Annotated in this window: 179 protein-coding genes, 8 tRNA genes, 9 rRNA genes and 2 pseudogenes (1 of these 198 cut by a window edge); 75 read left to right on the top strand and 123 right to left on the bottom strand. The window is 64.3% G+C overall.

The genetic code is table 11. The annotated features are described in order from the left end of the window. Together P0M04_RS10695 and P0M04_RS10690 are read left to right on the top strand one after the other, a co-directional pair. Positions 1-160 carry the final stretch of an acyloxyacyl hydrolase gene (locus P0M04_RS10695; RefSeq protein WP_259450467.1) on the top strand. It extends 380 nt beyond the left edge of the window, so the window shows 160 of its 540 coding nt (coding positions 381-540); the start codon falls outside the window, past its left edge; the stop codon is at positions 158-160. A 44-nt stretch (positions 161-204) separates the two neighbouring features. Continuing rightward, positions 205-1,650, top strand: coding sequence for a DHA2 family efflux MFS transporter permease subunit (locus P0M04_RS10690; RefSeq protein ID WP_259450466.1), 1,446 nt, complete (start codon positions 205-207; stop codon positions 1,648-1,650). Between the two features lie 3 nt (positions 1,651-1,653). On the opposite strand, the gene P0M04_RS10685 is transcribed toward P0M04_RS10690, so the two are convergent. The 9 genes from P0M04_RS10685 to P0M04_RS10645 form a co-directional block, all read right to left on the bottom strand. Next, complete coding sequence (locus P0M04_RS10685; RefSeq protein WP_281042402.1) at positions 1,654-1,806, bottom strand: penicillin acylase family protein; 153 nt, start codon at positions 1,804-1,806, stop codon at positions 1,654-1,656. 129 nt (positions 1,807-1,935) lie between these two features. Further along, positions 1,936-2,048, bottom strand: a 5S ribosomal RNA gene (gene rrf, locus P0M04_RS10680). Positions 2,049-2,172: 124 nt separating this feature from the next. Continuing rightward, positions 2,173-5,048 (bottom strand): 23S ribosomal RNA (locus tag P0M04_RS10675). A 228-nt stretch (positions 5,049-5,276) separates the two neighbouring features. Further along, a tRNA-Ala gene (locus P0M04_RS10670) sits at positions 5,277-5,352 on the bottom strand. 10 nt (positions 5,353-5,362) lie between these two features. Continuing rightward, positions 5,363-5,439: transfer RNA gene (locus P0M04_RS10665), tRNA-Ile, on the bottom strand. Positions 5,440-5,519: 80 nt separating this feature from the next. Next, positions 5,520-7,048: ribosomal RNA gene (locus tag P0M04_RS10660) — 16S ribosomal RNA — on the bottom strand. The 16S, 23S and 5S rRNA genes sit together here with 2 tRNA genes alongside, the layout of an rRNA operon. A gap of 373 nt (positions 7,049-7,421) precedes the next feature. Beyond that, entirely contained in the window at positions 7,422-8,579 is a 1,158-nt protein-coding gene (gene ampC / locus P0M04_RS10655) for a class C beta-lactamase (RefSeq protein ID WP_259452978.1), read from the bottom strand. Between the two features lie 90 nt (positions 8,580-8,669). Further along, a complete protein-coding gene (locus P0M04_RS10650; protein WP_259452982.1) occupies positions 8,670-9,425 on the bottom strand; it encodes a LytR/AlgR family response regulator transcription factor in 756 nt (251 codons plus the stop codon). 2 nt (positions 9,426-9,427) lie between these two features. Next, positions 9,428-10,534, bottom strand: a complete 1,107-nt coding sequence (locus P0M04_RS10645; RefSeq protein WP_259452979.1) for a sensor histidine kinase — start codon at positions 10,532-10,534, stop codon at positions 9,428-9,430. Positions 10,535-10,675: 141 nt separating this feature from the next. Here P0M04_RS10645 and bla point away from each other — a divergent pair, with 141 nt between their 5' ends. Both bla and P0M04_RS10635 read left to right on the top strand, forming a co-directional pair. After that, entirely contained in the window at positions 10,676-11,524 is an 849-nt protein-coding gene (gene bla / locus P0M04_RS10640; RefSeq protein ID WP_259452980.1) for a subclass B3 metallo-beta-lactamase, read from the top strand. Next, complete coding sequence (locus P0M04_RS10635; RefSeq protein ID WP_259452981.1) at positions 11,521-12,414, top strand: alpha/beta hydrolase; 894 nt, start codon at positions 11,521-11,523, stop codon at positions 12,412-12,414. Before bla ends, P0M04_RS10635 begins: the two co-directional genes overlap by 4 nt. A gap of 51 nt (positions 12,415-12,465) precedes the next feature. On the opposite strand, the gene rrf (P0M04_RS10630) is transcribed toward P0M04_RS10635, so the two are convergent. The 5 genes from rrf (P0M04_RS10630) to P0M04_RS10610 form a co-directional block, all read right to left on the bottom strand. Beyond that, positions 12,466-12,578 (bottom strand): 5S ribosomal RNA (gene rrf / locus P0M04_RS10630). Between the two features lie 121 nt (positions 12,579-12,699). Next, positions 12,700-15,576, bottom strand: a 23S ribosomal RNA gene (locus tag P0M04_RS10625). 223 nt (positions 15,577-15,799) lie between these two features. Next, positions 15,800-15,875: transfer RNA gene (locus P0M04_RS10620), tRNA-Ala, on the bottom strand. Between the two features lie 10 nt (positions 15,876-15,885). Next, positions 15,886-15,962 (bottom strand) — tRNA-Ile (locus tag P0M04_RS10615). A gap of 80 nt (positions 15,963-16,042) precedes the next feature. After that, a 16S ribosomal RNA gene (locus P0M04_RS10610) occupies positions 16,043-17,571 on the bottom strand. Between the two features lie 477 nt (positions 17,572-18,048). Between P0M04_RS10610 and P0M04_RS10605 the strand changes: the two genes are divergently transcribed. The 7 genes from P0M04_RS10605 to P0M04_RS10575 all read left to right on the top strand — a co-directional run bounded on the left by P0M04_RS10605 (position 18,049) and on the right by P0M04_RS10575 (position 26,653). After that, positions 18,049-19,371, top strand: a complete 1,323-nt coding sequence (locus P0M04_RS10605) for an SWIM zinc finger family protein (protein ID WP_259452969.1) — start codon at positions 18,049-18,051, stop codon at positions 19,369-19,371. Beyond that, positions 19,368-20,906 (top strand): DUF5691 domain-containing protein, encoded by a 1,539-nt coding sequence (locus tag P0M04_RS10600; protein ID WP_259452970.1) that lies wholly within the window; start codon positions 19,368-19,370, stop codon positions 20,904-20,906. The genes P0M04_RS10605 and P0M04_RS10600 overlap by 4 nt, the downstream gene beginning before the upstream one ends. Then, positions 20,903-21,994, top strand: coding sequence for an ATP-binding protein (locus P0M04_RS10595; RefSeq protein ID WP_259452971.1), 1,092 nt, complete (start codon positions 20,903-20,905; stop codon positions 21,992-21,994). Before P0M04_RS10600 ends, P0M04_RS10595 begins: the two co-directional genes overlap by 4 nt. A gap of 7 nt (positions 21,995-22,001) precedes the next feature. Next, positions 22,002-24,215: a DUF5682 family protein gene (locus tag P0M04_RS10590; protein WP_259452972.1), complete on the top strand. Its 2,214-nt coding sequence runs from the start codon at positions 22,002-22,004 to the stop codon at positions 24,213-24,215. Beyond that, on the top strand, positions 24,205-25,347 hold the full coding sequence (locus P0M04_RS10585) for a VWA domain-containing protein (RefSeq protein ID WP_259452973.1): 1,143 nt from the start codon (positions 24,205-24,207) through the stop codon (positions 25,345-25,347). The genes P0M04_RS10590 and P0M04_RS10585 overlap by 11 nt, the downstream gene beginning before the upstream one ends. A gap of 63 nt (positions 25,348-25,410) precedes the next feature. Continuing rightward, on the top strand, positions 25,411-25,881 hold the full coding sequence (locus tag P0M04_RS10580; protein WP_259452974.1) for a DUF6328 family protein: 471 nt from the start codon (positions 25,411-25,413) through the stop codon (positions 25,879-25,881). Between the two features lie 295 nt (positions 25,882-26,176). After that, the gene (locus P0M04_RS10575) at positions 26,177-26,653 is read left to right on the top strand and encodes a YbhB/YbcL family Raf kinase inhibitor-like protein (protein ID WP_259452975.1); all 477 of its coding nucleotides are present in this window, start codon (positions 26,177-26,179) and stop codon (positions 26,651-26,653) included. On the opposite strand, the gene P0M04_RS10570 is transcribed toward P0M04_RS10575, so the two are convergent. Next, a complete protein-coding gene (locus P0M04_RS10570; RefSeq protein ID WP_259452976.1) occupies positions 26,647-27,546 on the bottom strand; it encodes a LysR family transcriptional regulator in 900 nt (299 codons plus the stop codon). The genes P0M04_RS10575 and P0M04_RS10570 overlap by 7 nt on opposite strands. Before the next feature lie 115 nt (positions 27,547-27,661). On the opposite strand from P0M04_RS10570, the gene P0M04_RS10565 reads away from it, so the two are divergent. Continuing rightward, a complete protein-coding gene (locus tag P0M04_RS10565) occupies positions 27,662-28,507 on the top strand; it encodes an aldo/keto reductase family oxidoreductase (RefSeq protein WP_281042401.1) in 846 nt (281 codons plus the stop codon). A 51-nt stretch (positions 28,508-28,558) separates the two neighbouring features. Here the strand turns inward: P0M04_RS10565 and rrf (P0M04_RS10560) are convergent. The 5 genes from rrf (P0M04_RS10560) to P0M04_RS10540 all read right to left on the bottom strand — a co-directional run bounded on the left by rrf (P0M04_RS10560) (position 28,559) and on the right by P0M04_RS10540 (position 33,667). Then, a 5S ribosomal RNA gene (gene rrf, locus P0M04_RS10560) occupies positions 28,559-28,671 on the bottom strand. A gap of 117 nt (positions 28,672-28,788) precedes the next feature. Further along, a 23S ribosomal RNA gene (locus tag P0M04_RS10555) occupies positions 28,789-31,664 on the bottom strand. Positions 31,665-31,894: 230 nt separating this feature from the next. Next, positions 31,895-31,970: transfer RNA gene (locus P0M04_RS10550), tRNA-Ala, on the bottom strand. Between the two features lie 11 nt (positions 31,971-31,981). Further along, a tRNA-Ile gene (locus tag P0M04_RS10545) sits at positions 31,982-32,058 on the bottom strand. Between the two features lie 80 nt (positions 32,059-32,138). Further along, positions 32,139-33,667, bottom strand: a 16S ribosomal RNA gene (locus tag P0M04_RS10540). Positions 33,668-34,079: 412 nt separating this feature from the next. Here P0M04_RS10540 and P0M04_RS10535 point away from each other — a divergent pair. From P0M04_RS10535 to P0M04_RS10485, 11 genes are all read left to right on the top strand, one after another. Further along, positions 34,080-35,561 carry a B12-binding domain-containing radical SAM protein gene (locus P0M04_RS10535; RefSeq protein WP_259452662.1) on the top strand — a complete coding sequence of 494 codons (1,482 nt, stop codon included), beginning with the start codon at positions 34,080-34,082 and terminating at the stop codon, positions 35,559-35,561. A gap of 100 nt (positions 35,562-35,661) precedes the next feature. After that, positions 35,662-36,789 (top strand): MlaE family ABC transporter permease, encoded by a 1,128-nt coding sequence (locus P0M04_RS10530; protein WP_259452661.1) that lies wholly within the window; start codon positions 35,662-35,664, stop codon positions 36,787-36,789. Beyond that, positions 36,789-37,640: an ABC transporter ATP-binding protein gene (locus tag P0M04_RS10525; protein WP_259452660.1), complete on the top strand. Its 852-nt coding sequence runs from the start codon at positions 36,789-36,791 to the stop codon at positions 37,638-37,640. The genes P0M04_RS10530 and P0M04_RS10525 overlap by 1 nt, the downstream gene beginning before the upstream one ends. 1 nt (position 37,641) lies before the next feature. Beyond that, on the top strand, positions 37,642-38,589 hold the full coding sequence (locus P0M04_RS10520; RefSeq protein ID WP_259452659.1) for an MlaD family protein: 948 nt from the start codon (positions 37,642-37,644) through the stop codon (positions 38,587-38,589). A gap of 14 nt (positions 38,590-38,603) precedes the next feature. Then, the gene (locus P0M04_RS10515) at positions 38,604-39,209 is read left to right on the top strand and encodes an ABC-type transport auxiliary lipoprotein family protein (protein ID WP_259452658.1); all 606 of its coding nucleotides are present in this window, start codon (positions 38,604-38,606) and stop codon (positions 39,207-39,209) included. Further along, on the top strand, positions 39,206-40,333 hold the full coding sequence (locus P0M04_RS10510) for a VanZ family protein (protein WP_259452657.1): 1,128 nt from the start codon (positions 39,206-39,208) through the stop codon (positions 40,331-40,333). Before P0M04_RS10515 ends, P0M04_RS10510 begins: the two co-directional genes overlap by 4 nt. Before the next feature lie 55 nt (positions 40,334-40,388). Beyond that, the gene (locus P0M04_RS10505; RefSeq protein ID WP_105380024.1) at positions 40,389-40,715 is read left to right on the top strand and encodes a (2Fe-2S) ferredoxin domain-containing protein; all 327 of its coding nucleotides are present in this window, start codon (positions 40,389-40,391) and stop codon (positions 40,713-40,715) included. 12 nt (positions 40,716-40,727) lie between these two features. After that, positions 40,728-41,357, top strand: a complete 630-nt coding sequence (locus tag P0M04_RS10500; RefSeq protein ID WP_259452656.1) for an alpha/beta hydrolase — start codon at positions 40,728-40,730, stop codon at positions 41,355-41,357. Positions 41,358-41,457: 100 nt separating this feature from the next. Further along, the gene (locus P0M04_RS10495; protein ID WP_259452655.1) at positions 41,458-42,606 is read left to right on the top strand and encodes a D-alanyl-D-alanine carboxypeptidase family protein; all 1,149 of its coding nucleotides are present in this window, start codon (positions 41,458-41,460) and stop codon (positions 42,604-42,606) included. A gap of 171 nt (positions 42,607-42,777) precedes the next feature. Next, a complete protein-coding gene (locus P0M04_RS10490) occupies positions 42,778-43,707 on the top strand; it encodes an aldo/keto reductase (protein WP_259452654.1) in 930 nt (309 codons plus the stop codon). 14 nt (positions 43,708-43,721) lie between these two features. Next, positions 43,722-44,030: a metal-sensitive transcriptional regulator gene (locus P0M04_RS10485; RefSeq protein ID WP_259452653.1), complete on the top strand. Its 309-nt coding sequence runs from the start codon at positions 43,722-43,724 to the stop codon at positions 44,028-44,030. Positions 44,031-44,032: 2 nt separating this feature from the next. On the opposite strand, the gene pssA is transcribed toward P0M04_RS10485, so the two are convergent. Further along, entirely contained in the window at positions 44,033-44,824 is a 792-nt protein-coding gene (pssA, locus tag P0M04_RS10480) for a CDP-diacylglycerol--serine O-phosphatidyltransferase (RefSeq protein WP_259452652.1), read from the bottom strand. 144 nt (positions 44,825-44,968) lie between these two features. Here pssA and P0M04_RS10475 point away from each other — a divergent pair, with 144 nt between their 5' ends. Further along, positions 44,969-45,931, top strand: coding sequence for a CAP domain-containing protein (locus P0M04_RS10475; RefSeq protein WP_307727362.1), 963 nt, complete (start codon positions 44,969-44,971; stop codon positions 45,929-45,931). A 3-nt stretch (positions 45,932-45,934) separates the two neighbouring features. After that, positions 45,935-46,546, top strand: coding sequence for an Hpt domain-containing protein (locus P0M04_RS10470; protein WP_259452651.1), 612 nt, complete (start codon positions 45,935-45,937; stop codon positions 46,544-46,546). Between the two features lie 19 nt (positions 46,547-46,565). Here P0M04_RS10470 and P0M04_RS10465 read toward each other — a convergent pair whose 3' ends face one another. From P0M04_RS10465 to rpmH, 12 genes are all read right to left on the bottom strand, one after another. After that, complete coding sequence (locus P0M04_RS10465) at positions 46,566-46,712, bottom strand: hypothetical protein (protein WP_259452650.1); 147 nt, start codon at positions 46,710-46,712, stop codon at positions 46,566-46,568. Between the two features lie 399 nt (positions 46,713-47,111). Beyond that, positions 47,112-47,669: a DUF1439 domain-containing protein gene (locus P0M04_RS10460; RefSeq protein ID WP_259452649.1), complete on the bottom strand. Its 558-nt coding sequence runs from the start codon at positions 47,667-47,669 to the stop codon at positions 47,112-47,114. 51 nt (positions 47,670-47,720) lie between these two features. After that, positions 47,721-48,716 (bottom strand): hypothetical protein, encoded by a 996-nt coding sequence (locus P0M04_RS10455; RefSeq protein ID WP_281042400.1) that lies wholly within the window; start codon positions 48,714-48,716, stop codon positions 47,721-47,723. Continuing rightward, positions 48,716-49,909, bottom strand: coding sequence for a hypothetical protein (locus P0M04_RS10450; RefSeq protein WP_281042399.1), 1,194 nt, complete (start codon positions 49,907-49,909; stop codon positions 48,716-48,718). The genes P0M04_RS10455 and P0M04_RS10450 overlap by 1 nt, the downstream gene beginning before the upstream one ends. Beyond that, entirely contained in the window at positions 49,906-50,574 is a 669-nt protein-coding gene (locus tag P0M04_RS10445) for a hypothetical protein (protein ID WP_259452647.1), read from the bottom strand. Before P0M04_RS10445 ends, P0M04_RS10450 begins: the two co-directional genes overlap by 4 nt. Before the next feature lie 147 nt (positions 50,575-50,721). Further along, on the bottom strand, positions 50,722-51,882 hold the full coding sequence (locus P0M04_RS10440) for a PAS domain-containing sensor histidine kinase (protein WP_259452646.1): 1,161 nt from the start codon (positions 51,880-51,882) through the stop codon (positions 50,722-50,724). Between the two features lie 99 nt (positions 51,883-51,981). After that, on the bottom strand, positions 51,982-54,069 hold the full coding sequence (locus P0M04_RS10435; protein ID WP_259452645.1) for a putative bifunctional diguanylate cyclase/phosphodiesterase: 2,088 nt from the start codon (positions 54,067-54,069) through the stop codon (positions 51,982-51,984). A gap of 222 nt (positions 54,070-54,291) precedes the next feature. Then, on the bottom strand, positions 54,292-55,671 hold the full coding sequence (gene mnmE / locus P0M04_RS10430) for a tRNA uridine-5-carboxymethylaminomethyl(34) synthesis GTPase MnmE (RefSeq protein ID WP_259452644.1): 1,380 nt from the start codon (positions 55,669-55,671) through the stop codon (positions 54,292-54,294). Between the two features lie 190 nt (positions 55,672-55,861). After that, positions 55,862-57,517, bottom strand: coding sequence for a membrane protein insertase YidC (gene yidC, locus P0M04_RS10425; protein WP_259452643.1), 1,656 nt, complete (start codon positions 57,515-57,517; stop codon positions 55,862-55,864). A gap of 9 nt (positions 57,518-57,526) precedes the next feature. Then, complete coding sequence (gene yidD, locus P0M04_RS10420; protein WP_036238662.1) at positions 57,527-57,787, bottom strand: membrane protein insertion efficiency factor YidD; 261 nt, start codon at positions 57,785-57,787, stop codon at positions 57,527-57,529. After that, positions 57,784-58,227, bottom strand: coding sequence for a ribonuclease P protein component (gene rnpA, locus P0M04_RS10415; protein WP_259452642.1), 444 nt, complete (start codon positions 58,225-58,227; stop codon positions 57,784-57,786). Before rnpA ends, yidD begins: the two co-directional genes overlap by 4 nt. A 34-nt stretch (positions 58,228-58,261) precedes the next feature. After that, positions 58,262-58,396 (bottom strand): 50S ribosomal protein L34, encoded by a 135-nt coding sequence (gene rpmH / locus P0M04_RS10410; RefSeq protein ID WP_075796440.1) that lies wholly within the window; start codon positions 58,394-58,396, stop codon positions 58,262-58,264. A gap of 356 nt (positions 58,397-58,752) precedes the next feature. On the opposite strand from rpmH, the gene dnaA reads away from it, so the two are divergent. The 3 genes from dnaA (at position 58,753) to gyrB (ending at position 64,106) form a co-directional block, all read left to right on the top strand. Next, positions 58,753-60,165 (top strand): chromosomal replication initiator protein DnaA, encoded by a 1,413-nt coding sequence (dnaA, locus tag P0M04_RS10405; protein WP_259452641.1) that lies wholly within the window; start codon positions 58,753-58,755, stop codon positions 60,163-60,165. Positions 60,166-60,255: 90 nt separating this feature from the next. Next, entirely contained in the window at positions 60,256-61,362 is a 1,107-nt protein-coding gene (dnaN, locus tag P0M04_RS10400; RefSeq protein ID WP_105380037.1) for a DNA polymerase III subunit beta, read from the top strand. 239 nt (positions 61,363-61,601) lie between these two features. Beyond that, complete coding sequence (gene gyrB, locus P0M04_RS10395) at positions 61,602-64,106, top strand: DNA topoisomerase (ATP-hydrolyzing) subunit B (protein ID WP_259452640.1); 2,505 nt, start codon at positions 61,602-61,604, stop codon at positions 64,104-64,106. 63 nt (positions 64,107-64,169) lie between these two features. On the opposite strand, the gene ybiA is transcribed toward gyrB, so the two are convergent. The 6 genes from ybiA to P0M04_RS10365 all read right to left on the bottom strand — a co-directional run bounded on the left by ybiA (position 64,170) and on the right by P0M04_RS10365 (position 69,609). Further along, positions 64,170-64,715, bottom strand: a complete 546-nt coding sequence (gene ybiA, locus P0M04_RS10390; RefSeq protein ID WP_259452639.1) for a riboflavin biosynthesis intermediates N-glycosidase — start codon at positions 64,713-64,715, stop codon at positions 64,170-64,172. 8 nt (positions 64,716-64,723) lie between these two features. Beyond that, positions 64,724-64,885 (bottom strand): hypothetical protein, encoded by a 162-nt coding sequence (locus P0M04_RS10385; RefSeq protein WP_259452638.1) that lies wholly within the window; start codon positions 64,883-64,885, stop codon positions 64,724-64,726. A gap of 3 nt (positions 64,886-64,888) precedes the next feature. Next, positions 64,889-66,097: an RtcB family protein gene (locus P0M04_RS10380; RefSeq protein ID WP_259452637.1), complete on the bottom strand. Its 1,209-nt coding sequence runs from the start codon at positions 66,095-66,097 to the stop codon at positions 64,889-64,891. A 295-nt stretch (positions 66,098-66,392) separates the two neighbouring features. Further along, positions 66,393-66,962: an HNH endonuclease gene (locus P0M04_RS10375; RefSeq protein WP_259452636.1), complete on the bottom strand. Its 570-nt coding sequence runs from the start codon at positions 66,960-66,962 to the stop codon at positions 66,393-66,395. A 73-nt stretch (positions 66,963-67,035) separates the two neighbouring features. Then, entirely contained in the window at positions 67,036-68,127 is a 1,092-nt protein-coding gene (locus tag P0M04_RS10370; RefSeq protein WP_307727361.1) for an acyltransferase family protein, read from the bottom strand. Positions 68,128-68,397: 270 nt separating this feature from the next. Then, on the bottom strand, positions 68,398-69,609 hold the full coding sequence (locus P0M04_RS10365) for an extracellular catalytic domain type 2 short-chain-length polyhydroxyalkanoate depolymerase (protein WP_259452634.1): 1,212 nt from the start codon (positions 69,607-69,609) through the stop codon (positions 68,398-68,400). A 151-nt stretch (positions 69,610-69,760) separates the two neighbouring features. Between P0M04_RS10365 and P0M04_RS10360 the strand changes: the two genes are divergently transcribed. The 6 genes from P0M04_RS10360 to P0M04_RS10335 all read left to right on the top strand — a co-directional run bounded on the left by P0M04_RS10360 (position 69,761) and on the right by P0M04_RS10335 (position 75,671). After that, positions 69,761-70,393 (top strand): HAD hydrolase-like protein, encoded by a 633-nt coding sequence (locus P0M04_RS10360; protein ID WP_259452633.1) that lies wholly within the window; start codon positions 69,761-69,763, stop codon positions 70,391-70,393. A gap of 104 nt (positions 70,394-70,497) precedes the next feature. Further along, positions 70,498-70,950, top strand: coding sequence for a MarR family winged helix-turn-helix transcriptional regulator (locus tag P0M04_RS10355; protein WP_259452632.1), 453 nt, complete (start codon positions 70,498-70,500; stop codon positions 70,948-70,950). Beyond that, positions 70,947-72,989 carry an FUSC family protein gene (locus tag P0M04_RS10350; protein WP_259452631.1) on the top strand — a complete coding sequence of 681 codons (2,043 nt, stop codon included), beginning with the start codon at positions 70,947-70,949 and terminating at the stop codon, positions 72,987-72,989. Before P0M04_RS10355 ends, P0M04_RS10350 begins: the two co-directional genes overlap by 4 nt. 11 nt (positions 72,990-73,000) lie before the next feature. Further along, a complete protein-coding gene (locus tag P0M04_RS10345; RefSeq protein ID WP_025511664.1) occupies positions 73,001-73,207 on the top strand; it encodes a DUF1656 domain-containing protein in 207 nt (68 codons plus the stop codon). Positions 73,208-73,214: 7 nt separating this feature from the next. After that, positions 73,215-74,156: an efflux RND transporter periplasmic adaptor subunit gene (locus P0M04_RS10340; protein ID WP_259452630.1), complete on the top strand. Its 942-nt coding sequence runs from the start codon at positions 73,215-73,217 to the stop codon at positions 74,154-74,156. Positions 74,157-74,162: 6 nt separating this feature from the next. Further along, complete coding sequence (locus tag P0M04_RS10335) at positions 74,163-75,671, top strand: TolC family protein (RefSeq protein WP_259452629.1); 1,509 nt, start codon at positions 74,163-74,165, stop codon at positions 75,669-75,671. 80 nt (positions 75,672-75,751) lie between these two features. Here P0M04_RS10335 and P0M04_RS10330 read toward each other — a convergent pair whose 3' ends face one another. From P0M04_RS10330 to P0M04_RS10320, 3 genes are read right to left on the bottom strand one after another with little or no spacing between them, the layout of a single operon-like run. Next, positions 75,752-77,971, bottom strand: a complete 2,220-nt coding sequence (locus P0M04_RS10330; RefSeq protein WP_259452628.1) for a xanthine dehydrogenase family protein molybdopterin-binding subunit — start codon at positions 77,969-77,971, stop codon at positions 75,752-75,754. Beyond that, a complete protein-coding gene (locus P0M04_RS10325) occupies positions 77,968-78,975 on the bottom strand; it encodes an FAD binding domain-containing protein (protein ID WP_259452627.1) in 1,008 nt (335 codons plus the stop codon). Before P0M04_RS10325 ends, P0M04_RS10330 begins: the two co-directional genes overlap by 4 nt. Before the next feature lie 10 nt (positions 78,976-78,985). After that, entirely contained in the window at positions 78,986-79,564 is a 579-nt protein-coding gene (locus tag P0M04_RS10320; RefSeq protein WP_259452626.1) for a (2Fe-2S)-binding protein, read from the bottom strand. Positions 79,565-79,717: 153 nt separating this feature from the next. Between P0M04_RS10320 and P0M04_RS10315 the strand changes: the two genes are divergently transcribed. After that, entirely contained in the window at positions 79,718-80,140 is a 423-nt protein-coding gene (locus P0M04_RS10315; RefSeq protein ID WP_259452625.1) for a hypothetical protein, read from the top strand. 114 nt (positions 80,141-80,254) lie between these two features. On the opposite strand, the pseudogene P0M04_RS10310 reads toward P0M04_RS10315, so the two are convergent. Both P0M04_RS10310 and folE read right to left on the bottom strand, forming a co-directional pair. Continuing rightward, positions 80,255-80,530, bottom strand: a pseudogene (locus P0M04_RS10310) (transposase); the annotation flags it as partial. Between the two features lie 181 nt (positions 80,531-80,711). Further along, positions 80,712-81,278, bottom strand: coding sequence for a GTP cyclohydrolase I FolE (gene folE / locus P0M04_RS10305; protein ID WP_036238638.1), 567 nt, complete (start codon positions 81,276-81,278; stop codon positions 80,712-80,714). A 149-nt stretch (positions 81,279-81,427) separates the two neighbouring features. On the opposite strand from folE, the gene P0M04_RS10300 reads away from it, so the two are divergent. Then, positions 81,428-82,300, top strand: a complete 873-nt coding sequence (locus P0M04_RS10300) for a hypothetical protein (protein WP_259452624.1) — start codon at positions 81,428-81,430, stop codon at positions 82,298-82,300. 16 nt (positions 82,301-82,316) lie between these two features. Here the strand turns inward: P0M04_RS10300 and nudC are convergent, their stop codons facing one another. Then, positions 82,317-83,138, bottom strand: a complete 822-nt coding sequence (gene nudC, locus P0M04_RS10295) for an NAD(+) diphosphatase (protein WP_259452623.1) — start codon at positions 83,136-83,138, stop codon at positions 82,317-82,319. A gap of 158 nt (positions 83,139-83,296) precedes the next feature. Between nudC and P0M04_RS10290 the strand changes: the two genes are divergently transcribed. The 3 genes from P0M04_RS10290 (at position 83,297) to P0M04_RS10280 (ending at position 87,471) form a co-directional block, all read left to right on the top strand. After that, the gene (locus P0M04_RS10290; protein WP_259452622.1) at positions 83,297-84,985 is read left to right on the top strand and encodes a carbamoyltransferase family protein; all 1,689 of its coding nucleotides are present in this window, start codon (positions 83,297-83,299) and stop codon (positions 84,983-84,985) included. After that, positions 84,982-86,340 (top strand): N,N-dimethylformamidase beta subunit family domain-containing protein, encoded by a 1,359-nt coding sequence (locus P0M04_RS10285; protein WP_259452621.1) that lies wholly within the window; start codon positions 84,982-84,984, stop codon positions 86,338-86,340. The genes P0M04_RS10290 and P0M04_RS10285 overlap by 4 nt, the downstream gene beginning before the upstream one ends. Before the next feature lie 78 nt (positions 86,341-86,418). Then, positions 86,419-87,471 (top strand): glycosyltransferase family 9 protein, encoded by a 1,053-nt coding sequence (locus tag P0M04_RS10280; RefSeq protein WP_259452620.1) that lies wholly within the window; start codon positions 86,419-86,421, stop codon positions 87,469-87,471. On the opposite strand, the gene P0M04_RS10275 is transcribed toward P0M04_RS10280, so the two are convergent. From P0M04_RS10275 to P0M04_RS10260, 4 genes are all read right to left on the bottom strand, one after another. Next, complete coding sequence (locus tag P0M04_RS10275; protein ID WP_259452619.1) at positions 87,472-88,566, bottom strand: glycosyltransferase family 9 protein; 1,095 nt, start codon at positions 88,564-88,566, stop codon at positions 87,472-87,474. Next, on the bottom strand, positions 88,526-89,395 hold the full coding sequence (locus P0M04_RS10270) for a glycosyltransferase family 2 protein (protein ID WP_259452618.1): 870 nt from the start codon (positions 89,393-89,395) through the stop codon (positions 88,526-88,528). Before P0M04_RS10270 ends, P0M04_RS10275 begins: the two co-directional genes overlap by 41 nt. Next, positions 89,392-90,015, bottom strand: a complete 624-nt coding sequence (locus P0M04_RS10265) for a DUF4254 domain-containing protein (protein ID WP_259452617.1) — start codon at positions 90,013-90,015, stop codon at positions 89,392-89,394. The genes P0M04_RS10270 and P0M04_RS10265 overlap by 4 nt, the downstream gene beginning before the upstream one ends. Positions 90,016-90,171: 156 nt before the next feature. Continuing rightward, positions 90,172-91,341, bottom strand: coding sequence for an MFS transporter (locus P0M04_RS10260; protein WP_259452616.1), 1,170 nt, complete (start codon positions 91,339-91,341; stop codon positions 90,172-90,174). A gap of 287 nt (positions 91,342-91,628) precedes the next feature. Here P0M04_RS10260 and P0M04_RS10255 point away from each other — a divergent pair, with 287 nt between their 5' ends. After that, positions 91,629-92,858 carry a DUF418 domain-containing protein gene (locus tag P0M04_RS10255; protein WP_259452615.1) on the top strand — a complete coding sequence of 410 codons (1,230 nt, stop codon included), beginning with the start codon at positions 91,629-91,631 and terminating at the stop codon, positions 92,856-92,858. Here P0M04_RS10255 and P0M04_RS10250 read toward each other — a convergent pair. Then, entirely contained in the window at positions 92,825-93,373 is a 549-nt protein-coding gene (locus P0M04_RS10250; RefSeq protein ID WP_259452614.1) for a putative glycolipid-binding domain-containing protein, read from the bottom strand. The two genes, P0M04_RS10255 and P0M04_RS10250, sit on opposite strands and share 34 nt — an antisense overlap. A 133-nt stretch (positions 93,374-93,506) precedes the next feature. Between P0M04_RS10250 and P0M04_RS10245 the strand changes: the two genes are divergently transcribed. The 7 genes from P0M04_RS10245 (at position 93,507) to P0M04_RS10215 (ending at position 104,469) form a co-directional block, all read left to right on the top strand. Next, a complete protein-coding gene (locus P0M04_RS10245; protein WP_259452613.1) occupies positions 93,507-94,583 on the top strand; it encodes an AI-2E family transporter in 1,077 nt (358 codons plus the stop codon). A gap of 241 nt (positions 94,584-94,824) precedes the next feature. After that, positions 94,825-95,361, top strand: coding sequence for a gluconokinase (locus tag P0M04_RS10240; RefSeq protein WP_259452612.1), 537 nt, complete (start codon positions 94,825-94,827; stop codon positions 95,359-95,361). 75 nt (positions 95,362-95,436) lie between these two features. After that, positions 95,437-98,424: a TonB-dependent receptor plug domain-containing protein gene (locus P0M04_RS10235; RefSeq protein WP_259452611.1), complete on the top strand. Its 2,988-nt coding sequence runs from the start codon at positions 95,437-95,439 to the stop codon at positions 98,422-98,424. 13 nt (positions 98,425-98,437) lie between these two features. Next, complete coding sequence (locus tag P0M04_RS10230; RefSeq protein WP_259452610.1) at positions 98,438-99,760, top strand: gluconate:H+ symporter; 1,323 nt, start codon at positions 98,438-98,440, stop codon at positions 99,758-99,760. 6 nt (positions 99,761-99,766) lie between these two features. Further along, a complete protein-coding gene (locus P0M04_RS10225; protein WP_259452609.1) occupies positions 99,767-102,799 on the top strand; it encodes a glycosyl hydrolase family 28-related protein in 3,033 nt (1,010 codons plus the stop codon). Next, positions 102,789-103,694, top strand: a complete 906-nt coding sequence (locus P0M04_RS10220; protein WP_259452608.1) for an alpha/beta hydrolase — start codon at positions 102,789-102,791, stop codon at positions 103,692-103,694. Before P0M04_RS10225 ends, P0M04_RS10220 begins: the two co-directional genes overlap by 11 nt. Before the next feature lie 10 nt (positions 103,695-103,704). Continuing rightward, positions 103,705-104,469: a ThuA domain-containing protein gene (locus P0M04_RS10215; RefSeq protein WP_259452607.1), complete on the top strand. Its 765-nt coding sequence runs from the start codon at positions 103,705-103,707 to the stop codon at positions 104,467-104,469. A gap of 52 nt (positions 104,470-104,521) precedes the next feature. On the opposite strand, the gene P0M04_RS10210 is transcribed toward P0M04_RS10215, so the two are convergent. The 3 genes from P0M04_RS10210 to P0M04_RS10200 all read right to left on the bottom strand — a co-directional run bounded on the left by P0M04_RS10210 (position 104,522) and on the right by P0M04_RS10200 (position 112,328). After that, on the bottom strand, positions 104,522-107,179 hold the full coding sequence (locus tag P0M04_RS10210; protein WP_259452606.1) for a TonB-dependent receptor: 2,658 nt from the start codon (positions 107,177-107,179) through the stop codon (positions 104,522-104,524). A 149-nt stretch (positions 107,180-107,328) separates the two neighbouring features. Further along, the gene (locus P0M04_RS10205) at positions 107,329-110,808 is read right to left on the bottom strand and encodes a glycosyl hydrolase 2 galactose-binding domain-containing protein (protein ID WP_259452605.1); all 3,480 of its coding nucleotides are present in this window, start codon (positions 110,806-110,808) and stop codon (positions 107,329-107,331) included. 209 nt (positions 110,809-111,017) lie between these two features. Further along, positions 111,018-112,328 carry an outer membrane protein assembly factor BamB family protein gene (locus tag P0M04_RS10200; RefSeq protein WP_259452604.1) on the bottom strand — a complete coding sequence of 437 codons (1,311 nt, stop codon included), beginning with the start codon at positions 112,326-112,328 and terminating at the stop codon, positions 111,018-111,020. A 113-nt stretch (positions 112,329-112,441) separates the two neighbouring features. Between P0M04_RS10200 and P0M04_RS10195 the strand changes: the two genes are divergently transcribed. Both P0M04_RS10195 and P0M04_RS10190 read left to right on the top strand, forming a co-directional pair. Continuing rightward, positions 112,442-113,104, top strand: coding sequence for a response regulator transcription factor (locus P0M04_RS10195; protein WP_259452603.1), 663 nt, complete (start codon positions 112,442-112,444; stop codon positions 113,102-113,104). A 4-nt stretch (positions 113,105-113,108) separates the two neighbouring features. Further along, a complete protein-coding gene (locus tag P0M04_RS10190; protein ID WP_259452602.1) occupies positions 113,109-114,461 on the top strand; it encodes an ATP-binding protein in 1,353 nt (450 codons plus the stop codon). Here the strand turns inward: P0M04_RS10190 and P0M04_RS10185 are convergent. Together P0M04_RS10185 and P0M04_RS10180 are read right to left on the bottom strand one after the other, a co-directional pair. Next, positions 114,445-114,654, bottom strand: coding sequence for a DUF4287 domain-containing protein (locus P0M04_RS10185; protein WP_259452601.1), 210 nt, complete (start codon positions 114,652-114,654; stop codon positions 114,445-114,447). The genes P0M04_RS10190 and P0M04_RS10185 overlap by 17 nt on opposite strands. 87 nt (positions 114,655-114,741) lie before the next feature. Further along, positions 114,742-115,416, bottom strand: coding sequence for a methyl-accepting chemotaxis protein (locus P0M04_RS10180; RefSeq protein WP_259452600.1), 675 nt, complete (start codon positions 115,414-115,416; stop codon positions 114,742-114,744). 283 nt (positions 115,417-115,699) lie between these two features. On the opposite strand from P0M04_RS10180, the gene P0M04_RS10175 reads away from it, so the two are divergent. After that, positions 115,700-116,746: a type IV toxin-antitoxin system AbiEi family antitoxin gene (locus P0M04_RS10175; RefSeq protein WP_259452599.1), complete on the top strand. Its 1,047-nt coding sequence runs from the start codon at positions 115,700-115,702 to the stop codon at positions 116,744-116,746. Continuing rightward, on the top strand, positions 116,724-117,569 hold the full coding sequence (locus P0M04_RS10170) for a nucleotidyl transferase AbiEii/AbiGii toxin family protein (protein ID WP_259452598.1): 846 nt from the start codon (positions 116,724-116,726) through the stop codon (positions 117,567-117,569). The genes P0M04_RS10175 and P0M04_RS10170 overlap by 23 nt, the downstream gene beginning before the upstream one ends. Here P0M04_RS10170 and P0M04_RS10165 read toward each other — a convergent pair. The 3 genes from P0M04_RS10165 to ssb form a co-directional block, all read right to left on the bottom strand. Next, positions 117,566-117,868: a putative quinol monooxygenase gene (locus P0M04_RS10165; RefSeq protein ID WP_259452597.1), complete on the bottom strand. Its 303-nt coding sequence runs from the start codon at positions 117,866-117,868 to the stop codon at positions 117,566-117,568. The two genes, P0M04_RS10170 and P0M04_RS10165, sit on opposite strands and share 4 nt — an antisense overlap. A gap of 14 nt (positions 117,869-117,882) precedes the next feature. After that, positions 117,883-120,999 carry an EAL domain-containing protein gene (locus P0M04_RS10160; RefSeq protein ID WP_281042451.1) on the bottom strand — a complete coding sequence of 1,039 codons (3,117 nt, stop codon included), beginning with the start codon at positions 120,997-120,999 and terminating at the stop codon, positions 117,883-117,885. Between the two features lie 289 nt (positions 121,000-121,288). Next, positions 121,289-121,789 (bottom strand): single-stranded DNA-binding protein, encoded by a 501-nt coding sequence (gene ssb, locus P0M04_RS10155; RefSeq protein WP_036233516.1) that lies wholly within the window; start codon positions 121,787-121,789, stop codon positions 121,289-121,291. Between the two features lie 481 nt (positions 121,790-122,270). Between ssb and uvrA the strand changes: the two genes are divergently transcribed. Together uvrA and P0M04_RS10145 are read left to right on the top strand one after the other, a co-directional pair. After that, complete coding sequence (gene uvrA / locus P0M04_RS10150) at positions 122,271-125,120, top strand: excinuclease ABC subunit UvrA (protein ID WP_259452595.1); 2,850 nt, start codon at positions 122,271-122,273, stop codon at positions 125,118-125,120. A gap of 2 nt (positions 125,121-125,122) precedes the next feature. After that, on the top strand, positions 125,123-126,010 hold the full coding sequence (locus tag P0M04_RS10145; RefSeq protein ID WP_259452594.1) for a hypothetical protein: 888 nt from the start codon (positions 125,123-125,125) through the stop codon (positions 126,008-126,010). Here P0M04_RS10145 and P0M04_RS10140 read toward each other — a convergent pair. Genes P0M04_RS10140 through P0M04_RS10130 form a run of 3 tightly spaced genes read right to left on the bottom strand, consistent with a single transcriptional unit; the run spans position 126,007 to position 130,925 of the window. Beyond that, positions 126,007-127,215, bottom strand: a complete 1,209-nt coding sequence (locus P0M04_RS10140; protein ID WP_259452593.1) for a cyanophycinase — start codon at positions 127,213-127,215, stop codon at positions 126,007-126,009. The two genes, P0M04_RS10145 and P0M04_RS10140, sit on opposite strands and share 4 nt — an antisense overlap. Before the next feature lies 1 nt (position 127,216). Beyond that, positions 127,217-129,961 carry a TonB-dependent receptor gene (locus tag P0M04_RS10135; RefSeq protein ID WP_259452592.1) on the bottom strand — a complete coding sequence of 915 codons (2,745 nt, stop codon included), beginning with the start codon at positions 129,959-129,961 and terminating at the stop codon, positions 127,217-127,219. Between the two features lie 34 nt (positions 129,962-129,995). Continuing rightward, positions 129,996-130,925, bottom strand: coding sequence for a MurR/RpiR family transcriptional regulator (locus tag P0M04_RS10130; RefSeq protein WP_259452591.1), 930 nt, complete (start codon positions 130,923-130,925; stop codon positions 129,996-129,998). Between the two features lie 152 nt (positions 130,926-131,077). Between P0M04_RS10130 and P0M04_RS10125 the strand changes: the two genes are divergently transcribed. Together P0M04_RS10125 and P0M04_RS10120 are read left to right on the top strand one after the other, a co-directional pair. Further along, on the top strand, positions 131,078-132,196 hold the full coding sequence (locus P0M04_RS10125; RefSeq protein WP_259452590.1) for a succinylglutamate desuccinylase/aspartoacylase family protein: 1,119 nt from the start codon (positions 131,078-131,080) through the stop codon (positions 132,194-132,196). 1 nt (position 132,197) lies between these two features. After that, positions 132,198-133,580: a YfcC family protein gene (locus tag P0M04_RS10120; RefSeq protein WP_259452589.1), complete on the top strand. Its 1,383-nt coding sequence runs from the start codon at positions 132,198-132,200 to the stop codon at positions 133,578-133,580. A 21-nt stretch (positions 133,581-133,601) separates the two neighbouring features. Here the strand turns inward: P0M04_RS10120 and P0M04_RS10115 are convergent, their stop codons facing one another. The 3 genes from P0M04_RS10115 to P0M04_RS10105 all read right to left on the bottom strand — a co-directional run bounded on the left by P0M04_RS10115 (position 133,602) and on the right by P0M04_RS10105 (position 138,783). Continuing rightward, positions 133,602-135,170: a GH39 family glycosyl hydrolase gene (locus P0M04_RS10115; protein ID WP_259452588.1), complete on the bottom strand. Its 1,569-nt coding sequence runs from the start codon at positions 135,168-135,170 to the stop codon at positions 133,602-133,604. Between the two features lie 196 nt (positions 135,171-135,366). Then, positions 135,367-136,515, bottom strand: a complete 1,149-nt coding sequence (locus tag P0M04_RS10110) for a glutathione-independent formaldehyde dehydrogenase (protein WP_259452587.1) — start codon at positions 136,513-136,515, stop codon at positions 135,367-135,369. A 402-nt stretch (positions 136,516-136,917) separates the two neighbouring features. Then, positions 136,918-138,783, bottom strand: coding sequence for a phosphoenolpyruvate carboxykinase (GTP) (locus P0M04_RS10105; RefSeq protein WP_259452586.1), 1,866 nt, complete (start codon positions 138,781-138,783; stop codon positions 136,918-136,920). 443 nt (positions 138,784-139,226) lie between these two features. On the opposite strand from P0M04_RS10105, the gene P0M04_RS10100 reads away from it, so the two are divergent. Beyond that, positions 139,227-140,207, top strand: coding sequence for a D-2-hydroxyacid dehydrogenase family protein (locus P0M04_RS10100; RefSeq protein WP_259452585.1), 981 nt, complete (start codon positions 139,227-139,229; stop codon positions 140,205-140,207). On the opposite strand, the gene P0M04_RS10095 is transcribed toward P0M04_RS10100, so the two are convergent. After that, positions 140,204-140,968 (bottom strand): L-asparaginase, encoded by a 765-nt coding sequence (locus P0M04_RS10095; protein ID WP_259452584.1) that lies wholly within the window; start codon positions 140,966-140,968, stop codon positions 140,204-140,206. The genes P0M04_RS10100 and P0M04_RS10095 overlap by 4 nt on opposite strands. A gap of 135 nt (positions 140,969-141,103) precedes the next feature. On the opposite strand from P0M04_RS10095, the gene P0M04_RS10090 reads away from it, so the two are divergent. Further along, positions 141,104-141,589: an asparaginase domain-containing protein gene (locus tag P0M04_RS10090; protein WP_259452583.1), complete on the top strand. Its 486-nt coding sequence runs from the start codon at positions 141,104-141,106 to the stop codon at positions 141,587-141,589. A 125-nt stretch (positions 141,590-141,714) separates the two neighbouring features. Further along, a complete protein-coding gene (locus tag P0M04_RS10085; protein WP_259452582.1) occupies positions 141,715-143,337 on the top strand; it encodes a catalase in 1,623 nt (540 codons plus the stop codon). Positions 143,338-143,373: 36 nt separating this feature from the next. On the opposite strand, the gene P0M04_RS10080 is transcribed toward P0M04_RS10085, so the two are convergent. From P0M04_RS10080 to P0M04_RS10050, 7 genes and pseudogenes are all read right to left on the bottom strand, one after another. Continuing rightward, complete coding sequence (locus P0M04_RS10080) at positions 143,374-144,270, bottom strand: recombination-associated protein RdgC (protein ID WP_036233477.1); 897 nt, start codon at positions 144,268-144,270, stop codon at positions 143,374-143,376. A gap of 88 nt (positions 144,271-144,358) precedes the next feature. Further along, positions 144,359-145,435 (bottom strand): DNA polymerase IV, encoded by a 1,077-nt coding sequence (dinB, locus tag P0M04_RS10075; protein WP_259452581.1) that lies wholly within the window; start codon positions 145,433-145,435, stop codon positions 144,359-144,361. A 118-nt stretch (positions 145,436-145,553) separates the two neighbouring features. Then, complete coding sequence (locus tag P0M04_RS10070) at positions 145,554-147,170, bottom strand: S8 family peptidase (protein WP_259452580.1); 1,617 nt, start codon at positions 147,168-147,170, stop codon at positions 145,554-145,556. A 138-nt stretch (positions 147,171-147,308) separates the two neighbouring features. Next, positions 147,309-149,144 (bottom strand): S8 family peptidase, encoded by a 1,836-nt coding sequence (locus P0M04_RS10065; protein WP_259452579.1) that lies wholly within the window; start codon positions 149,142-149,144, stop codon positions 147,309-147,311. 409 nt (positions 149,145-149,553) lie between these two features. Beyond that, positions 149,554-150,393 (bottom strand): annotated as a pseudogene (locus tag P0M04_RS10060) (IS3 family transposase); the annotation flags it as partial. Positions 150,394-150,413: 20 nt separating this feature from the next. Continuing rightward, a complete protein-coding gene (locus P0M04_RS10055) occupies positions 150,414-150,731 on the bottom strand; it encodes a transposase (protein ID WP_259452990.1) in 318 nt (105 codons plus the stop codon). Positions 150,732-150,981: 250 nt separating this feature from the next. Continuing rightward, positions 150,982-153,204 (bottom strand): TonB-dependent receptor, encoded by a 2,223-nt coding sequence (locus tag P0M04_RS10050; protein WP_258853684.1) that lies wholly within the window; start codon positions 153,202-153,204, stop codon positions 150,982-150,984. 353 nt (positions 153,205-153,557) lie between these two features. Here P0M04_RS10050 and P0M04_RS10045 point away from each other — a divergent pair. Both P0M04_RS10045 and P0M04_RS10040 read left to right on the top strand, forming a co-directional pair. Continuing rightward, positions 153,558-153,633: transfer RNA gene (locus P0M04_RS10045), tRNA-Val, on the top strand. Positions 153,634-153,679: 46 nt separating this feature from the next. Then, a tRNA-Asp gene (locus P0M04_RS10040) sits at positions 153,680-153,756 on the top strand. 53 nt (positions 153,757-153,809) lie between these two features. Here the strand turns inward: P0M04_RS10040 and P0M04_RS10035 are convergent. Beyond that, on the bottom strand, positions 153,810-154,964 hold the full coding sequence (locus P0M04_RS10035) for a GGDEF domain-containing protein (RefSeq protein WP_259451962.1): 1,155 nt from the start codon (positions 154,962-154,964) through the stop codon (positions 153,810-153,812). A 332-nt stretch (positions 154,965-155,296) separates the two neighbouring features. On the opposite strand from P0M04_RS10035, the gene P0M04_RS10030 reads away from it, so the two are divergent. Both P0M04_RS10030 and P0M04_RS10025 read left to right on the top strand, forming a co-directional pair. After that, positions 155,297-155,692, top strand: a complete 396-nt coding sequence (locus P0M04_RS10030) for a cyclic nucleotide-binding domain-containing protein (RefSeq protein WP_229501883.1) — start codon at positions 155,297-155,299, stop codon at positions 155,690-155,692. Continuing rightward, a complete protein-coding gene (locus P0M04_RS10025; RefSeq protein WP_259451961.1) occupies positions 155,689-156,825 on the top strand; it encodes an AI-2E family transporter in 1,137 nt (378 codons plus the stop codon). The genes P0M04_RS10030 and P0M04_RS10025 overlap by 4 nt, the downstream gene beginning before the upstream one ends. Positions 156,826-156,858: 33 nt before the next feature. Here the strand turns inward: P0M04_RS10025 and P0M04_RS10020 are convergent, their stop codons facing one another. The 10 genes from P0M04_RS10020 to P0M04_RS09975 form a co-directional block, all read right to left on the bottom strand. Beyond that, positions 156,859-159,132, bottom strand: coding sequence for a YgiQ family radical SAM protein (locus P0M04_RS10020; protein WP_259451960.1), 2,274 nt, complete (start codon positions 159,130-159,132; stop codon positions 156,859-156,861). A 101-nt stretch (positions 159,133-159,233) separates the two neighbouring features. After that, positions 159,234-159,515, bottom strand: a complete 282-nt coding sequence (locus P0M04_RS10015; protein ID WP_036233454.1) for a DUF4404 family protein — start codon at positions 159,513-159,515, stop codon at positions 159,234-159,236. A gap of 77 nt (positions 159,516-159,592) precedes the next feature. Next, on the bottom strand, positions 159,593-161,719 hold the full coding sequence (locus P0M04_RS10010) for a M3 family metallopeptidase (RefSeq protein WP_259451959.1): 2,127 nt from the start codon (positions 161,717-161,719) through the stop codon (positions 159,593-159,595). Between the two features lie 187 nt (positions 161,720-161,906). Beyond that, a complete protein-coding gene (locus tag P0M04_RS10005) occupies positions 161,907-162,503 on the bottom strand; it encodes a TMEM175 family protein (protein WP_259451958.1) in 597 nt (198 codons plus the stop codon). 34 nt (positions 162,504-162,537) lie between these two features. After that, positions 162,538-162,972, bottom strand: coding sequence for a hypothetical protein (locus tag P0M04_RS10000; protein ID WP_259451957.1), 435 nt, complete (start codon positions 162,970-162,972; stop codon positions 162,538-162,540). 119 nt (positions 162,973-163,091) lie between these two features. Then, complete coding sequence (locus P0M04_RS09995; protein ID WP_259451956.1) at positions 163,092-163,388, bottom strand: DUF3144 domain-containing protein; 297 nt, start codon at positions 163,386-163,388, stop codon at positions 163,092-163,094. A 42-nt stretch (positions 163,389-163,430) separates the two neighbouring features. Next, complete coding sequence (locus tag P0M04_RS09990; RefSeq protein ID WP_259451955.1) at positions 163,431-164,597, bottom strand: GNAT family N-acetyltransferase; 1,167 nt, start codon at positions 164,595-164,597, stop codon at positions 163,431-163,433. Between the two features lie 78 nt (positions 164,598-164,675). Further along, positions 164,676-164,879, bottom strand: a complete 204-nt coding sequence (locus P0M04_RS09985; protein WP_259451954.1) for a SlyX family protein — start codon at positions 164,877-164,879, stop codon at positions 164,676-164,678. A 100-nt stretch (positions 164,880-164,979) separates the two neighbouring features. Then, positions 164,980-167,163 (bottom strand): DUF4214 domain-containing protein, encoded by a 2,184-nt coding sequence (locus tag P0M04_RS09980; RefSeq protein ID WP_259451953.1) that lies wholly within the window; start codon positions 167,161-167,163, stop codon positions 164,980-164,982. A gap of 106 nt (positions 167,164-167,269) precedes the next feature. Continuing rightward, on the bottom strand, positions 167,270-169,336 hold the full coding sequence (locus P0M04_RS09975; RefSeq protein ID WP_281042450.1) for a UvrD-helicase domain-containing protein: 2,067 nt from the start codon (positions 169,334-169,336) through the stop codon (positions 167,270-167,272). Between the two features lie 184 nt (positions 169,337-169,520). On the opposite strand from P0M04_RS09975, the gene P0M04_RS09970 reads away from it, so the two are divergent. Then, positions 169,521-170,006 (top strand): SRPBCC family protein, encoded by a 486-nt coding sequence (locus P0M04_RS09970; RefSeq protein WP_259451951.1) that lies wholly within the window; start codon positions 169,521-169,523, stop codon positions 170,004-170,006. Between the two features lie 11 nt (positions 170,007-170,017). On the opposite strand, the gene P0M04_RS09965 is transcribed toward P0M04_RS09970, so the two are convergent. The 3 genes from P0M04_RS09965 to hemE all read right to left on the bottom strand — a co-directional run bounded on the left by P0M04_RS09965 (position 170,018) and on the right by hemE (position 175,180). Beyond that, a complete protein-coding gene (locus P0M04_RS09965; RefSeq protein WP_259451950.1) occupies positions 170,018-171,454 on the bottom strand; it encodes a dihydrolipoyl dehydrogenase in 1,437 nt (478 codons plus the stop codon). 72 nt (positions 171,455-171,526) lie between these two features. Next, positions 171,527-173,533 (bottom strand): primosomal protein N', encoded by a 2,007-nt coding sequence (locus tag P0M04_RS09960; protein ID WP_259451949.1) that lies wholly within the window; start codon positions 173,531-173,533, stop codon positions 171,527-171,529. A gap of 564 nt (positions 173,534-174,097) precedes the next feature. Next, complete coding sequence (gene hemE / locus P0M04_RS09955; RefSeq protein ID WP_259451948.1) at positions 174,098-175,180, bottom strand: uroporphyrinogen decarboxylase; 1,083 nt, start codon at positions 175,178-175,180, stop codon at positions 174,098-174,100. A 142-nt stretch (positions 175,181-175,322) separates the two neighbouring features. On the opposite strand from hemE, the gene P0M04_RS09950 reads away from it, so the two are divergent. From P0M04_RS09950 to P0M04_RS09935, 4 genes are all read left to right on the top strand, one after another. Next, positions 175,323-177,266 (top strand): dipeptidyl-peptidase 5, encoded by a 1,944-nt coding sequence (locus tag P0M04_RS09950; protein WP_259451947.1) that lies wholly within the window; start codon positions 175,323-175,325, stop codon positions 177,264-177,266. Next, the gene (locus tag P0M04_RS09945) at positions 177,263-181,435 is read left to right on the top strand and encodes a DEAD/DEAH box helicase (RefSeq protein WP_259451946.1); all 4,173 of its coding nucleotides are present in this window, start codon (positions 177,263-177,265) and stop codon (positions 181,433-181,435) included. Before P0M04_RS09950 ends, P0M04_RS09945 begins: the two co-directional genes overlap by 4 nt. Positions 181,436-181,569: 134 nt before the next feature. Further along, the gene (locus P0M04_RS09940) at positions 181,570-183,432 is read left to right on the top strand and encodes a DUF885 domain-containing protein (RefSeq protein ID WP_259451945.1); all 1,863 of its coding nucleotides are present in this window, start codon (positions 181,570-181,572) and stop codon (positions 183,430-183,432) included. Position 183,433: 1 nt separating this feature from the next. After that, positions 183,434-185,488: a gluconolaconase gene (locus tag P0M04_RS09935; RefSeq protein WP_259451944.1), complete on the top strand. Its 2,055-nt coding sequence runs from the start codon at positions 183,434-183,436 to the stop codon at positions 185,486-185,488. 3 nt (positions 185,489-185,491) lie between these two features. Here the strand turns inward: P0M04_RS09935 and P0M04_RS09930 are convergent, their stop codons facing one another. Both P0M04_RS09930 and P0M04_RS09925 read right to left on the bottom strand, forming a co-directional pair. Next, a complete protein-coding gene (locus tag P0M04_RS09930) occupies positions 185,492-186,286 on the bottom strand; it encodes a phosphate/phosphite/phosphonate ABC transporter substrate-binding protein (RefSeq protein WP_259451943.1) in 795 nt (264 codons plus the stop codon). Further along, on the bottom strand, positions 186,283-187,239 hold the full coding sequence (locus P0M04_RS09925; RefSeq protein ID WP_259451942.1) for a fatty acid desaturase: 957 nt from the start codon (positions 187,237-187,239) through the stop codon (positions 186,283-186,285). The genes P0M04_RS09930 and P0M04_RS09925 overlap by 4 nt, the downstream gene beginning before the upstream one ends. A gap of 213 nt (positions 187,240-187,452) precedes the next feature. Here P0M04_RS09925 and P0M04_RS09920 point away from each other — a divergent pair, with 213 nt between their 5' ends. Then, positions 187,453-189,165, top strand: a complete 1,713-nt coding sequence (locus tag P0M04_RS09920) for an extracellular catalytic domain type 1 short-chain-length polyhydroxyalkanoate depolymerase (protein WP_259451941.1) — start codon at positions 187,453-187,455, stop codon at positions 189,163-189,165. A 113-nt stretch (positions 189,166-189,278) separates the two neighbouring features. On the opposite strand, the gene tatC is transcribed toward P0M04_RS09920, so the two are convergent. From tatC to P0M04_RS09800, 24 genes are all read right to left on the bottom strand, one after another. Then, positions 189,279-190,034, bottom strand: a complete 756-nt coding sequence (gene tatC / locus P0M04_RS09915; protein ID WP_259451940.1) for a twin-arginine translocase subunit TatC — start codon at positions 190,032-190,034, stop codon at positions 189,279-189,281. Positions 190,035-190,071: 37 nt separating this feature from the next. Next, positions 190,072-190,578: a Sec-independent protein translocase protein TatB gene (gene tatB / locus P0M04_RS09910; protein WP_259451939.1), complete on the bottom strand. Its 507-nt coding sequence runs from the start codon at positions 190,576-190,578 to the stop codon at positions 190,072-190,074. A 42-nt stretch (positions 190,579-190,620) separates the two neighbouring features. Further along, positions 190,621-190,863 carry a Sec-independent protein translocase subunit TatA gene (gene tatA / locus P0M04_RS09905; RefSeq protein WP_259451938.1) on the bottom strand — a complete coding sequence of 81 codons (243 nt, stop codon included), beginning with the start codon at positions 190,861-190,863 and terminating at the stop codon, positions 190,621-190,623. A gap of 97 nt (positions 190,864-190,960) precedes the next feature. Beyond that, entirely contained in the window at positions 190,961-191,335 is a 375-nt protein-coding gene (locus tag P0M04_RS09900) for a histidine triad nucleotide-binding protein (protein ID WP_259451937.1), read from the bottom strand. 15 nt (positions 191,336-191,350) lie between these two features. Next, positions 191,351-191,692: a phosphoribosyl-ATP diphosphatase gene (locus P0M04_RS09895; protein WP_259451936.1), complete on the bottom strand. Its 342-nt coding sequence runs from the start codon at positions 191,690-191,692 to the stop codon at positions 191,351-191,353. Continuing rightward, positions 191,693-192,100: a phosphoribosyl-AMP cyclohydrolase gene (gene hisI, locus P0M04_RS09890; RefSeq protein WP_259451969.1), complete on the bottom strand. Its 408-nt coding sequence runs from the start codon at positions 192,098-192,100 to the stop codon at positions 191,693-191,695. 42 nt (positions 192,101-192,142) lie between these two features. Beyond that, a complete protein-coding gene (gene hisF, locus P0M04_RS09885) occupies positions 192,143-192,904 on the bottom strand; it encodes an imidazole glycerol phosphate synthase subunit HisF (RefSeq protein ID WP_036233403.1) in 762 nt (253 codons plus the stop codon). Between the two features lie 116 nt (positions 192,905-193,020). Further along, entirely contained in the window at positions 193,021-193,797 is a 777-nt protein-coding gene (gene hisA / locus P0M04_RS09880) for a 1-(5-phosphoribosyl)-5-[(5-phosphoribosylamino)methylideneamino]imidazole-4-carboxamide isomerase (protein WP_259451935.1), read from the bottom strand. A 41-nt stretch (positions 193,798-193,838) separates the two neighbouring features. Continuing rightward, complete coding sequence (hisH, locus tag P0M04_RS09875; protein WP_036233397.1) at positions 193,839-194,477, bottom strand: imidazole glycerol phosphate synthase subunit HisH; 639 nt, start codon at positions 194,475-194,477, stop codon at positions 193,839-193,841. Positions 194,478-194,492: 15 nt separating this feature from the next. Further along, positions 194,493-195,083 carry an imidazoleglycerol-phosphate dehydratase HisB gene (hisB, locus tag P0M04_RS09870; protein ID WP_036233394.1) on the bottom strand — a complete coding sequence of 197 codons (591 nt, stop codon included), beginning with the start codon at positions 195,081-195,083 and terminating at the stop codon, positions 194,493-194,495. A gap of 20 nt (positions 195,084-195,103) precedes the next feature. Continuing rightward, on the bottom strand, positions 195,104-196,198 hold the full coding sequence (gene hisC / locus P0M04_RS09865) for a histidinol-phosphate transaminase (protein ID WP_259451934.1): 1,095 nt from the start codon (positions 196,196-196,198) through the stop codon (positions 195,104-195,106). Further along, entirely contained in the window at positions 196,195-197,016 is an 822-nt protein-coding gene (locus P0M04_RS09860) for a DNA-methyltransferase (protein ID WP_259451933.1), read from the bottom strand. Before P0M04_RS09860 ends, hisC begins: the two co-directional genes overlap by 4 nt. Further along, positions 197,013-198,347: a histidinol dehydrogenase gene (hisD, locus tag P0M04_RS09855; protein WP_259451932.1), complete on the bottom strand. Its 1,335-nt coding sequence runs from the start codon at positions 198,345-198,347 to the stop codon at positions 197,013-197,015. Before hisD ends, P0M04_RS09860 begins: the two co-directional genes overlap by 4 nt. A gap of 5 nt (positions 198,348-198,352) precedes the next feature. Continuing rightward, positions 198,353-199,027: an ATP phosphoribosyltransferase gene (gene hisG / locus P0M04_RS09850; RefSeq protein WP_036233383.1), complete on the bottom strand. Its 675-nt coding sequence runs from the start codon at positions 199,025-199,027 to the stop codon at positions 198,353-198,355. Positions 199,028-199,184: 157 nt separating this feature from the next. After that, a complete protein-coding gene (gene murA, locus P0M04_RS09845; protein WP_259451931.1) occupies positions 199,185-200,435 on the bottom strand; it encodes a UDP-N-acetylglucosamine 1-carboxyvinyltransferase in 1,251 nt (416 codons plus the stop codon). Positions 200,436-200,438: 3 nt separating this feature from the next. After that, a complete protein-coding gene (locus P0M04_RS09840; RefSeq protein WP_036233378.1) occupies positions 200,439-200,675 on the bottom strand; it encodes a BolA family protein in 237 nt (78 codons plus the stop codon). 6 nt (positions 200,676-200,681) lie between these two features. Continuing rightward, positions 200,682-201,449: an ABC transporter permease gene (locus P0M04_RS09835; RefSeq protein WP_259451930.1), complete on the bottom strand. Its 768-nt coding sequence runs from the start codon at positions 201,447-201,449 to the stop codon at positions 200,682-200,684. Continuing rightward, entirely contained in the window at positions 201,446-202,363 is a 918-nt protein-coding gene (locus P0M04_RS09830; protein ID WP_259451929.1) for an ABC transporter ATP-binding protein, read from the bottom strand. The genes P0M04_RS09835 and P0M04_RS09830 overlap by 4 nt, the downstream gene beginning before the upstream one ends. Before the next feature lie 99 nt (positions 202,364-202,462). Then, a complete protein-coding gene (locus P0M04_RS09825) occupies positions 202,463-202,738 on the bottom strand; it encodes an STAS domain-containing protein (protein WP_259451928.1) in 276 nt (91 codons plus the stop codon). 2 nt (positions 202,739-202,740) lie between these two features. Beyond that, complete coding sequence (locus tag P0M04_RS09820; protein WP_259451927.1) at positions 202,741-203,394, bottom strand: MlaC/ttg2D family ABC transporter substrate-binding protein; 654 nt, start codon at positions 203,392-203,394, stop codon at positions 202,741-202,743. A gap of 77 nt (positions 203,395-203,471) precedes the next feature. Then, a complete protein-coding gene (locus P0M04_RS09815; RefSeq protein WP_259451926.1) occupies positions 203,472-204,377 on the bottom strand; it encodes an MlaA family lipoprotein in 906 nt (301 codons plus the stop codon). Beyond that, a complete protein-coding gene (gene mlaD / locus P0M04_RS09810) occupies positions 204,374-204,847 on the bottom strand; it encodes an outer membrane lipid asymmetry maintenance protein MlaD (RefSeq protein WP_105380132.1) in 474 nt (157 codons plus the stop codon). Before mlaD ends, P0M04_RS09815 begins: the two co-directional genes overlap by 4 nt. 22 nt (positions 204,848-204,869) lie before the next feature. Continuing rightward, positions 204,870-205,649, bottom strand: a complete 780-nt coding sequence (gene mlaE, locus P0M04_RS09805) for a lipid asymmetry maintenance ABC transporter permease subunit MlaE (protein WP_259451925.1) — start codon at positions 205,647-205,649, stop codon at positions 204,870-204,872. Then, a complete protein-coding gene (locus P0M04_RS09800) occupies positions 205,646-206,449 on the bottom strand; it encodes an ABC transporter ATP-binding protein (protein ID WP_259451924.1) in 804 nt (267 codons plus the stop codon). The genes mlaE and P0M04_RS09800 overlap by 4 nt, the downstream gene beginning before the upstream one ends. A 368-nt stretch (positions 206,450-206,817) precedes the next feature. On the opposite strand from P0M04_RS09800, the gene P0M04_RS09795 reads away from it, so the two are divergent. Together P0M04_RS09795 and P0M04_RS09790 are read left to right on the top strand one after the other, a co-directional pair. Further along, positions 206,818-207,462 carry a dienelactone hydrolase family protein gene (locus tag P0M04_RS09795; RefSeq protein WP_259451923.1) on the top strand — a complete coding sequence of 215 codons (645 nt, stop codon included), beginning with the start codon at positions 206,818-206,820 and terminating at the stop codon, positions 207,460-207,462. Then, a complete protein-coding gene (locus tag P0M04_RS09790) occupies positions 207,452-208,459 on the top strand; it encodes a CapA family protein (protein WP_259451922.1) in 1,008 nt (335 codons plus the stop codon). The genes P0M04_RS09795 and P0M04_RS09790 overlap by 11 nt, the downstream gene beginning before the upstream one ends. On the opposite strand, the gene P0M04_RS09785 is transcribed toward P0M04_RS09790, so the two are convergent. The 9 genes from P0M04_RS09785 to P0M04_RS09745 form a co-directional block, all read right to left on the bottom strand. After that, a complete protein-coding gene (locus P0M04_RS09785; RefSeq protein WP_259451921.1) occupies positions 208,460-209,341 on the bottom strand; it encodes an NAD(P)-dependent oxidoreductase in 882 nt (293 codons plus the stop codon). A gap of 32 nt (positions 209,342-209,373) precedes the next feature. Next, positions 209,374-210,888, bottom strand: a complete 1,515-nt coding sequence (locus P0M04_RS09780; RefSeq protein WP_259451920.1) for a DUF4214 domain-containing protein — start codon at positions 210,886-210,888, stop codon at positions 209,374-209,376. A gap of 133 nt (positions 210,889-211,021) precedes the next feature. Beyond that, positions 211,022-212,485, bottom strand: coding sequence for a glutamate synthase subunit beta (locus P0M04_RS09775; RefSeq protein WP_259451919.1), 1,464 nt, complete (start codon positions 212,483-212,485; stop codon positions 211,022-211,024). Positions 212,486-212,555: 70 nt separating this feature from the next. Continuing rightward, positions 212,556-217,271 carry a glutamate synthase-related protein gene (locus P0M04_RS09770; RefSeq protein ID WP_259451918.1) on the bottom strand — a complete coding sequence of 1,572 codons (4,716 nt, stop codon included), beginning with the start codon at positions 217,269-217,271 and terminating at the stop codon, positions 212,556-212,558. Between the two features lie 340 nt (positions 217,272-217,611). Continuing rightward, positions 217,612-218,310 carry a transposase gene (locus tag P0M04_RS09765; RefSeq protein ID WP_259451917.1) on the bottom strand — a complete coding sequence of 233 codons (699 nt, stop codon included), beginning with the start codon at positions 218,308-218,310 and terminating at the stop codon, positions 217,612-217,614. Between the two features lie 42 nt (positions 218,311-218,352). Then, entirely contained in the window at positions 218,353-219,036 is a 684-nt protein-coding gene (locus P0M04_RS09760) for a response regulator transcription factor (protein ID WP_036233341.1), read from the bottom strand. A gap of 49 nt (positions 219,037-219,085) precedes the next feature. Continuing rightward, positions 219,086-220,231: a PAS domain-containing sensor histidine kinase gene (locus P0M04_RS09755; RefSeq protein ID WP_259451916.1), complete on the bottom strand. Its 1,146-nt coding sequence runs from the start codon at positions 220,229-220,231 to the stop codon at positions 219,086-219,088. Positions 220,232-220,416: 185 nt separating this feature from the next. After that, positions 220,417-223,527 (bottom strand): DEAD/DEAH box helicase, encoded by a 3,111-nt coding sequence (locus tag P0M04_RS09750; RefSeq protein ID WP_259451915.1) that lies wholly within the window; start codon positions 223,525-223,527, stop codon positions 220,417-220,419. Between the two features lie 179 nt (positions 223,528-223,706). Then, positions 223,707-224,624 carry a LysR family transcriptional regulator gene (locus P0M04_RS09745; RefSeq protein WP_259451914.1) on the bottom strand — a complete coding sequence of 306 codons (918 nt, stop codon included), beginning with the start codon at positions 224,622-224,624 and terminating at the stop codon, positions 223,707-223,709. 197 nt (positions 224,625-224,821) lie between these two features. Here P0M04_RS09745 and P0M04_RS09740 point away from each other — a divergent pair, with 197 nt between their 5' ends. The 5 genes from P0M04_RS09740 to P0M04_RS09720 all read left to right on the top strand — a co-directional run bounded on the left by P0M04_RS09740 (position 224,822) and on the right by P0M04_RS09720 (position 229,731). After that, complete coding sequence (locus tag P0M04_RS09740) at positions 224,822-225,577, top strand: SDR family oxidoreductase (RefSeq protein ID WP_259451913.1); 756 nt, start codon at positions 224,822-224,824, stop codon at positions 225,575-225,577. 2 nt (positions 225,578-225,579) lie between these two features. After that, positions 225,580-226,284, top strand: a complete 705-nt coding sequence (locus P0M04_RS09735) for a pirin family protein (protein WP_259451912.1) — start codon at positions 225,580-225,582, stop codon at positions 226,282-226,284. Positions 226,285-226,390: 106 nt separating this feature from the next. After that, positions 226,391-228,742 carry a Tex family protein gene (locus P0M04_RS09730; protein ID WP_259451911.1) on the top strand — a complete coding sequence of 784 codons (2,352 nt, stop codon included), beginning with the start codon at positions 226,391-226,393 and terminating at the stop codon, positions 228,740-228,742. 85 nt (positions 228,743-228,827) lie between these two features. Further along, positions 228,828-229,145, top strand: a complete 318-nt coding sequence (grxD, locus tag P0M04_RS09725; RefSeq protein WP_259451910.1) for a Grx4 family monothiol glutaredoxin — start codon at positions 228,828-228,830, stop codon at positions 229,143-229,145. Further along, positions 229,138-229,731, top strand: a complete 594-nt coding sequence (locus P0M04_RS09720; protein WP_259451909.1) for a UbiX family flavin prenyltransferase — start codon at positions 229,138-229,140, stop codon at positions 229,729-229,731. Before grxD ends, P0M04_RS09720 begins: the two co-directional genes overlap by 8 nt. 1 nt (position 229,732) lies before the next feature. Here P0M04_RS09720 and P0M04_RS09715 read toward each other — a convergent pair whose 3' ends face one another. Next, entirely contained in the window at positions 229,733-229,906 is a 174-nt protein-coding gene (locus P0M04_RS09715) for a hypothetical protein (protein ID WP_259451908.1), read from the bottom strand. 232 nt (positions 229,907-230,138) lie between these two features. Next, a complete protein-coding gene (locus P0M04_RS09710) occupies positions 230,139-230,552 on the bottom strand; it encodes a hypothetical protein (RefSeq protein WP_259451907.1) in 414 nt (137 codons plus the stop codon). Between the last annotated feature and the right edge of the window lie 134 nt (positions 230,553-230,686).

Below are 230,686 nucleotides of genomic sequence, written 5' to 3'. Positions count from 1 at the left end.
GTCGACCGCCTTTGAATTCGCCGACCACGTGGGCGTGGGCTATGTCTTCGCCAACAAATGGGAACTGGGCGCGCGCCTGCAGCACTACTCGAACGGCGGCATCAAGAAGCCGAACGGCGGCGTGAACCTGCTGCTGCTGAAGGCCGCGTACCACTACTGACCGGGTAGCGACTCGGTTATCGGATTTATGTGAGAATTCATCCGATGACCGATACCGATACCATCAAACGCTATTTGCCGTGGCTGGTGGCGACTGCGCTGTTCATGGAGCAGCTCGACGCCACCATCGTCAACACCGCCGTCCCCAGCATCGCGGCCAGCCTGCAGGTTACGCCTCTCAGCCTCAAATCCGTCGTTACGAGTTACATCCTCAGCCTGGCCGTGGGCATTCCGGTCAGTGGGTGGATGGCCGACCGCTTCGGCACGCGCCGCGTGTTCTTCACGGCGATCGCGATCTTCACGGTGGCATCCGTACTGTGCGGGCTGTCCCTGAACGCACCCATGATGGTCGCGGCCCGCCTGCTGCAAGGCCTCGGCGGCGCGATGATGATGCCGGTCGGGCGCCTGTCGATCATCCGCACGTTTCCGAAGAACGAGTTGCTGGGCGCGATGAACTTCGTGATCCTGCCGGCGCTGATCGGCCCGCTGCTCGGTCCAACCGTCGGCGGCCTGATCGTGCACTGGATTTCCTGGCGCGCCATTTTCTTCGTCAACGTGCCCGTCGGGCTGCTCGCCTTGTACCTCGTCTGGCGCCACATGCCGGATTACCACGGCGCCGAGCCTCGTCCGCTGGACGTGATCGGGCTGATCCTGTTCAGCTCGGGCACGGCGATCCTGTCCTGGCTGCTGGAAGTCTTCGGCGAACACACGCTCGACCCGATGACGGCCGGCCTGATGCTGGCGCTGTCCATCGCCCTGCTGGCCGCCTACGCGTGGCACGCGAGCCAGTATCAGTTCCCGCTGCTGCGCCTGGCGTTGTTCAAGGTGCGCACGTTCCGCATCTCGGTGCTGGGCGGCTTCATCACGCGCCTGGGCATCGGCGGCCTGCCCTTCCTGCTGCCGCTGCTGTACCAGCTCGGCCTGAAACTGGCGCCGTGGCAGTCGGGCCTGTTGATGATGCCGACGGCCGCCGCCGCAATGGGCATGAAGCTGATCGCGCCGAAAGTCCTCGCACGCTTCGGCTACCGTCAGGTACTCATCTTCAACACGATCTGCATCGGCCTGACGATCGGCCTGTTCTCGCTGGTCGGTCCGTCCACGCCGTGGTACGCCATCGCGGGCATCGGCCTGCTGCAGGGCTTTTTCAATTCGCTGCAATTCTCGAGCATGAACACGCTCGCGTATGCCGACGTGGAATCGAAAGACTCCAGCATGGCCAGCACGATCGCGTCGTCGTTCCAGCAGCTGTCGATGAGCTTCGGCCTCGCCGCCGGTTCGATCGTGACGGCCTGGTTCCTGGGCCGCGTGCCCCAGACGGACCAGGTGATGGTCACCAGGGCGCTGCACCACGCGTTCATCGCCCTGGCCGTCATGACGATGCTGTCGTCCCTCGTGTTCGCGCGCCTGCGCCGCGACGATGGCGAAAGCATCACCAAGAGCAAGACAGCGACGGCCGTGGCGCAGGATCCGGCGCCGCTGTCTCAAGCGTGACTTTTATTCGGCCAGCGTCGCGGTGTTGCGGTTCGGATCCGCATTGATGCTGGCCTCCGTGAACGGCAGCGCCGGCCATTCCTTGCGCGAGTACAGCGGCAACTGGTCCGCGTAGTACGGCGATTTCGGATCCGTCGACTGGCCGTAGACGAGCATCGCTTGGGCGACCGGGCCCGCGCATAGGCATACGCGAGGCCACAGCTTAGGCCGCGGAGATCTGAAGTAGGTGAAATAGAAAGCAAAAAGCCCGCTCAAGATCACTTGAGCGGGCTTTTCTAATAACTAGCCTGACGATAACCTACTTTCACACTGGTTGCAGCACTATCATCGGCGCAGAGTCTTTTCACGGTCCTGTTCGGGATGGGAAGGGGTGGTACAGACTTGCTATGGTCATCAGGCATAACTTGTACGAGTGCCGCAGCTTATGCGTGCGTCACTCTGAATCCGGAAGAAGCAGTTTTCGTAATCTGTTGTCTCAACAAACAGCTGAACCCTTGCGTTGGCAATGACTGCCAAGGTTATAGGGACAAGCCGTACGGGCAATTAGTATCAGTTAGCTTAATGCATTACTGCACTTCCACACCTGACCTATCAACGTCCTGGTCTCGAACGACCCTTCAAGGAGCTCAAGGCTCCGGGAAATCTCATCTCAAGGCGAGTTTCCCGCTTAGATGCTTTCAGCGGTTATCTCTTCCGAACTTAGCTACCCGGCAATGCCACTGGCGTGACAACCGGTACACCAGAGGTTCGTCCACTCCGGTCCTCTCGTACTAGGAGCAGCCCCTTCAAATTTCCAACGCCCACGGCAGATAGGGACCAAACTGTCTCACGACGTTTTAAACCCAGCTCACGTACCACTTTAAATGGCGAACAGCCATACCCTTGGGACCGGCTACAGCCCCAGGATGTGATGAGCCGACATCGAGGTGCCAAACTCCCCCGTCGATATGAACTCTTGGGAGGAATCAGCCTGTTATCCCCAGAGTACCTTTTATCCGTTGAGCGATGGCCCTTCCATACAGAACCACCGGATCACTATGTCCTACTTTCGTACCTGCTCGACTTGTCGGTCTCGCAGTTAAGCACGCTTATGCCATTGCACTATTAGCACGATGTCCGACCGTACCTAGCGTACCTTCGAACTCCTCCGTTACACTTTAGGAGGAGACCGCCCCAGTCAAACTGCCTACCATGCACTGTCCCCGACCCGGATCACGGGCCAAGGTTAGAACCTCAAACGAACCAGGGTGGTATTTCAAGGTTGGCTCCACGAGAACTGGCGTCCCCGCTTCAAAGCCTCCCACCTATCCTACACAGATTGGTTCAAAGTCCAATGCAAAGCTACAGTAAAGGTTCATGGGGTCTTTCCGTCTAGCCGCGGGTAGATTGCATCATCACAAACATTTCAACTTCGCTGAGTCTCGGGAGGAGACAGTGTGGCCATCGTTACGCCATTCGTGCAGGTCGGAACTTACCCGACAAGGAATTTCGCTACCTTAGGACCGTTATAGTTACGGCCGCCGTTTACTGGGACTTCAATCAAGAGCTTGCACCCCATCATTTAATCTTCCAGCACCGGGCAGGCGTCACACCCTATACGTCCACTTTCGTGTTTGCAGAGTGCTGTGTTTTTATTAAACAGTCGCAGCCACCAGTTTATTGCAACCCTTTCACCCTCATGGAGTAAACCAATCAAGCTACCGGGGCGTACCTTATCCCGAAGTTACGGTACCAATTTGCCGAGTTCCTTCTCCCGAGTTCTCTCAAGCGCCTTAGAATACTCATCTCGCCCACCTGTGTCGGTTTGCGGTACGGTCTCGTATGACTGAAGCTTAGAGGCTTTTCTTGGAACCACTTCCGATTGCTTCGTGTCACAAGGACACACGTCTCGACCCCTTGAATTACGTGCCCGGATTTGCCTAAGCACCTTCTATGAGTCAAAAACCAGCTATTCCAACAGCTGGACAACCTTCCGCGATCCGTCCCCCCATCGCATCATACGACGGTGCAGGAATATTAACCTGCTTCCCATCAGCTACGCATCTCTGCCTCGCCTTAGGGGCCGACTCACCCTGCTCCGATGAACGTTGAACAGGAAACCTTGGGCTTTCGGCGAGAGGGCTTTTCACCCTCTTTATCGCTACTCATGTCAGCATTCGCACTTCCGATACCTCCAGCATCCTTTACAAGACACCTTCTCAGGCTTACGGAACGCTCTCCTACCATATGTGCAAGCACATATCCGCAGCTTCGGTGACTGGCTTAGCCCCGTTACATCTTCCGCGCAGGACGACTCGATCAGTGAGCTATTACGCTTTCTTTAAATGATGGCTGCTTCTAAGCCAACATCCTGACTGTTTTAGCCTTCCCACTTCGTTTTCCACTTAGCCAATCTTTGGGACCTTAGCTGGCGGTCTGGGTTGTTTCCCTCTTGACGCCGGACGTTAGCACCCGACGTCTGTCTCCCAAGCTCGCACTCATCGGTATTCGGAGTTTGCAATGGTTTGGTAAGTCGCAATGACCCCCTAGCCATAACAGTGCTCTACCCCCGATGGTGATACTTGAGGCACTACCTAAATAGTTTTCGGAGAGAACCAGCTATTTCCAGGTTTGTTTAGCCTTTCACCCCTACCCACAGCTCATCCCCTAATTTTTCAACATTAGTGGGTTCGGACCTCCAGGGCGTGTTACCGCACCTTCATCCTGGCCATGGGTAGATCACCTGGTTTCGGGTCTACACCCAGCGACTGTCGCCCTGTTCGGACTCGATTTCTCTACGGCTCCCCTATTCGGTTAACCTCGCCACTGAATGTAAGTCGCTGACCCATTATACAAAAGGTACGCCGTCACCCCACGAAGAGGCTCCGACTGTTTGTATGCACACGGTTTCAGGATCTATTTCACTCCCCTCCCGGGGTTCTTTTCGCCTTTCCCTCACGGTACTGGTTCACTATCGGTCGATTACGAGTATTTAGCCTTGGAGGATGGTCCCCCCATATTCAGACAGGATTTCTCGTGTCCCGCCCTACTTGTCGTACGCTTAGTATCACCGGTCTGATTTCGTGTACGGGGCTATCACCCGCTATGGCCGCCGTTTCCAAGGCGTTCCACTATCAGTCCGACTATCACGTACAAGGCTCATCCCATTTCGCTCGCCACTACTTTGGGAATCTCGGTTGATTTCTTTTCCTGCAGCTACTTAGATGTTTCAGTTCGCCGCGTTCGCTTTGCATACCTATGTATTCAGTATGCAATGACCTAAAAGGCCGGGTTTCCCCATTCGGAAATCTGCGGATCAAAGTGTGTTTGCTCACTCCCCGCAGCTTATCGCAAGCTACTACGTCCTTCATCGCCTGTAATCGCCAAGGCATCCACCATGTGCACTTATTCGCTTGTCCCTATAACGTTGGCCCCTGTATGAGTATCAGGGAACGTCATATCGACAAGGATTCAGCTTACTTTGTTTGTTGATACATACAGATTACTACCCTAAGTGTGCATCTAACTTTCGTTAGCTACACGCTTAAAGAAAACTTTACTTCTTCCAGATTGTTAAAGAACGAGAACTACACTTATCGAAACTCAGCGTTGCTGGGCTTTGATAAATATAGTGATAAACAGTCGAATGGTGGAGGATGACGGGATCGAACCGACGACCCCCTGCTTGCAAAGCAGGTGCTCTCCCAGCTGAGCTAATCCCCCGTTTGGAACTTGGTGGGTCTGGTTGGATTCGAACCAACGACCCCCGCGTTATCAACACGGTGCTCTAACCGACTGAGCTACAGACCCGAACTGTTCTCGTTTAACTTTGCAACAGCCGATAAGCGTGGGCGCTTGATGATGGAGCGTAAGCTCCCGTGCCACTCTAGAAAGGAGGTGATCCAGCCGCACCTTCCGATACGGCTACCTTGTTACGACTTCACCCCAGTCACGAATCCTACCGTGGTAAGCGCCCTCCTTGCGGTTAAGCTACCTACTTCTGGTAAAACCCGCTCCCATGGTGTGACGGGCGGTGTGTACAAGACCCGGGAACGTATTCACCGCGGCATGCTGATCCGCGATTACTAGCGATTCCAACTTCACGCAGTCGAGTTGCAGACTGCGATCCGGACTACGATACACTTTCTGGGATTAGCTCCCCCTCGCGGGTTGGCGGCCCTCTGTATGTACCATTGTATGACGTGTGAAGCCCTACCCATAAGGGCCATGAGGACTTGACGTCATCCCCACCTTCCTCCGGTTTGTCACCGGCAGTCTCATTAGAGTGCTCTTGCGTAGCAACTAATGACAAGGGTTGCGCTCGTTGCGGGACTTAACCCAACATCTCACGACACGAGCTGACGACAGCCATGCAGCACCTGTGTTCAGGCTCCCTTTCGGGCACCCTCCAATCTCTCGGAGGTTCCTGACATGTCAAGGGTAGGTAAGGTTTTTCGCGTTGCATCGAATTAATCCACATCATCCACCGCTTGTGCGGGTCCCCGTCAATTCCTTTGAGTTTTAATCTTGCGACCGTACTCCCCAGGCGGTCTACTTCACGCGTTAGCTGCGTTACCAAGTCAATTAAGACCCGACAACTAGTAGACATCGTTTAGGGCGTGGACTACCAGGGTATCTAATCCTGTTTGCTCCCCACGCTTTCGTGCATGAGCGTCAATCTTGACCCAGGGGGCTGCCTTCGCCATCGGTGTTCCTCCACATCTCTACGCATTTCACTGCTACACGTGGAATTCTACCCCCCTCTGCCAGATTCAAGCCTTGCAGTCTCCATCGCAATTCCCAGGTTAAGCCCGGGGCTTTCACGACAGACTTACAAAACCGCCTGCGCACGCTTTACGCCCAGTAATTCCGATTAACGCTTGCACCCTACGTATTACCGCGGCTGCTGGCACGTAGTTAGCCGGTGCTTATTCTTCAGGTACCGTCATTAGCCCCAGATATTAGCTGAGGCCGTTTCTTCCCTGACAAAAGAGCTTTACAACCCGAAGGCCTTCTTCACTCACGCGGCATTGCTGGATCAGGCTTGCGCCCATTGTCCAAAATTCCCCACTGCTGCCTCCCGTAGGAGTCTGGGCCGTGTCTCAGTCCCAGTGTGGCTGGTCGTCCTCTCAGACCAGCTACTGATCGTCGCCTTGGTGAGCCTTTACCTCACCAACTAGCTAATCAGATATCGGCCGCTCCAGGAGCATGAGGTCTTGCGATCCCCCACTTTCATCCTTAGATCGTATGCGGTATTAGCGTAACTTTCGCTACGTTATCCCCCACTCTTGGGTACGTTCCGATATATTACTCACCCGTTCGCCACTCGCCGCCAGGTTGCCCCGCGCTGCCGTTCGACTTGCATGTGTAAAGCATGCCGCCAGCGTTCAATCTGAGCCAGGATCAAACTCTTCAGTTTAATTCCTGTTTTTGCTGCTTTCGCAGCATGTCGCTCACTCAAAATACTGACCGTTACTCATTGCTGAGCAACGTATTTCTTTTGTGTGAACATTTGATAATTTAAGCATTCAGCAGCACTTACGTGACTGCTGGCACTTCATCAAACGCCCACACTTATCGACTGTTTATTGTTAAAGAACTGTATTCGGTACTGCCTTGCTGCGTTTGCGAATCGTTTTGTTCGTCAGCAGCAGAGAAGTGAGATTATGCAGTACTTCGCTTAACTCGTCAACTCCTCATCTGTTTTGTTGCGCCGTCGTTACCGACTGATTTTCTTGCGCTGCAAAACAGGACGCGAACTATAGCAAAGGGTAGCCCGGTCCGCAAGGGGGTCACGGCACCAACTGTCCAAGAATCGAATAGGCCGCCTCGACCCGTGCCGAATTCGGGTAATTCTTATTGGCCAGCATGGCGATCCCGACGCGCCGTTCCGGCACGAACAGGACATAGGCGCCAAATCCGCGCGTCGCGCCTGTCTTGTTGAAGAGCGTCCCCGGCGGCGGTGCCTGCGGCGGCTCCAGCCGGACAGCCGGATTCGGCTCGGCGCTCATCTTCGTGGAATTCCCCGCCTGCAATGCGGCCAAAGTCACGGGTGCGCGGTACTGCTCCCATCCCAGCCCCTGCACGGTATCCCCGATGCGGAAGTAACCCGTGTGCGTGCAATCGATGGCGCGCCGCATCGGCTCCGGCAAGCCAGTCGAATCGATATTCGCCTGGACGAAGCGGATGACGTCGGCGGCGCTGGCCTTCACGCCATACGTCTCCGCGTCGAACGGCCCGGGACTGACGCGCACCGGCCGATTGGTTTTGTCGTAACCCCATGCGTAGTCGCCCATCGCGCCGGCGGGCACGCGGATATGACTGTGCTTCAGGCCGAGCGCGGGAAACAGCCGCCCTTCGACCGCGTCGGCGAAGTCGGTGCCCAGCGCCCGCGCCGTCACATGCCCGAACAGGCCGAGACTGGGATTCGAATACCGGCGCAACGTGCCGGGCGCCGCGGCCGGCCGCCACGTGCGGAAGTAAGCGATCGTCTGCGCCTCCGTCTCGACGTCGTCCGGGAATTGCTGCGGCAGGCCGCCCGGCGTATAGGTGCCCAGTTCGAGCACGCTCGCGCGGTCGATCGCGCTGTCCTTCAATTGCGGAATGTATTGGCCGGGATGGTCGGCGAACGACAGCTTGCCGAGGCCCTGCGCGTAGCAGGCCAGCGTCGCCGTGATGGTCTTGCTGACGGAGCCCAGTTCGAACAGCGTGTTCTCCGTGACGGGCTTGTGTTCCTGTTTCGACGCCTCGCCGTAATTGAAGAACAGCGTCTGCCCATCCACCGTGACGGCGACCGCCATGCCGGGCACGTCGTGCTGCGCCATCAGGGGTTGGATCGCGCGGTCGACGGCGGCGCGCACGGCGGCGGCATCGACCGCGCCCGCCGAAAGGGACAGCGACGACAAGGGCAGCAACGACAGGCATGCGATGGCAATGGACTTTGTAGACACAGCGTTCTCCGGATCGTTCGTGAGGGGACCAGTATAGGCAGGGACCTGTACACGCCGACAGCGCAACCGTCCCGGCAAACCGGGCGTTCGTCACATCGCCGACTTCAGCGCGCCCAGGTAACGCTCACTGACGGCGACCGTCGCACCGCAACGCAGCGTGAGGCGGTAGCTGCCGTCACCGATGGAATCCAGGCGCGCGATCTCGCCGCGCCTGACGATCGCACCGCGGTGCACGCGCAGGAAGTCCTCGGGCACAAGCAGGGCCTCGAGACGATTCAGTGTGATGCGGTGCAGGACCGTGCGTCCCGCCAGGTGCAGCTCGACATAATTCCCGGCCGATTCGATCCACAGGATATCGGCCACGCGGATCTGCTCGATGCGGCCGACCGAACGCACGTTGATTCGCTCCAGGGCTGCCTTCGTCTGGCCGGCATCGACGTAATCGCGCAGCGCCGCACCATATGCCTCACGCTGACGCTGTCCCAGCATGGCGCCGATGCGTTCGACCGCCTGGGCCAGGCGCGCATCGTTCAGGGGCTTGAGCAGGTAGTCGAGCGCGTGCACCTCGAACGCGTCGATCGCGTGTTCGCTGTAGGCCGTCACGAACACGATCAGCGGCGGCGCGCACGCGCGGCTGATCTCGCGCGCGAGCACGAGCCCCGATTCGGCCGGCATCTGGATGTCGAGGAAGATGACGTCGACCTCCCGCGCGGACAGCACCGCGCGCGCGGCCGCGGTGCCGTCGCATTCGGCCACGAGCCGCCAGTCCGGATGCGTGGCCAGGGCCAGGCGCAGATTGGAGCGGCTGGGCCGCTCGTCGTCGACGATCAGGTAGCGCACCGGCATGCTCACTCCCGCTCCAGCGGCAGGCGGACTTCGGCGACGAAGCGGCCGTCCTGCAGATCCGTGCGCAGCGTCGCGGTGGGATGCATGAGGCGCAGCCGTTCGCGCGTATTCGCGAGGCCGAGACCCGCGCCCGGATTGGGCGACGCCTGGGCGAGCGCGGGATTCGTCACCCGGATCGTGAGCGCCGCGCCGTCGGGCACGAACGATAAACGGATGTCGCTCGGCCCGTCGTGGCAATCGAGATCGTGGCGCAGCGCGTTCTCGATCAGCGGTTGCAACAACAGCGGCGGACAATCGGCGTCGTGCAGCAGCGCGCTGTCGCCTTCGATGCGGACCTGCAGCCGGTCGCCGTAGCGCAGGCGCTGCAGGTCGAGGTAGTCGCGCACGAACTGCAGTTCGTCCGCCACGGTCGCCGTGTTGCGCACGCTGGCCGACAGTGCATAGCGCAGCAGGTCGCTCAGGCGGCCGATGCCGCCCAGGGCCAGGGTCCGGTCGCCTTCGCGCACGAGCGCGCTGATCGCGTTCAGCGCATTGAACAGGAAGTGCGGTTCGAACTGCGCGCGCAGGGCCAGCATGCGCTGCTCTTCCAGCGCGAGACGCAGGTTGAGCATGTCGGTCTGGCTGCGCTGCCACGCCAGTTCGCGCTCGCGCGCCTGGCGCCAGTAGTGGACCGCGAGGATGGCGGCGAACGTACCCGTCGTCGAGAACCAGCCGACCAGCAGCATCTTCATCAGCAGGCGGCGCGCGTCGTCGAGGCTCGCGATGTGCAGGTAGCCGCGCAGGCACGCCATGTACGTCCACTGCGCGGGCTGGAACACGAGCACGAGACCCACGAAGAGCAGGAACACGTTGCGTGGACGGGCGATCAATCCGGGCCAGCGCGCGAGGGCGATGCTCAGACCCGCGCTCAGGACGATCAGCGGCACCGCGTACTCGACGAACCACGTCACCAACAGCGACGGATAGTGGCTGTCCACGCCGAGGCGCAGATTGTCGCTGTAGGTCTGCAGGGCGCCCAGGGTGCTGATCGCCGTCCACAACAGCACGACGATGACGATGGTCCTGACCGCGGGCGGCGTCGGTGGCGGGGAAATGGCGTGCTGCGTCATCGGGGAAGTATAGCGTGCCGCTGGACCGCGCCCGGCCGCTTCGTCACGTGGAAGCGGCGTTTCGTCACGGCGGCGTGTCCGTCGTCCCGACATGGTCGCAGAATCGGCGACGCATCATCCTTATCAACTCTCCAGCTACCCATGAAAAACACGATACGCCTGGCCGCCGCGCTCCTGCTCGGCGGCGTCTCCGCTTCCACTGTCGCCGGCATGACGGAGTGGCTCGCGCCGCAGGATCCGTTCCCCGTCTACGGCAACACGTATTACGTCGGCACGCACGGCATCGGCGCCGTGCTGATCACGTCGCCGGCGGGCCACATCCTCATCGACGGCGGGCCACCCGGCGCGGCCGACCAGATCGCGGCGCATGTCCGCGCACTCGGCTTCAAGGTCGAGGACATCCGCTACATCCTGAATGGCCACGATCACTTCGACCACGCCGGCGACATCGCGGCACTGCAGAAGATGAGCGGCGCCGCGGTGCTGGGCAGTCCATCCTCCATCGCCGTGCTGAAGTCGGGCCAGCCGGACAAGCGGGACCCGCAGTATCCCGACCTGATCCCGATGGCACCCGTCGCCAACACGCGCGCCGTGCACGACGGCGACGTCGTGAAGCTCGGACCGCTCGCGGTCACGGCGCACTTCACGCCCGGGCACACACCGGGGGCGACCAGCTGGACGTGGCAATCGGCTGAAGGCGGCAAGACGATGCACATGGTGTATGCGGACAGCCTCACCGCCATCGCCGCCGAGGGTCGCAGTTTCAGCAGGAATCCGCTCTATCCGAGCGCGCGGGCGGACGTCGAGCGTTCGATCGCCACGGTCGAAGCGCTGGAGTGCGACGTGCTCGTGAGCGCGCATCCGGACTTCAGCGATCTGTGGGAACGGAAGGAAAGCAAGACCTTCGTCGATCGCGACGCATGCCGCAAGTACGCGACGGCCGCGCGGACCTGGCTGGCTAAGACATTGGCGGCGGAGGGGCAACAGTGACGGTCATTCGCAAACTGCTGTTGTCGTGCTGCTTCGCATCGGGTCTCGCGGTGGCGGCGGTCCCGACACCGTACGTGCTCGACGACACGGAGGTGCGCGACGTGCACGCGGGCGCGCTGAACCGTGACTATCAGGTGTTCGTCGCGCTGCCGGATTCATATCGCTCGTCGAACCGGCGCTATCCCGTGGTATTCGTCGTCGACGCGAACTACGCGTTCCCGGTCGCGCGCGGCATTGCCCAGCGGCTGGCCAAGCATGCGGGCATGGAAGAGGCGATCGTCGTCGGCCTGTCGTATGCGAAGGGCGACAGTGCCGTGTACAGCCGGCGTCGCGACTACACGCCGTCCACACCCCGGGGCCAGTATGTCTCCGATATGCCGGGACGCAGCGCCGCATTCGGCGAGGCGCAAGCCTACGGCCGCTTCATCGCAGCCGACGTCTTCCCGCTGATCGCCGCGAACTACCGGGCCGACATGGGCCGCAAGATCTTTGTCGGCCATTCGTATGGCAGCCTGCTCGGCCTGCAGTTGTTACTGAGCGAGCCGGCCACGTTCGACCATTACATCCTCGGCAGTCCATCGCTGTGGTTCGACCAGGGCGTGATGTTCGATCGGGAACAGGCGTATGCAAAGGGACACAAGGATATGCCAGCATCCGTGTTCTTCGGTATCGGCGGGCGCGAGACGCTCGCGAAGGACCGGAAGCGGTCGCGCTCGGAAGAGAATGCGGACATGGTCGCGGACCTGTGCGATTTCGATGCGGCGCTGAAATCGCACCGTTATCCGAACCTGAAAAGCCGGCTCGAAGTGTTTGCGGACGAGGACCACGCCAGCGTCTTTCCGCTGGTGCTGACCCATGGGTTGCGGGCGTATCTGAAAAAGGTACGCTAGAAAGAAAAAAGCCCGCTCAGTGCATACTGAGCGGGCTTTTCTTAATAACTAGCCTGACGATAACCTACTTTCACACTGGTTGCAGCACTATCATCGGCGCAGAGTCTTTTCACGGTCCTGTTCGGGATGGGAAGGGGTGGTACAGACTTGCTATGGTCATCAGGCATAACTTGTACGGGTATCGTCTATGTGGACGCTACCCTGAATCTGGAAGAAGCAGTTTTCGTAATCTGTTGTCTCAACAAACAGCTGAACCCTTGCGTTGGCAATGACTGCCAAGGTTATAGGGACAAGCCGTACGGGCAATTAGTATCAGTTAGCTTAATGCATTACTGCACTTCCACACCTGACCTATCAACGTCCTGGTCTCGAACGACCCTTCAAGGAGCTCAAGGCTCCGGGAAATCTCATCTCAAGGCGAGTTTCCCGCTTAGATGCTTTCAGCGGTTATCTCTTCCGAACTTAGCTACCCGGCAATGCCACTGGCGTGACAACCGGTACACCAGAGGTTCGTCCACTCCGGTCCTCTCGTACTAGGAGCAGCCCCCTTCAAATTTCCAACGCCCACGGCAGATAGGGACCAAACTGTCTCACGACGTTTTAAACCCAGCTCACGTACCACTTTAAATGGCGAACAGCCATACCCTTGGGACCGGCTACAGCCCCAGGATGTGATGAGCCGACATCGAGGTGCCAAACTCCCCCGTCGATATGAACTCTTGGGAGGAATCAGCCTGTTATCCCCAGAGTACCTTTTATCCGTTGAGCGATGGCCCTTCCATACAGAACCACCGGATCACTATGTCCTACTTTCGTACCTGCTCGACTTGTCGGTCTCGCAGTTAAGCACGCTTATGCCATTGCACTATTAGCACGATGTCCGACCGTACCTAGCGTACCTTCGAACTCCTCCGTTACACTTTAGGAGGAGACCGCCCCAGTCAAACTGCCTACCATGCACTGTCCCCGACCCGGATCACGGGCCAAGGTTAGAACCTCAAACGAACCAGGGTGGTATTTCAAGGTTGGCTCCACGAGAACTAGCGTCCCCGCTTCAAAGCCTCCCACCTATCCTACACAGATTGGTTCAAAGTCCAATGCAAAGCTACAGTAAAGGTTCATGGGGTCTTTCCGTCTAGCCGCGGGTAGATTGCATCATCACAAACATTTCAACTTCGCTGAGTCTCGGGAGGAGACAGTGTGGCCATCGTTACGCCATTCGTGCAGGTCGGAACTTACCCGACAAGGAATTTCGCTACCTTAGGACCGTTATAGTTACGGCCGCCGTTTACTGGGACTTCAATCAAGAGCTTGCACCCCATCATTTAATCTTCCAGCACCGGGCAGGCGTCACACCCTATACGTCCACTTTCGTGTTTGCAGAGTGCTGTGTTTTTATTAAACAGTCGCAGCCACCAGTTTATTGCAACCCTTTCACCCTCATGGAGTAAACCAATCAAGCTACCGGGGCGTACCTTATCCCGAAGTTACGGTACCAATTTGCCGAGTTCCTTCTCCCGAGTTCTCTCAAGCGCCTTAGAATACTCATCTCGCCCACCTGTGTCGGTTTGCGGTACGGTCTCGTATGACTGAAGCTTAGAGGCTTTTCTTGGAACCACTTCCGATTGCTTCGTGTCACAAGGACACACGTCTCGACCCCTTGAATTACGCGCCCGGATTTGCCTAAGCGCCTTCTATGAGTCAAGAACCAGCTATTCCAACAGCTGGACAACCTTCCGCGATCCGTCCCCCCATCGCATCATACGACGGTGCAGGAATATTAACCTGCTTCCCATCAGCTACGCATCTCTGCCTCGCCTTAGGGGCCGACTCACCCTGCTCCGATGAACGTTGAACAGGAAACCTTGGGCTTTCGGCGAGAGGGCTTTTCACCCTCTTTATCGCTACTCATGTCAGCATTCGCACTTCCGATACCTCCAGCATCCTTTACAAGACACCTTCTCAGGCTTACGGAACGCTCTCCTACCATATGTGCAAGCACATATCCGCAGCTTCGGTGACTGGCTTAGCCCCGTTACATCTTCCGCGCAGGACGACTCGATCAGTGAGCTATTACGCTTTCTTTAAATGATGGCTGCTTCTAAGCCAACATCCTGACTGTTTTAGCCTTCCCACTTCGTTTTCCACTTAGCCAATCTTTGGGACCTTAGCTGGCGGTCTGGGTTGTTTCCCTCTTGACGCCGGACGTTAGCACCCGACGTCTGTCTCCCAAGCTCGCACTCATCGGTATTCGGAGTTTGCAATGGTTTGGTAAGTCGCAATGACCCCCTAGCCATAACAGTGCTCTACCCCCGATGGTGATACTTGAGGCACTACCTAAATAGTTTTCGGAGAGAACCAGCTATTTCCAGGTTTGTTTAGCCTTTCACCCCTACCCACAGCTCATCCCCTAATTTTTCAACATTAGTGGGTTCGGACCTCCAGGGCGTGTTACCGCACCTTCATCCTGGCCATGGGTAGATCACCTGGTTTCGGGTCTACACCCAGCGACTGTCGCCCTGTTCGGACTCGATTTCTCTACGGCTCCCCTATTCGGTTAACCTCGCCACTGAATGTAAGTCGCTGACCCATTATACAAAAGGTACGCCGTCACCCCACGAAGGGGCTCCGACTGTTTGTATGCACACGGTTTCAGGATCTATTTCACTCCCCTCCCGGGGTTCTTTTCGCCTTTCCCTCACGGTACTGGTTCACTATCGGTCGATTACGAGTATTTAGCCTTGGAGGATGGTCCCCCCATATTCAGACAGGATTTCTCGTGTCCCGCCCTACTTGTCGTACGCTTAGTACCACCGGTCTGATTTCGTGTACGGGGCTATCACCCGCTATGGCTCCTGTTTCCAAAGGATTCCACTATCAGTCCGACTATCACGTACAAGGCTCATCCCATTTCGCTCGCCACTACTTTGGGAATCTCGGTTGATTTCTTTTCCTGCAGCTACTTAGATGTTTCAGTTCGCCGCGTTCGCTTTGCATACCTATGTATTCAGTATGCAATGACCTAAAAGGCCGGGTTTCCCCATTCGGAAATCTGCGGATCAAAGTGTGTTTGCTCACTCCCCGCAGCTTATCGCAAGCTACTACGTCCTTCATCGCCTGTAATCGCCAAGGCATCCACCATGTGCACTTATTCGCTTGTCCCTATAACGTTGGCCCCTGCAGTCTTTCCGAAGGAAAGACGAGAAGGGAGCGTCATAGCAACAAGGATTCAGCTTACTTTGTTTGTTGATACATACAGATTACTACCCTAAGTGTTCGATACATTTTTCAACGTATTGAACGCTTAAAGAAAACTTTACTTCTTCCAGATTGTTAAAGAACGAGAACTACACTTACCTAAAACTTGAGTCTTACGTAAAGGTAGTGGTGGAGGATGACGGGATCGAACCGACGACCCCCTGCTTGCAAAGCAGGTGCTCTCCCAGCTGAGCTAATCCCCCATTTGAAACTTGGTGGGTCTGGTTGGATTCGAACCAACGACCCCCGCGTTATCAACACGGTGCTCTAACCGACTGAGCTACAGACCCGAACTGTTCTCGTTTAACTTTGCAACAGCCGATAAGCGTAGGCGCTTGATGATGGAGCGTTAGCTCCCGTGCCACTCTAGAAAGGAGGTGATCCAGCCGCACCTTCCGATACGGCTACCTTGTTACGACTTCACCCCAGTCACGAATCCTACCGTGGTAAGCGCCCTCCTTGCGGTTAAGCTACCTACTTCTGGTAAAACCCGCTCCCATGGTGTGACGGGCGGTGTGTACAAGACCCGGGAACGTATTCACCGCGGCATGCTGATCCGCGATTACTAGCGATTCCAACTTCACGCAGTCGAGTTGCAGACTGCGATCCGGACTACGATACACTTTCTGGGATTAGCTCCCCCTCGCGGGTTGGCGGCCCTCTGTATGTACCATTGTATGACGTGTGAAGCCCTACCCATAAGGGCCATGAGGACTTGACGTCATCCCCACCTTCCTCCGGTTTGTCACCGGCAGTCTCATTAGAGTGCTCTTGCGTAGCAACTAATGACAAGGGTTGCGCTCGTTGCGGGACTTAACCCAACATCTCACGACACGAGCTGACGACAGCCATGCAGCACCTGTGTTCAGGCTCCCTTTCGGGCACCCTCCAATCTCTCGGAGGTTCCTGACATGTCAAGGGTAGGTAAGGTTTTTCGCGTTGCATCGAATTAATCCACATCATCCACCGCTTGTGCGGGTCCCCGTCAATTCCTTTGAGTTTTAATCTTGCGACCGTACTCCCCAGGCGGTCTACTTCACGCGTTAGCTGCGTTACCAAGTCAATTAAGACCCGACAACTAGTAGACATCGTTTAGGGCGTGGACTACCAGGGTATCTAATCCTGTTTGCTCCCCACGCTTTCGTGCATGAGCGTCAATCTTGACCCAGGGGGCTGCCTTCGCCATCGGTGTTCCTCCACATCTCTACGCATTTCACTGCTACACGTGGAATTCTACCCCCCTCTGCCAGATTCAAGCCTTGCAGTCTCCATCGCAATTCCCAGGTTAAGCCCGGGGCTTTCACGACAGACTTACAAAACCGCCTGCGCACGCTTTACGCCCAGTAATTCCGATTAACGCTTGCACCCTACGTATTACCGCGGCTGCTGGCACGTAGTTAGCCGGTGCTTATTCTTCAGGTACCGTCATTAGCCCCAGATATTAGCTGAGGCCGTTTCTTCCCTGACAAAAGAGCTTTACAACCCGAAGGCCTTCTTCACTCACGCGGCATTGCTGGATCAGGCTTGCGCCCATTGTCCAAAATTCCCCACTGCTGCCTCCCGTAGGAGTCTGGGCCGTGTCTCAGTCCCAGTGTGGCTGGTCGTCCTCTCAGACCAGCTACTGATCGTCGCCTTGGTGAGCCTTTACCTCACCAACTAGCTAATCAGATATCGGCCGCTCCAGGAGCATGAGGTCTTGCGATCCCCCACTTTCATCCTTAGATCGTATGCGGTATTAGCGTAACTTTCGCTACGTTATCCCCCACTCTTGGGTACGTTCCGATATATTACTCACCCGTTCGCCACTCGCCGCCAGGTTGCCCCGCGCTGCCGTTCGACTTGCATGTGTAAAGCATGCCGCCAGCGTTCAATCTGAGCCAGGATCAAACTCTTCAGTTTAATTCCTGTTTTTGCTGCTTTCGCAGCATGTCGCTCACTCAAAATACTGACCGTTACTCATTGCTGAGCAACGTATTTCTTTTGCGTGAACATTTGATAATTTAAGCATTCAGCAGCACTTACGTGACTGCTGGCACTTCATCAAACGCCCACACTTATCGACTGTTTATTGTTAAAGAGCTTCGTATTCGGTACTGCCTTGCTGCGTTTGCGAATCGTTTTGTTCGTCAGCAGCAGAGAAGTGAGATTATGCAGTACTTCGCTTAACTCGTCAACCCCTCGTCTGTTTTGTCGCGCCGTCGTTTCCGACTCATTTCATGCGCTGCAAAACAGGACGCGCACTATAACAACCCCCGTGCCGTTACGCAAGCACCGTTGCAACAGCGCGACTTCGACGCATCCACCATCTAATTGACGTTTAGGCAATAATCGCGAATACTGGACTAGAAAATATATCAATCCGCCCGAAGGACACCGGTGACCCTCGACGCCAACCAGATCCTGGCTCTCGCGCCCGATCCCGCCTCGGCCAAGGCCGGCAGCCAGTTGGCGACGCCCCGGAACTGGTCGAATCTGGGCACGAGCGACTGCGCCCTGTGGGGCGAATGCCAGGGCAGCGGCAAGACACCCTATCGCACCCAGATCGACCTCGGCGGTCCCGCATTCAAATGCACGTGTCCCAGCCGCAAATTCCCCTGCAAGCATGGCCTCGGCCTGTACCTGCTGCGCGCGGCCGAACCGTCCCTGTTCGGCCAGGCGGCGGCGCCGGCCTGGGTGAGCGACTGGCTGGAGGGCCGCCAGACGCGCCAGGAAAAGAAGGCGACCGTAAAAGATGCCGGCCCGGAAGCCGCCGCCCAGGCCCGCAAGCGTGAAGAAAAGCGCGAAGACAAAGTCAGCGCCGGCCTGGCGGAACTGCAGACCTGGCTGCACGACCTCGCGCGCGAAGGTCTCGCCTCCGTGCGCTCGCGCGGCCAGGGCTTTTGGGATGCAATCGCCGCGCGCATGGCCGATGCCCAGGCGGCCCCGGTCGCACGCCGTCTGCGCCGCGCGGGCAGCATGCTGTACCAATCCGGCCTGCGCAATGCCGAGAGCCTCGTCGCGAACGAACTCGCATCGCTCTACTTGCTGGCCCAGGCATGGCAACGCATCGACGAGTTGACGCCCGCGCTGCAGGCGGACGTACGCGCCCTGCTCGGGTGGACGATGAGCCAGGACGAGGTGCTGCGCCAGCCCGCCGTCACCGACCGCTGGCGCGTGCTCGCCCAATGCACGTTCGACGACGAGCGCCTGCGCGTGCGCTCGACCTGGCTGCTGGGCGCCGCGACGGGACGCTGGGCCGTGCACGTCCAGTACGCCGTCGGCACGCAGGGCTTCGAACAACAGCTCGCGCCGGGCACGGCGTTCGACGGCGACTTGTGCTTCTATCCGAGCGCCTGGCCGCTGCGCGCGCAGATCCGGCGCCAGGATGACGTGCAACCCCTGTCCGCCATCGAAGAACCGTCCAGCCTCGACACCTTGCAAGACACGTACGCGGACGCCCTCGCCGCACAGCCTTTCCTGGAACGCCATCCTGTGCTGCTCGGCGGTCTCGTGCCGGACGGTGCGGACCACGGCATCGTCCGCGATGCGCATGGCCGCCGCATCGCCCTGCATCCGTCCTTCCGCCAACCGCTGCACCTGCTGGCCCTCTCCGGCGGCCATCCGCTCACCGTCTGCGGCGAATGGGATGGACGCATGCTGCTGCCGCTCGCCGTCTGGCACGACGGACGGCTCTATAACATCGACAGCGACCTTCCATGAACGACGACGCGCGCCAGCTACAGCAGTTGTTAAAAATCGGGATGGCCCGCGCCGGCCGTCCGCCCGCCGGGCTCCCCGCGCCGCTCGATGCGCTGCTGCCCCATGATGCCGCGGCGGTGCCGGAAGGGGCGCTGTGGCTGTCGCTCGGCGCTCTCGACCTGTGGGAGCGCAGCGGTTTCATCGCGCCCGACCAGCCCGCGCAGATGCCGCAGCCCGCCGTCGCGCCCGACACGCTCCGCCCCTGTCCGCCCCGTGCGCAGGCCGTCATGACCCTGCTGCTGCGCGGGCTGCATCCGGCCGGCCTGGAAGCGCAGTGGCTCCGGCTACTGCACCGCCATGGCGGTTACCTGCCCGCGCACATGCTGCCCAAGCTGCTCGATGCGGCCACGCGCCAGCCCACGCTGCGTCCCACGCTGCTGCCCGTGCTGGGCGAACGGGGACGTTGGCTCGCTCACCTGCAGCCGGAGTGGAACTGGGCCGTGGACACCGATACGGACGCTGCACCGTGGGAAACCGGCACGCCTGAACAGCGCGTCACCGTGCTGCGCCACTGGCGTGCGCGCGACCCGCAGGCGGCACTTGCTGCGCTTGCCGCGGTATGGAGCAGCGAACCGCCGGACCAGCGCGCGGCCCTGCTGGCCGCCCTTGCCGTCGGACTGGGTCCGGACGACGAAGCCTTCCTCGAAGCGGCACTCGACGACCGCCGCAAGGAAGTGCGTGCCGCCGCCCAGCGCCTGCACCCGCGCCTGCCCGGATCGCGGCTGGCGCAACGCATGGAGGGTCGGGTGCTGCCGCTGCTGCGGATCGAATCCGACCGCATCGAACTGACCCTGCCCGCAGCGCTGGACGCGGCCATGCGGCGCGACGGCATCGGCGCCACGCCGCATCACGGCCTGGGAGAAAAGGCCGGGTGGGTCGTCGACATGCTGGCCGCCGTCGATCCGGACGTATGGCCCCGCCGTTTTGAGCGCACGCCGCATGCCTGCCTCGAACTCGCGGCGCACAGCGAATTCGCCGCCGTGTTCGTGCGCGGCTGGGCGCTGGCCGTGCAGCGCCAGGATGGCGTACGCGCATGGCTGCGCGACTTCCTTATCTGGTCGGTCGGCGCCCGCCCATCCCTGCGCGAGGCCGTGCCCGACAGCCTGTTCGACCTGGCCGCGGCGCACTTTGCGCAGGACGGCGCCCTGTTCGATGCGCTGGCCGGTAAGTGGATCGGCGACGGCTTCCCGATGCGGCTGCTGTCGCGCCTCGCCGCGGGCGCATCGCACGCCTGGCCCGAGGACATGAGCCGGCGCGCACTGGAGCGGCTGCGCACATCGCTGCTGCCGCTGCCCGACATGGGCCACCCGTGGCTCGTGCGCCAGATGCTGTCCGGCCTCGCCCTCGTGCTCGATCCGGCGGCCACCGTCGCGCTGGAAGACGACCTGCGCACCGCCTGGCAGCCCGACGCCGAATGGACCAACGCCGTCGACGACTTCTTCGATCTCGTGCGCCTGCGCCACGAGATGACCCTTTCATTCAAGGAGCCAGCATGACCGCCACCTCTTCCGTCCTCCGCCAGCACGCCGAGCAGCAGTACGCCGACGAGCTGGAAGCGCTGATCGCCTTTGACGCGCGCCAGCGCCCGCCGCGCTGGAAGATGTCGCCGTGGGCCGTCTCCACGTATCTGCTGGGCGGCCAGCTGGAGAACGGCGCGACGATCAGCGCCAAGTACATCGGCAATCCGCGCGTGATCGAGATCGCCGTCGCCACGCTCGCCACCGACCGCGCCCTGCTGCTGCTCGGCGTGCCGGGCACCGCGAAATCCTGGGTGTCCGAACACCTCGCGGCTGCGATCAGCGGCGACTCCACGCTCGTCGTGCACGGTACCGCCGGCACCAGCGAGGAAGCCGTGCGCTATGGCTGGAATTACGCGCAGCTGCTGGCCAAGGGCCCATCGCAGGAAGCCGTCGTCCCGAGCCCCGTGATGCGCGCCATGCGCACGGGACGCATCGCCCGCATCGAGGAACTCACGCGCATGCCGGGCGAGGTGCAGGACAGCCTGATCTCGATCCTGTCCGAGAAGGTCTTGCCGATCGCGGAACTGGACGACGAGGTGCTGGCCGAGAAGGGCTTCAACATCATCGCCACCGCGAACGACCGCGACCGCGGCGTGAACGAGCTGTCGAGCGCATTGAAGCGCCGCTTCAATACCGTCGTGCTGCCGCCGCCGCGTACGGCCGACGAGGAAGTGCGCATCGTCGAGACGCGCGTGGCCAGCATCGGCCGCGCATTGGAGCTGCCGGCCGAGACGCCGGCGCTGGAAGAGATCCGCCGCATCGTCACCGTGTTCCGCGAACTGCGCGAAGGCGTGACGAGCGACGGCAAGACGAAGCTGAAGGTCCCCAGCGCCAGCATGAGCACCGCCGAGGCGATCTCCGTCGTTACCCACGGCCTGTCGCTGGCGGCGCACTTCGGCGACGGCGTCCTGCGGGGCGCGGACCTCGCGGCCGGCATGGTCGGCGCGATCGTCAAGGATCCGCTGCAGGACCGTGTGGCGATGCTCGAATACCTGGAGACCGTCGTCAAGGAACGCGACGACTGGAAGGATTTGTACCGCGCCTGCCGCGACGTGATGGCGTGAGCGCGCGATGAGCGTCCACCTGTTCGGCGTCCGCCACCACGGCCCCGGTTGCGCGCGCAGCCTGGCGGCGGCATTGTCCGCCCTGGCGCCGGACTGCATCCTCGTCGAAGGTCCGCCGGAAGCGGATGCGCTGGCGCCCTTTGCCGGCCATGCGGAGCTGGTGCCGCCGGTGGCCCTTCTGCTGTACGCGCCGGCCGATCCGCAGCGCGCCGTGTTTTACCCGTTCGCCGAGTATTCGCCGGAATGGCAGGCGCTCCGCCATGCCTCGGAACACGGCGTGATTCTGCGCTTCTGCGACCTGCCGCAGGCGTACCGCTTCGCGCTGCGTGCCGCGGACGACAAGAAGGACGACGACATCCAGGACGACCCGCTGCGCTGGTTCGCGCAGGCGGCCGGCTACGGCGACACGGAGACCTGGTGGGATCACCTCGTCGAACAGCGTGGCGACAGCCTGGACCTGTTCGCCGCCATCGCCGAGATGATGACGGCGCTGCGCAACGAAGCCGGGCCGCCGTCCGACGATATCGAAACGAAGCGCGAAGCATGGATGCGCACGGCGATCCGCCAGGCCGTCAAGGAAGGCCGCGAGCGCATCGCCGTCGTGTGCGGCGCATGGCACGTCCCGGCGCTGGCAACCATGCCCAGCGCGAAGAGCGACGCCGATCTGCTGAAAGGCCTGGCGAAGGAAAAGATCGCGGCCACGTGGGTCCCGTGGACGCACGGCCGCCTCACGTTCTCCAGCGGCTACGGCGCGGGCGTGACGGCGCCGGGCTGGTATCGCCACCTGTGGCGCCATCGCGAGCGCGCCGGCCTGCACTGGCTGACGGAAGTCGCGACGCTCCTCCGCAAGCACGACCTCGACGCGTCTTCCGCGCATGTGATCGAAGCCGCGCGCCTGGCCGACACGCTGGCCGCATTGCGCGACCGTCCACGTCCGGGTCTGGACGAATTGATGGAAGCCGTGCGCGCCGTGTTCTGCTACGACAGCGACGCGCCGCTGCGCCTGATCCGGCGCGAGCTGCTCGTCGACGAGGCGTTGGGGAGTGTCCCGGACGAGGTCCCGGCCGTGCCGCTCGCGCAGGACGTGGCCGCGCAGCAGAAGCGCTTGCGCATGCCGGTGCGTGCGGACATGACTGAACTCGACCTCGACCTGCGCCAGCCGGCTCACCTGGAAAAAAGCGTGCTGCTGCATCGTCTTGCCCTGCTGGGCGTCCCGTGGGGACGGCAGCTCGAGGTGCGCGGCCGGACGGGCACCTTCCACGAACAATGGCAGCTCGCGTGGGAGCCGGAATTCGCCGTCGACCTGATCGCCGCCAGCCGCTGGGGCGCCACCCTGGAAAGCGCGGCGACGGCGCTGGCGGCCGACCGCGCGGCGCAGGCGCACACGCTGCCCGAACTCACGCGCCTCATGGAGACGATCCTGCTGGCCGACCTGCGCGCGGCCGTCGATCCGCTGATGGCGCGCATCCAGGAAGTGGGCACGTTGACGCCCGACCTCGGGCTGCTGCTGGCGGCGCTGCCGTCACTCGTCAACGTGCTGCGCTACGGCAGCGCGCGCAATGTCGACACGCAGGCGCTGGGGAGCGTCGTCGACGGCCTCATGGCGCGCGCGTGCATCGCGCTGCCGTACGGCCTGCGCGGCGTCGCGGACGATGCGGCGGCCGCGCTGCTCGGCCAGATCATCGCGGCCGACCAGGCCGTGCGCCTCCTGCAGAACGAGACGCATGCGGCGGCATGGTTCGACGCACTGGAATCCGGCGCGACGAGCGATTTGTCGCATCCGCTGCTGGCGGGACGGTGCGGTCGTATCCTCACCGAACAGGGGCGCTGGGACAGCGAACGCGCCGCGCGCCAGCTCGCGCTGCGCTGTTCGCCGACAGTCGCTCCGCTCGTCACCGCGCACTGGCTCGAAGGTTTTTTACAGGGGAGCGGCGCCCTGCTCGCGCACAGCGACCCGTTGTGGAATATCGTGAACGGCTGGCTGCTTGCGCAGCCGGACCACGTGTTCACGGAACTGCTGCCGCTGCTGCGCCGCACGGTCGCCACGTTCAGCGCACCGGAGCGGCGCGAACTGGGCCAGCGCGCGGCACAGGCGGGTGGCATGATCGCGCAATCGACACCGGCGACGGCCGTCGATCCGGTGCGTGCGCGACGCGTGCTGCCCATCCTGCACACGCTGTTCGGGACCCAGTCATTCCAGGAGACCGTCCATGACGAATGAAAACGAAGCGGCGCGCCGCTGGCGCCTCGTGCTGGGCCAGGACGCGGGCGAATCGCTCACGCTGGGCGGATCCGATGCCGCCATCGATGCGGCACTCGACGCGCTGTACGGCGCCGGTCCGGACACGCGCAGCGGCGGGCTCGGTGGATCGGCACCGCGCGTGGCGCGCTGGCTGGGCGACATCCGCCAGTACTTCCCGTCCAGCGTCGTGCAGGTGATGCAGAAGGATGCGTTCGACCGCCTCGGCCTGCAGCAGATGCTGTGCGAACCGGAGATGCTGGCGGCCGTCGAGCCGGACGTGCACCTCGTCGCGACGCTCCTGAGCCTGAACCGCGTCCTGCCGAACAAGACGCGCGCGACGGCCCGCGCGGTCGTCGCGAAGGTCGTCGAGGAACTGGAAAGGAAGCTCGCGACGCCGATGCGCCAGGCCGTGTCGGGAAGCCTGAACCGGGCCACGCGCAATCTGCGGCCGCGCCACCAGGACATCGACTGGCTGCGCACCATCCGCGCCAACCTGCGGCACTATCAACCGGACTACCGGACGATCATCCCCGAGACGCGCATCGGCTACGGCCGGCGCGGGCGCTCGCTGCGCGACATCGTGCTGTGCGTGGACCAGAGCGGGTCGATGGCGCCGTCCGTCGTGTACGCGAGCGTGTTCGCGGCGGTCCTCGCGAGCATCAAGGCGGTGACGACGTCGGTGGTCGTGTTCGACACGGCCGTCGTCGACCTGACACCGCTGCTGCACGACCCGGTCGAGGTCCTGTTCGGCACGCAGCTGGGCGGCGGCACGGACATCAACCGCGCGCTCGCGTATTGCCAGGGCCTCGTCACGCGGCCGCAGGACACGATCTTCGTCCTGATCAGCGACTTGTACGAGGGCGGCAACAACGCGGAGATGCTGCGGCGCGCGGCGAGCCTCGTGGGCAGCGGCGCGCAGGTGATATCTCTGCTCGCGCTGGACGACAGCGGCGCGCCTTCGTACGACCGCAACAATGCCGCGAAGCTCGCTGCGATGGGCATCCCCTGCTTCGCCTGCACGCCCGACCTGTTCCCCGACCTGATGGCGGCCGCGATCCAGCGGCACAGCCTCGAACAATGGGCGTCGCAGGCAGGCATCGTCCACGCGTGATGGCGCGCCGTTTCAATCGTGCGGGCGGTTGAATACTGCCGTGTTTGGCGCTACTGTCATCCCATGGACGATCAAGCTTCTCAACAAAAAAAGAACGACCAGGAAATGCGCAACATCATCGAAGAAGCGCGCTGCATTCTCCCTGGCCTGCAGGCGGTGTTCGGTTTCCAGACGATCGCCGTGTTCAACGAACGGTTCAACGACCTTGCGCTGTATGCGCAGGCCTGCCACATGGTCGGCCTCGCCTTGATGGTGATTACGATGGCCCTGCTGATGACGCCGGCCGTGTATTACCGCGCCCAGCACGGTTACGCGACGTCGCACATGGTCAGGGTGTCGCGCAAGGCCATCCGTGGTGCGTTGATGCCACTGGCTCTTGGGCTATCGCTCGACATGTTGACGGTCGTGTCGCTTGCAACCGACATGCTCTCGCTCAGCATCGCTGCCGCGGTTGCCTCCCTCTTCCTGTTTGTGGGACTCTGGTACCTCATTCCGCGCCGCGACCCGATCCAGGTCGGCGAACCGCAATCCTGACGCGATCATTGCCGCGGCCGTGTTGTGTGAGGCGCCGAACAGATGTGGGCGCTTGCACCCGGATAATGCTCCTGTGTCCACGGCATCGTGGACAAGGATTTTACGAACTGGGCGACACTGGCCTACCTTCAAGTTCCGATATCGGGGGGAGCACAGACGGTGGCGAGTGTTTGCCCAGCCGTTCATGCAGCGGCGACGCGACGATCGCGCGCCCGCTGTGACGGCTGGAAGCGGTGCAACCGTGGGCGTTTGCCGATGTCGAAGCCTGAAGCGCTTTGATTCCACGGAGGCAAGCATGAGCCTGACACTGACCTCGGCCGACTTCACGCCCGGCGGCCCCATCCCCGCCATCCACACGTGCGACGGCGCGAACACGTCGCCCGCACTGTCGTGGTCCGGCGCCCCACCCGATACCCGCAGCCTCGTCCTCATCATCGACGACCCGGACGCGCCCGATCCCGCGGCGCCGAAAATGACCTGGGTGCACTGGGTCCTCTACAACCTGCCGCCGCAAGCGAACCACCTTCCCGCCGGGATACGCGAAGCGGAACTGCCGCGCGGCACGCAAACCGGCCTGAACGATTTCAAGAACACGCGCTACGGCGGGCCGTGCCCACCCATCGGACGGCATCGCTACATACATAAACTGTATGCGCTCGACACCGTGTTGCCCGACCTGCGCCACCCGACCAAGCCCCAGCTGGAACAGGCGATGCAGGGACATGTGAAGGCGCAGGCGGAACTGATCGGCACGTATCAGCGCGGTCACTGATCCGCGCGAATGAAATCGACGAAGGCGCGGAGCGGCGCGGGGACGAGCCTGCGGCCCGGATAGTAGAGATACGGACCGGAAAAGGACGGCCACCACGGTTCCAGCACGGGCTCGAGCTGGCCCCGCTCGATATACGGGCGCAGCCAGTCCTCGAACAGGTAGACGATCCCCGTGCCGGCAACGGCCGCGGCTATCTTCAGGTCGAGGGCGCCGCCCACCTGGACAAGCAATTGTCCGGCCGGATCGATCGTCACTGTCTCGCCGTCGCGCTCGAACGTCCAGCGGATGACCGCGCCGCTGGCGAAGCGGGCGCGCATGCAGGCGTGGTCCAGCAGGTCGCGCGGATGCTGTGGGCGGCCGCGCCGGTCGAGATAGTCCGGTGCCGCCGCCGCGGCCATGCGCTGGACCGGTGGGCCGATCGGTACGGCGATCATGTCCTGCTCGAGCTTTTCCTCGTAGCGGATGCCCGCATCGCAACCGGCCGCGAGCACGTCGACGAAGCTTTCGTCCGCGATCACTTCCAGGCGGATCTCGGGATACGCGGCGAGGAAGCGCGGCACGATAGACGGGAGCACGAGCCGCGCGGCACTCATCGGTACATTGAGCTTGAGGGTGCCGGTGGGCGTGTCGCGAAAACCATTCACGACGTCAAGTGCGCTTTCGACTTCGTTGAGCACGGGATCCAGGCGCGCGAGCAGGCTGCGGCCCGCTTCCGTCGGAACGACGCTGCGCGTGGTGCGGTTGAGCAGGCGCACGCCGAGCTTCGCTTCGAGACGCCGCACCGCATCGCTGAGGCCGGATGCGCTGCCGCTCGTCGCCCGCGCCGCATCGCGGAAGCCGCCGGCGCGCGCGACGGCGACGAAGGCGGACAGGTCGCCGAGATCGACTTTCATGTGTTTTTCATTGTCCGTTTTGACGTACAGCCCATGCGGATTATGCCGGATTGTCCTGAGATCGGTGTGGCTTTATCGTGGATGCACTGTTCACTGTTCATTAAAGGAGAATTTGATGTCCACCACCTACCAACTCGGCGACCGCACCGTCCGGCGCCTCGGCTATGGCGCCATGCAACTGGCGGGGCCCGGCGTCTTCGGGCCGCCGCGGGATCGGGAAGGCGCGCTCGCCGTGCTGCGCGACGCGGTGGCGCTCGGCGTCAACCACATCGATACGTCGGATTTCTATGGGCCGCACATTACCAATCAGCTGATCCGGGAAGCGTTGCATCCGTATCCGGACGACCTCGTCATCGTCACGAAGGTCAGCGCGCGACGCGACGCCCAAGGTGCGTGGCTGCCGGCCACGTCGCCCAAGGAACTGCGCCAAGCCGTGCACGACAACCTGCGCAATCTCGGCCTAGACGTGCTGGAGGTGGTCAATTTCCGCAGCATGTTGGACGTCCATGGTCCGGCGGAAGGATCGCTCGAAGAACAGGTGACGACACTGGCGGAACTGCGCGAGGAAGGTCTCATCAAGCACGTCGGCCTGAGCAATGTGACGATGAAACAGGTCGAGGACGCGCGGCGCATCGTGCCCATCGCGTGCGTGCAGAACATGTACAACCTCGTGCACCGGAATGATGACGCGATGATCGATGCCCTGGCGCGCGACGGTATTCCATATGTGCCGTTCTTCCCGCTCGGTGGCTTTTCGCCGCTGCAGTCGGATGCGTTGTCGGCCGTCGCGGCGGAGCTCGGTGCCACGCCGATGCAGGTGGCGATCGCGTGGCTGTTGCAGCGGTCGCCGAACATCCTGCTGATTCCAGGCACATCGTCGAGTGCGCACCTGCGCGAGAACCTGAAGGCGGCAGATCTCGTGTTGTCTTCGGATGTGCTGGCGAAGCTCGATCGGATCTAGAAAGCAAAAAGCCCGCTCAGTGCATACTGAGCGGGCTTTTCTTAATAACTAGCCTGACGATAACCTACTTTCACACTGGTTGCAGCACTATCATCGGCGCAGAGTCTTTTCACGGTCCTGTTCGGGATGGGAAGGGGTGGTACAGACTTGCTATGGTCATCAGGCATAACTTGTACGGGTATCGTCTATGTGGACGCTACCCTGAATCTGGAAGAAGTAGTTTTAATCTGTTGTCTCAACAAACAGCTGAACCCTTGCGTTGGCATGACTGCCAAGGTTATAGGGACAAGCCGTACGGGCAATTAGTATCAGTTAGCTTAATGCATTACTGCACTTCCACACCTGACCTATCAACGTCCTGGTCTCGAACGACCCTTCAAGGAGCTCAAGGCTCCGGGAAATCTCATCTCAAGGCGAGTTTCCCGCTTAGATGCTTTCAGCGGTTATCTCTTCCGAACTTAGCTACCCGGCAATGCCACTGGCGTGACAACCGGTACACCAGAGGTTCGTCCACTCCGGTCCTCTCGTACTAGGAGCAGCCCCCTTCAAATTTCCAACGCCCACGGCAGATAGGGACCAAACTGTCTCACGACGTTTTAAACCCAGCTCACGTACCACTTTAAATGGCGAACAGCCATACCCTTGGGACCGGCTACAGCCCCAGGATGTGATGAGCCGACATCGAGGTGCCAAACTCCCCCGTCGATATGAACTCTTGGGAGGAATCAGCCTGTTATCCCCAGAGTACCTTTTATCCGTTGAGCGATGGCCCTTCCATACAGAACCACCGGATCACTATGTCCTACTTTCGTACCTGCTCGACTTGTCGGTCTCGCAGTTAAGCACGCTTATGCCATTGCACTATTAGCACGATGTCCGACCGTACCTAGCGTACCTTCGAACTCCTCCGTTACACTTTAGGAGGAGACCGCCCCAGTCAAACTGCCTACCATGCACTGTCCCCGACCCGGATCACGGGCCAAGGTTAGAACCTCAAACGAACCAGGGTGGTATTTCAAGGTTGGCTCCACGAGAACTGGCGTCCCCGCTTCAAAGCCTCCCACCTATCCTACACAGATTGGTTCAAAGTCCAATGCAAAGCTACAGTAAAGGTTCATGGGGTCTTTCCGTCTAGCCGCGGGTAGATTGCATCATCACAAACATTTCAACTTCGCTGAGTCTCGGGAGGAGACAGTGTGGCCATCGTTACGCCATTCGTGCAGGTCGGAACTTACCCGACAAGGAATTTCGCTACCTTAGGACCGTTATAGTTACGGCCGCCGTTTACTGGGACTTCAATCAAGAGCTTGCACCCCATCATTTAATCTTCCAGCACCGGGCAGGCGTCACACCCTATACGTCCACTTTCGTGTTTGCAGAGTGCTGTGTTTTTATTAAACAGTCGCAGCCACCAGTTTATTGCAACCCTTTCACCCTTCTGCAGTAAAGCAGTCAAGCTACCGGGGCGTACCTTATCCCGAAGTTACGGTACCAATTTGCCGAGTTCCTTCTCCCGAGTTCTCTCAAGCGCCTTAGAATACTCATCTCGCCCACCTGTGTCGGTTTGCGGTACGGTCTCGTATGACTGAAGCTTAGAGGCTTTTCTTGGAACCACTTCCGATTGCTTCGTGCCACAAGGGCACACGTCTCGACCCCTTGAATTACGCGCCCGGATTTGCCTAAGCGCCTTCTATGAGTCAAAAACCAGCTATTCCAACAGCTGGACAACCTTCCGCGATCCGTCCCCCCATCGCATCATACGACGGTGCAGGAATATTAACCTGCTTCCCATCAGCTACGCATCTCTGCCTCGCCTTAGGGGCCGACTCACCCTGCTCCGATGAACGTTGAACAGGAAACCTTGGGCTTTCGGCGAGAGGGCTTTTCACCCTCTTTATCGCTACTCATGTCAGCATTCGCACTTCCGATACCTCCAGCATCCTTTACAAGACACCTTCTCAGGCTTACGGAACGCTCTCCTACCATATGTGCAAGCACATATCCGCAGCTTCGGTGACTGGCTTAGCCCCGTTACATCTTCCGCGCAGGACGACTCGATCAGTGAGCTATTACGCTTTCTTTAAATGATGGCTGCTTCTAAGCCAACATCCTGACTGTTTTAGCCTTCCCACTTCGTTTTCCACTTAGCCAATCTTTGGGACCTTAGCTGGCGGTCTGGGTTGTTTCCCTCTTGACGCCGGACGTTAGCACCCGACGTCTGTCTCCCAAGCTCGCACTCATCGGTATTCGGAGTTTGCAATGGTTTGGTAAGTCGCAATGACCCCTAGCCATAACAGTGCTCTACCCCCGATGGTGATACTTGAGGCACTACCTAAATAGTTTTCGGAGAGAACCAGCTATTTCCAGGTTTGTTTAGCCTTTCACCCCTACCCACAGCTCATCCCCTAATTTTTCAACATTAGTGGGTTCGGACCTCCAGGGCGTGTTACCGCACCTTCATCCTGGCCATGGGTAGATCACCTGGTTTCGGGTCTACACCCAGCGACTGTCGCCCTGTTCGGACTCGATTTCTCTACGGCTCCCCTATTCGGTTAACCTCGCCACTGAATGTAAGTCGCTGACCCATTATACAAAAGGTACGCCGTCACCCCACGAAGGGGCTCCGACTGTTTGTATGCACACGGTTTCAGGATCTATTTCACTCCCCTCCCGGGGTTCTTTTCGCCTTTCCCTCACGGTACTGGTTCACTATCGGTCGATTACGAGTATTTAGCCTTGGAGGATGGTCCCCCCATATTCAGACAGGATTTCTCGTGTCCCGCCCTACTTGTCGTACGCTTAGTACCACCGGTCTGATTTCGTGTACGGGGCTATCACCCGCTATGGCTCCTGTTTCCAAAGGATTCCACTATCAGTCCGACTATCACGTACAAGGCTCATCCCATTTCGCTCGCCACTACTTTGGGAATCTCGGTTGATTTCTTTTCCTGCAGCTACTTAGATGTTTCAGTTCGCCGCGTTCGCTTTGCATACCTATGTATTCAGTATGCAATGACCTAAAAGGCCGGGTTTCCCCATTCGGAAATCTGCGGATCAAAGTGTGTTTGCTCACTCCCCGCAGCTTATCGCAAGCTACTACGTCCTTCATCGCCTGTAATCGCCAAGGCATCCACCATGTGCACTTATTCACTTGTCCCTATAACGTTGGCCCCTGCATGAGTATCAGGGAACGTCATATCGACAAGGATTCAGCTTACTTTGTTTGTTGATACATACAGATTACTACCCTAAGTGTGCATCTGATCGTTAGACCAGCTACACGCTTAAAGAAAACTTTACTTCTTCCAGATTGTTAAAGAACGAGAACTACACTTATCGAAACTCAGCGTCGCTGGGCTTTGATAAATATAGTGATAAACAGTCGAATGGTGGAGGATGACGGGATCGAACCGACGACCCCCTGCTTGCAAAGCAGGTGCTCTCCCAGCTGAGCTAATCCCCCATTTTGGTAACTGGTGGGTCTGGTTGGATTCGAACCAACGACCCCCGCGTTATCAACACGGTGCTCTAACCGACTGAGCTACAGACCCGAACTGTTCTCGTTTAACTTTGCAACAGCCGATAAGCGTAGGCGCTTGATGATGGAGCGTAAGCTCCCGTGCCACTCTAGAAAGGAGGTGATCCAGCCGCACCTTCCGATACGGCTACCTTGTTACGACTTCACCCCAGTCACGAATCCTACCGTGGTAAGCGCCCTCCTTGCGGTTAAGCTACCTACTTCTGGTAAAACCCGCTCCCATGGTGTGACGGGCGGTGTGTACAAGACCCGGGAACGTATTCACCGCGGCATGCTGATCCGCGATTACTAGCGATTCCAACTTCACGCAGTCGAGTTGCAGACTGCGATCCGGACTACGATACACTTTCTGGGATTAGCTCCCCCTCGCGGGTTGGCGGCCCTCTGTATGTACCATTGTATGACGTGTGAAGCCCTACCCATAAGGGCCATGAGGACTTGACGTCATCCCCACCTTCCTCCGGTTTGTCACCGGCAGTCTCATTAGAGTGCTCTTGCGTAGCAACTAATGACAAGGGTTGCGCTCGTTGCGGGACTTAACCCAACATCTCACGACACGAGCTGACGACAGCCATGCAGCACCTGTGTTCAGGCTCCCTTTCGGGCACCCTCCAATCTCTCGGAGGTTCCTGACATGTCAAGGGTAGGTAAGGTTTTTCGCGTTGCATCGAATTAATCCACATCATCCACCGCTTGTGCGGGTCCCCGTCAATTCCTTTGAGTTTTAATCTTGCGACCGTACTCCCCAGGCGGTCTACTTCACGCGTTAGCTGCGTTACCAAGTCAATTAAGACCCGACAACTAGTAGACATCGTTTAGGGCGTGGACTACCAGGGTATCTAATCCTGTTTGCTCCCCACGCTTTCGTGCATGAGCGTCAATCTTGACCCAGGGGGCTGCCTTCGCCATCGGTGTTCCTCCACATCTCTACGCATTTCACTGCTACACGTGGAATTCTACCCCCCTCTGCCAGATTCAAGCCTTGCAGTCTCCATCGCAATTCCCAGGTTAAGCCCGGGGCTTTCACGACAGACTTACAAAACCGCCTGCGCACGCTTTACGCCCAGTAATTCCGATTAACGCTTGCACCCTACGTATTACCGCGGCTGCTGGCACGTAGTTAGCCGGTGCTTATTCTTCAGGTACCGTCATTAGCCCCAGATATTAGCTGAGACCGTTTCTTCCCTGACAAAAGAGCTTTACAACCCGAAGGCCTTCTTCACTCACGCGGCATTGCTGGATCAGGCTTGCGCCCATTGTCCAAAATTCCCCACTGCTGCCTCCCGTAGGAGTCTGGGCCGTGTCTCAGTCCCAGTGTGGCTGGTCGTCCTCTCAGACCAGCTACTGATCGTCGCCTTGGTGAGCCTTTACCTCACCAACTAGCTAATCAGATATCGGCCGCTCCAGGAGCATGAGGTCTTGCGATCCCCCACTTTCATCCATAGATCGTATGCGGTATTAGCGTAACTTTCGCTACGTTATCCCCCACTCTTGGGTACGTTCCGATATATTACTCACCCGTTCGCCACTCGCCGCCAGGTTGCCCCGCGCTGCCGTTCGACTTGCATGTGTAAAGCATGCCGCCAGCGTTCAATCTGAGCCAGGATCAAACTCTTCAGTTTAATTCCTGTTTTTGCTGCTTTCGCAGCATGTCGCTCACTCAAAATACTGACCGTTACTCATTGCTGAGCAACGTATTTCTTTTGTGTGAACATTTGATAATTTAAGCATTCAGCAGCCGCTTACGCGACTGCTGGCACTTCATCAAACGCCCACACTTATCGACTGTTTATTGTTAAAGAACTGTATTCGGTACTGCCTTGCTGCGTTTGCGAATCGTTTTGTTCGTCAGCAGCAGAGAAGCGAGATTATGCAGTGTTTCGCGATGTTCGTCAACTTCTTTTTATTCCCATCGAAGCGCTCAGAACCGTTTGAAGGCCTGTCGTTTGCGACGAGGGACCGAATGATACCAGCGTCGCATACAGACCGCAAGTCCCGCTACAATGCACCCTTTGCCGTCCACCCCGCACCGCCATGACCATCCTGCTCTCCACCCTCAACGCCCGCTACGCCCACGCTTCGCTCGGGCTGCGCTACCTGCTGGCCAATATGGGCGCGCTGCAGGAACAGACGAGCCTGATGGAATTCGTCATCGGCGCCAAGACCGTGGAGGTCGTGGAACGGCTGCTGGCGAAAAAGCCGCGCATCGTCGGCTTCGGCATCTATATATGGAACGTCGAGGAGACGACGAAGGTCGTCGCGATGCTCAAGCGCGTCGCGCCCGAGGTGACGGTCGTGCTGGGCGGGCCGGAAGTCTCGTACGAGACGAACGAACAGGAGATCGCCCGCCTGGCCGACTACGTCGTCACCGGCTGGGGCGACATCACCTTCCCCAAGCTGTGCGGCGACATCCTCAATGGTCCCAAGCCGATCATGAAGATCCATGCGGGCGTCCAGCCCCCGATGGCGGACATCACCCTGCCGTACACGCTATATACGGACGAGGACATCGCCCACCGCACCCTCTACGTGGAAGCGTCGCGCGGCTGCCCGTTCAAGTGCGAGTTCTGCCTGTCGTCGCTGGACAAGACGGCCTGGCCGTTCGGTATCGACACCTTCCTCGCGGAGATGGAGACGCTGTACCAGCGCGGCGCACGATTATTCAAATTCGTCGACCGCACGTTCAACCTGAACGTCAAGACGAGCCAGCGCATCATGCAGTTCTTCCTCGATAAGATCGCGGCCACCCCGGACGATCCGGTCTACGCACACTTCGAACTGGTCCCGGACCACCTGCCGGAAGCGCTGAAGGCGACGATCGCGCAATTCCCGCCCGGCGCCCTGCAGTTCGAGATCGGCATCCAGAGCTTCAACCCGGAAGTGCAGACGCTCGTCAGCCGGCGCCAGGACAATGCCAAGGCCGCGGACAACATCCGCTGGCTGACGACGCAGTCCCACGCTCACCTGCACGTGGACCTGATCGCCGGCCTGCCGGGCGAAGACGTCGAGTCGTTCGCGCGCGGTTTCGACCAGCTAGTCGCCCTCGGTCCGCACGAGATCCAGTTCGGCATCCTCAAGCGCCTGCGCGGCACGCCCATCATCCGGCACACGGAACCGTACAAGATGGTGTACGAGCCGTACCCGCCGTACGCCGTGCTGGCGACCGACCGCATCGACTTCGCCACCATGCAGCGCCTAGTGCGCTTTGCCCGCTACTGGGACCTGGTCGCGAACTCCGGCCGCTTCGCCCACACAATCAAGGTGCTGCTGGGCGACAGCCCGTTCGCCAACTTCATGGCGTTCTCGGACTGGATCTATACCCAGCTCGACGCCACCCACCGTATCGCGCTTGACCGCCTGGCGAAGCTGGTGCAGGCCTGGCTGCAGCGCCAGGGCATGCCGGCGGCGGACGCCGCCGCCCTCCTCGCCAGCGATTACGCCGGCAGCGCCCACAAACCGGCGGAGAAGACGACGCACGCCGCTCCCGAGCGCCAGGTCCGCCATCTGGCAGCGTAAATATAGAAAGTTCGACGGCAATGTGCGCCACCGAACGCTATCCGATCACGGTAACGTAGCGCTGGTGGCGGCAGTCGCGAATCTCTTTTACACTGCCGCAATGCGGATTGAAAATGCGCCAACATTAACCATCGAGCATCCAGACGCCGGCGCGGGGCAATCCGTGGTGGCGCGCGGCGTATGGCAGGTCCACGCGTTTTCCCGGCGCGGATTCAAGGACATCGAAAAGACGCTGAAAGCCCTGGCGGGCAAGCCGGTCACCTGGGACCTGTCCGAGATCGCCAGCCTCGATCACATCGGCGCCCAGCTGTTCTGGAGTTCCTGGGGCAAGCGCCGCCCCGAGCAGCTGAAGCTCGACCCGAAGCAGGAAGAACTCTTCGAGCGCATCGAAAAATCCGGCCAGATCGAGCTGCCGCGCACCCGCAAGAGCCACCTGCAATGGGTGATCACGCTGGGCGGCGGCGTGCTCTCTTTCTTCGAACACCTGCGCGGCGGGATCACCCTGATCGGCCAGGTGGTGCAGGACATCGGCCGCTTCATCCGCCATCCGCTGTCCGGGCCGTGGCGCGAAATCTCGGCCAACATCTACCACTCCGGCTTCCAGGCGCTCGGCATCACGGCACTCGTGGGCTTCCTGATCGGCGTCGTGCTGTCGTACCTGTCGGCGCAGCAGCTGCGCACGTTCGGCGGCGACATCTACCTCGTCAACATCCTCGGCATGAGCATCATCCGCGAACTGGGCCCGCTGCTCGCGGCGATCCTCGTCGCGGGCCGCTCCGGGTCGTCGATCACGGCGCAGCTGGGCGTGATGCGCGTGACGGAGGAACTCGACGCGATGCTCGTGATGGGCATCTCGCACGGCTACCGGCTCATCATGCCCAAGGTGGTCGCGCTCGCGCTGGCGATGCCGCTGCTCGTCGTGTGGACGGATGCGATGGCCCTGATCGGCGGCATGGTCTCCGCGAAGATCGAACTGAACCTGACGATGCGCTACTTCATCCAGAAGCTGCCGTCCGCCGTGCCGATCGTGAACTACACCATCGGCCTCGGGAAGGGCGTCGCATTCGGGATGCTGATCGCGCTCGTGTCCTGCCACTTCGGCCTGCGCATCAAGCCGAACACGGAAAGCCTGGGCCGCGGCACGACGACGTCGGTCGTCACCGCGATCACCGTCGTGATCCTGGCCGACGCCGTGTTCGCGATCGTCTTCTCGGGAGTGGGCTTCTGATGGAGAAACCCCAGCGCCCGCCACAGCAGCTGAACCGCAAACCCGAGGAAGACGTCGGGCCGCCGGTCGTCCAGATCCGCGACCTGTGGACGCGCTTCGGCCGCACCGTCGTCCACCAGGACCTGAATCTCGACATCTATTCGGGCGAGATCCTGTCCATCGTGGGCGGCTCCGGCACCGGCAAGACTGTCCTGCTGCGCCAGATGCTCGGCCTGGAGCGGCCGTCCAGCGGGTGCGTCAGGGTGTTCGGCGAAGACGTCAGCAGCGCCAGCCCGGAGCAGCTGCAGCGCATGCGCAACCACTGGGGCATGCTGTTCCAGCAGGGCGCACTGTATTCGGCGCTGACCGTGTTCGACAACATCGCCCTGCCGCTGCGCGAACTGCGCGCGCTGCCCGAGGACGTCGTGCGCGCCGCCGTGCTGCTCAAGATGGACATGGTCGGCCTCGGTCCGGGCGACGCGAACAAGATGCCGTCCGACCTGTCGGGCGGGATGATCAAGCGCGCGGCCCTCGCACGTGCGCTCGCGCTCGAGCCGCAGCTGCTGTTCCTCGACGAGCCGACGGCGGGCCTCGACCCGGACCTGTCGGATTCGTTCGTGGCGCTGATCCAGACCCTGCACAGCGAACTGAAACTGACCGTCGTGATGGTCACGCACGACCTGGACACGCTGTTCGCGCTGTCCTCGCGCATCGCCGTGCTGGCGGAGAAGCACGTGATCGCGGTGGGACCGTCGTGCGACGTGCTGCGCGTGCAGCACCCCTTCATCAAACACTTTTTCCTGGGGCCGCGCGGCCAGCGGGCGCTGGAAGTGCTGGAAGAGCGCATCGCAAGAAAGGAGTCGGAAGACTGACATGGAAAACAGATCGTATGCCCTCATGACGGGCTTCTTCACGGTCGCGCTGCTCGTCGCGGCCATCCTGATCGGCCTGTGGCTGAACCGCGACCGCACGACGATGCATCCGTACGAGATCGTCACCACGCAGACCATCCCCGGCCTGAACCCGCAGGCCACGGTGCGCTACCGCGGCCTGGAAGTCGGGCGCGTGGACGACATCGTGTTCGACCCGCGCGTGACGGGCCAGATCCTCATCAAGCTCTCGATCGAGGAAGGCGCGCCCGTCACGCAGACGACGTTCGCCTCGCTCGGCTACCAGGGCGTGACCGGCATCGCCTTCATCCAGCTGGACGACGACCGCACCGGCTCCCCGCTGCTGCAGAGCGACAAGAACCACGTGGCGCGCATCCCGCTGCGTCCCGGCCTGCTCGACCAGCTGGAAAAGCGCGGCCTCGCGATCCTGGAAAAGACGGAGCGCATCACGGACAGCCTGAACAACGTGCTGAGTAAGGAAAACCAGGACAAGCTCACGGGCGCCTTCGACAGCATCAACAAGGCCGCCGCCGCGTATGCCGAAATCCCGGGCCAGTTGCAGCCGACGCTGGCCCGCCTGCCCGCGCTGGCGGACAAGCTGGACCGCACGATGGGCTCCGTACAAGGGCTGTCCAGCAGCGTCACCGCCGCCGCGAACAACTACGACCGCCTCGCGACGAGCCTGCAGGCGCCGGGCGGCCCGGTCGAACGCGCCGGCGCGGCCATCGATTCGCTGGGCGGCGTCACGTCCGACCTCGAGCTGCAAACGCTGCCGCACGTCGTCGACATGGCCGACGAGGCGAAGACGTCGCTGCGCGCCGTACGCCGTACCGTGACGAACCTGGGCGACCGCCCGCAAAGCATCCTGTTCGGCGCGCCGTCCGCCGAACCCGGCCCGGGCGAACCCGGCTTCGTCCCCCCGACCAAATGAGGAACCCGGCGACCATGCATCCGATCCGCACTATTCTCGCTGCCGCCCTGGCCCTGACCTTGTCCGCCTGCGCCTCGCAAAAGGGCCAGCCGACCACGCAATTCGACTTCGGCCCGGCCACGTCCGCGCAAACGCAGGCGCAGGGCACGCTCGGTGCGGTCGTCGTCACCGACGTCACCGGCTCGAGTGCCCTGGACAACGAGCGCATGTTCTACCGCCTCAGTTATGCCGACGCGCTGCAGGCCCGCACCTATGCAAACAGCCGCTGGACGGCGAATCCGTTGCAATTACTGACGCAGCGCTTCAAGACGCGGCTCGCGCAGGCGGGCGCGCGCGTGCTGTCGGAAACGGATGCGGCCAGCGGCATCCCGCTGCTGCGCATCGACGTCGATGAATTCATCCAGGACTTCGGCGGCGTGAGCCAGAGCACCGGCGTCGTTGCCGTGCGCGCCTCCGTGTTCCAGGGCCATACGCTCGTCGACCAGAAGAGCTTCCGCCAGGCCGTCGCCGCGCCCAGCGCCGATGCGACCGGCGGCGCGCGCGCCCTCGCGGCCAGCACCGACGCCGTCGCGGCCGACATCGTGGCATGGCTGGGCACATTGAATCTCAACCGACGATGACCGAGACGGAAGACGCGGCCGGCCCGCGCGCCTCGCCGGTGGCGCGTGCGGCGCTGCTGGCCTATCTGCTGCTGATCGTCTACGCCAGCTGGTTCCCGTTTTCCGGCTGGCGCAGCAGCGGGCTGTCGCCGTTCGCCTTCCTCGTCCTGCAGATGCCGCGCTGGTGGACCGGCTTCGACGTGATGGTCAACATCGTCGGCTACATGCCGTTCGGGACCCTGATCGTGCTGGCCCTGCATCCGCGCGTGCGCGGCCTGTGGGCAGTCGCCATCGCGGCCGTCGTCGGCCTGCTCGTCTCGGGCACGATGGAGGTCGTGCAGAACTACCTGCCCAGCCGCGTGCCGTCGAGCCTCGACCTGCTGACCAACGCGGGCGGCTGCCTGGCGGGGGCGGTGATCGGCGCGTGGTTCGCCCCGATGCTGCTCGACCGCAGCCGTTTATATCTGCTGCGGCAGCGCTGGTTCGCGGCGCATGCGAGCCAGGGCCTCGTGCTCGTCGCGCTGTGGCCCCTGGCCCAGGTCTATCCGCAGAATTACCTGTTCGGCAACGGCCAGATCCTGCCGCTGGTGTCGGAATGGCTGTCCGACTGGCTCGACACGGACATCGACCTCGTGACCATGCTGCGCGGCGACGTGCCGATGAGCGTGGAGCAGTACTGGCTGTCCGAGACCATCATCACGGCGTGCGGCATGACGGGCGCCGCCCTCACCCTGCTGTGCCTCACGCGCCGCGGCGCGCCCCGGCTGTCGCTGATGCTGGCGCTGATCGGCGTCGGCATCGTCGTCAAAACGCTCGCCAGTTCCCTGTTCTTCGCGCCGGACAATGCGTTCGTGTGGGTCACGCCGGGCGCCGAAGGCGGTTTCCTGATCGGGCTGATCATGCTGGCCGGCCTCGCCTTCGCACCCCAGGTCGCCCAGCGGCGGCTGGCCGTCGTGACGCTCGTGCTGTCGCTCATCGTCGTCAATACGATTCCCGCCAACCCGTATTTCGTCTCCACGTTGCAGGCCTGGCAGCAGGGTAAATTCCTGAATTTCAACGGGGCCGCCCAGTTCCTCGACATGGCCTGGCCCGTCATCGCCCTGTGGTTCCTGCTGCTGCCGTCGCACCGGCTGAATCGACAATGAATTTAGCCCTGTTATCGGCGTATCATATGAAGGATAGCCCGAATCCGGAACCGACATGAACGACGACAAACCCTTTTATCAACATCACGTGTTCTTCTGCCTGAACGAGCGCGAAGGCAAGGACTGCCGCCCCAGCTGCGGCAAGAGCGGCGCGGAAGCGGCGCAGCAGCACGCCAAGAAGCGCGTCAAGGAACTTGGCCTGAATGGCCCTGGCCAGGTGCGCATCAACAAGGCCGGTTGCCTGGACCGCTGCGAGGAAGGCCCCGTCGTGGTCATCTACCCGCAGGGCACCTGGTACACCTACGTGGACAACTCCGACATCGACGAAATCATCGACCGCCACCTCGTCAAGGGCGAAGTGGTCGAGCGCCTGAAGATCTGACCGAAGTACGCAATGAACAAGAATTCGCACAAGTTTTACCTGACCGGCCGCGCCGGCAAGATGGAATGCCTGCTGGACGAACCGGAAGGCACGCCCGTCGGCATCGCATTGGTGGCACACCCGCACCCGCTGTACGGCGGCACGATGGACAATAAAGTCGCACAGACGCTGGCCCGCGCGTTCGTCGGCCTCGGCTACGTGACGGCGCGCTTCAACTTCCGCGGCGTGGGCGAGTCGGAAGGCGTGCATGACGAAGGCCGCGGCGAAGTGGACGACATGGAAATCATGCTCGACCACATGATCGAACGATATCCGGGCCTGCCGTACGCGCTGTCCGGCTTCTCGTTCGGCACCTTCGTGCAGGCGCAGTTGCAGCAACGCCTGATCCAGCAAGGCCGCCCGGCCGAGCGCCTGGCGCTGGTCGGCACGGCCGCCGGCAAGTGGCCGATGCCGGAGGTCCCGGCCGACACGATCCTGATCCACGGCGAACTTGACGATACGATACCGCTCGCGCACGTGTTCGACTGGGCGCGCCCGCTCGACATCCCCGTGACGGTGATTCCCGGCGCCGACCACTTCTTCCACCGCAAGCTCGTCCACATTAAAAATCTTGTCGCGCAATTGTGGCGACGTGACATTTGAGGCGAACGCTGGCCTATAATGATGCGATCTTCTTTCAAGGCAATGCTTACGGGCATTGCCATCGCAGCATCGTCTACTGTTCACCTCTGAATTGTCTTCCATGAAAAAGTTAATCGCGGCTCTCGCCGCCAGTGCCCTTTTGATGTCGGCCGCCCAAGCGCAGCAGGTGCCGGCCCCGCAAATCGCCGCCCGTTCGTGGCTGCTGCTGGACGCCACCAGCGGCCAGATCATCGCTTCGCAGGATCCGGATACCCGCATCGAGCCGGCCTCGCTCACCAAGGTCATGACGGCCTACGTCGTGTTCGAAGCCCTGCGCGACAAGAAGATCACGCTGGACCAGATGGTCAACGTGTCGGTCCGCGCGTGGAAGGTCGACGGCAGCAGCTCGAAGATGTTCATCGACCCCGCCACCCCGGTCAAGATCAACGACCTGCTGTACGGCCTGATGGTCCAGTCGGGCAATGACGCGGCCGTGGCGCTGGCCGAAGCCGTCGCCGGCGACGAAGCGACGTTCGTCACCCTGATGAACCGCGACGCCGAGCGCATGGGCATGAAGAACACCAGGTTCGCCAACCCGCACGGCCTGCCGTCGCCGGACAACTACTCGACCGCGCGCGACCTGTCGATCCTGGCATCGCGCGTCATCAAGGATTTCCCCGAGTTCTACAAGATCGACTCGGTCAAGGAATTCACGTACAACCGCATCAAGCAGCAGAACCGCAACCGCCTGCTGTGGCTGGACCCGACCGTGGACGGCATGAAGACGGGCCACACGGACGCGTCGGGCTTCTCGATGATCGCGTCGGCCCACCGTCCGAACGGCCCGGCCGGCGAGCGCCGCCTGATCTCGGTGCTGTCGGGCGCCACGTCGGACGGCAACCGCACGGCGGAAAGCCAGAAGCTCTTGAACTGGGGCTTCCAGAACTTCGACACCGTCAAGCTGTATGCGAAGGGCCAGGCGATCCTGACCCCGGAAATCTGGAAGGGTTCCAAGTCGAACGTGAAGATCGGCTTCCCGAACGACGTATGGGTGACCGTGCCGAAGGGTGTCGCGCAGAAGATGAAGCCGGTCCTGGAACGCAAGGATCCGCTGGTCGCGCCGCTGGCCCTGAACAGCCGCGTCGGCACGCTGAAGATGAACGTCGACGGCAAGCCGCTGCTGGCGCTGCCGGTGGTGGCGCTGGAAGAGGTGCAGGAGGCGTCGATCTTTGGCCGGGCGTGGGACTCGATGCGATTGTGGATGAAGTAATCACAACCCGCTCGTAAAAAACACCGTCGTTCCCGCGCAGGCGGGAACCCAAGCTTTGCATGCGTTCACGCAGCAATTGGGTTCCCGCCTCCGCGGGAACGACGTTTTTATACCCGTAGTGACAGGGTTGCTTTCGCTATAATCACCTGATCATCAACCTGGAAAACCGCAATGACCCCAGCCCTGCCCCGCGACCTGTCCTGCCCGCGCATCGCCACCCGCAAGAACGGCGGCCTCGAACTGTCCCGCATCGTCGCCGGCATGTGGCGCATGGCCGATTGGGACATGACGGTGGAGCAGCGCATCGCCTTCATCGAGCAGTGCATCGCGCTGGGCGTCACGTCGTTCGACCATGCGGACATCTACGGCAACTACGGCGTCGAAGGCCTGTTCGGCGAAGCCCTCCGCGCTTCGCCGTCGCTGCGCGACCGCATGCAGCTGATCAGCAAGTGCGGCATCAAGCTGTTGTCCAATAAACGCCCGCAGCACACCATCCAGCACTACGACACGAGCGCCGCGCACATCATTGCGTCCGCCGAGGAATCGCTGCGCCAGCTGCACACGGACCGCCTGGACCTGCTGCTGATCCACCGCCCCGACCCGCTGATGGACTTCGACGAGATCGCGGATGCGTTTTCGCGCCTGAAGCAGGACGGCAAGGTGCTGCACTTCGGCGTCTCCAACTTCAGCCGCCACCAGTTCGAGGCGCTGAACCGCCGCATCGAGCTGTCGACGAACCAGGTGGAATTCTCGCCGCTGCACGTGGCGCCGATGTTCGACGAGACCTTCGACGGCCTGCAGGATAAAGGCGTCGCGCCGATGATCTGGTCGCCGCTGGCCGGTGGCCGCCTGTTCACGTCGAACGACGCGAACGCGGAAAACCTGCGCCTCGTGATCAAGGACATCGCCGACCGCCTGCACCAGCCGTTCGCCAGCGTGGTGTTCGCGTGGATCATGCAGCTGCCGTCGCGCCCCATCCCGCTGACGGGCAGCGGCCGCATCGAGGCGATTTCCGTCGCCGTCGCCGGCACCACGTTCCAGCTGTCGCGTGCCGACTGGTTCACGATCCTGCGCGCCGCGCGCGGCCACGAGGTCGCGTAAGCGTCTCAGCCACCATGGGCGAACCCCTCAAGATCGTCGAAGGCCGCGCGCTGACGGCGCAGCAGAAGAAGGACCTGCTGAACCGTCTCGCGCGCGTGGAAGGCCAGCTGCGCGGCGTGCAGAAGCTGATCGCGCTGGCCGACGCGCCGTCCGACTGCGACGCCGTGGCCCAGCAGATGGCCGCCGCGCGCAAGGCGCTGGACCGGTCGTTCGTGCAGCTCCTTACCGCCAGCATCGTCACCCATACGGGCAATGCGGGCGACGTCGAGGACGCGAAAGCCGCGGCGGCGCGCCTGGCCGCCATGTTCGACAAGTTCGCGTAAATTCAATCCACGGCTTCGTCGTCGTACACCTTCGGCGGCGCGATCTTCGTCCACCCGCCCATCCACGCGATGTTCAGCAGCAGCGTCGCGCTGATATAAAACACGAAGAACAGCGCGAAGAAGCGCGAGCGCAGGAGCGCCAGCAGCACGATGCAGACGACGAGCGCGACGAGGGCCGCCTTCGATTTCGGCTGCTTGGAGCTGGGGAAGCGGATCGTCGATACCATCAGCGTCCCCACCGCGACCATCAGGAGCATGACGAGGAAGGCGCCGGCCATGTCGGCCACCGGGTCCGGCCACGCGACCACCACCGAGGCGACGCAGGCTGCGCCGGCCGTGATCGGCATGCCGACGAAGTAGCGCGGATCCGTCTTCCCGACCATCACGTTGAAGCGCGCCAGGCGCAGCGCACCGCAGGCCACGAACACGAAACACGCCAGGCCGCCCATGCGCACGAGGGTCGGGTGTGCGGCCCCCATCTGGGCGAAGCCGTAGCAGTACAGCAGCAGGCCGGGGGCGCAGCCGAAATTCATCACGTCGGCGATGGAGTCCAGCTGCACACCGAAGGCGGACTGGGTGTTGGTGGCGCGGGCGACGAAGCCGTCGAGGGCGTCGAACACGCCGGCCAGCACCAGCAGGATCGCGGCCAGGCGATAGTCGGACGGATCGCCCACGGGCGCGTTGTCGACCGAGATCACGATGCTGCCGAAACCGCAGGCGATCGACAGCAGGGTCACGAAACTGGGCAGGGCAAACTTGGCGCGCGCGAGGCGCTGCTGGCGGGTCGGAGTCACTGGATTCGTTAAAAGCGAAAGAATGGCTTATTTTACATGGGCTTATGCTGGGGCCGCGATTGTCCTTACGATCGTCACCGGGCACCGATTTCGCCTAGAATGGAGGCTCCTATACCCCATCAGGACGGACGCCGGGAGTTTTATATGATGAACAATATGCTTCGCGTGCGGCAGATCGCCCTCGCCTGCACTGCGGCGTGGGCGCTGGTCGCCTGCGGCGGCGGCGGCGGCGGGAGCAGTGCCGGCGCCCCGAACGTGACTCCCTCGACCGGATTCTCGGGACAGGACGCCTCGGCGCCCACGGCGACGAACAACATCGCCACGGACGGCCTGAACTGGATCAACTACCGCCGCAGCCAGATCGGCATGCCGGCGCTGGCGCGCAACGGCGTCATCGACACCGCGGCCCAGGGCCATTCCGATTACCAGCGCATCAACAATGTCGTGACCCACGACCAGACGGCCGGCAAGACCGGCTACACGGGCGCGCGCCTGCAGGATCGCCTGACGAACGCCGGCTACGTGTTCGGGCAGCCGAATGCGATCGGCGAAGTGATTTCGGCAACGTCGAACGGTTCCGGCTTCTACATGGCCGAAGAACTCATCACGGCGATCTACCACCGCTTCGTGATCTTCGAGCCCGTGTTCAAGGAAATCGGCGCGGGCGCGGCGACGACGTCGGCCAATTACAGTTACTTCACCGCCGACTTCGTCGCCAACAACGGCTACGGCACCGGCATCCCCGTGGGCACGATCGTGACGTGGCCATTCAATGGCCAGACCCAGGTGACGCCCAATTTCAACAGCGACTACGAGGAACCGGATCCGGTGCCCGACCGCGATGTCGTCGGCTACCCGGTCAGCGTGCACACGAACCTCACGCGCAAGCTGACGGTCCAGAGCTTCACCATCCGCGCGCGCGGATCGAACACGGACCTGGCGACGCGTATGCTGGTCCAGGGCCAGGACACGAACACGAGCACGCAGTCGGCGGCCGCCATCGTACCGCTGGCCCAGCTGGCATCCGCGACCACGTATGATGTCAGCTTCTCGGGTGCCGTCGACGGTGTCCCGATCAGCCGCAGCTGGTCATTCACGACGAAATAAAGCATGGACAGTCCCGACCACCGTTTTCCGCCAGACGCACCCGATGCCCCCGCCGTGAACCACGCGGGCGGCGTCGCGCGCCTGATGGGCGACGGGGCCTTGTTCGGACGCGTCCTCGCGCGCTTCCGCAACGAATACCGCCTGGCCGCAGCCGGCATCCGCACCGCGCACGACCAGGGCGACACCGCGCTGGCGCTGCGCCTCGTCCACACGCTGAAAGGGGCTGCCGGCATGATCGAGGCGGTGCCGCTGCGGCGCCAGGCGGACGTCGTGGAACGGCTGCTGCGCACCGGTGCAGGGGACATCCACGGCAGCCTGGCGTGCCTGCAGGATGAGCTGGAACGGGTGTTGCGCGAACTGGACGCACTGGCGCTCACCTTGCCGGAACGCCCCGCGGTGCCGGCACTGCGGCCAGCCGAACTGGATCACGCTATCGTCGACCGCCTGATGACGCTGCTCGACGAAGGCAATGGCGATGCGGTCGACCTCGTGCGCGAAGGTGCCGGCGCGCTGGCCGTACAACTTGGGGAAGAACATTATCGCCAGGTGGCGGAGCTGGTCGAAGGCTTCGACTTCGACGGCGCCCTGGCGCTGCTGCGCGAACGGGCGGGCTGACCGAAACGCAGCTCGCGGTTCAGCGGTTGTATTCCGCTTCTTCGTCGAACGAATCGGCGCAGGATTTGCCGCAGAAACGGCGCACGCTGTCGAGCGGTTTGTCGCAATACCAGCAAGCGCCCTTGGGCGGCAGGCTCAGGCGGGCGGGCACCGGCGGCGCACTCATGGGTGCACTCATTGGCACAACACCCGGCTCGACAGGCACGCTCTTGTCCGGAACACTTTCCTGTATCGTTTCCAAGGTTACCCCCCTTACCGGCAGCACGTCAGTAACGCAGAGATTACTTTAGTGGAACACCGTGTGCATGAGAAAGCGCAAGCGCGCTTGTGCCCGCTTCTGCGGTACGTGGTCTTTCAAACCAGTGTGCGCCGATTGTGCTACCTCTGCAACGCCTGTTGCCCACGAGTTTTCAAGAAACAACAGTCACGGTGCCCCGACGTCATCGTCGCCGATGCCGGACCATCCAACTGCCCGAAATAATAGCAGTATCGGCAATGCGTGCGCCGGGCCGTTCAATCGTGCGAGGCCGTCGTGTCAGATTTACGACGGGGCCGCCGAATGCCGTCAGCGCGCGGGTTCCAGCGTGACGAACAGGGCGCCGGGCGCCGTCTCGAGGCGGGTAGGAATGAATTGCACGCCGGCGTAGCGCAGGTCTTCGGGGCGGAAGGTGTAGACCGGCATGTCGCGCATCAGTTGATTCACGAGCAGGTCGGCGGCGCGGCCCAGGTCGCGCGCGCGGTCGCCCTCCATGCCTTCGACGTCGAAGCTGTCGACGTGCGTGGCGGACAGGACGACGGCATTGCGCACATTGTCCAGCACCAGGTGGCCGGACATGGCCAGCGTGCCGTTCCACGACTGGCGCAGGAACGGCGGCAACACGGACACGTCCAGCGACAGGCCCACGCGGTCGGTCTCCGGCATGATCGCGAGGCGCGGCCGGGTCAATTGCACGTCGAACAGCTCGAGCATGCGATTGCGCAGCGGGAAGCGGCGCTCCAGGCCGGCCTGCAGGCGGGATTGCGACAGTTCGACGCGACGCGGTCCGATCACCGTCGCGCAGGATGCCAGCAGACCGCCGCCCGCCAGCGCCAGCGCCGTCTTGCCGAACTGCCGTCTCGTCATCGCCGTCATCATCTGCCTCGTTCGTCCATGGATGGGGCGAAGCCTAGCACATCAATAGAAGTACGGCGTTGCGCGCGCCCATTCGCTGCGCGGCCAACGCTTGTGCAGCAGCGCGTGCGCCTTGCGCGACAGGGCCGACGCATCCTTGTCGAGGCAGCCGCCGCGCGTCGACATCACGACCACGTGCAGCAGCCAGGGCAGCTCCGGATCGGCCGGATGCGTTTCGGCCCATTGCACCACGTCGTCGCCCAATGTGCCCGTCGCCGTCTTCAACTGTTCCAGCCGGCCCAGTTCCGTGCGCCGCGCCGCCGTGTCGCCCAGTTCCGGCGTCGCGGGCAGGCGCCACACGTAGCTCGTCGGCGCCTCGACGCCGTTCGACTTGAAGCTGCACCAGGCGGACGCTGTCGCATCGCCGGCTTCGGTGCGGGCGACGGGCTGCGCCTGCATGTCGAGGTCCGCCGACAGGCCGAATGCGACCGACGCGACCAGCGCCACGTGACGGCGCTCCGCGGGCGTGGCGGCGCGGGCGTAGCGCGTCGCCGTCTCGGCCACGGCCGGCACCAGTCTGGCCAGCTGCTCCGCGGCGGCGCGGCCGGTCTCCGGCTGGTCGAGCAGCGCGGCACGGATCCAGGCCGCGCCCGCGATGCGCGCACGCAGCGGCTGCGGCAGCGACTCCACGCGCGCCAGCTCGAGCATGTCGGCGGCGGCCAGGCCGCGCTTGAACCATGCGATGGCGTCGTCGTTGAGCATGTCCTCGGCCGGTGCGGCATCCGGACTCGCCATGTCGACGTTCGCGCGCAGCAGGTAGGCGCCGGCATCCCGCACCGACGTCGCGACGGCGAAGCGCTCTTCACGGAACAGGTTGCGCGTGCCCGGCGACAGCTTGCCCTTCAACGCGGCGTCCGCGACGGCGCGCGCGGCATCGCGCTTGCCCGTCAGGCGGTACAGCCTCGCCAGGTGGTAGCGCACGGTGAAATACGCCGGATCGGAAGAGTCGACGGCCAGCGCGGCCTGTTCCAGCGCGGGCGTCAGCGTCTCGGACAGCATCAGCGCAGCGACCAGCCACGGGTCGGTATGCCCGCGCTGCTTCGTCCCTGCTGCCAGCGCTCCAGCGCATGGCGTGCCGGGACGGCGCACGATCCGTCGCGGCTGCCGGCGCAGTCTTGCAGCGTTGCGATCCAGTCGATGAAGGCGTGCTGGCCGCGCAGGGGCTCCGGCTTGGCGTCATCCATCAGGACGGACCAGTCACCGAGGCGGTCGAGCGCGTACGGGTCGTGCGCCGGGTCGTCCAGGTAGCGGTTCAATTCATCGAGCCGGCTTTCCGGCGTCAGCCGCACACGCATGGAACGCAGCAGCGCCCGGGCCGGTTCGTGCATCGTTTGCAGGGACGCGTCGGCCAGGATGGCGGCGCCGCGCTTGTCGAGGACTTGCGCCTGGCGCTCGCGCGCGTCGCGCGGCGTCTGCGGGACGGCGGCGACCGCGCGCCGGACTTCCGAGCGCAATGCGAGATACGCGCCGAGACCCTGCATCGGATGGCCGGCCGTCGCGCCGATCTGGTCGAACAGCGCGGTGCTCTCGGCATAGTGGGCACCGTGGAACTGCCACGCGGCGCGCTGGTAGTCGCGCAACTGGCGCCAGTACGCCGGTTCGGTCGCGGGCAGCGGCTGCGGCGCGACGATCCCGGGCAGTTTCTCGGCGCGATAAGCGTAACGCGCATCCTCCGCGCGCTGGCAGGATTCGCCGACCTGGTATTGCGCGCGCAGCCACGCATCGACGCGCGCGCGGTTCGCATCCGGCCGTGCCTCCAGCTGGCGCAGGGTCGCGGCCGCATGTGCGTTGGCGGCCGCCGGACAGGCCACGATCAGGCGCGCCGCCGGGTCGTCGGCCTTGATGTTCAACACCCTGGCGGCACGTCCGATCAGGTCCGCGGACGTGTCCTCGCCATCGACATGATCCCACCCGTAGCCGAACGCGCTGCCGTCGGCGCGGTCCAGGCCCTTCGCGGTGCCCGGCTTCTGCGCGACCGGCGCGCCGAGCATGATCGCGCGCCACGCCGTGTACAGGTAGACGCGGCGCATGCCCGGCTGCAGCACGCCCAGCTCTCCCGCCTGGAAGCGCATGTTCGGGATGTCCGGCTTCGTGTACGCCTTGAACATCGTGTAGCTGGGACCATAGTCGCCGCTGGCGAACGCGTTCGCCGCAACGGCGGCCAGGGCGGCACAGGCAAGCAGGTATTTCATGGGGAATCTCTCCATCCTTTTTCGTCGAACCAGAACGTGCGCCGGTAGCGCGCCGCCACCGCGGGCGGGAACGCTTCCTGGCGCGAAAAGCCGGCGCTGCCCGTGCGGCACAGCGGGTGCAGCACGTCGGGCCGCGTCGTCACGATGTCGCGCAGCGCCCGGTTGTCGCGTCCCATGCGGAAGAACATCGGCACGACTTCATCCGCCTCCAGCCCGTCCAGCCAGGCCGGCGCGCGGCACCACCAGCCGAGCGCCGTGACGCTCAGCCGCATGTCGCCCGGCAGCGCGGCGCGGATACGGTGCACGAGGTCGCGGTAGTCGGCGCGCTGCGACGGCCGCGCCTCCAGGTCCAGCTGCACCCAGCCCGACGTCGACGCGCGCGCGGCGCTGTGCATGGCGGCCAGCACGGTGCGTTCCGCGGCCTGCAAACCCGCCGGTGGATGCAGCGGGTCGATCTCGACGTGCACGACGGGGATCACGCGTGTCCCGCGCGGCAGCAGGCGCGGACGGGCGCCCGGCCGCACGAGCACCTTGTCGCCGGCGAGCCAGATGTGGCGGTCGACCACGGCGACCGTTTCGCGTGAAAACGCGGGGACGGGCGCATCTCTCCACAGCCAGGCGATGGCGCCGGCGGGCGGTTCGGGCGGCAGGGAAGGAAGGGGCAAGCGGTCCTTTCGGCAGTGCGCAAGCAGGGCGCGGCGGCCGCATGTTAGCAAGTTTTTCCTGCCGAATTTGCGCACACAATCACAGGCGGCGGGTGGCGCCGGGGATGCAGTGCGCCCCCATCGTATCCGCACCGCGCAAGGGATCGGTTATCCCCTCGCTCGCCAGGCTGGCGCGGCATCGTCCACCACGGGCAGGATGAAGCGCAGGCGCGTCCCCTGCCCCGGTCCGGCGCTGTGGGCGGACACCATCCCGCCATGCGCCCGGCACACGCTGCGCGCGATGGCCAGCCCGAGTCCGGCCCCCGACGGCATGCGGGCGGGATGCGCGGCGAACTTGCGGAACGGTTCGAACATGGCGTGCAGCTGGGCCGCCTCGACGCCAATGCCGCGATCCGTCACCTGCACCTCCAGCAGCGCGCCGTCGATCGCGACGGCCAGGGCGATCTCGGCGCCGTCGTCCGAAAATTCGCTTGCGTTGAGCAAGACATTGCCGAGCGCCTGCGCCACGCGCTCGGGATCGCACCACAGGACAGCGTCGGGCACGCCCGCGTCGACGCGCAGCGTCTGGCCGCGCGCATGCAGGATGCCGTCGGCCACGTCGCGTGCCAGTTCGAGCACGTTGCCCACGCTGCTGGCCCGCATCACGACGGCGATGTCGAACGCGTGCTCGATGCGCGCGCCGTCGAGCAGGTCGCCGATGAAGCGCGCAAGCTGGCGCGTCTGGCGCTCGATCATGCGGCCCATCTGGACGGTCTCGCACGTACCCGGGTGACGCAGCAGCGCGGCCGCCATCATGACCGGCGCGAGCGGGTTGCGCAGTTCATGGGCCAGCACACGCAGGAACGCGTTCCGGTTGTCGCGCGCGCACCGGGCTTCCTCGTCGAGCCGGCGACGTTCGCTGATGTCCGTGAGCGAGCACAGCACCCCGGCAGTCGCGCCGTCGCCCTGAAGGACAGGGTACGCATGGATCACGAGACAGCGTCTCTGCCCATCGACCGATTCGGCGACGAACTCGGCCGGCGGCGGCGCGGCGCCGCTGCCGGCGGCGAGCGCGGCGGGCGAGGACGCTTTCTCGACGGGGACGCCATCCAGCCGGTACAGGGCCGCGAAGCCATCCCACTGCCCCGTCTCGTCCGGCGCGCAGGCGCGACCCCACAGGCGCTGCGCAGAGCGGTTGCTATGGACGACCGCGCCCGCGGGCGAGCAACAGTAGGCCGGGCAACCGATCCCGTCGATCACCTGGCCATAGGCCGCCGGCCAGGCGGGGCCGAGCGCGTCCGACTGTGGTCCTGCGGAAATCGACGTCATGGTGACCCTTGGTTGACTGCATGAGCATATTATGGACGCGCCGCCGCCGTCCGGCGTAGGACACGGGCTGGCGCATCTGTCGTCCTGACCGCCTCGGCATCAGGCTGCGATGCCGGTGCCGAACATGGCCTGCATCAGCGCGGCATCGACCGGCCGGCTGAACAGATACCCCTGCGCCTCATTGCACTCGTGTGCCTTGAGAAAGGCGAGCTGTTCCTCGTCCTCGACGCCTTCGGCAATGACGCGCTGGTGCAGGTTCCTGCCCATGTCGATCACCGCGCCGACGATGGCACCGTTCTTTCCCGCTTCGCCGTCGATCGCCCTGACGAACGACTGGTCGATCTTGAGCACGTCGATCGGAAACTGGCTCAGGTAGCTCAGGCTCGAATAGCCGGTACCAAAATCATCCACGGCAATCTTGACGCCGAGCGCCTTGAACCTCGCCAGCAGGTCCGCGCTCGTGGCGACGTCGCGCATCAAGACCGTTTCGGTCAGCTCGAGCTGCAGGCAGGCCGGATCGGCCCCCGTTTCCTCGAGGATGGCCAGTGCGTGGTCGAAAAAATCGCGCTGGCGGAATTCGACGGCGGACACATTGACCGCGATCGACACGCCCGGGATGCTCGCCTCGCGCCAGCGCACGATTTGCAGGCAGGCTTCGCGTAACACCCAGCGCCCGATCGGCACGATCAGGCCGCATTCCTCGGCGATGGCGATGAACCGCTCCGGCTGCACCAGCCCCCATTCCGGATGCATCCAGCGCAGCAATGCCTCGACGCCGGTGATGCGATGGTTCTGCAGGTCGACCTTCGGCTGGTAGTGCAGCGTGAACTCGGACTGCTCCAGCGCACGCCGTAGATTGCTTTCGATCAATTGCCTCTCCACGGCGCGCTGGTTCATGGCCTGGTGGAAGAACTGGTAGTTATTACGCCCACGTTCTTTTGCGTGATACATGGCCGTATCGGCATTCTTGATGAGCGTGACCGCATCGGTACCGTCGAACGGAAAGACGCCGATCCCGATGCTGGTCGAGGTGTGCAATTCCTGTTCGCCGATCAGGAACGGCGTGGCGAGCGCATGCAGGATCTTTTCCGCCGTCAGCGCCGCGTCCTGCGGATGACGCTCGTCGGCGAGCAGGATCACGAACTCGTCGCCGCCGTAGCGGCTGACGGTATCGGACGTGCGCACGCAGGCCAGCAGGCGTTCCGCGACCGCCTGCAGGAGCTGGTCGCCGACGCCGTGCCCGAGCGAATCGTTGATGTGCTTGAATTTGTCGAGATCGAGGAACAGCAGGACCGGATACGCGTTGCTGCGCCTGGCCAGGGCGATCGCCAGCGAGACGCGGTCGTTCAACAGCATGCGGCTGGGCAGGTTGGTCAGGAAGTCGTGTTGCGCCAGATGCCGCATCTTCGCCGTCAACGCCACGTTGTGGGAGATGTCGCGGAACACCATCACCGCACCGACGAGATGTCGGTTCCAGTCATGGATCGGCGCGGCCGAATCCTCGATCGGAAGGCGGCTGCCCTGGCGGTCGATGAGCACGCACTCGTCCGCCAGGTCGGCGGACGGGTCGCCGCGCAGGATGTATTCGAGCGGATTGGGGATCGGCCGCCCGGTGACGTTGTCGACGATCGCCAGGATGTCGTCGACGCGCCGCCCGCGCGCCTCGTCGCGCGACCAGCCGGTCATCCGTTCCGCCGCGACGTTCAGGTAATCGACACAGCCATGCATGTCGACCGAGATGACGGCATCGCCGATCGAGTTGAGCGTGATCTGCGCGCGGGTCTGGGCGATGTACAGGCGCTGCTCCACCTTCATGCGTTCGATGACGTTGCGCAGCGATTGCGGCACCAGGTAATTGTCGAAGTACCCCCGCGACAGCCAGCCCTGGGCACCGCGCTGGACCGCTTCCTTGGCCTGGGCTTCGTCGTCGAGATCGCACAGCGTCAGGATGGGTATGTGGCAGGCTGCCTCGTACAACCGGTCGAAACAGGTCATGCCCTGCGCATCGGGCAGCGTCAGGTTCAAGAGGACCGCATCGATGCCGCCCGCCGCCAGCCGCTGCACGCCGGCAGCGAGGGCGGGAACGTCTTCCACGTCGAACGGGCCGTCGCGCGCATTGCCCAGCGCGTCCCTGAGGGCAAGCACGTCGTCCGTGACGGCGGAAATGATGAGGACTCGATTCGCCATGGCGTCTCCCGCGTACCCGACTTCGACCGTTGGAATGAGGACTGGTTCGCGGCGCGGACGCCCCGGCCAGGTCCGCAGCACCATGGGGCCAGCCTGCGCCCGATCCGGCGATCCGTCCAGTACGTGCCGTGCGGCATGCCCGGAAGGACGGGCGAGCACATGTTCAGGCTGGCGCGGCGCACCAGTTGATCCGGGACGCCGCCAGCACACATCCGGAACGGTCTATTTACCGATGCAGAACCGGCTGAAGATCACACCCAGCAGATCATCCGGCGTGAACTGCCCCGTGATGCTGGACAGCTGGTCCTGCGCGAGCCGCAGCTCCTCGGCAAAGAGATCCAGCGACTGGTCGTCCTGCGCCGCGTGCTCGGCGGCGTACCGCAGGTGCTCGCGCGCCTGGCGCAGCGCGACAAGGTGGCGTTCGCGCGCGAGGTACAGCGATTCGCCCGTCTGCTGCCAGCCGGCGATGCGCAGCAGTTCCGCGCGCAGCAGGTCGATACCGATCTTCTCGTGCGCGGACAAATAGATGTTGACCGCGTCCGCGCCCGGGTCCACGGACGGCTGGTGGCCGGACAGGTCGATCTTGTTCCAGATGCGCACGACGGGCACGCCGGCCGGGAATGCGGCGACGATCTCCTCGTCGGCCTTGGCCGGGCCGAGGCTCGCGTCGAGCAGGTGCAGGATCACGTCCGCCTTGCCGACCTCGCCCCACGTGCGCTCGATGCCGATGCGCTCGACGACGTCGATGCCCTCGTCGATGGCGCGGATGCCGGCCGTGTCGACGATGTTCAGCGGGATGCCCTCGACCTGGATCGTCTCGCTGACTTTATCGCGCGTCGTGCCCGCGATCGGCGTGACGATGGCGACGTCCGATCCGGCCAGTGCGTTCAGCAGCGACGATTTGCCGACGTTCGGCTGGCCGACCAGCACGACATTCAAACCCTCGCGCAGCAACGCGCCCTGGGCCGCCTGGCGGAACACGGCTTCCAGCGCGTCGACGATGCCCTTCAACTGGCCGCGTGCATTGGACTTCTCGAGGAAGTCGATCTCCTCTTCCGGGAAGTCGAGCGTGGCCTCGACGAGCATGCGCAGGTTGATCGTCTTCTCGACCAGTTCATGGACGACCTTCGAAAAGGCGCCGGACAGCGATTGCGACGCCGATTTCGCGGCGGCCTCGGTGGACGCGTCGATCAGGTCGGCCACGGCTTCCGCCTGCGCGAGGTCGAGCTTGTCGTTCAGGAAGGCGCGGCGCGTGAATTCGCCCGGCTCGGCGAGGCGCAGGTCCAGGTCGCGGCCTGCCTCCAGCACGCGCGCGAGCAGCATGCGCAGCACGACGGGGCCGCCGTGGCCCTGCAGTTCCAGCACGTCCTCGCCCGTGTACGAATGCGGCGCCTTGAAGTACAGCGCGAGGCCCTCGTCGATGACGGTGCCCGCGGCGTCCTTGAACGGCACATAGGTGGCGTGGCGGGGCGTGAGCTTCGTGCCGGGGAACAGCGCGGCCGCGAGGGCGGACAAGTCCTTGCCGGAGGCGCGCACCACGCCGATGCCGCCGCGGCCGGGGGCGGTGGCGATGGCGGCGATGGGGGAGGTGTCGAGTTTCATGGGGTGGGATTGTAGATTATTAGTCGGACTGATGCCCATGAACGTCGTCCCCGCGAAGGCGGGGACCCAAGTACTGCCGGCGCCGTGGTAACGCGTGCAAATTGGGTTCCCGCCTGCGCGGGAACGACGGGCTGCTGCCAACAATAAAAAAGCCCGTGCGGACACGGGCTTTTCGCTCACGAGGCCGGAGTTACTTGGCCGGCGCGAACTTCTTGGTGATGACGTACTGCTGCGCCATCGAGATCAGGTTGTTCACGACCCAGTACAGCACGAGGCCGGACGGGAAGAACAGGAAGATGACCGAGAACGCCAGCGGCATGAACATCATCATCTTGGCCTGCACCGGATCGGCCGGCTGCGGGTTCAGCTTCTGCGTGATGAACATCGAGATCGCGTACAGGATCGGCAGGATGAAGTACGGGTCCGGTGCCGTCAGGTCGTGGATCCAGCCCACCCACGGTGCGCCGCGCATCTCGACCGCGGCCTGCAGCACCCAGTACAGGGCCAGGAACACCGGCATCTGCACGAGGATCGGCAGGCAGCCGCCCAGCGGGTTGATTTTCTCGGCCTTGTACAGCTCCATCGTGGCCTGCTGCATCTTGACCGGATCGTTTTTGAAACGCTCGCGGATCGCCTGCATCTTCGGCGTCACCGTCTTCATCTTGGCCATGCTGCGGTAGCCGGCCGCGGACAGCGGGAAGAACAGCAGCTTGATCAGGATCGTGAAGGCGATGATGGTCCAGCCCCAGTTGCCGATCATCGAGTGCAGCCAGTTCATCGTGGCGAAGATCGGCTTGGCGATGATCGCCGCCCACGCGTAGTCGCGCACCAGGTCGAGGCCCGGGGTCACGCCTTCCAGCAGGCTCTGCACCTGCGGGCCCGAGTACAGGCGCGCGGCGTTCGAGACGGTCGCGCCCGGAGCCACGGTGCCCAGCGGCTCGACGGCGCCGATCGCGAACAGGTTGTTACCCAGCGACTTCGTGTAGATGTCGCGCTGCGTGTTCGCCGGCGGGATGAAGGCCGAGACGAAGAAGTGCTGCGAGATCGCGATCCAGCCATCCTTCGCGGTCTTCGCGTGCTCGGCCGAGCCCTTGCCGATCTTTTCGAAGGTCAGCTTCTGGTAGTGCTCTTCCGGCGTCCACAGGGTCGGGCCCGTGTAGCTGCTGTTGAAGTACGTGTCGCCTTCCGGCTTCATGCCGTCATGTTCGAGCTGGAAGTACAGCGACGGGGTCACCGGTGCCTGGGTCAGGTTCGTCACGTCGTGGCGCACGTCGATCACGTAGTCGTTGCGCTTGAACGTGAAGGTCTTGGTCAGGCGCACGCCGCCCTGCTCCGCGTCCAGCACGACCTGCACCTGGTTGTTGCTGTCCAGCGCGCGCGGGCCAGGACGGACCGTGAACGGGGTGTTGTGGTTCGGCAGGACGCCGGCCGCGCTGGCGCCGGTCAGGCCCGTCTGGGCCAGGTAGACGCGCGGACCGTTGGCCTGGAACAGCACCTGGTTCTTGGTCTGGTCGACCTTGTCGCGGTATTTCAGCAGTTCCAGGCGACGGATCACGCCGCCGGCCGTGTCGATGTCGACTTTATAGACGTCGGTGCTGACGGTGATGACCTGGGTCTGCACGGGCGCGGGTGCCGCGGGCGTGCCCGGGACGGTGCCGGCCGGAGTCTGCGTTGCGGCCGTCGGCAGGTCATTCGGCTTGGCCGGGTTTGGGGCCTGCGCGACCTTGGCCGGCGGCTGCGCCGAGAACATCGACTGCTTGCCGTTGGCCACCATCCAGTCGTTCCACAGGACGACCAGCGAGACGGCGAACACGATCCACAGGATGGTACGTTTATTGATTTCCATTGGTCTTATTCAGGAATGCTTGCAACCGCAAGCGGTTGGTGAGGAATGCTGCTCCCCGGGACGCGGTACCAGGTCGACGCCGCCGTCGTTCCACGGATGGCAGCGGCAGACGCGGCGCAGAGCCAGCCATCCGCCGCGCGCGGCGCCGTGGATCTTGACGGCCTCGATCGCGTAATTGGAACAGGTCGGATAGAAACGGCAGTTCTGTCCGAGCATCGGAGACACCAGCAACTGGTAACCGCGCAACAGCCAGACAAGCAACCGGTTCATGATAGTCCCGGTTGCGAACCTGAAGGCGCAACGCTCGCCGCCTGTGGAGCGGCCTGGGCTTTGCGTGGACGCGGCAACTGCGACGCGAACAGACGCGCCAGCTCCACGCGCAACTGTGCCTTCAACGCGGACGTCGTCGCCGGACCGTCCTTGCCGTTGACCGGACGCGACAAGCGTACGATGCAGTCGAGCGCCGGCAGCGGCGTGGTCCGGAACAGTTCGCGGGTGATGCGCTTGATGGTGTTGCGCGTGACCGCGCGCGGCGCAAAACGTTTGGCCGCGACGACGCCCAGCCGCGCATGAGGCAGGGCATTCGGTCGGGTATAGAGCACGAAATGCGCGGTTTTTTGTGCAGGGCGCAAACGAAAAACGGATGAAAACTCATCCGTTTTTACGATACGCCGAACGCGCGCGAAGTCGTGCGAACCTTCGCCTGACATATGTCGTAGGCGTGGTCGATGCGGCTTTCCGGGCTTAGACAGCCAGGCGCTTGCGGCCCTTGGCGCGGCGAGCGTTCAGAACCAGACGGCCACCACGGGTAGCCATACGTGCGCGGAAGCCGTGCGTGCGCTTGCGACGAACGACGGAAGGTTGGTAAGTACGTTTCATTGGTGGTCTCGCTTAAAGCAAAATAGATGCAAAATCGGGGCTGAGCTCACACTGAGTCAGCATTGCGCCAATGACATTTCGCAGTTGTTAAGCCAGCGTCACGCCACAGCAAAGCTTGTCGCCTGTGTGCCATTTGTTGGATTAACAAGGCGTACGGGCGGGGAACCCTGAATTATTCAGCATTTTTACTTCAACTGTCAAGGCGACCGTTGTGTCAAGGTCGCTTTATTGTGCGCCGCAAACGGTTGCGCATGCACGTCAAGCGTTCGCGTTTCGGTGGAAAATTCCTGTATCGCCTGTGGATAACTTGCGAGAACACAGGTAAAATAGAGTGTTACGCTTAACTTAGTCGATGTATGGATAACTTTTGGCAGACCTGTTCCAACCAGTTGGAGCTCGAGCTGACACCGCAGCAATATACCGCGTGGATCAAACCACTTGTCGCCCTCGACTACGAGGACGGCAAGCTGCGCATTGCGGCGCCCAATCGCTTCAAGCTCGACTGGGTGAAGTCGCAATTCGCCAACCGCATCACCGCGCTGGCGTCCGAGCATTATCAGCGGCCGGTCGACGTGCAGTTCGTGCTCGACCCGAAGAACAGCGCGCCGAAGAAACCGGCATCGTCGGCCCCTGCCCCGATGCCGTCCAGCAGCGGTGCGCTGGGCATCAACGCCGCCGCCGACAAGACCGTGCCGGAGATGCCTGTCGTCACGCCGGACAATGTCATCGCGAACAATCCGCGCCGCGAGCAGAGCCGCGTCAACCCGGACCTCACGTTCGAGAACTTCGTGACCGGTAAGGCGAACCAGCTGGCGCGCGCCGCTGCGATCCAGGTCGCCAACAACCCGGGCGTCTCGTACAACCCGCTGTTCTTCTACGGCGGCGTGGGCCTCGGTAAAACGCACTTGATCCACGCGATCGGCAACCAGGTGATGGCCGACCAGCCGGGCGCGCGCATCCGCTATATCCACGCGGAACAGTACGTGCGCGACGTCGTGACCGCGTACCAGCGCAAAGGCTTCGACGACTTCAAGCATTACTATCACTCGCTGGACATGCTGCTCATCGACGATATTCAATTCTTCGGTGGCAAGAGCCGCACGCAGGAAGAATTCTTCTATGCGTTCGAGGCACTGATCGCAGCGAAAAAGCAGATCATCATCACGTCGGATACCTATCCGAAAGAGATCACCGGCATGGACGACCGCCTGATCTCGCGCTTCGACTCGGGCCTGACGGTCGCGATCGAACCGCCGGAACTGGAAATGCGCGTGGCGATCCTGATGAAGAAGGCGGAATCGGAAGGCGTGATGCTGAACGACGACGTCGCCTTCTTCGTCGCGAAACACCTGCGCTCGAACGTGCGTGAACTGGAAGGCGCGTTGAGGAAAATCCTCGCGTACTCGCGCTTCCACGGCAAGGACATCACGATCGACGTCGTGAAGGAAGCACTGAAAGACCTGCTGTCCGTGCAGAACCGCCAGATCTCCGTGGAAAACATCCAGAAGACCGTGGCCGATTTCTTCAACATCAAGGTCGCAGACATGTATTCGAAACGCCGCCCGGCCAACATCGCGCGTCCGCGCCAGATCGCGATGTACCTGGCGAAAGAGCTGACGCAGAAGAGTCTGCCGGAAATCGGCGAACTGTTCGGCGGCCGCGACCATACGACGGTGCTGCACGCAGTCCGCAAGATCGCCCAGGACCGCACCAAGAACGCCGAGTGCAACCACGAATTGCACGTGCTGGAACAGACCCTGAAAGGCTGATGCGTGAACGCGGGGGAAAAGGCTGTGCCCCCGATGATTTCTGGCAAAATATTGCACGAACAACATTTTTACCCATAACCGAGGATATTTATGCAACTGGTCAAATCCACCCGAGACACGCTTCTCCGGCCACTGCAGATCGTGAGTGGTATTGTCGAGCGTCGGCACACCATGCCGATTCTGGCCAATATCCTCATCCGCAAGAATGGCGAGAGCGTCTCGTTCCTGTCGACCGACACCGAGGTGCAGATCACGACCCTGGCCAACATCGGTTCGGGCCCTGAAGAGACCGGCACGACTGTCGCGGCGCGCAAGCTGCTCGACATCCTGCGCGCCCTGCCGGAATCGGGCGACGTCACGATGACCCTGCTGAACAAGCGCCTGACCGTCCAGAGCGGCAAGTCGCGCTTCGCACTGCAGACGCTGGCGGCCGAGGAATTCCCGACCGTGTCCGTGGCCGACACCTACAACGCGACCGTCACGCTGCCGCAGAAAACGCTGAAGCACCTGTTCAACATGGTGCACTTCGCGATGGCCCAGCAAGACATCCGCTACTACCTGAACGGCCTGCTGCTGGTGCTGGACGGTAACAACGTGATCGCCGTCGCCACCGACGGCCACCGCCTGGCATTCTCCCAGGTGACGGCGGAACAAACGTTCGAACGCCAGGAAGTCATCATCCCGCGCAAGACCATCCTGGAACTGCAGCGCCTGCTGGAAGAAAGCGACGACGAAGTCCGCCTGGACATCGCCGCCTCGCAGGTCAAGCTGACGTTCGCCGACATCGAGCTCGTCTCGAAGCTGGTCGAAGGCAAGTTCCCGGATTACACCCGCGTGATCCCGAAGGGCTACAAGAACGACTTCACGATCAGCCGCGACGAACTGCTGCGCTCGCTGCAGCGCGCCGCGATCATGACGAGCGACAAGTTCAAGGGCGTGCGCTGCATGATCGCCCCGGGCTCGATGAAGATCAGCTCGACCAACGCCGACCAGGAGGAAGCGGTGGAAGAACTGGAAATCGACTACGGCGGCGACACGATCGACATCGGTTTCAACGTCACGTACCTGCTGGACGTGCTGAACAACCTGAAGTGCGACCAGGTGAATATCTCGCTGGGCGATTCGAATTCGTCGGCGCTGATGTCGATTCCGGAAAATGGCGACTTCAAGTATGTCGTCATGCCGATGCGTATTTAATTAGGGCGAAACGTCCATATATTCGTCCTGTATGCGGGGATTCAAGCAGTAATTGGGTCCCTGCCTGCGCAGGGAGTCGGTTCCGGCAGTGCCGGAAACGACGGTCTTGAGGCCGCGTACCTCGGCTCCGTCGTTCCCGCGAAGGCGGGAACCCAAGTTCGCTCCCCGTATTGATTGACGATCTAGACAGCAGGCCACCGGCCCGCCGTCTGATTCACACGTTATTTGAGAAAGCAGTCATGTCCGAGAACACTCAAGCAGTTTTGGAATCCTCCCCTGCCAAGGCGGAAGAGTACGGCGCCTCGTCGATCCAGATCCTGGAAGGCCTGGAAGCGGTACGCAAGCGTCCGGGCATGTACATCGGCGACACGTCGGACGGCACCGGCCTGCATCACCTGGTGTTCGAGGTGCTCGATAACTCGATCGACGAGGCCCTGGCTGGCTACTGCACCGAAATCCACGTCACGATCCATTCCGACAATTCGGTCTCGATCACCGACAACGGCCGCGGCATCCCGACCGGCATCAAGATGGACGACAAGCACGAGCCGAAACGCTCGGCGACCGAGATCGCCCTGACGGAACTGCACGCCGGCGGCAAATTCAACCAGAACGCCTATAAAGTGTCGGGCGGCCTGCACGGCGTCGGCGTCTCGTGCGTGAACGCGCTGTCGAAGCTGCTGCGCGTGACCGTCCGCCAGAACGGCAAAGTGCACCAGATGGAATTCGAGCGCGGCGTTCCGCTGAACCGCGAAATCGAAATCCGCGACGGCTTCGAAGTCTCGCCGATCAAGGTCATCGGCGAAACCGACAAGCGCGGCACGGAAGTCCATTTCTGGGCCGACGAGGAAATCTTCTCGCACGTCGAGTTCCATTACGAGATCCTGAGCAAGCGTATCCGCGAACTCTCGTTCCTGAACAACGGCGTCAACATCAAGCTGAGCGACCAGCGCACCGGCAAGGAAGAAATCTTCGCCTTCGAAGGTGGCACCCGCGGCTTCGTGGAGTACATCAACAAGGCCAAGACCGTCCTGCACCCGACCGTGTTCCAGGCGACGGGCGAGCGCGTGTCGGAAAACGGCACCAACGTCTCGGTCGACGTGTCGATGCAGTGGAACGACGCGTACAACGAGCAAGTGCTCTGCTTCACGAACAACATCCCGCAGCGCGACGGCGGCACCCACCTGACCGGCCTGCGCGCGGCAATGACGCGCGTGATCAACAAATACATCGACGAGAACGACTTCGCCAAGAAGGCCAAGGTCGAAATCTCGGGCGACGACATGCGCGAAGGTCTCACCTGCGTGCTGTCGGTGAAAGTGCCTGAGCCGAAGTTCTCGTCGCAAACGAAAGACAAGCTCGTGTCGTCGGAAGTGCGCGGCCCGGTCGAAGAGATCGTGGCGAAGACGCTCACCGACTTCCTGATGGAAAAGCCGAACGACGCCAAGATCATCTGCGGCAAGATCGTGGAAGCGGCGCGTGCGCGCGAAGCAGCCCGCAAGGCCCGCGACCTCACCCGCCGCAAGGGTGTGATGGACGGCCTGGGCCTGTCGTCGAAGCTGGCCGACTGCCAGGAACGCGACCCGGCGCTGGCCGAGCTGTACATCGTCGAGGGTGACTCCGCAGGCGGTTCCGCCAAGCAGGGTCGCGACCGTAAGTTCCAGGCCATCCTGCCGCTGCGCGGCAAGGTGCTGAACGTGGAAAAGGCGCGCTTCGAAAAGATGCTGTCGTCGGAACAGATCACGACCCTGATCGCGACGCTCGGCACGTCGATCGGCCCGGACGAGTTCAACGTCGACAAGCTGCGCTACCACCGCATCATCATCATGACCGACGCGGACGTCGACGGTGCCCACATCCGCACCCTGCTGCTGACCTTGTTCTACCGCCAGATGCCGCAGCTGGTCGAGCGCGGCCATATCTACATCGCGCAACCGCCGCTGTACAAGGTCAAGGCCGGCCGCGATGAGCGCTACCTCAAGGACGACGTCGAGGAAGCGAGCTACATGATGCGTTTCGCGCTGAACGGCGCCGCCCTGCTGCCGAAGGAAGGCGCGGAGGCGATCACCGACGGTGCGCTGGGCGACCTGGTCGACAAGTACAACAAGGCCAACGCGATCATGATGCGCCTGTCGCGCGTGATCGACCGCGCCGCCCTGTCCGCCATCATGACCGGCGTGAAGCTGGACCTGTCGACCCAGGAAGCGGCCGAGAAATCGGCCCAGGCCATGGCCGACGCGATCCACGACCCGAGCGTGAAGGTGGGCGTGCGTTCGGACGAACTGTCCGACAAGCACAGCCTGCGCATCGAGCGCATCCACTACGGCAACGTGCAGGTGACGTCGATCGACGCCGACTTTGTCGCCAGCGCGGATTACAAGACGCTGGAAAACTCGGCGGAGACGTTCCAGGGCCTGATGGGCGACGGCGCGATCATCCGCCGCGGCGAAGGCGAGAAGATGAAGGAATTCGCCGTGCGCGACTTCCAGCAGGCCATGGAATGGCTGCGCGAGGAAGCCGAGCGTGGCGTCTCCAAGCAACGCTATAAAGGGCTGGGCGAGATGAATCCCGAGCAGCTGTGGGAAACGACCATGGATCCGACCGTGCGTCGCCTGCTGAAGGTGCAGATCGAGGATGCGATTGCCGCCGACCAGATCTTTACCACGCTGATGGGGGATGAAGTGGAGCCGCGCCGGAACTTTATTGAGTCGAATGCGCTGCAGGCGGGGAATATCGACGTCTGACGTCGCTGGTATCCAAATGAACGGCCAACCGAACAAGGTTGGCCGTTTTACTTTAGAGGCGCACTAGAGGCCATTTCGAATCTCCATCAGTGCGAAACCAAGGAGATTCAAACCCAACCACTGGCTCGGGTTCTTCGCTCTCTCATCATCTTGAGCAAGACCGATGCCCCAGATGCTATCGACCGGACTCGCTTCGACGAGAATGCGTGCCCCGCTCTGTTTCAGAAAAATGCCAAGCTCCGGATTTTGCGTGAACTTGGCCTGATTGGCCCGAACGACAATCGAAAAGCGATGTTCGACCCAGACTGCCTCATCAAATCCAGATACGCTTCGGCCTAGCGCTTTCGCCGCACCTGGCGTAGGAGCTTGCAGTACACGTACTCGTGCCGAGGGATCACCGAACAGCACCGCCTTTTCTGCCATCATGTAATGCTCGGCCGTGGCGTAGCGCTGCCCATCTATCACGAACGGTGCCTCGTACCACTGACTAAAACAGGACGAGGTAATGCCTGCCTTTCCTGGTTGGTGTCCCCAGAAAAAGAGATACTTCAATGCCTCGCCAGCAAGGTGTCTTCGGCGTAAATCTTCGAGAAATTGCGTGTCGTCCATCAGATACCTCATTCTTCTTTTCTATATTCGTCGATGACCCATGCGCGCAGCGCCTGCTTCTCCGTACGACGCTGCCTGCGCCCCGCCTGATACGCCCCATGCGCACCCGCATTGCGCTGTTTAGCCGCGACCGCATGCGGATTACGCGGCTTGATCGATTTGATCTTCATGTCTTACCCCTTGATGCACACCACCTGGCGCAGCGTTTGCACGACCTCGACCAGATCCGTCTGATGCGCCATGACCTTGTCGATGTCCTTGTAGGCCGCCGGAATCTCGTCGACCACGCCACCGTCCTTGCGGCATTCGATGCCTTCCGTCTGCGCCGCCAGGTCGAAACGGTCGAACTTGCGCTTGGCCTCGCTGCGGCTCATGTGGCGTCCCGCGCCGTGCGAGCATGAGCAGAACGATTCCGGATTACCCTTGCCGCGCACGATGTAGCTCTTCGCGCCCATGCTGCCGGGGATGATGCCGAGCTCGCCTTCACGCGCCGAGATCGCGCCCTTGCGCGTGACGAACAGGCGCTCGCCGCCGTGCGATTCGCGTGCCACATAGTTGTGGTGGCAATTGATCGCTTCGCCATCGAGCTTGAACGGCGGGACATGCTGTGCAAGCACGTCGACGACCCGGCGCATCATTTCGCGGCGGTTGATGAGCGCGTAATCCTGCGCCCACTCGACAGCTTCGATGTAGTCGTCGAACAGCGTCGATCCCTCGCTGAAATAGGACAGGTCCTTGTCCGGCAGATGGATCTGGTGACGCTGCATGTCCTTGCGCGCCGCCGCGATGAAATAGCGGCCGATGACGTTGCCGATGCCGCGCGAACCGGAGTGCAGCATGATCCAGACGCGCTGTTCTTCGTCGAGACAGATCTCGATGAAGTGATTGCCGCCGCCGAGCGTGCCCAACTGGCAGATCCACGTCTGTGCAAACTTCTGCTGCATCTTCATGATGCCGCCGTGCTTGCCGACGATGACATCCAGCCGGTCATTGAGCGGCCGTCCGACGCGGGCATGGGCCGAACCACGCACCTTGTCCCAGGCATGCTGCCCGAAGCCGACCGGCACGGCCGCTTCGATGGCGCTGCGCAGGCGGGCCAGGCCATCCGGCAACTGGCTCGCCGTAAGCGTCGTGCGCACGGCATTCATGCCGCAGCCGATGTCGACACCAACGGCGGCGGGAATGATCGCGGACTGCGTCGGGATCACGCTGCCGACGGTCGCGCCGACACCAGCGTGCACGTCGGGCATCGCCGCGACGTGCGGATGGACGATCGGCAGCTTGGCGATGTTCAGCAATTGCTGCAGCGCCGCGTGGTCGATGTCGTCCGTATAGATGTGCACCGGGACACGTCCCTTGTGCAGTGTTTGTACGATGGGCATAACTTGTCCTAAAAGATTCGTCATGCCGGCGTTCTTGCTCTGAAAAGCAAAAACCCCGGCGAGTGTCCTCGCCGGGGCTCTGAAGGAACGGCCGGCTCGAGGAGGCATAAGTGCCTGGCCCCGAGCTCGGTGCTCGGGGCTATCTGTCTTGCGTGTTGTCGATAGCCGTACGTGGCATTGCCGTTCCTTTCTTGAGAAATGGGTTGATCGAAGCGATGAGGTGCGATTCTGCGTTACCTCGATCTTGCCTGTCAAACAATCAAACCATCAATGTTGTGTTTTTTGCACAGTAGCGTCAATTCAATAACCGGCTGTGCTTGGGTAACTGCGCCGTCAGATAGTCATGCTGATCCGCAAGGATATTCCGCCCGCTCAGCAGATAATGCTCCGCGCGACACGGCACATACGGCACATAAATCAGCGGCCGGAATTGCTCGACCAGCAGATTGCCCTTTTCCTGGTTACAGCGCTTGCAGGCGGTCACGCAATTCATCCACGTATCCTTGCCGCCGCGCGACCTCGGCAGGATATGGTCGCGCGACAGTTCCTTGTGCGCGAAGCGATTGCCGCAATAGGCGCAGGTATAGCGGTCGCGTTTGAAGAGCAGGTCGTTCTGGTGCGTCAGCGGCAGGCCGGTCCTGAACATGCGCGTCATGATTTCGCTGCCGGCGATGGCAATGATCGGCTTGACGGCGATTTTCGACTGCACGCCCGCACGGGAATAGCCGCCGCGGAAAACGAATTCGCGGCCGCCCAGTTCCCAGGCCACTTTGCCGAGCGCGTAGTACAGGATGGCGTCCTCCGGCGCAATCCAGTCGAACGGGTTCCCTGCAATATCGAGTGCCAGGATTTGCGTGTTCATCATGTCACCTTCGTTTCGTAGTGACAGCGTAGCCTGAACACAAATAAAAGTCAGCAATCGTGCGCTGACTTCGACTTCAGCCCCGCAATCTCACGGGCTTGGCGCCGAACGAACGGACCACGACAGGTTTCGCCAACCCGGCCAGGAAACGGCCCAGCGGCGCCTCGACCCAGTGATGGAACACGGCACCGGACGCGACGCTGGCCGCCCACGCCCACACGACGCCTGCGCCTTGCAAATAAGCATCATCCGGAACGAAGCGCGTGAACGCCGCATTCACGACCAGGCACACCGGAAAGTGCACGAGGAAGATCGAATAGGAAATCTTGCCCAGGTAATTGATGACCGACCACCCCGAGTTCGCGTACGTGCTCAGCCGCGTACGGCCGTACAGGCACAGGAAGCAGGCCACGACGGACGCCACTGCGATGCGGATCCGGAAATCCAGTTCCAGCGCCAGCACGGCCGGCACCACCATCATCAACAGGAGAGAGAATGTCGCGATGAACGGCCGGCGCGGATCGCTCGCCCACCATGCGAGGATGCCGAGGCCATAGCTGCCGAAAAAGTACGGCGCCCACACGTCGAATTCGGCGTCGCGGTTGAAGTACAGCAGCGAGATGCTCACACCCAAGGTCACCAGCAGCGGCATCAGCCAAGGCATGACCCGGTGGCCGGCGATGCGTCCACCCAGCCACAGCAGGCAAGTGATCAGCGCATACAGCTGGAAATCGATGGCGACATACCAGGCACCGGCGGACAGCGATTCATAGCCCAGCACGCCGTGCAGCAGCAGGATGTGCGCGGCCAGCTGGGACATGTCCGGCGGGGCGGAGATCGAATCGTGGACCATCCACGTGCGCGCGAGCGCGGAGGCGCCGATCGCCAGGAACATGGCCACGATGAACGGCGGCGCCAGCTTGATATAGCGGCGCCAGATCGTGCCCAGCGGATTGCCGATGCCGGGCATGCCGGACGGCGACAGCGATTTCGCGACGAGGAACCCGCTGATGACGAGGAAGGCCTGGACGGCGATGCGGCCGTACTGGTCGAGCCAGTCGATAATCGGCGGCATCAGCGGCCGCGCGGCGTCGGCCATCGGACCGTAGAACGCCAGGTGGTGCAGGACGATCAGTTGCGCCGCACCGGCCTTCAAGAGGTTGATCAAACCAAACTGTTTTTGGACCGTCGCGTTCGGTCCGGATGCTCCCAAATCTTTCATGTGCAAGCCCAGCCATTCAATGTTGCCCAGTGTCAAGTGAGCAACAATGTTGCCTAAACAGCTGAGCGGGCCGCCATCATAGCTGAGCTGAATCGTGCGGGACCACGCTTTACACCTCGTAAAGCCTGTTACATAAAGATGCAAATTAATCGTAAAAATAACGGCTGAAATCGCGTTTTGCGCATGATTTCAGCCATGCAGAGTAACTAAAGTGTTTCAAGAACAACTTCCATACGCGAAATACCCCGCCGACGTCTGCCTCACATCCGTATAAGCGGTCACCATGTAATACCCGAGATACTGGTTCGAATTCTTCGCATACACCTGCCCATCCGCACCGATATAAGCCCGGCCGGCCGACACGTGCGACACATTGCTGGCATACCAGTGACTGCACGTGAACGGCGCCGCCGCGTTGCCGCTGACGACCTTGTCGATCATGGTCTTGATGGCGACCATCTGCCCGCCGCTCTTGGCCGGGAAATTCACGTCCTCATACCCCCACCAGTCCCAGCATCCTCCCGGATTGTTGGCGGTGACGATCGTTTGCGGGTACAGCACGACGATGTTGTTCGTATCGGCCCAGCGGTTATAGCCGGCGTTCTGGTAAAACGCCGAGCCGACGACGGATGCGCTTTGCAGGCAGCCATGGAAGGCCACGTGCAGCCGGCACGGCTGTCCCCCGGCGCAGCTGGCCGGCACGTACGCGTAGCCGCTGTTCGCCATGCTATAAAAATTCGGATTGAAGTTGCCCCAGAAAACGGACTGGTCGAAGTTGATGAAGCTGCCGCTTAACGTCCCCGCGTTCTTGGGATTCAGCGGCCCGTAAATCCATTTCAGGATCTCGCCTGCCGTATCGAAGTTACAGTTGTTGACGTAGGGACTGCCGTTGATGGCGCAGCCGTTGCCGAAGAAATCCGTCGGGATCGAATGCTCGGCCGCGAGATTGTTCTTGTAATAGATATTGGCGGCCGGGAGGTACGCACCGTACATCGTTTTAAGATCATCCATGACGGGCTGGCGTACCGTGGAATCGATCGTCCCGGACAGCAGATACACCTTCGACGCGGCCATATTGCTGGTCGGGTCGATATAGCCATTGCCCGACCACGTATTCACCACCGACATCAGATACGGCAAATTGCGCGAGCCGGTATTCGCCATGCACGGGCCGACCGAGATCGCGACATTCCCCTGCGAACAGTAGACCGGCCCGCCGGCGATGATGCCCGCGCCCTTTTTCACTGTTTTCGAATACGCGAAATGCATCTGCGCCGCCATGTGGGCGCCGGACGAAAAGCCGGACACCGACACCTCGTTCACGCTGACGTTGTACTTCGGTAAAACGACGACCGCCGCGAAGGCGCTCGTGCCGAGAAAGCCAATAAGGATGCCGGCAAGATGCCTTGCCCTGATCAGGATGGTCATGCTGTCTCCGATTGTTTTATAGGTTTGACCCGGATCAGCTTAGATGAGGCAGACCGATGTGCAAGCGCAAAGCGATGTGCGCTTCCGATCAGGCGACTGTGCAAAAAACGAGGCATCCGGAGCTGAAGCACGCGGCGTGTACCATGTGCGCATGACCTACCGCCTCGCCCTGTTCGATTTCGACGGCACGCTCGCCGACTCGTTTCCCTTCGTCCTCTCCGTCTTTAACACGATCGCCGACCAGCACGGCTTTCGCCGCATCGACGTCGCGCGCGCGGACGAGCTGCGCCACCTCCACGTGCGCCAGATGATGGACCACGTCGGCATGCCGGCCTGGAAGCTGCCGCTCGCCTCCAGGACCTTCATGGCGATGATGCGCGACAGCGCCCACACGATTCCCCTGTTCGACGGCATCGCGGACGCGCTGCGCCACCTGCACGACCGGGGCGTCGTACTCACCGTCGTCTCGTCGAATGCCGAGCACAACGTGCGCGCGGTGCTGGGCCCGGAGCTGGCGGCGCTGATCCGACGCTTCGAGTGCGGCATGTCCGTGTTCGGCAAGGCGAGGCGCATCCGCGCCGTGCTCAAGGCCTGCGGCGTGGCGCCTGCGGACGCCATCTATATCGGCGACCAGGCGACGGATGCGGAGGCGGCGCAACAAGCCGGCGTGGCCTTTGGCGCCGTCCACTGGGGCATTGCCACGATCGAAGCGCTGCGGGCGCAAGACTGCGCCACCGAGTTCGTCACGCCGGCCGACCTGCGCCGGATCGCCACCGCATCCTGACCTGCCCAGCACACGCACCGGCTGGGCGCCTTGAAGAAAAATACTTCGCATGCTAAACTTTCTCATATAAACAGTGAACAAGAGAAGTATTTACGCGAATCAACATGACCCTCACCGACCAGACCCTGAGCAGTCTCACCGCCGCGCTGACCCACGCGTCGCGCGCCTACCGTGCCGCCGCCGACAAGGTCGCGTCCGACTTTGGCCTGTCCCAGGCGACCGGGCTGCCGGTGCTGGTCATCCACCGTTTCGGCGAGAACGGCGTGCGGCCGGGCATCCTCGCCGAGACGCTGAGCCTGGAAGCGTCGTCGCTCGTGCGCGTCGTCGACCACCTGATCGGTTCGGGTCTCGTCGAGCGCCATGAAGACCCGCAAGACCGCCGCGCCAAAATCCTGCGCCTGACCGAAGAGGGCCTCAAGACCGCCCACCAGATGGACCAGGCCCTGACGCCTTTCCGCCGCAAGCTGTTCGGCCAGTTCGATCCGGCCGACGTCGAGGCCACGCTGCGCGTCCTGTCCGGCCTGCCGACCGCCATCGCCACGATCCAGGCCGCATGAACTTGCCAACCCGGTCGGAGATGCTGTTCTCCGTCAAGTCATTCGCGGCAGCGATGCTCTCGGTTTATATATCGATGCGCATCGGACTGCCGCGACCTTTTTGGGCGCTGATGACGGCGTACATCTGCGCCGCGCCGTTCGCCGGACCGACCCGCTCCAAGGGCCTGTACCGCGCGGGCGGCACCGTCCTCGGCGCCATCGCGGTCACGTTCCTCGTGCCGCGCCTGATCAACTCGCCCGAGCTGCTGTCGCTGGCGCTGGCGCTGTGGATCGCCGGCTGCCTCTATTTCTCTCTGCTCGACCGCACGCCGCGTTCGTACATGCTGATGCTGGGCGGCTATACCGCCGGCCTCATCGCCTTCCCCGCCGTGAACGAGCCGGCCGCCATCTTCGACATCGCCCTCGCGCGCGTGGAGGAAATCCTGCTCGGCATCACGTGCGCCACCGTCGTGCACAGCCTCGTGCTGCCGCAGCCGTTCGGTCCGATGCTGCTGGCGCGCCTGGACAACGCCGTGCGCGACGCCCAGCACTGGATCCGCGACGCGCTGAACCCGGCCGGCGACGCGCGCAGTGCCGGCGACCGGCGCAAGCTCGCGGGCGACATCACGGAGATGCGCCTGATGACCACGCACCTGCCGTTTGACACATCGCGCCTGCGCTGGACGGAGAAGGCGGTCAATGCGCTGCAGGAACGCCTGGCCGCCTTCGTGCCGATCGTCTCGGGCGTGGAAGACCGCCTGACGGCGCTGCGCGATCTGGGCGCCACCGAGGTGTCGGAACGGTGGGATGCATTGCTGCGCGACGTCGTCGCCCTCACCGAGAGCCCGAAGGACGTGGCGATCGATGCCCGGGGCGCCGCACTGCGCGCGCGTATCGACGCCCTCGAACCGAAGGTCGACGAAGCACTCGGCTGGACCGGCATGATCGAAGTGAACCTGGCCGCACGGCTGCGGCGCCTGATCGAGATCTGCGTCGAGACGCGCACCCTGCGCCAGCACATCGACGCCGGCGTGCACGGCCGCCTGCCCGAGGCCGTGCGCCACCTGCCGGGCGTGCCGGTGAGCGCGCTGCACCTGGACCGGGGCATGGCCGCGCTGTCCGCGTTCGCGGCCGCCGCCGCCGTGCTGGCGTGCTGCGCATTCTGGATCCTGACCGGCTGGCCGGCCGGAGCCGCCGCCCCGATGATGACGGCCGTGCTGTGCTGCTTCTTCTCCACGCAGGACGACCCGGTGCCGTTCATCAAGAGCTTCATGTGGTACTCGATCTATGCGATCCCGCTGTCGGCCCTGTACCTGCTGGGCATCCTGCCGGCCGTGCACAACTTCGAATCGTTCGTCGTCGCCTGTGCCCCGACCTTCCTCGTACTGGGCGTCTTCCTCGCGCGGCCCTCCACGTTCGGGCGCGCGATGCCCTTCCTGTTCGCCATCTGCGGGACGCTGGCCATGGTCGACACGCACAACGCCGACATGGTGTCCTTCGTGAACAGCACGCTGGCGCAGGTCGTCGGCTACGTCGCGGCCGCCGTCACGACGAGCGTGTTCCGCCGCGTCGGCGCCGGCTGGACGGCGCGCCGCCTGCTCAAGGCCGGCTGGAGCGAACTGTCGCGCATGGGCAAGGGCGAACGCGTGCCGTCGCTGCCGGAATTCTCGGCACGCATGGTCGACCGCGTCGGCCAGCTGACCCCGCGCCTCGCGCTGGCCGGGAAGGACCAGGACCTGCAGGCCGTCGACGCCCTGCGCGACCTGCGCATCGGCTTGAACATGACCTTGCTGCAGAACGTGCGCGCGCGACTGGGCCGCGGCGAAGCGGCCGTCGGCCCGCTGATGAAGCAGCTGTCTCGCCATTTCGCGCTGCGCCCGCGGGTCGACGCCGGTTGCGAACGCAGCCTGCTGGACACGCTCGACAACGCCCTGCGCGCCATCTGCGCCGGCGAACGCGATGCCGCCCAGCGCGAGGCCCTGGCTGCCCTCACCGGCATGCGGCGCGACCTGTTTCCCAAGGCGGCGGCGTATCAACCGTCGCTGGCAACTGCAATCTGAAAGGAGATCCGATGATCGGCGAAGTCAGCATCTACGGCCTCTACGTTCCTCCGCTCCTGCTGCTCACGCTGGCGGCGCTGGTGGTCTCGCGGCTCATCAACCTGGTCCTGGCGAAGACGGGCTTTTATCGCGTCGTCTGGCACCCGGCCCTGTTCGATTTTTCCCTGTTCGTCATCGTGCTCGGCGCACTGACGTATTACACACGCAACTGGTCCTGAGATGGCTATGAAAACTATTTTGTCGACGATTGGCCGGATGAGTATCACGGCGGTGGTGACCGCGGGCGCGGTCTACGCGGGCTGGCAGCTGTGGCGCCACTACGAGGTCGAACCCTGGACGCGCGACGGCCGCGTGAAAGCCTATGTCGTGCAGGTCGCGCCCGACGTGACGGGCCAGGTGACCAAGGTCTATGTGCACGACAACCAGCAGGTGAAGGCCGGCGAGGCGCTGTTCGACATCGACCGCGCCCGCTTCGAACTGGCCTTGCGCCAGAGCGAAGCCCAGGTGGCGGCGGCCCAGGCCGCATTGGCCCAGGCGCTGCGCGAGAACCAGCGTAATACCCAGCTCGACGACCTCGTGTCGCAGGAAACCCGCGAGCAGGGCCAGACCCGCAGCGACCAGGCCCGCGCCACCTTGGCCCAGGCCATCGTCAACCGCGACACCGCGAAGCTGAACCTCGAGCGCACGCGCGTCATCTCGAGCGTCGACGGCATCGTGACGAACCTCGACCTGCGCGAAGGTGCGTACGCCACCGCGGCGCATCCGGTAATGGCCGTCGTCGACAGCGGCTCGTTCTACGTCGAAGGCTATTTCGAAGAGACCAAGCTGCCCGGCATCCAGCTGGGCGACCGGGTCGACGTCACCCTGATGGGCACGCGCCAGCCGATCCGCGGCCATGTGGAAAGCTTCGCCGAAGGCATCACCGACCGCGACCGCAGCACGGGCGCCAACATGCTGCCGAACGTGAACCCGACCTTCAACTGGGTCCGCCTCGCACAGCGCGTGCCGGTGCGCATCGCCATCGACCAGGTGCCGGCCACCGTGCGTCTCGTTGCCGGGCAGACGGCGACGGTCAAGGTGTTGCCCGCCCAGGCCAAGCCGGCTGTGGTGCCCACTGCGCCGGCCAAGGCGGTGGCTGCCGTTCCCGCTGCGACTACCACGCATTAAATCGTCATGAACCGCTACCGATCCTCCGTCAAGAAAGTCTTCACGCTGTCGCTGCTGGCGGCCGCACTCGCCGCCTGCACGACGGTCGGCCCCGACTACCACGTGCCGAAAGAAGCCGTGATCAAGCGCGACGCGGCCAATGCCCCGTTCATGGGCGCGACCGAACAGCCCTTCAAATCCGAGCCGCTGCCGGCCGACTGGTGGCGCCTGTACCAGGACCCGCTGCTCGACAAGCTGATCGCCAAGGCGTTCGCCAACAATGCCGACCTGCGCGTGGCCGCCGCCAACCTGCAGCGCGCGCATGGCGTGCTGGAAGAGGTCGAGGAAAAGAAGCGACCCGAAGTCGAGATGAGCGCCGCCCCGCAATACGGCCGCATCGCCGGTGCCCAGCTGGGCATCCCGGAACAACTGCCTACCGACGGCCTGTACGACGCCGACGTCAAGATCGGCTACACGCTCGACCTGTGGGGCCGCATCCGCCGCGCCGTCGAAGCGTCGGAGGCGGATGTCGAAGCCGCACAGGCGGCCAGCGACCTCACCCACGTGATCGTCGCCGCCGACACGACCCGCGCCTATGCGGAAGCGTGTTCGGCCGGCTACCAGCTGAAGGTGGCGCAGGATTCGGTCGATCTGCAGCAAAAGTTCGTGAAGCTCACGGCCGAACGCGTCAAGCGCGGCCGCGGCATCGCCATCGACACCACCCGAGCACAAGCCCAGTTCGACCAGTTGCGCGCCAACCTGCCGCCGCTGGAAGCGCGTCGCCGCACGGCGCTGTACCGTCTGGCTGTTTTGACCGGCGAAGTGCCGAGCCAGTTCCCGGCCGAGGTCGCGCAATGTTCGACGCCGCCGCGCGTGGCCGCGACGATCCCCATCGGCGATGGCGCCGCCCTGCTGCGCCGCCGTCCCGACGTACGCCAGGCCGAGCGCCAGCTGGCCGGCGCCACGGCGCGCATCGGCGTCGCGACGGCCGAGCTGTACCCGAACATCAACCTGGGCGCGTCGGTCGGCATGATCGGCATGATGAACCAGTTCAACGATGCGAATACATGGAAGTTCAGCCTGGGCCCGCTGATCTCGTGGAGCCTGCCGGCGACCAGCTCCGCCCGCTCGCACATCGCGCAAGCCACGGCCAACACGGCCGGTGCCCTGGCCCGCTTCGACTCGGTCGTGCTGAACGCGCTGCGCGAGACGGAAAGCGCGCTGACCGTCTACGCCCGCGAGCTCGACCGCAACGCCGCCCTGCGCGCCGCCCGCGACCAGAGCGCGCTGGCGTCGCGCCAGTCGGCCAGGCTGTACCAGTTCGGTCGCACCGACTTCCTGTCCCAGCTCGACGCGGACCGCACCCTGGCCAGCGCCGAGAACATCCTTGCGGCATCCGATGCACAGCTGGCGGCGGATCAGGTGCAGCTGTTCCTCGCACTGGGTGGTGGGTGGGAAAACACGCATGCCAAGCACGGTCAAGAGCATGCGGGTAGGGTGGACGGCTCTGCCGTCCACGCGTCCAACCAGCCTTGACTATGGAGATCCGTCGCGTATCACCGCGTGGGCGGCGGTAACGTCAACGCGGTGCCGGCACCGGGGTGCAGCCGCCCACCCTACAACAGCTTATCGAGCGTGATCGGCAGATCCCTTACCCGCTTGCCCGTCGCGTGGAACACGGCATTCGCGATGGCGGCGCCCACGCCCGTGATGCCGATCTCGCCGATCCCCTTCGCGCCCAGCGGGTTCACGTGCGGGTCGTCCTCATCGACGATCTGCACGTCGATCGCCTGGATGTCGGCATTCGTCGGCACGTGGTACTCGGCCAGGTTGCCGTTCACCGCGCGACCCTCCCGCTGGTCGATCAGCGTCTCTTCGAACAGCGCCAGGCCGATGCCCCAGACGATGCCGCCCATCAGCTGGCTGTAGCCTGTCTTTTCGTTCATCAGCTTGCCGACACCGTACACGCCCACGACGCGCGGCACGCGGATCTCGCCCAGGTCTTCGTCGACCGTCACTTCGACGAATACGGCGCCGAACGAGTGCATGGAGTACTTCTGCTTCTCGTCGCCGGGCTCGGCCTTGGCCGTCACCTCCACGGGACCGTCATGACGGGCTGCGATGGCCTGCATCGCTTCGCGCCGGGCCGGGTCGGCCAGCAGATAGAGCTCGCCGCCATCGGACGCCGCATCGACGCCCACCTGGTCGGCCGTCGCGCCGAACAACGGCGAGCGTTCATCCGCGGCCGCGATGCCGAGCAGTTTCAGACGCAGCGCCTTCCCCGCCGCCTGCACGGCCGGCGCCACGCTGGCGACCGTCGTCGAGCCGCCGGAGACCGGCGCTTCCGGCATCTGCGAATTGCCCAGCTCGAAACGCACGCGGTCGACGGGCACGCCCAGCGCATCCGCCGCCACTTGCGTCATCACGGTGTAGGTGCCGGTGCCGAGGTCCTGGGTACCGGAGCGGAACAGCGCAGTGCCGTCCGGCGTCAACGTCGCGGAACATTCCGCCGGCGAGCGGTTCGTTGGATAACTCGCCGTCGCCATGCCCCATCCGACCAGTTTATGTCCCTGCCGCATCGAGCGCGGTTGCGGGTTGCGGTCGCGCCAACCGAAGCGCTCGGCGCCGATCTCGTAGCACTGGCGCAGCGATTTACTGGAGAACGGCAGGTCCTTGCCGGGATCGCGCTCCGTGTAGTTTTTCAGGCGCAGGTCGAGCGGGTCCATGTGCAGCTCGTAGGCCAGCTCGTCGATGGCGCAATCCTGGGCGTACGAGCCGGTGGCCTCGCCGGGCGCGCGCATGAACGTGGGCGTGCCGAGGTGCATGCGCGCCAGCCGGTGCGATGTTTCCTGGTTCGGACTCTCGTACATCATGCGTGTGACGAGGCCGCACGGCTCGATCCAGTCCTCGATCATCGACGTGTAGGCGATCGTGTCGTGGCTGGACGCCGTCATGCGGCCATCCGATAGCGCTGCCATCCGCATGCGCTGCTCGGTGTTCGGGCGGCTGCCGACCGGGCCGAACATCTGGTTGCGGTCCAGCGACAGTTTTACGGGACGGCCCAGCTGTTTCGCCGCCATCGCCGCCAGCACGACATGCGACCACACGGAACCCTTCGATCCGAAGCCGCCGCCCACGTACGGGCAGATCGCCGTGACGTTTTCCGGCGGAATATCGAAGATGCTGGCGACGATGCGCTGGACGCCCTTCATGTATTGCGTCGAGTCGTACAAGGTAAGGCGGTCGCCGTCCCACTGGGCGATCGTCGCATGCGTTTCGAGCGGGTTGTGGCTCTCGACCGGCGTCGTGTAGGTGACGTCGATCCGCGCGCTGCCGGCCAGCAGCCCCGCCTGCAGGTCGCCCCGCTTCGTGTCCGTTTCTTCCGTCAACACTTTTTCCGGCGGATGCACGGATTGCTTCGCCTGCTCGAAGTCGAGCACGGCCGGCTTGCGTTCGTACTCGATGCGCAGCCGGGCGCCCGCCTCGCGCGCGCGCTCGAACGTGTCGGCCACGACAACGGCGATCGGCTGGTTGTTGTAGTAGACGTCGTCTTCCTGCAGCAGGGTCAGCCTGCGTCCGATCGGCGGCTGGAGCTTGCCGTCCTTCATTTTCGGCGGCAGGCGTAGCGCGTTCTCGTGCGTCATCACGAGCAGGACGCCCGGCACCTCGCGGGCCGCGCTGTCGTCGATCGAGAGCACGCGTCCGCTGGGGATCGTGCTCGTGACGAGGACCGCATGGGCCACGTCGGCGACCGGATGCTCGGCCGAATAGCGCGCCGCACCGCTGACTTTCGCCCACGCGTCGACGCGATTGATGGGTGCGCCCGTGATCGTCATGCCATCTCTCCCATCTCGCCCGTGGCGATTCGCAGCGCCCGCGCGACCGCACGCTGCGCCAGGTCGACCTTGAACGCGTTGTGCGCATACGGCTGCGCGCCGGCGACCGCATCCGCCCCAACCTTGCCCAGCACGTCGTCGGTGAGCGCACCCAGCGACTGGCCGCGCAATCGCTGTTCCGCGTCCAGCGCGCGCCAGGGTTTATGGGCCACGCCGCCCAGCACGATACGCAAGTCGCGGATGGTGTCGCCGTCCACGTCGACGGCAGCCGCCACCGACACGAGTGCGAACGCATAGCTGGCCCGGTCGCGCACCTTCAGGTAGTGGGCATGCCGGGAAAACGGCGTCGGCGGCAATTCCACCGCCGTGATCAGTTCGCCGGGGCGGATGACCGTATCGTCCTGCGGGCGGTCTTCCGGCAGCCGGTGGAACTCGGCGAGGGGCACCTGCCGCGCGCCGTCCGGCCCCTGCAAATGGATCACCGCATCGAGCGCGACGAGCGCCACGCTCATGTCGGACGGGTTGGTCGCGATGCAGTGCGGACTGGCGCCCAGGATCGCGTGGATGCGGTTGTGGCCGTCGATGGCGTCGCAGCCCGAGCCGGGATCGCGCTTGTTACAGTGCGGGAAGGTCGGATCGGTAAAGTAATGACAGCGCGTGCGCTGCAGCAGGTTGCCGCCGACGGTCGCCATGTTGCGCAGCTGGGTCGACGCGCCGTTCAGCAGCGCCTCCGACAGCAGGCGGTAGCGCTGGCGCACGAGCGGGTGATTCGCGGCCGCCGTGTTGCTGGCCATGGCACCGATGCGCAGGCCACCGTCCGGTGTCTCTTCGATGTCGGCGAGCGCCAGCCGGCTCACGTCGATCAGGCGGACGGGCTTTTCGATGCCGCTCTTGTACAGGTCGAGCAGGTTGGTGCCGCCGCCGATGTATTTGGCACCCGGCTGGCGCGCCAGCTCGAGCGCGTGGTTCACATCCCTCGCACGGTCGTAGAAGATCGAATGCATGCACGCCCTCCTAGGCCTGGCGCAAGACCACGCTGTGGATGGCCTTGACAATGTTGGGATACGCGCCGCAGCGGCACAGGTTGCCGCTCATGCGCTCGCGGATCTCGTCCTCGGACAGCGCGCCCGGTGCCAGTTGGTCGCCTTCTGTCAGCATGCTCGCCTGCCTTGCTTTCACTTCGTCCAGCAGCGCCACCGCGGAACACACCTGGCCCGGCGTGCAATAGCCGCACTGAAAACCATCGCAATCCATGAAGGCCTGCTGTATCGGGTGCGGCTGCCCTTGCTCGCCGAGGCCTTCCACCGTCGTGATCTCGCGGCCGTCGTGCATCATCGCCAGGGTCAGGCAGGAATTGATGCGCTGGCCATCCACGAGAACCGTGCAGGCCCCGCACTGGCCGCGGTCGCAGCCCTTCTTGGTGCCGGTCAGGCCCAGCACCTCGCGCAGCGCGTCCAGCAAGGTCACGCGGGGCTCGATTGTCAGGTGATGTTCGGCGCCATTGATCCGCAAGGTGAGCGGTTGCGGCGGCGCATGGACCAGCGTCGCGCCCTGCGCGCGCTGCTCCGATAGACTCTGGTCGTCGTCTGGCATGCTTTGCTCGCTTTCGAGGAGATGGGTGGCTGGTTCATCATCTCTGAAATCCAGAAACCGGGGAGCGCGCCAGAAGCATGCCGTTGCGGCAAGCGTTTGAAGCGCTATACTCGCGCAGTGATGCACAGAAGCATCGCCAACCCGGAAATGACCATGCGCTCCACCTTGCTCCTGTTGACACCGCTCTTGCTGCTGGCCGGCTGCGTCAATGAATCGGCCAGCTATACCATCGACAGCAACGACCACGCCCTGACGGTGGTCGTCACGCAGGATTATTTCTGGAGCAAACAGGTGGGCCTGCGCGTGATCGCGTCGCGCCTGCCGGATTGCCAGCGCCAGTTCGACCTCGACAAGACGCCTCTGGCCGACCTGAACGTCGAACTGTTCTCGACGGGCGACGACACCTTCCTGCTGCGCGCGGGCGACGCGATGTGGCAGCTGGAAACCCGTACCTGCAGCAAATTGCCGGAACCGTCGGACAATGTGCAGGCCCAGCCGATCGGCGTGTTCCACATGGATGCGAAGAAAAAGCTCGTGTTCGAGCCGGCGGAAGGTTCGGCGGCGGCTGCGCGCTAGCGGGATTCCGCCAGATAGCGCTCACACCCGGAGGCGCCAGGCTGGTCATCCGGCACCGCGGCCGGATCAGTGTTGCCCGGTCAGCTGGCGCAGCCGCGCGATTTCGGCTGTGCGCCCGAGCCGGTCCAGCGCCTGCTCGAGCAGGGTGCGGTCGCCTTCACGCAGCATCGTCCATTGCGTGAAATATTCGTGCACGGTACGCCAGGGCGGGAACTCGGGCGGCATGCTGCGCCAGGCGCTGCCGGTGTGGAGGAAGTACAGGACGGCGCAGAACACATCGTACAGATCGTGCTTGCGCGGCCGGGTCTTGCGGCGGGCCGCTTCCAGCATTTCACGCACGGTCTCGAACTGTTCACGCGGTACATCGCTTGGAAAGGTTTGCCTGGCCATGTCGATCGCCTCAAATTCACTTGGAGACACGTGATCCGGAACAGGTTCCCGATCATCGACGGGGCGTAGCGCATTGTCGCGACGGATTCGAACACGAGCGCCCAGTAAATACAGTCTAGCAGCGTGTTCGGAATCATGGCGCCTTTTTTTCAGGCGCCATGCGTGCGGGGTCGGGCGACCGTCAGTCGCGGGCCAGCGACAGGAACTCGGTGCGCAGCGCCAGGTTCGGCTGCAGTTCGCCCAGCAGGGTCGACGTGATGGTTTCCTCGCCCGGCGTGCGGATGCCGCGGCTCTCCATGCACATGTGGCGGCACTTGATGACCACGCCCACGGCCTTCGGTTCCAGCACTTCCATCAGCGTGTTGGCGATCTGGACCGTCAAGCGTTCCTGCACCTGCAGGCGCTTGGAAAACACGTCGACGAGACGCGTCAGCTTCGACAGCCCGACGATCTTGCCGTTCGGCAGATAGCCCACCGTCGCCTTGCCGAAGAACGGCGCCAGGTGGTGTTCGCAATGGCTGTAGACCGGAATGCCGCGCACGACGATCAATTCGTTGTATTCCTCGGCGCCGTCTTCGAACGCCTTGAGGATCTCGACCGGATCCTGGTCGTAGCCGGAAGTCCAGTGTTTCCAGGCCTTGGCGACACGCGCGGGCGTCTCGTGCAGGCCGGAGCGGTTGGGATCTTCGCCAAGGCTTACCAGCAGGCGGCGCCAGTCGTTCTCGGTGAAGACTTCTTTGTCAGACATGGTTAACCCTAAAATTTTCGATTGCCGAGAGTATATAGAAAATGGAGCGGATCCACAGATGCCGGCGGCTTCCTTGCGCAAAACGAAAGCCGGACTGTGGCGGATGCGCTAGCGTAGTCGAGGTCCTTGTCACTGCGCGGAGAACAGCCATGCTTGGGAGCACCGTCCTGGAAGTCGCGATCGGCCTGACATTTTGTTATGGCACGGTCGCCTTGATCGTCAGCACCTTGCAGGAAGCGCTGGCCGCGGCGTTCCGGCTGCGTGCCAACACCCTGCTGGCGGGCGTCAAGAGCATGCTCAACGACCCGCGCTTCGACGGGCTGGCGCGCGCCGTCTACCTGCATCCGCTGGTGAATCCGCACACGGACGGCACCCAGCCGAGCGAGCGCGACATACGTACGCGGCCATCGTACATCGAACCGGCGCATTTTGCGATTGCGCTGGTGGACAGCCTCTGGAAAGTGCCGGGCGACTTCGTCCAGCTCTCTAACGCGATCGAGGCGATCCCCGATCCGCAGGTCAGGCAGATGATGCGCGGGCTGTACGGGCGCGCGCGCGACCTGCAGCAATTCCAGGACATGCTGGCCGGCTGGTTCGACAACGCCATGGCGCGCATGTCCGGCACTTATAAACGGCGCCAGTTGCTGATCTCCCTGCTGCTGGCGCTGCTGCTGGCGATCCTGTTCAACATCGACAGCATCCACCTGTTCCGCACGCTGTGGCAACAGCCGGCCCTCACGGCGCATCTCCATGACGCGCCCGGCGCGCTCGACCCGGCCGTATTCGACGCCCTGATGGCGCTGCCGATCGGCTGGACGCGGTTTCCTCCGGTAGCCAATGCCGATTTCGCGCTGCAGGTCGCCGGCTGGATCGTCACCGCGTCGACCGCGCTGTTCGGCGCCCCCTTCTGGTTCGACCTGATGCAGCGCGTCGTGCGCATGCGCAGCACGGGTACCCGGCCGGAAGAAACGTCGCTGGCGCTGCGCGTGGAAGGCAAGATCGCGGCCACGTCCACGCCATGAGCTGAGCGGCTGGCCGTCAGCGTCCCGGCGGCCGGTGGCTGTCGACCAGCATGCTCGAGATCGAGACGTGCGGCACGCGCTCCGGCCATTCGTCACCCGGGCCGAACCAGCGCGCCTCGCTGATCTCGTTGGGGTCGGTACGGATGTCGCCGTCCAGGTAATCGGCCGTGAATGCGATCATCAGCGAGTGCGGGAACGGCCACGACTGGCTGCCGAAATAGCGCAGGTTGTGCACGCGCAGGCCGACTTCCTCGAACACTTCGCGGTGCACGGCTTCCTCGATCGTCTCGCCCGCTTCCAGGAAGCCGGCCAGCGGCACGAAGCGTTTTACCGCGGATTGCGTATGCAGCGCCAGCAGCACCTTGTCGCCGTTGCGGATCAGGACCATCATCGCCGGCGAGATACGCGGATAGGCCATGTGCCCGCAGTTCGCGCACTTGAAGCAGCGCTCCCCCGCCGCCAGCACGGTGCCGCTGCCGCAGGCGCCGCAGAAGCGGTGGGTGCGCGCCCATTCGGCGATCTGGCAGGCGCGCGCGGCCACGCCGAGGTGCCCTTCGTCGAACTCGCCGAACAGCGAGCGCAACCCACGCCACGCATAGCCGGGCGGCGCCAGGGCTTCATCGTCGACCCAGGCGGTCTGGCAATAACGGTTATCCAGCAGGCCCACCGGCTGCAGGCGCGGCGGGTCGAGCGCGAGGCTGCGCACCGCGGCCTCGTCGGGCAGGCCGAGGTCGACCTCGCGCACGAGCAGCCGCCCGCCGTGGAAGACGAAGGACAGCGGGGCGGCATCCTGCTGCGGAGCCATCAGGGGCGTGAACGAGGCGGGCGTCTGGAGCATGGGGTATCCGGTCATCAAGGGGACTCCCATCGATGATACCGGGTTTCGCCGCGCCGTTCAGGCCGCCGCCCCGCCGCGCGAATGGATGAACTAATCCAGCTCATCGTGCTCCAAGCCTCAGCAGGACCGTTGCATCGCAACCCAACGCGGAGGAAACGATGAGCGTGATGAACGATGTTCCCGTCGTGCTCGGTATTAACCGGACCCAGGACGCCAGTGCCTGCCTGATGCAGGGCTCCAAGCTGCCGTGGGCCATCCAGAAGGAACGGCTCACGCGCCACAAGCACCATTGGGGCCGGCCGGGCGACGTCAGCGACCATTACGGACCGCGCCTGCCGTGGCCGGAGCGGCCCATCGACATCGTGGTCGAATGCTTTTCGTGCGACGATGAAGCGCGCCACCAGGCCCGGTACGACGCGGAGCTCGGCGCGACGCTGCGCCTCGCCCCTGGCTGCCGGCATGCACGCATCTCGCACCACCTGGCGCACCTATACAGCGTGTTCCACCCATCGCCCTTCCGCGAGGCCGCCGTCATGGTCATCGACGGCCAGGGGAGCCCGGTCGCAGACCTCACCGACCACTGGAGCGGCGCGACATACGTGCCGGGCGACTGGCGCGAAGTCGCCTCGTTCTACCGCGCCGACCGCGAACGCGTGCACTGCATCGGCAAGCACCTGTGGGACCGGGACGACATGCGCCTCGTCGGCCTCGGCATGTTTTATTTCCTGCTGACGCAGGCCATCTTTCCCGGCGAAGGCAACGAAGGCAAGGTGATGGGGCTCGCCCCGCATGGCCAGCCGCATGCGCTGGGCCTGCCGCCGCTGACCGTCGAAGGCGGGCAGGTGACGTTGCCGGCGGCCTGGCGCGAGATCCTGCGTGACCACGAACGGTTCCGCTACGGCCAGCCGGGCGTCACCTTCGCCGATTGCGCCAACCTGGCGGCCGCGGGCCAGCGCGCCTTCGAGGATGCCATCCTGGCGGTGGCCCGCTGGCTGCATGCGGAGACGGGGCTGGACAACCTGTGCTTCGCCGGCGGCACGGCGCTGAACTGTTCGGCCAACGAGCGCCTGTTGCGGGAAACGCCGTTCAAACAGGTCTTCATTCCGCCCGCGCCGGGCGATGCCGGCACGGCGCTGGGCTGCGCACTGTACGGCCTCACGGAACTGGCCGGCGCCGGCTGCGCCTACCGCTGGACCCATGACTACCTGGGTCCCGTCCCGCAACATCACGACATCGAAGCCGCCCTGGCCGACCGCGACGACCTTCACATCATCCACCTGCCTGATGCCGACGCCCTATGCAGCCACATGCTCGACCTGCTGTGCCGGGGCCGCGTGCTCGCCCTGTACCAGGGAGGCAGCGAATTCGGCCCGCGCGCCCTGGGCCACCGCAGCATCCTGGCCGATCCGCGCCAGGCCGAAGTCCGCGACTGGATCAATGCGCGCGTCAAGCAGCGCGAGTGGTTCCGCCCGCTGGCACCCGTCGTGCTCGCGGAGCGGGCCGCCGAGTATTTCGACCTGCCCCGTGACTCACCTTTCATGCAGTTCGCCGCGCCGGTCGTACCAGGCATGATGGCGCGCGTACCGGCCATCACCCACGTGGACGGCAGCGCGCGCCTGCAGACCGTCGGCCCGGACGACGACCCGCTGCTGCGCCGCCTGCTGACGGGCTTCGATGCGCGCACGGGCGTGCCGGTCCTGCTGAACACGTCGTTCAACGGCAAGGACGAACCGATCGTGGAAACGCCGGAGGAAGCGCTCGCGTCGTTCCGCCGCATGCCGCTGCACGCCCTCGCGATACCGCCCTTCCTCGTGACCAAACGGATCGAACCGGAGCTGCCCGCATGATCCGTGCGTATCCAGGACGGGCCAGCGTGCTGCCCGGCGCCACGCTGCACCTGCACGTGTCGACCGACAGCCGCCGCTTCCGCGTCACGTTCTACCGCTGGAGCGACGGACCGGTCGAGATGCTGCGCAGCGACTGGCTGCCCGGCGCATGGGCGGACGATGCCGCGCCGGACGCGGACTGGAACTGGCCAGCCCATGCCTTTCCGATTCCACCGGACTGGCCCTCGGCCGTCTACATCGCCGACCTCGAAGAGGAAGGACGCAAGACCACGTTCGATCTGGCACGCGGCCACGGGACTGCCCTGTTCGTGGTGCGTCCACGATCAAGGGGACGCGGCATGCTTTATAAACTGCCGCTGGCCACGTACCACGCCTATAACGCCAGCGGTGGCGGTTGCTTCTATGTCCACCCGCCGCGTTCGATCACGCCGCCCGGTGCACGTATCTCGCTGCGTCGTCCCGGCGGCGGTATCGGCGGGCCCGTGTGGTGCGCCGCCGACCATTACGATGTCGCATCGCCCCGCCAGACGTTTGCCCATTGGGACGCGCGCTTCATCCGCTGGCTGGCGCGCAATGGCTACCGCGCGGACTTTTGCACGGACCTCGACATCCACGCCGACCCGACGCTGCTCGCGGGCTACCGCCTGCTGGTGTCGGCCGGCCATGACGAATACTGGAGCACCGCGACGCGCGACGCCGTCGAGGACTTCGTCTCCAGCGGCGGCAATCTCGCGTTCTTCGCTGGCAATGTGTGCTGGTGGCGCATCCACGTCGTCGATGACGGGACGGCCATCGTCTGCCACCAGGGCGGCCCGCATGGCGCCCGCGACCACTGGTGGTCACCCCGCGGCGCCGCGCGTCCCGAAGACGGCTTGAGCGGCGCCAGCTACCGGCATGGCGGCGGCTGGTGGGATGGCCCGCGCAGGTCCGGCGGCTACCGCGTCCAGCAGCCGGATCACTGGATCTTCACGGAGACCGGCCTGGCACGCGGCGACGCGCTCGGGCGGCAGAGCTGGCCGCCGCTGGCGGGCTATGAATGCGACGGCGTCCCACTCGACGTCTTCGATGCCGACCATGGCGCATTGCTGTCGGCCTGGTCGGACGAGGACGGCACGCCGGACGGCTACGCATTGCTGGCAGCAGCGCGGCTGGGCCCCGACTGGCAGGAACTGCCGGCACGCGCACGCCACGCCGCCGGCGAAGGCATCCACACGGCCGCCATGGGCCTGTTCACGCGCAACGGCACCGTGTTTTCTGCCGGAACCACCGACTGGGCGCAAGTCCTCGACGCCGGCCGGGATCGCCAACTGGAGCGCGTCACGCGCAACGTCCTCGATGGCCTGTTGCGCAGATAAGGCATAAAGGCATATGCGGCAACGATGCCCCTCACCGGAAAGACGCGCGCACGACCGCACGTTTTACAGGAGGAAGAAGTGTACCGTCGACCACTGCTGCAACGTCTCGATCCGCCTTCGGTCATCGTATTCCGCGCCCTCCACCTGGGCGACATGCTGTGCGCGGTGCCCGCCCTGCGTGCGCTGCGCGCCGCCGCGCCCGGCGCCCACATCGCGCTGGTGGGTTTGCCGTGGGCGCAGCAATTCGCGGAGCGGTTCAGTGCCTACATCGATGAATTCATCGCCTTTCCCGGCCACCCTTTGCTGCCCGAGCAACCGGTGCGGCAGGAGGCGCTCGCGCATTTCTACAACAGCCTCTGCACCCGCCGGTTCGCGCTGGCGCTCCAGTTGCACGGCAGTGGCGACGTGAGCAACGACATCGTCAGTGGCTTCGGCGCGCAAGCGATGGCCGGGTTTTGCCGTGGCGCGCCCGTCGTGCGCGACCGCACCGTCCTGTTCCCCTATCCGGACATCGGGGCGGAGCCTGAGCGCCTCCTCTCCCTGATGGAGCAGCTGGGCGCGCCATCGACGGGGGTCCACCTGGAATTCCCGCTGTCCCGCGACGACGAAGACGAATGGCGCGCCAGCGGCCTCGGTACCAAGCTCGAGCACGGCGGTTACCTGTGCATCCACCCGGGCGCGCGCAAGCGGGACAAATGCTGGCCGGCTGCCTCGTTTGCCGAGGTCGGCGACCGCCTCGCGGCCGAATTCGGCCTCAAGGTGGTGTTGACGGGATCGGCCGAGGAAGCGGACCTGACCGCCGACGTGGCGGCCCGCATGCACCACACGCCGCTCGACGCCGCCGCCCCCATCTCGATCGGCGCGATGGCCGTCCTGATGCGTGGTGCCAGGCTCCTGCTCTGCAACGACACGGGCGTGTCCCACATCGCGGCCGGCCTCAGGCTCAAGAGTGTCGTCGTGTTCAGCAAGGCCGACATCGCCCGCTGGGCGCCGCTCGACCGCCATACGCACCGCTGCATCTGGGATCCCGGTGCGGAGCGCGCCCAGGTCGTCCTGCAACATGCACGTGCCTTATTGGCCGGCACGGCGCCGAGCCGCCAGCGCAGTGTCGGCATGTGGCCTTACTGGTGACTATTGATGAGCCAATGCCGCATGGGCCAACGCCTCCACCTCGTCGATGCCGACATCCGCGACAAAGCTCACGTCGTGCGGGCAGCGCGTTCGCAGATTGTCCTCATCGCAGATGGGGCAGCGTGTCCGCACCGACAGGGCCGCATGCAGGGTCGAGGGCCGCAACGGCATCCCTTCGATCAGATTCGTCAGCCAGAAGATGCCGACACTCGGCACACCCAGGGCCAGACCCAGGTGCAGCGGGCCGGTGTCGTTCGACACGAGCAGCGCGGCGCGCGCCAGCAGGCCGCACAGCCCGCCCAGGCTCAGCCGGCCTGCGAGTGCGATGGCCGGCGCGTGCATGCACCCCACGACCTCGTGCACAAGATCCACTTCGTCCGAGGAACCGTTGACGGCGACACAGGCGCCGTCCTGCGCGAGCCGGTCGCCGAGCGCCGCGAACGATTGCACCGGCCAGCGGCGGCGGGGATCGGTCGACCCCGGCTGCAGCACGATGAGCCGTTCGCCGGCCAGCACAGGCACGACCTCCGCCGCCTCGTGGCCATCCGCTTCCGTGAGCGCGAGTTCCGGTTGCGCGTCGAGCGGCAACCGCATCTCCGCCCCGGCTAGGCCCGCGATCTCGAGCAGGGCCAGCCTGCGCGGGCTGGGCTCGCGATACGGGACCCAGCGATCGAGCAAGGGAACGCCCGGCGCGCAGCTCCCTGCCGTCAAGCGCGCACCGAAGCGCAGCAGGAACGGATTCGAATGACGTCCTCCCCCGAACATCTGCAATGCGAGATCGAAACGCTCGGCGCGCATCGCGTCGACGAAGTGCCTGACCTCCGCTGCCGCCGTCCCGGGCGCCCCCACGCCTTGCACGGGCGGGACCTCGACGACCCGGTCGACCGGCCCGGGCCGCCCTTGCAGGAACACGCGATGCCAGGCTTTTCCCGCCAGGACCAGTTCGGCCCCGGGATACGCCTGCTTCAACGCGTGCAGGGCCGGCAGTGCGAACACGAAGTCGCCCACCGCACTCGGGCGCAGCACGACGATCCGGCGCACGTTGTGGAGACGATCATGGATCGGTCGCATCGTGCGGCTCGTCGTGTGGCTCATCGTGCGGCTCATCGTGTGGCTCACTGAGCGGCAACACATAAGGCGCATCGATGGCCCGGGCCGTGATGGTCGTCGGCAGCTCCATGTGATACGCACCGGACGGCAGGATGGCGCAACCGCCATGGCGTGCCATCACACGCTGCTGGGCCAGCACGTCTTCTCCGCAATGCTGGGCCGGCAGGTCGCGCCAGAAGTCGAAGCCGCCCACGGCGCGCAGCTTGGCCGTATCGAACATGGTGCAGCCGCCGACCCAGGCGATCTTGTAGCGCCGGGTCGTCCCGGTTCCATCCTCCAGGCGCGTCTGCACGTGGAACAGGTTCGCCGCGCTGTGCAGGTGATGACGTGCCCACGCCGGGCTGCCGGGGCGCACGGTTTCCGGCGTCACGGGCCCCTCCCAGAATTCGATTGCTTCCTGCATGGGCCGCAACTGGCCCAGGTAGCTCAACCCGTGCAACGCACTGCCGACGAAGCCGCAGCGCTCTTCGCTGAGGACGGCATGCAGGCGGGCGATGAGGTCCGGTTCGAGGATCACGTCGTCGTCGACGAACAGGCAGAAGGACGAGCGCACCTGGCCCAGCAGGAAGGCACGCTGTTCGGCCATGCCGCGGCGGCGCGGACGCCGGAACGTGTCCACGCTGCGTCCGCTGACGCGCAGGTAGCGCAACACCGCCTGCACCTCGCCATGCGCGCAGACGCCAGCGCCGTCCGACTGGTCGGCAATCACGATGCGCAAGGACGGCCAGGTCTGCGCGCCGAGGGCCGTCAGCGTGACCGCGAGCGCCGCGGGGCGGTTGCGGGTCGGGATCAGGACGTCGATGGTCTCGCTCACGGCGTCGCCCTTCCACTCCCCTGCGCCTGGCCATTCAGGTAGGGGTTGAGCGCGGGATCGTTGTACATCTTGAACTGGCGATAGAGCTTGAAATAGGCCTGTCCGGCCCGCGCTTCCGTGAGCAGCAGGTCGAGGCAGGACATCAGGTCCTGGCGCTGGGCGAGCAGGCGGTCGAGCTTGGCTGCGCATGCGTGGACGTGGGCGTCGTCGGCATCGACGCGTTGCGTCTGCGCGCGCATGTGGTGGATCTTGAGGGCGAGAATCGACAGGCGGTCGATCATGGCGCCAGCCGTTTCGCTGGAGAGCCGCGCACCGGGCTCGCAGACGACGTGGCGCAGGTCGGCCAGCAGCGCTTCGTCGATGGATTCGACCGCGTCGTTGCGCTTCTGGTTGTAGCGGTCGATCAGGCGCTTGCCCGCCGCGATCTCGGAAGGCGGCACGTCCAGCCGGCGCGCCCGGTCTTCCTCGCGCCACAGCAGGCCGTTGTAGCGGTGGTTGGCAGCTATCCATTCCCACACGCCTGACTCGGCGGCGGCATGCGACATCACGGGCCAGTCGCGTTCGCGCAGCTGGCGGTCGTGGAACCAGACGACGGACACGGCATCGATTTCGCTTTGCATGGCAACTCCGATCCTGGGCAGACGAGCGACGTTTGCTTGGAGTACGCAGGCGTACTGGAGTTCTGCGGAATGCGCATGGCCTTGGCACAGCGCAAACGAAAAACGGGGCGGTGCCATCGGCAACCGCCCCGGAAAAGGAAGAGACCTAAAAAAGGCTTACTTCAGCAGGCGCGAACGGCTGGCCACGAAGGCGATCAGGCAGGCCAGGCCGCCGATGTAGGCGATGGCGATCTGCATGCCCATGCCCTGGGCGATGGCGCCGATGACCGGCGGACCCATCAGGCTGCCACTGTAGGCCAGGCTGGCCACGCCGGCCAGTGCGGCCGGACCTTGCGCGCCGGCGGCGCTGAACACGAACGGGAACACCAGCGCCATACCCATGCCCGCGACGGCGAAGCCGAACAGGGCGAGGTAGGCATTCGGCGACAGCACGGCGAAGAACAGGCCGGCGGCGCCCAGCATCGAGCCGCTGGTGACGAGCGGACGGGCACCGTAGCGGACCTTGAGCTTGTCGCCGACCAGGCGGGCCAGCAGCATCATCACGGAGAACGACGACAGGGCCAGCGGCGCCAGGCCGTCCGACGCACCGAAATGCTCTTTCAGGAACACACCGCTCCAGTCGGCGATGCTGCCTTCGGCCATCGAGCCGAGGAAGCCGAGCGCGCCCAGGAACAGCAGCGGGCCGCGCGGCAGCGAGAACGATTTTTTCTCGACGACTTCGCCGGCCTCATCGGCATCCAGCGACGCATAGCCATAGTAGAGGGCCAGGGCCAGCGGACCGGCCAGCATCACGAAGTGCGTGAGCGGTGCGATGTGCAGGCCGGCCATCAGGCTGCCCAGGGTCGCACCCGCCAGGCCGCCGGCGCAACCGAGGCCGTGCAGCTTCGACAGCTCCGACTTGCCCGTCTCCTTTTCACGCTTCGTGGCGGCCGAGTTGACGGCGACGTCGAACGTGCTGGCCGTGACGCCCAGGCTCAGGACGGCCATCATCAGCAGCGGCACGGTCGGCGCGCCGCCGATGGCGACCAGCACGGCCAGCAGGGCCATGCCGGAAAACAGCATGGTCTTGCGGGCACCGAGCGAGCTCATCATGCGCGATGAAATAGGGTACGACAGAACGGCACCGAGGCCGCCGCACAGCAGGACCATCGACAACGCCGAGTGCGACACGTGCACGCGTTCGGCCATGGCGGGAATACGGCCGGCCCACGAACCCATGATCACGCCGAACACCGTGAACAGGAGCGGCAGCGCGAACGACTGCGATTGCGCGAGCGGGAGGCTGCGGGAGCGGGCAGCAGTGGTAGCGGGCAGATGGTTTTGCATTTAGTAGATGACTTTTTTTAAAAAATTGTCAGGATCCAAAAGCAAACGCCAACCGATCGGTTGGCGCGTGGAAAGCTGATGGGAGGCAATTCTAAACGCTTTGTGCGAACTTTGCTTTGCCACCCGGAAAAAAGTTTTCACCGTTGCGGGATGTCGACAAACACCGGCAGTTTGTAACCAGATGTGAACTTATAACGAGAAATAAGCGCGGGCGTTGTAAAAAATATAGTGGAGATGAAAACGATTCCAAACTAGAATGGCCGGGCCCAAAAACGGACAGGAATACCATGACGCCTTCCCCCGACATGCCCCGTACCGATTCCCGCCTCGACCTGGTCGACGCCCTGCGCGGCTTTGCCATCGTCTCGATCATGCTGCTGCATAACATCGAGCACTTCGATCTCTATTTTTCGCCGCCGGGCGAGCCCGCCTGGCTGAAAGCGCTGGGACAACACATCTGGGACGCGATGTTCGCCGTGTTCGGCGGCAAGTCGTATGCCATCTTCGCCCTGTTGTTCGGCCTGACGTTCCACCTGCAGGACGATGCCCGGGCCCGGCGCGGGGAGGATTTCCGGCCGCGCTTTGCGTGGCGGATGCTTCTCCTGCTCGGGTTCGGCCTGGTGAATTCCGCGTTCTACGAGGGCGACATCCTCGCGATGTATGCCGTGCTCGGCCTCGTGCTGATCCCGGTCGCGCGCCTGGGCACGTGGACGGTCTTCCTGCTGGCCTGCTTCCTCAGCCTGCAGCCGGTCGCGTGGCTCGATGCGTTCGCGGCGCTGGGCAGCGCGCCGGGCAAGCTGCCCGATCCCGCCTCCTGGGCATACTTCGGCCGCGCCGAGGAATACCTGAAGCACGGTTCGCTGCTCGACGTCTGGATCGGCAACCTCACGAACGGCAAGCAGGCCGTGCTGCTGTGGAGCTGGGAAATGGGCCGCCTCCTGCAGATTCCCGCGCTGTTCATGTTCGGCATGCTGGCCGGCCGCCTCGGGATGTTCGCCATGACCGACAGGAACCGCAGCATCTGGCGCCGCGTCTTCTTCGGGGCGTTGCTGCTGCTCGGTCCGCTGATCTTCATCCATGGCCACCTGGCAGCGTGGATCCCCGCCGAGGCCCTGCGCCGGCCGCTGGATGCCATCGCCAAGCCGCTGCTCAACCTGGACATCATGCTGCTGCTCGTCACGGGCTTCGCGCTGCTGTACCGCCGTCCCGCCGGCGCGCGCGCGCTGGGCTCACTCCGCTGGCTGGGCCGGATGAGCCTGACGAGCTACATGATGCAGTCGATCGTCGGCACGACCCTGTACCACGGCTTCGGCTTCGGCCTGTACGCGGTGACCGGGACCGTCGCGGCACTGTCGATCGGTATCGTGCTGGCCGTGCTGCAAGGCTGCTTCAGCGCCTGGTGGCTCCGCAACCACAAGCAGGGCCCGCTGGAAGCCCTGTGGCACCGCCTGACGTGGATCGGCGCGGCCTCGAGCCACAGCGCTCAACCCGCGACGCGCGTAAACAACCCCTCGTAACGCAGTACGAGGCCGTCGTCGTCGACGTCGAGGTCGGCGGCGAACGGGCGGGACAGGCTTTCGAACCGCACCCGGTCGGGCGCGACGCGCGTGTAAGCCTGCGCAACCGGCTGGACGTCGAGCTTGGGCAGGTCGACGTACGCGACGCGGATTTCCTGGCGCGCTTGCAGCGCGTCGCCGAGGCGCCGGATCGGCAACGTGTTCGTGAACGGACTGCCGGACAGGTCGACGTCCGTGCAGCCCTGCAGCGCCGGCAGCGGGGTGCCATCCGCGTCAAGCCAGTTGCCGGCCCCGTCGGCGCGCAGGCTCACTCTCCCCTTGCCCGCGACATGCACGTCGAGACGGCGCACGCGCCATTGTTCGTCGCAGCACAACAGATAACTGCAGGCAAACAACCGACCGCCGGCCGGGCCGATGAGGACGCCTTCCGCCGTCACGCCGGCGTCCCCGGTGTCCAGTTCGACATGCTCCAGGCCGCCACCCTGCTCCGTTGCCCAGCGATAGCTGCGTTTCATGTCGCCCTCCTTCCATGTTCCGTGCACACCTAATGTAGCACCGGGCGGCCGAGTTGCGCGCCAGCGATACGCCCCTCGCCGTATCATCCTGACAAGGCCTGCCGCAGTGGCGGACCGCTGACAGGGAGACGCCGTGTTCGGTATCGATGCGCGTACGGCCCGCGTGGTATGGACGGCCGCGCTGGTGCTTGCAGGGCTGTATGGCGTCTTTCTCGTGCGCACGACGCTGCTGGTGATGCTGATCGCCGTGCTGTTCAGCTACCTCATCAATCCGTTGTTCGTCCTGGCCCAGCGGGTCGCCGCCGGGCGGGTGCCGCGCACGCTGCTGCTGTGCCTCGTCTATCTCGTCGTGGTCGGGCTCGTCGCGCTGGCCGTCGGGCTGTTCGGCAACACGGTGGCCGCGCAGGCGACGGCACTCGCGCAACAGTTGCCGACCCTGCTCGATCCCGCCACGCTGGAGCGGCGCCTGCCGCTGCCCCACCTGCTCGAACCCCTGCGCGCGCGCCTCGCCGCGTTCCTGCGCGACCTGTTGCAGGGCGGCTCGGCGGAGGCGATGCCGTTCGTGCGCAACCTCGGCTTCGGGTTGATGCACCTGGCCGGCAACCTGATCTACGTCGTCGTCGTCCCGATCCTCAGTTTCCTGATGATCCTGCAGGCGCCCGTCTTCGACGAGCTGCTCGTGGCGATGCGCCACCGCCGCAACGGCGGCTTCTGGACGGACGTGCTGCACGGCCTGAACACGGTGCTGTCGAGCTATGTGCGGGCGCTGGCCCTGCTGTCGCTGGCGACGCTCGTTGCCTACGGTCTCGTGCTGTCGTTGATGGGGGTGCCGTTCGCGCTGCTTCTGGCCGCCGTCGCGGCCGTGCTGGAAGTGATTCCCGTGCTGGGCCCGCTCGTCGCGGCGGCGGCCATCGTGGGCGTCGCCCTGTTCAGCGGCTATGAGCACGTGGGCTGGATCATCGTCTTCATCGGCGGCTACCGCGTCTTCCAGGACTACATGCTGAGCCCCTGGCTGATGAGCGAGGGGGTGGACGTGCCGCCGATCCTCGTCGTGTTCGGCCTGCTCGCCGGCGAGGAACTGGCTGGCGTGTCCGGCATCTTTCTTTCCGTCCCATTCCTGGCCGCGCTGCGGATGTTTGTCGTGCAAATGCGCCTGCATCGAACCAAGATCACCGGCACGTCGACGCCCGGCGATGCAAACGTGTTGTAAACGCCACACGATTCCCGGACGTGCCGCTACGCACAACTGATAGCGCTATCAGTCCATTTTCGACGGTTTCCCTCTGGCGCGGCGGCAACATGCCCATCATTTCATGCAGATTGCATAGTCAGCCTCCCGCACGTTTCGCTCCGCAACATGAATAACGCTTTACAAACCTGCCGCCTTATTGAAGACTTGGCAAAAATGATAGCGCTAACGGTCGCTGTGAATTGACAGAAAGAGAGACAGAATGGCATCACCAAGCGATGTAACCAACCCCTCGGGCGAAGGCCGCCGCTGGGTCATCATGGGCGTCTGCGGCTGCGGCAAGAGCACGATCGCTGCCGCCCTCGCCGCGGCGTTCGACGTTGCCTTCCTCGAGGGCGACGCGTATCACCCGGCGCCCAACGTGGTCAAGATGTCGGCGGGCATCCCGCTGACGGACGACGACCGCGCCGGCTGGCTGCAGGCCCTGGCCAACGAGATCGGCGCCGCGCGCGAACGCGGCACGGGCGTCGTCGTATCGTGCTCGGCGCTCAAGCGGCGCTACCGCGACATGCTGCGCCAAGCCGACCCGAATCTGCGCTTTGCCCACTTGCAAGGTCCGCGCGGCATGATCGCGGCACGCATGCAGACGCGTATCGGCCACTACATGCCGATCACCCTGCTGGACAGCCAGCTGCGCGACCTCGAGCCGCTGCAGCCGGACGAAGCCGGCATCACCCTGGACATTACCCAGCCACCAGAAGACCTGGTGGCCAGCATCATCGCATCGATCAATCAATAAGTAAGTCGTCGCACCGGCCCAGCCGCCCACCATCCGAGGCGGCATGCCGACCACATGAGAATAATGGAGACTACCATGCGTACACCACTGCAACGCACCCTCATCAACCTCGCCGTCGCCAGCGCCTGCGGCATGCTCGGCGCTGCCCATGCGCAGCAGACCGAACCTGCACAACCGCCCGCGCCAGACACGCAAGCGGCCCCGGCCGACCAGACCGCCGGTACCGCCCCCGCCGTCCCGGAAGCGAACGTCGTGCGCATTTCCGGCTCGCGCATCGCGGCCCGCGGCTTCACGCAGCCGACGCCCACGACGAGCCTGTCCAGCGCCGACCTGGAAAAGGCCGCCAAGCCGAACCTGTTCAACACGCTGGCCGAACTGCCGGCGCTGCAAGGCAGCACGGGCCGCACGACGAGCACCAACAGCACGTCGAGCGGCATCCAGGGTCTGAGCTCGCTGAGCCTGCGCGGCCTGGGCACGATCCGGACCCTGACCCTGCTCGACGGCCAGCGCGTCGTCGGCGCCAACGTCACGGGCGTGACGGACGTCAGCCAGTTCCCGCAACTGCTGGTGAAACGCGTGGACGTCGTGACGGGCGGCGCCTCGGCATCGTACGGTTCCGATGCGGTGGGCGGTGTCGTCAACTTCATCACCGACAAGAAATTCACGGGTTTTAAAGCGAACGTCGAGGGCGGCCAGACGAAATACCACGACGACAAGAGCGGCACCCTGCAGGCTGCCTGGGGCAAGGGCTTCATGGACGACCGCCTGCATGCGACCGTCAGCGGCGAGTTCAGCAAGGAAAACGGCATCGATTCGCCGGGCTTCGGCGAAGTGGGCGCGGGTGGCCGCACGTGGTACCGCAACACGGTGTTCCAGCGCCGCCCGCTGTCGCAGACCACCGACGGCAAGCCGGAATACATGGCCATCGACCATGCCCAGCAATACCAGTACGCGAAATACGGCCTGATCACGAACGGCCCGCTGCAGGGCACCGCGTTCGGCGACGGCGGCGTGCCGTACAAGTTCAACTACGGCTCGAACGGCGTGCCAACCGGCACCGGCCAGGTCACGAACTGCGTGAATCCGTTCTGCGTGGGCGGCGACCTCTCGGGCAGCGTGGGCGCGGGCACGAACCTCGCGATGAATTTCAAGCGGCAAGTCGCGTACACGCGCCTGTCGTGGGACCTCGACGCGGATAACGAGATCTATTTCACCGCCAACTATGCGCAGGTGAAATCGCACTTCTCGCCGAACCCGGGCGCGGCCAAGCAGGCCAACCTGACGATCCAGTGCGACAACCCGTTCCTGCCGGCGTCGATCGCGGCGGCCTGCGCGACCAACAACATCAAGAGCTTCCAGTACGGCACGGCGAACGCCATCTTCCCGGCCAACATCAACGTGCACCCGACGCGCACGCAGCGCCGCTTCGTCGTCGGCGCGGACGGCAAGTTCAACCTGTTCGGCAAGGAATGGTCGTACGACGCCTACGCGGAACACGGCGAGAACACGACGAACATCAACGTCCACGACATCACGCTGAACACGCGCTACAACAACGCGATCGACGCCGTGCGCGATGCCAGCGGCAAGATCGTCTGCCGCAACGCCGTCGCCGCCGCGAACGGTTGCGTGCCGCTGAACATCATCGGCAACAACCCGGTCGATCCGGCCGCCTGGGGCTATATCGCGCCGGCCGCCGGCCCGATCCAGCGCACGACGCAAAGCCAGGACGTGGCCAGCGCCAACTTCAACGGCGAGATCTGGGAAGGCTGGGCGGGTCCGCTGTCGATGGCGACGGGTGCCGAATGGCGCCGCGAGAAGTACGACGTGCACGGCGACCCGTACGGCGCCGGCGTCTCGCCCGATTCGATCGGCGGCGCCGCGTACCCCGCCGACCCGACCCTCAACAGCACGGTCGGCAACAACTGGTATGCCGGCAACTATCACAACGGCGTGGGCGCGTACAACGTGCGCGAGGCGTACGTCGAGCTGAACCTGCCCGTGCTGAAGTCGGACACGTGGGGCGAAGCGAACCTGAACCTCGCCGATCGCCAGACCAAGTACAGCACCGCCGGCAGCGTCAGCAGCTGGAAGATCGGCGCCACGTGGAAGACGCCGATCGACGGCCTGCGCTTCCGCGCCGTCAGCTCGAAGGACGTGCGCGCACCGAACCTCTCCGAACTGTTCGCGGCGCCGGTCGTCGTCAACAACCAGGTGCAGTACCAGGGCAACACGGTCAGCGTGCAGCAGCGCACCGTCGGCAACACGAAGCTCCGTCCGGAAATCGCGCGCAACAACTCGTTCGGCATCGTGCTGAGCCAGCCGAGCTGGGCGCCGGGCTTCTCAACGTCGCTCGACTACTACGACATCAAGGTCAACGACGTGATCTCGACCTTGTCGATCCAGCAGGAAGTCGACCTGTGCGTGGCCGGCAACCAGGAGATCTGCCAGGCGATGGTGCTGAACAGCCCGGGCAACAACTACGTCACGGTGCAGAACTTCAATCTCGCTTCGCTGCACCTGAAGGGCTTCGACATCGAGTCGGCGTACCGCACGAACCTCGACAAATTCAGCCTGCCGGGCCGATTCACAGTGCGCGCGCTGGCCACCCGCACGCTGCACTTCATCACGGATTCGGGCGTCGTCGGCACGATCCCGTCGGAAGGCGCTGGGGTCAACCTGGGCAACACGCCGAAGTGGAAGGTGCTCGCCACGCAGACGTGGGATGGGCTACTGAGCGATAAACTCAGCCTGACCCTGACCGAGCGCTGGTTCAGCGACGGCAAGTACAGCAACGAGTACATCGAGTGCCAGACCAGCTGCCCGACGTCGACCCTGATCCACCCGACCATCTACAACAACAAGATGAAGGGCGCGACCTACATCGACTTCGGCGGCAGCTACAACGTGTCGAAGCAGCTGATGGTCTACTTCAAGATCGACAACCTGGCGGACCGCGATCCGGAACCGGCACCGCAGGCCAACCCGAGCTTCGCGATCAATCCTGCCCTGTACGACGTCGTGGGACGCACCTACCGCGCCGGCCTGCGCTACAACTTCTGACCGGAGGCCGGCCATGTGGAACCTGCTGTCAGTACTACTGGCGGTCGGCCTGCTGACGGTGATGATCGCGTGGGGCAAGATTCAGCCGCTCCTCGCGTTCGTCGTCGCAGCCATCGTCGCCGCCTTGATGCTCGGGATGCCTGCCGCGAAGATCCCGGGCGCCATCGAAAAGGGGATCGGTGACCTGCTCGGGTCCCTGGTCGTCGTGATCTGCCTGGGCGCCGTGTTCGGCAAGCTGATCGCCGACAGCGGCGCGGCCCGGCGCATCGCCATCAGCCTTGTCGACCGGCTCGGCATGGCGCGGATTCCGGTGGCGATGACCGTCACCGGCTTCGTCGTCGGCATGCCGCTGTACTACAACGTCGGCTTCGTGCTGATGATCCCCCTGATCTTCTCGCTCGTGTACCAGTCGGGCCGCCCGGCCGTGGCGCTGGGCATGCCGCTGCTGGCGGGCCTGTCGATCGCGCACGGCTTCCTGCCGCCGCACCCGTCCGCGACTGCACTCGTCGTCGCCGTGCACGCGGACATGGGCAAGACGCTGCTGTACGGTCTCGTCGTCGCGATCCCGACCTTGATCATCGCGGGGCCGATCTTCGCCATGTCGCTGAAACACATCCGCGCGGAGCCCGCGCCGATGTTCCGCACCGCGCAGCAGGCGATTCCCGACAGCGAGCTGCCGGGCACCTTCAACAGCTTCGTGACGGCACTGCTGCCCGTCGTGGTGCTGGGCGCCCTCACGCTCGTCACGATGGTCCGTCCGGACCTGTCCAAGCCGCTCGCGTTTCTATCCAGTCCGCTCGTCGTGATGCTGCTGTCGTACGGCGTCGCGGTCGTCACGCTGGGTATCGGCCGCGGCCAGCCGTTCTCGAAAACGACGGACAGCGCCGCGGGCGCGCTGCGCGAGATCTCGCCGATCCTGATGATCATCGCCGGTGCCGGTGGATTGAAACAGGTGCTGATCGATTCCGGCGTCAGCGCGGAACTGGGCACGCAGCTCGCGCACATGCCCGTGCATCCGCTGCTGCTCGGCTGGGCCGTCGCGACGCTGATCCGCGTATGCCTCGGTTCCGCGACGGTGGCCGGCATCACGGCGGCCGGCGTCGTCGGTCCGCTCGTGGAGAGCTCAGGCGTCGACCCGAACCTGATGGTCCTCGCGGTCGGTGCGGGGAGCCTCATGTTCAGTCACGTGAACGATTCCGGCTTCTGGATGTTCAAGGAATACTTCGGCCTGTCGCTGAAGGATACGTTCCGCTCGTGGACGATGATGGAGACCATCGTCGGCGTGTTCGGACTGCTGTTCGTGATGTTGTTGTCGCTGTTCGTCACTCAAGGATAACTATAAATGAAGACTACGCTTTCAACGCTTTTACGCCCGCTTCCGGCCGCATTGACGCTGGCGTTCGTGCTTGCCGCACCAGCATCCGCCGCCTCCGTATCGGCTTTCCAGACCATGCCCGAAGACCCGCACGCCGTCGTCGTGCGCGCGAAGGGCGACGGCAGGACGGACGACACGGCCGCCATCCAGCAGGCCATCGACGCCGCCGCCAACAAGGGCGAAGGCGGCGTCGTGTTCCTGCCGTCGGGCCGCTACCGCATCACGAAGAGCATCCTGATCCCGCTCGCCGTGCGCGTGTACGGCGTGGGCGCGACGCGTCCCGTGTTCGTGCTGGCGCCGAAGACGCCGGGCTTCCAGCAGGGCGTCGCCAACATGGTGATCTTCACCGGCGGCGACCAGTACACGGTGGGCAAGGTGCCGATGCCCGTTGCCGGCGCCGTCGGCGCGGACAAGGACGTGCGCGACGCGAACTCCGCCACCTTCTATTCCGTGCTGTCGAACGTCGACTTCGAGATCGGCGACGGCAACCCGGCCGCCACCGGCGTGCGCATGCACACGGCGCAGCACTCGAACCTGTCGCACATCGATTTCCATATCGGCAGCGGCCTCGCCGGCGTCTACCACGTCGGCAACATCGCGTACGACCTGAAATTCCACGGCGGCCGCTACGGCATCCTGGCCGAAAAAACGTCGCCCGCGTGGCAGTTCACCCTCGTCGACGCGACGTTCGACGGCCAGCGCGACGCCGCCATCCGCGAGCACGAGGCCGGACTCACGCTGGACAACGTCGACATCCGCGACACCCCGGTCGGCATCGACATCGACCGCGGCTACGGCGACTGGCTGTACGCGAAGAACGTCCGCTTCGAGAACGTGGCGAAGGCCGCCGTCGTCATCAGCAACGAGGACAACGTCTACACGCAGATCGCATTCGACCACGCCAGCGCGAAGAACGTGCCGACCTTCGCGAAGTTCCGCGACAGCGGCAAGACCCTCGCGGGCGCCGGCCGCACGTACGAGGTCACGGAACTCAACTACGGCATGAAGCTGGACCAGCTGGGCGCGCCGGGCCGCTTCACGACCAACTACAAGACGGGGCCCATCGGTAAAACTGCACCGCAGCGCGTGCTGAAAGCGCTGCCGCCCACGAAAGAATGGGCCAACGTGCACACATTCGGCGCGAAGGGCGACGGCCGCGCGGACGACACGGCCGCCATCCAGAAAGCCATCGACAGCAACCGCGTCGTGTACCTGCCGCAGGGCTTCTACATGGTCAACGACACGATCCGCATGAAGCCGGACACCGTCATCGTCGGCCTGCACCCGGGCCTGACGCAGCTCGTGCTGCCGAACGGCTCGCCCCTGTTCCAGGGCGTCGACACGCCGAAGGCGCTGCTGGAAAGCGCACGCGGCGGCGCGGGCATCGTGTCCGGCATCGGCCTCGCGACGGGTGAAGTCAACAACCGCGCCGTCGCGCTGCTGTGGCGCGCAGGCGAGCAGTCGCTGGTCGACGACGTGCGCATCCAGGGCGGCCACGGCACGCGCCTGTACGACGGCACCCGCGCCGATCCGTACAAGAAGACGGAGCGATGGGATACGACCCAGTGGTGGGACCGCCAGTACCCGAGCGTCTGGGTGACGGACGGCGGCGGCGGCACGTTCACCGGCATCTGGTCGCCCAGCGGCTATGCGCAGGCGGGCTTCTACGTGACGAACACGAAGACGCCGGGCCGCGTGTACGAACTCTCGGCCGAGCACCACATCCGCAACGAGATCGTGCTGGACGGCGTGGAGAACTGGTCGTTCTATGCGCCGCAGACGGAAGAAGAAGTCCGCGACGGCATGGATTCCGTGTCGCTCGATATCCGGAATTCGAAAAACATCCTGATCGCGAACTACCACGGCTACCGCGTCACCCGCTCCATCAAGCCGGCCGTCACGGCCGTGCGCATCGCGAACTCCAGCGACATCCGCTTCCGCAACGTGCACGTGAACGGCGAGAGCGGCTTCGCCACCTGCGACGAGAACGGCTGCACGACCTATGCGCGTGCGTCCAAGTACCCGTACGAGAACGCGATCACCGACGTCACGCACAACATCCAGGTGCGCGAGCGCGAATTCGCGATCCTCGACTACACGGGCCAGCAGGCGAGCGCCCCGGCGCCGATGGGCAAGGTCGAAAAGGTCGCGGACGGCTTCTATTCCGTCGCCGGCGCCGCCGTGGACTCCCACGGCAAGCTGTACTTCATCGACCGCCACTTCAAGCGCATCCACGCATGGAGCCGCGACCGCGGCCTGGAGATCGTGCGCGACGCCCCGCTCGACCCGATCAACCTTGCCATCGACCGCAGCGGCAATGTGATGGTCGTGTCGCACTACGGCCCGAGCGCGAGCGTCTACGCCTTCAAGCCGGACGTGGCGCCGACGCCGGACGGCTACACGATGATCAAGCCGACGGCCGCCGCATCGCGTGCCGATGCGCGCGTGGCCATCCCCGTCAACTTCTGGCAGAACGGCGAATTCCAGGACCAGATCGATCCGAAGACCTACGAATTCACTACCTTGAGCGAGATGTTCGCCCGCGACGTCGCGAAGCCGAAGGCGCAGGAATACGTGTCGCCGGACGGCAGCCTCGTGCTCCCGGCATGGCGCGTGACGCGCCAGGGTCCGACGGACCACATGGGCTACCGCTGGTCCGACACGCTGGACACCCACGGCTTCACGAGCGCCCGCGTGGGCGAGCGCGTGATCTTCACGAACGGTTCCGAGAACCGCACGTTCAGCGGTCTCGTGGGCCAGGGCGGCGCCATCACGGACCTGAAGCAGGTCGCCGACCGCGGCGGCGAAAGCGCGACCTTGGGCCCGGACGGCAACGTCTACGTCGCCAACGGCCAGGTGTTCATCTACGGCCCGGACGGCAAGGAGCGCGGCCGCATCGACGTGCCGGAGCGTCCGCTGCAACTGCTCTTCGGCGGTGCCGACAAGCGCACCTTGTTCATCCTGACGCACCACAGCCTGTACACGAGCCATGTGGACTAAGCGCCTGATCGTCTCCGGCGTGCTGGCGCTGGGCTGCGCCGGCAGTGCCCTCGCCCAGCAGGCCGTTCAGCTGTGGCCCGACGGCGCGCCCGGTTCCGAAAAGCGCCACGGCGAGCCCGAGAAGCTGACGGACGGTGCGTATGTCAGCAACGTGCACGACCCGTCGCTGACGGTGCTGCGCGCGGATCCGCGGCATGCGAACGGCGCGGCGATCGTCGTCGTGCCGGGTGGCGGGCATCGCATGCTCGTGTTCCAGAACGAGGGCGTCGTGGCGGCCAAGCTGCTGAACCGCATGGGCGTCACGGCCTTCGTATTGAAATACCGGCTGGCGCGCGATCCCGATTCCGCCGGCTACAGCATCGAAGGCGACGGCGCGGCCGACCTGCGGCGCGCCGTGCGCTGGGTGCGCGCGCATGCGGGAGACTATGGCATCGATCCGCAGCGCGTGGGCATCATGGGTTTCTCGGCGGGCGGTGAACTCGTGTCGCTCGTCGCCGACAATCCCGAGCCTGCACAACGCGGAAAAGCCGATGCGCTGGACCGCCAGAGCGCGCGCCCGGACTTCCAGGTGCTCGTGTATCCCGGGCCGCTGGGTTCTCCCGCCAGCACCGTGGACGGGGCGCCGCCCGCGTTCCTCGTCGCCGGCTCGCGCGACACGTGCTGCATGCCGCCGACCATCACGCTGTACCAGCAACTGGTAAAAGCCGGCGTGTCGGCCGAGCTGCACCTGTACGCGGACACGGACCACGCGTTCAACGTGGGCCAGCGCGGCGAACGCATCTCGCTGCAGCACTGGCCGGATCGCCTGGCGGACTGGCTCGCCGACGGCGGCTGGCTCATCCCGCGCAGTATCGGGAGTAATTCGCGCAAGCCGGAAGGCGTACCCGCACCTTGAAAGGATTGTCATGAAACTGATCGTGTCGACGCTGGTCGCGGCCTTGCTGGCCACGCCAGCGGCATGGGCGGCGGACGTCCAGTACAAGCTGCTCGTGCTGGCCATCCCCAACAAGTACCACTACGAATACATCCCGATCGCGCGCGAGAGCCTGGAAAAGCTGGCCAAGCTGCACGCGTTCGAGTTCAACTACACGAACAAGCCCGAGGTGTTCGACGGCGATCTGAAGCAGTACGCGGCCGTCGTCTTCCTCAACACGCCGGGCGAGGAACTGAACCCGGCACAGCGCGCGAAGTTCGAGGCGTACATGCGGGACGGCGGCAATGCCGTCGTCGTGCACCGCGCCGCGATCACGCCGCCGAACGGGTGGGTGTGGTACGAGAAGCTCGTCGGCCGCTCGTTCAAGACGCATCCGATGCTGCAGACGGGCGCCGTCGACGTCGTGGATAAAACGTTCCCCGCGACGTTCGGCATCCCGCCGCGCTGGATGTGGAGCGACGAGTGGTACGAGACGACGAACCCGTACAAGGTCGCCATCCACCCCGTGCTGAACATCGATGAATCCAGCTACGACGTCACGAAGATCTGGCCCGGCCAGGTGTCGACGGGCATGGGCAAGGACCACCCGGTGGCGTGGTACCACACGGTCGAAAAGGGCCGCGTGTTCGTCACGCTGCTGGGCCACAACGGCGACATGTACCGCGACCCGCAATACCTGGCCCACCTGATGGGCGGGATCTGGTGGGCGGCGACGGGCAAGGGGCAGCAACGTTAAGGGCAGATCAAGCGTCGTCCCCGCGAAGGCGGGGACGACGCGCGAGTGCCGATCAGTAGTTGAAACCAGCACGAATGCCATACATGCGCGGCTCGACGTAGGTGGCTTTCATGAAGCCGCCCCACAGCGAATCGCTGCTCGTCTTGGCGCGCTTGTCCGTCACGTTGCGCACGTAGGCTTCCGCGTACCAGTTGCCATCCGGGGAATCGAGGCGTGCCGACGCATCGGCCAGCGCGTAGGCGGCCTGGTAGCGGCCGATGCCGGCCCAGTCCGAGTTGCGCAGGTCGAAATAGGCCTTGTCGCGCCAGTTCACCTTCACGTACGGCGTCAGGCGGTAGCCGCCCGGCAGCTCGAACTCCTGCGAGAAGTTCAGGTAGACCTGGTACTTCGGCGTGTTCGGCAGGTGGTTGCCGTCGATGTCGTACAGGCGGCGGCCCAGCAGGGACTTGTCCGGACCGTTGTAGATGGCCGGGCAAGGCTGGACGCCGAATTCCGCGCGCACGTCGCCGCACTGGTAGTCGTCGCTGTAGTTGTAGAAGCCGTGCACCTTCGTGTCGATGAAGGCGAAGCCGCCGCCCACGCGCGCGCCGCGCCACGGCTTGTAGTCCCACTCCAGTTCCAGGCCCGGGATGCGGGTGTCGCCCACGTTGATCGTGCGCCAGGCTTCGTACACGTCGCACTTGGGCTGGTCGGCCGGGCAAGGCAGCCCGTTGTCCGGGATGATCTGGTTGATGAAGTAGTTACCCGTCAGCTGCATGTCCTTGTAGCGCATGTAGAAGGCGGTGGCCGAGAGGCTCAGGCGGTTGTCCAGGAAGCGGCCCTTCCAGCCCAGTTCATAGTTGGTGACGGTCTCCGGGCCGTACGGCAGGAACGTCGCCTCGCCCGGCTTGCCCGTCGCGGCGCATAGGTGGTAGTTGCAGCTGTCGACCTTGTCCGCGAAGCCGCCCGCCTTGTAGCCCGTCGACACGGAGGCGTACGCCATCTGGCGCGGCGTGATCTGGTACTGCAGGCCGGCGCGCCACGTCGTCTTGCCCCAGGTTTCCTTGTGATCGTTGTTGGTCGCGTTGGCGTAGCCGGCATAGGCGATCGGACCGCCGCCGGCCCAGCCCATCTGCTGCGTCAGGTCGGTGCCGTCGTGGATCGTGAAACCCGGCGTGCCCGGGATGCCGCGGTCGTACAGGCCGCGGTAGTAGGCCGGGTTGCCGATCCAGTTGGCGCCGTACACCTTGCCGCCCTTGTCTTCCTTTGAATCGCGGCTGTAGCGCGCGCCCAGCGTGGCCGTCCACTTCGGTGCGAAGTTCCAGTCGGCCTGGCCGAAGATGGCCTTCGAATCGATCTGGCGGTTCGGCTGCGCGTACACCACGCTGCCCGGATCGCCGAACGGTTTCTGGATCGCTTCCGTCATCTCGTAGTCGATGCGGTTACGCTCGTGCATCCAGAACAGGCCGGTCACGTATTTCAGGGAGCCCAGCTGCTGCTTGAGCTGCAGTTCGTGCACGGTCGACAGGTAGCGCGAATCCGCGGTGCGGTGCCACGTGTCGCGCAGCGGCCAGGTGCCCCAGTTGCCGTCCTTCGTATTTGGGAACGGGGCGATGTCGGCCCAGGACGGCGCGTTCTGCAGGCCCAGGTCGTCGTCCGAGATCTGGCTGCGGCGCTGGTCGGCGACGGCAAAGTTGTAGCTGACGGACGTGCGGTCGTTGACGTTCCAGTCCGCGCCCGCGCGCACCGTGTGGATCTTCATGTCGGTCTGGCCCGGCACGTTGACGTTGATATAGAACTCGTCGTTGGTGCAGGCATAGCGCGTACCGACGCCGGCGCCGCAATCGCGGAAGAACGCATAGCCCGCGCCCGAATCCTGGAAGTGCTCGTACGCGGCATGCAGGGTGAGGTCCTTGTTGACGCGCAGGAGCGCCTGCAGGCGCGCGGCCCATTCGTTCTGGTTCGTGTAGTAGTCGGATGGGCGGACCTGGCGGTTGTAGCGCATGTCGACGTCCGGCACGCCGTTCAGGATCCAGCCTTTCGACGGCACGTTCGCTTCCGACAGGTCCTGGTGCTGGTCGGCGTAGCCGTCGCGGCGCACGCGCATGAAGGAGCCGCGCAGCGCCAGCTTGTCGTTGACGACGACGTTCTGCACCCAGTTGACCTGCTTCTTGTTGTAGTTGCCGAAGTCCGTCTCGACGCGGCCGTAGTTGCCGTTGAAGTCGGGCTTCGCCGTGATGACGTTGACGCTGCCGCCCGTCGAGTTACGGCCGAACAGCGTGCCCTGCGGACCGCGCAGCACCTCGAGCTGGTCGATGTCGAACATCAGCGCCTGCGCGCCCTGCGGCCGCGGCGAGTACAGGCCGTCGACGTGGAAGCCCACGGCCGGGTCGCCCGTCTCGGTGAAGTTGGTCGACGTGATGCCGCGGATCGTGATCTGCACGCCGTTGTCCAGGCCCGAGTCGATGGTGACGTTGGGGATCTCGTTGGCGAGGTCGCGGATGTTGGTGGCGCCCTTGCGGGTCAGCTGGTCCTGCGAGAACGCCGTCACGGCGACGGGCGTCTTGAGCAGCGAGGTGCTGAAGCGGGTGGCGGTCACCGTCACTTCCGGGATCGTGTCGGCGGACTGCGCGGGCTTGGTGTCTGCCTGCGCCCAGGCGGGCATGGCGGCGAGGGTGCAGGCACTGGCGACGGCCACGCTCATGGCCGTCCGTTTGATTGGATGCAGCATCATATCTCCTTGGTTTTTTGAATTCTGCGTGCCGGCGAACCGGTCACGTATCAACGAGTATTTCAACCAGAATTCGTAAAATCAAAGAAATTCGCCGGACACCTTTCAGTTTCTTCGTCTTTACTAAACAAGCAGCTTGTCGCGCACGCTCAAGGCTGCGCGGCGTCCACCGCCACTGCCTGTTCCGGGCCGTTCCAGGCGCGCACGGCGACCTTGAGCCCATCTTGTCCGCCCGCGAATTCGGCGCTGACGGTCCGGCTTTCGCCCGGCATCAGCGCCACGTAGTTGTCCGACCAGTACACGGGCAGCACGCGCGCGCCGGCCGCGTCGAGCAGGGTCAGTTTCGTGTTCAACACGGGCACCCTGGACGGATTGGTCAACGTGACGTCCACCTTGCGCACCGTGCCCTCCGTCCGGGCGGATGCGCGCACGGTCACCGGCACGCCGGCGAGCGTATCGAGACCGCGCTGGCGCTCCGGGCTCGCCGACGGCCAGTACACGTTGTCCGAGAGCGTGCGGCCCGCGCCGTCGGTCAAGGTCAGCTTGACGACCAGCAGGCCTTCGCGCGCCAGCAGCGGCGCGATGCCGAGATCGATCGGTCCCGACGTAGCCACGCCGGGCACGCTGACGGTGGCGGCGCCGCGGCCCGCGAGCCGGCCGTCGACGGTCCAGGCCTCGAAAGCGACGCGCACGTTGTTAAGCGGCGCGGTCGGGTTGTTGATGACGTCGACCGCGTAGCCGGGCAGGTTCAGTTGCACGTGCACGGGTTCGGACGCGTGTTTCGTGCCGTAGTAGGCGGCGTGCGTGTCGTAGTCGTGACTGAGGATCTGCCACATCGTGCTCGGCCAGGCCGGCTGCGTCATCCACAGCATGCGGCCGCTGTTCTCGCGCCACAGTCCCGCATTCATGCCTTCGAAAATCGCGCGGTGCGATTCGTAATTCATCAGCTGCGCCTTGCGCTCGAAGTCAGCGAGCGACGCCGTTGCGCCGTACTGGCGCTCGAGGGCCTTCATGAAGGGTTCCACGCGGCCGTTGCCGCTGGGGTGCCAGTCGTGGTACGCGGCGGTGTCGCCCAGCGGCCAGCGCTCGGACGCCGGCACGGCCGCTTCGAACGCTTCGCGCGTGGGGAACGACGGCGTGCCCACCTCGACGGCGAAGCCTTTACCGTGCGTCGTGAAATACGTCTCGGGAGGCTGATAATCGTACGGGCCGCTGTTCTGCAGGTTCACGCGATTCGAACTGCCCGTGTACCAGCGCGTGCCGTCTTCCGCGTAGATCAGCGCTTCCAGTTTTTCGTTCAGCACCGGCTGCGGCACGCCCTCGTTGCGGCCGAACCAGGCGACGATCGACGGGTGGTTGCGGAAACGCCGGACGACGTCGACGGCGTTCGCCATGAACAGGTCGACGTCCTGCGGCTCGATGTTGTAGTCCTGCGTCGAGGCCCAGAAGTCGTTCAGCACCATCAGCCCGTACTCGTCGGCCAGCTCGAAGAACGTCTCTTCCGTGTTCTGACCGACCCAGTTGCGGATGATGTTCACGTGGGCGTCGCGGTGCAGGCGGAAATAGGGTTCCAGGCGCGCGCGGTCGACGCGCTTCATGAAGTCGTCCATGCCCCAGTTGCCGCCGCGCGCCGCGATGCGCACGCCGTTGACCTTGATGACGAGGTGCGGCGTCAGGCTGCCGGCATCGGCCAGTTCGCGGATCGCGGCCGTGCCCTCCGCTTCCGCACGCAAACCGGTTGCCCACTGGTTGCCCGCGACCTTGCGCAGCGCCTCGTGGCGGGCATCGGTGATGCGCACGCCGAGCGCGTGCGCCCTGGTGAAATCGGCCTCCACGCGGCGCAGGTGACCCGTGCGGTCGACCAGCGACAGCTCGTAGGTCACGCTGCGGATGCCGAACGCGGTGCGTGCATGGTCGGACAGCGCCGCACCCTGCAGCACGTCGACGTCGAGGTCGTGCAGCTCCGGCTTGCCGTAGCCGTTCGGCCACCACAGGCGCGGCTGCTTCACCTTCAGCGCGGCGAAGTCCTTCGAGGCGAAGCGCACGGTATGCGTGCCCGGTGCCACGTCCAGCGTGCGGCTCACGACGATGGGCTGCATCGATCCCGCCCGGTCGCGAATGGTGGCGCGCACGGTCGCGCGCACGGTCTTGTTCGACAGGTTCGTCACCGGCACCTCGATGCCGACGTCGGCCTCGCGATGGTCGTCCGCGAGCGCGGTGATCACGTGCGCATCGCCCACGCGCACGTCGCCCGTGCTGCGCAGGACGACGTCCTGCCACAGGCCCGTGTTGCGGTCGCGGACGGACGGGATCCAGTCCCAGCCCTCGGTGGCGATGAAGGTCGGGCCGTCCTGCGCCTGCACGCCGCCGTTCTCGCCGACGCCGGCCGCGACGGATTCCTCGTGCGCGATGCCGGGATGCGGCGGCGGCGACACCTTGACGGCGATGACGTTCTCGCCTGTCGGATTCAGGTACGGTCCCAGGTCGACGCTGCCGCGCACGAAGGCGCCGCGCGTCGTGCCCGCGCGGCGGCCGTTGACCCAGATCTCGGATGCGTAATTGATGCCCTTGAACGTGACGAACAGGTGGCGGCCGGGACGATGGCCGCGCGGCAGCGTGAAGCTGGTGCGGTACCACCAGTCCTGGCGGCTGAGGCTTTCCGGAATCGCGAGGTTGTCGAGGCCATACGCCGGGCTCGGATAGACGCCGCGGTCGACGAGCGTGGTGAGCACGGTGCCCGGCACCGTGGCCTTGTACCAGCGCGACGCGTCGTAGCCGCCGCTGGCAATCTGTTGCGCGGATCCCGGTGCCTGGTCCGCCGATTGCAGCGTCCACGCTCGGATCGTCCATTCGTTGGCACCGCGCGGTTCCAGCGCCGGCCCGGCGTAGGCCGGCACGGCGACAGGCTTCGAGGGCGGCGTCGCGCTCTGCGGCAGCGTCCACGCGTCCTGCGGCGCGGGCTGGCCGGCCATCTGGCGGGTCTGCAGCGGCCAGTGCGGGCTGCCGGTCTCGAACACGATCATGCCTTCGTTTGGCGGCGTCGCCGCGAGCCGCGCGACGGCCTGCCCATCCAGCGCCTCGTCCGCCAGCGTCAGCCCGGCCACGCGGCCGGCGAACGCGGCATCGGTACCGGTGCGGGGTGCGATCACGATCTGCGCGGCGGCCGCGGTGGCCACGGTGGCGCCCTGCACCTCCTGCCGCGCCACTTCCCTGCCGTTCGCGTACAGGACGACGTGGCGGCCGTCCCGGCTGGCCGCCGCATGGGTCCACGCGCCGGCGGGCAACGGTACGCTGCTCCGCAGAGTCACGCCCGCGCCGCAAAACGCCAGCGTGCCGTCCACGCTGCACAGGTAGCCGATGCCGTCCGCGCCGGCCAGCAGCGCGGTACCGCGCGCGGCCTCCGACGGCTTGAACCAGCCGCCGATGGCGACGCGCTGCGCCGTCAGCGTCACCCCCGCGGGTGCCTTCTTGACCAGGCCATCGGCGGCGGCCGGGAATTCGGCGTTGAACGGTCCCCACGTGGCCGCGTGGGCGGCGGACGCCGCCAGCAGCAGGGCAGCGAGTATCGTGTTCAGGGAACGGGGCGGGCGGGCGACGGGCGTAGGCAGGCCCGAACTGGCGTGGCGCATGATGGTCTCCGGGAAAAGCATGAAGTCCCGGCGCGGACGGCCGGGATCGTTGTGCGGCGGATTCTGCATCCGGCCGGTAGGAGGGTCAAACGCCGGAAAGGCTTTGCGGCGCTGTTTAGTGGTGATTACTAAACTCGCCGCGATTGATGGTCAAAAGACGCTACCCGCCGCGCGGACAGCGGTGCGCAGCGTTTTAGTAAAGCCGCCCGTCAGTGCTGCGGTTCGAAGAACAACACCTCGCCTGTTGCGGTGGCCGCGATCAGCCGGCCGTCGTACCAGGCCGGCGAACCGACGAAGGCGCCGAGGCGCTTGACGTATTCGACGGCCGAATACAGCGCGTGCGGTCCGCCCTTGTACATGTTCTTCGTGTCCAGCTTGCCCGTGGCCGTGTCGATCACGCGGCCGTCGTTCACGGCGAGCGCGTCGCCGCGCCACGACCAGCGCGCGCGCCCGGTCGCCGCATCGAGCGCGACCAGTTCTCCCTTCATCGACGCCGCCACGACGACGTCCGCCACGCGCAGCGGCGATGCGAACGTCCACACCTTCGTCTCGAAGCGGTAGCGTTCGCGGCCGGTGCGCTTGTCCAGCGCCAGCAGCAGGCCGGTGTCCGACGTACCGACGTACACGCTGTCGCCGTCCATCGCCGGCGTGCCGACGACCCAGCTGCCCTGCGCGTCGTAGCGCCACTTCGGCTGGCCGCCGGCCGCGTCGAGCGCATACAGGAAACCGTCGCGCGAGCCGACGTAGACCGTGTCGCCGTCGACGGCGGGCGACGCCTGGATGCCGAACATGATGCTGGTCTTCTGCTCGACGCCCGTCTGGTGGCGCCAGCGCTGCTCGCCCGTCTGCGCATCGAGCGCATGGACCGCACCGTCCCAGCTGCCCACGACGATGTTCCTGCCCGCCAGCGCGGGCGAGGAATGCACCATGCCGCCCGTGCGCCATGCCCAGGCCAGCTTGCCGTCCTTCGTGTCGAGCGCATACACGTGGCCATTGCTGCTGCCGACGTAGACCTTGCCGTCATGGACCAGCGGCGACGACAGGTACAGGTCCCACGGATCGGGCACGGGCTGGCCGTCGCGCGGCATGCCGAACATGCCGTGCGCGGAGAATATCGCCTCGCCCTGCGTGCGGAAGGTCCACCGCGGCGAACCGTCGTCGGCCTTGAGCGCATGCACGCTGCCCGCCCGGTCGAGGAAGTAGACGGTACCGTCGGCCACCGCCGGCGTGGAGGCAATGCCGCCGCGCGCGTGATACAGCCATTGCAGCGTACGCGTCTTCGCATCGAGCGCGTACAGGTTGCCGTTCTCCGCGCCGACGAACACGCGCCCCTGCGCCGCCACCGGCGACGCGTGGATCGCCGCGTGCGCATCGAACCGCCCCGCCAGCCTGAAACCCTTGATGGCGCGCGTCTCCCCGGCGGCCCGGCCGGCATGCGCGGGGTCGCCCATGAACATGGGCCAGTCGGCGGCGAACGATGGGGTAGCGAGGAAGGCAAGCAGCAGGGCAAGGCGGCGCATGGAGGTTCCTGTCGTTGGGATGGCGCCATTCTAGGGGCGTGGGGCGCGGGCAATCTTCAGGGAGGCTTCACGGCCGGTAGGCGCGGTGGCGGTGCGTCGCTATACTTGCGCTCATGCGACTCCTACTCGTGGAAGACGACCTGGCGCTGGGCCGCGCGCTGCAGTCGGTGCTGCACAACGACGGCCACGACGTGACCTGGGTGCGCCTGGGCAGCGACTGCGCGCGCCTGCTGGACGAGCGCCGCCACGACGCCCTGCTGCTGGACCTGGGCCTGCCCGACGGCGACGGCGTCGCACTGCTGCGTCGCCTGCGCGCGGCCGGCCACGTGCTGCCCGCCGTCCTGATCACGGCGCGCGACAGCCTGCAGGACCGCCTCGACGGCTTCGACGGCGGCGCCGACGATTACCTCATCAAACCCTTCGACATCCCCGAACTGCTGGCCCGCCTGCGCGCGGTCGTGCGCCGTGCCGGCGGCGCGCAGGCCGACGCGCTGTGGCAGGTCGGCGACCTGGCCATCGACGCGCGCACCATGAGCGCCACTTGCCGCGGCGCGCCCGTCAACCTGTCGCGGACGGAGTTCGCGCTGCTGCACGCGCTCGTCCGCAACCCGGACCGCATCGTCACGCGCACGGAGCTCGAGCAGGGCGTGCTGCCCTACAGCGAGGGCCAGACGCTGGACGTGCATATCTCGAACCTGCGCAAGAAGATCGGCGACGGCTACATCCGCACCGTGCGCGGCGTCGGCTACATGGTGCGCCATGACGGCGGCCGCTGAGTTGATGACCAAAACACCGGCACCGAAGTCGCTGCTGCGCCGGCTCCTGATCGGCTTCATGCTCGTCATGCTCGGCATCTGGCTGGCGGCGCTGGCCCATATCGTGAAGCAGGTGAAGGTCGACAAGGTGCGCCAGACGGCGGCCGTCAACCGGGCCTGGACGCGCCAGATCATGCTCAACATGCAGTCGCTGCCGCCCGATCCGGCGGCGCTGGCGCGCATCGGCCAGCGCATCGAAGACCTGCGCCTGGACATGTTCCGCGAGTTCGGCTACCCGACGCAGGCGCGCATCCGCGTCTGGCTGGGAGGGCAGCTCGCGTACGACTCGGCAGCGGGCACGCCGCTGGATGACGGGTGGGCGCTGTGGGTCGAACGCGACGCCGCGCGCGGCATCACGGTGGAGCGGCGCGAGAAGCCCGACAGCGACTGGGTGTTCACGCCGTCGGCCGCCAATTACCTGCTCTCGCCGCTCGTCTACAGCCTGCCGTTCATGCTGCTGCCGGCCTGGCTCATCGTGCGCGTGGGCCTGCGCCCGCTGCGCGCGATGGCGCAGGCGCTCGAGGCGCGCGAACTCGAGTCGCGGGCCGACCTGGCGCCGCTGCCCGCCTCGCCCTACCGCGAACTGGCGCCCGTGGTCGATGCGGTGAACCGCCTGATGCGACGGCTGTCCGAGCGGCTGGCGCGCGAACACGAATTCCTCGCCGACGCGGCGCACGAACTCAAGACGCCGCTGTCGGTCGTGCAGATCAACGCCCACCTCATGGAAGCCGCGGCCGACGCGGCCCAGAAGACCGAAGCCGGCACGGGCCTGCGCGAAGGCGTCGCCCGCGCCACGCACGCGGTGCACCAGCTGCTCGCCTACGAACGGGCGCGCCAGGAATCGACGGACGCGCCGCCGCAGGAACAGGACCTGGCCGCGCTGCTGCGCGAGCGCATCGCCGTGGCCGCGCCGCTGGCGCTGCAGCGCGGCATCGACATCGAATTGCGCGCATCGTCCCCCGCCATCCTGCCGCTGCATCGCGAAAGCATGGCCGCCCTGCTCGACAACGTCATCGGCAACGCGATCAAGTATTCGCCGGACGGCGCCCGCGTGGACGTGTGCCTCGACGCCGGCCGCTGCATCACGGTGACGGACCAGGGCCCCGGCATCCCGCCCGCGCTGCGCGCCCGCGTGTTCGAACGGTTCTACCGCGTGCCCGGCCAGGACCAGGCGGGCAGCGGCCTCGGTCTGGCGATCGCGGAACGGGCCGCGGCCCGCAACGGCGCCCGCATCGCGCTCGACGGCGGTCCCGGTGGGCACGGGCTGGCCGTGCGCATCGCGTTCGGCGACGCCGGCTGCGCTACCCCTTCGCCATGAACGCCGCGACCAGCGCATTGGCGTGACCGTGGCCGAGCTGGTGCCCGGTCTTGAGGTAGTTGACCAGTTCCATGTGCTTGCGCGGGCCCGCCTGCTCCAGGACCTGCATCCAGTGCGCGATCGGCTTGCCGTACTTCTTTTCGATGGAGGGGAAGTAGGAGGCGGGGCCTTTGACGATGTCTTGCGTTGCCATGTCGGTTCCTTTCGGTCGTTGTCGGATGGTGCTGGTCTCTCGTACGACGAACGAGGGTAGCGGATTTCGACATGTCGGCCCGCAGCATCAGTAAGCCAGCGAACTCTCCAGCGCGGTCTGCACCAGCGAGTCGATCTCGCCGGTGATATTGGTCATCGTGCTCGCCACCACGGCAAACTCCTTGCCGACCGGCCCCGCGCGCGCGGCAACGATCTGTGCGTTGAACGCGACCATGCGTGCCTCGCGCGCGATGGTCTTGATGTCACCCATCAATTCCTGCATCTGGCGGCGTTGCTGGATCGCATGGCGCTTGGATTGCTCCTCGTACACGAGAGTCAGGGCATTGAGCACGCTGAGCAGCGGCGTGGCACTGCGCACCAGCTCATCGAGCAACGCGGGCGCGCGCCGCGACGTCGTGCCGATGGCGTCCAGCGTACTCTCGGCCAGTGCGATGAAATCGCGGATGATCTGGTCGCCCCGCATCGTGCCGAAATAGGCATCGCGCAGTTGCTGGCAAAAAATGCCCGGCAAACCCTGCTTGCCCTGCACGAGCGTCAAATGCGCGTCCCGGAAGGCCGCCAGCGTGTCGCGGGCAGTCTTGTCCGCGCCTTCATGGCCGAGCGAGGCCAGGACCGAATACAGCACCACCCGCTGGGATGTGAAACGGCGCCGGCCGGACAGGTTGATCAGGGCGCCGAACACGTCGCCGGACAATTTGACGTCGGGCTGGGCGGTGGATAGGGGGAGGGTTTCTGCGTGCATCCTGGGCTCCGATCGGTTTGACCGCCGGCGGCGGCTGATGCAGGACTGGATGCAGGTTTTATGCCAGCGCAAACCACGGCTACCGTAGTTACACGCACTAACTTGAGTCAAACCTTGGGGCAGTTTTGCACCCGAGGCGTGAGCCAGCCCAAATAATGGGCAGCTTCGCACCAATGTTCATCTTTTGGAGTCGTTCACGTAACGTGAACATGTCTAAAAGATGAACTTCATGTATCATTGTTCATATCTTGATCATGTTCACGTAACGTGAACACCGAAAACTATGAACAATCTGTTTGTGACAGAGTGTGAAGCGCCATTCGTAGCAAGCGCCCTTGCTGCACTGCACGATTCGACAAATATTGAGGGTGAACTCCTCGATACGTCGAATGACGATACCGATGCCCAGGTCCTCCTTACCATCAATGGTCGAAAGTTACGATACGACTGTGAGATCAAGAAGAAAGTCGATCGTTATGCGCTGCCGCTCAACCTGCTGAACAGACTCGACAATGCGCAGCGCACCTTGCTGATCAGTTCTCCTCTCAGTCCTGACATGGCACATCGTTGCCGTGACATCGGTCTCCAGTTCATCGATACGGCGGGTAATGCCTACATCAATGACGGGGCTGGCATTTACATTTACGTGACCGGCAGACGCGGCTCCGCCGAGCTCCAATTCCCGTCCAACAATACGATGACGGCGGCGGCGCTCAGGATGATGTTTGCAGCCCTGGCAGAGCCCGCACTGCTTAATGCACCCTATCGGGATATCTCGAACAAGGCACGGATATCGACCGGCGCCATCAGCAAGGCGTTCGACACGCTGGAATCACGTGAATTGATCGGCACGACGGCCAGCGGCAAGCGCATGATCCGCGCGCCGGAGCTGTTTCTGAACGAGTGGGCCAGTGGCTATGCCGGAAGGGTCAAGCCCAAGCTCAGGAAATATCGTTTTGCGATCGACAATTTCGATCTCGTCCTCAACCTGCAGCCTGAACGCGGGCTTTCAGCATATGGTGGCGAGCGAGCTGCCATGTATTTGACCGGACATCTCAAGCCCGAAGTGTGCACGATCTATGTAGACATGGATGACCCAAATGCACTCAAGGACATCGTCAGGAAATTCCGCTTGCGTGCGGACCCCGGAGGCCGCATCGAAATCGTCGAAATGTTCTGGAGCCCAGATCACTTCACCCAATCGTTTCCGACGGTACCGCATCACCTGATCTATGCGGATCTGATGGCCACGCACGATTCGCGCAACATTGCCGTGGCACGCCAGCTCGTGCCAAGAATCATTCAGCATGTACACGATACGACCCGATAAGCCCTTCAACCCAACACTTCTCGAGATCCTGTCCACGGTTCAGGCGGTAACGGGAAAGCTCGGCTGCGATTATCTTCTCGTCGGCGCGACCGCACGCGACATCTTGATGACCCACGTGTTCGGCCTCGATACCCGACGGGCCACTTATGACGTCGACTTCGCCATCGCACTCGATCACTGGGAACACTTTAACGCACTGAAGGCTGCTCTCGCGGCCACCGGCAGTTTCGTACCCGCTGCAGACAGAGCGCATCTATTACATTACAAGCCTGCCGAACACGGCAACGCATTCCCGCTGGATCTGATTCCTTTTGGCGGCGTGGAACAGGAAGCACATCGCATTTCCTGGCCACCCGACATGAGCGTCGTCATGAGCGTCATGGGCTACGCCGAAGCACTGGCATCAGCACTGGACGTGGAGGCAGGTAATGGCCTTGTCATCCGGGTGGTGTCGATTCCAGCGCTTGCCGCGCTCAAACTGCTGGCCTGGGACGACCGGGGTCTGCAAGATAACAAGGATGCCCAGGATCTTCTTTTCCTGCTCCAGCACTACCACGAAGCGGGGAATAATGACCGCATGTATGAGGAGGCATTCGAATTGCTCGAAGCCGCCGGATTCGACTTGCCTCTGGCCGGCGCCAACCTGCTCGGCCATGACACGCGTGTCATCTTGCACGACGACTCATTGCACGCCCTGCTCGCCATCCTGGCCGATGCGAGCAAACGCGACCGTCTCGTCGTCCACATGACGCGCTCCACCGGCATCGAATCCGACATGGCGGACAAGTTGCTGAGCCAGTTCGAGCTTGGGCTTCGACACTAGCTCCTCAGCACAGCCGTCCGCTCGTAATGCCGCATCTCCTCGAGATTGCCCACGAACGTCCTGACACTCGCAAAGAACTCCCTGAATTCGGGACTCTTGCGGAAACCATTCATGTGCCCTTCGACCGAATCCCACTCGATCCGCAAAATGAACGACGTCGGCTCTTCCGTGCACCGGCTCAGCTCGAAGCCGAGACAATGGCTGGACTTGCGCAGCGCCTCACCCGCCGTCGCATAGGCGGCAATGAACTGGTCGGCCTGGTCGACCGGTATCTTGTAGCGGACATATTCGATTACCATGATGCGCTCCGATCTCAATGTGCCATCTGGCGCTCCAGCAAATCATCGAAGCTGGCGCACGGGACGGCTTGCGAATAGTAGTGTCCCTGGATGTAGTCGCAGCCGATCGCGGCCAGTGCGTCGCGCTGGGCGCCGTTTTCGACGCCTTCGGCGATGGCCTGCATGCCGAGCCGGTGTGCCAGGTCGACGATCGCTTCGGTGAGTGCCTTGTCGCTGCCGTCGCTGACCAGGTTGTTGATGAACGACTTGTCGATCTTGAGGTAATCGATGTCGAACAGCTTCAGGTAAGCCAGGGCTGAAAAACCGGTGCCGAAATCGTCGATCGAGACCCTGGCGCCAGCGGCGTGGAGTGCGTCGAGACAGCGGATGGCCTGGTCGGCGTCGCTGATCAGGACCCCTTCGGTGATTTCTACCGTAATGCTGTTGCGCGGCAGGCCGGCATGGACGACCCGATCCAGCCAGGACAGCGGGCCCTGCTGTTTGAACTGGGTCGGGGAAATGTTCACGCTCAGCTCGATCACCCGGCCGTAGCGCTGGTACCAGCGCCTGGCGTTCGCGATCGCCTCGCACAATACCCAGTCGCCGATCTCGTTGATGAGTCCCGCTTCTTCCGCCAGCGGAATGAAGCGGGCCGGGCTGACCGCGCCGCGCTCCGGGTGAGTCCACCGTAACAGGGTCTCGGCCTTGTGGATGCGGCCCGTCGCGACTTCGACGATCGGCTGGTAGTACAACTGCAGCTCGTGCCGCGCCAATGCCTGGCGCAGGTCGTTCGTCAGCATCAGCTTGGCATGGGCCTGCTGCTGCAGGGAGGGGGTGAAATACTGGAACTGCCCGCGCCCGGCGCGCTTGGCCAGATGGACCGCATGCTCGGCATTCCTGACGAGATCGGCCGCGCCCGTGGCATCCTCCGGATAGACGCTGATGCCAACGCTGGCGGACACGTACATCGTACCGGCGGCATCCAGGCGCAGCGGCGCCGCGATCGCCTGGAGCACTGCTTCGGCGAGGGTGTCCAGGTGCGGACGTTGCTCGAATTCGCTGACGACCAGACCGAACGTATCGCCGCCCAGGCGGCCCATCGTGGCATCGTTGGGCAGGCAGCGCGCGATGCGCCGGGTCAGCTCGACCAGGGCCCTGTCGCCGGTCGCATGGCCGAAGCCGTCGTTGATGTCCTTGAAGCGGTCGAGGTCGAGCAGGAGCACGCCCAGCCCGCGGCCGGTGCCGGTCGCCTTCCTGAGGTCCTGTTCCAGGCGATCCAGGAACAGGCGGCGGTTCGGCAGCCCGGTCAGCGGATCGAAGTTAGTCTGGCGCCAGATCAGGTCGTCCTTTTCCTTTTGTTCGCTGATGTCGTTGAACTGGATGACATGGCGGTAGATGCGCCCGTCCGGCTGGCGGACGATCCGGATGTTGACGAACTTGGCCGTGAACGTCCCGTCCTTGTTACGGTCCTTGATTTCGCCCTGCCAGTGGTCCCGGCTGGCCAGATCGCGTTGCATGCATTCGTAGAAACCGTTGTCGTGCATGCTCGATTCGAACAGCGGCGGCACGACGCCGAGCACGTCGCGCAGGTCATAGCCGGTCTGTCGCGTGAACGCCGGGTTGGCATCGACGATCCGGTTGTTCCCGTCGGTGACCACGATCGCTTCCGAGCTGGTCTGGTAGATCAGGTTCGCCATGCGCATCGATTCTTCCAGGTTGCGCCGGTGCGTGATGTCCTGCACCGTGCCGCGCAGCGTCGCCGCGTGGCCGTCCTCGACGATCGGACTGCACAGCAGGCGGATCCACTTGCGCTTGCCGGCGCCGCCAGCGATGTCCAGTTCCAGGTCGAAGGGCACGCCGGACCGTGCGGCATCGAGTGCGCGTTCGGCCTGCAGCCGGTCGGCGTCGGCGCAGCACGCCAGGCAGGATGCGAGGGTAAGAGGCCGCTGTGCGCCGTCGAAGATGCGCGTCACTTCGTCGGTGTACTGGAACGCGTCGGTGGCCGGGACCAGTTCCCAGGCGCCGATCCGGGCCAGCGCGCTCATTTCCTGGAGCAGGCGGTCCTGTTCGCGGATTGTACGTTCATGTGCCCTGCGTTCGGTGATGTCGCGCGACACGCCGAGCACACCCAGCAGGGTCCCATCCGACGTGACGATCGGCGTCTTGAGCGTTTCGAACAGCCGCGTGCCGGGTACGTCGGGGACCGCCACCTCGTCCTCGACCATCAGTGGACGGCCGGCCCGTATCGCGGCTTCGTCGTCGCGCCGGTAGCGCTGGGCCATCTCCGGGCCGAACAGCTCGACGTCGTTTTTGCCGATGATCTCCTCGCGCGGACAGCCGAACAGCGCCGCCATAGGCGCGTTGCAGGCCCGGTAGACGCCTGCGCCATCCTTCAGCCAGATCAGGTCCGGGCTGTTTTCCACCAGCGTGTTCAACTGGGCCTTTTCGCGTTCCAGTTCGGCCGTGCGCAGGCGTACTGCCTTGCGCACCGTTCCCAGCCAGACCAGCAGTACCAGCACGAGCACGCCGAGCGCCAACAGGGTGTCCATTGTGTACCGTGCATAACGGGCGAAGGCGAGCGGACGGCCCATCCATTTGTCGTGCAGCGCCTCGATCTCGGCCGGTGTGATCTGCGCCATGCCGCGTTCGACGAGGGCCAGCGTGGCGGCGTCGCCCTTGCGTACGCCACGGCGCAACTCGCTACGCGTGATCTCGAACGCCTTCACATAGCGGCGGTGCAGATTGCTCCGGTACAACTGGTATTCGGCCGCATGATCTTCGCCGCAGACCAGCTTGATGCTGCGATTGGCCACGGCATTCCACAGGGCGGTATACGTAGGGAAATAGCGCACGCCCGTCACGCCAGCACGCTCCAGGCGCTCGCCGCAGGCGTCGCCGGCCTGGACGCCCACCTCGAATCCCTTCAGGCTGTCGAAGTCGTGGATGCCGGCGATGGACGTGTCGGCGTAGATCGACGTGTGGACCGTGGCATACGGCCTGGAAAAGTCGAAGCGGGCGCGCCGGGCTTCGGTGAGGAAAATGGTGTCGATGACATCCGCCTCGCCACGCTCCAGCGTGGGCTGGACCTCGGGCCAGTCGACGCCGCGCAGTTCGACCGGCACGCCGGTCTTCTGCTGCCACAGGTGCCACATCTCCACGGAATAGCCTTCGAGCTCCCCCTGGAATTACGAATCGCAAAGGGAGGATAGTTCTGGTCCACGACCACGCGCAACGGCGCCGCCACCGCCGTGAGCATCGGGACGGCAAGCAGAATGGCGAGCAGAAGGCGCACGGGAGTGGACATGACTTCTCTCTGGGCGACCAGACGGTCCCCGGACGATAGCATATGTCGTTGCGCGTTCTGCCAGGTCCGGAAAGCAAAAAGGCCCGCTCTCCTGGGAGATGCGGGCCTCTATCGACAAAAATCTTGTCGAGTGGCACTTAGAACGGGATATCGTCATCCATGTCCGAGAAGTTCGGCGCCGGTTTCGGCTGCGGACGTGCGGCCGGGGCCGGCGGGGCCTGGCGCGGGGCCGGGCGGCTCGGCGGGGCGTCGTAGCCGCCCATGTCGTCGCCACCACCGTAGCTGTCGCCGCCGCCCATGCCCTGGCGGCCGCCCAGCATCTGCATGTTTTCAGCGATGATGTCGGTGGCGTAGCGCTCGATGCCGTCCTTGTCGGTGTACTTGCGGGTCTGCAGGCGGCCTTCCACGTAGACCGACGAACCCTTTTTCAGGTACTGGCCGACGATTTCGGCAAGGCGGCCGAAGAACGAGATGCGGTGCCACTCGGTCAGCTCTTTCTGCTCGCCGGTGTTGCGGTCCTTCGATTTGTAGGACGTGGCCACGGCGATGTTGGCGATGGCGTCGCCGCTCGGCATGTAGCGGATTTCCGGATCGCGGCCGAGGTTGCCGACGATGATGACCTTGTTAACTGATGCCATTTTGTAAAGCTCCTTTGGATAGTCCCTGACTCTGCGTGCTGTCTAAGCGTTAGGGAAACATGTTGAATACGGCCCGCTATTATGCTGGTCAGTCGCATGAGAAAGCAACTGATTCCGCACTGATCGGGCACCCGGATTACAGCACCTGATCAGACCTCGAAGATGGGGGCGAAGTGCCCGAATTGGAAGAGATACGCATCAATACAGCCGGACGAAAATTTTTCGGCTTATTTTCGTTTTTCTGGTGAGTCTGCCATTGAATTGCCGGACTCCCGGACCACATACGACACGCGCACGTTGTACCGGAACGGCAGATCTTGACAGGTCGTCATATCATGCTGTTAAGCCTCGCAGACTTTTTCGAGGGCCGGCATACCACTGTAAATAAAAACAGGTAAACTAGTGCGCTTTCCCGTTCGGCCCGCTCACCTGTGCCATTCGTGCGCCGGCCCCGCAACCATTCGAAAGCCTTCAAACAACAATGGAAGAAATCCGTATCCGCGGCGCCCGCACGCACAATCTCAAGAACATCAACCTCGACCTGCCGCGCAACAAGCTGATCGTCATCACCGGCCTGTCGGGTTCCGGCAAGTCGTCGCTCGCTTTCGACACGCTGTATGCCGAGGGCCAGCGCCGCTACGTCGAATCGCTGTCGGCCTATGCGCGCCAGTTCCTTCAGCTGATGGAAAAGCCGGACGTCGACATGATCGAGGGCCTGTCGCCCGCCATCTCCATCGAGCAGAAGGCGACGTCGCACAACCCGCGCTCGACCGTCGGCACCGTCACTGAGATCCACGACTACCTGCGCCTGCTGTACGCGCGCGTCGGCACGCCCTACTGCCCGGATCACTCGGACGAGCCGCTGGCCGCCCAGACCGTGTCGCAGATGGTCGATGCCGTGCTGGCCATGCCGGAAGGGACCAAGCTGATGATCCTGGCGCCCGTCGTGGCGAACCGCAAGGGCGAGCACAGCGACCTGTTCGAGGCGATGCAGGCGCAAGGCTTCGTCCGCTTCCGCATCCAGAGCGGCACGCACGCGGCCAAGATCTACGACGTGGACGACCTGCCGAAGCTCAAGAAGACGGAAAAGCACACGATCGACGTCGTCATCGACCGCATCAAGGTGAATGCCGAGATCAAGCAGCGCCTGGCCGAGAGCTTCGAGACCGCGCTGCGCATCGCGGACGGCCGCGCGGTCGCCTACGAGATGGACACGGAGAAGGAGCACATCTACTCGAACAAGTTCGCGTGCAACGTCTGCGGCTATTCGCTGCAGGAGCTGGAGCCGCGCCTGTTCTCCTTCAATAACCCGATGGGCGCCTGCCAGGAATGCGATGGCCTGGGCCATATCGAGTTCTTCGATCCGAAGCGCATCGTCGCGTTCCCGAACCTGTCGCTGGCGTCCGGCGCCGTGAAGGGCTGGGATCGCCGCAACCAGTTTTATTACCAGATGCTGACGAGCCTCGCGTCGCACTACGGCTTCGACCTCGACAAGCCGTTCGAGCAGCTGCCGAAATCCGCGCAGGACGTCGTGCTGTTCGGCTCCGGCAAGACGTCGGTGCCGTTCGCGTACGTGAACGAGCGTGGCCGCACGGTGATGCGCGAGCATACGTTCGAGGGCGTCGTGAACAACCTGCAGCGCCGCTACCGCGAGACGGATTCGATGGCCGTGAAGGAAGAGCTGGCGAAGTTCATCAACGAGAAGGAGTGCCCGTCGTGCGGCGGCGCGCGCCTGCGCACGGAAGCGCGCTACGTCAGGATCGGCAACGGCAAACAGCAGCGCGCCATCTATGAAGTCGCGAAGACGCCGTTGCGCGACTGCCTGACCTACTTCGACGGCCTGGAACTGACGGGTGCCAAGCGCGACATCGCCGAGCGCGTGATCAAGGAAATCGTCGCGCGCCTGAAATTCCTGAACGACGTCGGCCTCGATTACCTGTCGCTGGACCGCAGCGCCGACACGCTGTCGGGCGGCGAAGCGCAGCGCATCCGCCTCGCGTCCCAGATCGGTTCCGGCCTGACGGGCGTGATGTACGTGCTGGACGAGCCGTCGATCGGCCTGCACCAGCGCGACAACGACCGCCTGATCGCGACCCTGAAGCACCTGCGCGACATCGGCAACAGCGTGCTGGTCGTCGAGCACGACGAGGATGCGATCCGCACGGCGGACTACATCGTCGACATGGGTCCGGGCGCGGGCGTGCACGGCGGCGCCGTGATCGCCGAGGGTTCGCTCAAGGACATCATGAAGAGCAAGACGTCGCTGACGGCGGCCTACCTGTCGGGCAAGAAGAAGATCCACGTGCCGAAGAAGCGCACGCAGGCCGACCCGGACCGCCAGCTCGTGATCACGGGCGCGACCGGCAACAACCTCAAAAATGTCTCGCTGGAGCTGCCGGTGGGCCTGCTGACGTGCGTGACGGGTGTGTCGGGTTCCGGTAAATCGACGCTCGTGAACGACACGCTGTACCCGGCCCTGTCGCGTCACCTGTACGGTTCGCAGACGGAACCGGCGCCGCACGACGCCATCCACGGCCTGGAGCACTTCGACAAGGTGATCTCGGTCGACCAGGCGCCGATCGGCCGCACGCCGCGTTCGAACCCGGCCACGTACACGGGCGTGTTCACGCCGATCCGCGACCTGTTCGCGACGGTGCCGACCGCGAAGGAACGTGGCTACTCGGCCGGCCGCTTCTCGTTCAACGTGAAGGGCGGCCGCTGCGAGGCGTGCCAGGGCGACGGCGTGATCAAGGTCGAGATGCACTTCCTGCCGGACGTGTACGTGCCCTGCGACGTCTGCCACGGCAAGCGCTACAACCGCGAAACGCTGGAAGTCCAGTACAAGGGCAAGAACATCACCGAAGTGCTGGACATGACGGTCGAGGATGCGCACGAGTTCTTCAAGCCCGTGCCGGTCATCGCGAGGAAGCTGCACACGCTGCTGGACGTGGGCCTCGGCTACATCAAGCTGGGCCAGAGCGCGACCACGCTGTCGGGCGGCGAGGCGCAGCGGGTAAAACTGTCGCTGGAACTGTCCAAGCGCGACACGGGACGCACGCTGTACATCCTCGACGAGCCGACGACGGGCCTGCACTTCGCCGACATCGACCTGCTGCTGAAGGTGATCCACCGCCTGCGCGACCAGGGCAACACGCTCGTCATCATCGAGCACAACCTGGACGTCATCAAGACGGCGGACTGGATCGTCGACCTGGGTCCGGAAGGCGGCGCGGGCGGCGGCACGATCGTCGCGCACGGCACGCCGGAAGACGTGGCCGACAATCCGGACAGCGTCACCGGCAAGTACCTCAAGCCGCTGCTCAAGGCGTGACGATGGGCGCCGGTGCGACGGATCCATCACGGACCCTCGCGCTGGCGCTCGTGCACGTGGGCGCCGACCTGGAATCCATCTGGGACGACCTCGCGGTCGCCGGCTATGGTCAGGAGGCCGCCATCGGGCGCGATCGCATGCTCGCCTTCGCGCCGACGCCTGAAGCAAAGGCGCAGTTGCGTGCCTACTGGCGCGAGCGCGCGATGGAGCGGCTGTCGGCCCTGCGCGGGCCGATCGATGAGCTCAAGGGCCTCTACTCACCCACACAACCCTATCGTTCGGCGCTGCTGGAGGCCTTGCGCGAGCGGGCCCCCACGCTCGTCTCGCCGACCGACCTGGTCGCGCCGCAGATCGAGCCGGCCATCAAGCTGTGCCTCGAAGACTACCTGAACCCCATCCACGAGGAGACTGTGCGCTGGTCGCGCGAGGTCAAGGCGCGTGCCATCCGCGCGGCCGGCCTGCGCGACGATCCTCGATTCGATGCGTTGCCGTGGTCCGGGCGCGTCACACTGCTGCGCGAGCGTTTCGCGCAGATGCTGGCGCCGCATGGCTTCACGGTCAGGAACAAGGGCAGGAACGTCGTGGCCGCCGAACGTCCCACGACGGACGGGCGCTTCATCTATGCCCTCGTCGACGACGGCGGCGCGAACCTGGGCAGGTATGGCCAGCTGAGTCACTGGATCGCCATCCGCACGCCGCGGCAGCGCCTCTCGCACGATCCGGACAAGGACGAATCGCTCGCGCGCTTCGGCATCGGCGATCTCGTACCCGAGTTCCACTGGTCGGCGCGGCATTTCCAGACGTTTCCCGAATTCTGCCGCGCGGTCGATACGGCGGCGTACGCGGCGCTGTGCATCTTCCGCAAGGTGGATGCGGCGCTGCTGTCCTAATCGGCCGTGTAGAACGGCTGGCGGATCCGCACCGGCCGCACGTCCATCCTGATCCGGTAGATCGAATACGCATCCTCGCGGTTCGTCACGTATTCCGCGGTATCCGGCACGCGCGTGAACGTGAACTCGAACCCGCGTTCCGGGAACTGGCTGTCCGGCCCTTCGAACGCCACGCCGACGGCGCGCTGCAGATCGCTGTCCACCAGCTTCTCGAGCAGGTCCGCGACGGCCGTGTTGCCGAGGATGTCCGTATAAAAGATCGGCGCGCGGTGCTCGACGTATTGCCTGTCCACGGGTTCCTTGTCCGGCCCCGGCGTGTACGTGCGCGTGGCCAGGTTGACCCGGTCGCCGCTGTCCAGGTAGCTGATGCGCGCATTGGCGAGATTGAATCCCGGCTTCGATTTGTCCGTCGTGGCTCCAGCAAGATCGAGCACGAGCGCGCCCCGGTAGCCGATCACGGTAACGTCGCGCGCCGGCCCGACGACGGCCGCCGTGTTCTCGTCGATGCCCAGTCCCAGCGTGTACCCCTTGGCCAGCATCGCGGGCAGCATGCGGCCGAAGCGGCCGCGCGCGAGCAGGTGCTGGTCGACGAAAACGTCGTCGCCGATGAAGCCGAGGCCCGGCGCGACGTCCTTGCCGTCCACGACGCCGTTCTTCAGCACCGGCATCACGTCCAGCGGCGGATCGTTGAACATGGTGCTGCTCATGATGGCCGCGCCGGCGCTCGTGCCCGCGATGACGCCGCCGCGCCGGTACAGCGCCCACAGCGCGTCCAGCACCGCCGTGTTGCTGCCGTTCGCGCGCCGCAGCGAGCCCGTGATGCGGGCCTGGTCGCCGCCCGTAAAGAAGGCGCCGCCGGCCTTGCGGATCGCATCGGCCAGCGCGGGATCGTCCGCGGCCTTGCGCACGTCGGTCCCGGCCAGCATGGGCGCGACCGGGACGACGAACGCGCGCGCGCCGTAGCGGTTCAGCGCGTCCACCGTGAGCTGGGCTTCCTTCGCGGGCGTCTGCGCGGCCGTCGGGAGCACGGCGATGCGCGCGCCCTTCCCGCCCGCCAGCGTGACGATCTTCTCCCACACCTCGGCGTTGTTGACGCGCAGGCCGCCGCCGATGATCACCAGCGAGCCCTTGGGGTCGGATGGCGCGGCGGCGGCCCATGCGCTGACGCCCGCGAGCGCCAGCGCGAAGCACAAGCGCTTCAGCATGTCAGCGGAACGAGTAGTTCACGCTCACGAACGCGCTGCGGCCGCGCGGGTCCGTGTAGCTCGGGTCGTACCCGGCCAGGAAGAACCAGGCCTGGTTCGAGAACGGCGGGTCCGCGTTGAACATGTTCAGCACGCCCGCGCGCACCTTGAGCTGCTTGCTGATCGTCCAGCTGCCCGTCAGGTCCCACAGCGAGTAGTACTTCACGTGGTTCGGCGGCAGCAGGGTGTCCGTGTACGGGTCGTAGGTCGTGTTCTGGTCCGTGTAGCCCATCGAATACTGGTTCGCCAGCGTGAGCGTGACCGGGCCGTTGTCCCATTCGAAGTTCACGCGGTGGCGCCACTTCTGGATCGCCTGGTCGTTCAGGAACACGCCCAGGTTCGTACGGAACGGCTCCGCCGGACCGAACTGGCGGTCGTAGTGCAGGATCAGCGTGCCGGACAGGTTGATGCCGAAGCGGCCCCACGGTCCGCGCTCGGAGCGCCAGTCGCCGGCGATGTCGAAGCCCGACGTCCTGAGCTTGCCCTGGTTTTCCTTCATCAGGAGGATGTTGGAGATGAAGCCGTCCTCGTCGCGCTGGATGTACTTGCCGTTGTAGGCTGCCGGGTTTTCGATGATGACCTGTTCGCCCAGGGTGCTGATCACGTCGCGCTTCTCGATGTTCCAGTAGTCGATCGAGAGGCTCGTGCGCTTGACCGGTTCGAACACGACGCCCAGCGAGAACTCGCGCGATTTCTCCGGCTTGAGGTTCGCGTTCGAACGGCGCTCGACGTCCCACTGGTCGGTACACGTGTCGATGCTGCCTTCCTGCTTCACGCACTGCGGGTCGGTCAGGATGCCGGCCGTGGTGCCGAAGATCGTCGGGCGCTTGAGGTCCGACAGCGACGGCGCGCGGAAGCCCGTGCCGGCCGATGCGCGCACCAGCAGCGACTGCATCGGCTGCCAGCGCAGGCCGATCTTCGGATTGGTCGTGTTGCCCACTTCGCTGTAGTGGTCGTAGCGCACCGCGAACTGCATCTCGAGTTCCTTGGTGAACGGCGCGACCACCTCGGTGAACACGGAGGCCACTTTTCTCGTGTTGTCCGCGGTCTCGACGTCGGCCAGTTCGCCGGCCGGGATCGTGCTGTCGCGGTCGCCCTGGATGTTATTCGAGCGCAGCAGGTCCGACGGCCTGAACGTCTGGTGCTCGTGGCGCAGTTCGCCGCCGACGGCCAGCGCCAGATCGCCGCCCGCGAGCGTCGTCAGCGAACGCGACATCTTGCCGTCGAGGGAGGTCGACACGCCCTTCGCATTGCGTGCTTCGTCGTTGACCCGGATGCTGTTGACGAGGTCCCGGCCGGCCTGCGACGACGGCCCGAACGGATTGATCGCGCCCGAGCGCACGCCGGCCTCGAACTGGTCGTACAGGAAGTAGCCGTCGACGTACTTGTCGATGGCCTTGTTCTCGGCGCGGCCCAGCGCCACGTCGTAGTCCCAGCCTTTGATGCTACCCGTGGCGCCCAGCAGCAGGCGCTGGCCGGTACTCGTCACGTCGTTCGTGCGGTTGCCCGCTTCCGCCATCCGGTAGCGGATCCGGTTGACCGTGCCGGGCAAGCCGGGCGCCGACAGCGCGTTGCGGTATGCCTCCGGCAGGATGCTGACGGGCAGGTTGCGCAGGGTCGACACCGGGTTCGGCGACAGCACATATTTGGTCTTGGCCTGCGTCTGCACCAGTTCCGCGAACAGCTGGTTGTCCGGGTCGAGCTGGAAGGTCGCGCGGCCGATGAAGCCGATCTTGCGCGAGTCCGGATAGATCTCCGTGTCTTCCATGTAGTCGTAGCTGCAGCCGGCCACGCCGCCCGGTCCCTTCTCGGCATACACGGTGGCGGGCGGATTGCACTTCGGCGCGCTCGGGTTGACGCGGCTCGCGCGGCTGCCGGCCGGCAGCAGGCCCGCGCCGATCAGGGCGGCACGCTGCGCGGCCGAGATGTCGATATTGGCCGGGAAGGTGTTGCTGGACATCTGCGCCGGCAGCGTCGTCGCGAGCGGGTGCTCGGAGATGAAGCGGCGCTGGCCAGAGCGCAGGCGGTCGAGCTGCTGGATGTCGAGCACGCCGAACACGTTGAAGCGATCGGTGGTCAGGTCGCCCGTGCCGCCGCTGAGGCTCAGCGTCTTCTTGCCCGCCCCGCCCTGCTGCGTGCCCGCGGCCGATGCGGCCAGGTCGATGCCCGTGTAATCCTTGCGCGTGATGAAGTTGATCACGCCGCCGATGGCATCGGTACCGTAAATCGCGGACGCGCCGTCCTTCAGCACCTCGACGCGCTGGATCGCGCCGGCCGGGATGTTGTTCAGGTCGACGCCCGAGTTGTCGCCGGGCGATGCGAAGTTGGCGAGGCGGCGGCCGTTCAGCAGGACCAGCGTGGACGATACGCCGAGGCCGCGCAGGTTGGCGCCGTTCAGGCCGCGCTGGCCGGACGTACCGTCCGTGATGCTGGGGCCGTCCGTCACCGGCGCCGTGTTCGCGCTGATGTTCTTGACCAGTTCCGCGGCCGTCGTCGCGCCCATCTTCTCGATGTCCTCGCGCGAGATCAGCTGCACGGGCAGCGCGGTCTCCGTGTCGATGCGCTTGATCGACGAACCGGTGATCTCCACGCGGTGCATCTTCGGTTCGTCCGCCTGCGTCTGCGCGGTCGCGTGCTGCGCCATCAGGGCAGCGATGGCCGCCGCGAGTATCGTCGGTTGCAGGGCTCTCGAAATGTGCTTGGTCATGCGGTGCTCTCCCTCTTGGTGTCTTGTTGGTGACTCAGGTTTTTTTGACGAGCTTGCGAATCTGGTGTTCACCGTAGAGATACGCGGCGATCGCCTCGGTGTGGCGGGCCGCCTTGGCCACGTTGGCCTTGTTGGACGTCATCAGCGACACGGCCAGCGCCTCGATGACGGCCAGCGCGGCGCTCGAACTGCTGGGCAGCACCGGGTGCGTGCTGTGCGCGTACAGCACGTGGTGGCCCAGTTCGGCGAGCGGCGATGCGGGCGAATCGGTGATGGAGACGATGGTCGCGCCGGCATCGCGCGCGAACCGCGTCAGCGACGCGGCGTCCAGCGTGTAGCGCGGCAGCGAGATCACGACCAGCACGTCCTTGCCGGTGATGGTCGCGAGGTGACTGGCCGCGACCTCCGTGCCGCCGCTCGCCGCGGCTTCGACGACGTGGCGGCAGAACGGCTGCAGATGCATCGCGAGCGCGCCCGCGAGGAACGACGACAGGCCGAACCCCAGCACGTACACGGTGCGCGCCTTCGTGAGCACGGCGCCGACGCGGTCGATCTGCGTGCCGGCCAGCGCGCGGCTCGTGGCCGTGATGGCCGCTTCCGCATAGCCCAGGCTTTCCAGCGCGGGCGACGCCTTGGCGGTGCGTCGCGCAATCGTGCTGCGCAGTTTTTCGACGGGCTGCAGCACCGATTGCAGCGTCTCCGCCACCGCGCCGCGCATCGCCGCGTAGTTCTTGAAACCGAGGTCGCGCGCGAAGCGGCTGATGGTCGCCGTCGACACGGCGCACGCGTCGGCGAGTTCCTCGATGCCGAGCGCCGTCACGCGCACCTGGTTGCGCAGCACGTAATCCGCGATCGCGCGGTTCGACGCCGAGCCCTCGGCCAGTACCCGCAGCAGCGACTGGCCGAGCGAAGACTCGGCGAAACCGATGTCGGGCGAAGCGCTGGACGGGACGGTAGAAGTCATGTGACCGGATGTCAATGAGTTAATGTTTTTTAATGTAAAACAGTTACAGCGCCCAACTCAACAACATTTTGAAAATAATCTTTCATCGATTTACGTTGTGTAAAAATTCATACATAATCGGCCGCAGACCCGACGCCAGGAGACCCGTCCGCATGCATACGAAGACCCATCCGATCGCGACCGAACCGGGCGTCGCCAGCTACCAGCTCACGTCGTACCACTACGGCAGCGCGGGCAGCGGCAGCAAGGTCTATATCCAGGCGTCGCTGCATGCGGACGAGGTGCCCGCGATGCTCGTCGCGCACTTCCTGCGGCGCGAGCTCGAACGGCTCGATGGCGAAGGCCGCATCCGCGGCGAAGTGATCCTCGTACCCGCCGCGAATCCGATCGGGCTGTCGCAGATCGTGCACGGCGCGCCGTTCGGGCGCTTCGACCTCGGCACCGGCACCAATTTCAACCGCGCCTTCCGCCATGTGGCCGACGAATTGAAAGACGCGCTGGCCGGCCGACTGGGGGCCGATGCAGCCGCGAACGTCGCGGCGATCCGAGCGGAGGCACGCGCCGCCATCGAGCGGTGGGAGCCGCTGGATGCCACGCAGGTGCTGAAGAAGACGCTGCTGGGGATGGCGATCGACGCCGACATCGTGCTCGATCTGCACTGTGACAACGAGGCGCTGCTGCACGTCTATACCGGTCCCGCGCTGGCGGACCGCGTGGCACCGCTGGCGACGCTGCTCGGTGCGCGCGCCTATCTGCTGTCCGCGGGTTCCGGCGGCGAGCCGTTCGACGAGGCGTGCAGCCGGCTGTGGTGGGACCTGGCCGAGCACTTCGGCCCGTCGATCCCGATCCCGCCCGCGTGCGCCGCCGTCACGGTCGAACTGCGTGGCGAGATGGACGTGCGTTACGATTACGCCGAGCAGGATGCGCACGCGCTGCTGCAGTATCTTGCGCGCGAAGGCGTCATCGACATCCAGCACGACGTGCTGCCCGCGCCGCGGTGCGCGGCGTCGCCGCTGGAAGCCGTGGAGCCGCTGCACGCGCCGCAGACGGGTGTGCTCGTGTTTTTAAAAGCGCTGGGCGACGAGGTCAAGGCGGGCGACGCCATCGCCGACATCGTCAACCCCGTCACCGGCGACACGGCCACGGTACATGCGAGCCGCGACGGCCTGCTGTTCGCGAGCACCGCGCACCGCCACCTGCTGCGCGGGATGCACATCTGTAAGATCGCGGGGACGACGCCCTTCCGTTCGGGTTCCTTACTGAGTCAGTGACATGCGACTACGCATTCCCAATACCTTCGTGCTGCTGTTCGGGATCCTCGCGCTGATCGCGCTGGCGACGTGGTTCATCCCCGGCGGGAAGTACGACACGCACCTCGTCGACGGCAAGCAGCTCATCGACCCGGCCTCGTTCCACTATGTCGCGAGCGCGCCGCAAGGGCTCGTGGCGCTAATGAAGGCGCCCATCAAGGGCTTCGTCGAAGCGGCGCAGATCATCGGCTTCGTGCTGGTCGTCGGCGGCGCGTTCGCCGTCGTGCAGAAGACCGATGCGATCGACACGGGCATCCGCTCGATCGCCCGCATGCACGAGCACTCGGCGCTCGTGCGCGCCGCGCTGATTCCCGTCTTCGTCACGCTGTTCTCGCTCGGCGGCGCCACGTTCGGCATGAACGAGGAGGCGATTCCGTTCGTGCTGATCTTCGTGCCGCTGGCGCTGGCGCTCGGCTACGACACCATCGTCGGCGTGTCGATTCCCTTCCTCGGTTCGCAGGCCGGCTTCGGCGCCGCGTTCCTCAATCCGTTCAACGTCGGCATCGCGCAGGGCATCGCGGGCGTGCCCGTGTTTTCGGGGATCGGGTATCGCCTGATCGTGTGGGTGGCGACGACGACCGTCACGATCCTGTTCCTGATGTGGTACGCGGCGCGCGTGAAGCAGAACCCGACATTGAGCCCGACCTATGTGCTGGACCAGACGCGGCGCCAGGAACAGCCGGTACATGTGGGGCTCGACCGCATGACGGCCCGGCACAAGGCGGTGCTGGCGATCTTCGCGCTGTCGCTCGCGGCGATGGTGGTCGGCGTGGTGAAATTCGACTGGTACATCGACGAGATCGCGGCGCTGTTTTTATCGATGGCGATTGTCGTGGGCATCGTCGGGCGGCTGGGGCCCGACAACTGGGTGGCGGCGTTCATGCAGGGCGCAAAAGACCTGGCGCCGACGGCGCTCGTGATCGCGATCGCGCGCGGCACGATGATCCTCGCGCGCGATGCGCACATCATCGACACGATGCTGCACGGCCTGATGCCGCTCGTGCAGTCGAGCCACCCCGTGTTCGCGGCGCAGAAGATGTACCTGATCCAGTCGGTGATCAACTTCTTCATCCACTCAGGCACGGGCCAGGCCGCGCTGACGATGCCGATCATGGCACCGCTCGCGGACCTGGTGGGCGTCACGCGCCAGACCGCGATCCTCGCGTTCCAGCTGGGAGAATTGTCGACGCCGATGATCCCGACGTCCGGCATCACGGTCGGCGTGCTCGCGCTCGCGCGCGTGCCGTGGATCACGTGGGCCAGGTGGATGATCCCGCTGCAGCTGATCTACCTCGTGCTGGCCCTCGTGCTGCTCATACCCCCCTGCCTGATGCAGTGGGGCTGAGCCACGCAGTAACAGATCAGGTTACTTCGCGATCTTCACCAGCACCACGTCGTTCGCGCGCATCGGCACCTGCACGTTCGCGGTGCCGTTCGCCGCGACCTTCACGGTGCGCGTCTCGGGCTTGTCCACCGTCTGCGCCTGCAGCTTGGCGAGCTGGTCGCCGGTGAGCGTCTTCGGCTTGCCCATCTCGATGTAGGCCGTGTACGCATCGTTGGCCTTGAAGCCCGTGCGGTACACCTGGACGTTATACGTGCCCGGCTTCATGCCCTTCAGCGACAGCTTCAACGGCGTGGCGTTCTTCGTCGGCTGGACGGCGCCGAAGAACGGACGGTTGGTCTTCTTGCCCATGTCCGGCGTCTGGAAGTCCCACGCCAGCACCTGCACGCCGTTCGCGTCCTTCGTCACCCAGCTTTGCTTGTCGCTGGTCTGCACCTGCTGCTCGCCCAGTTCGTTCATGTACTTGTAGGCGAACCAGGCGGCCTTGCGGATGCCCTGCGGATTCATCAGGCCGAAACCGCCTTCGAACGGCGCGGTCGGCGGACCCGGTTCCTCGAACAGGTCCGTATAGGTCCAGTAGCTCATGCCCTGCGCGATGCCTTCCGTCGCCTTCAGCTTCGACAGGATGTAGGCGGCGCTCATGTACGAATCGTGCACGAGGTCGCGCGGGTTGTAGCTCGTGCTCCATTCCGTGAAATACAGCGGCAGCTTGGGCAGGTAGGAGGCTTCGATCTCCTTGCGGACCTTGCGCACGTCGCCGACGATACCGTCCGGCGACGGCGACAGCTTCTGGTCGCCCTGGCCATTTTCGTCCAGGAAGCCGCCGTCCACGCCGTACGTGTGCGTGGCGATGAAGTCGACCGCGGCACCGCTCTTCTGCGTGTGCGCGAGGAATTCCGGCACCCAGGCCGCACCGGCCGTCGCCGGACCGCCCACGCGCAGGGTCGGGTCGATCGCCTTGATGGTCTTGGCGGTCACGTCATACAGGTCGAAGTAGGCCTTCTGGTCGGCCTTTTCCCAGAAACCGTCCAGGTTCGGCTCGTTCCACACTTCGAAGAACCAGGTGCGCACTTCTTCCTTGCCGTAGCGCTGCTGCACGTGGCGCACGAAGGCGTCGACGAGGCCCGCCCACAGTTCCGGTTTCGGGTGCGAGGTATTGCCCTTCCAGTAGAAGATGCTGTTGTCCGACGTCTTCATCGCCTCCGGCGTGAAGCCCAGCTCGACGAACGGCTTGATGCCCATGCCCAGCAGCTTGTCGTACAGGTAGTCGATCTTCGTCCAGTCATAGACAGGCTTGCCGTCGACGACCTTGAACGTGCCCAGCACGTCGTGGAAGATGCCGTGGAAGCGGATGTAGCGGAAGCCCAGCTCGTCCTTCGCGATCTTCAGTTGGGCCAGGCTGTCGTCGCGGATCAGCGTGCCCGGATAATCGGAGCCCACCGACAGGTCGGCGGCATGGTCGCGCGCGACGGTCGGCGCGTTCGCGTCGATGACGATCTGGCGCGCGGCGTCGGCAGCCATGGCGGGCAGTGCGAATGGGGTAGTGAAAGCCAGCGCCAGAGCGGCGCGCAGCACGGTGCGGCGGTGTCTCATGTCTATTGTCCTTTTTACGTCGAAGCTCGCTTATATCAAGATGTTTGCGCTAACAATGCAAGTTGACGACAGGATAGAGGATAAGGGTCATTTAGTAAAATCAAAAACCAAATGAAATCCCACAACACGATGGGTAAAAAATGCCGACGCTTGAAACGCCACCCGAAAGCGGCGTTCGGTCCCGGATGCCGCGCGGCTAGGCGCCAGGATGCAGGATCACCTTGGTCCAACCGTGGTCGCGACTATCGAAGTGCTTGTAGGCGTCGGGCGCCTGGTCCAGTTTCAGCTGATGGGAAACGATGAACGACGGCTTGGCGCGGCCGGCGTGGATCAGGTCGCGTAATTGGCGGTTATAGGCCTTGACGTTGCACTGGCCGGTGGCGACGCGTTGCCCCTTGAACCAGAGTTGGCCCCAGTCGAGCGCAAGCTTCCCTTCCTTCTCCAGTTCGTCCGGACCGTTCGGATCCTGCGGGACGAACACGCCGACCACCCCGATCCCGCCGGTGAACTTGACCGAGCCGATCAGGTTGTTCATCGTGAGGTTGGGCCGCTCCTGGCGGTGATGATGATGGTCGTGGCACTGGTAGCCGACGCATTCGCAGCCCACGTCCGCGCCGACCCCCTGGGTCAGGTCCATGACGCGCTGCACCGGGTCTTCCTTCGAATAATCGATCGTGATCGCACCGATCGATTCGGCCAGCTTGAGCCGGTCGGAATGGCAGTCGACCACCATCACGTTGCAGGCCCCCTTGATCATCGCCGAGTGCGCAGCCATCAGGCCCACCGGTCCCGCGCCGTAGATGACGACCGAGTCGCCGGGCTTCATGCCGGCCAGTTCGGTCGCGTGCCAGCCGGTCGGAAAGATGTCGGCGCACATCACGTAGTCGGCTTGCTTGTCCTCCGCATCGTCCGGCAGCTTCAGGCACATGAAGTCGGCCCAGGGCACCCGCAGGGCCTCGGCCTGGCCGCCCTGCCATGGTCCCATGTCGGCGAAGCCGAAGGCGCCGCCGGCAACGCCCGGCTCGTTCGCCCGCAGGCAGTAGGCGGTGAGGCCGCGCTCGCAGTTCTTGCAATGGCCGCAGCTGATATTGAAAGGCAGGGCAACCCAGTCTCCAGGCTTGACCCGCTCGACCGCCGGTCCGACTTCCATGACCACGCCGAGGTTCTCGTGACCGAAGATGCGTCCCTGCTCGAAATCGGTCCGGCCTTCGTACATATGGAGGTCCGAGCCGCAGATGTTGGTGCTGGTGATCTTGACGATGGCATCCGTTGGACGCTCGATCTTTGGATCCGGTACGTTCTCGACTGCGACCTCGTTCGGGCCGCGATAGACAACAGCTTTCATAAGATACTCCTGTAGCGCCAGGATATGACTGCCTCGCATGACAGAACGCGGCACGGCGTCCCGGCTGTCCTTCGATGAACCCCACGGCAAGCCCGTGGGACCGCCTGCCCACCGGTGCGCCGTCTGGCGTTTGCGGTAGCATCCGCCGCATATGGACCGACATATTCCCGTTTCAATACCGGGTCAATGGCTTATTTTCGGTGGTTGCCTCAGGGCTTGCATTGTCGTGCCTGGCGTCATCGTAGGCGCTCTGCATTATGTTGGTTAGTTGCATTAATCTCGATGACGCGGTGATGAGCAAAGAAAAAGGACAGGCGAACCTGTCCTTTTTCCGTTTTGTTGTTGCGGCCGCATCGTCGTGCGTGCGGCCGTCGTCTCCTCGCCGATTTCTCCGCGGTAGCCTTACTCGGCCAGGCGCTTCTCCAGCTGCGCCTTGGTCGCGACCAGTTCCTGCGGCAGGCGGTAGGCCAGCTTGTCGAACAGCTCGCTGTGCAGCTTCAGTTCCTCGCGCCACGCGTCCTTGTCGATCGACGTGATCTGGTTGAACTGCTCGTTCGTGAACTCGATGCCGGTCCAGTTCAGGTCGCCGTACGTCGGGGTGGTGCCGAACATGTGCTCGACGCCGCCGCCCTGGCCCTGGCTGCGATCGAGGATCCATTTCAGCACGCGCATGTTGTCGCCGTAGCCCGGCCACACGAATTTGCCGTTGTCATCGGTGCGGAACCAGTTGACGCAGAAGATCTTCGGCAGCGCTTGCGGGTTCTTGTCCGCGACTTTCCGGCCCAGGTTGAGCCAGTGCTGGAAGTAATCGCTCATGTTGTAGCCGATGAACGGCAGCATGGCGTACGGGTCGCGGCGCACGATGCCCATCTGGCCGGCGGCGGCGGCCGTCGTCTCCGAGCCCATCGTGGCGGCCATGTACACGCCTTCCGTCCAGTTGCGGGCTTCCGTCACGAGCGGCACCGTCGTCGAGCGGCGGCCGCCGAAGATGAAGGCCGAGATCGGCACGCCGGCGGGATCGTCCCAGGCCGGGTCGATCACCGGGTTCTGCGTGGCGGCGACGGTGAAGCGCGCGTTCGGGTGCGCGGCCTTGGTGCCGGACGCCGGCGTCCAGTCTTTACCTTGCCAGTCGATCAGGTGCGCCGGGGCTTCCTTGGTCATGCCTTCCCACCACACGTCGCCGTCGTCGGTCAGCGCCACGTTCGTGAAGATGACGTTTTCGCGCAGCGAGGCCATGCAGTTCGGATTCGTCTTGTCGTTCGTGCCCGGGGCGACGCCGAAGTAACCCGCTTCCGGGTTGATGGCGTACAGCTTGCCGTCGGCGCCCGGCTTGATCCAGGCGATGTCGTCGCCGATGGTCGTGACCTTCCAGCCTTCGAAGCCGGCGGGCGGGATCAGCATCGCGAAGTTCGTCTTGCCGCAGGCCGACGGGAACGCGGCCGCGACGTATTTCTTGTCGCCCTGCGGCGATTCCACGCCAAGGATCAGCATGTGCTCGGCCAGCCAGCCCGGACCGCCCTGCTGGGCGTCCTGGTACCCCATGTTGGAGGCGATGCGCAGCGCGAAGCATTTTTTACCCAGCAGCGCGTTGCCGCCGTAGCCCGAGCCGAACGACCAGATTTCGCGCGTTTCCGGATAGTGCACGATGTACTTGGTCGCGTTGCACGGCCAGCGCACGTCCTGCTGGCCCGCCTGCAGCGGCATGCCGACGGTGTGCACGCACGGCACGAAATCGCCGTCGGCACCCAGCACGTCGTACACGGCCTTGCCCATGCGGGTCATGATGCGCATGTTGACGGCGACATACGGCGAATCGGACAGTTCCACGCCGATGTGCGCGATCGGCGAGCCCAGCGGGCCCATCGAGAACGGCACGACATACATCGTGCGGCCGGCCATGCAGCCGTCGAACAGGCCGTTCAGGGTTTGGCGCATCTCGTTCGGGTCGGTCCAGTTATTGGTGGGACCTGCCTGCTCCTTGGTCGCCGAGCAGATGAAGGTGCGGTCTTCGACGCGCGCCACGTCGCTCGGGTCGGAACAGGCCAGGTACGAGTTCGGGCGCTTCTCCGGGTTCAGGCGCTTCATCGTGCCGGCTTCGACCATCTGTGCACACAGGCGGTCGTACTCTTCTTCGGAGCCGTCGCACCAATAGATGGCGTCGGGCTTCGTGAGGGTCGCGATCTCGGCCACCCAATTGATGAGTTTGTTGTGCTTGATGTAAGCTGGGACGTTCAGTGCGGCGACGCCGCCCATCACGGGCTGGTTCATACATACCTCCAATGCCAATTAAGAATCCCTGGCGATTCCGATGGCCTTGATGCGGCAGAGGCGGCGGCCTGCAATGCGCGCGACGGTCGGAATCCCGTTTATCTTGTCCCGGCAGGATCGTCGTCAAGGATGGCCTCGTGGGCCCGCACCTGGAAATCCGTGCGGTTCACGGTTCAGTGCTACGGCGGTCATGTCGCCAGCCCGGGGTCGCGTATGCGCGGATGCCGGCAGGCTGGTTGGAACGTGTGCTGCTGGCCGCAAATGATGTCAGTCTGACATCTCGGGCTCTTATTTCTGGTCGATTCTACACCTGTGCAAACCCGTTTCAAATGCTTCAATAACAAAAATGTAGGAATTTTGGTTGAGTGATGTAGTAGGCTATTTCCCATCGTTCAAATTCTGTCATTTCATTACTTTCTTGCTGATAACATCCGCTAACATCCATGAAAATTGCGATCCTTGACGATTACCAAGACGCCGTCCGTACCCTTGAATGCTTCCGCATGTTGGACGGGCACGAGGTTAAAGTGTTCAACAGTTCGACCCGCGGCCTGGGCCAGCTGGCGATCCGCCTGGCGCCCTTCGACGCCCTCGTGCTGATCCGCGAGCGCACCGCGTTTCCGCGCGCGCTGCTGGCCAAGCTGCCCAATTTGAAACTGTTGTCACAGACGGGCAAGGTCGCCGGGCACATCGACGTGGCGGCCGCGACCGAGCACGGCATCGCGATCGCGGAAGGCGTCGGTTCGCCCGTCGCGCCCGCCGAACTGACGTGGGCGCTGATCATGGCCGCCAGCCGCAAGATCGTGCCCTATGCCAACAACCTGAAGGACGGGCTGTGGCAAACGGCGTCGATCAATCCGGAACTCAACGGCCTGGGCCGCGTGCTGAAGGGTCGTACGCTGGGGATCTGGGGTTACGGCAAGATCGGACACCTGATCGCGGGGTATGCGCAGGCGTTCGGCATGCAGGTGATGGTGTGGGGGAGCGATAAAAGCCGGGCCGCCGCGGTTGCCGACGGCTTATCGGCCGCACCCACGCGCGAAGCATTCTTCGCGCAGGCCGACGTGGTCAGTGTGCACCTGCGGCTGAACGATGCGACGCGCGGCATCGTCAAGGCGGACGACCTGGCGCGCATGAAGCGTGACGCGTTGTTCGTGAACACGAGCCGGGCGGAACTGGTCGAGGAAGGTGCGCTGGAAGCCGCGCTGCGCAAGGGACGGCCGGGGTATGCGGCGCTGGACGTGTTCACCAGCGAGCCGCTGGCGGGCGATGCGGATATCCTGAAAATTCCGACCGTGCTGGCGACGCCGCACATCGGCTACGTGGAGCGCGACAGTTATGAGCTGTATTTCCGGGCGGCGTTCGAGAATGTCGTGAATTTCGCGAACGGAACGCCGACCAATATCCTGAATCCCGCGAATTAACGAAGCTCGGGCTCGCCCGTGAAGTTGGGCTTGGGCATCGGCATCTCATGCCGGCGCGTCCACAAGCCGGCCCAGCCCGGCGGCCACTCGATCACGGGCCCGGCGTACGCGGGCAACCCGGCACGCACGGGCACGATAGGCACGGGCGGCATCTCGATGAGGCCGCCGTTCGCGTTCTTTTGCATCGGGGCCATGTCGAAGGAATACATGTAGCCCGGCAGCAGCGCATCGCACACGTTCGCGAACCACGCGGTGTGGTCCTCATCGCGCCCGAGTGCGCGCGCGAGGCCTTCCGGGTCGAACTTGGCCAGTGCATGAATCAGCTCGTCCGTGGTGGCACCCGGCGCATCCCCCCATCCCATCACGGGGTTATTGTTGTAGTCGGCGCCCGACCCATACCAGCCTTCGCGCCAAGGCCGTTGCATCCAGTCCCGCTTACCCGTAAACAATTGCCAGCGCCAGTGCAGGCCGGACGGCTTCGGCCAGGCATACAGGTACAGCTTTTCGTAGCCGGCCTTGTGCAGCTCGCGCACCATCGCCATCAGGCGCGCATGCGGCATGCGGTCCGGCGGCGAGCGGCGGAACAGGATCGCTTCGCCGTCGGCATGCTGCACCTCGTCGGTCGACAGGTTCAGGTCGAGCGTGCGCGACTCGTTGCCGAAGCGTGCGGAAATCCAGCCTGTCAGCAGGTTGACGTGGGTGATGACACCATAGCCGCGGTGGCGATGGAAGATGACGGTTCCAGGTGCGACGGGTTTCATTGGGAAGGCGGGCTCGGCCCAAAAAGGAGAAAGGATACTCATCCGATCCGGACGATTCTAGCGCAGACACATACGGATACACTACGGTTTGCGGCTATCATTACCCACCTTTTTTTACCGAGTTTTCAAATCATCATGACTTTGCGGATCATCGCCACCGGCGGCACTTTCGACAAACACTACAACGAACTCAATGGCGTTCTGGGCTTTGCCGAAAGCCACTTGCCGGAGGTCATCGCGCGTTCCCGCATGACCATTCCCGTCGAGCTGCAGGTCGTGTCCATGCTCGATTCGCTGGAGATGCAGGACACCGACCGCCAGAATGTGCTGGCCGCCTGCCAGGCTGCGACCGAGAAGCAGATCGTGATCGTGCACGGCACCGATACGATGCGCGAAACGGCCGAGGTGCTGGGCGCGGCAACGTCGGACAAGACCATCGTGTTCACGGGCGCCATGATCCCGTACGAAATCGCCAACTCGGACGCCCTGTTCAACTTCGGCTTCGCCTGCGCCGCCGCGCAGATGCTGCCACCGGGCGTCTACGTGGCGATGAACGGCAAAGTCTTTACCTGGGATAACGTCACGAAGAACCGCGCAGCGGGCGTGTTCCAGGCGCTGTGAAACCGGGGTCAGAGCCCCGATTTGGGCAATTGCTTAAAATCGGGCTCTGACCCCGGTGTGCCGGGCGCTGCGCGATTTCGTCAATTCCTATAATCGGTTTTCCACGAACCTGAGGAGCTAAAGCGATGAGCGAGCAGCGCCCTACCCTGACCACGCGCCAGGGCCATCCCGTCCGCGACAACCAGGCCATGCGTTCCGTCGGCGAACGCGGTCCGGCCACCCTCGAGAACTACCAGTTCATCGAAAAGATCACCCACTTCGACCGCGAACGGATCCCCGAGCGCGTGGTGCATGCGCGCGGCACGGGCGCGCACGGTTATTTCGAAGCCTACGGCAAGATCGGCGACGAGCCCGCCAGCAAGTACACCCGCGCGCGCGTCCTCAACGAGACCGGCGTGCAGACGCCCGTGTTCCTGCGCTTCTCGACCGTGATCGGCGGCAAGGAATCGCCGGAGACGGCACGCGATCCGCGCGGCTTCGCCGTCAAGCTGAAGACCGTCGAAGGCAACTGGGACCTCGTCGGCAACAACCTGAAAGTCTTCTTCATCCGCGATGCGATCAAGTTCCCGGACATGATCCACGCCTTCAAACCCGATCCCGTCACGAACCAGCAGGAGCCGTGGCGCTTCTACGATTTCATCTGCAGCCACCCGGAAGCGCTGCACATGGTTACGTGGGTCAAGAGCCCATGGGGCATTCCCGCCAATTACCGCGAGATGGAAGGCTCGGGCGTCAACACGTATAAACTCGTGAACGACCAGGGCATTGCCCACCTCGTCAAATTCCACTGGCAGCCGAAACAGGGCGTGCGCAACCTGACGAGCCAGCAGGCCGCGGAAATCCAGGCACACGACACGAGCCACGCCACGCGCGACCTGTACGACGCGATCGAGCGCGGCGACTTTCCTGAGTGGGAATTCTGCGTGCAGATCATGAGCGACGGCGAGCATCCGGAGCTGGAATTCGACCCGCTGGACGACACGAAACGGTGGCCGGAAGACCGCTTCCCGCTGCTGCCCGTCGGCCGCATGGTGCTCAACAAGAACCCGGACAATGTCTTCGCTGAAACCGAGCAATCGGCCTTCGGCACAGGCGTGCTCGTGGACGGCATCGACTTTTCGGACGACAAGATGCTGCAGGGCCGCACCCTGTCGTACTCGGACACGCAGCGCTACCGCGTCGGTCCGAACTATCTTCAGCTACCGATCAATGCCCCGCAAGAAAAGGCGCAGGCAAAGACCAACCAGCGCGACGGCCAGATGACCTTTTATGTAGACACCGGCGGCGAGGACAAGCACATCAACTACGAACCGAGTCTGCTGGGTGGCCTGGGCGAAGCGCCGCAGCCGGAGAAGGATTACCACCAGCACGTCGAGGGCCACCTGGGCCGCTACCAGACGAGCCGCACGGCCGACGACTACAAGCAGGCCGGCGACCGCTACCGCACGTTCCAGGACTGGGAGCGCGACGACCTCGTCAACAACGTCGGCAACGACCTCAAGAAATGTCCGGAAGTGATCCAGCTCCGCATGGTGTGGCACCTGTGGCATTGCGACGAGGATTACGGCCGCCGCGTGGCCGAGGTTGCCGGCATCGACCTGGAAAAGGCGAAGGCGCTGCAACCGCTGCCGGGCAAGCCGGCGCCGGGCGAGAATCGCCCGGGCTCGACCTACACGAGCGGCCAGCCGGAAAGCGGCGGCGGCAAGAAGGAACCGGCGACCACGGAGGAAGTGGCGTCGGCAAAATAAAACAGGGGCCCGGATGAACGTCCGGGCCGTTTTTGCTTACGCCTTGGCTTCGCCGCCCAGCGCCTCGACCAGGTCGGTCAGCATCTTGGCCAGTTCGCCGGTCATCAGCATGATGTCGTTATCAAAACGCTCGTCATCGCTGTAGGTGATGGTTTCGTTTTCCTTGATCACGTCCAGCGGCTTGATGCCCTTGACGGCCAGCTGCTCGGTCAGCACGAACGAGATGCGGCTGTTCCACGTCATGGCCAGGCGCGTGCACTGCTTGCCGTTGGCGATGTGGCGGCGGATGTCTTCCGGGTCCAGCGAGTGCTTCACGTAGCGCACGGCGGCCTTGCTCTCGCCGGTGGCGCGCAGTTCCGTGTCCTGGTCGATCGTGAAGTTGTACGGCGCCTCGTCCGATTCCAGCCAGCCCGTCATCACGGCAACCGGCGACTTTTGCACGCGCAGCGATTCCAGCGGCAGCTTGTCCACGGCCTTCAGCAGCAGCTTGATGACGTCGTCGGCCTTGCTCGGGCTGGCGGCGTCGACGACGAGCCAGCCGTTGACCGGGTCGATCCACGTCCACACGTTGCCGCGGATGGAGAACGCGCGCGGCAGCAGCTCGTCGGCCACGCGTTCCTTGAGTTCTTTCATCGCCTTTTTACCCGGCGGGAAGCCCTGCTGCTCTTCCAGCTCGGCGGCCTTGGCCTTGGCCACCTGGTTGATGACCGAGCTCGGCAGCAATTTCTTTTCCGTGCCCAGCATCATCAGCATCTGCTTGTTGACGACGTGAACGAGTTTGCCGTTGCCGCGTGGCGAATCCCAGCCCTGGCGCAGCAATTCGTTGCTGCTGGCGGGCGTGAACGCCTGCGACTGCAGGGCCTCTTCCATCTGTTCAGGGGAGAAATTCCACGGTGCGGGCAGGCGGTAGATCTGAAGATTCTTGAACCACATAACGTTGCTTTCGGTTATCTCAGTATTTCAAAGGAACGACATTCTACACGCTGACCAGCGGCAAGATTCACGTCGTTGGATCGGTTTTTTAATGTGTTGCACGTTCGTCAAACAAGCTCAGTTGCTCGACGGTTTCCGTGTCGCTGAGGCGCACGCCGACGCCCAGCAGCCGCACGGGACGGCTCGCCCGCAGCCATCCTGTCTCCATCAGGTGACGGAACGTCGTCATGTTCGGCGCGTAGCCGACACACTCGACGGTCGTGCGCTGGAAGTCGGCAAACTTGATCTTTACGAACAATTTATTGATGAATTTTTCGGCATTGTTGCGCTTGATCCGGCCGAGCAGATGCTCGTACAGGTCGGGCAGCAGCGCGAGGCAGCCTTCCAGGTCGGGGACGTCCGGCGTGTACGTCTCCTCCGTGCTGATCGACTTGCGCTCGCGCACCGGATTCACGTCGCGGTCGTCGATGCCGCGGCACAGGTCGTACAGCCGCGCGCCGAACGAGCCGAAGTGCTGCTGCAGCTTGTCCATGTTCCAGTCGCGCAGGTCGCCGCACGTCTGCGCGCCGAGGCGATGCAGTTTCGCGGCCGTCACCTTCCCTACCCCGAACAATTTCTTGACCGGTAAGACGGCAACGAACGCATCCACTTCATCCGGGCGCACGAGGAACAGCCCGTCCGGCTTGTTCCAGTCGCTGGCGATCTTGGCCACGAACTTGTTCGGCGCCACGCCGGCCGACGCGGTGATGCCGACGGTTTCATGAATGCGGCGCCGGATTTCCTGGGCGATCAGGGTCGCGCTGCCCTTGCAGTGCGGCGAGTTCGTCACGTCGAGATAGGCCTCGTCCAGCGACAGCGGCTCCACGAGGTCCGTGTAGTCGCGGTAGATGTCCATGATCTGGCGCGACGCGACCCGGTACTTTTCCATGTTCGGTGGAATGAGGATCAGGTCCGGGCACAACTTCACCGCCTGCGCCGTCGCCATCGCCGAATGGATGCCGTAGCGGCGTGCCTCGTAGTTGCAGGTGGCAATCACGCCGCGCTGCTCGGCCCGCCCACCGACGGCCAGCGGCCGCCCGCGCAGGGACGGGTCGTCGCGCATCTCGACGGATGCGTAAAAACAATCGCAATCGCAGTGGATGATCTTGCGGACGGGGGCGTTCACGGTGGCGGTCGCCCGCGCCGAGCGACTACTGTAATTGCATACAGTATCGCTGGGAATTAGGAATAGTGCAAGGGGGAACGCCGCCGCCGCGGGGGATGCGGCGGCGGGTTGAGAGCAATTACTTGGTGGCGCTGGAATAGCTGCACGACTTGACGACGCCGTGGGCCGGGTCGCCGAACACCGCGTTCGAGCATTTCACCGAGCCGGTGAAGGTCTTCGTCACGAAGCTCGTGGCGGTGCCGTAGCGCACGTCGCGGGTGCCGGTGAACGAGCAGGTGCCGTTTTCGGCGGCGCAATAAGTCCAGGTCGGGGTCGTCGTCGTGGTCGTCGAGCCCAGCGCCGCGTTCACGGCGGCGGCCGCGTTGATGATGCCGGCGCCGCAGCCCGAGCACGCGGCCGGGAAGGCGCGCGCCGTCGACTTCAGCTTGGCGGCCACATCATCCGGCGTCAGGTTCGGATTTGCCGACAGCATCAGCGCGACGACACCGGCCACGTGCGGCGTCGCCATCGACGTGCCCATGTAGTACGCGTAGTTGTCCGATGCCGGCGTGGTCGTGCCCGAGTTCAGGGTCGACAGGATGCCGGCGCCGTTGTCGCCGCCCGGTGCCGAGATCGTCACATTGGTACCGTAGTTCGAATACGAGGCCTTGCCGCCCGCACGGTTCGTCGCGGCGACGGTGATGACGCCCGAGCAGTTGGCCGGGTTCGAATTGATCGCATTCGTGTTCGAGTTGCCGGCCGCAACGACGACCACGGCGCCGCGCGAACGGGCGCTGTTGATCGCGTTCTGCGTCGTCGTGTCGCAGGCACCGGTGCCGCCCAGCGACAGGTTCAACACGCGTGCCTTGTTCGCATTGGCCGGCACGCCGGTCACGGTGCCGCCCGAGGCCCAGACCATGGCGTCGGCGATGTCCGACGTGTAGCCGCCGCAACGGCCCAGCACGCGCGCCGGGACGATCTTCGCGTTGTACGCGATGCCCGCGACGCCGAGGCCATTGTTGGTCTTCGCGGCGATCGTGCCGGCCACGTGGGTGCCGTGCCAGCTCGAGGCCTTGTCCGCGGCCGGGATGCCCGTGCCGCAGCTGCCGGCCGGGGCCCAGTCGCCCGGATCGCTGGCGTCCGTGTCGCGGCCGCTGCCGTCGTTGGCGATCGTGGTCGTGGAGATGAAGTCATAGCCCTGCAGGATCTGGCCCGACAGGTCCGCGTGCGGACGGTAGCCGGTGTCGATCACGGCCACGTTGATGCCGGCGCCGGTCGACTTGTCCCAGGCGGCGGGCGCGTTGATGCCGCCGGTGGCTTCGTACAGGTCCCACTGCTGGGTATAGCTGGGGTCGGTCGGGGTCGCCAGCGGAACCATGATGCGGTCCGGCTCGGCGTACTCGACGTTGGCGTCGCGCGACTTCAGTTCGGCGGCCAGCTGGCGCGCCTCGTCGAGCGACATCGTGCGGTTGAGTTGCAGGACGTTCGCGCCGTTCGCCGTCGCGCGCAGCGCGCGCATCGTGGCGCCGTAGGTCTGGCCGGCGCGGTCGATCAGGGCCTGGCGCGCGCGGTCGATGCCGCGTGCAGCCACGCCGGTCTTCGACGTGTCGCTGTCGCCCTTGTACTTGACGATGATGCGGTCGGTCTGGACGACGGAGGGATTGGTCTGCGCCGTGGCCTGGCCGGCGATACCGGCGGCAACGAGGGCCGCTGCACAGATTTTCAACAGAGAAGAGATCTTGTGGCGCTGCGTCATGCTGCATCCTTTTCAGAGAACCGAACTGTGCAGCGTAACGAAAAACGGCCCGCATGGGGCCGTTCTTCGGGGTTTTTACAACAGGAAAATTTCGTTAAGTAATTGAATTTTAACGGTTATTAGCCCTGTTATAACGCATTACCAGGTCAGCTTGAGCGTGTACTTGCCGCTGGTCGAACCGGTGCCGCCGCTGTAATACACGACGCGCACATAACGGGTCACCGTGGACGAGCCCGTGTTGGACGACGTGGCGGTATCCGCGCTGCCCGTGCCGTTCTCGCTACGTGCCAGCAAGGTGCCTGCGCTGTTATAGATGTACAGGTCGTAGTCCGAGCTCGAGTTCGGCGTCATCGTCGCGCTCAGGGTTTTACCGGCCGGCAGCTGGACAGAGAAATAATCCGTGTCCGTCGAGCTGCCCATCGCGGCATTGACCGTCGTGCCGGACGTCGTCACGCCGTTGGCCGTGCTGATCGTGTTGTTCGACTCCGTTTCCGAGATCGTCGTGCCCGTACCGCCACCCGTGCCGGCCGCCGCATCCACCGCGGCCGAGGCGTCCACGATACCGGTGCCGCAGCCCGAGCAGCTGGCCGGGAACGGACGCGTGCTCGACTTCAGGCGCGACTCGACCTCGTCCGGCGTCAGGTTCGGGTTCTTGGCCAGCATCAGCGCGACGACACCGGCCACGTGCGGCGTCGCCATCGACGTGCCCATGTAGCCCGCATAGCTGTCGGCGCCCGGCGAGGTGGTGCCGGCGTTCAAGGTGGACAGAATGGCCGCGCCGCTGTCGCCGCCCGGTGCCGCGACGTCGACCACGGTGCCGTAGTTCGAGTAGGAGGCACGGCCGCCGGAGCGGTTCGTCGCCGCCACCGTGATCACGCCCGCGCAGTTGGCCGGGTTGCTGTTGCTCGCGTTCTGGGACTCGTTACCGGCCGCCACGACGACCACGGTGCCGCGCGAACGGGCGCTGTTGATCGCGTTCTGCGTCGTCGTGTCGCAGGCGCCGCCGCCGCCCAGCGACATGTTGATCACCTGAGCGCGCGCCGCGATGGCAGGCACGCCGGACACGGTGCCGCCCGATGCCCAGATGATGCCGTCGGCGATGTCGGACGTGTAGCCGCCGCACTTGCCGAGCACGCGCACGGGCACGACCTTGGCGCCGTACGCGACGCCGGCGACGCCGGTGCTGTTGTTCGTCGCCGCGGCGATGGTGCCGGCCACGTGGGTGCCGTGCCAGCTCGAGTTCGACGCCGGTTCGCCGGCCCCGCACTCGCCTGCCGTGGTCCAGTCGCCCGGGTCGCTGGCGTCGCTGTCGCGGCCGTTGCCGTCGTTCGCGATGGCGGTATCGGAAATGAAGTCATAGCCGGCCAGGATCTGGCCCGACAGGTCGGCGTGCGGACGGTAGCCGGTGTCGATCACAGCCACGCGGATGCCGGTGCCGATCGACTTGTCCCAGGCGGCCGGGGCGTTCAGGCCGCCGGTCGCTTCGAAGAAATCCCACTGCTGGCTGTACATCGAGTCATTCGGCGTGAACAGCGGATGCATCATGCGGTCCGGCTCGGCGTACTCGACGGAAGCATCGCGCGCCTTCAGCTCGGCCGCCAGCCTGGCGGCGTCGGCCAGCGACACCTTGCGGTCCAGCTTGAAGATGCGGGCGCCGGTGGCGATCGAATGCGATTCCTTCACCAGCATGCCGAACTGCTGGCCGGCGCGGTCGACCAGGGCCTTGCGCGCAGCCGCCAGCGGCATTGCACGTGCGACCGACACCTGTCCGCCTTTGGAGGCGACGGGCGCGCTCTCGTCCTTGTACTTGACGATGAGGCGGTCGGTCTGGTCCGAGACGGCCACACGCTGCGCGGCGTGTGTGGCCGGCCCGTCCGCGGGCACCCCCGCGCCCGCAACGCCAGCGACGAGACCGAGGACGGCCGCGGCGCACAGTTTCAACACTGCCGGATACTTCGATTGCTGAGACTTCATGTTTATTCCTTTTAGAAAAACACAAAAGTTGATTTTCCGCAGGCGTGATTGCCTGAGATCTAGTTGTCTCGACGCTTTTTAAGCGTCGATTTCCCGTCTGAAAAGCGGGGATGCCAGATTAGCGCGAAAGAAATAACCGTGTAGAAATTTCACAATTGGATTCGATGTCTATACAACACTTTCGCCTATTGGTAGCGCTAAAACCTAGATTCTTCGGAAAACTGTGAACTCAACAGAAGAACGTATCGCCTCGGCAGGACCCATGAATTAACAATGTTTCGTGACTGTCAGGCGTTGCGCACATATGCACCATCTCAACATTGAGATATCTCAATCGTCACCAAGGAAGAAATTCAGGTCCAAAATTCGGGGTCAGAGTGAGATGCACCGGTTTGGTAGACAGGTTAAATCAGGTACACCCGTGCATTTTTTCGACTTCAGCTGGCGTACGGTAGCCGAGCGTCTGATGAAGTCGTTGCTGATTGTAATACACGTCGATGTAGGCGGTAATGGCGGCTAGTGCCGACTGCTGATCTTCATAGATCGTGTGGTGCGTCAGCTCGTTCTTCAGGTTCGAAAAGAAACTCTCCGCCACGGCGTTGTCGTGGCAGTTTCCTCTGCGGCTCATGCTTGGGCGTATCTGGTTGTCGCGCAGATGATTGCGAAACATGGCTGAGGAAAACTGCGAGCCCTGATCCGTATGGCAGATCATCCCGTTGACAGGCTTTCGCTGTGCGATACCAGCTTGCAGCGCTGTCACGGCCAGGTTCGCTGTCTGGCTCGTTGCAGTGGCCCATCCGATGACACGATGCGTGCACAGGTCGACGAAGGCGGCAAGATGCAAAGGTCCCTTCCTTGTTGCGATCTGCGTCATATCGCCGACCCAGACCCGATTGGGCAGCGTTACGGCAAATTGGCGTTTGACCAGGTCTTCCGCCGGCGGCTCGGTCTTTTGATACGTCCGCATCTTTTTGAACCGCGCCATGCGGCGGGTTTCGATGCCAGCGATCCGACGTATCCTGGCCACGCGGTTACGACTGCAATTTACACCTTCAGCAAGTAGCAAACGCCATGTTTTGATGACGCCTGGCGCGTGCCATTGCTCTGCGTGCAGTTCTTCGATGCGACTACGTAGCGCCACGTCTTCGCGGCTGCGTATGCTCGGCTCGCGCTCACGTGCGGCATAACAACCGCTTCGGCTCACCTCCAGCAACCGGCACATCATCGCAATCGGAAACTCTTTGCGATGCTCATGAACAAAGGCGTACCTTACGGCTTGCGTTTCGCAAAGTACGCGTCGGCCTTTTTTAGGATGGTGTTCTCCATCTTCAACCGCTCATTTTCCCGCCGCAGCCGGGTCAACTCATCCTCGTCCTGTGCCAACGGCCGCCCTGGGCCGTTGAACGCCTTCTCGGCGCCAGCTTTCTCAAGCGTCTCGGCCCATTTGTAGAGCACGTTGCGCCGCACGCCAAGCTCCAGTGCCAAGGCTGTCGCGTTATCAGTTGCCTTCAGGCGTGTGACCGCCTCTTGCTTGAAAGCCTTCGTGAACTCTCTGCGCTCGGTAGGAGCAGGTTTAGTCTTATCCATGGGAACGCATTGTCCTCTATTTGGGATGTCCACTAAACCCGGTACACCTCAGAGCACTTTTTGGTGCACGAGCTTTAAAGCAATTCGCCATCGAGGCACTGTCTGCCTCTCTGAAGCGATATGCCGACGGAGCGTGCGGACTTGAACGATTCGGGATGCGCAAGAAAATTGATCCGAAATGTGCTCTGACCCCGAATTAAAAAAAGGCCGCGATCGCTCGCGGCCTTTCTGTCTGACGGCTTAGTAAAACTTAGAAATTGCCTTTGAACTGGACACCGTAGGTGCGCGGTTCATTGGTGAAGCCCGTCAGGTTGTTGAAGTCGATGGCACCCGAAATGCGGCGCTGGTCGAGGATGTTGCGGCCGAAGGCGGCCACTTCATACTTGCCGTCGGCCCAGATGTAACCCAGGCGCAGGCCGCCTTCCGTCAGCGGCTTGCCAGTGAACTCTTTCGCTTCGTACAGGAAGAAATTGATCTTCGAACGGTACGACCAGTCGGTGTAGACGTAGAACTCGCCATCGGCGACCGGCATGCTGTAGCGGGCGTTCAGGTTGACGATCCACTTCGGTGCCTGCGGCAGCGGATTGCCATTGATGACGACGTTGCCGGCGGCGTTCAGCGGATCGGTGATCGTGCACGCAGCGCACTTCGTCAGCGACAGGTTCGGGTCGCGGATTTCCGTGAAGTTGTACGACGCGCTGGCGCCGACGCGCAGGTCCGGGGTCACCAGACCCTCGAGGTCGAACTCGGCGCCGCGGCCAGCCGTCTTCTTCGCGTTGATCAGCTTGGTGACGTTGGTGTTGCCGCCGACCACGGTCAGCTGCTGGTTCTTGATCTCGTAGTCGTACAGCGAGAACGCGGCACGGGCACGGCGCTCGAACAGGTCAGCCTTGATGCCGCCTTCGTACGACGTGATCGTCTCGGCGTCGGCGACGGTAATGCCCACCGGTGCGAAGGTCGAGGCCGGCGCGATGCTCGGGGCGCGGAAGCCGGTCGCGACGCGCGCGTACAGGTTCACGTCACGATTCAGCTTGTACGTGCTCGACAGGTCCCAGCTGATCTTGTCCTTGCTTTCGCCGACGCTGTTCGGGCCCACGGGCGTGAAGCCGATCGCGGTGACGGTGCGGAAGTCCTTCTTGTCGTCCGTGTAGCGGATACCGCCGCGCACCGACAGGGCGTCGTTGATGTTGTACGTCACGGAACCGAATGCGGCCCAGGCTTTGTTATTCTGCTCGCTGGCCTGGCGCGAGGTGCGGGCACCGGTGGCGCTGTTGTAGCCGTCGCTGCCGCCCGTCACGTCTTCCTTGAAGTAGTACACGCCGGCCTGCCAGTTCAGCGGGCCCGTGTTCTTCGACTCGACGCGGAATTCCTGCGAGTACTGCTTCAGGTCGTCGATGAAGCCGCCCGTCTCGGACTGGAACGGGATGAAGCCCGGACCTTGCGGCGTGCCGCCGTCGATGTCGCCGCGGCTGTAGTAGCTGCCGACCGACTCGTAACCGGTGATCGAGTGGAAGATGACTGGACCCAGGTCCCACGTCAGGCGGGCATTGGCGCCGTTCGTCTTAAGGCTCTGGAAGTTCTGGGCGTTCGTCACGATGCTGTCGAGGTCGTAACCGTCGGCGATGTCGTTCGTGCCCTTCTTGATCAGGTTCGCGCGGAACAAGCGGGCGCTGCCGTTGGTCGTGCGCTGGTGCACGTTGAACAGGGCGCTGAACGTAGTATCCGGCTTGTACAGGAATTGCACGCGTTCGGCGTGTTCGTTGTAGCCGTCCAGTTCGCCGGTCTTGTTCGTTTTCGCGACGTCGCTGTAGTTGTCGACGAAGTCGTCGCGGTGCTGGCGCAGGGTCGACACGCGCATCGCCCACTTGTCCGACAGCGGCACGTTGATCGCGCCTTCGACGTTGGCCGTGCCGTGGGTGCCGTACGACAGGTTGTAGTAACCCTCGGTCTTCTTGAGGTTCGGCTTCTCGGATTCGAATTTCACGACGCCGGCCGGGGTGTTGCGGCCGAACAGCGTACCCTGCGGACCGCGCAGCACTTCCACGCCGGCCAGGTCGAAGATCGGGTAACCCTTCAGGATCGGGTTTTCCTGGACGATGTCATCATAGATCAGCGACACCGGCTGCGACGCGAAGGTCGAGAAGTCCGTGTTGCCGTAGCCGCGGATGTAGAAACGGGGGAACGTGCGGCCGTTCGAGGACTCAACGTTCAGGCTGGGGGTCTTGCCGGCCAGCAGGCGGATGTCTGCGCCGCCGGACACGAGCACGTCCAGCTTCTCGCCCTTGATGGCGGTGACGGACACCGGTACTTCCTTGATGTTTTCGGTACGGCGCTGTGCGGTCACGGTCACCGTCTGCAGTTCGGTCGCCTGCGCAGTCTGGGCCAGGGCCGCGCCGCCGGGTACGGCTGCGAGCGCCAGCATTGCGCCATGCGCGGCGATGACGCGCTTGTGCATCTTGGACATCTTGATCATTGAGTTTTTCCTAGCTGGGAAGAGTGAAAAAAACTGCCGCGTTGTCTCCGCTGGTCTCTCCTGAGGCACCCTGATGGGGCAGGCCTGGGGCCTCGGCAAACTCGCACCTGATTATCGATGTCTAAATCTTGCCGGCTTGTAAAACGGCAATTGTCGATTATGTGTATATCCTTATGCAAGGAATACGAATCGGCTTACACATCCATACAACAGTTTGTTGTATATGAGAACGTGGCGGTTCACATCCCTGTTCACTTTTTTCTGAAAAACCCTTGCAGGTTTTCGAAGGGATACGCTATGATTCGGGCCTCTTCGGACGTGATGACAAACGTCGGCAAGAAAAACCCTGAAACGGGCGCTTAGCTCAGTTGGTAGAGCGGATCCCTTACAAGGATTAGGTCGGGAGTTCGAGCCTCTCAGCGCCCACCAGTCAGTTTCAGAGATCTTGCGAAGTGAAGAACCGATCAGATTAAACGGAGCGGTAGTTCAGTTGGTTAGAATACCGGCCTGTCACGCCGGGGGTCGCGGGTTCGAGCCCCGTCCGCTCCGCCAGTATCAAGAAAAAAGGTCCGATTCGTCGGACCTTTTTTCGTTTCTATCTTCGCTTAGGCCCGCCTCAGCAGCGGCGCGCCGATCTCGACGCGGTTGCGGCCACCGGTCTTGGCCGCGTACAAGGCATGGTCGGCGCGCGCCAGGGCGGCCGTCAATTCCTCGCTCGGATCGATCATCACGAGGCCGATGCTGACCGTCATGCGATACGTGGCGGCGCAGGCCAGTGCCGGCGCCTCGGCGACGGCAATGCGCAGGCGCTCGGCGGCATACTGCGCGCCTGCCAGCGACGTGCCCGGCATCGCCAGCGCGAACTCTTCTCCGCCCAGCCGGCCCATCACATCGTTCTCGCGCAAGGTGGCGCGCGCCGTATCGGCAAACAGGCGCAGGGCCTGGTCGCCGCAGGCATGGCCGAAGCCGTCGTTGAGCTGCTTGAAATGATCGAGGTCGAGCATCATCAGCGCGATCGGCTTGCGCAGACGCGCCGCCGTCTGCAGGGCACTTTCGGCACGCTCGAAGAAGGCGCGGCGGTTCAGCATGTCGGTCAGGCCGTCGATCGTGGCCAGGCGCTGCATGCGCTGGTCGTCCTTGAGCTTGCACAGCAACAGGAAACCGAACCCGTTAACGATCATCAGCAGATAGCTGGCCAGGTACGCGAAGCCATAAACGGGATTCGCATTGAACGAGCCCACGCCGCCATTGGCCACGCCCATCCAGATCCAGATCGCGATGGCGAACAAGGCATCGTTGATGCCGATGATACGCTGCAGCAGCGGTGCATCGGCCTGCGGCCGCAGCAGGATCGCGGCGGCGCCGGATGCGAACAGGGCGACGATCACGGCCACCACCTGCGTCATCTGCTCGCGCGACGCCTGCACCATCGCCGCGGCCGCGACGATGATCAATGCCGCGATGGCAGCGGGCGCAAGCACCCTGCGCCAGTTGCGGAAGCCGAAGAACACGCAATACGACGCCAGTTCCAGCGCGACACCGCCCACCCAGCCGAACGCCGCCAGCTCCTCCGCGATGGGCAATCCGACATGCGGCGCCACCCAGCAACAGATCTGTGCCAGACCGGACGACAGACGCGCCCACATCCAGGTACGCAAACCGGGATTGGCTGCCGCACCGCGCATATAACCCGCCATCAGGAGGGCAAACGCCGTGTTGCCGACGCCAAGCGCCAACATGAAGGTCTGGATATCGATCACTCGGTTCCTCCTGGCAGGAAGTGGTGAGATGATGCCATGTATGTAATAAATATTTCCCAAAGGAATTATATTACACGTTTTCCAATCATGTGCACGCACGATTTACATCAATGTTGAGCAATATGCACGGTGGCTATGGGATGTTGTGTCGCGTCCAATCATCCATTCATTTGTTGCTGCGCAAGCACAAATGAATCGTTCATAATTGACAAAGCAGCCACTCGGTTGCATCGTCCTGGAGCTTTCGTGATCTTTGGTTTCCTGAAATCGTCCACGCTGTCCCCCGCCAGCTTCGGCTGCAGAACACGCCGCTGTTCCGTTCCCTCAAACCGTTGGAAATCAAATTCGTCGACGGCCTCATGCATGAACGGCGCTACCTGCCGGACGAGATCGTGTTCGACGAAGGCGAGGAAGGTCAGGCGCTGTATCTCGTGATGAGCGGCCGCGTGCAGATCAGCCGCAGCCACAGCCGGGGCCGCCAGATCGTGGGCGAACTGAGCGCCGGAAGTTTCTTCGGCGACCTGGCCCTGCTGGACAATTCCCCGCGCAGCGCCCAGGTCCGCGCCCTCGACGCGTGCGAGCTGGCCGTGTTCTTCCGCGACGACTTCCTGGCCCTGATGGAAACGGATGCCGTGATCGGCTACAAGATCTCGCTCGCCCTGGCCCGCCACATCGGCCAGCGCCTGCGCGGCTGGCTCGACGGCAACGCCCAGGTGGAGGCACTGTGATCCACGGCGCCCTCCGCGACGAGCGCAGCGGCCCCTTCGTCTGGACCGGCATCATCGGCGTGACGTGTCTGCTGCTGGTGCTGCTCGAGCACATGCTGTGGCTGGTGCTGCCCTTCATTCTCGGCACCGTCATGTACTACATCCTGCTGGGCCCGATGCAACGCCTGCTGCGCGCCGGCTTTACCCGCAACGTCTCGGCCACGCTCGTGTGCATCGTGTTCTACGGCGCCACCATCCTGCTGGTGATGGCGGCGATGACCTGGACCGCGGCCCCCGGCGACGCCGACGGCTGGCACAAGACGGGCGCGCTGTACCTGGACGGCGGCGTCGCCTTCGTGCGCAACACGATGACGCTGCTGGAAGCGAAGTTCCCGATCCTGGCCGAGATGCATTTGACGTCGATCGTCAACAAGCGCTTCAAGGCTTATACGGACAACTTCGCCCAGCGCCACCTGACGTCCATCCTGCTGGGCGCGGCCGGCTGGCTGCCGTCACTGCTGCTGGCGCCGTTCCTCGCCTTCTTCTTTCTGCGCGACGGCCTGCGCTTCAAAAAATTCCTCGCCCGCGCCGTGCCGAACGCCTATTTCGAACGCACGTTGTTCCTGCTGCACCAGGTCGACCAGACGGCGCGCCGCTACTTCGAGGGCTTATTGAAGCTGACCGTGCTGGACACCATCGTTCTTGGCTTCGGCCTGTGGGTGATCGGCGTCTCGTCGCCGCTGCTGCTGGGTTTTATTTCGGCGCTGCTGGCATGGGTCCCATTCGTCGGCTCGGTCGTGGGCTGCATGATGGTCGTGGTCGTGGCCGCCACGGATGCGCCGAATAATCCGCTGATCGCGTACGGTGCCATCGTCGTGTTCATCCTCGCGCGGCTGCTGGACGATTTCGTCTTCATGCCGCTGACCTTGGGGCGCAGCCTGCACATCCATCCGCTGGTGACGGTGCTGATGATCTTCATCGGCGGGGCGCTGTCCGGCGTGGCTGGGCTGATGCTCGTGTTGCCGCTGCTGGGTGTCGTGATGGTCGTCGGCGAGACCATGGGGCGCCTGATGACTAATCCGCGGCTCAGGGCCAGGCATCGGTATGCGCGCAGGTTGCGCGACAAACAGGCAAGCGCCGACCTGAGCGTATAAAAAAACCGGGGACACGCCCCGGTTCCTGTCTGCTTACTTGCGGCCCGCCTTGGGCTTCGATTTGATCGTCGACAAAATCCCCGCCTTCGCCTTCGACGGCGGCGCCATGAACGGTGCCGGCTCGCCACGACGTTCACCGCCGCGTCCATTGCGCCGCGTCGCTACCTCGATCACGCGGCCTTTCGGCGCCTCGCTGCGCGGCGCGACCGGCGGACGGCGCTCGCCACGCTGCGGCGCAACTTCCTGCTCGGACCCGGCCGGCGGCACCAGATGGCGCTCGCCATTGCCGATCAGGTCGCCGCGGCCCATGCGCTTCAGGCCCTCGCGCAGGACCGGCCAGTTTTCCGGGTCGTAGTAGCGCAGGAATGCCTTGTGCAATTTCCTCGTCTTGCCGCTCTTCGCCGTGAGGACCTCTTCCGAATCCTCGGTGACCTTGTGCAGCGGATTTTTACCCGAGTGGTACATCGTTGTCGCCATGGCCATCGGCGTCGGCGTGAACGTTTGCACCTGGTCGAGGTGGAAATTGTTCTTTTTGAGCCAGAGGGCCAGGTTCAGCATGTCCTCGTCCGTCGAGCCCGGGTGGGCGGCGATGAAGTACGGGATCAGGTATTGCTTCTTGCCCGCCTCTCTCGAGTACTTGTCGAACAACGCCTTGAACTCGTCATAGGCACCGATGCCCGGCTTCATCATCTTGGAGAGCGTGCCCTCTTCCGTGTGCTCCGGCGCGATCTTCAACAGGCCGCCGACGTGGTGCGTGACCAGTTCCTTGACGTATTCCGGCGAGCGCACGGCCAGGTCGTAGCGCAGGCCCGAGCCGATCAGGATCTTCTTGATGCCCGGGATCGCGCGCGCCTTGCGGTACAGCGAGATCAGCTTGCTGTGGTCCGTGCCCAGGTTGCTGCAGATGGTCGGGTACACGCACGACAGGCGGCGGCACGATTCCTCGATCTTCTTGTCCTTGCACGCAAGGCGGTACATGTTCGCGGTCGGGCCGCCCAGGTCCGTGATGGTGCCGGCAAAATTCTTCGTCGTGTCGCGGATCAGTTCGATCTCGCGCAGGATCGACGGTTCCGAACGGCTCTGGATGATGCGGCCCTCGTGCTCCGTGATCGAGCAGAACGTGCAACCGCCGAAGCAGCCGCGCATGATGTTCACGGAGTAGCGGATCATTTCCCAGGCCGGGATGTGCGCCTTGCCATAGCTCGGGTGCGGTGCGCGCGCGTACTGCAGATCATAGACACCGTCCATCTCGTCCATCGCGAGCGGCAGCGGCGGCGGGTTCAGCCAGACGTCGCGGTCGCCGTGCTGCTGCACAAGCGCGCGCGCATTGCCCGGGTTCGATTCCAGGTGGAACACGCGCGATGCGTGCGCGTACATCACCGGATCTTCGCTGACGGTTTCAAAACTCGGCAGACGGACGACGGTCTTCTGCGCCTTCTCGCGCGCGGCCGCCTGGCGCTGCTCGCGCGTCATGATGACGATCGGCTTCACCTCCGGTTCCGGCTGCGCATTGTCCAGCGCGCATTGCTTCGGATCTTCCAGCGCCATCGCGTACGGGTTCGGCTGCGCGTCGATGCGGCCCGGCACGTCCACGCGGGTGGAATTGTGCACGGTCCATTCTTCATCAGGCAGCCAGCCGTGCGGCACGAGGAAGGCCGTGCCGCGCAGGTCGCGGATGGACTTGATGTTCTCGCCTGCCGCGATGCGGCGGGTGACGTCGACGAGCGCGCGTTCGGCGTTGCCGAAGATGACGAGGTCGGCCTTCGATTCGAACAGCACGGAGCGGCGCACCTTGTCCGACCAGTAATCGTAGTGCGCGATGCGGCGCAGCGATGCTTCGATCGAACCGGCGATGACGGGCACGCCCGGGAACGCTTCGCGCGCACGCTGGCAGTACACGGTCACCGCGCGGTCCGGACGCTTGTTCGGCTCGCCGTTCGGGGTGTAGGCGTCATCCGAGCGGATCTTGCGGTCGGCCGTGTAGCGGTTGACCATCGAGTCCATGTTGCCGGCCGTGATGCCCCAGTACAGGTTCGGCTTGCCCAGCGCGCGGAACGGTTCGACGGAGGTCCAGTCCGGCTGGCTGATGATGCCGACACGATACCCCTGCGCTTCCAGCAGGCGGCCGACGAGGGCCATGCCGAAACTCGGATGGTCGATGTAGGCGTCGCCCGTGATCAGGATGATGTCGCACGAATCCCAGCCCAGCTTGTCCATCTCGGCACGGGACATGGGCAGGAACGGGGCCGCGGGGGCGCGGCTGGAACGCTTGGCGACGTTCGCGAAAAGATTGGCAGGGGAGTTCATTGGCCGGCATTTTACCGGAAAACGCCTCTTTAAGCTGCGGACCCCTCGAAAAATGGCTTAATTTTCAATGGCTTGTCTCATCCATGGCAGATATTGCCGCCTCAGATGCCCATGCTGGCGAGGATGTTGCCGAGCTCACGCAGGGCGGGTTCCAGGTGAGGATGGCGGATGGCGAAGCGGGCCGTCAGCTCCTGGGTGCGCGAGGCCAGGCCGTAGGTGTTTGCGTCGGCATCCTGGGCGCGCTTGTCGAGCACGTGCTTGATGTCGCCGTCGAGCTGGCGCAGCAGCATTTCCAGTTCGTCGTCGACTTCGCCGGTTTCCTCGAGGCTGCGGTGCAGCGTTTTGAGGTGCGCTTTCAGGGTATTTTCGTTTTCGGGCAGCATGGCTTTCTCACGTCATGATGTTGTGAGAAGTCTACACCCGATAAGGGCGGCCTGGCGCGCCGCCCTTGTCGTCGAGATTACTCGCCCGTCAGCCCGCGGCGTTCCAGCAGCGGCTCGATCTTCGCATCACGGCCGCGGAAGTTGCGGTACATGTCCATCGCGTCCATCGTGCCGCCGCGCGACAGCAGCATCTGGCGGAAGCGGTCGCCGTTCGCGCGCGTCAGGCCGCCGTGTTCCTTGAACCATTCGACGGTGTCGGCATCCAGCTTCTCGGCCCACAGGTAGCCATAGTAGCCGGCCGAATAGCCGCCCGAGAACACGTGCGAGAAGTACGTCGTGCGGTAGCGCGGCGGGACGAGCGGGAAGTCGACGCCGGCGTCGTGCAGCGCGGTGGCCTCGAAGCCCAGCACGTCGGTCGGGATCTGTTCGGCGCCCAATTGATGCCATTTCTGGTCCAGGATCGACGCGGCGAGGTACTCGGTCGTGCGGTAACCTTCGTTGAACTTGGACGAGGCCTGGACTTTATCCAGCAGTTCCTTCGGCATGGCCGCGCCCGTCTGATAATGCTTGGCGTAGTTGGAGAGTACCTCCGGCCAGGCCATCCACATCTCGTTGACCTGCGACGGGAATTCGACATAGTCGCGCGGCACGCGGGTGCCCGAGAAGCGCGGGTATTTCACGTTCGAGAACATGCCGTGCAGCGCATGGCCGAACTCGTGGAACATCGTGCGCACTTCGTCGTACGTCAGCAGGGTCGGCTCGCCGGCCGCCGGCTTCGGGATGTTCAGGTGGTTCGCGATGACCGGGTGCGTGCCCAGCAGCTTGTTCTGGCCGACGTAGGCATTCATCCACGCACCGCCGCGCTTGTTCGAGCGGGCGTACGGGTCGTGCAGGAAGATCGCCAGGTGCTTGCCGTCGGCATCGAACACGTCGAACACGCGCACGTCCGGGTTGTACACCGGCAGGTCGTGGCGTTCCTTGAACGTGATGCCGTATTCCTTGGTGGCGGCGAAGAACACGCCGTTCACGAGCACGTTGTTGAACTCAAAATAGGGACGCAGCTGGTTTTCGTCGAACGCATAGCGTGCCTGGCGCACCTTGTCGGTGTAATAGTTCCAGTCGTAGGCGGTCGCCTGGAATTTGCCGCCTTCGGCATCGATGACCTTCTGGATCTCGCCCGCTTCCTTCTTCGCGTTGCGCACGGCCGGCCTGGAGAATTCGGCCAGCAGGTTGTTGACGGCATCCGTCGTCTTGGCTGTCTGGTCTTCCAGCATGTAGGCGGCGTGGTTCGGGTAGCCCAGCAGCTTCGCGCGCTCGGCACGTGCCTTGGCGAGGTCCAGCACGATCTGGCGGTTGTCGTAATCGCCACCGTGGCTGCCGCGGGCCAGCGACAGGGCCAGCAGTTTTTCGCGCGTCGCGCGGTTGGTCAGCACGGACAGCGGCGCCTGCTGCGTCGTGTTCACGACCGGCACCTTGAACTTGCCGTCGAGACCATCCTTTTTCGCCAGCGCGGCGGCGGCGTCGATGGCCTTGTCCGACATGCCGGCGAGTTCTTCGCGCGTGTCGACGACGAGCGCCGACGCATTCGCTTCCTTCAGCACGTTCTGGCTGAACTGGGTCTGCAGGGCGGCGATCTTGCCGTTATACGTTTTCAGCGTTTCCTTGTCGGCGGCGGACAGTTTGGCGCCGGCACGCACGAAATCGGTGTGATAACGCTCGAGCAGGTAAGCCGATTCCGGATCGAGGTGCAGCTTGGCGCGCTTGCCGTACAGCGTCTGGATGCGCTTGAACAGTTTTTCGTTCAGGCGGATCTTGTCGCTGTGGGCGGCCAGTTTCGGCGCGAGATCCTTGTCGAGCGCATCGAGCGTGGGATTCGTGTTGGCACCGACCAGGCTGTAGAACGTGGTCGAGACGCGGTTCAGCAGCAGACCCGAACGCTCCATCGCGACGATCGTATTGTCGAAGGTCGGCGCCGCCTTGTTATTGGCGATGGCGTCGATTTCCAGCGACTGCTGGCGCATGCCTTCTTCGAACGCCGGCGCGAAGTCCTCGTTCTTGATCTTGTCGAAGGCCGGGTACTGGTATTGCAGGGTGCTCGGCTTGGCGAACGGGTTGGACGCCGGTAGCAGCGAAGCGGGGGCGGCATGGGCCAGGTTGGCGACGGCTGCGGTAACAGCGACGGCCAGGATGTGCGAACGGTTCATTCTTAGGGATCTCCGGAGGGTTGTCGGATCCGTCCATGCTTATGCCACGGACCGATCTCTTCTTGCTCGTGCACTCCATAATGGAAACCGCCGGGACGAACCCGGCGGCGAAGTGCGCCCTAAGAATAGCAGGGATATTGCCGTATGTTACATATTTACGGCCGAAAAAAAGGCCTTGCGGGAAGGCTCAGCCCCGCTCCGATTGTTCTTCCTGCGCCACTTTTTCTTCGATGCGCCGGTCCGGAATCAGCCACACGATGGCGACGGCCGCATAGACGAGGAACCCGAGCCAGGCGCCAAACCACGACAAGGCCACGCCGGCCAGATACAAAACGCAGGACAGCTTGCCCTTGCGATCGTTGCCGATCGCCTCGGCCAGCGCCGCGTTCTTCGGATGCTTCGCCGTCAATACCTGTACCAGGATCAGATAGGCAATCGAGCACATGAACAGGACAAAGCCGTATGCCGCGGTTGGCCCGTTCTCGAAATGGTTCTCGCCCATCCACGCGGTCACGAACGGGATCAGCGACAGCCAGAACAGCAGGTGCAGATTGGCCCACAGGACGCCGCCGCTGACTTCCTTCACGGCGTGCAGCATGTGGTGGTGGTTGTTCCAGTAGATGCCCACGTAGATGAAACTGAGCACGTAGCTCATGAAGACGGGCCAGAGCGGAACCAATACGCTGAAGTCCGCGCCGTGCGGGACTTTGAGTTCCAGCACCATGATGGTGATGATGATGGCGATGACGCCGTCGCTGAAGGCTTCGAGCCGGTTCTTTCCCATTTATTCCCTTATTCGCTTCTGATGAATGGCCATCCTAATGCTGTGAAGGCTCCGTCTTGGCCGGTTTTCGCAACCAGAACCACCAGGTACCGAACAGGATAAGACCATACATGGCCAGCAGTTTAAAGACACCGTTTTTCTCTTCCGATACCCTGTAAGGTTCGTCGTTCTTCTGGCTGACCGTGACGGTTTTCGGCTCGCGGAGCATTGACGGAAAAAGAACATACACGCGTTCCCGATATACCGAAGTCGTCCTCTTCTGGTTGGAACTCGCCATATAGGACCGGTAACGTCCCCCGACCAAGAGCGCTGTTTCGTCTTTGTAGCGGGACAGGGCTTCGTCTGCGGGAGCCCAGTGGACAAGATAGCCAAACAATGGCGTAACGAGACATGCCAGCAGGGCAAACGGTAAAGCAATCCTCAGGATCGATCTCAAAGACTTGAAGTGCTTCGCCAGCAATTTTTTCATGAATTAGGTCGAAAGAAACGTGAATAATAATAACCGCCGACACGGGAGCGCCGCTTGAACGCCATATCTCTGGACAAAAAAAGGACCGCACGCGGCGGCCTTGTGCGAAGCGCAGGCGCTTACTTCTCCGCCCGCTTCATGTACGTGTCGTAGTTCTCGATGAAATCATCAAGATTCGCTTCCATCATCTTGCGGAACTGCTCGGTGAAATACTCCAGCGCCCGCTCCTTTTCCGAAGCCATGGTCTCCGCGTTGCCGGTGGTGGCCGCGACGATGAAGGCGTTGAAGCGCGCCGAGGCGTACAGCGTCGATGCGCTGACTTCGCTCGGATGGGTCGACGCGCACTGGTCGTTCGCCATGTTGATGAGGGCGTTGGCGCGGTCGAAGAATTCCGGGCTGGGGGCGTTGTTACTCATGAGTCATTGTGGATTGAGGTGGAGGTGCCGCCACTATAACAGTCATTTCCGGAACCGCTTCACCTGGCGGATCAGCGCCTCGTTCATGGCATTGCACATGCCGTGAACCTTCAGCAGCATGGCCGTCACGCTGCGCGCGCGGTGCAGCAGGACAAGGCCGCGCGTCTGCAATACGTGGGTCGAGCGGAACTCCGCGTGCGGCGTGCCGTAGCCGAAGTCGATGTGGTCGAACTTGAAACGGGCCAGCACGTCCTGCACGGCCAGGTGGATCGCGCTGGTGCCGACCGACAGGTGCATATAATCCTGCCGGCACAGGATCTTGTAGACGTGCCAGACGGACGCCGACCGCATGCCGTACACGACGGCGACGTCGTTCTCGCCGCAACGGATCACGTAGGACAGCAGCAGGCCATGGCGCGCCAGGCTCTCCAGGCGCGCCTGCTCGTCGGCACGTCCGGCGGTGCGGGACGCGTCGGTGGCGACCATGGCCTCCAGCATGGCGCCGACCTGGCCGGGCTGGTCGATGCGCAACACGTGCAACGGGCCGGCCGCTTCCGTCAGCAGGCGGATCTGGCGCGACAGGTTGTAACGCTTCTTGGCGCTGAAGCCTTTCAGATAGGTGTCGACGCTGTCCGGCAGCGGCTGCGTATGGCACGCGCGCCAGCCGTTCAACACATACGCCGGCACACCCGCGATCGCCTGCACGTCCTCCTGCGGCACGGCTTGCAGATACAGCGCGTCGCACTCCGCATAGCGGTTGAGTAATTGCTGCATGACGAACTGGGCGAGCCCCGTTTCCGCCGGATCGAGCAGCGGAACACTGCCGAGGATCTGGCACGCGCGCAGCGTCTGTCCGAACAGCGGCACGGGACCGGCCTGGAAGGCGATGCGGCACGGCAGGGTGCGCACGGGGATCACACCGACGACCGCATAGTCGACGCTGCGGCGGACGATGAACAATTCGTAGTTCGCGTCCCGCCCCCGATCCATGTCGATCAGGTGGCTGAAGAACCGGGGCGACTGGAACAGCGTTTCCGGCCCCGCCGCATCGGCCAGCATCCGGTGCCATGCGTCGAGGATGTCCGGACGGTCGTAATAAGCCGTTGCGACGTTCAACTCATACCGGTGCGGGCAACGCACCGATCGGGGACGAGCGTCCCATGGGGCCGGCAGCGCGAACGCGCCCGTATCGAGGCTACGCGTGAACATGTGTCGATCCTTGCCTGAAGAAAGTTACAGACTAGGCAAGGACCGGCGGCGACAACTTGTGAAAATCGATATCGACTGTCAATAATGCGGCGGCCTTTCGTTGAGCGGTCCCTGTCCCGCATCGCGCAGCGTGCGCACATGGTCGGCCAGCTTGGCCACCATGGCTTCCAGCTGGTCGATGCGGCGGCCCTGTTCGTAGATCGTGCGGTTAAGGGTGTCGACGAGGTTTTCCTGGTCGGCCAGCTTGATTTCGATGTTGATAAAACGGTTTTCGTCGCTCACGTCGGTATCCGTGGATAAAAGTAAAAGGCGCATGATACTGCGCCCGCAAAAGCAAAGAGCCGCTGCGTAGCGGCTCTTTACGGGTCAGGCGGAAACGGGATCAGCCGTTCCAGGGCGTGTACTCGATGCCGTTCTGGATGCTGCCGATGACCTGCGCCTGGTTTTCCGGGCTTTCACTGAAAAACTTGACGATGCCGACGTGCGTCGTGTCATGGTTCGTCAGCGCCTTCAGCCAGAAATCGTAGCCCGCCTGGTCCGGCGTGCGGTGCAGCACGTTGGCGTACAGCAGGTTCACGAACTGGGCATCGGTCGGGTTGGCGCCGTATTTCTGGATGAATTCCGGCTGCGTGGCGATGATGTCCTGCACCATGTCGTCCAGCGACAGCCCTCGGTCCAGCTGGTAGATCCAGAAACCCAGGCCCGCCTTTTCCGCCGGGCGGTCGAGTGCGGCCTGGTACAGGCGGAAGGCTGCGCCGGCGGAGCCGTTGATGTCCAGCGCCACGGCATTGCCGTCGGAAAATTGCAGGCGCTCGACGTTGATCACGGCGTCGTGGCCGGCGCCGCCGACCTTGTCCGTCACACCGTAGCCCCAGGTTTCCTTGGCGACCGTAAAGTTCGACCGCGCACCGGCGAAGGTGACCGTGTCGATGCCGCCCAGGCCATCGATCGCGGCATTCGCGCCGGCGGGCGCCAGCTTGTCGGCGGCGGCGGTGCCGGTCACGTTGGCGCTGCTGTTCACCGTGAAGGCCACGTCGGCCAGGGCGCTCTTCGAATTGCCGGCCAGGTCTTCCGACACAGCCCGGATCGTATAGCTGCCGTTCGGCAGCGGCGACGTCTTGACGGTCCACTTGCCGTCGCCGCCGACGGTCGCGGCGGCGATGTCGACGAAGTCGCCAACGCGCGTCAGGTAGATCGTCGTGCCGGCCTCGCCGGTGCCGCTGAACGTGCCCTGGTTGCCGGTCTGGCTGAACGCGGCCGTCGGCGCCACGGGCGCGTGGGCGTCGATGTTGAACGTGGCCGTGCCGCTCGCCGTAGACGTATTGCCGGCCGCGTCGGTGGCCGTGGCGTAGATCTTGTAGCCGGTGCCGTCGGCGAAGGATTTCGTTGTCGTCAGGCTCCAGACGCCGCTCGCGTCGGCCGTGGTCGAGCCGACCAGCGTGTTGTCGGTCATATAGACCTTGACCGTGGCGCCCGCTTCGGCGACGCCGGTCACGGCCGGATTGCTGCCGGCGGCGTAGCCGTTCGCGTTCTTGGTCACGGCCAGCGTCGGTGCGTTTGGCGCCGTGGTGTCGGCGTTGACGACGTCCGCGCTGCTGACGGACTGGTCCGCGAATTGCAGCACCTCGATCGAATGCAGCGTGTCGACGCCATCGCTGCCGTCCTTGCTCGTCACCTGCAGGTTGCCGCCCGCCAGTGCGTTGAAGGTATAGTTGCCACGCACGCCGCGGAATACGGCAGTGTCCGTGCCTGCTCCCCCATCGATCATATCGTTACCTCCATCTCCCTCAAGCTTGTCGTCCACGCCCGTTCCGGTGATGACGTCGGCACTGCTCGTGCCGACGAGGAAGCGGGCGCCCGTCGTCGAATTGATGCCCAGTTTGCCGCGCAGGCCGTCGTCGCCGTACAGCCACATGAGGGCGGCGATGTCGTCCTGGCGATACGTCGTGTACGGACCGCCGACCTCGGTGTAGGACATCAGCGTGTTCGACGTGTTGTCCTGCGAGGCCGGCAGCGTGATGCTGTCCTCGAACGGGTGCTTCAGGCCGAGCGCGTGGCCCAGCTCGTGCAGCAGCGTTTCATAGCCCTGGCCGCCCTGGGCCAGGTTCGCGTTCTGGTAATTCCATTCGACGTTGTCGAGGTAGACGTAGGCGTCGGCATCGTAGCTGCTCAGCTGGACGCCGCTGTAGCCGTAGCTGCTGTGCCAGCTGCACAGGCCCGTCACATTGCTCGTGATGAGGTTGACGTCGGCAAAATGGACTTGTGCCGCGTTGCCGTCGGTCGTCTCGGCGAACTGGATGCCCGTCAGCTTGGTGATGTACGCCAGGGCGGCCCGGGTCGCATCCTGCTGGGAGGCGGAAAACGCCTGCTGCGCGCCCGTGAAATTCTTTTGCGCGGACGCCGCGTCCTCGGTGCCGGCGGAGACGGAAAACGTGTAGGTCAGTGTATAGGTCGCACTGCCCGAGGAAGTCGTCAGATAGTTCCAGTCGGGACCGCTATCGAGCAAGGCATCGATATAGTTCAACCCGGACAGGGGGGTGGTCGTGATGTCGGATACGGTAGCCATTAGATTAACGATGCTTGCTGCTTGAAAATTGATTCATCAAAGTATTTCCTGCGCAACAGTTGAAGTCAAATAAGAATTTCAATCGTGCGCACCCCTTGTCTTGCGTTCAGACCTTTGGTGTGGCCAGCAACGCTTTCAGGTTGGCCAGGCGTTCCTTGGGCGTCATCACTTCGTTTTCCTTCGGCGGGGCATCGCCCTCGTCGAGTGCCATTTCCTTGATGAAGCGCGACGGGTCGCAATGCACGAGCTCGCCCGCCCGCTTGCGCTTCTTGCACCACGTGACGTGCAGGCTGCGCTGGGCGCGCGTGATGCCCACATACATCAGCCGGCGTTCTTCCTGGATGCGGGCAGCGATCTTTTCGACGGGGTCGTCCGGGTCGCCCTTGTGCGGCAGGATGCCTTCCTCGCAACCGACGAGGTAGACGTGCGGATACTCGAGGCCCTTCGATGCGTGCAGGGTCGACATGCGCACGGCGTCCGGCTCTTCGTCCTGGCCCTCGAGCATGGACATCAGCGCCACCATCTGCGTCAGTTCCAGCAGGTTCTTTTCTTCGCCGTCGCGGTCGCGTCCGCCGCGGCCCCGTTCCTTCAGCCAGTTGAGGAATTCGAGCACGTTCTGCCATTTGCCCTGCGCGGCCCTGTCGTCGAAGTTCTCGTACAGATAGTGCTCGTAATTCATCTCCTTCATCATGTCGTCGATGAGTTCGGCGGCATTGTCTCCGCTGCCGGACGGGCCCGGACGCGTGGCGCGCGATTCCATTTCGTTCATCCAGTGGCAGAACTCGCGCAGCGGGTACAGCTGGCGTTCCTGCAGCAGCGCTTCGATACCGCCTTTCAGCGCCGCCTCGAACAGCGAGCAATTCCACTGGCGCGAGAACTCGCCCAGCTTTTCCAGCGTCGTCATGCCGACCCCGCGCTTGGGCGTGGTGATGGCGCGGATGAAGGCCGGGTCGTCGTCCTGGTTCGCGATCAGGCGCAGGTAGGCGATGATGTCCTTGATCTCGGCCTTGTCGAAGAAGCTCTGACCGCCGGAAATCGTGTACGGGATGCGCTCCTTGCGCAGCGCCTGCTCGATCACGCGGGCCTGGTGGTTGCCGCGGTACAGGATCGCGAAATCCGACCATTTGTTTTTGCGTTGAAAATGGTCGGCCGAGATCATGATCGCGACCTGGTCGGCTTCCGTCTCGTCGTTCGGCATGCCCAGCACCTTGATGGGCTCACCCAGGCCGTGCTCGGACCACAGCGACTTTTCGAACAGTTTCGGGTTGTTGCCGATGACGGCGTTGGCCGCCTGCAGGATGCGCGTCGTGGAGCGGTAGTTCTGCTCCAGCTTGATCACTCTCAGGTCGGGGAAGTCCGTCTGCAAGGTGCGCAGGTTTTCCACCGACGCGCCGCGCCACGCATAGATCGCCTGGTCGTCGTCGCCCACGGCCGTGAACATCGGCTTCTTGCCCACGCCCGTCACCAGAAGTTTCACCAGTTCGTACTGGCAGGTGTTGGTGTCCTGGTACTCGTCCATCAGCAGGTAGCGCAGGCGACGCTGCCAGCGGTCCCGGATCGGCTCGTTATTGCGGAACAATTCCACCGGCAGGCGAATGAGATCGTCGAAGTCGACGGCCTGGTAGGCCTGCAGGGTCGCGACATAGCTGCGGTAGATGCGGCCGGCCTGGGCCTCGTCCTCGTCGCGCGCGTCGCGGATCGCATCTTCGGGGTCGACGAGGCCGTTCTTCCACAGCGAGATGGCGTTCTGGATGCGGCGGATTTCCTGTTTGTCGGTCGTCACGGCCAGGTCGGAGACGATGGTGTAGCAGTCGTCGCTGTCCATGATGGAAAACTTGTCCTTCAGGCCAACGCCGGCCGCTTCCTGGCGCAGGATTTTCACGCCCAGCGAGTGGAACGTGGACACCGTCAATTGCTTGGCCTGCTTGGGCTGCTTGAGCAGCTTGCCGATACGCTCCTGCATCTCGAGCGCGGCCTTGTTCGTGAACGTGAGCGCGGCGATCGTGCGCGGATCGTAGCCGCGGTGCTCGATCATGTAGGCGATCTTTTGCGTAATGACGCGCGTCTTGCCCGACCCGGCGCCGGCCAGCACCAGGCACGGACCGTCGAGATAGAGCACGGCTTCGCTTTGCGGACCGTTCAGGCCGAAATTCGGGTGTTGGACATGGGAAATATTGGAGAGGACAGCCCAGTATTGTAGCGAAGCTGGGAGCTCATGCGTAACGTTCGTGTCGAATCGGCGACGCCTGCTTGAGTAAACCGCAAGCCGCCACCACATGTGCGTTTTGCATCAGTCCTGCGGTACATGCGCTAACATGGCCCGAAAGGATGGCAACCGCGCCAACGAGGGATACAACATGAAATTTGAACACCTGATCGAGATTAACGACCCGCTGAATCCGCTGGCGGACACCATGACACGCGAACAACTGTGGCGCGGCCTCGTGCTGCGCGCGGAAGACCCGAAGCTGTTCGTGCCGCACCTGGACGAATGCACGATCAGCGGCCGCGAAAGCGGCAGCTTCATGCGCCGCCTGCGCTATGGCGAGCTGGTCATCGACGACAAGGTGGTCCTGCACCCGCTGCACGAAGTCCGCTACGAAGTGCCGGCGCAGGGAGATATTGCCCAGTCGCTGCTGACGATGACCATCGAGGCGCCGTCCGAGGGCGTGATGTGGGTGCGTTTCCTGTACGACGACGGCAATCCGTCCGCGACCGACGAGACGGGCCGCATGTACGAGGATTTCAAGAAGTCGGCGTACAAGGAAGCCGACATCGATACGATCAAGATCGTGCGGCAGCTGGCATCCGAAGGAAAGCTGGACGCCTCGCTGCTCAATTGATCACCAATTAATCACGTTCCCGGCTCGACCGAGTCGGGATCGATGTCGCTTTCTCCCTTGGCGAGATTGGCGGCGAGATCCCGCAGGGCCGTCCGCACGCCCTCTTCGATCACGGGGTGATAGAACGGCATCTCCAGCATCTGGTCCACCGTCAGGCGCGACTGCACGGCCCAGGCCAGCAGGTGGCCGATGTGTTCGCCGCGCGGCGCGATCATCTCGGCGCCGAGGAAGCGTCCCGTGCGGTATTCGCCGTACACGCGCAGCATGCCCTTGTTCTGCAACATGACGCGGCTGCGTCCCTGGTTCTCGAACGACACCTGCCCCACCGCGAATTTCGACCTGCCCGGCGCGCACAGCGCCTTGTAGCTGGCACCCAGGGTGACGATGTTCGGTTCCGTGAACGCGGCCGTCAGCGGCGCGCGGCGCAGGCCGGGGCGGATGTCCGGGAAGCGGCCGGCGTTGTCGCCCGCGATCTTGCCGTGGTCGGCCGCTTCCGGCAGCACGGGGCGTTCCTGGTTGGCGTCGCCCGCGATGAAGATGTGGCTGTTCCCGCATTGCATGGTGCGCGGGTCGAAGACCGGCACACCGCTGTCGTCCAGCGCGATGCCTGCCTTCTCCAGGTCCAGGTCGTGCACGTTCGGCGTGCGGCCTGCCGCCTGCAGTACATATTGAAACCGTTCCGTGATCGCTTCGTCGTGGCGGCCCGTCGTCAGCACGACGTCGTCGCCGTCCTGTTCCGCTTTCAGGATGCGCGACTGGAAGTGGATGTCGAGTTCCTCGCACAGCACGCGCGACGCCGTTTTCAACACGACGGGATCGGACAACTGCGCCACGCTGCCGCCGCGCGCGTACACGCGCGTGCGCACGCCCAGCCGCGCCAGCGCCTGGCCGATTTCCAGGCCGATGACGCCGGTGCCGATCACGGCCACCGAGCGCGGCAGGTCGTTCCAGTAAAACACGTCGTCGCTCGTGATCACGCCCGGGCCCACGTTGTCCAGGGTCGGCAGGCGGGTCGGGGTGGAGCCGGTGGCGATGACGATGCGGCGCGCCTCGATCTCGGTATGGTCGTCCACCTGCAGCGTGTGCGGGTCGATGAAGCGGGCATGGCCGCGCACCTTGTCCTCATCCGGCATCGCGTCGACGCCGTCGACGACGAAGCCGACGAAGCGGTCGCGCTCGCGCCGCACGCGTTCCATCACCGCGACGCCGTCGATGCGGACGGTTCCCGGATGGACGCCAAATTCGGGCGCGAGATGCAGCATGTGGGCGGCCTCGGCGGCCGCGATCAGGAGTTTGCTGGGCATGCAGCCCACGCGCGCACACGTGGTGCCGTACACGCCGCGCTCGATCAGCACCGTCCGCGCACCCTGCGCCTTCGCGGCGCGGTAGGCGACGAGGCCGGCGGTACCGGCGCCGATCACCGCGACATCGACCTTCAGTTTTTTCATCTCACCTCCGGGAAGTTCACGAGCGTGACGATACGCTTTTTTGCAGAACTCGGCTTGGAGGTGAGTAATTTTTCAGATATCGAGAGGATCGACCTCGAGCGACCACCGCACCCGCGACTTCATCGCCCGCAACGCATCGACCCACTCGTTGAGAAACGCCTGCAGCGCCGGCCGCGAATTCGATTCAACAAGCAGCTGCGCGCGGTCCACGTTGTGCACGCGGGTCATCGTCATCGGGATCGGTTCGTTGATGACGACCGTGTCCGACGGCACCGCGTCGCGCGCCGCCTCGAGGAATTCGATCGCCGTCGCCAGCTCGGGCGCCTCGGCCCGCAGCAGCGCCTGGTACATGTACGGCGGCAGCGCGGCCTGGTGACGCTCTTCCAGCAGGCTGCCGGCAAAGCGGTCGTAGTCGTGCCGCATCACGGCGCCGTACAGCGGATGCTGGCAGTAGCGCGACTGGATCAGCACTTCCGACTCCAGCCCCGCGCGGCCGGCGCGCCCCGCCACCTGCATCAGCTGCGCGAACAGCCGCTCGCTGGCGCGGTAATCCTGCGAGAACAGGGCGGTATCCGGATTCAGCACGCCGACGAGCGTCAGCTTTTTGAAATCGTGGCCCTTGGCGACCATCTGCGTGCCGATCAGGATGTCCACGTCGCCCCGGTGCACCGTGTCGAACGCCTCTTGCGCGCTGCCCTTGCGGCGCGTGGAGTCGGCGTCGATGCGCAGGATGCGTGCGTCCGGGAACAACGCCTGCAGGCCTTCCTCGATGCGCTGCGTGCCGCGGCCCAACGGCTGAAGGTCGATATTGCCGCAGGTCGGGCACGCGTGCGGAATACGCATCTCGAGCGAGCAGTGGTGGCAGCGGAGTCTGCGCTCCGGCCGGTGCAGCACCATGAACGCGGTGCAGCGCGTGCAGTTGCTGATCCAGCCGCACGCTTCGCAGCACAGCACGGGCGCATAGCCGCGCCGGTTCAGGAACAGCAGCGATTGTTCTCCCCGTTCCATGCGCAGGCGCAGCGCCTGCATCAGGGCCGACGTGAGGCCTTCCTTCGGCTTGTCGCGCTCCATGTCGACGAGTTTGACGCGCGGGAGCACGGCATCGCGCACGGCGCGCTCGCGCAGTTCGAGCCTGCGGTAGCGGCCCGTCTGCGCGTGGTGCCAGCTTTCCAGCGACGGCGTCGCGGAGCCCAGCACGATGGGGATGCCGAGCTGGCGCGCGCGCCACACGGCCAGGTCGCGCGCGGAATAGCGCAGGCCTTCCTGCTGCTTGTACGACGGGTCGTGTTCCTCGTCGATGACGATCATTTTCAGGTTCGGCAGCGACGCGAGAATCGCCAGCCGTGTGCCCAGCACGATGCGCGCGCGGCCCGTGTGCGCGGCCAGCCAGTGCAGCATGCGCTCGCCTTCGGACAGGCTGCTGTGCAGCGTCGCCAGCATCACGCCGGGAAAGCGTGCGCGGATGTTCGCTTCCAGCTGCGGCGTCAGGTTGATCTCGGGGACCAGGATCAGGATCTGCGCATCCTGGTCGCGCGCGAGTACCTGGGCACAGGCCTGCAGGTAGACCTCGGTCTTGCCGCTGCCCGTGACGCCGTACAGCAGCAGCGGGCTGAATCCCTGCGCGCCGCCGATGGCGTCCGCCGCCTGCTGCTGGGCCGCGTTCAATACCGGCATGTCGGCGGGCGTCGGATCGTGCGCGTCCGGCAGCTTGGCCAGCTTTTTCAGCGCGCGGTCCAGCGCCACCGTCGTCGACAGCCGCACATTCTTCGGCAGGCCGGGCAGCGCCACCTCGCCCAGCGGCCGGTGGTAATAGGCGGCGGCAAAGCGCGCCAGCGCGATCCACCGCTCCGGCAGCGGGGAGAGCTGGCTGCGCACGGCGAGCGCATCCTTCAGCTTGTCGGCGGGGACGTCCGTCTCGTGCTTGACGGCAACGATCAGCCCGACCGCCTCGCGCCGGCCGAAGTTCACGAGCGCCAGTTGCCCGACTTCCGGCTCGCTGCCGGGTTCGCATGCCCAGCGGTAGTCGAACAGGCTGTCGAGCGGCGTGTCGAGCGCGATTTGCAGGATGCAGTGGGACAATCCGATACCTTGTCGAGAAGCTGTGGAAAACTGTGGAAAACTTTGTGGAAAATGGAAAAGTTGACCGTGGAGAAGGTTTACGCTAGCGCAAAACGTTAGGAAATTCTCTATGTGCAGTTCAAAATTTTCCCTTATAATTCAATGGCTTACGTTTTCCAACTTTGAGCCAGTGAAATATCCCATCGCTTGAACGCTTCTGTGCATAACTGTGCCTTTCCGGATGTAAAACTTGAGCGCAGTGCAGCATAATCTTGATACAACACTTGAAGAAAATCTGTAAACCACGGTAAACCAAGCACTTTTCCAGATTATTCACAGAATCTGTGCATAACTTTGTGAACAATGGGCTGACAGCTTCGGTGGATAACTGGTCACTCCCTTGAGAGCGCCTCACCCGGCCACCCTTGACCCGGCAGTAAATCCATTAAAATCAGTCACTTACCACATGGGGATGGCTACTGTACATTTCCACAGTCCACGCAACCCCCGTTCGTTTTTTTGTGAATAAGTGTGGATTGCCTGCTCACCGTGCTGCTGAAATGCAGCACGGCTGTTGTGGATACCTCAGGCGGCGCGCTGGCGACGGCTGAAGTCGTGGACCGCGTCGACCATCGCCGTCACGGATTCCGGCGGGGTGAATTGCGAGATGCCGTGGCCCAGGTTGAACACATGGCCGTGGCCCGCGGACGGCGTGCCGTAGCTGGCCAGCGCCTTTTCCACCTCGGTGCGAATCTGGTCCGGACCGGCGAACAGGATGGCCGGATCGAGGTTGCCCTGCAGGGCGACGCGGTCGCCCACCTGCGCGCGGGCGCGGCCCAGGTTGACGGTCCAGTCCAGGCCCAGCGCGTCGGCGCCGATATCGGCCATTGCGTCCAGCCACAGGCCGCCGCCCTTCGTGAACACGATGGCCGGGATGCGCACGCCATCCTTCTCGCGCTGCAGCTTCGCGACGACCTTCTCCATGTACGCGAGCGAGAACTGTTGATAAGCGCCGTCGGCCAGCGCGCCGCCCCACGAGTCGAAGATCATGACGGCCTGCGCGCCCGCGTCGATCTGGGCGTTCAGGTATTGCGCGACCGCTTCCGCATTGGTCTCCAGGATGCGGTGCATCAGGTCCGGACGCGAATACAGCATCTTTTTGATGGTGTGGAATTCGCGCGAACCGCCGCCTTCGACCATGTAGCACGCCAGGGTCCACGGGCTGCCGGAAAAGCCGATCAGCGGCACCCGGCCGTTCAGCGCCGTGCGGATCGACGTGACGGCGTCGAACACGTACTGCAGCGAGGCCATGTCGGGCACGCGCAGGGCGGCGACATCGCTTTCCGTGCGCACGGTGCGCTCGAATTTCGGGCCCTCGCCGTCCTCGAAATACAGACCCAGGCCCATCGCGTCCGGCACGGTGAGAATGTCCGAGAACAGGATCGACGCGTCCAGCGGATAGCGGTCGATCGGCTGCAGCGTGACTTCGGTGGCGAAGTCCGGATTCTTGGCCAGGCCCAGGAACGAACCGGCTTTCGCGCGCGTGGCGCGGTATTCCGGCAGGTAGCGCCCCGCCTGGCGCATCAGCCACACCGGCGTGTAATCCGTCGGCTGGCGCAGCAGCGCACGCAGGAAGGTGTCGTTCTGGAGCGGGGCAAATTGTGGCATGGCTGACAATCCGATCGAGAATGGAAAGGGCAAACCTCTATTATCGCATCCCTGGCGCCCCCGCACCGCAATCCCGGACATACCCCGGCGCGGCAGACACTTATAATGGTTGTCTTCCTGCTGCCCGTCTCCAGAACCGACCATGACCGACACCACCCGCAAACAGGCCGCGCCCTGCGGCACCTGGACTTCCCCGATCACCGCCGCCGTCGTCGCGGCCGGCGCCACGCCGCTGTCGCAGGTGCTGCTCGACGGCGGCGACGTGTTCTGGCTGGCCGGCCGCGCCAGCGAAGGCGGCCGCAATACGCTGCTGCGCCGCCGCGGCGGCCAGGTGGAAGAATTGACGCCGGCCCCGTTCAACGTCCGCACCCGCGTGCACGAGTACGGCGGCGGCGCGACGCTCGTCGCGGACAGCCACATCTGGTTCTCGAACTTCGCCGACAACCGTATCTACCGCCTCGACCGCACCGGCAGCGGCGAGCCCGTGCCCGTCAGCGCGGGCGGCGACGAGCGCTGGGCCGACTTCGTGCTGGACCGCGCCCACCAGCGCCTGATCGGCGTGCGCGAAGACCACTCGAAAGGCGGCACCTACCCCGACAACACGCTGAGTGCGCTCGGCGCGGACGGCACGGTCACCGTCCTCGTCGACGGCAACGATTTTTATTCGTCGCCGCGCATCTCCCCGGACGGCAAGCACCTCGCGTGGCTGAGCTGGGATCACCCGCGCATGCCGTGGCAGGGAACGGCACTGTGGCTGGCCGAGATCGGCGACGACGGCACGCTGCTGGACGGCCGCCTGATCGCGGGCGGCGAAGAGGAAGCGATCGTGCAGCCGGAATGGTCGCCGGATGGGACGTTGTACTTCGTCTCCGACCGCAGCGGCTGGTGGAACCTGTACCGCTACGAGCATGGCGTCGTGCACCCCGTGTGCCCGCGCGCGGCGGAATTCGGCGGTCCGCACTGGGTCTTCGGGAACAGCATGTACGGCTTCCGCTCCGCACAGGAAATCATCTGCACGTACATCGAGGATGGCGTGAACCAGCTCGCACGTCTCGATGTGCGCACCGGCCGGCTCACGCCCATCGCCACGCCCTACGAACAGATCAGCGAACTGAAGGTCGACGGCGACACGGTGGCGCTGCTGGGCGGCGCGCCCACCCTGGCGGCGGAAATCGCGCGCATCGATCTCGCGACCGGACAGCGCGACGTGCTGGCGCGCTCGATCGAGCAGTTGCCCGACGTGAGTTATCTGTCGGTCCCGCAGAGCATCCGCTATCCGAGCATGAACGGCAGGACTGCATACGCGTTCTATTACCCGCCCACGAACAGGGATTTCGCGCCGCAGCCGGGCGAACTGCCGCCGCTGATGGTGATCGGCCACGGCGGCCCGACGAGCATGGCGGCCAGCACACTGAAACTGGCGACGCAGTTCTGGACGAGCCGCGGCATCGCCGTGCTAGACGTGAACTATGGCGGCAGCACGGGTTTCGGCCGCGCCTACCGCGACCTGCTGAAGGGCCAGTGGGGCGTCGTCGACGTCGAGGATTGCGTCGCGGGTGCCCAGTACCTCGTCGACAATGACCTCGTCGACCGCGAACGCCTCGTGATCCGCGGCGGCAGCGCCGGCGGCCTGACGACCCTGTGCGCCCTCGCCTTCCACGACGTGTTCAAGGCCGGCGCCAGCTATTACGGCGTGTCCGACCTGAAGGGCCTGGATGCGGACTCGCACAAGTTCGAGTCGCACTACAACGAATACCTGATCGCGCCGAAGGAAAGCGCCGACCGCGTCTACGTCGAGCGCTCACCCATCAACCATACCGATAAACTGCAGCGGCCGATGATCTTCTTCCAGGGCCTGGACGACAAGGTCGTGCCGCCGCCGCAATCGGAAGTGATGGTCTCTGCGCTGCGCGCACGCGGCGTGCCGGTCGCCTATATCACGCTGGCCGGCGAAGGCCACGGCTTCCGCAAGGCGGACAGCATCGTGCGCACCCTGGAAGCCGAGCTGTATTTCTACCTGCGCGTGTTCGGCATTCCCGTGCCCGAAAGCCTGCCGGCGATCGAGATCGAGAACCTTGCTGCATGAGTGATGAGGTGCTGCACGCGGTGGTCGACGCCTGCGACGAGCGCCGCAAGCTGATCCTGGCCCTGCTGGCGCTGGCCGGCGAGCCGATGGGACGGCGGCGCATCCACGACCACCTGGCGCCCTTGGAAGCCAGCGCGAACGAGGAAGCACTGGCCGAGCCGCTCGAACAATTACGCGCCGATGGCCTGATCGCCGAACTGCCGTCGCGCGGCTACACGATCGACCAGGATGTCGCCTGGCCCGCCATCCAGTGGGCGCTGCGTGCGCGCCGGTTCAACGAATTGCGCGAGGTCTACCAGCAGGTGACGCCCCTGCGCGTCGACTGGCAGGGCACGCCCATGCTGCGCAGCTACCGCCAGGGCGTCGCGCTGCTGCGTTTCGCCCTGCTTGCGGGTGACGGTCCGAAAGCCATCGCGCCGCTGCTGGCCGCATGCCTGCGCTGCCACGAAGCGGCGTACCTGCACCCGCTCGTCGACATCTGCGCGCGGCCGTTCGAGCCGGACCTGATGGAGCGCATCAACGGCCTCGTACGCGACGACGTGCTCGCGGTCCTCGTCAATCACGTGCAGCGCGAGCCGGCCAGCGCGCCCGCGATCCGCGCGTATGCCGAGGAACACGTCGCGCAGGGCGGCGCATCGATGGCCCTGCGCACGGCACTGGCAGAGCACCTGATCCTGTGCGGACGCCTCGACGCGGCCGCCGACCTGCTCGTCGACCTCGACGAATCCGCGACGCTGTACTACCGCAGCGTGCTGCAACTGCTGCGCGGCGATACCGAGCCCGCGCTTACCGGCTTCGACAAGGCGTTAAAAGCGCTGCGGCGCGAGACGGGCAAGAGGAAGGCGATCTTCGAAGGCATCGGCGGCCACCTGTACGTGACGGCGCTGCTGCGCAGCGGCGACGCCAGGCATGCGAAAGCCGTGGAGTCCTATCTCGACAGCGCCACGCGCGCCGTGCAAAGCCACGACACCGCGGTCTACCAGCAGTTGTCGATGCTGCGCCAGATCCGCGGCGGCACGGTCGATGCCGAGGTGCTCCCATCGCGCAACTGGGAGACGAGCCTGCAGCCCGTCATGTTCCGCGCCCTGCTGCACTGGTGGCTCGGCATGCCGCAACTGGCGGACAGGCGCGCCATGCTGGAGCAGCAGTTCGACCTCGCAAGGAGTGCAGGCTTCGACTTCATCGCGGCGCAGATCGCGTCCGTACTCGGCCAGCTGGGCATGGTCGGCATCGACAAGCAGGCGATCGCGCTGCGCCAGCAGCACCGCTTCGTCGACCTCGCGCTGTGGTTCGAACGCGAGCAGCCGTGGGAACGGCAGCTGAATGCCCTGATCAACCTGCAGCCCGCCGTGAACGTGGAAGTGGTGAAGGAAGCGCGCCTCGCGTGGCTCGTGAGCTGGGACGCGCACCTCGGCATCCGCGCCATCGAACCGCGCGAACAGAAGCGCGACGCGCAGGGCGGCTGGACGCGCGGCCGGCCGCTGGGCCTCAAGCGTCTCGCGGAGGAGGCGGCGGAACTGGATTTCCTGACCGCGCAGGACGTGCAGGTGGCCGCCGGCATCGGCGCCTACCGCTACTACAGCGGCACGGGCACGCGCTACGAATTCGACCTGGACAAGGCCGTGGCCGCACTGGCCGGCCATCCGCTGCTGTTCTGGATGGATTCGCCGGGCACGCGCATCGAACTGCTGCCGGGCGAGCCGCAGCTGGTCGTGCGCGCGGGCGGCGGCAAGGTCCTGATCACGCTGGTGCCGCCCCTGCGCGAACAGCAGGGCGAAGTCGTCGTCACGAAGGAGACGCCCACGCGCCTGCGCATCGTCCGTGTAAAAGACGAGCACCGGCGCATCGGCGCCATCGTCGGCGATGGCCTCGAAGTCCCGCTCGAAGCGGAAAAGCGCGTGCTGCAGGCGATCAGCGCCATTTCGTCCATCGTCACCGTGCAGTCGGACATCGGCGGCAGCGCCGCGGACATCGAACAGGTGGCGGCCGACCCGCGCCTGCACATCAACCTGCTGCCGTACCAGCAGGGCCTGCGCATCCAGGTGATGGTGCGGCCGCTGCCGGATGCGGGCCCGTACTTCCGGCCCGGCGACGGCGCGGAAAGCGTGATCGCGGACGTGGGTGGCGTGCGCACGGAAGCGCGCCGCGACCTGAATGCGGAACGCGAGGCCGAGCGCCAGCTGCTGGCCGACCTGCCCGCGCTGGAGCACGCGGAAGACGAACATGGCGAATGGCTGCTCGCGGCGCCGATCCACTGCCTGGAACTCGTCGTCCAGCTGCAGGAACTGGATGCAGCGAAGGTCGTCGTCGCGTGGCCCGAGGGCGAATCGTTCCGCGTGTCGAAGAAGATCACGTCGAAGTCCGTGCGCCTGCAGATCCGGCGCGACAAGGACTGGTTTGCCGCGAACGGCGAAGTGCAGGTCGACGAGAACAAGGTGATGGACCTGCGCGAGCTGCTCGCGCGCGTGCGCGAAGACCGCTTCATCGCGCTCGGCGACAACCAGTTTTTGGCACTCACGCACGAACTGCACCGGCGCCTGATGGACCTCTCCGCCTACAGCGACGCCGACCAGGAAGCCCTGCGCTTCCACCCCCTCGCCAGCTTCGCGCTGGAAGAGATGGCCCTGGAAGCGGGCGGCGTCGATGCCGATAAAGCCTGGCGCGCGCACCTGAAACACATGCAGGAGAATGCGGAATACCGGCCGCAGTTGCCGGGCACCCTGCAGGCGGAGCTGCGCGATTACCAGGTCGAGGGCTTCGAATGGCTGTCCCGCCTCGCGCACTGGGGCGTCGGCGCCTGCCTCGCGGACGACATGGGCCTCGGCAAGACCTTGCAGGCGCTCGCGCTGATCCTGTCGCGCGCGCCGGGCGGGCCGACGCTCGTCGTGGCGCCGACGTCCGTCGCGACGAACTGGCTGGCGGAAGCGGAGCGCTTCGCACCGACCTTGAACGTGAAGCTGTTCGGCCCCGGCGACCGCGCCGCGATGCTGAAGGAAGCGGGACCGTTCGACGTGATCGTCGCCAGCTACGGCCTGCTGCAGCTGGAATCCGCGCTGTTCGACGGCATCCGCTGGCACACCATCGTGCTGGACGAAGCGCAGGCCATCAAGAACGCGTACACCCGTCGTTCGGCCGCCGTGATGGCACTGCAAGGCGATTTCAGGATGGTCGCCACCGGCACGCCGCTGGAAAATCACCTGGGCGAGTTGTGGAACCTGTTCCGCTTTATCAATCCTGGCCTGCTCGGGACAAGCGACCAGTTCCAGCTGCGCTTCTCCGGCCCGATCGAAAAGGCGTCCGACAAGCGCGCGGAACTGGCGGCGCGCACGCGCCTGCGCCGGCTCACGCAGCCGTTCATCCTGCGCCGCACGAAAGCGCAGGTGCTGTCGGAACTGCCGCCGCGCACGGAGATCGTGCTGCCCGTGCAGTTGTCGGAAGAAGAGACGGCGCTGTACGAATCGCTGCGGCGCGAGGCGCTGGAACGCATCGCCTCGCTGGAAGCACCGCAGTCGCAAAAACAGATCCAGATCCTCGCGGAGATGATGAAGCTGCGCCGCGCATGCTGCAATCCGGCGCTCGTCGCACCGGAGAGCGGCATCCGCAGCAGCAAGCTCGAAACGTTCGCGCGGCTCGCCGACGAGCTGCTGGAAAACCGCCACAAGGCGCTCGTGTTCAGCCAGTTCGTCGACCACCTCACCCTGATCCGCAAACACCTCGACGAGCGCGGCATCCGCTACCAGTACCTCGACGGGTCGACGCCCATGCAGGAACGGAAGCGCCGCGTGGATGCGTTCCAGGCGGGCGATGGCGATTTGTTCCTGATCTCGCTGAAGGCGGGCGGCGTCGGCATCAACCTGACGGCGGCCGACTACGTGATCCACATGGACCCGTGGTGGAACCCGGCCGTGGAAGACCAGGCCAGCGACCGCGCGCACCGCATGGGCCAGCAAAGGCCCGTCACGATCTACCGCCTGGTCGCGCGCCACACGATCGAGGAAGGCATCGTCGACCTGCACCGCCACAAGCGCGACCTGGCCGACAGCCTGCTGGAAGGGACGGACGTGGCCGCGCGCCTGTCGCCGGCGGACATGCTGGCCATGCTGCAGGCGGGGCTCGCGGGGTCGGCCGGGCCGCGTGCGCCGTCCGTCGAAGAGTGGCAAACCGGCTGACGTTGAGTGCAGTTACGGGGACGTTGACGGCGGTTCGCGTTCGTGACGTATTGTTTCAAATGCCCGCAACCAGCCCGAATGATGCTAATCTGGCGCCCCCCATCTGGCCCATCCATAAACCAGGCAGATAGAACATGATGAAATCGAAAATCGCACTGGCCGTTTTGCTGACCAGCGTCGCGCTGGCGCCGGCGAGTGCGCGCCCCAAGACGCATCACAAGGCAACCAGCAGCGCCAAGGCCAAGTCCTCTTCGAAGAGCAAGGCAAAAGACGATGCCAAGCCCGTGCAGAAAGCCGCCGCGCCCGTCGCCGCCGCCACGCCGGTGAACCGCAACGACCGCTACATGGACTCGCTGTCCATGCAATTCGTCACCGCGCTGTGGCGCATCGATCCGGAAGACGGCATCTACGTCGGCAAGTTCGACGCCGCCGCCAAGCTGACGATTCCCGACCCCGCCACGCGCGCGAAAAAGCTCGCCTTCATCGATGAGTGGCTCGACAAGTTCGGCAAGCTGAACGCCGACAAGCTGTCGCCGAACCAGCGCACCGACCTCGCCGTCCTCCTCAACAAGCTGAAATACGAACGCTGGCAGCTGACCACCTTCCGCGAGTTCGAATGGAACCCGGCCGAGTACAACGTGGCGCAGACGTTCGACCTGATCCTGAACACCGAATACGCCGCGAAGGCCCAGCGCCTGCGCACGATCCTGAAGCGCCTGGCCGACGTGCCCGCGTACTACCAGGCCGCACAGGCATCCATCGTCAACCCGACGCATGAACACACGCAGCTCGCGATCCAGCAGGCGCCGGGCACGCTCGTCGTGCTGGCGGACCTCGGCAAGGCCGCGCAGGAATCGATCCTGTCGCCGCAGGAGAAGGCGATCTTCGCGCAGCGCATCGCGAACGCCGGCACGGCGGTGGTGGCATGGGTCGACTTCCTGACGGACCTCGACAAATCGCAGGTGCAGATGCAGCGCGCCCGCTCGTTCCGCATCGGGAAGGATCTGTACGAGCAAAAATTCGCGTTCGAGATCCAGTCCGCGAACACGGGCGAACAGACCTATCGTAAAGCCTTGGCCGCGCGCGACGAGCTCCTCACCCGCATGGACGGCCTGGCCGACCAGTTGTGGGACAAGACGATGGGCGGCACCGCGAAGCCCGCCGACCGGTATAAAAAAATCGGCATGGTGATCGACAAGCTCTCGCTGCAGCACACGACGGCCGCCAACTTCCTGCCCGAGATCCGCCGCCAGATCCCGCAGCTGCAGGACTACGTGATCAAGAATAATCTCGTGACGATCGACCCGAGCAAGCCGCTCGTCGTGCGCGAGACGCCGCTGTATCAGCGCGGCGTGGCCGGCGCCAGCATCGACGCGCCGGGGCCGTACCGTCCGAAAGACAAGACCTTTTACAACGTGACGCCACTGGACGGTCTCACGCCCGAGCAGGCCGAAAGCAGCCTGCGCGAGTACAACAACTGGATGCTGCAAATCCTGAACATCCACGAGGCGATCCCCGGCCACTACACGCAGCTGATGAACGCGAACCGTTCGCCGTCGCTGGTGAAAGCCCTGTTCGGCAACGGCGCGATGGTCGAAGGCTGGGCCGTGTACGGCGAGCGCATGATGCTGGAATCGGGCTATGGCGACAACGCGCCGGAGCTGTGGCTGATGTGGTGCAAGTGGAACCTGCGCAGCGTCTCCAACACGATCCTCGACTACAGCGTGCACGTGCTGGGCATGACGCGCGAACAGGCCATGGACCTGCTCGTGCGCCAGGCGTTCCAGACGCCGCAGGAAGCGGCCGAGAAGTGGAAGCGCGCGCAGCTCTCGTCCGTGCAGCTCTCCAGCTATTTCAGCGGCTACAGCGACATCATGGAATTGCGCGAGCGCCGCAAGGAACAGCTGGGCGACCGCTTCAACCTCAAGCAGTTCCACGACCAGTTCCTCGGTTACGGGAATGCGCCGGTGAAGATCATCGGCCAGCTGATGCAATAACGTGAAGCGCTCATTGACCGTCGCGGCGCTCGCGGGTGTCGCCGTGCTGGCCGGAGGCGCGGCCCTGTACGTGTTCAATGCGCGCCAGGACGCCACGCCGGGCCGCGCGTTCTGGCGTCCCGCCGACGCGCCGACGAAGCCCACGTGGTCCGCACGCGTGACGCCGCTGCCGGACCGCTTCGGCGATCCGTTCGGGACCGTCGTCGATGCCCACGGCAACGTGTTCGTGGCCGACGGCGGCGACTGCAGCTGCATCCGCCGCATCGCGCCCGACGGACAGGTGACCATCTTCGCCGGAGGCCACGTGGGCTTCGCGGACGGTCTCGGTGCCGCCGCGGCGTTCGACACGCCGTCGGCGCTGGCCATCGACCGCCTCGGCAATCTGTACGTGGCCGATACGCACAACAACGCGATCCGCAAGGTGGCGCCCGACGGCAGCGTGAGCACGCTGGCGGGCAGCGCCGCCGGCCTCGACGGGCCCGTCGGCGTGGCCATCGACCGCGACGGCAACGTCTACGTGGCCGACACCTACCACGACCGCATCGGCCGCATCGGCAAGGACGGCACGGTGACGACGGTGGCCGGCAGCGGCACGCCCGATTACCTCGACGGCACAGGCACCGCAGCGGCCTTCGACACGCCGAGCGCCATCGCCGTCGACAAGCACGGCGTACTGTTCGTCGCGGATACGGGCAACAACGCGATCCGGCGCATCGACAAGAATGGCGAAGTGACGACGCTCGCGCGCGCTCCGGAGGACGAGCGGCGTCCGCTGCTGCGGCGCCCGGTCGCGCTGGCGCTGACGCACGACGGCTATCTGTACGCGAGCGGCGCCGGTGGCCGCATCCTCCAGTTCGACCCGAGCGGGCAGTTTCATGCGCTGCCCGACGCCGACCGCCCGCCGGACACGAGCTACGCCAGCGACGGCAGCGTGCGGCTGTACGCGCCGCGCGGCATCGCTGTAAAACGCGACGGTGCGCTGGTGGTGGCCGATGGCCAGGCGCAGCAGGTGTTCGCGCTGGCGCCTCCCCAACCGGGTACGCCGGCCCCGCAGGCAAGGCCGCAAGTCATGCCCGCGGTGGCCTCGATGCCCTGGCCCGTGGGTCCGCAAACAGAACCGCACGAAGTCGTCGGCGTACTGGGCGAGGTGCGCGGCAGCTACGACGGCGAGAACCGCGACCATTTTCACGCGGGCCTGGACATCCGCGCCGACATCGGCGCGCGCGTGCTGGCGGTGCTGCCCGCGACGGTCAGCGATCCGTATCCCAACTGGGCATTCGGCCAGCTGGGCGAAGGCATGAGCGTCGGGCCGCTGTCGTACATCCACATGCGCGTGGGCCGCGACGCCGCGGGCAAGCCGCTCGATCCGCGCTTCCAGGTACTGGCCGGCCCGAACGGCAAGCCGGCACGGGTGCGCGTGCGACGCGGCACGCGGTTCGCCGTCGGCGACGCGCTCGGCACGATCAATCCGATGGCGCACGTGCACATGGAGTACTACCCCGGCGGCGTCGCCGTCAATGCGCTGGCCCTGCCGTTCACGGGCCTGCGCGACACGGTGCCGCCGCGCATCCAGAGCATCGCCCTGTACGACGCGCGCGGCCAGCGCCTGCCGCGCAAGAAGGGCCAGCGCCTGCACGTGGCGCGCACGCTCGGCGACCTCACGATCGTCGCTTCCGGCTACGACCAGATGGACGACAACCTGGCGCGGCGCCGTCTCGGCCTGTACAAGGTGGGCTACCAGCTGCTCCATGCGGACGGCAGCCCGGTCGCCGGATTCGAGACGCCGCGCATCACGCAGGTCTACGACCGCCTGCCGCGCGAGCGCGAGGCCGTAAAACTGCTGTATGCGGAAAACAGCGGCATCACGGTCTACGGCAGCAAGGCCACGGTGTTCGCCTATGCCGTCAACAATACGCTGCACGATGGCCTGGCGCTGCCCGGCACGTGGAAAGTGGATGGCATCGAACCGGGCGATTACGTGCTGCGCATCTACGCGGCGGATTACGCGGGACAGGTGGCGCTGGAAGGACGTGATCTGCCGATCACGGTCGACTGACGTTCACGCCAGCTCGGGATAACCCAGCGCCCGCGCGGCCGCCTCCAGCCGCGCGATCCGCGCATACTCGGCATCGTCGACGTGGCGGAAGCCCACGATCCGCAGCGGCGCCATCGCTTCCTGCAGGCGCTCGCCCGGCGCCAGCAGGGCACTGCGCAGCCGCCGCACCCACGTGGCCGGCACGGCGCTGCCCGCGACCAGCGGCAGGCCGGGCGACGGCGCCGACCAGCCGATCACCGTCAGGCCCGCGACGGCGGCTGGGTCTTCCTCGCTCAGATAGGCATACGTCACGCAGTCGATGGCAGCGATGTCCGCGTCGCCCGCGCGCACGAGGCGCACGCTCGCCGCATGGCTGCCGGTCCACACCACCTGTCTGAAAAAACGCCTGCCGCGCGCAAGCGGCGCCACGGCGTGGCGCAGTGCGTTCATGCCGCTGTTTGAGTGACGCTCATTGGCGGCGGCCACGCGTCCACGGGCATCCGCCAGCGTGCGGATGCCGCTGTCCGCGCGGACGACGAACGCGCTCGCATAATCGCTGCCGGCGCACCCGGGCACGTCGAAACAGGGCGTCGCGACGAGCGCCGCGCGGCCTTGCAACGCATGCAGGTACGGATAACCGCAGGTCTGGCTGAACAGCAGGTCGGACCGCTGCCAGAACGCGGGCAGCGAGACGTCGCGTACCACTTCGCCGACGCCTTCCAGGCCCGCCTGCGCCATCAGCGCGGCGAGAAACCTCTCGTAGCCGTCGCGCAGGCGCGGCGACACGTTATACATCGGCAGGGCGATTTTCCAGGTCATGATGCCTGCGGATGCACGGGCGCATCGACGGCGCGCCAGCCGTGACGGCGCGCGAGGTCGCCGTAGCCGTCGAAGTGGAAGTGGCCATTGCGGGCGAGGTACTCGGCGCGGCGCGCACGATACACGCGCGGCAGCAGGTACCACGGCAGCGACGGCAGGTCGTGGTGCACGAGGTGCAGGTTGTTGTTCAGGAAGAGCAGCCGGAGCAGCGGGTCCGCTTCGTTCAGCACGATGCGTTCCTTGGCGCGCGCGGCCGGCCGGTGTTCGTAGAACGAGCGCACCATCGCCAGCGATTGCGCCGGATACGAGACCGCGACGAGAAAATACAGCGCACCCACGCCGCAGCGTTCCTGCATCCACCACAGCAGCGCGGCCAGCAGGGCGAAATGCGTCAGCCACATCGGCACGTCGCGCCACTCGCCGCGCAACGGCTGGCGTACCGCTTCCGCCCAGGTGGCGCCGACGGCGAGCGCCGGGCCCACGAGCAGGCGGCCGACAAAGGTCTTGTTAAACCAGTGCAGGCGGCGGCGCAGCGGGCCCATTTCGCCCCACGCGGCGGGCGACACGTACCAGCTTTCCGTGTCGCGCTCGGGCATCGTCAGTTGCGAGTCGTCGTGGTGGCGCAGATGGCTGTCGCGGTACAGGCCGTACGGATACCACACGGCCAGCGGCAGGTAGCCGAACAGCGCGTTGAGCCACGGGCGGCGCGTCGGGTGGCCGTGGATCAGTTCATGTTGCAGCGACATGTACCACGCGGTCCACCAGATCATCAGTGGCGTGCCGAGGACGGGACCGATGTGTTGCCAGTACGCGAGCGTGCCGAACCAGCCGCTGTGGATGACGGCGATCAGGAGCCAGGTCGGCCATTCGCCGCGCCACAGCGGGCGGGCGCGTTCGGCGGCGATGGTCAGTCGCTGGGTGTCGTCCAGGTAGGCGGAGCGTGGTGGTGCCATCTGCATCCTTCGGTTGCTTGTCGCGGGAACTCATCCCTTTGGAAAAGTATAAGGACGCACGCTTAGTCGGAAAACGAAGATATTTGCGCTTCTTTATGCAAAATCCGACTGTGCAAATCCGCACACCGGGCGTGCTCGTGCGCGGCCTTGTATGCATGCAACCGCCTTCTAGAATGAAACGCTGACAACAATCAAACACAAGGGAGACTACGCATGCGTCATATCATTTCGCTCGCGCTGCTGGCGGGCGCAAGCTGCACCGCGCACGCCCAGGTCACGGCCGGGCCCGGCACCTGGAGCGGCAACCAGACGTGGGCCGCCGACACCGTCAACGGCGGCAACCTGACGGGCTATTACTATTGGCCGGCCACGCAGCCGGCGCTGAACGGCAAGCGCGCGCTCGTGCTCGTGCTGCACGGCTGCGCCCAGACGGCCGCCGGCGACGTCGTCGACAGCGGCAGCGACGGCGGCTTCAACTGGAAGAAAGCCGCGGACCAGTATGGCGCCATCATCCTGGCGCCCAATGCAACGGGCAATGTCTACAGCAACCACTGCTGGGATTACGCCAGCACGAGCCACAACCGCACCTCGGGCCACGACGGCGTGCTGCTGGACCTGATCAAGCGTTTCGCGGCCAATGCCCAGTACGCGATCGACCCGAACCAGGTCTATGTCGCCGGCCTGTCGTCGGGGGGCGGCGAGACGATGGCGCTCGGCTGCCTCGCGCCGGACGTGTTCGCGGGCGTGGGCATCAACGCCGGGCCGCCGCCCGGTACGACGACGGCGCAGATCAGCTACGTCCCGTCCGGCTACACGGCGGCCAATGCGGCCAACAGTTGCAAGGCGCTTGCGGGCAGCAGCAGCCCGTCCTTCGCGACCCAGATCGCGAGCGTCGTGTGGGGGGCGAGCGATTACACGGTGTCGCAGCAATACGGGCCGATGGATGCGCAGGCCATGCGCCTCGTTTACGGCGGCACGTTCACGAAGGGTCAATCGACGACGGTGGCGACGGGCGGCACGAGCGTCCCCTATACGGATGCGAACGGCAAGCTGCGCACGACGGAGGTCACGGTCAGCGGCATGGGCCACGCATGGCCGGCCGGCAGCGGCGGGCAGAACACGAACTTCGTCGACGCGACCCACGTAAACTATCCGGCGTTCGTGATGGATTTCTGGTTCAGGAACAATCTGCGGGCGGCGCGCGTGGCGCCTCCCGTCGTGGACAGCTGCAACGCGAGCGTCTCCGGCACGACGGTCACCGTGTCGGGCAGCGGCACGGGGAATATCTCGTCGTGGCGCGTCGTGCTGAACGGGCCGGGCACCGTCAACGACACGGCTGCCGGCAGCGGCGCCAGCTTCGCGAAGTCGTACACGAACCTCGCCAACGGCTATTACACGGGCAGCGTGACGGCGACGGACAGCGGCACGGGCCTGACGTCCAGCGCGTGCAGCATCGCGCAGTTCCTCGTCGGGACGCCGCCCGCGCTGCAGCCCCCGGCCGGCCTCGCGGTGGGCACGACGACGTCGAACAGCGTGACCCTGTCGTGGAATGCGGCCGGTGGCGCCACCGGCTACCACGTCTACCGCAACGGCAGCCGCGTGAACGCGAGCCCGCTGACCGCCACGTCGTACACGGACGGCGGGCTCGCGGCCAGCACGACGTACAGCTACCAGGTGTCGGCCACGAACGGCAGCAGCGAGAGCGCGCTGTCGGCGGCGGTCGCGGGCACCACAAGCTCCAGCTGGACCTGCAGCGCGACGACGTCCAGCAACTACGCCCACGTGCAGGCGGGACGCGCGCACGACAGCGGCGGCTATGCGCTGGCCAACGGGTCGAACCAGAACATGGGACTCGACAACACGTTTTATACGAGTACGCTGGCGCAGACGGCGCCGGGATATTACGTGATCGGGAACTGCCCCTGAAACGGGTACAACGCGTTAGCCAACTGCGTCATTCCCGCGCAAGCGGGAATCCATACTGAGCTGACCTGGGACGCTCAGCATGGGTCCCCGCTTCCGCGGGGACGACGGCTAATTCAGGACTGTTCCTGCGGCGCCTGCGTCGCCTTGACGAAGATCGGCGCCAGCAGCAGCCCCAGCTCGAACAGCAGGCACATCGGAATGGCCAGCGCCAGCTGGCTGACGGCATCCGGCGGCGTCACGATCGCGGCGATGACGAACGCGCCGACGATGGCGTACGGGCGGATCGAGCGCAGCTTCTCGACGCTGACGATGCCCATGCGGACGAGGATCACGACGACGACCGGCACCTCGAACGTGGCGCCGAACGCGAGACACATGGACATCACGAAATCGAGGTAGTTCTCGATGTCCGGCATCACGGCGATGGATGTCGGCGAGAAGTTGCCGATGAAGTGGAACACGCGGCCGAACACGAAGAAATAGCAGAACGCGACGCCGGCGATGAACAGGAACGACGACGAGATCACGAGCGGCAGCACGAGCCGCTTTTCGTGCGCGTACAACCCCGGCGCGACGAACGCCCACACCTGATAAAAGACCCACGGCAGCGCGAGGATGAAGGCGATCAGGAGAGTCACCTTCATCGGCACGAGGAACGGCGCGACGACGCCGGTTGCGATCATCTTGGAGCCGGCCGGCAGCGCGGCCAGCATCGGGGCGGCGAGGAAATCGTAGATGCGTGCCGGGCCCGGCCACGACATCAGCACGATGCACGCGAGGACGATGCCGTACGTCGCCTTGATCAGGCGGTCGCGCAGCTCGACCAGGTGGGAGATGAAGGTTTCTTCGCCCGCGGTTTCTTCAGTCATCTGGCGCTAGGGAGGCGGCGCCCAACGGCGGCCGTCATCAGAAAAATTTGGTGTTGGAAGTGGCGCCGGGACGGAACTTGCGCACGCGTGCAGCGCCGGACAGCACATGCTGGCGCGTGCCCTGGCGGTTCTTGTACCAGGCCGGCATGCTCGACGTCTTCGCCAGCTTCTTGCGGCGGAAATCGCGCGCCTTGCGCTCGATGTCGTCCGTCGAGGCCGTCGTCGGCATCACGGCCGTGTCGCCGCGCCAGGCAGACTCGACCTCGCCCATGTGGCTCGAGACAGTGGACTCGACGTCCGACTTGAACGTCTCGACCTCGGACTTGAAGCTCTGCGCGCTGTCCTGGATATCCTTGTGCAGGTTGCGCAATTCTTCCATCTCGATCTCGCGCGAGACTTCCGACTTCACGTCGTGCAGGTAGCGCTGGGCGCGGCCGTACAGGGTGCCGGCCATGCGCGCCACCTTAGGCAGTTTCTCGGGGCCAATCACGACCAGCGCCACCGCGCCGATGATGGCGAGTTTGGTAAGACCGAGATCGATCATGCGGGGTCAAGCATGGGATTAATGGCGGGCTTAGTGGCGCGCTTAGTGACGCGTTTTTTCGCGCGCGTCGACGTCGATGGTCGACTTGTCGGCCACCTGTTGCGCGGTCTGTTGCGCCGTCTGGCTGGCCGGCGTCTTGCCGTCTTCCTCGCCCTTCACGCCATCCTTAAAACCCTTGACGGCCTTGCCCAGGTCCGAGCCCGCATTGCGCAGCTTGCCCGTACCGAACACCACCACCACCACGACCAGCACGATCAACCAGTGCCAGAGACTCATTGAACCCATTGTTTTCTCCTTGCCGGGCGGCAGCCCGATCAGCGTAAGCTAAAGCTACGCCAGTATAAGCCATGCAGGGCGGGAATGCCCTCTTTCCTTTGGGGAATTACGTTCCCAGGCCACGCCACGGACGCGGACCGCCGTACACGTGCAGGTGCAGGTGATACACCTCCTGCCCACCGTCCGGCCCGACGTTGAACAGCGTCTTGTAGCCGCCGCTGCGCTGGCCGTCCGGACCGGTCTTCACGGCGATGCCATGTTCGGCCGCCAGCTTCGGCGCCAGCGCCAGCATCTTGCCCAGCACGGGCGCATGCACATCCGTGCAGTCGGACAGGGTGGCCACGTGCTGCTTCGGGATCACCAGCAGGTGGACGGGCGCGGCCGGGTTGATGTCCTTGAACGCGAGCAACTCGTCGTCCTCGTACACCACGCTGGCCGGGATCTGCTTGGCGATGATCTTGCAAAAGATGCAGTTGTCCATGTTCTCTCCAGGTTCTTAGTCTTGCGGGCGCGCGGCCTTCTCTTCGATACCGGAAATGCCTTCGCGCCGTGCCAGTTCGTCCAGCACCTGCTGCGGCGTGAGGCCGAACTGCGCCAGCAGGACGATCGAATGGAACCACAGGTCGGCCGTTTCGTACAGCAGCTTCGAAGGATCCGCGCCGGCGCGCACGTCCTTGGCGGCCATCACGGTCTCGACGGCTTCCTCGCCGATCTTTTTCAGGATGGCGTCGTCGCCCTTGGCGAACAGTTTCGCGACGTACGAGGCCGCCGGGTCGCCGCCGTTGGCCGGCTTGCGGGATTCGATGACAGCCGCCAGGCGTTCCAGTTGCGTGCTCATTTATTTCTTCTTCGGGTTGGTGTAGATGGTGTCCGGATCCTGCAGCACGGGCTCGACGCTGTTCCAGTCGCCGTCCTCGAACTTCTGGAAGAAGCAGGAATGGCGGCCGGTGTGGCAGGCGATGCCGCCGGCCTGCTCGACCTTCAGCAGCACGACGTCTTCGTCGCAGTCGAGGCGGATTTCCAGCACTTTCTGCACGTGGCCGGACTCTTCGCCCTTGTGCCACAGCTTCTTGCGCGAGCGGCTCCAGTACACGGCCTCGCCGAGCTCCACGGTCTTGGCGAGGGCTTCGCGGTTCATCCAGGCGAACATCAGGATGTCGCCGGTGGCGGCTTCCTGGGCGATCACCGGCACGAGGCCATGCTCGTCCCATTGGACTTTCTTGAGCCAGGGCTGGGCCGGGATCATCGGGGGGGTGGTCGGGGTCACCATGGTCGTCGGTTCCATCTATCAGTCGAGGCGCATCGGGATGCCGCGGTCCGCCATGAAGCGCTTGGCTTCGCCGACCGTGTGCTGCCCGTAGTGGAAGATGCTCGCGGCCAGCACGGCGTCGGCATGCCCTTCGAGCACGCCATCGGCGAGATCCTTCAGGCCGCCCACGCCGCCCGAGGCGATCACGGAGATGCCGACAGCGTCCGATACGGCACGCGTCAGGCCCAGGTCGAAGCCGGATTTCGTGCCGTCGCGGTCCATGCTGGTCAGCAGCAGTTCGCCGGCGCCCAGGCTTTCCATCTTGCGGGCCCATTCGACGGCGTCGAGGCCGGTCGGGTTGCGGCCGCCGTGGGTAAACACTTCCCACTTGCCGGGCGCGACCTGCTTGGCGTCGATGGCGACGACGATGCACTGCGAGCCGTGCTTCTGCGACGCGTCGTACACGAGTTGCGGGTTGGTCACGGCCGAGGTGTTCATCGACACCTTGTCGGCGCCGGCATTCAGCAGCCGGCGCACGTCCTCGACCTTGCGCACGCCGCCGCCCACGGTCAGCGGGATGAACACGGTCGATGCCACGGCTTCGATGATCGGCAGGATCAGGTCGCGGCCGTCGCTGGAGGCAGTGATGTCGAGGAAGGTGATCTCGTCGGCGCCCTGCTCGTTGTAGCGGCGCGCGATCTCGACGGGGTCGCCGGCATCGCGCAGTTCGGTGAAGTTGACACCCTTGACCACGCGGCCGCCGGTGACGTCCAGGCAGGGGATGATGCGTTTTGCGAGCATAAGATTTACTTAGTTAGCTCGTCGCTCCCGCGCAGGCGGGAGCCTAATTTTGCATGCGCAATCGAGATGCATGCGAAATTGGGTCCCCGCCTCCGCGGGGACGACGGTTCATGCGTTCAGGCCTGAGCGCCTTCGGTCAGTTCATCCGCGCGTTCCTGCGCGCTGGCCAGGTCGAGCGTGCCTTCGTAGATCGAACGGCCGCAGATCACGCCTTCGATGCCCTCGTCCTGCACGGCGCACAGGGCTTCCACGTCGGCCAGGTTGTGCAGGCCGCCCGAGGCGATGATCGGGATCTTGACGGCCTGCGCCAGGCGCACGGTCGCTTCGATGTTCACGCCGCCCATCATGCCGTCGCGGCCGATGTCGGTGTAGATGATCGATTCCACGCCATAGCCTTCGAATTTCTTGGCCAGGTCGATGACTTCGTGGCCGGACATCTTGCTCCAGCCGTCCGTCGCGACCTTGCCGTCCTTGGCGTCCAGGCCGACGATGATGCTGCCCGGGAAGGCGCCGCAGGCGTCGTGCAGGAAGCCCGGATTCTTGACGGCCGCGGTGCCCACGATGATGTAGGTGATGCCGTCGTCCAGGTAGCGCTCGATGGTGTCCAGGTCGCGGATGCCGCCACCCAGCTGGACCGGGATCTCGTCCAGGTCGTTGTCTTCGGCGTAATCCTGCACGACTTGCAGGATCGACTTGATCGCCTCTTCATTCTTCGGCTTGCCCGCGAACGCGCCGTTCAGATCGACCAGGTGCAGACGGCGCGCACCCTTCTTCAGCCAGTGCAGCGCCATCTCGGCGGGATCTTCGGAAAACACGGTGGCGAGGTCCATATCGCCCTGTTTCAGGCGAACGCAGTGACCGTCTTTCAGGTCGATGGCGGGGATCAGCAGCATGGTCGGTATCGATTAGGTTAATGCCGGGTAGACGGCGGAAATTACGGATTCCAGTGAACGAAATTCTTGTACAGTTGCAAGCCAGCAGCGGCGCTCTTCTCAGGGTGGAACTGGGTAGCGACGATATTGTCCTTCGCAACGGCACAGCAGTACGGTGCGCCATAATCGGTCTCGCCGATGGTGTGCGCCGCGTTTTCCGGCACGGCGAAATAGCTGTGCACGAAATAGAAATAGCTGTTGTCGGCGACGCCGTTCCACAGCGGATGCGCGCGCGACTGGTGCACGCGGTTCCAGCCCATCTGCGGCACCTTGAAGCGCGAGCCGTCGGGCTGCAGCTTGCCGTCGAGCTGGAAGCGCACCACTTTGCCGGGCAACAGGCCCAGGCCGGGGACGTCGCCCTCCTCGCTCAGGTCGAACAGCATCTGCTCGCCCACGCACACGCCCATCACCGGACGGGTCCGGGTGGCGCGCAGCAGCGCTTCCTGGGCGCCGGATTCGCGCAGGCTCTGCATGCAATCGCGCATCGCGCCCTGGCCCGGCAGCACGACACGGTCGGCCGCGTCGATCACGGCCGGGTCGTTCGAAATTTGCACGTCGGCCTCGGGCGCCACGGCGCGCAGGGCCTGTGCCACCGAGCGCAGGTTGCCCACGCCATCGATCACAACAATCTTGTTCGTCATTCTGGAATCCGTGCGTTACAGGCTGCCCTTGGTGGACGGAATCGTACCCGCGGCGCGCGCATCCAGCTCGGACGCCATGCGCAGCGCGCGGCCGAAGGCCTTGAAGACGGTCTCGCACTGGTGGTGCGCGTTCACGCCGCGCAGGTTATCCACGTGCAGCGTCACACCGGCGTGGTTGACGAAGCCGCGGAAGAACTCGATGGTGAGATCGACATCGAAGCGGCCGATGGTCGCGCGGGTGAACGGCACATGCCATTCCAGGCCCGGGCGGCCGGAAAAGTCGATCACGACGCGCGACAGCGCCTCGTCCAGCGGGACGTACGCATGGCCGTAGCGGCGGATGCCCTTCTTGTCGCCGATGGCCTTGGCCACCGCCATGCCCAGCGTGATGCCCGTGTCCTCGACGGTGTGGTGATCGTCGATGTGCAGGTCGCCGACGGCCTCGACCTCCAGGTCGATCAGGCCGTGGCGCGCGATCTGGTCCAGCATGTGGTCGAGGAACGGCACCCCGGTATTGAGTTTCTGGCGGCCGGTGCCGTCCAGGTTGAGCGCGACGCGGATCTGCGTTTCGCTCGTATTGCGCGTGATTTCTGCGGTGCGGGTCATTGCTAGGTGCTCGGCGGTGTTCAGGCTTGCAGCGAAGCCTTCAGGGCATTCAGGAATACGGAGTTTTCTTCCGGGGTGCTGACCGTAACACGGATGCAATTGGCCAGCAATTCATGCATTCTACTCAAATTTTTAATCAATACCCGTTCTGCGAACAGTTTAGCGCAGGTCTTTTCCGCGTCCGGCACGCGCAAGGTAATGAAATTGGCGCTCGACGGGAACACCGTCACGCCCGGCAGCGCGGCCATGGCGGCGGCCAGTTCCGTGCGCGCCTCGTTCAGGCGGGCGGCCTGCTCGTCCAGGACTTCCACGTGGTCGAGCGCGAATTCGGCGGCCACCTGCGTCAATACGTTGACGTTGTACGGCGGGCGCACCTTGTCGAACTGTTCCAGCAGCGCGGGCGCTGCGGCCAGGTAACCCAGGCGGATGCCGGCCAGGCCCAGCTTGGACAGCGTGCGCATCACGACGAGGTTCGGATACTGCGGCAGCTTGTCCATGAAGCTCGTGCGCGCGAACGGGTGATAGGCCTCGTCGGCCACGGCGATGCCGTTTTCTCCCAGCGCCTCGATGATCGCGACCATGTCGGCCTCGTCGTACAGGTTGCCGGTCGGGTTGTTCGGGTACGCCAGGAACACGAGGGCCGGCTTGTGCTCGGCGATCGCGGCCAGCATGGCGGCACGGTCCAGCGAGAAGTCGGCCTTCAGCGGCACGCCGACGAAGTCCATGCCCGCGAACTGGGCGGAGCGCTGGAACATCACGAATGCCGGGATCGGCGCGAGCACGACGGCACGCTTGTCCTGCCGTGCGGTGGCGGTGCACAGGATCGAGATGATCTCGTCGGAGCCGTTGCCGAGGATGACGTCGAACCCGGCCGGCACACCCAGCTTCGCGCGGATGCGTTCCTTGATGCCGGCATACGACGGCACCGGATAGCGGTTCAGGACGGCGTCCGCCAGGCGCTGGGCCAGCTCGGCACGCAGCGTGTCCGGGAGCTGGTACGGGTTTTCCATCGCGTCCAGCTTGATGTAGCCGCTCGAATCCGGCACGTTGTAGCTGTACCCGGCACGGACGTCCTCGCGGATCGTGTTGGCGATGAGGTTGTCGATGCTGGTCATTCCTGGTTCACTCCTTCGATGGTGGCGTCCGCTCGGACGCCCTTGCGTTTCTTGGTGGCCGGCTGCGCGGGGGCGGACAAGCGTTCCGCGATGGTCGCACAGTAGGCGGGGTTCAGTTCGAAACCGGTGAAATGCCGGCCGAGGCGCTTTGCTGCGAGCGCCGTCGTGCCGCTGCCCATGAACGGGTCGAGCACGACGCCGCCCGGCGGGCAGGACGCCTTGACCATGCGCTCGATGATCTCGAGCGGTTTCTGGGTCGGATGGTCGACCCGTTCCGCATGTTCGCGATGCAGGCGCGACACGCTCCACAGGTCCTTCGGGTTGTAACCCACTTCCAGCCACTTGGCGCCCACGAAGATCGAGCGCGATCGCGCCTTCTTCGTCTCGGCGTCGTACGGGATACGCACGGAGTCCAAGTCGAAATAATAATCCTTGCGCTTCACGAAGAAGCCGATGGTGTCGTGCACCGAGCTGAAGCTCCTGGTGCTGCCCCCCATCGAGGGAACGCGGCGGTCCCAGATGATCTCGTTCATCATCGTCATGCGCCGCTTGAGCATGACGAAGATCTCGGGCGCGAAGCGCCACGTGAGAAAGATGTACAGGCTGCCGTTGTCCTTCAGCTTCGGCAGGGCACAATCGATCCAGCGCTCGGTCCACGCGAGGTAATCCTCCACGCTCTGCTGGTCCGAGCCGTTGCCGTAATCCTTGCCGAGATTGTACGGCGGGTCCGTCAGGATCAGGTCGATACTGCCGTCGGGGATGCGCGCCATGCCTTCGAGCGCATCCTCGCAGAAGACCTGATCGCGCCAGGCCGTCATGATTCTTGGCTCTTCCCTTCGATCCTGAGCTCTGCGCTGCGCGCGTGTGCCTGCAGGCCCTCGCCGTACGCGAGTTCGGCCGCGACCTTGCCCAGCGTTTGCGCGCCGGCCTGCGACACGAACAGGATCGACGAGCGCTTCTGGAAATCGTACACGCCCAGCGGCGACGAGAAGCGCGCCGTGCGCGACGTCGGCAGCACGTGGTTCGGGCCGCAGCAATAATCGCCCAGCGATTCGGACGAGAAGCGGCCCAGGAACATCGCGCCCGCGTGGCGGATCTTGTCGGCCCACTGCTGCGGCTCCTCGGCGGAAATCTCAAGGTGCTCGGCCGCGATGGCGTTGGCGATCGCGCACGCTTCATCCATGTCACGCACCTTGATGAGTGCCCCGCGGTCCGTCATCGACGTGGCGATGGTGTCCTTGCGCGGCATCGTCGGCAGCAGTTTATGAATGCTCGCCTCGACCTGCGCGATGTAGCCGGCGTCGGGGCACAGCAGGATGGCCTGCGCCAGTTCGTCGTGCTCGGCCTGCGAAAACAGGTCCATCGCGACCCAGTCCGGGTCCGTCGTGCCGTCGCACAGCACGAGGATTTCCGACGGGCCCGCGATCATGTCGATACCGACCGTGCCGAACACGCGGCGCTTGGCGGCGGCGACGTACGCGTTGCCCGGGCCGACAATTTTATCGACCGGAGGGATCGTCGCGGTGCCGTAGGCGAGCGCGCCGACGGCTTGCGCGCCGCCGATCGTGATCACGCGGGTGACGCCGGCGATCGCCGCGGCGGCCAGCACCATGCGGTTCTTGACGCCGTCCGGCGTCGGCACGACCATCACGATTTCCTTCACGCCCGCGACTTGCGCCGGGATCGCGTTCATCAGCACGGACGACGGATACGCGGCCTTGCCGCCCGGGACATAGATGCCCACGCGGTCCAGCGGCGTGACGCGCTGGCCCAGCACGGTGCCGTCAGGCTCCGTGTACGTAAAGCCGTTCAGTTCCTGCTTCTGGCGTTCGTGGAACACGCGGATGCGCTCGGCGGCCGTGCGCAGCGCGGCGCGTTGCGATTCCGGCAGCGACGCCAGTGCTTCATCCAGCTCGGCCTGGCCGACGTCGAGCGCGGCCATGCTGGTGGCGCCGCCGTTCGGGATGCGGTCGAATTTGTTCGTGTATTCCAGCACGGCGGCGTCGCCGCGCGCCTTCACGTCGGCGAGGATCTTCGCGACGGCGGATTCGATGGCGTCGTCGGTCTCGGCTTCGAACGCGAGCAGCGTGTTGAGAGTCTGCTGGAAGCCGGCGGCGGTGGAATCGAGTTTGCGGATCGTGATGGACATGGTCGTTAGCACTTCTGCTGCTTGGACGCGCGTTCGAACGCGTCGATGATCGGTTGCAGGCGCTCGCGCTTCAGTTTCAGCGCGGCCTGGTTGACGACGAGGCGCGACGAGATCTCCATGATCTTTTCGACTTCGACCAGGTTGTTGGCGCGCAGCGTGCCACCCGTCGACACGACGTCGACGATGGCGTCGGACAGGCCGACCAGCGGCGCCAGCTCCATCGAACCATACAGTTTGATCAGGTCGACGTGCACGCCCTTCTTGGCGAAGTGCTCGCGCGCCGTGTGCACGAACTTGGTGGCCACGCGCAGGCGCGCGCCCTGGCGCACGGCGTTGTCGTAGTCGAAGCCGGCGTTGGCGGCCACGGACATGCGGCAGCAGGCGATGCGCAGGTCGATCGGCTGGTACAGCCCTTCGCCGCCATGCTCGAGCAGCACGTCCTTGCCGGCCACGCCGAAGTCGGCGGCGCCATGCTGGACATAGGTCGGCACGTCGCTGGCGCGCACGATCAGCACGCGGATGCCGGGATCGTTGGTGGCGAGGATCAGCTTGCGCGAGGTTTCCGGATTTTCCAGCACCTCGATGCCGGCCGCGGACAGCAGCGGCAGCGTGTCTTCGAAGATGCGGCCCTTCGAGAGGGCGAGGATCAGCTGCGAGCTGTCCCGAGTAGTGTCGTTCATTTGACTAGTTTGGTTTTAGGGCCCCGCACCTCGAAACCGTCATCCCCGCGGAGGCGGGGATCCAATTTTGCGAGCGTCGTCGAAACGCCGGCAACTTGGGTCCCCGCCTGCGCGGGGACGACGTTGGTTGGGAGCGCGGTCGTCCCTGGTCTTATCTTTATCTGATGCGTACGATATCCGCCCCAACCGCCGACAGCTTCGCTTCCATCCGGTCGTAGCCGCGATCGAGGTGATAGATGCGGTCGACGAGGGTCGTGCCCTCGGCGGCCAGGCCGGCGATCACGAGGGAGGCCGAGGCGCGCAGGTCGGTCGCCATCACGGGCGCGCCGACGAGGCGGTCGACGCCCTTGATGAAGGCCGTGTTGCCCTCGGTGGAGATCTGCGCGCCCAGGCGGTTCATTTCCTGCACGTGCATGAAGCGGTTTTCGAAAATGGTTTCGGTGACCTTGCTCGATCCGTTCGCGATCGTGTTCACGGCCATGAACTGGGCCTGCATGTCGGTCGGGAAGCCTGGGTATTCCGTGGTACGGAACGACACCGGCCGCGGGCGGCCGTCCATGCGCGCACGGATGCTGTCGCCTTCGATGCTCAAGGCGACGCCCATCTCGCGCAGCTTGTCGATGCCCGCGTCGAAGATGTCCGTGCGGGTGCGGGTGATGCGGATGTCGCCGCCCGTCGCCGCCACGGCGCACAGGAACGTCGCCGCTTCGATGCGGTCGGAGATCACCGCGTGTTCGGTGCCGTGCAGGCTGTCGACGCCCTGGATCACGAGGCGGTCGGTGCCGATGCCGTCGATCCTGGCGCCCATCGCGACGAGCATGTTCGCGAGGTCCGTCACTTCCGGTTCGCGCGCGGCGTTTTCCAGGATCGTCTCGCCCTCGGCCAGCGTGGCGGCCATCAGGAGGTTCTCGGTGCCCGTCACGGTGATCATGTCCGTGTGGATGCGGGCGCCCTTCAGGCGGGCCGCTTTCGCGTAGATGTAGCCGCCCTCGATCGTGATGTCGGCGCCCATCTGGCGCAGGCCCTTGATGTGCTGGTCGACGGGACGCGAACCGATCGCGCAGCCGCCCGGCAGCGACACCTTGGCTTCGCCGAAGCGCGCCAGCATCGGGCCCAGCACGAGAATCGATGCGCGCATCGTCTTCACCAGTTCGTACGGTGCGACGAGGGTGTTGATGGCGGAGCCGTTCAGCACGACGTTCTCGTCGTCCTGCGTGACCTTCAGGCCGGTCTGTTCGAGCAGGCGCAGCATCGTGCGCACGTCGTGCAGGCGCGGCACGTTCGACAGGGCGAGGTCGCCGGCCGTCAGCAGGCCCGCGCACAGGATCGGGAGCGCCGCGTTCTTGGCGCCCGAGATGGGGATGTCACCGTTCAGGCGCTTGCCGCCGACGATCTGGAGCTTGTCCATTGATTATCCTTGGTACTCTTCCGGGGTGAGCGTCTTCATCGACAAAGCGTGGATCTCTTCACGCATGCGGTCGCCCAAAGCGGCGTAGACGATCTGGTGGCGCTGGATGCGGCTCTTGCCGGCAAACGCGGGCGAGACGATGACGGCGCTGAAATGCTGGCCATCGCCCTCCACTTCCAGGTGGGTGCACTCCAGGCCCTTTTGGATGTAGCCGTGGATCAGTTCGGGTGTAGTAACCATGTTTTGTCAGTGACGCAGCTTGTAGCCGCGGCGAAGCAGATTGATTGCGATAGCGGCCAAGGCCACGAAGAAGACGGCGACGATTGCCAGGCTGGTCCAGGGCGACACGTCGGACTGGCCAAAGAAACCATAGCGGAACCCGTCAATCATATAAAAGAACGGGTTGAAATGCGAGACTGCAAGCCAGAACGGCGGAAGTTTCTTAATGGAATAGAACACACCGGCCAAAAATGTTGCAGGCGTGATCAAAAAGTTCTGGAAAGCGGCCAGCTGGTCGAACTTTTCCGCCCAGATGCCGGCGATGACGCCCAGGGTGCCGAGGATGCCGGCACCCAGCAGCGCGAACACGATGATCCACAGCGGCGCGACGAACGACAGGTGCGCGAACCACGCCGTGATGATGAACACGCCCAGGCCGACGGCCAGCCCGCGCACGACGGATGCCGTCACGTACGCCGACAGGATCTCCACGTGCGACAGCGGCGGCAGCAGGATGAACACGAGGTTGCCCGTGATTTTCGACTGGATCAGCGACGACGACGAGTTGGCGAACGCATTCTGCAGCACGCTCATCATCACGAGACCCGGGACGAGGAACGACGTGTAGCTGACGCCATCGAGCATCTCGACGCGGCCGTCGAGCACGTGGCCGAAGATCAGCAGATACAGCATCGCGCTGACGACGGGCGCGGCGATGGTCTGCGTGGCGACCTTCCAGAAGCGCAGGATTTCTTTATAAAACAGGGTGCGGAAGCCTACGGAAAACGCGTTCATCGCACGGGGCTCCCTTCCATGATCTGGATAAAAATGTCTTCCAGGTCGGCCTGCTGCAACTGCATCTCGTCGATCTCGGCGCCCGATTCCCGCAGGCGCGCGAGGATGCCTTCCACTTCGCTGTATTCGTTCACGCGCAGGGTGTATTTGTTGCCGCCGTTGTGTTCATCGTGCGCGACCAGGTGGCGCAGGCCTTCCGGCAGCCCGCCCTGCTTCAGGTGCACGACGAGCGACGAGCCGGACACGCGGCGCAGCAGCTGCGACATGGTGTCGAGCGCGACGACGTTGCCCGTCTTGAGCATGGCCACGCGCTGGCACATGGCCTGCGCTTCTTCCAGGTAGTGCGTCGTCAGGACGACCGTATGCCCCTCGCGGTTCAGGCGCGCGATGAACTTCCACAGCGTCTGGCGCAGCTCGACGTCGACGCCGGCCGTCGGTTCGTCCAGCACGATCACGGGCGGTTTATGGACGAGGGCCTGGGCGACGAGCACGCGGCGCTTCATGCCGCCGGACAGCGCGCGCATGTTGACGTCCGCCTTGGGCGTGAGGTCGAGGTTTTCCATCACCTCGTCGATCCATTTGTCGTTGTTCTTCAGGCCGAAGTAGCCGGACTGCAGGCGCAGGGTCTCGCGCACGGTGAAGAACGGGTCGAACACGAGTTCCTGCGGCACGACGCCCAGCTTCATGCGCGCGTCGCGGAAATCGCGCACGACGTCGTGGCCGTGGATGCGCACGCTGCCCACGTCCGGCCGAATCAGGCCGGCGATGGTCGAAATCAGGGTCGTCTTGCCGGCGCCATTCGGGCCGAGGAGGCCGAAGAATTCGCCTTGTTCGATGTTCAGTGAAACGCCCTTGAGGGCCTTGAAGCCCTTGTAGCTTTTCTCGACGCTGTCGATCTGGATGGCTGCTGTCATGCGTTGGGGATCCGAAGGACCGGAACCGTGCGGGGGAAACGAGCCATTATAGAAGAAAACGCCACGGCGTTCCGGGCCGTGGCGTTTTTGGAGGTGCGGTCAAACGCGGCCTAACACCCCGTCGACGCCGTACAACTTTGCCAACGCATCGACGTTGGCCGGCACATTGATGAACTTCAGGCTGCGTCCCTGCCCCTGCGCGCGGCGCTGCCAGGCCAGCATGAGGGCCAGGGCCGAGGAGTCGGCGGCCTTGACGCCGCCGAGGTCGAACTCGGTTTCGCCGGCGGACACGGCCGCACAGCCCTGCGCCAACGCCGCTTGTGCGTTGTCGAACGTCAGGGCTTCCAGCGAGAGCATGGGGTTCGCTTCCGCCATGCTTACTTCTGCGCGGACTTGGCCAGCGGCTTGTTGGCCAGCTGCTCGTTGCGGTCGTGCAGCTTCTTGATCAGGCCATCGATGCCGTTCTTGCCGATTTCCGACGCGAAGGTGCTCTTGTAAGTCTCGACCAGCCACGCGCCCAGCACGTTCAGGTCGAAGATCTTCCAGCCCTGCGGGCCCTTGGACAGGCGGTAGTTCAGGGTGATCGGTTCGCCGCGGGTCAGGTTGACCTGCGATTTCACTTCGACTTCCGTGTCGGCCGGGTCGGCGCGGAACGGCTTGAACTCGATGGTTTCGTTCTTGATCTGCGACAGCGCACCGGCGTAGGTGTACACGAGCAGCGTGCGGAACTCTGCCGCCAGCTGCTTTTGCTGCTCCGGCGTCGCCTGGCGCCAGAAGCGGCCTGCCGCCTGGGCGGTCATCTTGTCGGAATCGACGTACGGCAGGATCTTGCTGTTGACCAGATCCATGATTTTCTTGCTGTTGCCGGCCTGGATGTCCTTGTCGGCCTTGACGCTCTCGATGACGTCGGTGGAGACGCGTTTCACGAGGGCATCCGGTGCCTCGACGGCGGCACGGGCCGGCGCGACGAGAACGGCGGTGGACATGGCCACGGCGGCGGCGGTCACGATCAGTTTTGCGATGGGCTTCATACGCTTCCTTTATCTTGGTTGGGTCTGACCGGGCGGTCCCGCGTGCTGCGCGGACGGCCTGGCTGTACCGTAGTTAACTACTTACTGGCCGGTTCGGATGACACGGGCGCCGGCACAGGCGGATTGTTGGGCGCCGAACCCTCGGCCGGCGCCGCTGCGGGCTCTTCCGCGCCGTCTTCCGGCACCGGTTTCGGGCCCAGCTTCACGCCCAGCTTCGATTCGACCTTTTCCTGGACCTTTTCCAGCTTTTCGTGCACCTTGTCGGCGCGTTCCTGCGCCTTGTCCGTGTCGAGCACCTTGCTGTTGCGACGCTGCATGTAGCCGTCACGGATGAATTCGTAACGGTCGAGGGCGGCGTCTTCCAGCAGGTTCGACGCGTCCAGCACGCTCGCGCGCTGGTCGACCGCACGGAGGACGATGCCGCCGGTGCGCCACGGCACGTCGTTCACGTGGGTCCACGCGTCACCCCACCAGTCGGCCGGCAGGGTCGCGGTGTCACGGATCGTAGATGGGCCCAGCAGCGGCAACATCAAGTAGGGACCGCTCGGCACGCCCCAATATCCCAGGGTCTGGCCGAAGTCTTCGTTATGCTTGCGCATGCCGGCCGGGGTGGCGATGTCCAGCACGCCGGCGAGACCGAGCGTGGAGTTCACGGCAAAACGCATGAAATCGTTCAAGCCATCTTGCCCTTTCAGCTGGGCAAAATTGTTCAGCGAGCTCCACAAGTCGGTCAAGTTGCCGAAGAAATTGTTCACGCCCGTTTGCACGAAGGTCGGCGTGACGTTCTTGTAGGCGGTGGCGGCCGGCTTCAGGGCGACGCGGTCGACCGTGTCGTTGAAACTGAACATCGCACGGTTGAACTTCTCGAACGGGTCTTTCGGGTTGGCGGTCGTCGCACAGCCACTCAGCAATACGGCTGCACCGAGTGCCAGCGCCAGGCCAGTGCGGGTACGTGGCGAGGCGGAGTCATTGCGGTTCGTCATTTGCTACTGTCCTTTCCTTCGGCTGCCTTGCTATAGATAAATTGATTAATCAAGTCTTCGAGCACTGCGGCCGATTGCGTGCGGGTAATGCGGTCGCCCTCGACGAGATTGTTCGTGTCGCCACCGGCCTCGATGCCGATGTATTGCTCACCCAGCAGGCCCGAGGTCAGGATCTTCAGGGAGCTGTCCTTCGGGAACTTGTAAGCAGGATTCAGATCGAGGCGGACGATGGCCTGGAAGCTTTTATCGTCGAACGAGATGTCGCCCACGCGGCCCACGACCACGCCCGCGCTCTTGACGGGCGATTGCGGCTTCAGGCCGCCGATGTTGTCGAACTTGCCCGTGATGGCGTACGTCTTGCTGAACGAGATCGTGCTCATGTTACCGGCCTTGAGTGCCAGGAAAAGGAGCGATAACGCACCCAACAGGACAAAAAGACCGACCCAGACGTCAATGGATTTACGATGCATAAGTTTTTCCCAACTCTTCTGATTACTTGTTGAACATCAAGGCAGTCATGACAAAGTCCAGCCCCAGCACCATCAGCGACGCGATCACGACGGTGCGCGTGGTGGCGCGCGACACGCCTTCCGGCGTCGGCTGCGCTTCATAGCCCTGGAACAGCGCCGTGAAGGTCACGGCCATGCCAAATACAAAGCTCTTGATGACGCCATTCATGATGTCGCGGCGCACGTCGATGTTCGCCTGCATCTGCGACCAGAACGCGCCTTCGTCCACGCCGATCAGCTGCACGCCGACCAGGTAGCCGCCGACCACGCCGATGGCGGAGAACACGGCGGCCAGCACCGGCATGGCGATCAGGCCTGCCCAGAACCGGGGCGCCAGCACGCGCTGGATCGGGTTCACGGCCATCATTTCCATTGCGGTCAGTTGCTCGCCCGCCTTCATGAGGCCGATTTCCGCCGTGAGGGACGTACCGGCGCGGCCCGCGAACAACAGGGCCGTCACGACCGGGCCCAGCTCGCGCAGCAGCGACAGCGCCACGAGCTGGCCGAGTTTTTCCTCGGCACCGAACTGGCTCAGCGTGTAATAGCCCTGCAGGCCCAGCACCATGCCGACGAACAGGCCGGACACGGTGATGATCAAGAGCGAGTAATTGCCGATGAAGTGGACCTGTTCCGAGATCAGGGTCGGACGGCGCAGCGCGCCCGGGGCCTTGCCGAGCAGGCCGCCGAACGAGCGCGTGACGAAGCCGACGCGGGCGAACGTATCGAGGACGAATCCCCCGAGGAGTGCGAGAGGATTGGTCATCGCTTGCCTCCCAGGCCCAGGTCCTCGGCCAGCGATTTGCCGGGGTAATGGAACGGCACGGGGCCGTCCGGCTCGGCGTTCACGAATTGCTTGACGTACGGATCGGCCGAACGGCGCATCTCGTCCGGCGTGCCGGCGGCGACGATCCGGCCCGCGGACAGGAAATAAACGTAATCGGCGATCATGAAGGTTTCGTTCACGTCGTGCGAGACGAGGATCGACGTCGAGCCGAGCGCGTCGTTCAGGTTGCGGATCAGGTTGGCGGTCACGCCCATCGAGATCGGGTCGAGGCCGGCGAACGGTTCGTCGTACATGATCAGCGCCGGGTCGAGCGCGACGGCACGGGCCAGCGCCACGCGGCGCGCCATGCCGCCCGAGATCTCGTTCGGCTTCAGGCCCGCGGCATTGCGCAGGCCGACGGCGTTCAGGCGCATCAGCACCAGGTCGCGAATGAGTTCTTCCGGCAGTTCCGTGTGCTCGCGCAGCGGGAAGGCCACGTTCTCGAACACGGTCAGGTCGGTGAACAGCGCGCCGAACTGGAACAGCATGCCCATCTTGCGCCGCAGCCGATATAAACCTTCCGTGTCGAGCTGGTTCACCACCTCGCCATTCACGGCGACGGTGCCGCGCTGCGGCTTGATCTGGCCGCCGATCAGGCGCAGGACCGTCGTCTTGCCCGAGCCGGAGCCGCCCATCACGGCAATCAGCTTGCCGCGCGGGAAGTCCATGCTCAGGTTCTGCAGGATCGGGCGATCGCCATACGAAAAATGCAGATCGCGAATTTCGACGAGGTTGGACACAGTGGATATTGGTATTTGGAGAATCTCGTATTGTAGTGCAGAAACGGCAAGGCCTGCAGGACGCGGCCCAATTCCGGCCATGTTATCGACGTGATATTACAACATTACTAAATCACGAGTCAGATATTTTGGAACATAAGTGCTTGTTTTTACTAAGTTATGCATACAACACATTGTTTCACATCAGTAAACAATCTTTACAAATGCCTGAAAGAAACCCCTTTTGTGGGGGTGTCCTGAAGATCCATTACATCCCGATTCAGCGTCATGTCCCGGACGTCGGGAACGGGTGAATACCGGACTTTCGATCACTTCCTATTTAACAATCGGACGCCGAATCTTTGCCCCTGCCGGATGGTCAAACGATCATGACAAAAGCCCTCGTCCATATCGACAGCGGTGCGGCGACGATGGAAGGCATGCTCGAGCTGCCCCACGATGCCTCCGGCGTCGTGCTGTTCGCGCACGGCAGCGGCAGCAGCCGTTTGAGCCCGCGCAACAACCACGTGGCGCACGTGCTGCGCGACGCCGGCATCGGCACCTTGCTGCTCGACCTGCTCACGCCGCAAGAAGATCGCCAATACCATAACCGTTTCGACATTGTTTTGCTGACGGCCCGCTTGCGCACGGCCGCAGGCTGGCTGGCCGCCCAGGATGCGACGGCCCCGTTGCCGCTGGGCCTGTTCGGCGCCAGCACGGGCGCGGCCGCCGCGCTGCAGCTGGCGGCGGACCCGGCGGTGCCCGTCGCGGCCGTCGTCTCGCGCGGCGGGCGCCCGGACCTTGCCGGCGACGACGCCTTGCGCGCCGTCGAGGCGCCGACACTCCTCATCGTGGGCGGCGCCGACGAACCCGTGATCGCGCTGAACCGGCACGCCTATGCCGAGCTGGGTTGCGTAAAACGGCTCGCGATCGTGCCCGGTGCGACGCATCTGTTCGAGGAACCGGGTACGCTGGAAGAGGTGGCGCGGCTGGCGGCGGACTGGTTCACGACGTACTTCACCCATGAGCCCTGATTTGCGCCTCGTGTTCGGCGGCGACGTCATGCTGGGCCGCCATGTGCGCGACGTCATGCTGCGCGACGGCATCCACGCGCCGCTGGAAGCGGTCTCTCCGCTGCTGCGCGCGGCCGACGTCGCCATCGCCAACCTGGAGTGCGCACTCACTGACAGCACCGAACACTGGCACGGTGTTCCAAAGGCCTATTATTTCGCCGGGCCGCCCGCTGCCGGCCAGGCGCTGGTCGATGCCGGCATCCGCATGGTCAGCCTCGCGAACAACCACAGCCTCGACTACGACGTGCAAGGGCTCGCCGACACGCTGCGCGTCCTGGACGCGCACGGCATCGCCCACACGGGCGCCGGTCCGGACCTCGCGTGGGCGCTGTCTCCGGCCGTCGTGGCGTGCGGCAACGTGCTGGTCGGGATGGCGGCGTTCTGCGACCACCAGGCCGATTTCGCCGCCACGGACGACCATCCCGGCATCGCCTGGCTCGGCCTGCACGACGAAGCGGCGGCCATCGACGCCTTCGCTCGCGCGCTCGCGCCCCTGCGCACGGCGGGCGTGCGCTGGCCCATCCTGTCGCTGCACTGGGGGCCGAACATGGTGACCGCGCCCGCGCCGCACCTGCGCCGCCTGGCCCACGCCGCGATCGACGTCGGCTGGAAGATCGTCTATGGCCACAGCGCCCACATCTTCCACGGCATCGAGCTGTACCGGGGCTGGCCGATCCTGTACGCGGCCGGCGACCTCGTCGACGATTACGCCATCGACACCGACCTGCGCAACGACCATCAATTGCTGTTCGAGGTGCACCTGGGCGAGGATGCCCTGCGGCGCATCGTGCTGCACCCGGTATTCATCCGCCACGGTCGCGCGCTGCCTGCCGACCACACGCAGCGCGCATGGATCTATACGCGCATGCAGGCGCTGTGCCGCGACCTCGGCACGGCGGCGCGGCTGGACGGCGACCTGCTCGTCATCGAGCCGGACGCCGCCACGCCGCACGAGTGATCAACGGAGACCGGCCTCTTCCGACACGTTCAGTGCGGCTGCCGTCCAATCGAGCTCGCCGCGGTCCTTCGCCAGCGCGGAGAGAAAACGGTCGTGCATCATGCTCGCCAGCGGCATCGGCACGTGGGCCTTGCGCGCGGCCGCCATCACGAGATTCGCATCCTTGAAACCCAGCGACAGCTTGAAGCCGGGGTTGGCGTAGTCGTGCTGCGCGATCAGCTTGCCGTAATTGACGTACAGCGGCGTGGCGAAGATCGATTGCGTCATCACGTCCATCATGGCCGAGCGTTCGACGCCGTATTTCTCGCACAGGGTCGCCGCTTCCGCCATCGCCTCGATGACGCCCATGATCATGAAATTGCCGCTCAGCTTGACGATGCTGGCGGCAACGGGGTCGTCGCCCAGCGGGAACACGCGCTGGCCCATCGTCTGCAGCAGCGGCACGACTTTGTCGCGCGCGCCGGCTTCACCCGCGACCAGGATGAACAGCATGGCGGCGGCGGCGGCGGTCGGGCGGCCGAACACGGGCGCCGCGATGAAGCCGGCGCCGCGCTCGGCGTGCAGGGCGGCGAGCTTGCGCGTGGTCTCCGGCGACACCGTGCTCATCGAGACGTGGATGCCGCCCGGGCCCAGCTTTGCGGCGATGCCATCCGGTCCGCCGACGACCTGCTCCAGCGCCGCGTCATCGGCCACCATCGTGAACACGATGCCGTCGCTGGCCACGGCCTGGCCGGGATGCTCGACCAGGGTCGCGCCTTGCGCGACGAGGTCGTCCGCCTTGCCGGGCGAGCGGTTCCACACGCGCAGCGCATGGCCTTTGCTGATGAGGTTGCTTGCCATGGCGTGGCCCATGCCGCCCAGGCCGACGTAGCCGATCTCCATCCGTGTCTCCATATCGTTATTGTCGGAATGACTCAACCGTCATGATACGGCAGGTAGGAAATGCCCGTCTTTTGCACGCCGACGAGGGCCGCGACGTTCTCGGCGCTTTCGCTGAAGCCGATCAGCACGTCGGCGACCGTCGCCGCCTTGCGGTCGAGCACGTCGACCCAGAACGAGCTCTGCGGATCCGGGTCGCGGTGCAGGACGTTGTGATAGAACTTGTCGACGATGGCGGCGTTCGTCGGATTGGTGCCGTACAGCGCCTTGAATTCGCTGGATGCGACGAAGGCGTTGGCGACGTCCGTCAGGCTGACGCCCTTGTCGAGGCGGTTCATCCAGAAGCCGACGCCGAAGTCGTCCGGCGTGCGGTCGAATGCAGCCTGGTAGAGGCGGTAGGCCTGGCCCCCGTGGCCATTGTAGTCAAGGGCGAGGCCCTTGGCATTGCTCGCGCCCGGCTCGCCGAACACCACGCGCTCGATGTTGACGAGCGTGCAGCCGGTCGCCGTCATGGTCGAGGCATACCAGGTATGCGCGTCGACCTGGCTGACCGTGTACACCGCCCCATAAAACGTATCGATGCCATCGCCGCCATCCAGAATGGCGCCGTTGGTGTAGATGAGCGTGTCGTCACCGCCGCGTGCCTGGATGACTTCGCCCGGGCTGCCGTCGCCGCGGATCGTGTCCGCGCCTTCCGTGCCGGTCGTGCGCACATGGGTTTCGATGAACCCGTAGCGGTCGGCATACGTGGCGATCACGCGCATGACGGGCGGCACGCTGTCGCCCAACGTAAAATCGGCGGACCAGTTGCCGGTGACGTTCACGTAATGGCCGCTGCCGTCGTCGATCTGCCACTGGTAATAGACCTTGGCGGGTGCATCCGCGTCGACGACTTGCGCATGCAGCGTGTGCCCCTTCGCCAGCTCGCCCGACAGGACCAGCGCGCCCGGGCTGTTCTGGTGCACGGCCTTGGGGTCGGCGTCGCTCGCGACCGACTCCGCCTGGCCGAACCCGTCGACATAGCTGGCGACGACGCTGATGGCCTGGCCCGCGTGGGCCGTGTCCAACGTCCAGGTGTCGCCGGTCGCCCCGGCGATCGCCTGGCCGTTCGCCTTCCACTGGTACGACAGGGCGCCCATGCCGTCCTCGTCACCGATCGTGCTGACGGCGTGCAGCTGGCTGCCGGCGTGCGTCGTGTCGCCCGTGATGGTCACCGTGCCGGTGGGCAGGTCGTTGACGTTGATGACGGTCAGCGCATTCGGGCTGCTCGGCGTGTGGATGCCGTCGACGTAGGCGACGGAACCGGTCACGGAGATCGGGTTGCCGACGTCGGCCTGGGTCGGCGTGTAGGAGGTGACGGCAGCGTCGTACCAGGCGCCCGTGGTCTCGATCGTGCGGTCGCCGATCTTCCAGGTGAACTTGCCGGATCCGTTGTTGACGGCGACGTTGGGGTAATCGCCCAGCAGCAGATGCGCTTCGATCGGTACGCCTTCGAAGGCCAGGTTCTGGCCGTTCAGCGCGAGATTGCCCTTGAGGGTGACGGTATCCATGGCGGCACTGGAAAGAATGAAAACCGTTACATTACCGGAACGCGTGCGCAACAGTTGCGCGAATTCTCACGGCGAAAAAAAACGGCCCGGGTTGCGCACCCGGGCCGTCCATTCTGTTGCGGCGACGCTTGGCTCAGCGCGGCAACACCGACGAACCCATCAGGAATTCATCGACGGCGCGGGCGCACTGGCGGCCTTCGCGGATCGCCCACACGACGAGCGACTGGCCGCGGCGCATGTCGCCGGCGGTGAAGACCTTCGGCACCGACGTCTGGTAGCAGACATCGCCATCGGTCGTGGCGCGCGCGTTGCCGCGGGCATCCTTCTGCACGCCGAACGCGTCCAGCACCTGCTGCACCGGCGAGACGAATCCCATCGCCAGCAGCACGAGGTCGGCCTTCAGTTCGAATTCCGAGCCGGCCACTTCGACCATCTTGCCGTCTTTCCACTCGACGCGGCAGGCGATGACCTTGTCGACCTTGCCGCCCTTGCCTTCGAAGCGCTTGGTGGCGACGGCGAAGTCGCGCTCGCAGCCTTCTTCGTGCGACGACGAGGTGCGCAGCTTGGTCGGCCAGTACGGCCACACGAGCGGCTTGTTTTCCTGTTCCGGCGGCATCGGCATCAGTTCGAACTGGGTCACCGATGCGGCGCCGTGGCGGTTCGACGTGCCCACGCAGTCGGAGCCGGTATCGCCGCCGCCGATCACGATCACGTGCTTGCCCGTGGCCTTGATCTGGTCTTTCACTTTATCGCCGGCGTTCACGCGGTTCTGCTGCGGCAGGAAGTCCATCGCGAAGTGCACGCCCTTCAGGTCGCGGCCCGGGACCGGCAGGTCGCGCGGTGCCTCGGCGCCGCCGGCCATGACGACGGCGTCGTAATCCTTGACCAGGTCTTCTGGGAAGATGGTTTCGCGCGCCATGTTGCTGACGGTGGTCGGGAAATCCTTGCCGATCAGGACGCTGGTGCGGAAGGTCACGCCTTCGGCCTTCATCTGCTCGACGCGACGGTCGATCAGGTCCTTCTCCATCTTGAAGTCGGGGATGCCGTAGCGCAGCAGGCCGCCGACGCGGTCGTTCTTCTCGAACACCGTCACGTCGTGGCCGGCGCGGCCCAGCTGCTGGGCGGCGGCCATGCCCGCGGGGCCGGAACCGATGATGGCGACCTTCTTGCCGGTCTTGACGGCAGCCGGTTGCGGGACGATCCAGCCGTGTTCCCAGCCGGCGTCGGCGATCTTGCGCTCGATCGACTTGATGCCGACCGGCTCATTGTTGATGCCCAGCGTGCAGGCGGCTTCGCATGGTGCCGGGCAGATGCGGCCCGTGAATTCCGGGAAGTTGTTCGTCGAATGCAGGTTGTCGACGGCGTAGCGGTAGTTGCCGTGGTAGACCAGGTCGTTCCAGTCCGGGATCTGGTTGTTGACGGGGCAGCCGGTGTTGCAGAAGGGGATGCCGCAATCCATGCAGCGCGCACCCTGGACCTTGGCTTGCGCGTCGGTCAGGGTGATCGTGAATTCTTTATAGTTCTTGAGGCGGGCAGCGGGTTCCAGGTGGTCTTCTTCCTGGCGCTGAAATTCCATGAAGCCGGTGATCTTACCCATTTGTATTCCTATCGTGTTCTATTCGGTCTAGAGAGATGCGGCGGACGCGTGGGGCGCCCGCCGGTGCGCATCAGGCAGCCATTTCGATCTTGTCGTTGGCTTCTTCCATGCTGCTGTTGTGCATCTCTTCCAGTGCGCGCTTGTACTCGGTCGGGAAGACCTTGACGAACTTGCCGCGGCTGTTGGCCCAGTCGTCCAGCAGGTTGCGTGCACGGGTCGAACCGGTGTGCTTGAAGTGACGCTCGATCAGGCGCTTCAGGATCGCTTCGTCCGACTCGCGCTCGCCGTTGCGGGTCTGTGCGTGCCAGCTCGACTTGTCGCTCTGTTCCTTGGTCGACAGCACGCGCTCCAGTGCCACCATCGCGGTGTTGCACTTCTGCTCGAAGTCGCCCTTCGGATCGTAGACATACGCCACGCCGCCCGACATGCCCGCCGCGAAGTTGCGGCCGGTGTCGCCCAGCACGACGACGGTACCGCCCGTCATGTATTCGCAGCCGTGGTCGCCCACGCCTTCGACGATGGCCGTCGCACCCGAGTTACGCACCGCGAAACGCTCGCCGGCCACGCCGTTCAGGAACGCTTCGCCGGCGATCGCACCGTACAGCACCGTGTTGCCGACGATGATGTTGTCGACGGCCCAGCCACGGAATTCCGTGTTCGGACGCACGATGATGCGGCCGCCCGACAGGCCTTTACCGACATAGTCGTTGCCTTCGCCGACCAGGTCCAGCGTGATGCCGTGTGCCAGGAACGCGCCGGCCGACTGGCCCGCGGTGCCCTGCAGCTGGATGTGGATCGTGTCGTCCGGCAGGCCGGCATGGCCGTAGCGCTTGGCGACTTCGCCCGACAGCATCGCGCCGACCGTGCGGTTGACGTTCTTCACCGGCGAGATGAACGAGACGCGCTCGCCCTTCTCCAGCGCGGCCTTGGCCTGCGCGATCAGCTTGTGGTCCAGGGCCTTGTCCAGGCCGTGGTCCTGGCCGTCCGTGTGCAGCAGCTGGCGTTTGTCGTCGACCTTCGGCTGGTAGAAGATGTTCGAGAAGTCCAGGCCCTGTGCCTTCCAGTGGCCGACGGCCTTCGACTTGTCCAGCAGGTCGGCACGGCCGATCAGCTCGTCGAACGTGCGGATGCCCAGCTGGGCCATGATCTGGCGCGCTTCTTCGGCGACGAAGAAGAAGTAGTTCACGACGTGTTCCGGCTTGCCCGAGAACTTGGCGCGCAGTTCCGGATCCTGGGTGGCCACGCCCACCGGGCAGGTGTTCAGGTGGCACTTACGCATCATGATGCAGCCTTCGACGACCAGCGGTGCCGTCGCGAAGCCGATTTCGTCCGCGCCCAGCAGGGCGGCGATGACGACGTCGCGGCCGGTACGCATCTGGCCGTCGGCCTGGACGCGGATACGGCTGCGCAGGCCGTTCAGCACGAGGGTCTGCTGGGTCTCGGCGAGGCCCAGTTCCCAAGGCGTGCCGGCGTGCTTCACCGACGACAGCGGCGATGCACCCGTACCGCCGTCATGGCCGGCGACGACGACGTGGTCGGCCTTCGCCTTCGACACACCGGCGGCGACCGTACCGATACCGACTTCCGACACCAGCTTCACGGAGATCGACGCGTGCGGGTTCACGTTCTTGAGGTCGTGGATCAGCTGCGCCAGGTCTTCGATCGAATAGATGTCGTGGTGCGGCGGCGGCGAGATCAGGCCCACGCCCGGCACCGAGAAGCGCAGCGACGCGATGTACTCGGACACCTTGTGGCCCGGCAGCTGGCCGCCTTCGCCCGGCTTGGCGCCCTGCGCCATCTTGATCTGGATCTGGTCGGCGGAGGCCAGGTATTCGGCGGTCACACCGAAGCGGCCCGATGCCACCTGCTTGATCTTCGAACGCAGCGAATCGCCTTCGACCAGCGGGATGTCCGCGACGACGCGGTCCTTGCCCAGGATCGAGGCCAGGGTCTCGCCCTTGGCGATCTTGATGCCCTTGAACTCGCCCATGTAGCGTGCCGGATCTTCACCGCCTTCACCGGTGTTCGACTTGCCGCCGATGCGGTTCATGGCGATGGCCAGGGTGGCGTGCGCTTCGGTCGAGATCGAGCCCAGCGACATCGCGCCGGTGGCGAAGCGCTTGACGATTTCCTTCGCCGGCTCCACTTCGTCCAGCGGGATCGCCTTGGTCGGATCGATCTTGAACTCGAACAGGCCGCGCAGGGTCAGGTGACGGCGGCTCTGGTCGTTGATGATCTGCGCGTACTCTTTATAGGTGCTGTAGTTGTTGGCACGGGTCGAGTGCTGCAGCTTGGCGATCGCGTCCGGCGTCCACAGGTGGTCTTCGCCGCGCACGCGGTAGGCGTACTCGCCGCCGACGTCCAGCGAATGCTCCAGGATCGGGTCCTTGCCGAAGGCCAGGCCGTGCAGGCGCAGGGCTTCCTCGGCCACTTCGAACAGGCCGATGCCTTCCACCGTCGACGACGTGCCGCGGAAGTATTTGTCGACCAGCGACTTGTTCAGGCCGATGGCTTCGAAGATCTGGGCGCCGCAGTACGACATGTAGGTCGAGATGCCCATCTTCGACATCACCTTCATGAGGCCCTTGCCGACCGCCTTGGTGTAATTGTAGATGGCTTTATCTGCAGCCATCTCGTGCGGCAGCGTGTGCGCCAGGTCGACCAGCGTTTCCAGCGCCAGGTACGGGTGCACGGCTTCCGCGCCGTAGCCGGCCAGCAGCGCGAAGTGGTGCGTTTCGCGGCACGAACCGGTTTCGACCACGAGACCCGTCGACGCGCGCAGGCCGCGCTGGACGAGGTGCTGGTGGATCGCGGACGTCGCCAGCAGCGCGGGGATCGCGACCTGGTCGACGTTGAGGTTGCGGTCCGAGACGATCAGGATGTTGTGGCCCGACTTGACGGCGTCCACGGCTTCCGCGCACAGCGAGGCCAGCGACGCTTCGATGCCTTCCTTGCCCCACGAGACCGGGTAGCAGATGTTCAGTTCATACGACTTGAACTTGCCGCCGGTGTGCAGGCTGATGTTGCGCAGGCGGGCCATGTCGTCGAAACCGATCACCGGCTGCGACACTTCGAGGCGCATCGGCGGGTTGACGTTGTTCGTGTCCAGCAGGTTCGGCTTCGGACCGATGAACGACACGAGCGACATCACCATCGCTTCGCGGATCGGGTCGATCGGCGGGTTCGTGACCTGGGCGAACAGCTGCTTGAAGTACGAGTACAGCGGCTTCAGCTTGTTCGACATGACGGCCAGCGGCGAGTCGTTACCCATCGAGCCGGTGGCTTCTTCGCCCAGCACGGCCATCGGGGCCATCAGGAACTTCAGGTCTTCCTGGGTGTAGCCGAATGCCTGCTGGCGGTCCAGCAGCGAAATGGCAGCCTTCTCACCCTGCGCGTCTTTCGCGCGGTTCTGCGACAGCTGGCTTTCCGACAGCTTGATTTCGTTCAGCTTGATGCGCACCGACTTGATCCATGCCTTATAGGGCTTGGCGTTCGAGTAGGTGTCTTTCAGTTCCTTGTCGTCGATGATGCGGCCGGCTTCCAGGTCGATGAGGAACATCTTGCCCGGCTGCAGGCGCCATTTCTTGACGATGCGCGATTCCGGGATCGGCAGCGTGCCCGATTCCGAGGCCATGACGACCAGGTCGTCGTCCGTGACGATGTAGCGGGCCGGACGCAGGCCGTTACGGTCCAGCGTACCGCCGATGTGGCGGCCGTCGGTGAAGGCCATGGCGGCCGGGCCGTCCCACGGTTCCATCATCGCGGCGTGGTATTCGTAGAACGCGCGGCGGTTCTCGTCCATCGTCGCGTGGTTTTCCCAGGCTTCCGGGATCATCATCATCATCGCCTGGGCGATCGGGTAGCCGGCCATGACCAGCAGTTCGAGCGCGTTGTCGAAGCAGGCGGTGTCCGACTGGCCTTCATAGATCAGCGGGAACAGTTTGTTCAGGTCGTCACCCAGCACGGCCGACTTCATGACGCCTTCGCGGGCGCGGGTCCAGTTGAAGTTGCCCTTGACGGTGTTGATCTCGCCGTTGTGCGCGAGCAGGCGGTACGGGTGGGCCAGCGGCCACTCCGGGAACGTGTTCGTCGAGAAGCGCTGGTGCACCATGGCCAGGGCCGAGACGCAGCGCGGATCCTGCAGGTCCTTGTAGTACACGCCGACCTGGTCCGCCAGCAGCAGGCCTTTGTAGACCACGGTACGCGCGGACATCGACGGCACGAAGAATTCCTTGCCGTGGATGAGTTTCAGGGCCTGGATCGCGTGGCCCGACGATTTGCGGATGACGTACAGCTTGCGCTCGAGCGCGTCCGTGACCATGACGTCCGGGCCGCGGCCGATGAAGATCTGGCGGATGACCGGCTCTTTCGCGCGGACGGTCGGCGACATCGGCATCGTGTCGTCCACCGGCACGTTGCGCCAGCCCAGCACGACCTGGCCTTCGGCGCGCACGGCGCGCTCGATTTCCTGTTCGCAGGCGATGCGCGAAGCGTGTTCCTTCGGCAGGAAGATCATGCCGACGCCATATTCGCCCGGCGGCGGCAGTTCGACGCCCTGCTTGGCCATCTCGTCGCGGTAGAACTGGTCGGGGATCTGGATCAGGATACCCGCGCCGTCGCCCATCAGGGCATCGGCACCGACGGCGCCCCGGTGGTCCAGGTTCTTCAGGATCAACAGACCCTGTTCAATAATGGAGTGGCTCTTGTTGCCCTTGATATGGGCGACGAAACCGACGCCACAGGCGTCGTGTTCATTGGCGGGATCGTACAAACCTTGGGCAATCATGGGGGCTCCGCAGCATTTTGAAGATATTGAAAGTCGAGGATAGAGCAGACTTCGGTAAACATCAATAGCAATAATTAGGGTCGGAGTCGAATTAAATGCCGAGTTTTTTAGTCGTAAATTAAATGGGGACATAGTGCTATAAGGCGTGCATTTCGCCTATCCCACCAATAAAATCATATAGTTATCCGAAAAACCGTCGTTCCCGCGAAAGCGGGAAACCATGCTGAGCTGGCCCAGGATACGCAGTATGGATTCCCGCTTTCGCGGGAATGACGAGGTACAAAAAAGGGAGGCAACGACCTCCCTTGTGTATTTGTTGCAATGACGCTGCGCACAAAACCTATTCCGCAGCCTTCACCTTGAACGGCCTCCCCCGCTTGGCCGGCAAAATCTGCCGCTTGGTCTGGTGCTCCAGCGCGACCTTGAACGCATGCGACCCCAGCGGCGCCCCTTTCAGCACGGCGGCATTGATCGTGTCCAGCTCCTGCCCCGACATCCCCTGCTGCACCAGTTCGATGAACGCCGCTTCGCGCTGGAATGGCGTATTGCCGAGTTCCCAGTACTTGGCATGGTCGGTGATGAGCGGATCCGGCCGCACGCCGGCGTGATGCGCATAGCTCGACCACGGATAGTCGAGCAGATCGAACGCGAGCTGGCTGCGCAACGGGTTCAGCTCGATGTAGCGGATGCAGGCAAGGAAATACGCGTCCGGATCGATCACGGACGTGCGGAAGCGGCCCTGGAACAGCGTGCCCGAGCGGCCATACTTGTTGTTGAACCAGGGAACATATAATCGCCCCACTTTCTGCATCATCGCCGCGAGGCCGTCCTCGTCGGACGGCGTCGCCAGCAGATGGAGGTGGTTCGGCATCAGGACATAGGCGTGGATGGCCACGCGGTAGAACTTCGCGCTCTCGCGCAGGTAGTCCAGGAAACGGCGATAGTCTTCGTCGTCGCGGAAGATGACCTGGTTGTCGTTGCCGCGCTGGATGATCAGGTGCGGCTGCTTCGGCAGGATCAGTCGGGGTTGGCGGGCCATGGCGTCATTCTAACGCAACCGCCCCACTCTGTCCCCAATTAGTCAGGCGAGCGTAAAGCCGGCGGACAGGCTGTAGCCTTCGCCGTAGGCGCTGCGCAGCGGCAGGTCCTGGCCGAGGCCGGTGCGGGCCTTCTTGCGCAGACGGTAGACGAGCATGTCGACGCGACGGCTGGCATCCGGATCGTCGCCGCCCATGCCGGCCACGATCACCTGGCGCGGGACGGGCCGGGTGTTGATGGTCAGCAGGTGCAGGAAGTTGCACTCTTTTTCCGTCAGGTCGATCACCTTGCCCATCAGCTCGAGCTGGCGGGCCGAGACGCGCAGGGTCCACTTGCTCGGCGCAGGCGCCGGCTCGGACGACGGCCGCACGCGGCGGTCCAGCGCTTCGATGTGGGCGGCCAGTTCCGGGAACTTGATCGGCTTGGTGAGATAGTGGTCGGCGCCGAGGCGCAGGCCGAGGATGCGGTTGTCGAAGGCCACGCGGCCCGTCAGCACCAGCAGCCCGATCTCGGGATACAGCTGGCGCATCCGTGGAATCACATTGAATCCATCCTCGTCGGGCAGGCCCAGGTCGAGCACGACCACGGCGGCCGGCGTGCGCGTCAGCGCGGCCCACATATCGCTGGCGGTGGTCGCGATCGTGACCTCGTGGCCGAGTTCCTTGAGGAAGTCGGCCATATCGCCTGCGTATTCGCCATTGTCTTCAACAATCAATATTTGCGTCATGGGTTTTGCCAATTCCTTGTTTCGTATTCCCGGCTTCGTTGTCGGGCGGCTAACCCCGGTCGCCATTCCGATTATCACTGCTGGTCATTCCGGAAGCAAGACTTTTTGCCCCGCTTGCCTGTGCCGGCAGCCATAGCCTGAACTCGGCGCCGCCCTCTGGAGGACATGCATATGTCAAAGTGCCGCCATGCACTTCGACCACGGACCGGGCCATGTACAGCCCCAGGCCGCTGCCCGCGACACCTTCCGCATTCGCGCCGCGGTAGCCCTTGTCGAAGATGCGCGCGACGTCGTCCGGCGGCACGCCATGTCCTTCGTCGCGCAGCGCCAGTTCGACGCCGCCATCGACCGGCCGTCCCGCCGCATGCAGCGCGGTGCCGGCCGGTGTATAGCGCAGAGCATTGTCCAATAACACCTTGAGCGCCAGCCGCAGGCCGGACGGTTCGCCCCGCAGCGCGGCGGGCAGGTCGCCGGCCGCCAGGGTCACGGGACGCCCGGCCGCGCGCGCCTGCGCCACCAGTTCTTCCAGCAGCAGCTTCGGCCCCACCTTGTTCTCGCGGCGCTGGCCGCCGAGCGCGGCCATGCGCTCGGGGGACAGATAGTCGTCCAGCATCGCGATCAGGCGATCCGTCGCGGCGGCGATCTTGCGATAGCGCTCGCGCGTCGCCTCGTCGGCCTTCGTGCCCAGGGACTCCAGCCGCTGGATCGCGCCGTCGATCGTCGACAGCGGCGTGCGGAATTCGTGGTTCAGCATGCTGGCAAACCGCTTTCTCTCGCGCTCCCGCTCGCGCCGCGCGGACACGTCGCGCACGAGGCCCAGCAGCGCCCGCGGCTGGCCGGCGTCGTCCAGCGCCAGGGTCGAAATCACCTCGACGGCCACCTCGCTCCCGTCCGGCCGGCGCAGGTCGAACTCGCGCATCACGCGCAGGCGCGAACCGTCGCCGGCGGCAAACCGGCGCAGGCGCTCCGGCAGGCCGGCGCACAAGGCCGCCAGCGGGCCGTCGCCGCCCCGCTCCATCTGCGCGCGGATGTCGGCGATCGAATAGCCGAGCATGTCGTCGACACCGGGGCTGACATACGCCGGCACGCCCGTGGCGCAATCGAAGATGAACGCGAGGTCACCGCCCAGCTCGGCAATCGTGCGAAAGGCGTCCGCCGTGGAGATGTCCGTCGAGACGGAAGCGCTGCGCGTCATGAGAGGCCTAAATGAGAATGATTCCAGACAATAAGTATAGTGCCCGATATAACGCTTTGCATAGACGAGCAGGCATCGCCGTTGCGTCAAACACGCAGAATTTCGAGATAAGCGATATATGCATATGCAAATAAAAAAAGGGCAAGCCGCTTCGGCTTGCCCTCTTGACCACGATACTGCCGCGCTTATTCGTCCAACGGCGCGAAGATCGCCTGCAGGTCTTCCTGCGTGAGCGCCATCTTCTGCGACTCGCCTTCAGCCAGGATCGACGCCGCCAGCTCGGATTTCTTTTGCTGCAGCAGCTGGATTTTTTCTTCCAGCGTGCCCTTCGCGATCAGTTTATAGACGAACACCGGTTTGTCCTGCCCGATGCGCCACGCACGGTCCGTCGCCTGGTTTTCGGCCGCCGGGTTCCACCACGGGTCGTAGTGGATGACCGTGTCGGCCGCGGTCAGGTTCAGGCCCACGCCGCCGGCCTTGAGGCTGATCAGGAAGATCGGCACGGCGCCCTGCTGGAACGCGGCCACCTGCGCGGAACGGTCGCGCGTCTCGCCGGTGAGGATCGCGTATGGGATCTTGCGCGCGTCGAGTTCTTCCTCGATCAGGCCCAGCATGCTCGTGAACTGCGAGAACACGAGGATCTTGCGGCCTTCGCCCAGCAGGTCGTCGACCATCTGCATCAGGTCCGTCAATTTGGCCGACACGGCCGCCGTGTTCTTCTTGCCCGGCATCGCCTTCACCAGGCGCGGGTCGCAGCAGACCTGGCGCAGTTTCAACAGCGCTTCCAGGATGACGATCTGGCTGCGCGCCACGCCCTTGCGGTCGATCTCTTCGCGCACCTTCTTGTCCATCGCCAGGCGCACGGTCTCGTACAGGTCGCGCTGCGGACCCGTGATCTCGATGCGGCGGATCATCTCCGTCTTTTCCGGCAGCTCTTTCGCCACGTTGTCCTTCGTGCGGCGCAGCAGGAACGGCTTGATGCGGCGGTTCAGCAGCATGCGGCGCACCGGGTCGTCCTGGCGCTCGATCGGATGGCGGAATTGCGTGTTGAACGTCTTCTCGTCGCCGAGCAGGCCCGGCAGCAGGAAGTGGAATTGCGACCACAGCTCGCCCAGGTGGTTTTCCAGCGGCGTGCCGGACAGGCACAGGCGGTGGCGCGCGTTCAGCGAGCCGGCCGTCTGCGCCGCCTTCGAGCGGGTGTTCTTGATGTAGTGCGACTCGTCCAGGATCACGAGGTGGTACTCGTGCTCGCGCAGCTTTTCCTCGTCGCGCGGCAGCAGCGCGTACGTGGTCAGCACGATGTCGGCGCCATCGATCTGGTCGAAAAGGTCCATGCGCTCCTTGCCCTGCAGCAGGAGCACCTTCAGGTCCGGGGCGAAGCGCGCCGCTTCTTCCATCCAGTTCATCATGAGGCTCGTCGGCGCGATGACCAGCGCCGGGTTCGTGAGGCGGCCCGCTTCCTTTTCCGTCAGGATGTGGGCGATCGTCTGCACGGTTTTACCGAGACCCATGTCGTCGGCGAGGATACCGCCCAGGTCGTATTCGCGCAGGAATTGCATCCACGCGAGACCGTCGAGCTGGTAGTCGCGCAAGGTCGCCTGCAGGCCTTTCGGCGCGTCGACTTTTTTCACCTTGCCGAACTGGCTCAGCTTGCGGCCCGTTTCGCGCAGGCGCTCGCCGCCCGTCCAGTTCAGCTCGGTGCCTTTGGCGAGTTCTTCCAGGCGCGCCGCATCCAGCGTCGACAGCCGGACTTTATCCTTGATCTTGTCGTTGAAATACAGCTCGCCCAGCGTCGACAGGATGGGCTTCACACGGCCCCACGGCAGCGCCACGCGCACGCCGTCCGGCAGGGTCGCCAGCATCTGGTCGGCCTCGGCATGGGCGGCCAGCACGTCCGGATTGAAGTCCAGCGGCGCCGTGCGGATGAGTTGCACGAGGACGGGCAGCAGCGGCACGCGCTTGCGGTTGACGACGATGCCCAGCTCCAGCTCGAACCAGGCGTTGCCGGCTTCGGGCGGTTCGTCGATGTCGGCATACCAGTCTTCGACCGGCACGACGTCGTAGCGGTATTTCGGCGACTTCTGCACGTGCCAGCCGAGGTCGGACAGCGCGTCGAGGTCGTTCTCGGCAAAGCGCAGCCAGTGCGCCTGACCATCGAGCAGCAGCGCACCGGACAGGGCCGACAACGGCGCCGTGGCCGGCTTGCGGAAGCCCAGCTTGTGGAGGGAGTCCAGCGCGGCCGCTTCCAGCGCTTCGTCGCGCTCGATCACTTCGGTGACGTCGCCGATCTGGCGCACGACGCGCTGGGCCGGGTCGAACGAGATGCGCTGGCCGTCGTAGTCGAACGACAGCACGGCGAAATCCTGCCAGCGCTGGCCATTGCCTTCAGCCTGGGGGATGGCGTCGAGCAGCAGGTGCGGCTGCGGTTTCACGTCCGTGCGGATGCGCTGCGTGAGCGGCTGCGGCAGCGGCATCAGCTGTTGCAGGCCATGCGCCAGCAGCAGTTGCGACACGCGTTTCTTGTCGTTGCCGGCCAGAGGCGGTGCCTGCGACACGAGCGCCTGCAGGTCGGCCAGCGAGATGTCGATGCCGCCGCGGTTCAGGTCCAGCGGGCCGCACGACAGGTTGTCGATGTACCACGGCGGATCCGTCGGCAGCATGTAGTCGACGAGGTCGGCGCCCGGGTGCGTGGCGCCTTTGGCCGGTTCCACCGACCAGCCGAGCTTGGCCGCACGGCCTTCGTCGCGCCACGTGAGATTGGCCTTGCGCACGGGACCGGCCTGCAGCGGATACAGCAGGCCATTGGTCATGTCGGACCACGAGTTCGCCCACAGCAGTTTTCCTTGCGCGAGCAGTTGCTGCAGCAGGATGGCGCCGACTTTGCCCTTGGGCTCGGTCGCGCTCGTGCTCTGGTTCGAGCCGCTGCGCATGGCGATGAAGAAACGGACCAGGTCCTCGTCCTCGCCTTCGAGGTAGCTAGGGGGCGCCGACAGCAGCGAGAACACTTCGCTCACCGGGCTCGCCGCGGCCACGTCCCCGTTCGGGCGCAGGCGCGCCTTGCACAGGCAGACCGCGACGTGGCGGCCGCCACTGGTCGGGGCCATGACATAAACGAATTTGTACTGGACGGCCTTGGGGTCAGTGACTTCCGCGGTCAGCTTCGGCTGGGGATGTGCTGCCGCCTCGACCCTTTGCAGCCAGCTTAACACCGGTGCGGGCAGGGCCGGAGCGCGTGCGGGTGCTCGAGCCGGCGGTGCGTCGCTGGTGTCGTCGCGATGAAAATCAACTGTGTGCATGGGTCTCACGAGTCTTTAATTTGAAAAAACAACAATTCCTATTATCCGTCATGCGAACCGAACAGCTTTGTTAGGGATCGCACGTAGCGGGCAAAACTTTACGAGACGAAAAGAGTAGAAGTTACACTCTGCCGCCCCGCTTTGCCAGCCCCCCTCACGCATTTTTTTGCTCCATTGCGTCAAGACACGAGGCGCCAGTCCGGCGCGCTCAGGTGCTTCACAAAGAACTCGGCCAGGGCCTCCACCTTGGCTGGCCGCGCGCGTGCCGATGGCGTGACGAAATACAGACCGCCGCGTGCCATGTGCCAGTCCTCCAGTATGGGGATAAGCCGCCCGGCGCGCACATGATCTGCCGCAATAAATTCCGGGAACTCGGCAATCGCAAGGCCGTCCAGCACGGTCGGCAACAACGCATCCGCATTCGTCACTCGGAGCGGCCCCTCCGGCTTGATGGCAATTTCTTCGCCGTCTGCGTTGGTGAAGCGCCACACGTCGATGCGGGCGCGATACGTGTAGCCGAGGCACGGATGATCCACGAGTTCGGAAGGATGGCGTGGCGTCCCCCGCGTTCTCAGATATTCGGGCGAGGCGACGACGATCTGTGCCACGGGACATAGCTTGCGCGCCACTAGCGAGGAATCGGGCAGCACGGCGATGCGCAGGGCGGCATCGAAGCCCTGCCCCACGAGGTCGACGGTGGCATCGGACAAGTGAAGGTCGATCTGCACGTCGGGGTATTCACGAAAGAACGCGGGCAGCAGCGGCGCCACCCAGCGCAGTCCGAACGACATCGGCACGGCCAGCCGCACGACCCCGCGCGGCCGCGCCGACATCTCGCGCGCGGCGCCTTCCGCCTCTTCCGCTTCGCGATAGATCTTCAAGGCGCTGTCCGCGATGGTGCGGCCGAATTCCGTCAGCGCCAGCTGGCGCGACGTGCGGTTGAGGAGTCTCGCCCCGAGCCGCTCCTCGAGCCGTGCGACGGCCCGCGACACCGTCGCCACCGACACGCCCAGCGCACGCGCCGCGCCGGCGAACGAGCGTTCCTCGGCCACCTTGGCGAACATCGCGAGACCTTCGAAATCGGGCAACAGGGACATCGTTCGTCGTCGGCCAAAGCGCCGATGAGTTATCGAACCCGACATGTTACGGCATCCGGGCGCCGGTGCCTATCGGCCTGCCGACATATGTACATCAAAAATGCAAAGATAGTTTGCTATCAGTGCTATTTTAATGTTGTGCCAGCCCCAGTACGATGGTTTCCGTCGACTTCGACATCAACCAAACGGAGAACATCATGACTGCCAAACTCGCCAACAAAATCGCTCTCGTCACCGGCGCCACCAGCGGCATCGGCCTGGCCACCGCCCAACGCTTCGCTCTCGAAGGCGCGCAAGTGATCGTCACCGGCCGCCGCCAGGCCGAACTGGACGCCGCCGTGAAAACCATCGGCCACGATGCAGTCGGCCTGCGCGTCGACTCCAGCGACCTTGCCGCACTGGACGGCCTGTACGACGAGATCCGCGCCCGCTTCGGCCGCCTGGACGTCCTGTACGCGAACGCCGGCGGCGGTTCGATGCTGCCCCTGGGCGAGATCACGGAAGAACAATTCGACGACACCTTCGGCCGCAACGTGAAAGGCACGCTGTTCACCGTGCAGAAAGCACTGCCGCTGCTGTCGAAAGGCGCTTCGGTGATCCTGACCGGCTCGACGGCCGGCAGCAGCGGCACCCCGGCGTTCAGCGTCTACGCGGCCAGCAAGGCCGCCGTGCGCGCCTTCGCCCGCAACTGGATCCTGGACCTGAAGGACCGCGGCATCCGCGTCAACACGATCAGCCCGGGCGCCACCCGCACGCCCGGCCTCGTCGAACTGGCCGGCACCGACGCCGCCGCGCAGCAGGGCCTCGTCGACTACCTGGCCGCGCAGATCCCGCTGGGCCGCGTCGGCGAGCCGGACGAGATTGCGAAAGCGGCCGTGTTCCTCGCCTCCGACGATGCCAGCTTCGTCAACGGCACCGAGCTGTTCGTCGACGGCGGCCAGGCGCAGATCTGATCATGATCGACCATCGTCCCTACGCCGCCCTGGGTGGCCATGACCTGGGCTGGCTGAACGCCCGGCTGCACGTGGCCATCGACGGCATGGGCCGTCCGAAGCACGGCGCGATCGGCCCGCTCCGGGCCTGGAACGACGACACGTTCGCGCCGCACACGGGCTTCGGGATGCACGGCCACAGGGACGTCGAAATCGTGACCTACGTGCGCCAGGGCGCCGTCACCCACGAGGACAGCCTCGGCAACCGTTCCACGATTGCCGCCGGCGACGTGCAGGCGATGCGCGCCGGCAGCGGCATCCGCCACAGCGAGCGCAACGACGGCGACGTGCCGCTGCTGCTGTACCAGATCTGGCTGCGTCCGCGCACGCCGGGCGGCGCGCCGTCGTGGAACACGCGGCACTTCCCGCCCGCGGCGCGTGCCGGCGCCTTGACCGTGCTGGCCAGCGGCAATGCGCGCGATGCCGATGCGCTGCCCATCGACGCGGATGCGCGCCTGCTCGGGGCCACCCTGCGCGCGGGCGACGTGATCGAACACGCGCTCCCGCGGGGCCACGGCGCCTATCTCGTCACGACGGCGGGCCGCGTCACCGTCAACGGCGTGACGCTGGCGGCGCGCGACGGGGCCGGCATCGCGGACGAGGATGTGATCACGATCGCGGCACTGGAGGATACGGAGATCGTGCTGGCGGAACTTTTGCAGAATTGATACGCCGCGTTGTGCCACCTTGATATCGCCCTGCGTGTCAAGACTGGCGCATCGCCCGCGATTGCGTATCATTGCCCGTTCGATTCACCGACCACCGACATCATCCATGCTGCCTTCGATCGAACAACGCCTCGCTCAAGAACTGTCCGCCAAACCGGCACAGGTGGCCGCCGCCGTCGCCCTGCTCGACGAAGGCGCGACCGTCCCCTTCATCGCCCGCTACCGCAAGGAAGCGACGGGCGGCCTCGACGACATCCAACTGCGCCTGCTGGAAGAACGCCTGCGCTACCTGCGCGAACTGGAAGACCGCCGCGCCGCGATCATCTCGTCCATCACGGAACAGAACAAGATGACGCCGGAGCTGCTGCAGGCGATCTCGCTCGCGGAAGACAAGACGCGCCTGGAAGACCTGTACCTGCCGTACAAGCAGAAGCGCCGCACCAAGGCGCAAATCGCGATCGAGGCCGGCCTGAAGCCGCTGGCCGATGATCTTCTTGACGATCCGTCGCGCGATCCGGAAGCCGAAGCGGCGAAATATCTGCGCGAAGCGTTCACGAATGCGGACGGCGTCGCGAACCCCGGTGTGGCCGACACGAAGGCCGCGCTGGACGGCGCGCGCCAGATCCTGATGGAGCGCTTCGCGGAAGATGCCGAGCTGCTGCAATCGCTGCGCGAATATGTGCAGGAGCACGGCGTCGTCGAATCGAAGGTCGTCGACGGCAAGCAGGAAGAAGGCGAGAAATTCGCCGACTATTTCGATTACTCGGAAACGCTGGCGACCGTGCCGTCGCACCGCGCGCTGGCGCTGATGCGCGGCCGCCGCGAGGGTATGCTGGACGTCACCCTGCGCCTCGATTCGGAGCCGGAAAAGCCGAAGTGGGACGCGCCGCACAATCCGTGCGAAAGCCGCATCGCCGCGCGCTTCGGCATCAAGGGCACGGGCCGCCCGGCCGACAAATGGCTGCTCGACACGGCGCGCTGGACGTGGCGCGTGAAGAGCTTCATGTACATCGAGACGGAGCTGATGGGCGCCTTGCGCGAAAAAGCCGAGAGCGATGCGATCCACGTCTTCGCACGCAACCTGAAGGACCTGCTGCTCGCCGCACCCGCGGGCCCGCGCGCGACGATGGGCCTCGACCCGGGCCTGCGCACGGGCGTCAAGGTCGCCGTCGTCGACGCGACCGGCAAGGTGGTCGACACGTCGACCATCTACCCGCACGCGCCACGCAACGACTGGGACGGTTCGCTGCATACGCTGGCGAAGCTGGCCGCGAAGCACAACGTGTCGCTGATCTCGATCGGCAACGGCACCGCGTCGCGCGAGACCGATAAACTGGCGCAGGACCTCATCAAGCAACACCCGGAGCTGAAGCTGACGAAGATCGTCGTGTCGGAAGCCGGCGCGTCGGTGTACTCGGCGTCGGAATTCGCATCACGCGAACTGCCGGAACTGGACGTGTCGCTGCGCGGCGCCGTGTCCATCGCGCGCCGTCTGCAGGACCCGCTGGCCGAACTCGTCAAAATCGATCCGAAATCGATCGGCGTGGGCCAGTACCAGCACGACGTGTCGCAGACGCAGCTCGCGCGCCAGCTCGACGCCGTCGTCGAGGATTGCGTGAACGCGGTCGGCGTGGACGTCAACACGGCGTCGGCGCCGCTGCTCGCGCGCGTGTCGGGCTTATCGAGCAGTGTCGCGCAGAGCATCGTCAACTACCGCGACCAGCAGGGCGCGTTCGCGTCGCGTGCGGCGCTGAAGAAGGTGCCGCGCCTGGGCGATAAAACGTTCGAACTGGCGGCGGGCTTCCTGCGCATCGTGAACGGCGCCAACCCGCTGGACGCGTCGGCCGTGCACCCGGAATCGTATCCGGTCGTCGAAAAGATCCTGGCCGATATCCAGAAGGACATCAAATCGGTGATCGGCGACAGCGCGCTGGTAAAACGCCTGAATCCGGCCAAGTATGCCGATGACAAATTCGGCGTGCCGACCGTGACCGACATCTTGAAAGAGCTGGAAAAGCCGGGCCGCGACCCGCGTCCGGAATTCACGACGGCCACGTTCAAGGAAGGCGTCGAGGAGATCTCGGACCTGCGCCCGGACATGATCCTGGAAGGCGTCGTCACCAACGTCGCGGCGTTCGGCGCGTTCGTGGACATCGGCGTGCACCAGGATGGCCTCGTGCACATCTCGGCGCTGTCGAACACGTTCGTCAAGGATCCGCACACGGTCGTCAAGGCGGGCCAGGTCGTGAAGGTGAAAGTGCTGGAGGTGGACGTCAAGCGCAAGCGCATCGCGCTCACGATGCGTTTGTCGGACAGCGCACCGCAGGCCGGGTCGCAACCTCAACAGCGCGGGGATCGGGATGACCGCAAGCGGCTCGGCCAGCATCAAAAGCAGGAGCGTTCCGCGGCGCCAAGCAATGGCGCGATGGCGGCGGCGTTTGCAAAGCTGAAACGCTGACGTGGCGGCGGGCGCCTTATGCCGGCGCCCCCGTTTTCTTATAAAATGCCGTCATCTATCACATTCTCACCAAAGGCAGAACCAAATGAGCGACGTACAAACCTGGATCAAAGAGACCGTGACCAACGCGCCTGTCGTGCTGTTCATGAAGGGCACCGCCCAGTTCCCGCAATGCGGTTTTTCGGGCCGCGCGATCCAAATCCTGAAGGCTTGCGGCGTCGATAACATCGCCACCGTGAACGTCCTGGAAGACGCGGAAGTCCGCCAGGGCATCAAGGAATACTCGAACTGGCCGACCATTCCGCAGCTGTACGTGAACGGCGAATTCGTCGGCGGTTCCGACATCATGACGGAAATGTACGAGTCGGGCGAACTGCAGACCCTGCTCAAGAAGAATGGCTGATACCGGCCCGCGCCGGATCGTCGTCGCCATCACGGGCGCGACCGGCGCGATCTATGGCGTGCAGCTGTTGCGACGGCTGGCCGCCGTACCCGGCGTCGAGACGCACCTCGTCATTTCCGACGCCGCCACCCTCACCCTGCACCAGGAAGTCGGCCTGCAACGGCGCGACGTGGAAGCGCTCGCCCACGTGGTCCATCGTAATCGCGAGATCGGCGCGTCGATCGCCAGCGGCTCGTTCCAGACGGACGGCATGGTGATCGCCCCCTGTTCGATGAAGACGCTGGCCGCGGTCGCGCATGGTTTGTCGGACAACCTGATCGCGCGCGCCGCCGATGTCGTGCTGAAAGAACGCCGGCGCCTGATCCTGATGGTGCGCGAGACGCCGTTCAACCTGGCGCACCTGCGCAACATGACGGCGGTCACGGAAATGGGCGGCATCGTCTTCCCGCCGCTGCCGAGCTTTTATAACCGCCCCGCCACGATAGCCGAGATGGTCGACCACACGGTGTCCCGTGTCATGGACCTGCTGGGCGTGACGAACGATCTCGCCCCGAGATGGGGCGGCATGAAAGAGGATACGCCCTGACTCAGGCGCGTTCGCCGTACGGGTCGCTTTCGGCTTGTCTCTGTTCCCTTGCGTCTTCGATTTTTCTGCGCTGCTCGTTACGCTTGCGCATGATTTCTGCGTGCTGGGCCGCCGTCATCGGCGGCGCGGTCATGAGGTCCTTCAACTGCGCGGTGTTGCTGTAGTTATTAATCATGAGGCGACTGCATCCTTATTGACCGATAACGCTGGCGGGCGCCAGTCAGGAACGCGAACTCGATGACTTCGACGTTCCGTTAGCGTTACCGATTATGCGCGAGACTCGGCCGTTTGTGCGGACAATCGCAGAAAAAATTGCAGTACAGAAGTGCGTGACGCGGCGCCCGGGATTTACCGGACGCCGCGTCATGGGATTCGGCCATCGTGAGTTCGATGGCGATCAGGAAGGATTATTTCTGCTGCTGGTGATTCATGCGCACGAGCATGCGGATGAATTCGCGCGCCAGCTGCTTGTGGTGCTCGTCCAGGCGTTGCAGGTCGGCGATCAGCTTGACGTCGGCCGATTCGAACCGGGTGCTGCCGTCGGTGCCGTCGCCATTGGCGGCGGCGTTTTCCGAACCGCCGAAGCGCAGCCAGTCCGCCGGCACGCCCAGCCATTGCGCGATCATGCGCAGTTTTTCCTGCGTCGGAATCGCCTCTCCGACCAGCCATTTACGTGCCGCGTGGACCGTGATTGGGCGGCCCTCGAAGCGAATGTTAAATTCCCGTGCCAGCCGGGTGGGGCTGTCCGGAGAATAATGGGCGTTTTTCAGGGCTTGCTGCAGGCGCTCGCTGAAGCTCTCCCGTTCGTTAGTCGAATTCATGGGTGGCACTAAGGGTTCATGCAAAGCCGTCATAGGTCGCTCCGTTGACCAGACCGTCTGTGACGGCAGGAGAGGCTGTAGGTAACAAATAAGTGAGTATTGACCAATTCTCACAGTGCTGTCCAGCAATTCCC

It is taken from the genome of Telluria mixta (assembly GCF_029223865.1).
Classification (GTDB): Bacteria; Pseudomonadota; Gammaproteobacteria; order Burkholderiales; family Burkholderiaceae_D; genus Telluria; species Telluria mixta.
The sequence above is the reverse complement of the archived record's forward strand: the minus strand, read 5'-3'. Positions and strand labels throughout refer to the sequence as shown.

Coding starts and splice junctions, on each gene's coding strand:
- P0M04_RS10240 (WP_259452612.1), top strand. CDS start 94,825: ATGGCATCACCAAGCGATGTAACCAACCCCTCGGGCGAAGGCCGCCGC.
- P0M04_RS10490 (WP_259452654.1), top strand. CDS start 42,778: ATGACCCCAGCCCTGCCCCGCGACCTGTCCTGCCCGCGCATCGCCACC.
- rnpA (WP_259452642.1), bottom strand. CDS start 58,227: ATGTCAGGCGAAGGTTCGCACGACTTCGCGCGCGTTCGGCGTATCGTA.
- P0M04_RS10330 (WP_259452628.1), bottom strand. CDS start 77,971: ATGACGATCACGGGCGCACCCATCAATCGCGTCGACGCGTGGGCGAAA.
- P0M04_RS10575 (WP_259452975.1), top strand. CDS start 26,177: ATGAGCCTGACACTGACCTCGGCCGACTTCACGCCCGGCGGCCCCATC.
- P0M04_RS09750 (WP_259451915.1), bottom strand. CDS start 223,527: ATGCACACAGTTGATTTTCATCGCGACGACACCAGCGACGCACCGCCG.
- P0M04_RS10085 (WP_259452582.1), top strand. CDS start 141,715: ATGAGCGAGCAGCGCCCTACCCTGACCACGCGCCAGGGCCATCCCGTC.
- gyrB (WP_259452640.1), top strand. CDS start 61,602: ATGTCCGAGAACACTCAAGCAGTTTTGGAATCCTCCCCTGCCAAGGCG.
- P0M04_RS10580 (WP_259452974.1), top strand. CDS start 25,411: ATGGACGATCAAGCTTCTCAACAAAAAAAGAACGACCAGGAAATGCGC.
- P0M04_RS09940 (WP_259451945.1), top strand. CDS start 181,570: ATGATGAAATCGAAAATCGCACTGGCCGTTTTGCTGACCAGCGTCGCG.
- P0M04_RS09900 (WP_259451937.1), bottom strand. CDS start 191,335: ATGGACAACTGCATCTTTTGCAAGATCATCGCCAAGCAGATCCCGGCC.
- P0M04_RS10440 (WP_259452646.1), bottom strand. CDS start 51,882: ATGACGTCGATTTCCGCAGGACCACAGTCGGACGCGCTCGGCCCCGCC.
- P0M04_RS10285 (WP_259452621.1), top strand. CDS start 84,982: ATGATCCGTGCGTATCCAGGACGGGCCAGCGTGCTGCCCGGCGCCACG.
- P0M04_RS10015 (WP_036233454.1), bottom strand. CDS start 159,515: ATGCTGCCCGAAAACGAAAATACCCTGAAAGCGCACCTCAAAACGCTG.
- P0M04_RS09720 (WP_259451909.1), top strand. CDS start 229,138: ATGGCTGATACCGGCCCGCGCCGGATCGTCGTCGCCATCACGGGCGCG.
- rpmH (WP_075796440.1), bottom strand. CDS start 58,396: ATGAAACGTACTTACCAACCTTCCGTCGTTCGTCGCAAGCGCACGCAC.
- P0M04_RS09730 (WP_259451911.1), top strand. CDS start 226,391: ATGCTGCCTTCGATCGAACAACGCCTCGCTCAAGAACTGTCCGCCAAA.
- hisG (WP_036233383.1), bottom strand. CDS start 199,027: ATGAACGACACTACTCGGGACAGCTCGCAGCTGATCCTCGCCCTCTCG.
- hisB (WP_036233394.1), bottom strand. CDS start 195,083: ATGACCCGCACCGCAGAAATCACGCGCAATACGAGCGAAACGCAGATC.
- P0M04_RS09790 (WP_259451922.1), top strand. CDS start 207,452: ATGAGCCCTGATTTGCGCCTCGTGTTCGGCGGCGACGTCATGCTGGGC.
- P0M04_RS10115 (WP_259452588.1), bottom strand. CDS start 135,170: ATGAGACACCGCCGCACCGTGCTGCGCGCCGCTCTGGCGCTGGCTTTC.
- hemE (WP_259451948.1), bottom strand. CDS start 175,180: ATGCCACAATTTGCCCCGCTCCAGAACGACACCTTCCTGCGTGCGCTG.
- P0M04_RS10190 (WP_259452602.1), top strand. CDS start 113,109: ATGACCAAAACACCGGCACCGAAGTCGCTGCTGCGCCGGCTCCTGATC.
- P0M04_RS10530 (WP_259452661.1), top strand. CDS start 35,662: ATGCGGATTGAAAATGCGCCAACATTAACCATCGAGCATCCAGACGCC.
- P0M04_RS10055 (WP_259452990.1), bottom strand. CDS start 150,731: ATGGATAAGACTAAACCTGCTCCTACCGAGCGCAGAGAGTTCACGAAG.
- P0M04_RS10495 (WP_259452655.1), top strand. CDS start 41,458: ATGAAAAAGTTAATCGCGGCTCTCGCCGCCAGTGCCCTTTTGATGTCG.
- P0M04_RS10300 (WP_259452624.1), top strand. CDS start 81,428: ATGCTTGGGAGCACCGTCCTGGAAGTCGCGATCGGCCTGACATTTTGT.
- P0M04_RS09970 (WP_259451951.1), top strand. CDS start 169,521: ATGAAATTTGAACACCTGATCGAGATTAACGACCCGCTGAATCCGCTG.
- P0M04_RS10380 (WP_259452637.1), bottom strand. CDS start 66,097: ATGCCCATCGTACAAACACTGCACAAGGGACGTGTCCCGGTGCACATC.
- P0M04_RS10450 (WP_281042399.1), bottom strand. CDS start 49,909: ATGAAATACCTGCTTGCCTGTGCCGCCCTGGCCGCCGTTGCGGCGAAC.
- P0M04_RS10460 (WP_259452649.1), bottom strand. CDS start 47,669: ATGACGAGACGGCAGTTCGGCAAGACGGCGCTGGCGCTGGCGGGCGGC.
- P0M04_RS10010 (WP_259451959.1), bottom strand. CDS start 161,719: ATGAACCGTTCGCACATCCTGGCCGTCGCTGTTACCGCAGCCGTCGCC.
- P0M04_RS10350 (WP_259452631.1), top strand. CDS start 70,947: ATGAACTTGCCAACCCGGTCGGAGATGCTGTTCTCCGTCAAGTCATTC.
- dnaA (WP_259452641.1), top strand. CDS start 58,753: ATGGATAACTTTTGGCAGACCTGTTCCAACCAGTTGGAGCTCGAGCTG.
- P0M04_RS10690 (WP_259450466.1), top strand. CDS start 205: ATGACCGATACCGATACCATCAAACGCTATTTGCCGTGGCTGGTGGCG.
- P0M04_RS10505 (WP_105380024.1), top strand. CDS start 40,389: ATGAACGACGACAAACCCTTTTATCAACATCACGTGTTCTTCTGCCTG.
- P0M04_RS10275 (WP_259452619.1), bottom strand. CDS start 88,566: ATGAGCCACACGACGAGCCGCACGATGCGACCGATCCATGATCGTCTC.
- P0M04_RS10455 (WP_281042400.1), bottom strand. CDS start 48,716: ATGCTGTCCGAGACGCTGACGCCCGCGCTGGAACAGGCCGCGCTGGCC.
- P0M04_RS10005 (WP_259451958.1), bottom strand. CDS start 162,503: ATGGGAAAGAACCGGCTCGAAGCCTTCAGCGACGGCGTCATCGCCATC.
- P0M04_RS09735 (WP_259451912.1), top strand. CDS start 225,580: ATGATCGACCATCGTCCCTACGCCGCCCTGGGTGGCCATGACCTGGGC.
- P0M04_RS09815 (WP_259451926.1), bottom strand. CDS start 204,377: ATGACGAACCGCAATGACTCCGCCTCGCCACGTACCCGCACTGGCCTG.
- P0M04_RS10000 (WP_259451957.1), bottom strand. CDS start 162,972: ATGAAAAAATTGCTGGCGAAGCACTTCAAGTCTTTGAGATCGATCCTG.
- folE (WP_036238638.1), bottom strand. CDS start 81,278: ATGTCTGACAAAGAAGTCTTCACCGAGAACGACTGGCGCCGCCTGCTG.
- hisF (WP_036233403.1), bottom strand. CDS start 192,904: ATGCTCGCAAAACGCATCATCCCCTGCCTGGACGTCACCGGCGGCCGC.
- ybiA (WP_259452639.1), bottom strand. CDS start 64,715: ATGGACGACACGCAATTTCTCGAAGATTTACGCCGAAGACACCTTGCT.
- P0M04_RS10485 (WP_259452653.1), top strand. CDS start 43,722: ATGGGCGAACCCCTCAAGATCGTCGAAGGCCGCGCGCTGACGGCGCAG.
- tatC (WP_259451940.1), bottom strand. CDS start 190,034: ATGACTGAAGAAACCGCGGGCGAAGAAACCTTCATCTCCCACCTGGTC.
- P0M04_RS09980 (WP_259451953.1), bottom strand. CDS start 167,163: ATGGCTACCGTATCCGACATCACGACCACCCCCCTGTCCGGGTTGAAC.
- bla (WP_259452980.1), top strand. CDS start 10,676: ATGAAAAACACGATACGCCTGGCCGCCGCGCTCCTGCTCGGCGGCGTC.
- P0M04_RS10475 (WP_307727362.1), top strand. CDS start 44,969: ATGATGAACAATATGCTTCGCGTGCGGCAGATCGCCCTCGCCTGCACT.
- P0M04_RS10360 (WP_259452633.1), top strand. CDS start 69,761: ATGACCTACCGCCTCGCCCTGTTCGATTTCGACGGCACGCTCGCCGAC.
- P0M04_RS10235 (WP_259452611.1), top strand. CDS start 95,437: ATGCGTACACCACTGCAACGCACCCTCATCAACCTCGCCGTCGCCAGC.
- P0M04_RS09820 (WP_259451927.1), bottom strand. CDS start 203,394: ATGAAGCCCATCGCAAAACTGATCGTGACCGCCGCCGCCGTGGCCATG.
- tatA (WP_259451938.1), bottom strand. CDS start 190,863: ATGGGTTCAATGAGTCTCTGGCACTGGTTGATCGTGCTGGTCGTGGTG.
- P0M04_RS10340 (WP_259452630.1), top strand. CDS start 73,215: ATGAAAACTATTTTGTCGACGATTGGCCGGATGAGTATCACGGCGGTG.
- P0M04_RS09920 (WP_259451941.1), top strand. CDS start 187,453: ATGCGTCATATCATTTCGCTCGCGCTGCTGGCGGGCGCAAGCTGCACC.
- P0M04_RS10130 (WP_259452591.1), bottom strand. CDS start 130,925: ATGACTTCTACCGTCCCGTCCAGCGCTTCGCCCGACATCGGTTTCGCC.
- P0M04_RS10320 (WP_259452626.1), bottom strand. CDS start 79,564: ATGCCAGACGACGACCAGAGTCTATCGGAGCAGCGCGCGCAGGGCGCG.
- yidC (WP_259452643.1), bottom strand. CDS start 57,517: ATGGAAATCAATAAACGTACCATCCTGTGGATCGTGTTCGCCGTCTCG.
- P0M04_RS09895 (WP_259451936.1), bottom strand. CDS start 191,692: ATGAGCACGCAACTGGAACGCCTGGCGGCTGTCATCGAATCCCGCAAG.
- P0M04_RS09755 (WP_259451916.1), bottom strand. CDS start 220,231: ATGACGCGCAGCGCTTCCGTCTCGACGGACATCTCCACGGCGGACGCC.
- P0M04_RS10325 (WP_259452627.1), bottom strand. CDS start 78,975: ATGCATTCGATCTTCTACGACCGTGCGAGGGATGTGAACCACGCGCTC.
- P0M04_RS09780 (WP_259451920.1), bottom strand. CDS start 210,888: ATGGATACCGTCACCCTCAAGGGCAATCTCGCGCTGAACGGCCAGAAC.
- nudC (WP_259452623.1), bottom strand. CDS start 83,138: ATGCTCCAGACGCCCGCCTCGTTCACGCCCCTGATGGCTCCGCAGCAG.
- P0M04_RS09710 (WP_259451907.1), bottom strand. CDS start 230,552: ATGAATTCGACTAACGAACGGGAGAGCTTCAGCGAGCGCCTGCAGCAA.
- P0M04_RS09950 (WP_259451947.1), top strand. CDS start 175,323: ATGACCGACACCACCCGCAAACAGGCCGCGCCCTGCGGCACCTGGACT.
- P0M04_RS10170 (WP_259452598.1), top strand. CDS start 116,724: ATGTACACGATACGACCCGATAAGCCCTTCAACCCAACACTTCTCGAG.
- P0M04_RS10355 (WP_259452632.1), top strand. CDS start 70,498: ATGACCCTCACCGACCAGACCCTGAGCAGTCTCACCGCCGCGCTGACC.
- yidD (WP_036238662.1), bottom strand. CDS start 57,787: ATGAACCGGTTGCTTGTCTGGCTGTTGCGCGGTTACCAGTTGCTGGTG.
- P0M04_RS10215 (WP_259452607.1), top strand. CDS start 103,705: ATGAAACTGATCGTGTCGACGCTGGTCGCGGCCTTGCTGGCCACGCCA.
- P0M04_RS10020 (WP_259451960.1), bottom strand. CDS start 159,132: ATGAACTCCCCTGCCAATCTTTTCGCGAACGTCGCCAAGCGTTCCAGC.
- hisH (WP_036233397.1), bottom strand. CDS start 194,477: ATGACGAACAAGATTGTTGTGATCGATGGCGTGGGCAACCTGCGCTCG.
- P0M04_RS09930 (WP_259451943.1), bottom strand. CDS start 186,286: ATGACCTGGAAAATCGCCCTGCCGATGTATAACGTGTCGCCGCGCCTG.
- P0M04_RS10260 (WP_259452616.1), bottom strand. CDS start 91,341: ATGCAAAACCATCTGCCCGCTACCACTGCTGCCCGCTCCCGCAGCCTC.
- P0M04_RS10315 (WP_259452625.1), top strand. CDS start 79,718: ATGCGCTCCACCTTGCTCCTGTTGACACCGCTCTTGCTGCTGGCCGGC.
- P0M04_RS10570 (WP_259452976.1), bottom strand. CDS start 27,546: ATGAAAGTCGATCTCGGCGACCTGTCCGCCTTCGTCGCCGTCGCGCGC.
- P0M04_RS10290 (WP_259452622.1), top strand. CDS start 83,297: ATGAGCGTGATGAACGATGTTCCCGTCGTGCTCGGTATTAACCGGACC.
- P0M04_RS10065 (WP_259452579.1), bottom strand. CDS start 149,144: ATGAAGTCTCAGCAATCGAAGTATCCGGCAGTGTTGAAACTGTGCGCC.
- P0M04_RS10200 (WP_259452604.1), bottom strand. CDS start 112,328: ATGCGCCGCCTTGCCCTGCTGCTTGCCTTCCTCGCTACCCCATCGTTC.
- hisD (WP_259451932.1), bottom strand. CDS start 198,347: ATGTCCATCACGATCCGCAAACTCGATTCCACCGCCGCCGGCTTCCAG.
- P0M04_RS10110 (WP_259452587.1), bottom strand. CDS start 136,515: ATGAAAGCTGTTGTCTATCGCGGCCCGAACGAGGTCGCAGTCGAGAAC.
- P0M04_RS10650 (WP_259452982.1), bottom strand. CDS start 9,425: ATGCCGGTGCGCTACCTGATCGTCGACGACGAGCGGCCCAGCCGCTCC.
- P0M04_RS10645 (WP_259452979.1), bottom strand. CDS start 10,534: ATGACGCAGCACGCCATTTCCCCGCCACCGACGCCGCCCGCGGTCAGG.
- P0M04_RS09740 (WP_259451913.1), top strand. CDS start 224,822: ATGACTGCCAAACTCGCCAACAAAATCGCTCTCGTCACCGGCGCCACC.
- P0M04_RS10595 (WP_259452971.1), top strand. CDS start 20,903: ATGACCGCCACCTCTTCCGTCCTCCGCCAGCACGCCGAGCAGCAGTAC.
- mlaD (WP_105380132.1), bottom strand. CDS start 204,847: ATGCATCGTAAATCCATTGACGTCTGGGTCGGTCTTTTTGTCCTGTTG.
- ssb (WP_036233516.1), bottom strand. CDS start 121,789: ATGGCATCAGTTAACAAGGTCATCATCGTCGGCAACCTCGGCCGCGAT.
- P0M04_RS10590 (WP_259452972.1), top strand. CDS start 22,002: ATGAGCGTCCACCTGTTCGGCGTCCGCCACCACGGCCCCGGTTGCGCG.
- mnmE (WP_259452644.1), bottom strand. CDS start 55,671: ATGAAACTCGACACCTCCCCCATCGCCGCCATCGCCACCGCCCCCGGC.
- P0M04_RS10535 (WP_259452662.1), top strand. CDS start 34,080: ATGACCATCCTGCTCTCCACCCTCAACGCCCGCTACGCCCACGCTTCG.
- P0M04_RS09945 (WP_259451946.1), top strand. CDS start 177,263: ATGAGTGATGAGGTGCTGCACGCGGTGGTCGACGCCTGCGACGAGCGC.
- P0M04_RS09825 (WP_259451928.1), bottom strand. CDS start 202,738: ATGGCGGAAGCGAACCCCATGCTCTCGCTGGAAGCCCTGACGTTCGAC.
- hisA (WP_259451935.1), bottom strand. CDS start 193,797: ATGCTGCTGATCCCCGCCATCGACCTGAAAGACGGTCACTGCGTTCGC.
- P0M04_RS09965 (WP_259451950.1), bottom strand. CDS start 171,454: ATGAAAAAACTGAAGGTCGATGTCGCGGTGATCGGCGCCGGTACCGCC.
- P0M04_RS10220 (WP_259452608.1), top strand. CDS start 102,789: ATGTGGACTAAGCGCCTGATCGTCTCCGGCGTGCTGGCGCTGGGCTGC.
- murA (WP_259451931.1), bottom strand. CDS start 200,435: ATGGACAAGCTCCAGATCGTCGGCGGCAAGCGCCTGAACGGTGACATC.
- P0M04_RS10165 (WP_259452597.1), bottom strand. CDS start 117,868: ATGGTAATCGAATATGTCCGCTACAAGATACCGGTCGACCAGGCCGAC.
- P0M04_RS10565 (WP_281042401.1), top strand. CDS start 27,662: ATGTCCACCACCTACCAACTCGGCGACCGCACCGTCCGGCGCCTCGGC.
- P0M04_RS10135 (WP_259452592.1), bottom strand. CDS start 129,961: ATGACCAAGCACATTTCGAGAGCCCTGCAACCGACGATACTCGCGGCG.
- P0M04_RS10385 (WP_259452638.1), bottom strand. CDS start 64,885: ATGAAGATCAAATCGATCAAGCCGCGTAATCCGCATGCGGTCGCGGCT.
- P0M04_RS10230 (WP_259452610.1), top strand. CDS start 98,438: ATGTGGAACCTGCTGTCAGTACTACTGGCGGTCGGCCTGCTGACGGTG.
- P0M04_RS09745 (WP_259451914.1), bottom strand. CDS start 224,624: ATGTCCCTGTTGCCCGATTTCGAAGGTCTCGCGATGTTCGCCAAGGTG.
- P0M04_RS10265 (WP_259452617.1), bottom strand. CDS start 90,015: ATGCAAAGCGAAATCGATGCCGTGTCCGTCGTCTGGTTCCACGACCGC.
- P0M04_RS10345 (WP_025511664.1), top strand. CDS start 73,001: ATGATCGGCGAAGTCAGCATCTACGGCCTCTACGTTCCTCCGCTCCTG.
- P0M04_RS10335 (WP_259452629.1), top strand. CDS start 74,163: ATGAACCGCTACCGATCCTCCGTCAAGAAAGTCTTCACGCTGTCGCTG.
- mlaE (WP_259451925.1), bottom strand. CDS start 205,649: ATGACCAATCCTCTCGCACTCCTCGGGGGATTCGTCCTCGATACGTTC.
- P0M04_RS09770 (WP_259451918.1), bottom strand. CDS start 217,271: ATGATTGCCCAAGGTTTGTACGATCCCGCCAATGAACACGACGCCTGT.
- P0M04_RS09785 (WP_259451921.1), bottom strand. CDS start 209,341: ATGGAGATCGGCTACGTCGGCCTGGGCGGCATGGGCCACGCCATGGCA.
- hisI (WP_259451969.1), bottom strand. CDS start 192,100: ATGATCCCGGCCCAGCCCTGGCTCAAGAAAGTCCAATGGGACGAGCAT.
- P0M04_RS10525 (WP_259452660.1), top strand. CDS start 36,789: ATGGAGAAACCCCAGCGCCCGCCACAGCAGCTGAACCGCAAACCCGAG.
- P0M04_RS10585 (WP_259452973.1), top strand. CDS start 24,205: ATGACGAATGAAAACGAAGCGGCGCGCCGCTGGCGCCTCGTGCTGGGC.
- P0M04_RS10100 (WP_259452585.1), top strand. CDS start 139,227: ATGAAAATTGCGATCCTTGACGATTACCAAGACGCCGTCCGTACCCTT.
- P0M04_RS09995 (WP_259451956.1), bottom strand. CDS start 163,388: ATGAGTAACAACGCCCCCAGCCCGGAATTCTTCGACCGCGCCAACGCC.
- P0M04_RS10205 (WP_259452605.1), bottom strand. CDS start 110,808: ATGCGCCACGCCAGTTCGGGCCTGCCTACGCCCGTCGCCCGCCCGCCC.
- P0M04_RS10105 (WP_259452586.1), bottom strand. CDS start 138,783: ATGAACCAGCCCGTGATGGGCGGCGTCGCCGCACTGAACGTCCCAGCT.
- P0M04_RS10160 (WP_281042451.1), bottom strand. CDS start 120,999: ATGTGGCACCTGTGGCAGCAGAAGACCGGCGTGCCGGTCGAACTGCGC.
- tatB (WP_259451939.1), bottom strand. CDS start 190,578: ATGATCGATCTCGGTCTTACCAAACTCGCCATCATCGGCGCGGTGGCG.
- P0M04_RS10195 (WP_259452603.1), top strand. CDS start 112,442: ATGCGACTCCTACTCGTGGAAGACGACCTGGCGCTGGGCCGCGCGCTG.
- P0M04_RS10515 (WP_259452658.1), top strand. CDS start 38,604: ATGCATCCGATCCGCACTATTCTCGCTGCCGCCCTGGCCCTGACCTTG.
- P0M04_RS09840 (WP_036233378.1), bottom strand. CDS start 200,675: ATGGTTACTACACCCGAACTGATCCACGGCTACATCCAAAAGGGCCTG.
- P0M04_RS10140 (WP_259452593.1), bottom strand. CDS start 127,215: ATGCTGAAGCGCTTGTGCTTCGCGCTGGCGCTCGCGGGCGTCAGCGCA.
- P0M04_RS10210 (WP_259452606.1), bottom strand. CDS start 107,179: ATGCTGCATCCAATCAAACGGACGGCCATGAGCGTGGCCGTCGCCAGT.
- P0M04_RS10470 (WP_259452651.1), top strand. CDS start 45,935: ATGGACAGTCCCGACCACCGTTTTCCGCCAGACGCACCCGATGCCCCC.
- P0M04_RS10465 (WP_259452650.1), bottom strand. CDS start 46,712: ATGAGTGCGCCGCCGGTGCCCGCCCGCCTGAGCCTGCCGCCCAAGGGC.
- P0M04_RS10145 (WP_259452594.1), top strand. CDS start 125,123: ATGGGCGCCGGTGCGACGGATCCATCACGGACCCTCGCGCTGGCGCTC.
- P0M04_RS10520 (WP_259452659.1), top strand. CDS start 37,642: ATGGAAAACAGATCGTATGCCCTCATGACGGGCTTCTTCACGGTCGCG.
- P0M04_RS09925 (WP_259451942.1), bottom strand. CDS start 187,239: ATGGCACCACCACGCTCCGCCTACCTGGACGACACCCAGCGACTGACC.
- P0M04_RS10600 (WP_259452970.1), top strand. CDS start 19,368: ATGAACGACGACGCGCGCCAGCTACAGCAGTTGTTAAAAATCGGGATG.
- P0M04_RS09715 (WP_259451908.1), bottom strand. CDS start 229,906: ATGATTAATAACTACAGCAACACCGCGCAGTTGAAGGACCTCATGACC.
- P0M04_RS09830 (WP_259451929.1), bottom strand. CDS start 202,363: ATGACAGCAGCCATCCAGATCGACAGCGTCGAGAAAAGCTACAAGGGC.
- P0M04_RS10375 (WP_259452636.1), bottom strand. CDS start 66,962: ATGATGAACACGCAAATCCTGGCACTCGATATTGCAGGGAACCCGTTC.
- P0M04_RS10175 (WP_259452599.1), top strand. CDS start 115,700: ATGAACAATCTGTTTGTGACAGAGTGTGAAGCGCCATTCGTAGCAAGC.
- P0M04_RS09760 (WP_036233341.1), bottom strand. CDS start 219,036: ATGACGCAAATATTGATTGTTGAAGACAATGGCGAATACGCAGGCGAT.
- P0M04_RS09860 (WP_259451933.1), bottom strand. CDS start 197,016: ATGACGGCCTGGCGCGATCAGGTCTTCTGCGAGGATGCGCTCGAAGGC.
- P0M04_RS10365 (WP_259452634.1), bottom strand. CDS start 69,609: ATGACCATCCTGATCAGGGCAAGGCATCTTGCCGGCATCCTTATTGGC.
- P0M04_RS10225 (WP_259452609.1), top strand. CDS start 99,767: ATGAAGACTACGCTTTCAACGCTTTTACGCCCGCTTCCGGCCGCATTG.
- P0M04_RS10185 (WP_259452601.1), bottom strand. CDS start 114,654: ATGGCAACGCAAGACATCGTCAAAGGCCCCGCCTCCTACTTCCCCTCC.
- P0M04_RS10500 (WP_259452656.1), top strand. CDS start 40,728: ATGAACAAGAATTCGCACAAGTTTTACCTGACCGGCCGCGCCGGCAAG.
- P0M04_RS10435 (WP_259452645.1), bottom strand. CDS start 54,069: ATGGCGAATCGAGTCCTCATCATTTCCGCCGTCACGGACGACGTGCTT.
- dnaN (WP_105380037.1), top strand. CDS start 60,256: ATGCAACTGGTCAAATCCACCCGAGACACGCTTCTCCGGCCACTGCAG.
- P0M04_RS10250 (WP_259452614.1), bottom strand. CDS start 93,373: ATGAAACGCAGCTATCGCTGGGCAACGGAGCAGGGTGGCGGCCTGGAG.
- P0M04_RS10180 (WP_259452600.1), bottom strand. CDS start 115,416: ATGCACGCAGAAACCCTCCCCCTATCCACCGCCCAGCCCGACGTCAAA.
- P0M04_RS10120 (WP_259452589.1), top strand. CDS start 132,198: ATGCGACTACGCATTCCCAATACCTTCGTGCTGCTGTTCGGGATCCTC.
- P0M04_RS09835 (WP_259451930.1), bottom strand. CDS start 201,449: ATGAACGCGTTTTCCGTAGGCTTCCGCACCCTGTTTTATAAAGAAATC.
- P0M04_RS10090 (WP_259452583.1), top strand. CDS start 141,104: ATGACTTTGCGGATCATCGCCACCGGCGGCACTTTCGACAAACACTAC.
- P0M04_RS10070 (WP_259452580.1), bottom strand. CDS start 147,170: ATGACGCAGCGCCACAAGATCTCTTCTCTGTTGAAAATCTGTGCAGCG.
- P0M04_RS10095 (WP_259452584.1), bottom strand. CDS start 140,968: ATGAAACCCGTCGCACCTGGAACCGTCATCTTCCATCGCCACCGCGGC.
- P0M04_RS09795 (WP_259451923.1), top strand. CDS start 206,818: ATGACAAAAGCCCTCGTCCATATCGACAGCGGTGCGGCGACGATGGAA.
- P0M04_RS09990 (WP_259451955.1), bottom strand. CDS start 164,597: ATGTTCACGCGTAGCCTCGATACGGGCGCGTTCGCGCTGCCGGCCCCA.
- P0M04_RS09775 (WP_259451919.1), bottom strand. CDS start 212,485: ATGGGTAAGATCACCGGCTTCATGGAATTTCAGCGCCAGGAAGAAGAC.
- P0M04_RS10510 (WP_259452657.1), top strand. CDS start 39,206: ATGACCGAGACGGAAGACGCGGCCGGCCCGCGCGCCTCGCCGGTGGCG.
- hisC (WP_259451934.1), bottom strand. CDS start 196,198: ATGACCAGCATCGACAACCTCATCGCCAACACGATCCGCGAGGACGTC.
- grxD (WP_259451910.1), top strand. CDS start 228,828: ATGAGCGACGTACAAACCTGGATCAAAGAGACCGTGACCAACGCGCCT.
- P0M04_RS10685 (WP_281042402.1), bottom strand. CDS start 1,806: ATGCTCGTCTACGGCCAGTCGACGGATCCGAAATCGCCGTACTACGCG.
- P0M04_RS10255 (WP_259452615.1), top strand. CDS start 91,629: ATGACGCCTTCCCCCGACATGCCCCGTACCGATTCCCGCCTCGACCTG.
- P0M04_RS09765 (WP_259451917.1), bottom strand. CDS start 218,310: ATGGCCCGCCAACCCCGACTGATCCTGCCGAAGCAGCCGCACCTGATC.
- P0M04_RS10125 (WP_259452590.1), top strand. CDS start 131,078: ATGCATACGAAGACCCATCCGATCGCGACCGAACCGGGCGTCGCCAGC.
- P0M04_RS10080 (WP_036233477.1), bottom strand. CDS start 144,270: ATGTGGTTCAAGAATCTTCAGATCTACCGCCTGCCCGCACCGTGGAAT.
- uvrA (WP_259452595.1), top strand. CDS start 122,271: ATGGAAGAAATCCGTATCCGCGGCGCCCGCACGCACAATCTCAAGAAC.
- P0M04_RS10050 (WP_258853684.1), bottom strand. CDS start 153,204: ATGATCAAGATGTCCAAGATGCACAAGCGCGTCATCGCCGCGCATGGC.